This window comes from Streptomyces sp. HUAS MG56 (assembly GCF_058673395.1).
In genome coordinates this window covers 8,088,116-8,318,801 of sequence record NZ_CM178722.1, presented here as the reverse complement: position 1 = coordinate 8,318,801, position 230,686 = coordinate 8,088,116, and the positions used below count along the sequence as shown (strand labels likewise).

General features: G+C 70.8%; 142 protein-coding genes and 3 pseudogenes (1 of these 145 only partly in view). 81 read left to right on the top strand and 64 right to left on the bottom strand.

What is annotated here, in order from left to right; all coding sequences use genetic code 11:
* Positions 1 to 246 precede the first annotated feature (246 nt).
* The 5 genes and pseudogenes from AC4OXY_RS38525 to AC4OXY_RS38505 form a co-directional block, all read right to left on the bottom strand.
* Positions 247 to 360, bottom strand: a pseudogene (locus AC4OXY_RS38525) (IS5/IS1182 family transposase); the annotation flags it as partial.
* A 5-nt stretch (positions 361 to 365) separates the two neighbouring features.
* Positions 366 to 1,805: pseudogene (locus AC4OXY_RS38520) on the bottom strand (glycosyltransferase 87 family protein); the annotation flags it as partial.
* Positions 1,802 to 2,677 carry a class I SAM-dependent DNA methyltransferase gene (locus tag AC4OXY_RS38515; RefSeq protein WP_491991985.1) on the bottom strand — a complete coding sequence of 292 codons (876 nt, stop codon included), beginning with the start codon at positions 2,675 to 2,677 and terminating at the stop codon, positions 1,802 to 1,804. The gene AC4OXY_RS38515 and the pseudogene AC4OXY_RS38520, both read right to left, overlap by 4 nt.
* The gene (locus AC4OXY_RS38510) at positions 2,674 to 3,315 is read right to left on the bottom strand and encodes a TIGR04282 family arsenosugar biosynthesis glycosyltransferase (protein ID WP_491991984.1); all 642 of its coding nucleotides are present in this window, start codon (positions 3,313 to 3,315) and stop codon (positions 2,674 to 2,676) included. The genes AC4OXY_RS38515 and AC4OXY_RS38510 overlap by 4 nt, the downstream gene beginning before the upstream one ends.
* Complete coding sequence (locus tag AC4OXY_RS38505) at positions 3,312 to 4,037, bottom strand: glycosyltransferase family 2 protein (protein WP_491991983.1); 726 nt, start codon at positions 4,035 to 4,037, stop codon at positions 3,312 to 3,314. The genes AC4OXY_RS38510 and AC4OXY_RS38505 overlap by 4 nt, the downstream gene beginning before the upstream one ends.
* Positions 4,038 to 4,179: 142 nt before the next feature.
* On the opposite strand from AC4OXY_RS38505, the gene AC4OXY_RS38500 reads away from it, so the two are divergent.
* Both AC4OXY_RS38500 and AC4OXY_RS38495 read left to right on the top strand, forming a co-directional pair.
* Positions 4,180 to 4,908, top strand: coding sequence for a response regulator transcription factor (locus AC4OXY_RS38500; protein ID WP_356038901.1), 729 nt, complete (start codon positions 4,180 to 4,182; stop codon positions 4,906 to 4,908).
* Positions 4,898 to 6,010: a sensor histidine kinase gene (locus tag AC4OXY_RS38495; RefSeq protein ID WP_356038903.1), complete on the top strand. Its 1,113-nt coding sequence runs from the start codon at positions 4,898 to 4,900 to the stop codon at positions 6,008 to 6,010. Before AC4OXY_RS38500 ends, AC4OXY_RS38495 begins: the two co-directional genes overlap by 11 nt.
* Positions 6,011 to 6,087: 77 nt before the next feature.
* On the opposite strand, the gene AC4OXY_RS38490 is transcribed toward AC4OXY_RS38495, so the two are convergent.
* The 4 genes from AC4OXY_RS38490 to AC4OXY_RS38475 form a co-directional block, all read right to left on the bottom strand.
* On the bottom strand, positions 6,088 to 7,140 hold the full coding sequence (locus AC4OXY_RS38490) for an NAD-dependent epimerase/dehydratase family protein (RefSeq protein WP_491991982.1): 1,053 nt from the start codon (positions 7,138 to 7,140) through the stop codon (positions 6,088 to 6,090).
* Positions 7,141 to 7,192: 52 nt separating this feature from the next.
* Positions 7,193 to 7,786 (bottom strand): hypothetical protein, encoded by a 594-nt coding sequence (locus AC4OXY_RS38485; protein WP_491991981.1) that lies wholly within the window; start codon positions 7,784 to 7,786, stop codon positions 7,193 to 7,195.
* A 76-nt stretch (positions 7,787 to 7,862) separates the two neighbouring features.
* Positions 7,863 to 8,276 carry a hypothetical protein gene (locus AC4OXY_RS38480; protein WP_071376289.1) on the bottom strand — a complete coding sequence of 138 codons (414 nt, stop codon included), beginning with the start codon at positions 8,274 to 8,276 and terminating at the stop codon, positions 7,863 to 7,865.
* Positions 8,273 to 9,409, bottom strand: coding sequence for a molybdopterin-dependent oxidoreductase (locus AC4OXY_RS38475; protein WP_491991980.1), 1,137 nt, complete (start codon positions 9,407 to 9,409; stop codon positions 8,273 to 8,275). Before AC4OXY_RS38475 ends, AC4OXY_RS38480 begins: the two co-directional genes overlap by 4 nt.
* Before the next feature lie 687 nt (positions 9,410 to 10,096).
* On the opposite strand from AC4OXY_RS38475, the gene AC4OXY_RS38470 reads away from it, so the two are divergent.
* Complete coding sequence (locus tag AC4OXY_RS38470) at positions 10,097 to 11,245, top strand: IS630 family transposase (RefSeq protein WP_491991979.1); 1,149 nt, start codon at positions 10,097 to 10,099, stop codon at positions 11,243 to 11,245.
* Here the strand turns inward: AC4OXY_RS38470 and AC4OXY_RS38465 are convergent.
* Positions 11,226 to 11,729 carry a P-loop nucleotide/nucleoside kinase family protein gene (locus AC4OXY_RS38465; protein ID WP_491991978.1) on the bottom strand — a complete coding sequence of 168 codons (504 nt, stop codon included), beginning with the start codon at positions 11,727 to 11,729 and terminating at the stop codon, positions 11,226 to 11,228. The genes AC4OXY_RS38470 and AC4OXY_RS38465 overlap by 20 nt on opposite strands.
* A gap of 105 nt (positions 11,730 to 11,834) precedes the next feature.
* Between AC4OXY_RS38465 and AC4OXY_RS38460 the strand changes: the two genes are divergently transcribed.
* The gene (locus AC4OXY_RS38460) at positions 11,835 to 12,668 is read left to right on the top strand and encodes an S-methyl-5'-thioadenosine phosphorylase (RefSeq protein ID WP_491991977.1); all 834 of its coding nucleotides are present in this window, start codon (positions 11,835 to 11,837) and stop codon (positions 12,666 to 12,668) included.
* 546 nt (positions 12,669 to 13,214) lie between these two features.
* Here the strand turns inward: AC4OXY_RS38460 and AC4OXY_RS38455 are convergent.
* From AC4OXY_RS38455 to AC4OXY_RS38445, 3 genes are all read right to left on the bottom strand, one after another.
* Positions 13,215 to 14,006 (bottom strand): transposase family protein, encoded by a 792-nt coding sequence (locus tag AC4OXY_RS38455; protein WP_491991976.1) that lies wholly within the window; start codon positions 14,004 to 14,006, stop codon positions 13,215 to 13,217.
* Positions 14,007 to 14,256: 250 nt separating this feature from the next.
* Positions 14,257 to 15,150 carry a LysR family transcriptional regulator gene (locus AC4OXY_RS38450; protein WP_491991975.1) on the bottom strand — a complete coding sequence of 298 codons (894 nt, stop codon included), beginning with the start codon at positions 15,148 to 15,150 and terminating at the stop codon, positions 14,257 to 14,259.
* A gap of 236 nt (positions 15,151 to 15,386) precedes the next feature.
* The gene (locus AC4OXY_RS38445) at positions 15,387 to 15,464 is read right to left on the bottom strand and encodes a putative leader peptide (protein WP_491994706.1); all 78 of its coding nucleotides are present in this window, start codon (positions 15,462 to 15,464) and stop codon (positions 15,387 to 15,389) included.
* A 166-nt stretch (positions 15,465 to 15,630) separates the two neighbouring features.
* Here AC4OXY_RS38445 and AC4OXY_RS38440 point away from each other — a divergent pair, with 166 nt between their 5' ends.
* The 18 genes from AC4OXY_RS38440 to AC4OXY_RS38355 all read left to right on the top strand — a co-directional run bounded on the left by AC4OXY_RS38440 (position 15,631) and on the right by AC4OXY_RS38355 (position 31,936).
* Positions 15,631 to 16,692: a Gfo/Idh/MocA family protein gene (locus AC4OXY_RS38440; protein ID WP_491991974.1), complete on the top strand. Its 1,062-nt coding sequence runs from the start codon at positions 15,631 to 15,633 to the stop codon at positions 16,690 to 16,692.
* A complete protein-coding gene (locus AC4OXY_RS38435) occupies positions 16,679 to 17,533 on the top strand; it encodes a hypothetical protein (RefSeq protein WP_491991973.1) in 855 nt (284 codons plus the stop codon). The genes AC4OXY_RS38440 and AC4OXY_RS38435 overlap by 14 nt, the downstream gene beginning before the upstream one ends.
* On the top strand, positions 17,530 to 18,378 hold the full coding sequence (locus AC4OXY_RS38430) for an inositol monophosphatase family protein (RefSeq protein WP_491991972.1): 849 nt from the start codon (positions 17,530 to 17,532) through the stop codon (positions 18,376 to 18,378). The genes AC4OXY_RS38435 and AC4OXY_RS38430 overlap by 4 nt, the downstream gene beginning before the upstream one ends.
* Positions 18,375 to 19,379 carry an ACP S-malonyltransferase gene (locus AC4OXY_RS38425; protein WP_491991971.1) on the top strand — a complete coding sequence of 335 codons (1,005 nt, stop codon included), beginning with the start codon at positions 18,375 to 18,377 and terminating at the stop codon, positions 19,377 to 19,379. The genes AC4OXY_RS38430 and AC4OXY_RS38425 overlap by 4 nt, the downstream gene beginning before the upstream one ends.
* Positions 19,376 to 20,515, top strand: coding sequence for a thiamine pyrophosphate-dependent enzyme (locus AC4OXY_RS38420; RefSeq protein WP_491991970.1), 1,140 nt, complete (start codon positions 19,376 to 19,378; stop codon positions 20,513 to 20,515). Before AC4OXY_RS38425 ends, AC4OXY_RS38420 begins: the two co-directional genes overlap by 4 nt.
* 2 nt (positions 20,516 to 20,517) lie before the next feature.
* The gene (locus tag AC4OXY_RS38415) at positions 20,518 to 20,814 is read left to right on the top strand and encodes an acyl carrier protein (RefSeq protein ID WP_491991969.1); all 297 of its coding nucleotides are present in this window, start codon (positions 20,518 to 20,520) and stop codon (positions 20,812 to 20,814) included.
* Positions 20,811 to 21,854, top strand: coding sequence for a methyltransferase (locus AC4OXY_RS38410; RefSeq protein WP_491991968.1), 1,044 nt, complete (start codon positions 20,811 to 20,813; stop codon positions 21,852 to 21,854). Before AC4OXY_RS38415 ends, AC4OXY_RS38410 begins: the two co-directional genes overlap by 4 nt.
* Positions 21,854 to 22,978 (top strand): glycosyltransferase family 2 protein, encoded by a 1,125-nt coding sequence (locus AC4OXY_RS38405; RefSeq protein WP_491991967.1) that lies wholly within the window; start codon positions 21,854 to 21,856, stop codon positions 22,976 to 22,978. Before AC4OXY_RS38410 ends, AC4OXY_RS38405 begins: the two co-directional genes overlap by 1 nt.
* Complete coding sequence (locus AC4OXY_RS38400) at positions 22,975 to 23,529, top strand: P-loop nucleotide/nucleoside kinase family protein (protein ID WP_491991966.1); 555 nt, start codon at positions 22,975 to 22,977, stop codon at positions 23,527 to 23,529. The genes AC4OXY_RS38405 and AC4OXY_RS38400 overlap by 4 nt, the downstream gene beginning before the upstream one ends.
* Positions 23,530 to 23,636: 107 nt before the next feature.
* Positions 23,637 to 23,897 carry a phosphopantetheine-binding protein gene (locus AC4OXY_RS38395; RefSeq protein WP_491991965.1) on the top strand — a complete coding sequence of 87 codons (261 nt, stop codon included), beginning with the start codon at positions 23,637 to 23,639 and terminating at the stop codon, positions 23,895 to 23,897.
* Between the two features lie 49 nt (positions 23,898 to 23,946).
* Entirely contained in the window at positions 23,947 to 25,113 is a 1,167-nt protein-coding gene (locus tag AC4OXY_RS38390) for a beta-ketoacyl synthase N-terminal-like domain-containing protein (RefSeq protein ID WP_491991964.1), read from the top strand.
* Positions 25,103 to 25,822 (top strand): beta-ketoacyl synthase N-terminal-like domain-containing protein, encoded by a 720-nt coding sequence (locus AC4OXY_RS38385; RefSeq protein ID WP_491991963.1) that lies wholly within the window; start codon positions 25,103 to 25,105, stop codon positions 25,820 to 25,822. The genes AC4OXY_RS38390 and AC4OXY_RS38385 overlap by 11 nt, the downstream gene beginning before the upstream one ends.
* Positions 25,815 to 27,197: a class I adenylate-forming enzyme family protein gene (locus AC4OXY_RS38380; protein WP_491991962.1), complete on the top strand. Its 1,383-nt coding sequence runs from the start codon at positions 25,815 to 25,817 to the stop codon at positions 27,195 to 27,197. The genes AC4OXY_RS38385 and AC4OXY_RS38380 overlap by 8 nt, the downstream gene beginning before the upstream one ends.
* A 26-nt stretch (positions 27,198 to 27,223) precedes the next feature.
* On the top strand, positions 27,224 to 28,273 hold the full coding sequence (locus AC4OXY_RS38375) for a hypothetical protein (RefSeq protein WP_491991961.1): 1,050 nt from the start codon (positions 27,224 to 27,226) through the stop codon (positions 28,271 to 28,273).
* A 30-nt stretch (positions 28,274 to 28,303) separates the two neighbouring features.
* The gene (locus AC4OXY_RS38370; protein ID WP_491991960.1) at positions 28,304 to 29,575 is read left to right on the top strand and encodes an aspartate aminotransferase family protein; all 1,272 of its coding nucleotides are present in this window, start codon (positions 28,304 to 28,306) and stop codon (positions 29,573 to 29,575) included.
* Positions 29,572 to 30,315: a 3-oxoacyl-ACP reductase family protein gene (locus AC4OXY_RS38365; protein ID WP_491991959.1), complete on the top strand. Its 744-nt coding sequence runs from the start codon at positions 29,572 to 29,574 to the stop codon at positions 30,313 to 30,315. The genes AC4OXY_RS38370 and AC4OXY_RS38365 overlap by 4 nt, the downstream gene beginning before the upstream one ends.
* Positions 30,312 to 31,157 (top strand): class I SAM-dependent methyltransferase, encoded by an 846-nt coding sequence (locus AC4OXY_RS38360; protein WP_491991958.1) that lies wholly within the window; start codon positions 30,312 to 30,314, stop codon positions 31,155 to 31,157. The genes AC4OXY_RS38365 and AC4OXY_RS38360 overlap by 4 nt, the downstream gene beginning before the upstream one ends.
* The gene (locus tag AC4OXY_RS38355) at positions 31,154 to 31,936 is read left to right on the top strand and encodes a maleylpyruvate isomerase family mycothiol-dependent enzyme (RefSeq protein ID WP_491991957.1); all 783 of its coding nucleotides are present in this window, start codon (positions 31,154 to 31,156) and stop codon (positions 31,934 to 31,936) included. Before AC4OXY_RS38360 ends, AC4OXY_RS38355 begins: the two co-directional genes overlap by 4 nt.
* Here the strand turns inward: AC4OXY_RS38355 and AC4OXY_RS38350 are convergent.
* Positions 31,905 to 35,591, bottom strand: a complete 3,687-nt coding sequence (locus AC4OXY_RS38350) for an ABC transporter ATP-binding protein (protein ID WP_491991956.1) — start codon at positions 35,589 to 35,591, stop codon at positions 31,905 to 31,907. The two genes, AC4OXY_RS38355 and AC4OXY_RS38350, sit on opposite strands and share 32 nt — an antisense overlap.
* A gap of 131 nt (positions 35,592 to 35,722) precedes the next feature.
* Here AC4OXY_RS38350 and AC4OXY_RS38345 point away from each other — a divergent pair, with 131 nt between their 5' ends.
* The 3 genes and pseudogenes from AC4OXY_RS38345 to AC4OXY_RS38335 all read left to right on the top strand — a co-directional run.
* On the top strand, positions 35,723 to 36,478 hold the full coding sequence (locus AC4OXY_RS38345; protein WP_491991955.1) for an SDR family NAD(P)-dependent oxidoreductase: 756 nt from the start codon (positions 35,723 to 35,725) through the stop codon (positions 36,476 to 36,478).
* 26 nt (positions 36,479 to 36,504) lie between these two features.
* The gene (locus AC4OXY_RS38340) at positions 36,505 to 37,116 is read left to right on the top strand and encodes a chorismate--pyruvate lyase family protein (RefSeq protein ID WP_491991954.1); all 612 of its coding nucleotides are present in this window, start codon (positions 36,505 to 36,507) and stop codon (positions 37,114 to 37,116) included.
* Between the two features lie 324 nt (positions 37,117 to 37,440).
* Positions 37,441 to 37,590, top strand: a pseudogene (locus AC4OXY_RS38335) (acyl-CoA carboxylase epsilon subunit); the annotation flags it as partial.
* A gap of 120 nt (positions 37,591 to 37,710) precedes the next feature.
* Here the strand turns inward: AC4OXY_RS38335 and AC4OXY_RS38330 are convergent.
* Together AC4OXY_RS38330 and AC4OXY_RS38325 are read right to left on the bottom strand one after the other, a co-directional pair.
* Positions 37,711 to 40,260 (bottom strand): ABC transporter permease, encoded by a 2,550-nt coding sequence (locus AC4OXY_RS38330; protein WP_491991953.1) that lies wholly within the window; start codon positions 40,258 to 40,260, stop codon positions 37,711 to 37,713.
* Positions 40,260 to 41,033: an ABC transporter ATP-binding protein gene (locus AC4OXY_RS38325; RefSeq protein ID WP_491994705.1), complete on the bottom strand. Its 774-nt coding sequence runs from the start codon at positions 41,031 to 41,033 to the stop codon at positions 40,260 to 40,262. The genes AC4OXY_RS38330 and AC4OXY_RS38325 overlap by 1 nt, the downstream gene beginning before the upstream one ends.
* A gap of 214 nt (positions 41,034 to 41,247) precedes the next feature.
* Between AC4OXY_RS38325 and AC4OXY_RS38320 the strand changes: the two genes are divergently transcribed.
* Positions 41,248 to 42,519 (top strand): sensor histidine kinase, encoded by a 1,272-nt coding sequence (locus tag AC4OXY_RS38320; protein WP_491991952.1) that lies wholly within the window; start codon positions 41,248 to 41,250, stop codon positions 42,517 to 42,519.
* Positions 42,516 to 43,178, top strand: coding sequence for a response regulator (locus AC4OXY_RS38315; RefSeq protein ID WP_208030614.1), 663 nt, complete (start codon positions 42,516 to 42,518; stop codon positions 43,176 to 43,178). The genes AC4OXY_RS38320 and AC4OXY_RS38315 overlap by 4 nt, the downstream gene beginning before the upstream one ends.
* Positions 43,179 to 43,220: 42 nt before the next feature.
* Here the strand turns inward: AC4OXY_RS38315 and ccrA are convergent, their stop codons facing one another.
* Entirely contained in the window at positions 43,221 to 44,597 is a 1,377-nt protein-coding gene (gene ccrA, locus AC4OXY_RS38310) for a crotonyl-CoA carboxylase/reductase (RefSeq protein ID WP_491991951.1), read from the bottom strand.
* A gap of 1,013 nt (positions 44,598 to 45,610) precedes the next feature.
* On the opposite strand from ccrA, the gene AC4OXY_RS38305 reads away from it, so the two are divergent.
* Positions 45,611 to 46,609, top strand: a complete 999-nt coding sequence (locus tag AC4OXY_RS38305) for a hypothetical protein (RefSeq protein WP_491991950.1) — start codon at positions 45,611 to 45,613, stop codon at positions 46,607 to 46,609.
* A 16-nt stretch (positions 46,610 to 46,625) separates the two neighbouring features.
* Here the strand turns inward: AC4OXY_RS38305 and AC4OXY_RS38300 are convergent, their stop codons facing one another.
* The gene (locus AC4OXY_RS38300) at positions 46,626 to 47,660 is read right to left on the bottom strand and encodes a 3-oxoacyl-ACP synthase III family protein (RefSeq protein ID WP_491991949.1); all 1,035 of its coding nucleotides are present in this window, start codon (positions 47,658 to 47,660) and stop codon (positions 46,626 to 46,628) included.
* A 168-nt stretch (positions 47,661 to 47,828) separates the two neighbouring features.
* Positions 47,829 to 50,771: an AAA family ATPase gene (locus tag AC4OXY_RS38295; RefSeq protein ID WP_491991948.1), complete on the bottom strand. Its 2,943-nt coding sequence runs from the start codon at positions 50,769 to 50,771 to the stop codon at positions 47,829 to 47,831.
* Positions 50,772 to 51,000: 229 nt separating this feature from the next.
* Between AC4OXY_RS38295 and AC4OXY_RS38290 the strand changes: the two genes are divergently transcribed.
* From AC4OXY_RS38290 to AC4OXY_RS38265, 6 genes are all read left to right on the top strand, one after another.
* Positions 51,001 to 52,029: a 3-oxoacyl-ACP synthase III family protein gene (locus AC4OXY_RS38290; protein ID WP_491994704.1), complete on the top strand. Its 1,029-nt coding sequence runs from the start codon at positions 51,001 to 51,003 to the stop codon at positions 52,027 to 52,029.
* Complete coding sequence (locus AC4OXY_RS38285) at positions 52,026 to 53,780, top strand: 3-hydroxyacyl-CoA dehydrogenase family protein (RefSeq protein ID WP_491991947.1); 1,755 nt, start codon at positions 52,026 to 52,028, stop codon at positions 53,778 to 53,780. Before AC4OXY_RS38290 ends, AC4OXY_RS38285 begins: the two co-directional genes overlap by 4 nt.
* A gap of 128 nt (positions 53,781 to 53,908) precedes the next feature.
* Positions 53,909 to 55,525, top strand: a complete 1,617-nt coding sequence (locus AC4OXY_RS38280; RefSeq protein ID WP_491991946.1) for an amino acid adenylation domain-containing protein — start codon at positions 53,909 to 53,911, stop codon at positions 55,523 to 55,525.
* A gap of 26 nt (positions 55,526 to 55,551) precedes the next feature.
* On the top strand, positions 55,552 to 55,851 hold the full coding sequence (locus AC4OXY_RS38275; RefSeq protein ID WP_491991945.1) for an acyl carrier protein: 300 nt from the start codon (positions 55,552 to 55,554) through the stop codon (positions 55,849 to 55,851).
* 33 nt (positions 55,852 to 55,884) lie between these two features.
* Positions 55,885 to 57,027: an acyl-CoA dehydrogenase family protein gene (locus AC4OXY_RS38270; protein WP_491991944.1), complete on the top strand. Its 1,143-nt coding sequence runs from the start codon at positions 55,885 to 55,887 to the stop codon at positions 57,025 to 57,027.
* Entirely contained in the window at positions 57,027 to 57,353 is a 327-nt protein-coding gene (locus AC4OXY_RS38265; RefSeq protein WP_491991943.1) for a DUF6059 family protein, read from the top strand. The genes AC4OXY_RS38270 and AC4OXY_RS38265 overlap by 1 nt, the downstream gene beginning before the upstream one ends.
* 185 nt (positions 57,354 to 57,538) lie before the next feature.
* On the opposite strand, the gene rfbH is transcribed toward AC4OXY_RS38265, so the two are convergent.
* From rfbH to AC4OXY_RS38250, 3 genes are read right to left on the bottom strand one after another with little or no spacing between them, the layout of a single operon-like run.
* Positions 57,539 to 58,846, bottom strand: a complete 1,308-nt coding sequence (gene rfbH, locus AC4OXY_RS38260) for a lipopolysaccharide biosynthesis protein RfbH (protein ID WP_491991942.1) — start codon at positions 58,844 to 58,846, stop codon at positions 57,539 to 57,541.
* Between the two features lie 2 nt (positions 58,847 to 58,848).
* Positions 58,849 to 59,877 (bottom strand): NAD-dependent epimerase/dehydratase family protein, encoded by a 1,029-nt coding sequence (locus AC4OXY_RS38255; RefSeq protein WP_491991941.1) that lies wholly within the window; start codon positions 59,875 to 59,877, stop codon positions 58,849 to 58,851.
* On the bottom strand, positions 59,874 to 60,932 hold the full coding sequence (locus AC4OXY_RS38250) for a Gfo/Idh/MocA family protein (protein ID WP_491991940.1): 1,059 nt from the start codon (positions 60,930 to 60,932) through the stop codon (positions 59,874 to 59,876). Before AC4OXY_RS38250 ends, AC4OXY_RS38255 begins: the two co-directional genes overlap by 4 nt.
* A gap of 264 nt (positions 60,933 to 61,196) precedes the next feature.
* On the opposite strand from AC4OXY_RS38250, the gene rfbA reads away from it, so the two are divergent.
* From rfbA to rffA, 5 genes are all read left to right on the top strand, one after another.
* Positions 61,197 to 62,069: a glucose-1-phosphate thymidylyltransferase RfbA gene (gene rfbA, locus AC4OXY_RS38245; RefSeq protein WP_491991939.1), complete on the top strand. Its 873-nt coding sequence runs from the start codon at positions 61,197 to 61,199 to the stop codon at positions 62,067 to 62,069.
* A 19-nt stretch (positions 62,070 to 62,088) separates the two neighbouring features.
* Complete coding sequence (gene rfbB, locus AC4OXY_RS38240) at positions 62,089 to 63,102, top strand: dTDP-glucose 4,6-dehydratase (RefSeq protein WP_491991938.1); 1,014 nt, start codon at positions 62,089 to 62,091, stop codon at positions 63,100 to 63,102.
* Entirely contained in the window at positions 63,096 to 64,463 is a 1,368-nt protein-coding gene (locus tag AC4OXY_RS38235; protein WP_491991937.1) for an NDP-hexose 2,3-dehydratase family protein, read from the top strand. The genes rfbB and AC4OXY_RS38235 overlap by 7 nt, the downstream gene beginning before the upstream one ends.
* Positions 64,464 to 64,538: 75 nt before the next feature.
* Positions 64,539 to 65,750: a nucleotide disphospho-sugar-binding domain-containing protein gene (locus AC4OXY_RS38230; protein ID WP_491991936.1), complete on the top strand. Its 1,212-nt coding sequence runs from the start codon at positions 64,539 to 64,541 to the stop codon at positions 65,748 to 65,750.
* Between the two features lie 49 nt (positions 65,751 to 65,799).
* Positions 65,800 to 66,957 (top strand): dTDP-4-amino-4,6-dideoxygalactose transaminase, encoded by a 1,158-nt coding sequence (rffA, locus tag AC4OXY_RS38225; RefSeq protein WP_491991935.1) that lies wholly within the window; start codon positions 65,800 to 65,802, stop codon positions 66,955 to 66,957.
* 290 nt (positions 66,958 to 67,247) lie between these two features.
* Here the strand turns inward: rffA and AC4OXY_RS38220 are convergent, their stop codons facing one another.
* The 3 genes from AC4OXY_RS38220 to AC4OXY_RS38210 all read right to left on the bottom strand — a co-directional run bounded on the left by AC4OXY_RS38220 (position 67,248) and on the right by AC4OXY_RS38210 (position 70,530).
* Positions 67,248 to 68,831, bottom strand: coding sequence for an MFS transporter (locus AC4OXY_RS38220; protein WP_491991934.1), 1,584 nt, complete (start codon positions 68,829 to 68,831; stop codon positions 67,248 to 67,250).
* 137 nt (positions 68,832 to 68,968) lie between these two features.
* Positions 68,969 to 69,739 carry an AfsR/SARP family transcriptional regulator gene (locus AC4OXY_RS38215; RefSeq protein ID WP_491991933.1) on the bottom strand — a complete coding sequence of 257 codons (771 nt, stop codon included), beginning with the start codon at positions 69,737 to 69,739 and terminating at the stop codon, positions 68,969 to 68,971.
* On the bottom strand, positions 69,736 to 70,530 hold the full coding sequence (locus AC4OXY_RS38210) for a thioesterase II family protein (protein ID WP_491991932.1): 795 nt from the start codon (positions 70,528 to 70,530) through the stop codon (positions 69,736 to 69,738). Before AC4OXY_RS38210 ends, AC4OXY_RS38215 begins: the two co-directional genes overlap by 4 nt.
* 475 nt (positions 70,531 to 71,005) lie before the next feature.
* Between AC4OXY_RS38210 and AC4OXY_RS38205 the strand changes: the two genes are divergently transcribed.
* A complete protein-coding gene (locus AC4OXY_RS38205) occupies positions 71,006 to 72,280 on the top strand; it encodes a cation:proton antiporter (protein ID WP_491991931.1) in 1,275 nt (424 codons plus the stop codon).
* A gap of 71 nt (positions 72,281 to 72,351) precedes the next feature.
* Here AC4OXY_RS38205 and AC4OXY_RS38200 read toward each other — a convergent pair whose 3' ends face one another.
* A complete protein-coding gene (locus AC4OXY_RS38200) occupies positions 72,352 to 72,945 on the bottom strand; it encodes an allene oxide cyclase barrel-like domain-containing protein (RefSeq protein ID WP_491991930.1) in 594 nt (197 codons plus the stop codon).
* Positions 72,946 to 73,179: 234 nt separating this feature from the next.
* Between AC4OXY_RS38200 and AC4OXY_RS38195 the strand changes: the two genes are divergently transcribed.
* The 5 genes from AC4OXY_RS38195 to AC4OXY_RS38175 are packed head-to-tail and all read left to right on the top strand — an operon-like array spanning position 73,180 to position 78,245.
* Positions 73,180 to 74,211 carry a 3-oxoacyl-ACP synthase III family protein gene (locus AC4OXY_RS38195; RefSeq protein ID WP_491991929.1) on the top strand — a complete coding sequence of 344 codons (1,032 nt, stop codon included), beginning with the start codon at positions 73,180 to 73,182 and terminating at the stop codon, positions 74,209 to 74,211.
* A 5-nt stretch (positions 74,212 to 74,216) separates the two neighbouring features.
* The gene (locus AC4OXY_RS38190) at positions 74,217 to 76,097 is read left to right on the top strand and encodes an HAD-IIIC family phosphatase (protein WP_491991928.1); all 1,881 of its coding nucleotides are present in this window, start codon (positions 74,217 to 74,219) and stop codon (positions 76,095 to 76,097) included.
* Complete coding sequence (locus tag AC4OXY_RS38185) at positions 76,094 to 76,321, top strand: phosphopantetheine-binding protein (RefSeq protein WP_491991927.1); 228 nt, start codon at positions 76,094 to 76,096, stop codon at positions 76,319 to 76,321. The genes AC4OXY_RS38190 and AC4OXY_RS38185 overlap by 4 nt, the downstream gene beginning before the upstream one ends.
* 32 nt (positions 76,322 to 76,353) lie before the next feature.
* Complete coding sequence (locus tag AC4OXY_RS38180; RefSeq protein WP_491991926.1) at positions 76,354 to 77,157, top strand: 2-oxo acid dehydrogenase subunit E2; 804 nt, start codon at positions 76,354 to 76,356, stop codon at positions 77,155 to 77,157.
* Positions 77,154 to 78,245: an alpha/beta hydrolase gene (locus AC4OXY_RS38175; RefSeq protein WP_491991925.1), complete on the top strand. Its 1,092-nt coding sequence runs from the start codon at positions 77,154 to 77,156 to the stop codon at positions 78,243 to 78,245. Before AC4OXY_RS38180 ends, AC4OXY_RS38175 begins: the two co-directional genes overlap by 4 nt.
* A gap of 87 nt (positions 78,246 to 78,332) precedes the next feature.
* Here the strand turns inward: AC4OXY_RS38175 and AC4OXY_RS38170 are convergent, their stop codons facing one another.
* The 4 genes from AC4OXY_RS38170 to AC4OXY_RS38155 are packed head-to-tail and all read right to left on the bottom strand — an operon-like array spanning position 78,333 to position 83,299.
* The gene (locus tag AC4OXY_RS38170) at positions 78,333 to 79,553 is read right to left on the bottom strand and encodes a nucleotide disphospho-sugar-binding domain-containing protein (protein ID WP_491991924.1); all 1,221 of its coding nucleotides are present in this window, start codon (positions 79,551 to 79,553) and stop codon (positions 78,333 to 78,335) included.
* 45 nt (positions 79,554 to 79,598) lie between these two features.
* Entirely contained in the window at positions 79,599 to 80,834 is a 1,236-nt protein-coding gene (locus AC4OXY_RS38165; RefSeq protein ID WP_491991923.1) for a nucleotide disphospho-sugar-binding domain-containing protein, read from the bottom strand.
* On the bottom strand, positions 80,831 to 81,919 hold the full coding sequence (locus AC4OXY_RS38160) for a ketoacyl-ACP synthase III family protein (protein ID WP_491991922.1): 1,089 nt from the start codon (positions 81,917 to 81,919) through the stop codon (positions 80,831 to 80,833). The genes AC4OXY_RS38165 and AC4OXY_RS38160 overlap by 4 nt, the downstream gene beginning before the upstream one ends.
* Positions 81,920 to 81,934: 15 nt before the next feature.
* On the bottom strand, positions 81,935 to 83,299 hold the full coding sequence (locus AC4OXY_RS38155; RefSeq protein ID WP_491991921.1) for an NAD(P)/FAD-dependent oxidoreductase: 1,365 nt from the start codon (positions 83,297 to 83,299) through the stop codon (positions 81,935 to 81,937).
* A 466-nt stretch (positions 83,300 to 83,765) separates the two neighbouring features.
* Between AC4OXY_RS38155 and AC4OXY_RS38150 the strand changes: the two genes are divergently transcribed.
* From AC4OXY_RS38150 to AC4OXY_RS38100, 11 genes are all read left to right on the top strand, one after another.
* Entirely contained in the window at positions 83,766 to 97,835 is a 14,070-nt protein-coding gene (locus tag AC4OXY_RS38150; protein ID WP_491991920.1) for a type I polyketide synthase, read from the top strand.
* Between the two features lie 324 nt (positions 97,836 to 98,159).
* A complete protein-coding gene (locus tag AC4OXY_RS38145) occupies positions 98,160 to 104,759 on the top strand; it encodes an SDR family NAD(P)-dependent oxidoreductase (protein ID WP_491991919.1) in 6,600 nt (2,199 codons plus the stop codon).
* A gap of 131 nt (positions 104,760 to 104,890) precedes the next feature.
* Positions 104,891 to 109,933 (top strand): type I polyketide synthase, encoded by a 5,043-nt coding sequence (locus AC4OXY_RS38140; RefSeq protein WP_491991918.1) that lies wholly within the window; start codon positions 104,891 to 104,893, stop codon positions 109,931 to 109,933.
* Positions 109,934 to 109,973: 40 nt separating this feature from the next.
* Positions 109,974 to 121,037 carry a type I polyketide synthase gene (locus AC4OXY_RS38135; protein ID WP_491991917.1) on the top strand — a complete coding sequence of 3,688 codons (11,064 nt, stop codon included), beginning with the start codon at positions 109,974 to 109,976 and terminating at the stop codon, positions 121,035 to 121,037.
* A gap of 38 nt (positions 121,038 to 121,075) precedes the next feature.
* Positions 121,076 to 122,263, top strand: coding sequence for a cytochrome P450 (locus AC4OXY_RS38130; RefSeq protein ID WP_491991916.1), 1,188 nt, complete (start codon positions 121,076 to 121,078; stop codon positions 122,261 to 122,263).
* Positions 122,264 to 122,526: 263 nt separating this feature from the next.
* Positions 122,527 to 128,193 (top strand): type I polyketide synthase, encoded by a 5,667-nt coding sequence (locus AC4OXY_RS38125; protein WP_491994703.1) that lies wholly within the window; start codon positions 122,527 to 122,529, stop codon positions 128,191 to 128,193.
* Positions 128,194 to 128,207: 14 nt separating this feature from the next.
* The gene (locus AC4OXY_RS38120) at positions 128,208 to 140,276 is read left to right on the top strand and encodes an SDR family NAD(P)-dependent oxidoreductase (protein ID WP_491991915.1); all 12,069 of its coding nucleotides are present in this window, start codon (positions 128,208 to 128,210) and stop codon (positions 140,274 to 140,276) included.
* Between the two features lie 46 nt (positions 140,277 to 140,322).
* A complete protein-coding gene (locus AC4OXY_RS38115; protein WP_491991914.1) occupies positions 140,323 to 145,104 on the top strand; it encodes a type I polyketide synthase in 4,782 nt (1,593 codons plus the stop codon).
* Between the two features lie 9 nt (positions 145,105 to 145,113).
* Complete coding sequence (locus AC4OXY_RS38110; RefSeq protein ID WP_491991913.1) at positions 145,114 to 146,616, top strand: FAD-dependent monooxygenase; 1,503 nt, start codon at positions 145,114 to 145,116, stop codon at positions 146,614 to 146,616.
* 183 nt (positions 146,617 to 146,799) lie between these two features.
* On the top strand, positions 146,800 to 147,009 hold the full coding sequence (locus tag AC4OXY_RS38105) for an HTH domain-containing protein (protein WP_491991912.1): 210 nt from the start codon (positions 146,800 to 146,802) through the stop codon (positions 147,007 to 147,009).
* Entirely contained in the window at positions 147,009 to 147,569 is a 561-nt protein-coding gene (locus AC4OXY_RS38100) for a Clp protease N-terminal domain-containing protein (RefSeq protein WP_491991911.1), read from the top strand. The genes AC4OXY_RS38105 and AC4OXY_RS38100 overlap by 1 nt, the downstream gene beginning before the upstream one ends.
* 105 nt (positions 147,570 to 147,674) lie before the next feature.
* On the opposite strand, the gene AC4OXY_RS38095 is transcribed toward AC4OXY_RS38100, so the two are convergent.
* The 10 genes from AC4OXY_RS38095 to AC4OXY_RS38050 form a co-directional block, all read right to left on the bottom strand.
* Positions 147,675 to 149,021: an NAD(P)/FAD-dependent oxidoreductase gene (locus tag AC4OXY_RS38095; protein WP_491991910.1), complete on the bottom strand. Its 1,347-nt coding sequence runs from the start codon at positions 149,019 to 149,021 to the stop codon at positions 147,675 to 147,677.
* Between the two features lie 1,026 nt (positions 149,022 to 150,047).
* On the bottom strand, positions 150,048 to 150,662 hold the full coding sequence (locus AC4OXY_RS38090; RefSeq protein WP_491991909.1) for a 4'-phosphopantetheinyl transferase family protein: 615 nt from the start codon (positions 150,660 to 150,662) through the stop codon (positions 150,048 to 150,050).
* A 125-nt stretch (positions 150,663 to 150,787) separates the two neighbouring features.
* Positions 150,788 to 151,666 carry a carbon-nitrogen hydrolase family protein gene (locus AC4OXY_RS38085; protein ID WP_491991908.1) on the bottom strand — a complete coding sequence of 293 codons (879 nt, stop codon included), beginning with the start codon at positions 151,664 to 151,666 and terminating at the stop codon, positions 150,788 to 150,790.
* 45 nt (positions 151,667 to 151,711) lie between these two features.
* The gene (locus tag AC4OXY_RS38080; protein ID WP_491991907.1) at positions 151,712 to 152,032 is read right to left on the bottom strand and encodes an AzlD domain-containing protein; all 321 of its coding nucleotides are present in this window, start codon (positions 152,030 to 152,032) and stop codon (positions 151,712 to 151,714) included.
* Positions 152,029 to 152,766 (bottom strand): AzlC family ABC transporter permease, encoded by a 738-nt coding sequence (locus AC4OXY_RS38075; protein ID WP_491991906.1) that lies wholly within the window; start codon positions 152,764 to 152,766, stop codon positions 152,029 to 152,031. Before AC4OXY_RS38075 ends, AC4OXY_RS38080 begins: the two co-directional genes overlap by 4 nt.
* Positions 152,767 to 152,969: 203 nt before the next feature.
* Positions 152,970 to 158,267: an amino acid adenylation domain-containing protein gene (locus AC4OXY_RS38070; RefSeq protein ID WP_491991905.1), complete on the bottom strand. Its 5,298-nt coding sequence runs from the start codon at positions 158,265 to 158,267 to the stop codon at positions 152,970 to 152,972.
* Between the two features lie 19 nt (positions 158,268 to 158,286).
* A complete protein-coding gene (locus AC4OXY_RS38065) occupies positions 158,287 to 162,051 on the bottom strand; it encodes an amino acid adenylation domain-containing protein (RefSeq protein ID WP_491991904.1) in 3,765 nt (1,254 codons plus the stop codon).
* Entirely contained in the window at positions 162,048 to 164,756 is a 2,709-nt protein-coding gene (locus AC4OXY_RS38060; RefSeq protein ID WP_491991903.1) for a non-ribosomal peptide synthetase, read from the bottom strand. Before AC4OXY_RS38060 ends, AC4OXY_RS38065 begins: the two co-directional genes overlap by 4 nt.
* 596 nt (positions 164,757 to 165,352) lie before the next feature.
* On the bottom strand, positions 165,353 to 166,057 hold the full coding sequence (locus AC4OXY_RS38055) for a thioesterase II family protein (protein WP_491991902.1): 705 nt from the start codon (positions 166,055 to 166,057) through the stop codon (positions 165,353 to 165,355).
* Between the two features lie 99 nt (positions 166,058 to 166,156).
* Positions 166,157 to 166,930, bottom strand: coding sequence for a thioesterase II family protein (locus AC4OXY_RS38050; protein WP_491991901.1), 774 nt, complete (start codon positions 166,928 to 166,930; stop codon positions 166,157 to 166,159).
* A gap of 434 nt (positions 166,931 to 167,364) precedes the next feature.
* On the opposite strand from AC4OXY_RS38050, the gene AC4OXY_RS38045 reads away from it, so the two are divergent.
* From AC4OXY_RS38045 to AC4OXY_RS38025, 5 genes are all read left to right on the top strand, one after another.
* Positions 167,365 to 167,904, top strand: a complete 540-nt coding sequence (locus AC4OXY_RS38045) for a cysteine hydrolase family protein (RefSeq protein ID WP_491991900.1) — start codon at positions 167,365 to 167,367, stop codon at positions 167,902 to 167,904.
* On the top strand, positions 167,901 to 168,809 hold the full coding sequence (locus AC4OXY_RS38040) for a GlxA family transcriptional regulator (RefSeq protein ID WP_491991899.1): 909 nt from the start codon (positions 167,901 to 167,903) through the stop codon (positions 168,807 to 168,809). The genes AC4OXY_RS38045 and AC4OXY_RS38040 overlap by 4 nt, the downstream gene beginning before the upstream one ends.
* A 312-nt stretch (positions 168,810 to 169,121) precedes the next feature.
* A complete protein-coding gene (locus AC4OXY_RS38035; protein ID WP_491991898.1) occupies positions 169,122 to 170,174 on the top strand; it encodes a YqcI/YcgG family protein in 1,053 nt (350 codons plus the stop codon).
* 1 nt (position 170,175) lies between these two features.
* Positions 170,176 to 171,396 carry an MFS transporter gene (locus tag AC4OXY_RS38030; RefSeq protein WP_491991897.1) on the top strand — a complete coding sequence of 407 codons (1,221 nt, stop codon included), beginning with the start codon at positions 170,176 to 170,178 and terminating at the stop codon, positions 171,394 to 171,396.
* On the top strand, positions 171,371 to 172,684 hold the full coding sequence (locus AC4OXY_RS38025; protein WP_491991896.1) for an ATP-grasp domain-containing protein: 1,314 nt from the start codon (positions 171,371 to 171,373) through the stop codon (positions 172,682 to 172,684). The genes AC4OXY_RS38030 and AC4OXY_RS38025 overlap by 26 nt, the downstream gene beginning before the upstream one ends.
* 1,053 nt (positions 172,685 to 173,737) lie before the next feature.
* Here the strand turns inward: AC4OXY_RS38025 and AC4OXY_RS38020 are convergent.
* On the bottom strand, positions 173,738 to 174,934 hold the full coding sequence (locus tag AC4OXY_RS38020) for an ISAs1 family transposase (protein WP_491991895.1): 1,197 nt from the start codon (positions 174,932 to 174,934) through the stop codon (positions 173,738 to 173,740).
* 283 nt (positions 174,935 to 175,217) lie between these two features.
* Positions 175,218 to 175,973, bottom strand: a complete 756-nt coding sequence (locus AC4OXY_RS38015; protein ID WP_491991894.1) for a hypothetical protein — start codon at positions 175,971 to 175,973, stop codon at positions 175,218 to 175,220.
* A 972-nt stretch (positions 175,974 to 176,945) separates the two neighbouring features.
* Between AC4OXY_RS38015 and AC4OXY_RS38010 the strand changes: the two genes are divergently transcribed.
* On the top strand, positions 176,946 to 178,631 hold the full coding sequence (locus AC4OXY_RS38010; protein WP_491991800.1) for a ribonuclease J: 1,686 nt from the start codon (positions 176,946 to 176,948) through the stop codon (positions 178,629 to 178,631).
* 323 nt (positions 178,632 to 178,954) lie between these two features.
* Here AC4OXY_RS38010 and AC4OXY_RS38005 read toward each other — a convergent pair whose 3' ends face one another.
* A complete protein-coding gene (locus tag AC4OXY_RS38005) occupies positions 178,955 to 179,299 on the bottom strand; it encodes a MerR family transcriptional regulator (protein WP_265566022.1) in 345 nt (114 codons plus the stop codon).
* A 1,221-nt stretch (positions 179,300 to 180,520) separates the two neighbouring features.
* Here AC4OXY_RS38005 and AC4OXY_RS38000 point away from each other — a divergent pair.
* The 4 genes from AC4OXY_RS38000 to eutC all read left to right on the top strand — a co-directional run bounded on the left by AC4OXY_RS38000 (position 180,521) and on the right by eutC (position 185,718).
* Entirely contained in the window at positions 180,521 to 180,805 is a 285-nt protein-coding gene (locus tag AC4OXY_RS38000) for a DDE-type integrase/transposase/recombinase (RefSeq protein ID WP_491991893.1), read from the top strand.
* Between the two features lie 1,094 nt (positions 180,806 to 181,899).
* On the top strand, positions 181,900 to 183,459 hold the full coding sequence (locus AC4OXY_RS37995; protein WP_491991892.1) for an APC family permease: 1,560 nt from the start codon (positions 181,900 to 181,902) through the stop codon (positions 183,457 to 183,459).
* Between the two features lie 46 nt (positions 183,460 to 183,505).
* Positions 183,506 to 184,939, top strand: coding sequence for an ethanolamine ammonia-lyase subunit EutB (gene eutB, locus AC4OXY_RS37990; RefSeq protein WP_491991891.1), 1,434 nt, complete (start codon positions 183,506 to 183,508; stop codon positions 184,937 to 184,939).
* Entirely contained in the window at positions 184,936 to 185,718 is a 783-nt protein-coding gene (gene eutC, locus AC4OXY_RS37985; protein WP_491991890.1) for an ethanolamine ammonia-lyase subunit EutC, read from the top strand. Before eutB ends, eutC begins: the two co-directional genes overlap by 4 nt.
* A 286-nt stretch (positions 185,719 to 186,004) precedes the next feature.
* Here eutC and AC4OXY_RS37980 read toward each other — a convergent pair whose 3' ends face one another.
* Genes AC4OXY_RS37980 through AC4OXY_RS37970 form a run of 3 tightly spaced genes read right to left on the bottom strand, consistent with a single transcriptional unit; the run spans position 186,005 to position 189,335 of the window.
* On the bottom strand, positions 186,005 to 186,859 hold the full coding sequence (locus AC4OXY_RS37980) for a transglutaminase family protein (RefSeq protein ID WP_491991889.1): 855 nt from the start codon (positions 186,857 to 186,859) through the stop codon (positions 186,005 to 186,007).
* 2 nt (positions 186,860 to 186,861) lie between these two features.
* Positions 186,862 to 187,794, bottom strand: coding sequence for an alpha-E domain-containing protein (locus tag AC4OXY_RS37975; protein ID WP_356032514.1), 933 nt, complete (start codon positions 187,792 to 187,794; stop codon positions 186,862 to 186,864).
* Positions 187,791 to 189,335 (bottom strand): circularly permuted type 2 ATP-grasp protein, encoded by a 1,545-nt coding sequence (locus AC4OXY_RS37970; protein ID WP_351607113.1) that lies wholly within the window; start codon positions 189,333 to 189,335, stop codon positions 187,791 to 187,793. The genes AC4OXY_RS37975 and AC4OXY_RS37970 overlap by 4 nt, the downstream gene beginning before the upstream one ends.
* A 254-nt stretch (positions 189,336 to 189,589) precedes the next feature.
* Between AC4OXY_RS37970 and AC4OXY_RS37965 the strand changes: the two genes are divergently transcribed.
* Entirely contained in the window at positions 189,590 to 190,684 is a 1,095-nt protein-coding gene (locus AC4OXY_RS37965; RefSeq protein WP_491991888.1) for a pentapeptide repeat-containing protein, read from the top strand.
* A gap of 578 nt (positions 190,685 to 191,262) precedes the next feature.
* Here AC4OXY_RS37965 and AC4OXY_RS37960 read toward each other — a convergent pair.
* Together AC4OXY_RS37960 and AC4OXY_RS37955 are read right to left on the bottom strand one after the other, a co-directional pair.
* Positions 191,263 to 191,751 (bottom strand): carboxymuconolactone decarboxylase family protein, encoded by a 489-nt coding sequence (locus AC4OXY_RS37960; protein ID WP_450864050.1) that lies wholly within the window; start codon positions 191,749 to 191,751, stop codon positions 191,263 to 191,265.
* A 244-nt stretch (positions 191,752 to 191,995) separates the two neighbouring features.
* A complete protein-coding gene (locus AC4OXY_RS37955) occupies positions 191,996 to 192,382 on the bottom strand; it encodes a peptidoglycan-binding domain-containing protein (RefSeq protein WP_356032530.1) in 387 nt (128 codons plus the stop codon).
* Positions 192,383 to 192,656: 274 nt separating this feature from the next.
* Here AC4OXY_RS37955 and AC4OXY_RS37950 point away from each other — a divergent pair, with 274 nt between their 5' ends.
* Entirely contained in the window at positions 192,657 to 193,631 is a 975-nt protein-coding gene (locus tag AC4OXY_RS37950; protein WP_491991887.1) for an AraC-like ligand-binding domain-containing protein, read from the top strand.
* A 662-nt stretch (positions 193,632 to 194,293) separates the two neighbouring features.
* Positions 194,294 to 195,136, top strand: a complete 843-nt coding sequence (locus AC4OXY_RS37945) for a patatin-like phospholipase family protein (RefSeq protein ID WP_491991886.1) — start codon at positions 194,294 to 194,296, stop codon at positions 195,134 to 195,136.
* 339 nt (positions 195,137 to 195,475) lie between these two features.
* Here AC4OXY_RS37945 and AC4OXY_RS37940 read toward each other — a convergent pair whose 3' ends face one another.
* The 4 genes from AC4OXY_RS37940 to AC4OXY_RS37925 form a co-directional block, all read right to left on the bottom strand.
* Entirely contained in the window at positions 195,476 to 195,934 is a 459-nt protein-coding gene (locus AC4OXY_RS37940; RefSeq protein WP_376288554.1) for a MarR family transcriptional regulator, read from the bottom strand.
* On the bottom strand, positions 195,931 to 196,425 hold the full coding sequence (locus tag AC4OXY_RS37935; RefSeq protein WP_402069522.1) for a MarR family winged helix-turn-helix transcriptional regulator: 495 nt from the start codon (positions 196,423 to 196,425) through the stop codon (positions 195,931 to 195,933). Before AC4OXY_RS37935 ends, AC4OXY_RS37940 begins: the two co-directional genes overlap by 4 nt.
* A 359-nt stretch (positions 196,426 to 196,784) precedes the next feature.
* Positions 196,785 to 197,738 (bottom strand): TRM11 family SAM-dependent methyltransferase, encoded by a 954-nt coding sequence (locus AC4OXY_RS37930; RefSeq protein ID WP_491991885.1) that lies wholly within the window; start codon positions 197,736 to 197,738, stop codon positions 196,785 to 196,787.
* 22 nt (positions 197,739 to 197,760) lie between these two features.
* Complete coding sequence (locus AC4OXY_RS37925) at positions 197,761 to 198,417, bottom strand: hypothetical protein (RefSeq protein ID WP_356032546.1); 657 nt, start codon at positions 198,415 to 198,417, stop codon at positions 197,761 to 197,763.
* Positions 198,418 to 198,886: 469 nt separating this feature from the next.
* On the opposite strand from AC4OXY_RS37925, the gene AC4OXY_RS37920 reads away from it, so the two are divergent.
* The 11 genes from AC4OXY_RS37920 (at position 198,887) to AC4OXY_RS37870 (ending at position 212,442) form a co-directional block, all read left to right on the top strand.
* Positions 198,887 to 199,678 carry a hypothetical protein gene (locus AC4OXY_RS37920; protein ID WP_491991884.1) on the top strand — a complete coding sequence of 264 codons (792 nt, stop codon included), beginning with the start codon at positions 198,887 to 198,889 and terminating at the stop codon, positions 199,676 to 199,678.
* A gap of 344 nt (positions 199,679 to 200,022) precedes the next feature.
* Positions 200,023 to 200,400 carry a pilin gene (locus tag AC4OXY_RS37915; RefSeq protein WP_491991883.1) on the top strand — a complete coding sequence of 126 codons (378 nt, stop codon included), beginning with the start codon at positions 200,023 to 200,025 and terminating at the stop codon, positions 200,398 to 200,400.
* Positions 200,400 to 202,457, top strand: coding sequence for a TrbL/VirB6 family protein (locus tag AC4OXY_RS37910; protein WP_491991882.1), 2,058 nt, complete (start codon positions 200,400 to 200,402; stop codon positions 202,455 to 202,457). The genes AC4OXY_RS37915 and AC4OXY_RS37910 overlap by 1 nt, the downstream gene beginning before the upstream one ends.
* A gap of 4 nt (positions 202,458 to 202,461) precedes the next feature.
* On the top strand, positions 202,462 to 203,412 hold the full coding sequence (locus AC4OXY_RS37905) for a PrgI family protein (protein ID WP_491991881.1): 951 nt from the start codon (positions 202,462 to 202,464) through the stop codon (positions 203,410 to 203,412).
* Positions 203,409 to 205,271 carry a VirB4 family type IV secretion system protein gene (locus AC4OXY_RS37900; RefSeq protein ID WP_491991880.1) on the top strand — a complete coding sequence of 621 codons (1,863 nt, stop codon included), beginning with the start codon at positions 203,409 to 203,411 and terminating at the stop codon, positions 205,269 to 205,271. Before AC4OXY_RS37905 ends, AC4OXY_RS37900 begins: the two co-directional genes overlap by 4 nt.
* On the top strand, positions 205,268 to 207,673 hold the full coding sequence (locus AC4OXY_RS37895; RefSeq protein ID WP_491991879.1) for a type IV secretory system conjugative DNA transfer family protein: 2,406 nt from the start codon (positions 205,268 to 205,270) through the stop codon (positions 207,671 to 207,673). The genes AC4OXY_RS37900 and AC4OXY_RS37895 overlap by 4 nt, the downstream gene beginning before the upstream one ends.
* Positions 207,674 to 207,716: 43 nt before the next feature.
* Entirely contained in the window at positions 207,717 to 208,706 is a 990-nt protein-coding gene (locus tag AC4OXY_RS37890; protein ID WP_376288565.1) for a replication-relaxation family protein, read from the top strand.
* Complete coding sequence (locus AC4OXY_RS37885) at positions 208,703 to 209,638, top strand: C40 family peptidase (protein ID WP_491991878.1); 936 nt, start codon at positions 208,703 to 208,705, stop codon at positions 209,636 to 209,638. The genes AC4OXY_RS37890 and AC4OXY_RS37885 overlap by 4 nt, the downstream gene beginning before the upstream one ends.
* Positions 209,635 to 210,519, top strand: coding sequence for an extensin (locus tag AC4OXY_RS37880; protein WP_491991877.1), 885 nt, complete (start codon positions 209,635 to 209,637; stop codon positions 210,517 to 210,519). Before AC4OXY_RS37885 ends, AC4OXY_RS37880 begins: the two co-directional genes overlap by 4 nt.
* Positions 210,520 to 210,891: 372 nt before the next feature.
* Entirely contained in the window at positions 210,892 to 211,764 is an 873-nt protein-coding gene (locus tag AC4OXY_RS37875; protein WP_491991876.1) for a helix-turn-helix domain-containing protein, read from the top strand.
* Between the two features lie 150 nt (positions 211,765 to 211,914).
* Positions 211,915 to 212,442, top strand: coding sequence for an NUDIX hydrolase (locus tag AC4OXY_RS37870; RefSeq protein WP_376288569.1), 528 nt, complete (start codon positions 211,915 to 211,917; stop codon positions 212,440 to 212,442).
* Between the two features lie 2 nt (positions 212,443 to 212,444).
* Here the strand turns inward: AC4OXY_RS37870 and AC4OXY_RS37865 are convergent, their stop codons facing one another.
* From AC4OXY_RS37865 to AC4OXY_RS37850, 4 genes are all read right to left on the bottom strand, one after another.
* On the bottom strand, positions 212,445 to 212,984 hold the full coding sequence (locus tag AC4OXY_RS37865) for a hypothetical protein (RefSeq protein WP_376288570.1): 540 nt from the start codon (positions 212,982 to 212,984) through the stop codon (positions 212,445 to 212,447).
* Between the two features lie 116 nt (positions 212,985 to 213,100).
* On the bottom strand, positions 213,101 to 213,322 hold the full coding sequence (locus tag AC4OXY_RS37860) for a hypothetical protein (RefSeq protein WP_376288571.1): 222 nt from the start codon (positions 213,320 to 213,322) through the stop codon (positions 213,101 to 213,103).
* A 358-nt stretch (positions 213,323 to 213,680) separates the two neighbouring features.
* Entirely contained in the window at positions 213,681 to 214,307 is a 627-nt protein-coding gene (locus AC4OXY_RS37855; protein WP_376288572.1) for a hypothetical protein, read from the bottom strand.
* Positions 214,308 to 214,317: 10 nt separating this feature from the next.
* Positions 214,318 to 219,207, bottom strand: coding sequence for an RICIN domain-containing protein (locus AC4OXY_RS37850; protein WP_376288573.1), 4,890 nt, complete (start codon positions 219,205 to 219,207; stop codon positions 214,318 to 214,320).
* A 718-nt stretch (positions 219,208 to 219,925) separates the two neighbouring features.
* Between AC4OXY_RS37850 and AC4OXY_RS37845 the strand changes: the two genes are divergently transcribed.
* A complete protein-coding gene (locus AC4OXY_RS37845; protein ID WP_491991875.1) occupies positions 219,926 to 220,897 on the top strand; it encodes a phosphotransferase family protein in 972 nt (323 codons plus the stop codon).
* 539 nt (positions 220,898 to 221,436) lie between these two features.
* Here the strand turns inward: AC4OXY_RS37845 and AC4OXY_RS37840 are convergent.
* From AC4OXY_RS37840 to AC4OXY_RS37805, 8 genes are all read right to left on the bottom strand, one after another.
* Complete coding sequence (locus AC4OXY_RS37840) at positions 221,437 to 221,898, bottom strand: hypothetical protein (protein ID WP_376288575.1); 462 nt, start codon at positions 221,896 to 221,898, stop codon at positions 221,437 to 221,439.
* Positions 221,899 to 221,938: 40 nt separating this feature from the next.
* Positions 221,939 to 222,415 carry a hypothetical protein gene (locus AC4OXY_RS37835; protein ID WP_376288576.1) on the bottom strand — a complete coding sequence of 159 codons (477 nt, stop codon included), beginning with the start codon at positions 222,413 to 222,415 and terminating at the stop codon, positions 221,939 to 221,941.
* 184 nt (positions 222,416 to 222,599) lie between these two features.
* Positions 222,600 to 224,441, bottom strand: coding sequence for a VWA domain-containing protein (locus AC4OXY_RS37830; protein WP_491991874.1), 1,842 nt, complete (start codon positions 224,439 to 224,441; stop codon positions 222,600 to 222,602).
* 84 nt (positions 224,442 to 224,525) lie between these two features.
* Positions 224,526 to 225,626 (bottom strand): AAA family ATPase, encoded by a 1,101-nt coding sequence (locus tag AC4OXY_RS37825; protein ID WP_491994702.1) that lies wholly within the window; start codon positions 225,624 to 225,626, stop codon positions 224,526 to 224,528.
* Between the two features lie 915 nt (positions 225,627 to 226,541).
* Positions 226,542 to 229,349 carry a BTAD domain-containing putative transcriptional regulator gene (locus tag AC4OXY_RS37820; protein ID WP_491991873.1) on the bottom strand — a complete coding sequence of 936 codons (2,808 nt, stop codon included), beginning with the start codon at positions 229,347 to 229,349 and terminating at the stop codon, positions 226,542 to 226,544.
* 42 nt (positions 229,350 to 229,391) lie between these two features.
* On the bottom strand, positions 229,392 to 229,850 hold the full coding sequence (locus tag AC4OXY_RS37815) for a pilus assembly protein TadG-related protein (protein ID WP_491991872.1): 459 nt from the start codon (positions 229,848 to 229,850) through the stop codon (positions 229,392 to 229,394).
* Positions 229,847 to 230,227, bottom strand: coding sequence for a TadE/TadG family type IV pilus assembly protein (locus tag AC4OXY_RS37810; RefSeq protein ID WP_402069572.1), 381 nt, complete (start codon positions 230,225 to 230,227; stop codon positions 229,847 to 229,849). Before AC4OXY_RS37810 ends, AC4OXY_RS37815 begins: the two co-directional genes overlap by 4 nt.
* Positions 230,228 to 230,277: 50 nt before the next feature.
* Positions 230,278 to 230,686 carry the 3' portion of a TadE/TadG family type IV pilus assembly protein gene (locus AC4OXY_RS37805; protein ID WP_402069561.1) on the bottom strand. The gene runs 5 nt beyond the window's last position, so only the last 409 of its 414 coding nucleotides appear in the window; its start codon lies off the right edge, out of view; the stop codon is at positions 230,278 to 230,280.

Here is a 230,686-nt window from a genome sequence, read left to right as displayed (position 1 = left end):
CACCTCTGCGCAGCCTCACGTCACACAGGTAATCCGGACAGCGTCCGCTAAAGGTGTCTTGAGGGCCGTCCGGGCAGGAGCCTTCAAATCTGCGGCGCTGGTGCAGGTATCGCGGCGGGCGGCCGAGGCGGGTTCCCTCGTGTGGCAATCCCCCCACGCACCTGCTCGTTTGCGTGATCTTGCAACTAATGTGACGCCCCGATCGCTCGAAGTCACGTCAACCACATGCTGAGGTGGCCAGGTGGCCTTGCCGGCCCGGCAGAGGGTGCCCGCGTGGGTCAAGGCGCCGATGATGCCGTGGGATCGGGCGGCCTTGATGTCGTGCACTGCGCCGGGCCGGGCGGCTGAGGCCCGGAGCAACTCAGCAGGGACTGCGTCGGCTTCATGCCTCTCAGACAGGCACCCAATACGACAGTGAGAGCGGCAACGCCGTAGGCCCATGCCTGCAAAGGGAACCCGGGCAACAGCCGCCCGGCGAGGTAGAGAACTGTGCCGGCCACGGTGACGGCGAGCCACTCCCAGCGGCCGTCCAGGGCTGCGAGGGCGATGACGAGCAGGGAGTACCAGGGGTAGTTGGGTGAGAACAGCAGCAGCGCCGTGCCGGTCACCAGGAGGGCACCACTCCAGGGACGTGCCGGGTCTCCGCGCCACCATACGAACAGGGCCGTCAGCGCGAGCAGGACAACAGCGGCGATTCCGGCGGCCGAGTCCGGCAGGATCAGCCGAAGCAGGGCGAAGCGGCGTACGTCGCCGGGTTCGTAGCCCTCTTCGTTCAGGTAGCCGGGGAGATAGCCGAGGACGCCGGTGCCGGAGGCCAGGACGTAGGGCAGGTAGGCGAGCGCGACCGCGCCGAGGGCAGCCGCCGCCACGCTCCCGATGCGGCGCGCGCTGCGCTGTCCGGACAGGGCGCCGGGCAGCGCCAGCACGGGCAGCAGTTTGACCGCGACGGCCGCGCCGAGCAGGGCTCCACGACGCGCCCCGGAAGCGGCGGTGCCCAGTGCCAGCACGGTGAGCAGGACGCCGAGGGTGTCGACGTGGGCGTTGTTGACGGCTTCGAAGGGGACGGCCGGGCACCAGCCCCACAGTGCGGCCCGGGCAGGGGCTCGTTGCGGGTCGCCGCGTCGCCGCAGGACGGCGAGCAGGGCGATGGTGGTGCCGAACGCCAGTACCGCTCCGCCCACTTGGAGCGGCTTGTGACGAGTACCGGGTGGCGAGAGGGTGTGGACGGCGAGGAACCAGCCCTCCGCGACGGGCGGGTAGATCGTCGGCACGCTGGGGCGGTTGATGCGGACGCACGCGCCGCTGTCGGTGCGCCTCAGTCCCCAGCCGTCGCAGGCTCCATGGGTGGGGAAGAGCCACTCGTCCCGGAGACGGGCGAGTTGGGGGGCGGCCGGCGGGTGGGCGTAGGGGGAGATACCGGCCGCCTGTACGCGGCCGTCCCAGGCGTAGCGGTACATGTCGTCGCTGGTGCGGGGCGGTGCCGCCAGGCCGGACAGCGCGACGGCGGCGGAGCCCGCGAGCACCAGGAAGGTCGCGGCGCGCGCGGGGAGTTTGCGCACGGCCCAGACCCCGGCGGCGAACAGTGCCCAGGCAATGGCGTATCCCACGAGCAGGCGGCCCGGGTCGCTCTGGTTGTCGCCGGCGTGGAGGGTGCCGATGACAACGGCGCTGAGTGCGACGAGCACCGCCACGACCAGGGTGGTACGCGTACGGCCGGCGCGGCGGTTCATCGGCTCTGCGGGGTGGTCGGGCAATGGCTCCGCGGGCCGGGGAGCCGACGTACGCGTGGGGGCGCTGTCGGTCATGAGTGGTGCGGCCTTTCGGTGTTCGAGGGCTGCGCGTCGGGGTGATTCGCGCGTCGGCGGCGTAGTTCCGCGAACGGGCGTCCTTCGCAGGTCCACCTGCCGGTCGGGGTCCAGCCGGCGGAGTCTGCGGCGTTCAGGAGCGCGGTGGTGCCGAGCCTGGCCCAGGGGAAGGGCCGTCCGTGGTGGCCGTGGGCGTCCTCGACGCGCACGGTGAGGCGCTGGTCCACGTCCTGCGGGACGGCTTCGGCCAGCAGGAGCCCGCCGGGGGCGACGAGTTCGCGCATGCGGCGCAGCAGGGCGACGGGATTGCCGCCGATGCCGATGTTGCCGTCCATCAGCAGCACGGTGCCCCAGCGGCCTTCGCCCGGGAGGCGGTCGAAGGCCGAGCGCTGGATGGCGGCGCCACCACTGCGCCGGGTGCGCTTCACGGCGTCCCGGCTGAGGTCCACGCCCAGCGCCGGTATGCCGCGGGCGGCCAGTGCGGCCACCATGCGTCCCGGTCCGCATCCCACGTCCAGGACGGAGCCCGTACATCGGCGCAGCACGCTCGTGTCCGCCGCGTCGGGACGTGCACACCAGCGCTCCACGTCCAGTGGCAGTACGTGGTCCTCGCCGAGGCTGTCGGGGTGATCGGGCTGTGACAGGCGCCGCAGGAACAGCGGGCCGCGTCCGCTGCGCAGAGCGTGGGCGTAGGGATCGTCGATCCACGGGGTGCCCGGTTCCACGGGCACGGCGGGGCGGACGGGTGGCGCCGGCATGCGCTTCCTGGCCCTGACCACCGTCGGGTTCTCCGCCCGGGGCTCCGCCTCCGCCACGGCCGGTTCCGGCCGCTCGGCCACGGCGGAGTCGATGCCGACCACCGTCCCGCTCATCGGACCACCTCTGCCATCGAGTTGAGGACGGCGGCGAAGCGGGAGCCGCGTGCACAGAGGGCGGCGACCGCGGCAGCGTCGGCTGCTGTGTCCACGTCACGAAGCACCGGCAGGTCGGTCACGGCCAGTCCTGCCTCGGTCAGGCGGATGCGCTGGATCGCGCCCGTACGGTCCGTGGACATGGGCACCCCACGGACCAGGGCACCGGCCTGGGTGGGATCGGCGAGGCCGAGCGCCCAGAAGCCGCCGTCCGCGGCCGGACCGAACCAGGCATCACGGCCGTCCCGGCCGACTCCGGCGATCATGTCGGCGGTCAGTTGCGGGGTGTCCATGCCGACCAGGAGCGTCGGGCCGTCACAGTGGGCGAAGGCTGCGATGATCCGCTCGTCCAGGCCGCCGGGGCTCTGGGGTACGACGTCGTAGCCGGGCGGCAGCCAGGGGCCAGGGGTGCCGTCGAGAGCGAGCACGCGACGGCGTGCGGGGGCTTGCAGCAGGGTGTGGAGCGTGTCGGTGAGGGCAGCCTCGGCCAGAGTGGCCGCTTCCTGGGGCGTGTAGGGCGGGGTGAGCCGGGTCTTGACGCGGCCGGGCACGGGTTCCTTGGCGATCACCAGCAGGGTCACCGGGGGCGGGGCGTTCATCGTCCGCCTCCCCGCACGCCGGCGACGGCGGCCGTGGTGGCGGGCGTCTCGGCGAGCACGGCACGCATGTCGTGCACCGCCTGCCAGGTACCCCTCCAGGTACCGGTGACCTTGGAGCGGCCGGTGCGCGGGTGGTAGGGCACCTCCGTCTCGCGCACCCGCCAGCCGGCGTCGGCGCCGCGCACCACCATCTGCAGCGGGTAGCCGGAGCGCCGGTCGGTCAGGTCCAGGGCGAGCAGCGCCTCGCGGCGGACGGCGCGCATCGGGCCGAGGTCGTGCAGGCGCACCCCGGTGCGCCTGCGGATGAGCCGGGCCAGCTCCAGGTTGGCCAGGCGGGCGTGCACGGGCCACGCGCCGGGGGACGTGGGGCGCCGCCGGCCCAGCACCAGATCGGCGGTGCCGCCGAGCACGGGTGCGGCGATGTCCGGCAGCAGGGCGGGGTCGAGGGAGGCGTCGCAGTCGCAGAAGCACACGACGTCGGCGGTCGCGGCCATGACGCCGGCGTGGCATGCGGCGCCGAAGCCGCGCACCGGCTCTGTCACCACGTGGGCGCCGAGTGCGCGGGCGATGTCCGCCGAGCCGTCGGTGGAGCCGTTGTCGACCACGATGGCGCGCCAGCCGGGCGGGATCCGGTCGAGCACCCACGGCAGGGCCTCGGCTTCGTCCAGACAGGGCAGCACCACATCGACCCGGGCGGGAGAAGAGGGGGAAGTCTCGATCACCCCACTCACCCTACGAACACAAAAGGGGCGTAAGGGACTTGGTGTCCTTACGGATCTCTGACGTCGGCGACAGTCCTTACGGATCTCTGACATCCGCCACCACTCCCCCTGACAGCCGCGGGGCGGTGTGAGACTCGATACCGTGAAACGCGTACTCGTCGTGGACGACGACCCGACCGTCTCCGAGGTCGTCGCCGGATATCTGACCCGGGCGGGCTTCGACGTCGATGTGGCCGCCGACGGCCCGTCCGCCGTGGCCAGGGCCATGGCACAGCCGCCGGAACTGGTGGTGCTGGACCTGATGCTGCCCGGCATGGACGGGCTGGAGGTCTGCCGCCGTATCCGCGAGACCGGTCCGCTGCCCGTGATCATGCTGACCGCGCGGGGTGACGAGGAGGACCGCATCCTCGGCCTGGAGGTCGGGGCCGACGACTATGTCACCAAACCTTTCAGCCCGAGGGAGCTGGTCCTGCGGGTGGAGTCGGTACTGCGCCGTGCGGGGACGCTGGCGGCGGTGCGGAGCACACCGTCCGTACCACGCCTGACCGGACTGCGGGCCGGACCGCTCGCTGTGGACCCCACGGCTCGCCGGGCCACCCGCGATGGCCAGGAACTCGCCCTGACCATCAGGGAGTTCGACCTGCTGGAGTTCTTCCTGCGCCATCCCGGGCGGGCCACCAGCCGGGAGGAACTGATGCGTCGCGTGTGGGGCTGGGAGTTCGGCGACCTGTCCACCGTCACCGTCCATGTACGGCGGCTGCGCGAGAAGATCGAGGACGACCCGGCCCGCCCGCGGCTGATCAACACCGTGTGGGGCGTCGGCTACCGCTTCGATGTACCTGCGGCGACCGGGGCGGACGATGCTGCGTGACACCTTCCTGATCGCCCTGTACGCGGCGATCGGCGCGGGCGCCGCCGGACTGCTCGGTGTGGCCGCCCTGAGGCTGCTGCGCAACCGCTCGGTCGCGCTGTCGCTGACCGTGGTCGCCGCCGTCGCCGTGGCGGCGATGCTCGCCGGGACCATGCTCGTGTCGTGGGCGATGCTGCTGTCGGATCACGACCTGTGGGTCGTCACCATGGTGTGCTCCATAGCGGCGGTCGTCTCCCTCGCGGTGGCGCTCGTCCTGGGCCGCAGCGTCGTCAAGGGCAGCCAGGCACTCGCCGAGGCCACCCGCGCCCTCGGTGACGAGGGCCGCTTCACTCCGCCCAACACCGCCCCTACAGCCGAACTGGCCCAACTGGTCCGGGAGTTGGACGCAACCAGTGGGAAGCTGGCCGCCTCCAGGGAGCGCGAGCGGGCCTTGGAGGAGTCCCGACGGGAGCTTGTCGCCTGGATCTCCCACGACCTGCGTACCCCGCTCGCCGGGCTGCAGGCGATGACCGAGGCGCTGGAGGACGGCATGGTCGACGATCCGGGCGTCTACCACGCCCGGATCCGCACGGAGGTCGAGCGGCTCAGCGAGATGGTCGGCGACCTGTTCGAACTCTCCCGCATCCAGGCCGGCGTACTCGCCCTGAACACGGCCCGCATGTCGGTCTACGACCTCGTCGGCGACGCGATCGCGGGTGCCGACGCCCTCGCCAGGGAACACGGCGTACGGATCATCGGCGACGGAGTCGAACCGGTGCCGATCGAGGTCGATGGCCGCGAGATGTCCCGCGTCCTGGCCAACCTTCTCGTCAACGCCATCCACCGCACACCCACCGACGGAACGGTCGCCGTCTCCGCCCGGGAGGAGGGCGGCAGCGTCGTCGTCTCGGTGACCGACGGCTGCGGCGGCATCCCGTCCGAGGACCTGCCCCGCGTCTTCGACACCGGCTGGCGCGGCACCGACGCCCGCACCCCGCCCGCCGGTGCAGGCCTGGGACTGGCCATCGTGCGGGGCATCGTCGAGGCCCACAGCGGCCGGGCCGCCGTCCACAACGTGCCCGGCGGCTGCCGCTTCGAGGTTCGCCTGCCGACAGCCGCCTGAGTCCGCTTTCCGGTCCGGAGAAGGGCCGTCCCGTGGAAGTGCCGGGACGGCCCTTCCGAGTAGTCTCCGGCGAACGCTCAGCCGGCCCGCAGCGCAGCCCCCGCGAACTCCGCCATCCCCTCTGCGAAGCCCACCACCGGCTTCCAGCCCAGCTCCTCGCACAGCCTGCGCGAGGAGGCAGTGATGTGACGGACGTCGCCGAGCCGGTACTCCCCGGTGACGACGGGTGCGTCGCCGCCGTGCGCCAAGGCCAGCGCGGAGGCCATCTCCCCCACCGTGTGCGGGTCGCCGCTGCCGACGTTGTAAGCCCGCAGGCCACCCTCCGGCAGAGCGGGCAGCCCTTCCATGGCCGTGAGGTTGGCCCCCGCGACGTCCCGCACATGCACGAAGTCCCGGCGCTGACCGCCGTCCTCGAACACACGTGGAGCTTCACCGCGTGCGAGCGCGGACCGGAACAAAGAGGCGACTCCCGCGTACGGGGTGTCCCGCGGCATGCCGGGTCCGTACACGTTGTGGTAGCGAAGCGCCGCCACCCTTCCGCCGGTCGCCCGTGCCCACGACGCGGCCAGGTGCTCCTGGGCGAGCTTGGTGGCCGCGTAGACGTTGCGCGGATCGGTCGGCGCCTCCTCTCCCACCAGCCCGGCGGACAGGGGCTCGCCACAGTGTGGGCACGGCGGTTCGAAGCGGCCCGCGTCCAGCTCGGCGATCCGTCGCGGCCCCGGCCGTACGACGCTGTGCCGGGCACACTCGTAGCGGCCCTCGCCGTAGACCACCATGGAACTCGCCAGCACGAGCCGGCGTACCCCGGCCGCAGCCATGCCCGCCAGCAGTACGGCCGTGCCGAGGTCGTTGCAGCCGACGTAGTCGGGCGCGTCCGCGAAGTCCTTGCCGAGCCCGACCATCGCCGCCTGGTGGCAGACGGCGTCCACGCCCCGCAGAGCGTCCACCACCGCTCCCCTGTCGCGCACATCCGCGTGGCGCCAGTCGACACCATCGGGGACGGGCGGCGGCGTACGGTGGGCGGCGGGCAGGAGCGCGTCGAGCACGCGTACCTCGTGCCCGGCACTGGTGAAAGCGCTGACGATGTGCGAGCCGATGAAGCCCACACCTCCGGTGACCAGGATCAACATGCTCCGACGCTAAGCCCGGCTACGCGTCTGCGGATGCCTGGACGCAGAACCGTCAGGGGTTCGTAAGCCTTCCGGACCGGCCGGACGCCGCCGCGCTCAGCAGACCGAAGCCCACGGCGAACGCGAGCATGGTGAACACACCGCGGGGCCAGAAGATGTGACTGTCGAGGAACGACCAGCACGCCCCCAGCACCACCACGGCCCCGGGCAGCACCCGGACGCCGTGGCGCCGCACCAGCACCGCGCCGGTGGCGAGAGCGGCGACTGTCAGCGCGTACACCCCTGCCCGGCCCAACTCGTCACCGGTCGAGAACAGCCACCCCACCGCCTCCTGCGCCCCATGGCTCCCCACCGTCCCGGCAGAGACACCGGCCACCGCGTCCAGCCCCGAATAGTAGGCCGCGTAACCGAGACACCCTGCCCAGGCCACCACGGTGAGTGCACCGTCCAGGTCACCCGCTGGTCTGCCCCACAGCGGCACCAGCAGGCCGAGCGCCAGCAGGGGGAAGGCGGGAAGCAGAGCGACATGCAGCGCCGTCCAATGGGCGGCCGTCGACGCGGTGAGATGCCGCGGGTGGGCCAGGCCCGCCACAGCCAGGAACAAGGGCGGAGCCGTTACGAGGACCACCGTACGAAGAGTGCGCATGGCGCCACCGTAGGAATGCCCTACGCCAGGCGGAGCCCGTGCCGGCGGTGCGTAAGACACCCGTAAGACGCCGCTGTTACGAAGGTGGACGCCGTCGGCTGCGACGGACCTCCTTCGCCACCACCAACAGGGCCGTGAACGTGGCCACGGCCACCAGGGTCAGAAGCCAGTTGCGCGGGTAGTCGAGCGGCAGCACCGTCGAGTTGGCCCGCGGCCCCGGCCGCAGCAGCACCGGAAGCGCCACCGCAGTCAGAGCGCCCGCCACGAGCAGCGCCCCGCGGACCGGCCCCCGTACCCCACCACGGACCAGCACCAGCCCGAGCAACAGCACCACCGGCGCGACCAGCGCGTCGTGCAACACCACCGCCCCGCCGAGCCACTCCAGTACACCCATCAGCTCCTGCTGCCTGTCCAGCAGCAAGGACGCGCCGACACCCATCAGCGCCAGCCCGGCGGCGCCCACCAGCAGTCGCAGCACCTTGACCCTCATGACAGCACCTCCAGTCGGCCGACCCACTTGGTCTGCAGTACGCCCGGACGGTTCGGAGCGATCAGGCGCACCGGGTATCCATGGTCGGGCGACAGTTCCTCACCGTTCAGCCGCAGTGCGAGCAAGGTCAGCGGGTCCCGGGCGTGCTCGTGACCCATCTCGGAGACCCGGTAGCCGCCCCGGGTCTGCAACGACACCACCCGTACCCGCGCGTGGACCGGGGCGCCCGCCCGCTCCAGCAGGTCCACGACGCGCACACCTGCCCAGTGCGCCGACTTGCTCCAGCCCTCCACGCAGGCGATCGGCAGCTCGACCTCGTGCTGGGGCAGTGCGCGCAGCTCGTCCAGCGTGAGTGTGTAGGACCGCGGTCCGGCGACGGTCAGGCGGTAGCGCTCGGCGTGGATCAGGCCGACCCCGGCCGCGGCGGCAGTCCGGTTGACCGGCAGCCCCTCGGGACCATGGTCAGGGTGGCGGGGCGCGAGGAGAGTGAGATCCTTCAACGGCGTGAAGGACTGCCCGACCGTAGTGATGGTGACGGCCCCGACCGCCGCCGCCACCGCGGCGAGCAGGGAACGCCGATCCGGGGCGTCCTCGGCCGGCAGGGACAGCGTGCCCGCCGAGCGACGGCTCCAGTGTGCCGCGATCTCAGGTGCCTTGACCGCGATGTGCAGCACCAGCGCTCCTGTCAGCAGCCAGGCCACGGCGTAGTGCACCTCCACGAAGGAGAAGGGCCACGGGTACCACTGGGCAGTGTTGAGCAGGCCGGTCGCCAGCTCGAAGAGGGCGGCCGCGACCAGGACAGCCACCGACACCCGTTCCAGGGCGTGCCGCACCGAGCGCACCGGGGGCCACTCGAACAGGCGGGGATACACCGTCCACAACTTGGCGAGCAGCAACGGGATCGCCGCGATACCGGACGCGACGTGGAGCCCCTGCGTGAACCGGTATCCCCACACCGGACGGCTGGGCAGCTCGTTAGCGAGCCATCCCGGCGGGTGCTGCATGAAGTGGCTGATCAAGCCGGTGCAGAAGCACACCGTGAACGCCAGGCCGAGCCACCGCCCGATGGAGGTCGCCGTGCGGGCGTCGTGCAGTCTGCCCTTGAACACAGGCGGAAGGAAACGCGATGTCATGCCTTCCATCCCACCTGGAGGAAGGCCGCCATGGAACGTCCGACCGCCTTACGGAACAGGGACATCTCCCGGCCGCAGGGCACGCCGAGCATCCGCGGGACTCCACCCGTCGCAGTCCTGACCACCCGTGTGACAGGCACTTGACGGAAGCCGGGCACCTGTTCTCGACGACGGCCGCGCTTCGCAATACGGCCGTCACGCCGTCCAGCGCCTCGAAGCCTGCACATGGGCCTTACAGGAACACCTCCTGCGAGGCGGCCGGGCCGGTGCACAGCCTTGCCCGAGCAGGACGGTCACAGCGTGAGGACGCACACGCGTCGCTGCCCGGCCAGCGCCGGCCACGCGGCCGCGAAGTCGACCTCCGACTCCTCACCCGCAGCTTTCGACCGAGGGAGCGTTCCCTCCGGGAACCACCGCGCCGCCGTAGCCTCCGCTCCGACGGCCGCCCTTCCCCCAGCAGTCCTGGACCCGGACCAGATCAGTGCGTACCCACGTTGCCGAACTGTCGACTCCAACGATGGGCACCCGATCCGGGCGGCCGAATTCCTTTCGAGAGCATGACGTTCCCCGATGCCGTGATCTCGAACCGTGCCGGCGCGGCTAGTGCTCTGACCACATAGGTTGGCCGGGTCTGTGGTCGAGGCAGTTGGATGTCCCGTGACATCCGATCCGACCGCGGGGGGTTTGGTGGCAGAGCCTGTCCGTGTGCGCAGGTTGACCGACCAGGAGGGGCAGAAGCTGCAGCAGATCGTGCGCCGGGGCAGCACCAGTTCGGTACGGTTCCGGCGCGCGATGATGCTGCTGGCCTCGGCCGGCGGCAACCGGGTCCCGGTGATCGCCCAGCTGGTGCAGGCCGACGAGGACACCGTCCGTGACGTGATCCACCGGTTCAACGAGATCGGCCTGACCGCTCTGGACCCTCGGTGGGCGGGAGGCCGTCCCCGCCTGCTCAGTCCTGACGACGAGGACTTCGTCGTCCAGACGGCCACCACCCGCCCGACCAAGCTCGGCCAGCCCTTCACCCGCTGGTCGATCCGCAAACTCGCCACCTACCTGCGGAAAGTCCACGGTCGCGTGATCCGGATCGGCCGCGAGGCGTTACGGTGCCTGCTGGCCCGCCGCGGCGTCACCTTCCAGCGCACCAAGACCTGGAAGGACTCACCGGATCCCGACCGGGACGCGAAGCTCGACCGCATCGAGCACGTTCTGGACCGCTTTCCCGACCGCGTGTTCGCGTTCGACGAGTTCGGCCCGCTCGGCATCCGCCCCACCGCCGGCTCCGGCTGGGCCCGCGCCAGTCACCCCGAACGGCACCCCGCGACCTACCACCGCACCCACGGCGTCCGCTACTTCCACGGCTGCTACTCGGTCGGCGACGACACCCTCTGGGGCGTCAACCGCCGCAAGAAGGGCGCCGCCAACACCCTGGCCGCGCTCAGGTCGATCCGCGCGGCACGGCCGGACGGAGCCCCGATCTACGTCATCTTGGACAACCTGTCCGCGCACAAGGGCCAGCAGATCCGGCGCTGGGCGAGGAAGAACCGGGTGGAGCTGTGCTTCACTCCGACCTACGCGTCCTGGGCGAACCCGATCGAGGCTCACTTCGGACCGCTGCGTCAGTTCACGATCGCCAACTCCCACCATCGCAACCACACCGTGCAGACCCGAGCGCTTCACGCGTACCTGCGATGGCGCAACGCGAACGCCCGTCACCCCGACGTCCTCGCCGCCCAACGGCGCGAGCGCACCCGCATCCGCTGCGAGAAGGGCATCCGCTGGGGACGTCGTCCGGTTGCCACTGATCGGCTTCAGGTCCTCAAATTGAGGGCTGCATGACGACCTGCTCACCCTCTCCAGCCGGCTCCTCGAACTTGGTCAAGTAGCGACTGAACAGGGTCTCGTCCACTGTGACGGAGTTGGGGCCCTCCTCGTCGTTCCGTGTTTCAAGGCGACGTTCCAGCGTCGTCCGATCCGCCTTGAGATGGATCAGTTCCCAGCGGCCCCCGTGCTTCTCAATCAGCGCCTTGTAATCATCGCGGGCGGCACGACTCCAGAAGCTGTAGTCCACCACCACATCGCGCCCGGCCAGCATCAGCTCGACCAGTTCCTGCCGCTGCTCGCGGCGGACCTCTTCCTTGAGCTGGTCGAACGCCTCCGCATCCAGCACCAGGCCGGCGTCACGCCGCCCGAGTCGCTGCCAGACCACCTCGTCGATCGACAGGCGAACGTAACCGCGTCGCACCAGATCCATCGCGTAGGTGGTCTTGCCCGCTCCCGGAAGACCACACATCAGCACCACCGTGCTCAATCGCTGCGTCACCGAGACAGATTAATCCCGAGGACGCGCCGACTTCAGCGGCCAGCAGCGCGCCCGCTGAAGCCCAACCCGGCCAACCTATGTGGTCAGAGCACTAGCGTGCTGGGCATGCCGAACGCGGAGATCGGTGTCATCGGCGGGTCCGGCTTCTACTCCTTCCTCGACGAGGTGACCGAGGTCCAGGTCGACACCCCGTACGGAGCGCCCAGCGACTCCCTCTTCCTCGGCGCGATCGCCGGCCGACAGGTCGCCTTCCTCCCCCGCCACGGCCGCGGCCACCATCTGCCCCCGCACCGCATCAACTACCGCGCCAACCTGTGGGCGCTGCGCTCCGTCGGCGTACGTCAGGTTCTCGGCCCGTGCGCGGTGGGCGGACTGCGCCCGAAGTACGGGCCGGGCACACTGCTGATTCCCGACCAGCTGGTGGACCGCACAAAGACCCGGGTGCAGACGTACTTCGACGGGCTGCCGCTCCCGGACGGCACCGTGCCGAACGTGGTGCACGTGTCCCTGGCCGACCCGTACTGCCCCGCCGGACGGGCGGTCGCACTCAAGGCCGCGCGCGGACGGGACTGGATGCCGGCGGACGGCGGCGCCCTGGTCGTCGTCGAAGGGCCGCGGTTCTCCACCCGCGCAGAATCGTTGTGGCACCGGGCGCAGGGCTGGTCCGTGGTGGGCATGACCGGTCATCCCGAAGCCGCGCTCGCCCGTGAACTGGAGTTGTGCTACACATCGTTGACCCTGGTCACGGACCTCGACGCGGGCGCGGAGACCGGGGAGGGCGTCTCGCACGACGAGGTGCTTAAGGTCTTCGCGGCGAACGTGGAGCGGTTGCGGGGCGTGCTGTTCGACGCGGTGGCCGCGCTGCCCACCGCCGAGGAACGGGATTGCCTGTGCGTGAACGCGCTCGGCGGAATGAACCCGGGCTTCGAACTACCGTAGCCGCGGAGGGTTCGAAGGTGTCCCGTTGGTGGGACGTCGTCCTACCCAGTCGGCCGGTATCGTACGTCCGGCTCGCCCCGCAGAGATGTCGCTGCCATCTGTTACCACGCGATTTCCAGGGCTCCGCGGACTGCGGCGAATTATTAGCGGGTGAGATTCAAGAACAGCTCACACCGGCCGACCGCGTGAAGCACGTCAGATGCAGCTCATCATGTGTGGTCACTGCGGTCGAATCACACATTTCCCATGATGGATCGGACGACACCGGCGCGCGAACCCGACTTCTCCTCGCGCCCGACCGGAGAAACTCCGTTAGAAATACGTAAGCGGCCGCTATGGAATCACGGGTGGATAGAACACATAGGCTGGCCACATGAGGCTTCGATTCCTTGCCTTGAGCGCTGCCTGCGTCACCGCCCTTGGGGGGGACCTCCGCGTGCTCTGCCGTGTCACGTCACGCCCGGACAACCACAAGTGCATCCCCGGCCGTCACCCGGACAACAGCAATGCCCACCGGTCCGTTCACGCTCGGACGAGAACAAGGCTTCAACTTGTCGGGTTCCTTCGAGTCCCTGATGTCCTGCGACAGCCCCCATGACTACTCGCCCGGACCGCGTGGTGGAGGCCGTCGCCGCGCTGTCGGCAGTCGCGGAGGATCTTGTAGTTCTTCATCCGGCCGATCACGTGCTCCACCCGGGCACGCACCTTACGGTGGGCGGCGTTGTCGTCCTCCTCGCCAGGCAGCAGGGGCCGGTGAGGGCGTTTGCGGCGCGGCACCACCATCTGGCAGTTGAGGTAGGTGCCGTCACCCAAAACGGTCACGCCCTGGCAGTGCTCGGCGAGGCCGGAGGCCCGCCAGGCATGCGCGTCCGCGGTGGTGCCCGGCACCGGGCGCGCGGCGGCGATCACAAGGCGGGTGTCGGCATCGACGATGACCTGCACGTTCGCGGAGAACCGGTAGTTGCGTGACGAGGAACCGACAGTCCGGTCGCGGACCGGGACCAGGGTGCCGTCCACGATCCACAACCTCTCCGCAGCATCGCCCGTGCGGGAGACAGGCTCCACCGTCAGCAGCGGTCCCAGCCGCTGGATGACCCGGCACACGGTGAAGGAAGAGACACCGAACAGCGGACCCAGCTGCCGCATCGTCAGGTTCGTCCGGTAGTGCACGGCAACGATCAGCACTCGCTCGGCCAACGGCAGCGACCACGGCCGGCCCCGCAGCGTGCCGTTGCCGCCCCGCTCCCGCACCACCTTCAACAGACCCGAAAACTGCGTCATCCGCCGCCCCGTGAACGTCTCCACCCACACCCGCTCGGCACGTAAGACCCCAGCCATACAAGGGAGATGCGCAGCTCAGAGCCTTGTGCAACACCCTTTAGACATTGAAGCGGAACTCCGCGAAGGCTCTGACCTGCGGAAATGCCCGCGCATCCAGCACCGATCCAGCACGGGCGCCGCGCCGAAGTACGAGGAGACACGAGGGCACCAAACGTACCCGACAGTGCCCTCACATGCGCCCACTCTGACGCCCCCTGCCGTGCGTGGCGAATTCGTCACGTTCGGGCCGCGCCCCCTGAAGTGCCGACTACGCCGAACGATCGAACGTAGTTGTGCAGCTGTCCAGGAGGGCCAGGACCTGTTCGGACGGAGTCGAGCGAGTCACCATGCCCGACTGTGCCGCCATGCCCTCGACACTCAGCACCGGGAAGCGAAGGCCCGGCAATTGCGCGGGATCCACAAACTCGTATTGCACTGCCGTCCAGGAGTCGCCGTACCGGGCGATCCCGTCGAGCGCTTCCTGCATCGACGTCGCATAGCAGAGAGGAATCGACTCCAGCCCGAGGCGCCGCCGTGCCGAAGCGATCAGATCGACCAGCGTCAGATGAAACGCCGAAGGAATCTGACGCATCGGCAGTTCCCCCAATGCCTCGACACCGACGCTCTCCCGCTCGGCCAGCGGACAGGAACGCGGCAGAGCGGCCAGAACGGGACGCCATCGCAACCGGTGCAGCGTCAGGCCGGCAGTGGGGGGTATGGGGTGGTCGACCATGGCCGCGTCCAGTGCGCTGGTGCGTACGAGATCCAGCCGTCTCCCGTCGGAGACATCCACCAGGTGGACCGTCAGCCCGGGCCGGCTCCGCATCAACGTGTCGGCGGCGAGCTGCAGACGGGCGCGGCTACGCAGAGACGTGGCGATGCGCAGAGATGTCCCTCGGGAGGACGCGTACCGCGCGGCGATGAGTTCCGTCTCCTGGATCGTCGTCAGAACGGCGCGCGCCGTCGGCAGGAGCGCCTCGCCCGCTTCCGTCAGACACACGCGGCGCGTGGACCTGTCGAACAACTTCACGCGCAGCCCGCGCTCCAGTTGCCGGATCTGCTGGCTCACCGCCGGCTGGACCACATGGAGTCTGCGGGCGGCACGTCCGAAATGTAATTCCTCGGCGACTGTGACGAAAAATTCGATCTGGCGCAATTCCACGGCCAACCCCCGTGAGAGTGCCTGCGCATCACAGCCATGGGAGAGAACATGGGTGCCGTCAACAGCGGTGGCGGCTGTCCTGACCCTCTCCGTTTCGCGTCATGGCGGAGCAGCAGAGAGTGAACGATACGCTGGTCGATTCGCGCAATCCTGACGGAAACCGACGAATCAAAAGAAAAGGCGATGAGCGGACCTCAGAAGGCCGTTCGCCCGCGAATCGGAAATGCGGATACGCCTCAACCGGTACAGAGCGCGCTCGCCTGCCGCTGCAGATCGACGTGCTGTCGGGCGACAAGGCGGAAGCGAAAGATCACCACCTCAGTGTGACTCGATGTCCATGCACGGTCAAGTAATCCTCCGACGCCGGGTCATTGATAACGCACGCTAATCGATCACTGTGCGGGACGGCTTCCGCCCACAGGATGAAGCCCCAGGCTCGGGCCGTCGGGTCGACCGGAAACCTCTCGGGGAGGAATCGCTGTGAGAGTCGGAGTGGTCGGATGCGGTCAGATCGTGGAGCGGGGTCATCTGCCGGTTCTGCTGCGGGCGCCCGACCTGCGCCTGGCCGGACTCGTCGACGTGGTACCGGCCAGGGCGCGCCAACTCTCCGAACAGGCGGGTGCGGCCGGTCAGCCGGTACAGACGTACCGCGACGTGACCGAGCTGGTGAAGCGAGCCCGGCCTGATCTGGTTCTGCTCGCCACGCCTCCGTCCGTCCGCTCCGCCGAACTGCGCACCCTGGGACAGACCGGTGTCGCGGTGCTCTGCGAGAAGCCCCTCGCCAACTCGGTCGAGGAGGCGGACGCGTTGCTGGCGGAAGCTGCAAAGGCCGGCGCCAAGGTCTTCATGACCCACAACTACGCCTTCTTCCCGGAGTACCGGCTCCTGACTCGGCTGGTGCGCGAAGGCCACATCGGCCCAGTGCGTTCCGTCCTGATCAGCTGTCTGGGGTCGTATCCCTGGGACGGCGCCGAGGAGTTCCACCCCGGCTGGCGCCACGACCGGGCCCTGTCGGGCGGCGGCCGGCTCGTGGACACCGGGTGGCATGCCCTGTACCTGGCCGAGCTGCTCGCCGGCCGGGCGCCCACCGAGGTGACCGCGACCGCCGAGTTCGACCCCGCGCCGCCGTTCGACCGCGAGTGCTTCGCGCACTACCGGCACGGTGACGTCCACGTCTCGCTCGCCGTCGGCACCGGACAAGGTCCTGTCGCGTTCGAGGTACGAGGTGAACAGGGCCGTCTGCGCCTGGACTTCGACCCCGCCGCCGGTGATTACAGCGCGATCCCGCGGGCCGTCCAGCTGTATCGCGACGGCCGGCTGGTCGGGAGCTGGGACGTGCCCCGGCAGCGGGGAATGATCACCGAGGGCCTGTACGAGGAGATCCGGCGCCGGCTGGCCGACCGCGACGAACCGTATGCGCACTCCCTGCGCCACGGACGCGATCTGGTCGCCACGATCGAGGCGACGTACCGGGCCGCACGGGAACGGCGGTGGCTGCCCCTGGGCTCGCGGACCGAGGAGGCGGACCATGCCGTGGTCTGACTCGTCCCCGACGGCCCCGCACTTCACCGGCGAAGCACCCGTGGAGGTGCACACCCTACTCTCCCACCGGCACGTGGACCGATGTCTGGTGGCGTTGCGGTCCCTCGCCCGGTTCTGGGCAGCCCCCGCCGTCGTACTCCACGACGACGGCACACTCGACGCCGGTGACCACGCCCGGCTGCGCGGGCTGGGCGCCGTCCGAGTCATCCCCCGGGCGGAGGCGGACGCGCGCGTCGAACAGGCCCTCGCCGACTTCCCGCTCGTGCTGCGCACCCGCCGCGGCAACCCGCGAATCATGCAGCTCGTGGACTACTTCGTGCTGGCCGGCAGTCCTCGGTTGATCGGCATGGACTCCGACGTGGTGTTCCTCAACCGGCCCGACCGGCTGATCGACTGGGTTTCCGGCGCGGAACGCACCGCGCTGCTCTACTCACCGGAGCGCGGCTGGCAGCCCAAGGGAATCCACTGGCTGCCGGAGGGCGTACCCGGACGGCCGTTCGTCACCGACATGTGCTGCGGCTTCGTCGCGGCTCAGGCCGCCACGTTCTTCGACCCGGCCTACCTGGAAGAACTCATGCGACGCACGGCACCGGACATACTGCCCCAGCCGCGGTTCGTCACCCAGATGCTGTACTCGCTGATGGCGGGGCGGCTCGGCCCGGGACTCGTCCGGGACCTCGGTGAACCGTACCGATCGGGGCGCCTGGAGTGGCTGCCCGAGCTGCCGGGACGGGTCATCTGCCACTACTTCGGGTCCCACGACAGCGAGGACTACCTCGCCACTCTCGCGGCGGCCGACCCGGAGCTGCGACAGCTGGTGGTCGAAGGGCCGGCCTCATGACGGGCCGCCACGAGCCGCGGCGGCTACTGGGGACGGCCGTGCTGGCCTGTCACCGGGCGGGCCGCATCCTGCTGGCGCCCCGCGCCGCGACCATGCGCACACAGCCCAAACACGGGGCCCACGATCTGGTGACCGAATACGATCTGCGGGCCGAGACGGCCATCGTCGAGACCCTCCTCGCCCGCCACCCGGACTCCACCGTCACCGGCGAGGAAGGCGGAGACCGCGGCTCCGGAGCCATCCGGTGGTACGTCGACCCCATCGACGGCACCAACAACTTCGCGCACGGACTGCCACTGTTCTGTGTCTCCATCGCCGCCGCGCTGGACGACCGGCTGGTCGCCGCCTGTGTGTACGACCCGCTGCGGGACGAGACGTTCACCAGCGTCTCCGGCCGGCTCGCGCTCAACGGCCGTCCGGTCTCCCCCGCCCCCGCCCCCGCCGTCGGCGGTCCCACCGTACTGCTGACCGATTTTCCCCGTGGCGGCTCCGATCCCGACGTGCGGGAACTGGCGCTGTGGGGACGGCTGGTGCGCGACTACGACGTGCGACGGATCGGCTCCTCCGCGCTTGCCCTCGCCTACACCGCGGTCGGACGGGGACAACTGGCCTGCAACCTGGGCACGCGGTCCTGGGACGTCGCGGCGGGAGCGGCACTGGTCGCCGCCGCCGGCGGCCGCTACCACACACCGGGCCTGTCGGAGTTCGCCCCGCTCGACGAGCGGCTGGAGGCACCCGCCTTCCTGGCCTACGGCGCCGGGGTGGCGGACTCCGCGCTGCTGGAGGGCGAACTCACCCGGCTCGGGAAGGCGTTGCGGACCGGCACCGATGAGGCGGTCCGATGAGCGCCGCCGACGCCCCGCTCGGCCAGGTCCTGTCCCTGCGGCCGTACGCCGCACTGTTCCCGGGAGCAGGCACGCAACGGCCGGGCATGGCCGCTCGCCTGCTGGCGGAGTCGCCCGCCGCCGGGAAGCTGCTGGCCCGTCTGGAGGCCGCCTGCGATGCACCGCTGCGCGGCGTCTGTGTGGACGGCACCCCCCGCCAACTGCGTTCGGTCGTGCTCGTGTACCCGGCCGTCTTCGTGACGGGCCTGCTGGCCTTCGCGGCCCTCATCGAACGCCAGGGTGACGCAGGGCGGCCCCCGGTCCTGGCCGGCGGCCACAGTCTCGGACACTTCACCGCCCTGGTCTGCGCCGGTGCGCTGACGGCCGAGGAAGCGCTGGAGTTCGTCCGGGAACGGGCCCGGCTCATGGAGGCTCAGTCCATGCGACGGCCCGGCAGCATGCTGTCGGTCGTCGGCGCCGATCACGACCGGGTGGCGCGGATGTGCGCACAGTGCCCGGCGGAACTCGGAGTGCTCACCATCGGCTGCCGCAACGGCACGCGCCACCTGGTCGTCTCCGGGGACCGCGCGGCGGTCCACTGGCTGCGCGAGCACGTCGGCGAACTCGGTGCGCAGAAGGTGACCGACGTGCGCACCGGACTCGCCGCGCACTCAAGCCTCATGGCACCGGTACGGGACGAACTGCGGACGCTGGCTGGGCGGTTGACCGTGTCGTCGCCGACGGTCCCGGTGCTGAGCAATCTGACCGGCCGTCCCCTGACCGACCCGGACGAGATCCGCGCCGAGCTGGGCGATCACGTCGCCCTTCAGGTGCGCTGGGACCTCTGCCTGGACAGCGTCGCCGCACATGGCGTGCACACCGTGCTCGATCTCGGCCCCGGCCAGGCGATGGCCTCGCTCGCCCGGAGCCACGGCCTGCGAGCCGCCGCGGTCAACAGCATGGAACCGCTCTCGGCGGTCCTCACCGCACCGCCGCAGCCGGCCGAGGAGGCGGTCCAGTGATCTCCGCCGAGCAGTTCTGCGCGGAACTGGACGCGCACGGTGCCGATCTGGTGACCGGCGTGCCGTGCGGCTGGCTGCAGGGGCCGCTGGCTCTGCTGGCACAGGAACCGGGACGCTATGTGCCGGCGGCCAACGAAGGCGCCGCCCTCGCCATCGCCGCCGGCGCCGAACTGGCCGGCCGCAGGAGCGCGGTGCTGATCCAGAACTCCGGGTTCGGCAATCTGATCAACCCGCTGACCTCGCTCGTCGACACCTTCGCCATCCCCACCGTGATCTTCATGACCCTGCGCGGCTGGCCCCGTCCGGAAGACGACGAACCCCAGCACTCGCTGACCGGCCCCACCACCGAGCCACTGCTGGACCGGCTGGGTGTCGGGCACGAGGTGTTGGCACCGGGTGACGACGGTCTCGCCAGGGCCTGGGAGGCCGCGGACCGGGCACGGGCCGAGCGCCGGCCCTACGTCGTCCTCGTGCCGCGCGGCCGGATCGGGCGCGTGGAAGATACGGGGCCGGCCGACGCCGGCAACGGGGGGTACGACCGGGGCCGGGCCATCGACGAGCTGCTGCCCTGGCTGGAGGGGGCCGCGGTGTTCGCGACCACGGGGCGCACCTCCCGGGAGCTGTTCACCCGGGCCGACGCCCCTGCCCACTTCTACATGCTGGGCTCCATGGGCCATGCCGTGGCCCTGGGCCTCGGCGCGGCGGTGTCCCTGCCGGACCGGCGGGTGGTCGTGCTGGACGGCGACGGCGCCCTGGTCATGCACCTGGGTACGGCGCTCACCGTCGGAGCGCAGGCTCCCGCCAATCTGATCCATGTCGTGCTGGACAACCGGGCGTACGACTCCACCGGCGGTCAGCCGGTCCCGGCCCCCGCCGACTGGAGGTCCCTGGGGCGCGCCGCGGATTACCGCGGCGTCCATCTCGCCTCGTCACCGGCAGGGACGGCCCGGGCCATGGCCACCGCGACGGCTGCGCCGGGTCCGCATCTCGTCGTGGTCCGCATCGCACGATCCGGGCGCCGGCCGACCCGGCATCCGCTGGCCGACCTCGGCCCCAGAGATCTCGCTGCTCGATTTCACACAGCCCTGGAGGGGCTGCCGTCGGCAGCCGTTCCCGACCCGGTGAACCGGAGGTGAGCATGGTGTCCCACCACACGCGGCACGATCCCGCGACTCCCGCCCCTGAAAATCTGCGCTCGGAATTGCTCAAGACCATCAGCGAGTTACTGGCGGACGAGGACCGGCCCGCCGAGGTCCACGAGGACGACGTCCTCGCGGACCTGGCCCTCGACTCCATCGCCCTGATGTTCGTGCTGACGCATTTCGAGCGGCGCTACGACGTCGCGTTCGACAACGACGCGCTGCGCCCCGACCGCTATGTGACCGTCGGCGATCTGGCCACCCTCGTCTCCGAACAGGTGCGTGCGCGCGGATGACGACACGTCAGGAACCCACCGCTGTGCAGCCGGACGACCGCCTCCTGCACGACCTGGTCCTGGGTCATTGGAAACTGCCCGCGCTCGCGGCCGCGTACCGTGTCGGCCTGCTGACCCGGCTGGCCGACGGACCGCTCACCACGGCTGAGGTCGCGGTCGGGTGCGGCACCGAGCCGCTGGCGACCGGGTCGGTACTCGAACTGCTGGCCTCCTTGCACCTGCTGGAGCGGTGGGGTGACCGTTACGAGCTGACGACGGTGACCCGGCGATATCTGCTGCCCGGCACCCCCGACGATTGGGGGCCGATGCTCCGGCTGGTGTGGGACGACAGGTGCGCGGCCGTCCGCGACGCCCTGCTGGAGGACACACCCAGGGGATACAGGAACCGCTCCCTGTGGCGGGTCCACCAGGAGGTGCCCCGGCAGGCGGAGATCTTCACCCACGCCATGCACGCCCACTCGGCGGCGGCCGCGACCGCGTTCGCCGAACGGGCCGCCTCGCTGGGCGTCTCCGCGCGGGCCCATGTACTGGATGTCGCCGGAGGGCGCGGCACCTACGCCATCGCCCTGGCCGGGCGCCATCCGGACCTCACCGTGACCGTCCTGGAACTCGGCTCCGTCTGCCCGATCGCGTCCCGCGCGGTCGGCGACGCCGGGCTGGACGGCCGTATCACGGTCATGGAGGGGGACATGTTCACCACGCCCTGGCCGTCCGCGGACGTGATCCTGCTCGCCGACGTGATGCACAACTGGTCCGTCCAGCAGTGCCGTTCGCTCGCCGACCGGTCCAGGAAGGCGCTGCGTCCCGGCGGCCGGCTGCTCGTCCACGACATGCTCCTCGACGACGCCGTGCCCGGCCCGGCGACCGCCGCGGCCAACGCCGTCGCCATGGCGGCCACCACCGGCGGTCACCAGTTCACCGCGACCGAACTCGCCGGCTTGCTGAGGCAGGCGGGGTTCGCCTCGGTCTCCACCACTCCTTGCTTCGGCTACTTCTCCGTCACCACCGCCCGCGCGGCGGGCTTCGAGGGGGCACCCTGATGGCCTGGCCCGAGATCACCGTCGTCGTCACCGCTCGGGAGCGGTTCTCCGAGACCCGCACCGCCCTGGATCACCTCTGGAAACACACACCCGAGCGCTTCCACCTCGTGTACGTGGATGTCAACTCCCCCTCGGAGACCGCTCGCTTCCTCGCCGAGGAGGCCCGCGAGCGGGACTTCACCCTGGTGCGCACCGACGCCTACGTCAGCCCCAACCGGGCCCGCAACCTGGGTGTGCGGCACGCGTCCGGGAAGTACGTCGTCTTCCTGGACAACGACGTCGTGCTGACGGACGGCTGGCTGACCGCATTGGTCGACTGCGCCGAGGAGACAGGGGCCTGGGCCGTGGGCCCCCTCTATCTCCAGGGCCCGCTCGACGAGCAGACCGTGCACATGGCGGGCGGCGACATGGAGTTCTCCGGCGAGTGGGGAGAGCGCACCTTCCAGCAGACCCAGCGGTACTTCCTGCGTGGTCTTGCCGAGGTGCCCGCCGAGGCGTTGGTGCGCCAGCCTTGCGACATCATCGAGTTTCACTGTGCCCTGGTGCGACTCGACGCCCTGGAGCGGGTCGGCGGCATGGACGAGGGGTTGCTCACCACCCGCGAACACCTGGACTTCTGCCTGCGGATCCTGGACGCCGGCGGCACGGTGTGGTTCGAGCCGGCCTCCGTCATCAGCTACCTGGCGCCGCCCCCGTTCGAGCCGGCCGATCTGCCGTACTTCCTGCTCCGGTGGAGCGACGCCTGGACCCGGGACACGCTGACGCACTTCGCGCACAAGCACGGCATCACCCCCGACTACGTCGAACGGGTGGCGAAGACGCGCAAGAGGCGGCAGCACCTGGTGCTGTCCTGGCTCGAACCGAAGCTGTCCAAGGTGGTCGGCCGCGCCGGGGCGGGCATCGCCCGTCTGGCACTCGGCGCGATCGAGCCCTTGGTCAACGACGCCCTGGTACGGGCGCTCACCCCGCGCGGCACCGGTGGTCATCGCGTGCTCCGCGTGGCCGGCACGCGTGCCGCCACCGGTGACGGCACTCCTGGCGCCGGGGCCGCGACAGCACCCGGCGGCGGCCGTGCGGACTCCCCCGCCGGCTCGGACAACGGAAAGACGAGGAACGCATCGTGACACAGTCCCCCGAGCGAGACCTGTACGTCGTGACGGGTATCTCCGCCAGCGGCAAATCGACCGTGGCCCGGCAGCTCGCCGACCGTCTCTCCCCCAGCGTCCTGGTCGAAGGGGACGTCCTGCGGGTCATGGTGCGCAACGGGCGCCAGGAGATGACGGCCGAGCGCACCGCGGGGGCAACGGCCCAGCTCCACCTGCGCTACCGGCACGCCGTCCAGCTGGCCACCTCCTACCTGCGTGAGGGCTTCCACACGGTGATCGAGGACGTGATCCTCGGCGACAACCTCGAACCCTTCCTGTCGTATCTGCCGGAGCGGACGGTACGGCTCGTGGTCCTGACCCCCGATGTCGAGGCCGTGCAGCGGCGCGAGTCCGGGCGGGAGAAGGTCGCCTACGGGTCCCGCTGGACGCTCGACCAGCTCGACGCCGTGCTGCGCAAGGAGACCCCGCGGATCGGCCTGTGGCTGGACAGCAGTGAGCTGACGCCGGAGCAGACCGTCGACGAGATCCTGCGCCGCCGGGACGAAGCCGTGCTCCCCGCGAGCGGCTGAGGACGGACGGCGTACCGCTCCCCCGGGAGCAGCCGACGGCAGCAACCCATCAGTCTCGCCCGGCCCGCCCGGCCCGCCCGGGCCGCCCGACAACGCACGGAGACCTCATGACGCGAGAAGCCGTTCTGGCCGAACTCGAGACACGGGTGCGGACGGTGCTCGGCGCCCGGGTGGGACCGGAACTGGCCCGGAGCCTGCCCGCCGACGCCCGCTTCGACGAACTCGGCATCGACTCCCTGGACATCGTGCTCGTGCTCGCCGAGCTGGAGCAGGGCGACGCGTTCAACACCCTCACCGGCAAGGACCTCTGGGAGGTCGCCGACTGTATCGACTCCCTCGTCCGTCATCTGGCCGAGCGCCATGACTAGAGACGGACGACCCTCCCCGGGCCCACGCGTCTGCGTCACCGGCGTGGGCGTGCTGACGCCTGCGGGCCGCGGAATCGACCCGTTGTGGCGGACATTGTCGGCGGGCGGAGCCCATGTCCGCCCGATCGGGCACTTCGACACCGCGCAGGCTGGCACCGACCTCGCGTACTTCGTCCCGCACGAGCCCGGCCTGCCCGAACCGGGACATCCGGGACGGATGGACGCCCTCGCCACGACGGCGGTCGGTGACGCGCTCGCCGACGCGGACGCGCCGGGCGAGGGGACCGCTCTGATCCTGGCCACCACGGACGAGACGGGGGCCGAGGTCAGTGGCCGGTGGGACGGCTGGCAGGCCGAAGGGGACACCCCGAGGGGGGTGCCGCTGGAGGAGCGCGTCGCCGCCGCCTGCGGTCTGACCGGACAGGTCATGACCGTCGCCACGACCTCGGCGGCCGGTTGTGTGGCACTCGGCGTGGCCCGGCGAATGATCACGTCGGGGCGGGTGCGCCGGGTGGTCGTGTGCGGGGTCGACGTCATCACGGAGGCCGGCTTCTACGGTCTGGCCGCTCTGCGCACCCTGAGCGCGCACGGGTGCCGGCCGTTCAGCGCCGACCGGTCCGGTATCCGCATCTCCGAGGCGGCTGCCGCCTTGCTGATCGAGGCGGACGTGCCGGAGCACGGACGAACCCGAGGCCGGCTCGAAGGCGTGGCCGCCAACAACCTCGCCGCCCAGCCGGCGCGCCCCGAGACCGAGGGAGTGGCGGCAGCCGTACGAGCCGCCTTGCGGCAAGCCTGCCGCCGACCTGCCGAAGTGGACTACGTGAACGCGCACGCGGCCGGGACCCGGCACGGAGACGCCGCCGAACTCACGGCTCTGTACGAGGTGTTCGGCGACCGGCTGCTCCAGGACCTGCCGGTGGTCAGTTCCAAGGCCGCCATCGGTCACTGCCAGGGAGCGGCGGGCATCGTGGAGGCGGCGGTCTCGCTTGCAACCCTGGAGCGCGGCGAGGTCCTGCCCACGCTCGGGCTGGACTCCGTCGACCCCGCGTGGCGCGAGCACAACCTGGGCCGCCGGCCTCCGGGCCGGCCGCCCGAGGTCGCCGTGTCGGTGTCCTGCGGGCTCGGCGGTGTGAACGCCGCGGTCGTCCTGGGGGCGGACCGGGCCGGGCCGGCCGGTTCCGGGGCGGCGTGGAAGGAGGAAGCGCATGTCTGCTGACCCCGTGCGGGTGGCCGGGCTGGCCCTGCTGCGGAAGCGGGCGGCGCCCGCCGCGGCCGACCGGGGACTGCCAGTGCGGGACCAGGTGCTGCCGGTGCTCCGCGAGGCCGTGGCCGAGGCGCTGGCCGGGTTGCCGGACGCGCCCGGGGAGACGGCGGTCGTCCTGGCGAGCCGGCACGCCACCTGGATCACCGCGGAGGCGATCCTGACCGCGGTCCGCGGGCCCGGCGCACGCTGGCTGGATCCGCGCGCCTTCCTCCACTACACGGCGCATTCGCTGGTCTCGGCCCTTTCCATCGACCGCGGTTTCGACGGCCCGTCCGTCACCTTCTCCGGCGCGTCCGGCGGGGTCGACACCTTCGGACACGGCGCCGACCTGCTACGGGAGGGCGCCTGCGCCCGGGTGCTGGCCGTCGGAGTGGAGTGGCCGACCGCGTTGTCCGCGTCCGCCTTCCCGGAGACCGGTGCGGCGGGGCAGCTCGCGGTGGCCTGCGCCGTCCTCACTCCCAGCCCCGGCGGGCTTCAGGTCACGCGGTGGGGTACCGATCCGGCCGGGCCGGACGGGATCGCGCCGTCCTCCGCGGTGGCCCCGTTCGACCTGGTCCGGCGGTACGGCGCCGAACGGCTGCGGCACTGGAGCATCCGCCAGGGCAGATCCTCGATCGGATTCGTCGGACACCCGTCGGACGAGGAGCACGCCGATGCCTGAGTCGCTGTACGCCCGGATACGCCGGTGGGCGGCGGTGCGCCCGACGGCCACCGCGCTGGTGGACGGGCGGGGTTCACTGGGCTACCACGCTTTGGTGGAGGCGGTGGAACGCACCGCGCGCGGCCTGGACGTCCCGCCGGAGCCGGGTCGAGTGGCGCCACGCTGGGGCGTGCCCACGGGCAACACCGTCTCGGACGTGGTGCGGGTGCTGGCACTGGCCCGCGCCGGGTTCTCCCCGGTGCTGCTGGACCCCCGGAGCACTCACGCCGAGATCGGCGCGACGACCCGGCTGGCCCGTCTCCTCGGAGTCCTGGATCCCGCCGCCGCGTCCGTCGGCCCCCGGCCCCCCTTGGCCGATCGTCCCGCGGCACCCTTCGGCTTGGTGACCTCCGGCACCAACGGCCTGCCCAAGGTCGTACGCCGGGACTGGGCGAGCACTGTCGCGGCGTGCGCGTCCTTCGCGGATACGGCGGGGTATCGCCCGGACGACGTCATTCTGTGTACCACCCCCCTGCACCACAGTTACGCCTTCGGTATCGCCTTGGTCGCCGGTCTGCTCTCGGGTGCGACCGTCGTACTGGCCCCCGCGCCACCCGGCCCGGCCGAACTGGCGCACTGGATAGGGGAGTTGCGGCCCACCGTCATTCAGTCGGTGCCCTTCCTCTACCGGGTGCTCCTGCCCCACCTGCCGTCGGCCGGCCACACCACCCGGCTGTGCGTCTCGGCCGGGGAGCGGCTCGACAAGGCCACGGCCGACGTCTGGCGGGAGGCGGCCGGTACCGGCCTGAGCAATCACTACGGGGCGACGGAGAACTGTGTGATCACCCTGGCCGACCCCGACGACGTGGAATCGGTCGGCCATCCGGTACCCGGCGTGCGGGTGCGGATCGGGCGGCCCGGGGATGCCGGGACCAGCACGGAGGGCGAGGTGTGGGTGCGCGGGCCCGGCCGGCACAGCCGCTACTGGGGTCAGGGCGCCCTCACCCGCGAGACGTTCACCGGCGGCTGGCAGCGCACCGGTGACTGGGGAAGGCTGCTGCCCGACGGCCGGCTCGTGCTGACCGGACGCCTGTCACAGCGGGTGTCGGTGGCCGGGCGCAAGGTCGATCCGGTCGAGGTCGACGCGGTGCTGCGCAGCCATCCTCGCGTCCGGGACTGCCTGGTCACCGGCCCGCCCACGGGCAGCGCGGAGACCGGCTTCTTCGCCTTCGTCGCCGCGAGCGGGGTCACCGAGCTGGACCTGCGCCGCCATCTCGCCGCCAGGCTCTCCGCGTACAAGGTGCCCACGCGGCTGGTGATCCGCCCCGAGCTGCCCCGGACCGGCACCAACAAGGTGCACGCCGCCCGGCTGTGGCGGGAGCTGGAGACCTCATGACCGACACGACAGGAAGGAACGCCCCCATGAGCCAGGCTGTCGACAGCCCACGGTTCGATCCGGCGACGGCGCTCGGCTGGCACGACGTAGGCCTGGACGGTCTGAGCTGCGTCCTGCGGTGCGTGGAGGCGGTGCTCGCCCACCACGGCCGGTCTCCCCGGGAGATCGCCGCCAGTCTGGCGACCCCGCTGGACCTGACCCGAAGCGACCCCGAGCGCGGTCCCTTCGGTGACTTCCCGGGATGTCGCCTGGAGTGGCGCACGGTGCCCGGGGGCATCGGCTGGGACGAGCTCGCGACGCTCCTGCGGCAGGACCGGTACCCGGTGCTCTCGCCCAACGGACTGCACTGGCCGGGCGACGAGTTCAACGGGGTCGGGCCGGCACACCACCACATGGTGCTGGCGGTGCGGATGGGCGACGGCGGTCTGGAGGTGCTGGACACCGACGCGTCGCCTGACGACGGCTTCGTCCGGCCGCTGCCGCTCACCGACTCCCTGCGCCAGGCGTTCGACCGGGTGGCGGTGGTCGAACCGCGCCCGGCACCGCAGGACGACGATCCGGCGGCCACGACGAAGCGTCTGCTCAGCGGTGGTACGCGCCGGCTGGCCGCCGACCTGTCGGAGCTGGCAGGCTTCCGCGCACTCTGGCAGCGGCAGCCGCTGCCCGGGGTGCTCGCCCGTGGCCTGCACGTCTTCATCCTCGGAGACGTGCAGCCCCAGCTGTTCACCCTCGCCAGCACGCTCGGGTTCCAGGCATCACCCGAACTGGCTCCCGTGGTCGAGGCGTTGGAGACGGCGGCGAACCGGGCGAAGAAGCTCGGCATCATACTGACCGGTCTGCACCGGTTCCGTTCGCGCCAGGTGTACGCGCTCTGCCTGGAGGAGTTCGAGTCGCTGGAGGGCGCCCTGCACTCCGTGCTGGCCGCCCTGTCAGCGCACGCGGGGGAAGCGGTGCCGCAGACTCCCCCGGCCGAACCCCGGCGGCTGGCCGCCCGCCTCGCCGAGGTCACCGAGTGGTCCTTCGGCCGACCACCGCAGGACACCCTCCGCTGGTTCACCACGCCCTCCGCCGCCTGACCTGCCCCGCCTCTCTCCCTGGAGTACGCGATGCCGCTGTACGACACCCAGAGCGTCACCCGCCTCGCACCACCACCGCCGCTGCCCCTCACCGAGTCGGTCCGGCTGGCGGCCGAGGCAGCGACGAGCGACGCGATCGCGGCGACCGCCGACGACGTGATCCCCAGCGACCGGCTGATCGACGGCGAGTACCCGCTGTACGCCGCGCGCGGCGAGGGCGCGTACGTCTGGGACGTCGACGGCAACCGCTACCTCGACTTCATCCTCGCCTACGGGACCATCATCCTGGGGCATGCACACCGCACGGTGGACGATGCGGCCGTCTCCGAGATACGCCAGGGCTTCGCCCTGTCGATGCTGCGGCCGGCGCAGCAGCGGCTGACCCGCCGGCTGACGGAGGTGATCCCGCACGCGGAGACGGCGCTGCTGGTGAAGACCGGTTCGGACGCGACGAGTTCGGCCGTCCGGCTGAGCCGGGCGTTCACCGGCCGCGACGTGGTGGTCCGCTGGGGTTACAACGGCTGGCACGACTGGGCCGCGATCCGCAGCCCCGGCGTGCCCCGGAACGTGGCCGAGCAGGTGACCACGTTCGCGTACAACGACCTGTCCTCGTTGGAGGAGGTCCTGGACCGCCTCCGTGGCAGGGTCGCGTGCGTTCTCATGATGCCCTTCGAGACCACGCTCCCCGCACCCGGATTCCTCCAGGGTGTGCGAGAACTGGCGGACCGGCACGGCGCGTTGCTGGTCCTCGACGAGATCCGCAGCGGCTTCCGGCTCGGGCTGGGCGGGGCCCAGGAGGCGTACGGCGTGCGCGCCGATCTGGTCACCGTGGGCAAGGCCATGGCGAACGGTTACGCGGTGTCTGCGGTCGCCGGTCGCGCCGACGTGCTGCGGGAACTCGGCAACGTACACATCTCGTCCACGTTCTTCGCGAACTCCCTGGACATGGCGGCGAGCCTGGCCACCATCGACGTCCTCGCCACCACCTCGGCCCTGGCGCGCGTCGAGGCGCTGGGGACCCGGCTTCAGGCGGGTCTGCGGGACGTGATCGCGCGGACCGGCCTGCCCGCGCGCGTCGTGGGAGCGCCCCAGATGCCGTTCCTGGAGTTCGACGACGACGCCCGCGCCCAGCGCTGCAAGCGGCACTTCTACACCTGGACCGTTCGGGAGGGGTTGCTGCTGCATCCCAACCACCACTGGTACGTGTGCGCGGCGCTGTCGGACGCCGATCTGGAGCACGCGGTCGCCGTCGCGGACCGGGCCGCCCGCCACGCGGTCGCCGAGGGCGGAGATCCGGCGTGAGGCAGACCATCGACGGGAACGGCCCGGTGGCGCGACGGGACCGTGTCGCCCTGGTCTGCGGCGGCAGCAGAGGAATCGGTCTGGCGACGGCGGTACGGCTGCGGGAGAGCGGCCGGCGGGTGGCGGTGGCCTCTCGGTCGGGCGGTGCCGGCGGGGACTTCCTGTCGGTGCGCTGCGATCTCACCGAGGCAGGCGACGTCGACGCGGCGGTGCGGGAGGTCGAGGACCGGCTCGGTCCGGTGGAGGTGCTCGTCGCCAACGCCGGCACCACCGACGACGCCCTCCTCGCCCGGACGTCCGACGCGTCCTTCCACAGGCTGGTCCAGGGCAACCTGCTGTCCGCCTACCATGCGACCCGGCACGTCGTGCCCGGGATGACCCGGCGCGGCTGGGGCCGGCTCGTCTTCGTCTCCTCCGTCGCCGCGACCGTCGGCGCCCCCGGGCAGAGCGGCTACGCCGCCGCCAAGGCCGCGCTCATCGGTCTGGCCCGCAGCCTCGCCCGGGAGGTCGCGCCGCACGGCGTCACGGTCAACGTGGTGCTGCCCGGTTTCGTGGAGACCGAGCTGACGCGGCGGGTACCGGACCAGATCCGCGACGGCATCCGTGCCCAGGTGCCGCTCGGGCGGTTCGGCCGGGACCGGGAGGTGGCCGCCACGGTGGACTTCCTGGCCGGCGAGCAGGCCGGATACATCACCGGCGCCCTGGTGCCCGTGGACGGCGGACAGGGGATGGGCTGGTGAGCGGCGTCGACGCTGCCCGTGGTGCCGCGGCGTCCTACGGGTTCGACGGCGTCGCATCCCGCTACGACCGTACGCGCGGCGGCGAGGAGCGCGGTCGCAAGGTCGCGGCACGGCTCGCCCCCTTCCTGCGCCAAGGCGAGCCCGTCCTGGACGTCGGAACGGGCACCGGCGTGGTCAGCCGGGCGCTGACGGACCTCGGCCACACCGTGTACGGGCTCGATCTGTCGCCCGCCATGCTGGCGCGGGCCCGGCAGCGGCTCGGCCCCGTGGTGGTCGCCGCGGACGCGGCCCGGCTGCCCTTCCGGGCGGCGACGTTCGAGCAGGCGGTCAGTGTGTGGGTGCTCCAGATGGTCGCGGACGCCCCCGCCGTGCTCGCCGAGGTCGCACGGGTCCTGGTGCCGGGCGGTCGCTATGTGATCGCCTCCGGTGTGCTGCTGCCCGCCGACGACCCGATCGGCATCGAGTACGAGCGGGTGTGGCAGCGCCTCGACAGCGACGGGCGGCGCGACGACCGCTCGGCCCGCCTGCACCTGCTGGCCCCCCGGACCGGCTTCGCAGTGGAGCACACCGACCGTTTCGAGCCGACGTACCACCGGCAGTCGCCCGCCGAGGCGGCGGACTTCCTGGAGAGCGGTGCGCCGTTCTTCCTGTGGGCGCTCGGCCCCGCCGAGCGCGAGCGCGCCATCGGTCCCGCCGTCGCCCGGCTGCGGGCCATGCCGGACCCCGACCGGCCGCGCACCAGGCGTACGCAGCGCGAGCTGACCGTACTCCGCAAGGTCTCACAGACCGGTGAACCGTCCCGTCCCGACCGCCCGCAGGCAGCAGGGGGAGCAGACCGATGACATCCATCCACAGCACGGCCCCGTCCGCCGACACCCGCTGGACGAAGGAGCGGTGGCTGCGGGCCTTCCACCAGGAGGCGGCACGCTTCCGGGCCGTGATCGACACCGCCCGGCTCGACGCGGCCGTCCCCTCCTGCCCCGGGTGGACGGTGTCCGATCTCGTCGCCCATGTCGCCGGTGTGTACCGCTGGCACCGTCAGCATCTGCACCGACGCACCGCCGGCACCCCGCGGCACGACCGGCCGGAGGTGCCGGACGGCGTCGGCGTCGTCACCTGGTGGCAGTGGGAATGCACGGCGATGGGCGAGGAGTTGGACGCGGTCTCCCCGACCGCGCCCGCCTGGAACTGGGCGGGCCGGCCCCCGGTGGCCCTTTTCTGGCACCGCCGTATGGCCCACGAGACGGCGCTGCATCGCTGGGACGCCGAGAACGCGCTGGGCGTTCCGGCGGCCATCGGCACCGAACTGGGGACGGACGGTGTGGCCGAGGTCCTGGACACCTTCCTGCCGGGCGGACGGAACGCGGGACGCCCGGGATCGACCGGGACCGTTCTGCTCACCGCCTCCGACACGGCCGCGAACTGGCGGGTCACCGTGCGCGGGTCCGACGTCTCCCTCACCCCGCCGCCGGACCCCTCCGAACCCGGCCCGGCACCCGACTGCGTGGCCGTGGGCACGACCGAGGATCTCCTCCTCGTGCTGTGGGGCCGGGCGACCGCCGCGGACAGGCTCCGGATCGAGGGCGACGCTACGGTGCTGGACGCCCTCCGCGCCCGCTGACCGTCCCGGGCGCGGTCCCGGCGGCAGACGATCGGTCCGCCCGCCACATGGCGGCGTAGACACCGTCGCGCGCCAGCAGCTCGGCAGGCATGCCGTCCTCCGCCACGACCCCGTGGTCCAGCACGACGATCCGGTCGGCCAGCGCGGCGACGGCCGGCCGATGGGTCACGATCACGGTCGTACGGCGTGACGGCCCGGCCGTCACCGCGCCCCCGGAGCCGCCGTTCGCGTCGGTCGCCGATGTCGCCTCGTCGAGCAACAGGATGTCGGGGTCTGCGAGATGGGCCCGCGCCAGGGCGAGCAGCTGACGTTGGCTGAGCGACAGGTTCGGCCCGCCCTCGTCGACCGGGTACGCGTAACCGCCGGGCAGGGCCGCTATGGTCCGATGGGCGCCCACGGCCTCGGCGGCCTGCTCGACGGCCCGCTCGGTCGCCCCGGTCGCGGCGAAGCCGATCACCTCCCGGACGCTGCCGCCGAAGAGATACGGCTCCTGCGGCACCGACCCCAGGCGCCGGCGGTAGGCGGAGACGTCGTAGGAGCGCACGTCCACGCCGTCCACCAGGATGCGTCCGCCCGTGACCTCGTACAGCCTGGCGATCAGCTTCACCAGCGTCGACTTGCCCGCGCCGCTGGCACCGACCACGGCGACGGTCTCGCCGGCGGCGATGCGCAGGCTCACGCCGGCGAGGACCTCCGTAGCCGTGCCGGGGAACGAGAACCGGACGTCGTCCAGGACGATCTCGCCGCGCAGTCGGCCGACCGGCACCGGGTTCGCGGGAGAGCGCACCGACACCGGCACTTCGAGGAAATCGCGTATGCGCTGCATGCCGACCGCGGCCTGCTGGTAGCTGTCGAAGAGCTGCGACAACTGCTGTACGGGGGAAAACAGCAGGTTCAGGAACAGCAGGAAGGCGATGAGCACCCCGGTGCTCAGAGTGCCCGCGGCCACCCGGTGCCGTCCTGTCGCCAGGATGACGACCGCGGCGAGATCCGTCACCAGCTGGACAAGGGGGAAGTACAGCGCGACCAGTCGCTGCGCCCGCGCACGGCCGTTCTTGAAGTGGGCGCTCAGTTCGGCGAACCGTCGGATGTTCGCCTCTTCCCGGCGGGCCAGCAACACCGCCTCGGCTCCGGCGGCGTTCTCCTCCAGATACGCGTTGACGGCCGTGAGATCCTGCCGAGACCGCCGGTGCAGCGGCACGATGCGGCGGCGGAAGAGGACGGTGGCCGCGACGAGCAGCGGGAACGCGGGAAGGACCGCGCAGGCCAGCCCCGCGTCGGTGATCAGCAGGGCACAGCAGACGCTCAGCACGGTCAGCGCGCTGACCGCGACGGAAACCAGACCCGTCTGCAGGAAACCGGCCAGGAGGTCAGGCTCGGTGGTGACACGGCTGAGCGTGGCGCCGGTCGCCTCCCGCTCGTAGTAGTCCAGTCCGAGGCTCTGCAGATGACGGTAGAGCCGTACCCGGATGTCGAACATGAGCCGTTCACCGGTGGTGCCCGCGAGTCTGACCTGTACGACGTTGACGACCCAGTCGGCGAGCACCACGGCCAGCCCCAGCAGGGCGGCTGCGGCGACGGCCCCGAAGTCCGTGTGCCGCACCCCCTCGTCGATGGCCCGGCGGACCAGCAGCGGAACCCCGAGACCGGCCAGGGCGTCGGTGGCCACCAGCGCCGCGCAGGCCGCCAGCGGCCACTTGTACCGCCTCAGCAGGCCCCGGAACCCGATGTCCTCCGTGTCCCGCAGGGGCGGCACCAAGGCCGTGGCGGCCAGCGCAGAAGCCGGAACGTGTTCGGGTGCCGACCGTCCGTCCCGCGCTTCGGCGGCGGTGTCCACCGCGAACAGGCCGCGGTAGACCGCGCAGCGCCCGAGGAGCTCCTCGTGGGTCCCTGAGTCCACCACGCGGCCCTCGTCCAGGACGACGATCCGGTCGGCCAGGCGCACCGTCGCCCGTCGGCGCGCGATCAGCAACACGGTGCGCTCGGCGAAATCCCGCCGCAGCGCATCGTGCACCTCTGCCTCCAGGGCAGGGTCCAGCGCGGACGTCGCATCGTCCAGGACCAGAACGGAAGCGGCCCCACACAGCACCCTGGCCAGGCCGAGGCGCTGTCGCTGCCCGCCGGACAGCGACACCCCGCGTTCACCGAGGACGGTGTCGTATCCCCGGGGCAGTTCGCGGATGAACTCGTCCGCCCGCGCCGCACGTGCCGCGGCCCGGATCTCGTCGTCGGTGGCTCCCGGGCGGCAGTAGCCGATGTTGGCCCGCACGGTGTCCGCGAAGATGACCTGGTCCTCCGGCACGAGGCCGACCGTGGCACGCAGTGCGCGTACATCGAACTCGCGCACGTCCCGGCCGCCCACCAGGATCCGCCCGTCCCGCACGTCGTGCAGTCGGACCAGCAGGCGGGCCACGGCCGACTTCCCCGCCCCGGGCGGCCCGACGAGCGCCACGGTCTCCCCGGCTGCCACGTCCAGGCTGAAGTCCCGCAACAGCGGGGTGGCGCCGTGGGCGAACACCACCGAGGCGAACCTCACGCTCGGGGCGCCGCCGGTGGCGGTGAGCGGGCCCGGCGCCGGTCCTCGTCCGGAGGAGTCCGGCCCGCCGTCCCCGTCCGCGTCGAGGACCTGGTAGATGCGCGTGGCGCCCGCTCTGGCCTGCTGACCGACCGACACCAGGCGGGACATCATCCGGACCGGAGCGATCAGCTGGCCGAGGTAGGAGGCGAAGGCCAGGTACGTTCCCACACTGAGCCGGTGGTGCACGGCCAGCCAGCCACCGAGGGCCAGCAGCGCGAGCTGGCCCAGGGTGGGAAGTGCCTGCAGGGCCGGGTCGAAACGGGAGGCGAGCCGGATCCGGGCCAGTTGGGCCGCCATCAGCCGGCGCGCCGCCTCGGCCAGTCGCTCATGCTGTTCCGCCTCCCGCCCGAACGACTTGACCACACGCGCGCCGGCGATGACCGACCGGACCGCCGAGACCACCTCGCCCGCCCGCCGCTGCACTGCCGTAGCCGCCGGGAAGACACGGTCCCTCCCCCGCCTGGACAGGGCCCACAGACCGAGCCCCAGTCCGGCCGCCACAGCGGTCAGCGCGGGCGACAGCACGAGCATCGCCACCGACATGCCGACGATGAGCACGATGTTGCCGAGCAGTAGTGGTCCCATACCGAGCAACGAGGTGATGGGCGGGAGATCCGCGACGGCGCGCGTGGCCGCCTGGCGCGGCGTCGGCATCCCCGGGTGGCGGGGGCCGCTGCGCAGCACGGCGGCGAAGAGTTCGGTGCGCAGCTCGTGCTCCACCCGGAGCGACAGTTCCTGCGCCGCGCGTCTGCGCAGCACGGAGCCGCCGAAGGCGACGCCCGCCGTCAGCAGTAGCCCGGCGTACCAGAGGGTCTGGGGTGTGCCGCCACGGCCCGCCACGGCGGCGTCGATCAGCCGACGCTGCATCAGGGGCGCGGCCATCGCCGCGAGTCCGCTGACGGCGGCGGCCGCTCCCGCCGTGGCGCACAGGCCCCGGTGCCGTGCGCACCGCGTCAGCAGCCTGGAGAGAGCGGAACGCTTGCTGGGCGCCGTGGCCGGTCTCCTGCGTGTCTTCGACGGACCACCGAGAGGGATCACGCGTGCCAGCATGCCGATCGCCGTCGGTCCGTCCCGCATCGATAAGGACTGCTCATCAATGCCGGGAACGGCTGGCCGCCCCCTGCCTCGGCCGGTCTACCTTGAGTGAGCCCGCCGGCCCTTCCGGGGTCGGCCGCGGACGCGGCACAGGGCAGGCCGGAAGGGGGGAGATGACACGCATCGCCTTGGTGTCAGGGGGTGGCACGGGCATCGGCCGGGCAGCAGCGCACGCGCTCGCGGACGTCGGGCATCGGGTCGTTCTCCTGGGACGCCGTGCGGAGGTACTGAGAGTGGCGGCTCGGGAGACCAACCAAGCCGTCCGGCCCGACGCGGTCACCTGGCTCGCCGCGGATCTCAGGGAACCGGACGAAGTACAGCGCGCGGTCGACACAGTGGCCGCCGAGGCGGCGCCGGGGGACGCGATCGCCACCGTGGTGAACAACGCGGGCGGGACGACCCGCGTCACCGGCAGCGCACTGCACGACGTGGCGGCGGCGTGGCTCGACGAGTGGCAACGCAACGTCCTTTCCTCCGTACTGCTCACGACCGCGGCGCTGCCGTACCTCACGCGATCCCCGGGGGCCAGGATCATCACCGTCAGCTCGGTCGCGGCCCTGCGCGGCGGGGGCCCCTACGGCGCGGCGAAGTCCGCCCTGCACGCATGGACGTACACGCTGGCCAAGGAACTGGGAGGCCGTGGTACCGCCAATGTGGTGGCGCCCGGATACGTGGAGGGGACCGAGTTCTTCGACGACCGCATGACCGAGGAGCGCCGCCGTTCCCTCGTGGACGCCACCCTCGTCGGCCGCGCCGCCCGTCCGGAGTCGGTCGCGAGCGCGGTCCGCTGGCTCGCCTCGGCGGAGGCGGAGGACGTCACAGGCCAGATCATCCAGGTCAACGGCGGGGCGGTACTCGGCCGGGGCTGATGACCTGCCCGTAAGGAGGATGAGAGATGTTCCGGACCGACAGGTGGGAACGCCGCACGGCGCCGGGCCCGGAAGCCTCCTCGTCCCTTGTGGACGGATACTTCCTGGCCCAGCACCGTCGGCCTGTGGAGTTGCGCGACATCGACACGAGCGCGCTCGACCCGATCCTGCGCGGTGTCCTGACGAGCGACGGAACCGTGACGACTCTCATCGCGACCAGCACGATGCAGCCTCTGGCGGTGCGCGTGCTGGACGAACGGGCCGTCGGGTTGTCCGCCGACACGGGGACGTGGCTGGAGGCGTCCCCGGGAACGCCGGCGATACGCCGACGCGTCGAGGTCACGGTCCGCGACACGAACACCCCTGTGTACCACGCCGAGACGTTCCTCCTGCGCGAGCGCCTCCCACTCGAGGTGGCCCGTTCCTTGAGTGCCGAACCGCTGGGACTGGGCGGAGCGTTGAGGCGTCACGGCGCGAACGCCCGACGGGAACTCCTGTGGTACGGCCTGGGCTGTCTCCCCCAGTGGGCGGAGGCGAGCGCACCCGCCGGACCGACGCTGCACCGCACCTACCGCTTGAGAACGCCGCACCAGCAACCGGCGGCCCTGATCACGGAGTGCTTCGGCCTGGATTGGTGAAACAACTGAAAGGTCATTTACACAGGTCAGCAACCACCAGCCACTCATCGCGGCAGGTCACCGCGTTCGCTGGTCTCTTCCGGGACATCTGACCTCTTTGCGAAAAACTGCCGCCACATCCATCCTGACCTGCATGGTGGTCTCCGCGAGCTGAGAGAAAGATCGCCCGGCACTTCATGTGATGCGTCATCGGAAAGATGTCACCCCTAAGCGAGTCACGGAAAAGCCCAGGTCAGGGCAGCTTTCTCGGCTCGCCACCCTGCGTGCGGGCGCCCAGAGCGTCAAACGAGCGTCACGACCGACAACTACCGAGACACTCGCGTCGCCGAGCCCGAGGAGGTCGTCGCCATCGCGGCCGTCCTCCTGGCCCGCGCGGGCGGCGCCCCGCCGGTCCCGGGGCGCCGCCTCAGCCCGAAGGCCGGCCGGCGCCACCTGGACCTCGAACGCGGATTCCGCGCCCCGCACAGCTGGCACGGCTGGGCCGCGCCGATGCCTGAAGGACCGCTGCGGTCCTTCAGGCGGCGGACGCGCCCCTGTGGCGCAGACCGGCTCGCCGACGCGACGCCCTCGAACACGTCGCGTCGGCGAGTGCGTTCACCTGCCGCCGATGGCGCGCAGGATCTCCGTCCTGGCAGCGCGCCGGGCCGGCCAGACGGCCGCGACCACTCCGACGAACGCCCCGCCCAGCAGGTACGCGCCGATCTGACCGAAGGGCACGGTCAGCACCTCCACGCCATCGCCGGCCATGGCCCGCTGCAGCGCAAGGCCGCAGACGACCCCGACGCCGAGTCCGAGCACCGTACCGAAGACCGAGATCACGACCGACTCGTACCGGATCATGCGCCGCAACTGCCTTCGCTGCATGCCGACCGCGCGCAGCAGTCCGATCTCCCGGGTGCGCTCGATGACCGAGAGGGCAAGGGTGTTGACGATGCCGAGCACAGCGATGACCACCGACAGGGCGAGCAGGATCAGGATCAGTGGCAGGAGCATTGTGGCGTTGCCCGCTGCCTGCCTCTTGAGCTCGCCTCGGTCCTGAACCCGGAGGTTGGGCCAGTCGGCCAGTGCGGTTTCGAGGGCGTGCCGGTCCCGGGCGGAGTCCGCGCCGTGCGCGGTGACGACGTCGATCCGGTCGATCAGGTCACTCTGCTGGTGCGTCCGGTAACCGGCGGCGCTCAGGATGAGCTTCGGAACGGTCGCCGTGAGACTCTTGACGTCGGCGTAGATGCCCGCGATCCGGAAGCGCGCCGTGTCGCCGTCCTCGTACTGGCCCGACACCGTGCTGCCCACGTGCCAGCCCTTGTCCTTCGCGGTGCCGCGATCGACGAGCAGTTCGTCGGTGCCCAGGGTGGTCGAACCGTCCTCCGTCCTCAGCCGGTACAGCTGGGCCAGCGCCTGCGGATCGGCGGCCGTGACGCTTTGCGTCTCCCCACCGAGCCGGACGCGTACCGTGCGGGACTCGACGACCTTCCGCACCCCGGAGGCCCTGGCGACGGCGTCACCCACCTCGCGGCCGAAGGGCATCGACCCCTGGGAGGTGACCTCGTAGTCCGCCCGGACGCCGGCGTCGAGACTTGCCGTCACGGAGGACACGGTCGACGCGGCGATGACGGACACCAACCCGACGAGGGCCAGGCCGATCATGAGCGCCGACGCCGTGGCGGCGGTACGTCGCGGATTGCTCTGGGCATTGCGCCGGCTCAACCGGCCGACGACTCCCCCGAACCTCGCCAGTGGCCAGCCCAGTGCCGTCGTCAGCGGTCTGTTCACGGCAGGCATGAGCAGGGTGACCCCGAGCATGATGCCGATCGCGCCGCCGCCGGCGAGGAAGAGCGCGGCCTTGCCGTCGACGAGGAGCCCGCCCACCTCCATGGCCGCCCCGAGGAGCGCCGCCGCCGCACCGGCTGCGGTGCGGGTGCGCAGCGACCGGTCGCCCGCGCCGAGGTCCTCGCGCATCGCCGCCACGGGAGGGATGGTCGCGGCACGGTGCGCCGGCAGGTATGAGGCGCAGACGGTGCCGGCGATGCCCACGGCGTAGGAGGCCAGCACAGCTGATGCGGGAACGCTCAGGGGCGCTTCGGGCAGGTGCAGCCCGAACAGCCTGAACAGCAGGCGCAAGCCCACGGCCAGCGCGCATCCCAGACCGACGCCGAACGTTGCGCCGATGAACCCCACGCCGGCTGCCTCGCCCAGCACGGAGCCCTTGACCTGGCTGCGCGAGGCGCCGACGGCCCGCAGCAGCGCCAGGTCGCGGGTGCGTTGGGCGACGAGCATGGAGAAGGTGTTGAAGATGAGGAAGGAGCCCACGAAGACCGCGACGACGGCGAAGGCAAGCAGGAAGGAGCGGAGGATGACGATGAGGTCCTTGGCCTGGTTCACTTGTTCGTCGATGGCCTTCCGGCCGGTGATCACCTCGATGCCGGACGGCACCGCCTTCGCGATGGCGTCGCGCACCTGCTGCTGCGAAACGCCGTCGCGCGCGTGCACGGCGATCTCGTCGTAGCTGCCGGGCCGCTCGGACAGCAGCCGCTGTGCGGTCCCGGGGGCGAACGCCGTGTAGGACGTGTCGCCGATCGGAGGGGTGGATCCGAAGTCGAACGTCCCCACGAGCGTGAACGTCTCGGTCGGATGCCGGGTCGCGACCTTGACCCGGTCGCCCACACGGAAGCCGGCCTTTTTCGCGGTGCCGGCATCCATCACCACCTCCCTCGCGCCGGTGGGCGCGCGACCGGATGCGAGGTGCATGATCGAGAAGTCGGGGTCGTCGGTCCAGTCCTGGCCGACCTGGCTGGAGCCGAGCAGCTTCCCGTCGTGCAGTACGGCGGCGTATCCGAGGATCGAGCCGTGCGCCTTCGCCACCCCCTCGACCCCGCTGACCATCGTGAGGACGGAGGCAGGCAGCGGTTTGGTGCCGCTCTGGTCGAGGCTTTGGGCAGAGTCCGCGTCCAGGGCCCGCTTCGGCCGGACCACGGCGTCGGTCCCCTTGCCCGATTGCGAGAACAGGTCGGTGACGGCGGTGTTGATCGTGGCCGTGAAGATCAGCGTACCGGCCACGATGGACGCCCCGAGAGTGACGGCCAGCACGGTGAGGGCGAGGCGCAGCCGGTTCGCGCCCAAGTTGCGCAGAGCGATTCTCAGCAGCATCAGGCGGCCGCCTCACGCGGTGTGAAGCCCTGCATGCGGTCGAGGACCCGCTCCACCGTGGGTTCGGTCATCTTGCCGACCGTGCGTCCGTCGGCGAGGAACAGGACCTCGTCCGCATAGGCGGCGGCTCGCGGGTCGTGTGTGACCATCACGATGGTCTGGCCCATATCCGTCACGAAGTCCCGCAGGAATGCCAGGACTTGAGTGCCCGAGCGGGAGTCGAGGTTACCGGTGGGCTCGTCGGCGAAGATGATCTCGGGTTTGCCGGCCAAGGCGCGGGCGCACGCCACACGCTGCTGCTGGCCACCGGAGAGTTCGGCGGGCCGGTGCTTGAGCCGATCGCCCAGTCCGACCACGTCGACAACGGAGTCCAGCCATTCCTTGTCCGGTTCGCGGCCTGCGATGTCGAGGGGCAGGGTGATGTTCTCCAGGGCATTGAGCGTGGGAATGAGGTTGAAGGACTGGAAGATGAAGCCCACCTTGTCCCGGCGCAGTCGGGTCAGGTGTTTGTCGTCGAGCTCGCTGATCTCGACGTCACCGATGCACACGCTGCCGGAGGTGCATGAGTCCAGGCCGGCCATGCAGTGCATCAGTGTCGACTTCCCGGAGCCGGAGGGCCCCATGACCGCGACGAAGCGGCCGCGCGGGATGCTGACCGAGACGTCCTTGAGTGCGTCGACCGCGGAATCCCCTGAACCATAGGTCTTGAAGAGGGCGGAGGTGCGCGCGGCGACTTCGTCCGACGCACGCTCGGCGCCGCTCCCTTCGCGCATGGTGTCCGTCACGTCTGGCCTCGTTTCCGTATCCGTGAAAAGTGCTCGGAACGATTCCAGTGGGATCCACGTGCACAGGACAGTCTCCAAGGTAGGCGACCGCCCCATACGAAAGTAGGTACCGTGATACGACGCTGCGGGCTTCCGTAGGAAGTTGACACGATGTCGGTTGCCGGCCGCTGACTCCGGCGTCGTGCGCTCGTAGAGTGACCGCGTGAAACGCCATGTGGCTCTGCCGGAACGCGGCGTCGTCTTCGATGCGTTGGCGGTGATGAGCGCCTTCGTCCTGAGCCTCGTCCTGACCGAGGGCTCCTCCTCCCTCCTGCAGCCGGTCGGCGGTGCGACGACCACCGTGCTGACACTCGGCGGGCTGTCGCTCCTCCTGCGCCGGCGCGCGCCCGTCGCCGTCGCGTGGGCTGCGGCGGGCATGACCGCGTCGCTGCTGTGCCTGGAGTACGTATGCCCCGGAACCGTGATCCGGCCGGACGCCGACGTCTACCGTGTGCCGCTGTGGCAGCCCACGGCACCGTTCGCCGCCTACGCCGTCATGGCCTACGCACGGCAGCGGCTGGCCAGTTGGGCTCCGGTGGTGGCGCTCCTCGCCCTGGTCCTGCTGGCGCTCCCGGCCCTGCGGCACGTGCACGCCAGCGCGACCACGCCGGAAGCCGCGGAGGCTCGTTCCATGGGCCAGTCGGCCTCCGCGGGCCTGGCGTTCCGCAGTGCCGTCTTCATCGTCGGGGGCACACTCCTAGGCATGTACGTCTCCGCACGGCGCCGCGAGCTGCGCGGTCTGACCGAGCGCGCCGAGCGGGCGCGCGCCGAGGAGCGGGCCCGGCTGGCCGCGGAGATGCACGACGTGGTGAGCCACCGGGTCAGCCTCATGGTCGTGCAGGCGGGCGCGCTGTGGGTCACCGCGTCCGATGAGGCCACCCGGGCCGCAGCCGAGCGGCTGCGTGCGGACGGCTGTCAGGCTCTTGAGGAACTGCGTGACGTGGTCGGCCTGCTGCGCAGGACGGCGAACACTCCGGAGGAGGACCGGGAGGGGGACGAGGACTCCTTGAGTCCGGCCGTTCCCGATCTGCTGCCGCTGGTCGAGGAGTCGGAGTCGGTGGGGGTTCCCGTTGAGCTGATCACCGAGGGGGCCCCCGCGCTCGCCTCGCCGGTGGTCAGCCGCACCGCCTACCGCATCGTCCAGGAAGCCCTCACCAACGTCCGCAAGCACGCGCCAGGCGCCCGAGTCCGGGTGCTGGTGCGCTGCCGCAACGACGGCATACGTCTGGTCGTCAGCAACACGGCACCGACGCGGGCCGTCGACGCCCGGCTGTCGGCGGCCGGATCGGGAACGGGACTTCTCGGACTCACCCACCGAGTCGAGCTGATCCGCGGGACCCTGGAGGCGGGACCGCAGGACGACGGCGGTTTCTGCGTCCGGGCGGCGCTCCCGTCGTACGTTGCCACAGCCGACAGCTTGGAGCCCTTGGAATGAGCGGTGAGCCGATCCGGGTACTCCTGGTCGACGACGAACCCATGGTCTGCGCGCATCTGCGCACGATCCTCGGCTCGGCGGACGATCTGGAGGTTGTCGATCAGGCCCACGACGGAGCGGCCGCGGTGGAGTCGGTGGTGCGGTTCCGACCCGACGTGGTCCTCATGGACCTGCGGATGCCCGGCGTCGACGGACTGTCCGCGATCGAGCGGATCAGTACGTTCCGCGAACCGCCGGTGATCGTCGTGCTCACCACGTTCGACGCGGACCACCATGTGATGCGCGCCTTGCGTGCCGGTGCAGCCGGATTTCTGCTGAAGTCCACTCCGCCCGAGGACCTGATCAACCTTGTGCGGGTCGCGGCCGACGGGCACACGGTGCTGTCACCGGCCGCCACGCGCAGGCTGGTGGCCGGCGTGTCCGGCCGGCATGCCACGCGGGAGCGCGGCCAGGGCCTGCTGAGCGAACTCACCAAGCGGGAGCGGGAAGTACTGTCGTGCCTGAGCAAAGGCATGTCGAACGCCCAGATCGCCAAGGCACTGCACCTCACCGAGCCCACGGTGAAGGGTTATGTGTCCCGCCTACTGGTGAAGCTGGACTGTGACAACCGCACCCAGGCCGGCCTGCTCGGGTACGAGGCGGGGCTCGCGTCCGGCTGACTCACGCAGGCGGCGGGCCGGAGGGGCCCACCAGTCCTCGGGTCAGGACGGCCCCGGCCGGGTGCCCCTGCCGCGGAAGCGGTTGATCGCGCCCAGGTGCTTCTCACGCAGAGCGGGGTCGGTCACGCCCAGACCCTCCTCGGGGGCCAGGCACAGCACACCGACCTTGCCCTGATGGAGGTTGCGGTGCACCTCGTAGGCTGCCTGGCCGGTGTCCTCCAGGGAGTACACCTTCGACAGCGTGGGGTGGATCCGGCCCTTCGCGATGAGCCGGTTGGCCTCCCAGGCCTCACGGTAGTTGGCGAAGTGGGAACCGACGATCCGCTTGAGCGACATCCACAGGTAGCGGTTGTCGTACTCGTGCCGGTAGCCCGACGTCGAGGCACAGGTGACGACCGTGCCGCCCTTCCTCGTCACGAACACCGACGCCCCGAAGGTCTCGCGTCCCGGGTGCTCGAAGACGATGTCCACGTCCTCGCCGCCGGTCAGCTCCCGGATGCGCTTGCCGAAGCGCTTCCACTCCCTTGGGTCTTGGGTCTGCTCGTCCTTCCAGAATCGGTAGTCCTCGGCCCCGCGGTCGATGATCGCCTCGGCGCCCATGGAGCGGCAGACGTCCGCCTTCTCCGGTGAGGAGACGACGCAGACCGGGTTGGCGCCGCCGGCGAGCGCGTATTGCGTCGCGTACGAACCGAGGCCACCGCTCGCACCCCAGATCAGGATGTTGTCCCCCTGCTTCATCTGGGCACCGTTGCGGGACACCAGCTGCCGGTAGGCCGTCGAGTTGACCAGGCCCGAGGCCGCGGCCTCCTCCCAGCTCAGGTGCTGCGGTTTGGGCATCAGCTGGTTCGACTTGACCAGTGCGAGCTGCGCCAGACCACCGAAGTTGGTCTCAAAGCCCCAGATGCGCTGCTCGGGGTCGAGCATCGTGTCGTCGTGGCCGTCGGGAGACTCCAGCTCCACCGACAGGCAGTGCGCGACCACCCGGTCCCCCGGCTTCCAGTTGTTCACCCCTATGCCGGTGCGCAGCACGACGCCCGCGAGGTCGGAGCCGATGATGTGGTAGGGGAGATTGTGGCGTTTGGCCAGCTCGCTGAGACGGCCGTAGCGTTCCAGGAACCCGAAGGTCGACAGCGGCTCGAAGATCGAGCTCCATACGGTGTTGTAGTTGACCGAGGAGGCCATGACTGCCACCAGGGCCTCGCCCGGGCCCAGCTCGGGCACCGGGACGTCCTCCACGTGCAGCGACTTGCGAGAGTCCCGCTCCGGCCCCGGTATCCCGGCGAAAATGTCGGCCTCGTCCCGGTGCACGGTGACCGCGCGGTACGAACCGGGCAACGGCAAGGACGCGAAGTCCGCGGCGGTGACGGCACCGCCGCCTGGTGCGGTCGACGCCTCGATCGCATCGAGGATGTGCTTCACAGTGGCCTCCAGCCGGTCGGAATGACGGTCCACTCAAACCCGCGGCGAGCACCGCCGTGCCCGTCATGGGCGCCGTGTGGGGGTCAGCGCCACGGAACAGGGGCCTTGATAGGGGCCCGGAAGACGACGGAAGAGCCGGCAAAGCCTTCTCCAGGCCGGGCGGTTCGCAGAAGGCGCCACGTGTACGGCCTTCCGCGCAGGGCAACCACCGGCCACCGGCGTCGTCTTCAGCGGGCGCGCTCCCAACGGTCGTCTCCGGCCGGGAACATGATGCGAGAGGCCGGGGTGCGCGCCACCACGGGCCGGCCGGCTTTGGCCATGTCGCCGTCCGTGGCGGCGACACCCAAAAGGCCGGGGACCGGAATTGCAGCCCCACCGATCGACGGATCAAGGACTCTTTTGGCGCAAGTCATGTACAATTTTTGCCTCCGCTTTGTGGCGAGTCGCACCTTCGGCGCATTCCGGCTGGAACCCACCGATGCGGAGGATTCTTGCCGACCGGGGGGACTCTTTCCAGCGCGATTAGCGACGCGCTGACCTTTCAGGGGTTCCGGGCAATGGACGCGTGCCAGTGATCCGGCAGGTGATCCACCGCGACCGGCAGCGCCGCCGGGCAGGAGATGCGCGAAAACACGCCCCCCAGTGGGTCTTCTCCATCCGGCGATGAAGGGTCCGCAGCCAGGACCACCCACCCCTACGCCCCGGGGAGGTGACCCCAGCATCCGGATAATTGCCGCAACACGAATATAGGGGCACTGATCACCCTCGCTCCTCGAACACGTGGATCAAAGCACTGTGCCGTCGGCGTCTCCGGCGTATGGTTGAACTATTCAACACGGGGGTGGAGAATGACGCTGTACGGGTCCAAAACACCGTTCGGCTCAACCAAGTTGAACGAGTCGGCTGCCGCCGCATACCGGCACGCGGTTGTCCAGGGACGATACGACCGGACACAGGTGGCGGCGGCCCTGGGAATCACCGAGTCCGCGGCGGCCGAAATCGAAGAGACGCTTGTGTCGGTCCATCTGCTGCGGCGCAATCCGAGTTCCGCCGACACACCCACGCCGCTCAGCCCGGACGTCGCGGCGGTCAGCCTGGTGGGACCGGCGGAGGCCGAGATCCGAGACCTCCAGGAGCAGGTCGCCCAGGCACGCGGTGGCCTGCTGGCGCTGCTGCCGGACTACTTCGAGAGCCGGCGCCGCCGGCGCGGGATCGAGGCCTTCGACGTGATCCACGATCGCCGGGATCTGCAGGCCATTCTCGATGACCACGGCGCCCGCTGCCGCAGCGAACTGCTCACCGCGCAGCCCGGCGGGAGCCGGCCCTCGGTCGCCCTGGAGGAGGCCCAGCGGCTCGCGATCGAGCGGCTTCGCAGAGGCGTCCGGCTCAAGCACCTCTACCAGCACACGGTCCGCAGCGATCCGGCGACCACGGACTACGTACGCGCCGTGACGGCCGAGGGCGCCACCGTGCGGACCACGGACGAACTGATCGACCGCATGATCATCTACGATCGGGAGGTGGTCTTCATCCCCGAACAACAGCTGGAGGACGGACCGCCCGGGGCGGTCGTCATACGGGAACCGGCCCTGGTCGCCTTCCTCTGCCGTGTCTACGACCACATGTGGACCGGCGCGATGCCGTTCGTGCCCGACGTGCAGGAGGACCCGCACATCACCGACGAACTCAAACGCGCGGTCGTCCGTCTGATGGCCCAGGGACACAAGGACGAGGTGGTGGCGCGCAGGCTCGGCATGTCGGTGCGCACCTGCCGGCGCCACATCGCCCAGATCATGGAGGAGATGGACTCCAGCAGTCGTTTCCAGGCGGGGGTGAACGTCATGCTCCACGGGCTGCTGGACGCCCGTGCCGCGGGTACGTCCGAGGCCGACGGCTCCGGTGCCACGGGGTTCCCCTGGGACCAGCCCAGGTCCGCGACGTCCGGCACGGCGCGTCGCCGCGTTGCCGGATCACCCGGGTACGTTCAGTACGCGGGTGACGATCCGGCCTGATCCCTTCGACGGACTCCTAGCGCGCGGCCGGGCGGACCCGTTCCAGGGCGAACCCGGCCACGATCCACTTGCTGGGCTCGACGACGAGGGCGACCGCCCGGTCGCCCTCCTCCGCCTCGGCCGCCAGCCGGTCCAGCTGGAGCAGTGACAGCGCGCTGGCCGCATTGCCCGTTTCCGCGACGCATGAGATCTCGTGCGGGCCGGCCATGCCGAGGCACCCGGCGAACCGCTCCGCCGTCCTGCCGGAGAGCTGCGGAGGCAGCAGGTAGCTGATCTCGGCCCACTGCCAGCCCACGCCGGCCAGCACCGCGTCCAGGACGTCCGCGGCCAGCGCGGGGACGCATGCCCTCACGGCCTCGTGGTCCTCGTAGAGCATCCGCCGCCCCGGTCCGGCCTGCCCCGCTCCGTTCCAGTCCACGATCCGCCCGGGCGCGCGGCCCAGTCCCTCGAAGCGGTGCACCAGCCCCGACACGGCGAGGCAGGCCCCGACCGGATCGGCGGTGATCGCGGCGGCGCCCGCCGCGTCACCGAGCAGCAGGCAGCCGGCCCCGTCGTCTCCCGGCAGTGCGGCCGGCCTCCTGCTGATGTCCAGGAAGCGGTCGGTGACATCACCGCCCACCACCAGGCCGGTGCGGCGCCCGGCGGCTATCAGCGCACCGGCCATCTCCAGTGCCTGCACGGCGCCCGAACAACCGGCCTGTAACTGATAGACCGGCAGCCCCTTCAGACCGAGCCGGTCGGCCGCCACCGTGGCGGTGGTCGGCAGCAGCGTGTCCGGGGTCGAGGTGCTGAGGATCAGGAAGTCCAGGTCCGAGGGGCTGAGCCCGGCGGCGTTCAGCGCCGCGTCCGCCGCCTCCTCGCACAGGTCCGCCAGCGAATGGGTGAGGTCGCCGGTGGCCGGGTCCCAGCACAGGTGCCGGCAGCGGATCCCGCTGAACAGCTCCATCCACTGCGGACTGACGCCGAGCACCCGCGCCATCTCGTCGTTGGACACCGGGCTGCCGGGCAGCGCCGCGCCGGTCCCTGCGATGAAGAAGGGCGGGTTCGTCATGTCTCGGCTCCTTGTGCGTCCGCACACTGATCGGGTCGGCCGGGCGCATCCGTGCCGCATGCATCGGCTGAACCGCCCCATCCTTCCGGGGAGCCCTTAAGTACGGCTTGCCCCGAGCCGCACACCGCCGGCGCCGCGGACCGGAGCCCGCAACCGCAGACTCCGGCGCTAGCGCCGGGCGACGTCCTCCATGAGCTCGAACTGCAGCTCCATCGGCAGATCCTGGCGCCGAGTGATGCTGAGCTTGCGGTACACCCGGGTGAGGTGCTGTTCCACCGTGCTCACCGTGATGTACAGCCGCACCGCGATCTCCCGGTTGGTGTAGCCGTACCCGGCGAGCGCGGCCACCCGGCGTTCCGACTCGCTCAGCTGCTCCGTGCGCGCCGCGGCGGGCTCCGGGCGCTGCGGCGGCGGGGGCTGCTCCTCCTGCCGCGTCCGTCCCTGCTGGCTGGGCGACACCTGCTCGCACAGCGGCAGGGCACCACAGTCCTGCGCCAGCTGCCGCGCCCGCCGGGTGACGATCCCGGCCCGGCTCTCCTCCCCCGACCGCCGCAGCGCCCGGCCCAGGTCGGCCAGGGCGCGGGCGAGTTCGATGCGGTCGCCGGAGCGGCGCAGTTCGTCCACCGCGGAGGTGAGCAACCTGGGTCGCTGGCGGGGCTCGGCGACGGCCGCGCGCAGCCGCAGCGACACACCGCGCACGCGGGGGCTGCGCGCGTCGGGCAGGCCGAGTTGCTCCACCACGAGCCGTTCGGCCCTGCGGTGCTCGCCCAGTTGCAGCAGCGCCTCGGCGGCGTCGGTGCGCCAGGCCAGTTGCCGGGGCCGATCCAGGCCCCAGCGCTGAGCGAGCCGCCCCACGTCCAGGAACTCCCCGAGCGCGGCCCGGTAGCGATGCGTGGCGAGGTAGTACAGGCCACGCGCCCGCAGGAAGTCGAGCGCGTAGACGCTGTTGAACAACTCGTCGGGAACGGGGCACTGCAGGCGCCGCGTGACCTCTTCGTACCGGCCCATCGCGGTGAGGGTGGTGACCTGGACGGCGATCGGGCCGAACAGGAAGAGGCCGCCCCGGTCGGTGACCGCATCGGCCGCGGCGGCCGCCTCCTGCTCGGCACCGGCAAGGTCACCGAGCCTCAGCAGCCCCTCGGCCTGGACCAGGCCGAAGGCCGACCACCAGGCCGGAGCGCTGTGCTGCCGCACGTCGGCCTTCAGGCGCTTGGCCCAGTGCACCGCCCGGTCGGGGCGGTCGAGGTGGATCAGGGTGCGGACCGCCTGAACGATTGGTTCGAACGTGGTCTGGGCCAGCGGGGTGCCTCTGAGCAGCCGTTCGACGACCCGCTCCTCGCCCTCCGCGCCCGGGTGGGTCCACAGCGCGGCTCCGGCCCGCAGGGCGGTGGCCGTCCGGGCGGTCGCGTCGCGGCACTCGTCCGGGTCCGCGGCCGCCGGGCCGAGCGCCGGAGGCAGTGCGAACAGCTCCCGCAGCGGGTCCTCACGCGGCCCCGCTTGTCGGCCCGCGATATGGCCGAGGGCTTCCGCGGCCTCCTCGACCCTGCCCTGTGAGACCAGCAGCCTGGCCAGCCGCGCCGTCATGGCGGGCCCGAGCGCACCACGGCGCAGGGCGGCGAGCGGGGCCCGAAGATGGTGCTCGGCGGCGCCGGGGAACGTCCGCCAGCTGGCGGCGGCCTGACGGAGTTCCACCTCCCACTCGTTCTGCTCGTCGGCGCACAGGACGCGGGCCAGGGACAGGCACTCGGCGGCGTGCGTGCTGTCGTCGGAGACGATCAGGGCCTGCTGGGCGGCCTCGCACAGCACCTTGACCGGCCAGTCGCCCGCCATCAGGTCGGCGGGCCGCTCGTCCTCGGACGCGGCGAGCAGCAGGTGGCGGGCGACGAGGTCGGCACGCGCACCGTTCTCGTGCAGGACCTGGGCGGCGCGGGCGTGCAGTTCGGCGCGCTCGGCGCCGGGGGTCGCGTCGAGTATGGCGGCGGCCAGCGCCGGGTGGCGCAGCCGGCCGTCCCGGGTGAGGCCGGACCCGTCGAGGACGCCCATCGCCCGCGCGGCGGCCGAGGTGGTGGTGCGGGCCACCCGGGCGGCCGTGTCGGCGTCCGTCTCGCCCTTGAAGACCGCCAGGACGCCGGCCATACGACGGGCCTGCGCACCGCTGCGGTTCAGACAGGTGAGCGCGGCCTGGGTGAAGGGGCCTCCGTGTTCCGGCTCGGGGGCGGTCAGCTCCGTGAGCAGGGCGCGCAGCAGCAGCGGGTTGCCCCCGGTGACGGAGTGCAGACGAGCGACCGTGTTCCCGTCGGCCGGGCTCCCGGTCCGCTCCAGTACCGCGGCAGTGCCGGCCTTGGTCAGTGGGCCGATGACCAGGCGCATGTAGCCGGGGTGGCGCAGCAACTCGGTGCGCGCCTGGTCCCGTTCGGCGCAGTCCGGCGGCGCGTCGGCGAGCACGAGCAGCAGGGCAGTGTCCCGCAGGGTCCGTGCGGCGTGCAGCAGCTGGGCGAGCGATGGCTTGTCGACGTATCTCAGGTCGTCCACGCACACCACGAGCGGTGCGTGCTGCGCCGCCGTGCGCAGCGCGGCGCTGAACTCCACGGCGGTGAAGGGGGCTTCCTCGTCGTCCGGGCGGACGGAGCGCTGCTGCGGTATCCGGTCGGCCAGCGGTGTCGGTGCGGGCGGCACCCGCCCGGGCGCCGCGGCGGCGGACGGCGGTGCGGGGAGCGGCGCGGGGGCGAGGGGGACGAGAGCGGCCTGGGCCGGGCGGCCACCGGTTGCGTACAGCGGTCTCGACGACACCTCGGACGCCAGTTGCCGCACCACCCCGTGCGGCGTGGCGAGGGACGAGGGACGGCCGGCGGCGCGCAGCACCTGGGCCCCGCGCAGCGCGGCCTCGTGGGCGAAGCGGCTCAGCAGCTCCGTCTTGCCGCAGCCGACCGCTCCCTCGACCAGGACCACGCCTGCCGCCCCCCTCTGACAGGCCTCGAGTGCCGCCTCCAACTTCCTCCATTGCTCATCTCTTTGCAGAAATGACAAAACGGTTCCCCCTTGTGTCGCTTCCGTGGCGATGTCCAAAGATGCCGCACGCCACCGCGAACCGCTCGGTAACCCTTTGGCCACAAGCTGCCGGACAGCTACTCCGTTGTTCCTTACGGCATTTGGAACTTGGCCACGAGCGACCGCCGGCGGTCCCGTCCGGGCAGCTCGCACGGGTGGCCCCGGGGGCGGGGGCACGGGTTCCGGTAGGGGCGCCTAGGGGGTGGTCAAGGGTTACCCAACCGGTCCGTGCCCAGCACGATGGCGAGCAGCCTCGCCCGTTCCCGTCCCCCCGCACGGTCAGGAGCCCGCCATCAACGGCATAGGAATACTGGGTACCGGTTCGTACCTCCCCGCCGAGACCGTGCCGAACCGCGTGGTGGCGGAGCGAGCCAGCGTCACCGAGGAATGGATCCTGCGCAAGGCGGGGATCCGCGAGCGCCGGTACGCGGCCCGCCACGAGGCCACGTCGGACCTGGCGGCACAGGCCGCCGAGGCCGCACTGCGGGCGGCCGGTGTATCGGCCGCCGACCTGTCCTGGGTGGTGCTGGCGACCTCCACCCCCGACCATCCCCAGCCGGCCACCGCCTGCCTGGTGCAGAACCGGATCGGCGCCGAGAACGCCGCCGCGTTCGACATCAACTCCGTGTGCAGCGGCTTCGTCTTCGCCCTGGTCGCCGCGGCCCGGCTCCTGGCGGAGCCGGACGGCGGGGCGCCCGGCCACGCCCTCGTGATCGGCGCCGACGTCTACTCGCGGATCATCGACCGGACTGACCGGCGCACCGCCGTGCTCTTCGGCGACGGCGCCGGTGCCGCGGTCCTCGGGCCGGTGCGCGCGGGCCGCGGCATGCTGGGGTCGCACCTGGTCAGCCGTGGCGCACAGCACGGCCTGATCCACGTCGAGGCCGGCGGGAGCCGGCTGCCCGCATCCGAGAAGACGGTCGTCTCCGGGCAGCACCACTTCCGCATGGACGGCCGGGCCGTGCGCGACCTGGTCGCCCGCGAACTGCCGGACAACGTCGGCGAGCTGCTGGCACGCAGCGGCATCTCCCCCGAGCAGGTCGACCACTTCATACCGCACCAGGCCAACGGCGTACTCCTCCGCGAGATCCTGCCGACGCTCGGACTCCACCGCGCCCGCGTCCATCTGCACGTGGCCGAGCACGGCAACACCAGCGCCGGATCGATCCCGCTGGCCCTCGACACGGCTCACCGGTCGGGCGCCTTCGGGGACGGCGACCTCGTCGTCCTGTCCGGCTTCGGCGGCGGCATGTCCATCGGCTCCGTCGCGCTGCGCTGGGACGCCTGCGCGGCTGCATCCCCTGGGAAGGACACGGCATGACCACAGCAGACTCCGCCCCCGACGCGCCCGCCGACCGGGCGGGGCTCCCGTTCCGGAGAACCGCGGTGATCGGCCTGGGCACGGTCGGCTCCGGGCTGGTCCGCGCGCTGGCCGCGGCCGGGGCGCACGTGACGGCCGTGGAGGCGGACGCCACGCGGCTGGCCGACGCCCGCACCCGCATCGCGGGCGGGCCGTCGATCCCGGACCGGATCGCCTTCACCACCGGCACCGCCCTTCCGGCCGACACCGAACTCGTCGTGGAGGCCGTGCCCGAGCAGCTTGCGCTCAAGGCCGCCGTGCTGCGCGCGGCCGCCGAACGCTGCGGCCCGGACACGGTGTTCGCCACGACGACGAGTCTGTCGGTGGCCGCCGTCGGAACCGCCGCCGGACTGCTGATACGGACCGTCGGCCTGCATCCGGTCGGCCACGGGCCCGACGGCGGCGCCATCGAGGTGATCCCCGCGCACGCCACCGAGGCCGCCGTCGTACGCGACGCCGAGCGGCTGGTCGCCGCCCTGGGCCGGACCGCGGTGCGGGCGGTCGACCGCCCGGGCTTCCTCTCGTGCGGGCTGCTGATGGCCTACCTGAACGGCGCACTCGCCCTGTACGAGCGGCGGTACGCCTCCAGGGACGACATCGACGGAGCCATGCGGCTGGGCTGCGGGCTCCCCCTCGGGCCGCTGGCCCACCTCGACCGGATCGGCCTCGACTCCGCCCTGGACACCCTGCGGGGGCTGTACGACCTGACGGGCGAGCGGCGGTTCCTGCCGTCACCGGTGCTCGGCCACATGGTCGCCGCCGGGCTGCTCGGCGTGAAGTCCGGGCGCGGCTTCTACCGCTATCCGCCGGGACCCGCGGCCGACGCCCCCGTGTCCGGTCCCGCCACCGCGCCCCGCCCGGTGGGCGCGGTCGGGGTGGTCGGCTCCGGGACGATGGCCACGGGCATCGCCGAGGTGTTCGCCCGGTCCGGGCTGCCCACGACGCTGGTCGCCCGAACCGAAGTACGGGCCAAGGGGGCGCTGGACCGGGTGGCGGGCTCACTGGACCGCGCCGTCCGGCGCGGCAAGGTCTCGTCCGACGACGCGCGGGCCGCGCAGGAGCGGCTGCGGGGCTGCGCCCACATCGAGTCGGTGGCCGGGTGCGACCTGGTGGTCGAGGCCGTCGCTGAGGAACTGTCCGTCAAACGCGAGGTGTTCGGACGGCTGGACGCGGTGTGCCGACCGGGTGCCGTGCTCGCCACGACCACGTCGAGCCTGCCCGTCGTGGAGTGCGCCACCGCCACAGCACGTCCCGAGGACGTCCTCGGCCTGCACTTCTTCAACCCGGCGCCAGTGATGCGCCTGGTGGAGGTGGTCGGCACAGTGCTGACGGCTCCGGACGCGTCGGCCACCGCCCGCGCGATCTGCGGCCGGCTCGGGAAGCACCCGGTGGAGGTCGCGGACCGGCCCGGTTTCCTCGTCAACGCGCTGCTCTTCCCGTACCTCAACGACACCGTACGGCTGCTGGAGGAGCACCGGGCCCCGGCCGGCGACCTGGATGCCGTGATGACGGCGGGCTGCGGATACCCCATGGGCCCGCTGGCGCTGCTCGACACCATCGGCCTGGACGTGTCGCTGCACATCCAGCGCGGGTTGCACCGGGCCTCGCGCGAGCCCTCGCTGGCCCCCGCCCGGCCGCTGGAGGACCTGGTGGCCGCCGGGCACCTGGGGCGCAAGAGCGGACGCGGGTTCCACCGCTACCGACGGCTCTGAGGCTGCGGGGGCCGCCGTAGACCGAGCCAAGAGGTGCTTTAGCCGGGCGGCCCACGATGGTGGAAACCGGACCCGACAGGGGTCCACGACGCCCCGGCGGCACGGCGAGGGGCCCGAGGAGGAGTGCCATGGGCCGGCACGCGAGCGTATCCCGCAACGAGACCGGGCAGCCCGCCCGCGGTACCCCGGATGCGGCCGGTGCCTTTCAGGGCCTGCACCGCCTGGTGATCGACACAGCCGCGGCACACGGCGGCCGCCCGGCGGTGGTCGCCGTGGACGGCGTGCTGACCTACGCCGAACTCGACCGGCGTGCCGACGCACTGGCCCACACACTGGCCACGCGCGGCGTGGGCCCCGGTGACCGGGTGGTGATCTGGTCCGCGAAGTCCTGCGCCGCCGTGGTCGCGATGCAGGCGGTGCTGCGCCTGGGCGCCGCCTACGTCCCGGTGGACGGCTCAAGCCCGGTGGGCCGGATGGCGCTGGTGGCCCGCGACTGCGAAGCCCGGGTGGTGTGCGCGGCGCAGGCCCGCGAGGCCGAGGTCACCACCGAACTGCCCGCCGGAGCCGCGTACGTGGCGCTGGACGCGGAGCATGCGCAGCCCACGGGCGAGACGCCCGGGCGCCGCACGGCAGGCTCCGGCGACCTCGCCTACATCCTGTACACCTCCGGGTCCACCGGCACGCCCAAGGGCGTGTGCATCAGCCACGGCAACGCGGTCGCATTCGTCGAGTGGGCCGTCGCGGAGCTGTCCGCCGGCCCCGACGACCGCTTCTCGAGCCACGCGCCGTTCACCTTCGACCTGTCCGTGCTGGATCTGTACGCGGCGTTCGCCGTGGGCGCGTCGGTACATCTCATCGACGCGGAACTCGCCTACGCACCCATCCAGTTGACCGAGTTCCTGTACGAGCACGAGATCAGCGTCTGGTACTCGGTGCCGTCCGCGCTGATGCTGATGATGCACGGCGGCGGGCTGCTGGACCGCCCCGCTCCGTCCTCTCTGCGGGCCGTGCTCTTCGCGGGCGAACCGTTCCCCGTCACGGGGGTGCGCCAGCTCACCGCCTGGACCGGGGCCCGGCTGCTGAACCTGTACGGTCCCACCGAGACAAACGTCTGCACCTTCCACGAAGTCGTCGCCGAGGACCTCGCGCGCGACCGTCCCGTACCGATCGGATCGCCGTCGTGCGGCGACACGGTCTGGGCGGTCAACGCCGACGGCCGCGCCCGGCCGGGCGAGGAGGGCGAGCTGTATGTCGACGGTCCCACCGTCATGCTCGGCTACTGGGGACGGGACCCGCAGCGCGGCCCCTACGCCACCGGCGACATCGTGCTGGTCAGACCGGACGGATCCTTCGATTACGTGGGCCGCCAGGACCACATGGTCAAGATCCGCGGACACCGCGTCGAGCTGGGCGAGGTCGAGGCCGCGCTCAACAGCCATCCCGCGGTCGAGAACTCTGCCGTGATCGTCGCGGGCTCCGGGCTGAGCGCCCGGCTGGCCGCGTTCGTCGTCCTGGCCGCGGACTCCACGGCCGGGGTGCTCGCCCTCAAGCGGCACTGCGCCGAGCGGCTTCCGCCGTACATGATCGCCGACAGCATCGAGTTCGTCCCGCAGCTGCCGCACACCGCGAACGGCAAGGTCGACCGGTCCGCGCTCGCCGACCGGCTCACCGCCCCGTCCCCCGACGGCCCCGCCCCTGCCACCGGCCGCCCGGCCGGTGCGCCCGCGCACGCCGCGATCATCTGACGCAACCAACCGAAAGGCAGGACGACATGGCCGAGAAGACGGCGCCCACCGAGGCGGAGATCAGGCAGAAGCTGATGGACTTCATCCGCGACAGCTTCCTCTCGGGCGACCCGAACGGCGAACTTCAGGAGACCACGCCCCTGTTGGAGTGGGGCGTGCTCGACTCGCTGAAGGTCGCGATGCTGCTCAACTTCCTCCGTGTCGAACTGGGCGTGACCGTGCCCTTCGAGAAGATGAGCGGCGGGAACTTCAAGGACGTCAACCAGATCTCGGCTCTCGTGTGCGAGCTGTCCGAGGCGCGGTCCCCCGCGGTCACCACCGACTGAGCCTTTGACCGTTCAAGGGACGGATCACCGCCAATGGACTTCGATCTCACCGACGACCAGCACAAGGCGTGCGCGGCCCTGCGGGAGGCAGCCCGCGACCTGTTCGACGAAGCCGCCGCCGCGCCGGCGGAGTACCGCGACCGAGACGCCTGGCGCTCGGCCGCCGGGCTGGGTATGGCCGGGCTGTGCCTGCCCCGCGAGTTCGGCGGCGGCGGCCTCGGCGCCCTGGACACGGCGTTGCGTCTGGAGGCTTTCGGTGCGGGCTGCGCCGACACCGGACTGGTGTTCGCACTGGCCGCCCATCTGCTCGCCTGCGCCGTGCCGGTCAGCGCCTTCGCTTCCGACGCCGCCCGCAAGGACCTGCTGCCGGGGCTGAGTTCGGCCGAGCTGATCGCCGCCAACGCCATGACCGAGGACGAGGCCGGCTCCGATGTGGGCCGTCTCGCCACCACCGCGGTCCTCGACGGCGACGCCTACGTGCTCGACGGGGTCAAGTCCTTCGCCAGCAACGCGCCCATCGCGGACCTGTTCGTCACCTACGCGACCACGGATCCCTCCCTGGGGTTCCTCGGGATCAGCGCGTTCGCCGTGCCCCGGGACCTGCCCGGCGTCACCGTCAGTGCCCCGATGGCCAAGATGGGACTGCACGGCTGCGCGGCCGGCCGGGTCGAGTTCCACGGCTGCCGGGTCCCCGCCCGCCTGCGCCTCGGCGCCGAGGGCCAGGGCAGCGCGGTGTTCCAGTACTCGATGGGCTGGGAGCGCGCCTGTCTGCCGGCGCTCTACCTGGGCGTGATGGAGGAACAGCTGGAGCGCTGCGTGGCACACGCCCGTACCCGCCGCCAGTTCGGCCACCCGATCGCCGAGTTCCAGGCCGTCTCGCACCGTCTGGCGGCCATGCGCCAGCGCCTGGAGGGCGCCCGCTGGCTGCTGTACCGGGCCTGCTGGCTGCTGGACCGGGACCGCGAGGAACAGGTCGCCGCCGCGGCGCTGGCCAAGACGGCCGTGTCCGAGGCCGCGGTCGCCAACAGCCTCGACGCCGTGCAGGTCTTCGGCGGCAGCGGCTACCTGGCGGCCACGGGGATCGAACGCAACCTGCGGGACTCCGTGCCCGCAGCGATCTTCTCCGGGACCACGGAGATGCAGCGGGAGATCCTCGTCCGGAAGGCGGGGCTGTGATGAGCACACCGCCGCGGCCCTCGGACGCCGCCCGGTACGCCCGCGGGGCCGGCCGGCTGGCGCTGCGCTGCCTGCGCCTGCTGGGGCGCACACTCACCCAGTTCGGCCTGCTCTGGGTTCCCGTCCCGGCCCCCCTGGCGGACGACGGCCGGGCCCGGACGCCGGTGCGGGTGAAACGGGACCCCGGCGGGCCCGCGCTGTACCACCCCGAACGGCTCTGTCCCGACATACCGCTGACCACGCTGGAGCTGGCCCTGCAGCGGCAGCTGTGGGCGGTCGACGACGAGCACCCGGGCAATCCGCCGGTCGCCGGCGGTCGGGCGTGAGCCGCCGCGGCACCGTGTAGCTCCCGGCCGCCGCGCGGTGCCGCCCCTCCCTGCCGGCTTCGGCGTGCTGCTCGTACCGTCGGCGTGCTGCTCGTACCGAGGGGCCGGGAACCGTCCTGTCGCGGTTCCCGGCCCCTCGTCGTACCTCCCGGCCACACTGCGCGCTCCGGGGTGCACCGACGCCGTCATCGGCGGGGGGACTCGACGAACTGCCGGATGGAGGCGACCACGTAGTCGAGCATTTCGTGGGTGAGCGCCGGGTACACGCCCACCCACAGGGTCTGCCGGGTGATGATGTCGCTGTTGGTCAGTTCTCCCGAGACGCGGTAGGACTGGTCCACGTACGCCGGCTGCCTGGTCAGGTTGCCCGCGAACAGCCTGCGGGTGCCGATCCTGCGTGCTTCCAGGAACTCGGTCAGCTCCGCCCGGCTGAAGGGCGCCTGCGGATCGACGGTGAGGGCGAAGCCGAACCAGCTGGGTTCGCTGCGCGGGGTGGGTTCGGGCAGCAGCAGCCACGGCACCCCGTCCAGGCCCTCCCGCAGCCGTCGCCAGTTCTCCCGCCGGGCGGCGACGAACTCGTCGAGCCGGGAGAGCTGGCTCAGTCCCAGCGCCGCCTGGAGATCGGTGGCCTTCAGGTTGTAACCGAGGTGCGAGAAGATGTACTTGTGGTCGTAGCCGTCCGGGAGCTCCCCCATCTGAAAGCCGAACCGCTTCAGGCACTTGTTGCTCTCACCCGGCTCGCACCAGCAGTCCCTGCCCCAGTCGCGCAGCGACTCCACGATGCGGGCCAGCGCCAGGTTGGACGTCAGCACGCACCCGCCCTCGCCCATCGTGAGGTGGTGGGCCGGGTAGAAGCTCACGGTGGACAGGTCACCGAAGGATCCGGTCAGCCGGCCGTCGTAGGTGGAGCCCACCGCGTCGCAGTTGTCCTCGATCAGGAAGAGGCCGTGGTCCTCGGCGAGTTGAGCGATCTCGGACGCCTCGAAGGGGTTGCCGAGCGCGTGCGCGATCATGATGGCCCGGGTCTTGGGGCCGATCGCCCGCGCCACCCGGTCCGCTGTGGTGTTGTACGTGCGCAGGTCCACGTCGACGAAGACGGGCACGAGCCCGTTCTGCAGGATGGGGTTCACGGTCGTGGGGAAGCCGGCGGCCACGGTGACCACTTCGTCGCCGGGGCGCAGCCGGCGGTCCTCGAGCACGGGTGAGGTGAGCGCGGACAGCGCGAGCAGGTTGGCCGACGAGCCCGAGTTGGTGAGATGGGCCTTGCGCCGCTTGAGCTTGCGGGCGAACTCCGACTCGAACTTCCGGGAACGGGTGCCCGCCGCGATCCGCAGGTCCAGCGCGGACTCCACCAGCGCCAGCCGGTCCTCCTCGTCCAGCACCGCGCCGGAGGGCCAGATCTCGGTGACGCCGGGGACGAAGTCCCGTACGCCTTCCCGCTCCTGGTGGTACTTGCGGACCCCTTCGAGAATCAACGCCTTGACGTCACCCATGCTCAAGCCCCTCCTGAACGAGTCAGCACGCCGACTCCGGTTTCCACCAAAAGGTCGTGCAGCGAGCGCTCCAGGCTCAGCTGCGGCTGCCAGCCGAGCAGCCGCAGGGCGAGGGAGACGTCGCACCGCTGCCACTGCAGGTCGCCTCGTTGCTCGTCGCGGTCCTGGTCCTCGACCACGGTCAGACTCAGACCGCTCAGTGCGACCAGCCGGCGGACCACCTGGCGGACCTCCACCGCCTCGCCGCTGCCGATGTTGACCACCTGTCCGCAGACGTCCGCGCGGGCGGCGGCGACCACGGCACCGGCCACATCGCGTACGTCGACGAAGTCCCGCCACGCCGTCAGCGGCGCCAGCCGCAGGACCGGGGGCGGCTCGCCCGCCGCTGCCCGGGCACGCTCACGCAGCCGGCGGGCCAGGATGCCCAGCAGGCTCTCGCGCGGGGTGCCCGGCCCGGCAACGTTCGCGATCCGCAGGACGGTGCCGTTCAGGGTTCCCTCGGCGGCCGCGTCCAGCACCAACCGGGCGCCGAGCAGTTTCGACCGGCCGTAGGCGGTGTCCGGCGCCGTCGGCACTTCCTCGCTGATGCGGGTGCCGCGGGGCACCGGACCGTACTCGTGGACCGAGCCGAGGTGGACCAGTCGCGGCCGGCCGGGCACCGAGGTCATGGCGGCGACCAGACGCCGCACCAACTCGGCGTTGGCCTCGTACATCTCGCGTTCGCCCACGTGCCAGACGGCACCGACGGAGTTGACGACGATGTCGGCCCCGGTGGCGCTGAGGATCTCGGCGATCCGCTCCGATGTGGCGTCCATGAGATCGACGCGGATGAACGGGACGTCACCGCCGTCGTCGACGGGCGCCTCGCGGGCCACCCGGGTGAGCCGCGCGCCCGTGGCGCCGAAAGCGGCGCAGATGTGCCGTCCCAGGAATCCGGTTCCGCCCAGGACCAGGACGGACGGGACGGGTCCGGTCGTGCCGGCCCCCGGTTCGGCGGTCGGCGCGGTGGCCGGGTGGTGTGCCGTGGTCATCCGCGCTCTCTCGTCTCCACCGTGATGTGCTGGGCGCATCGGCTGATCTCCTCGACGAGTTCCGCGGTCCGCACGGCGGCGGCCGCCCAGGCCTGACGGTCCGGGTCCGTGCCGAGGTCCTGGGCCGTGCGCACGGCCGCGGCGAAGGCGCCCACCGTCGCGGCGTACTGGTCCTCGGCCGGCAGCACGGTATGCACCGGCTCCCCCTGCCCGTCGACGCGCAGCACCGGGGCGAGGTCCGGCGGCGGGGTGAAGGCACGCTCCAGCGTGAGCCGTCCCTCGCTGCCCCACAGCTGGTAGAGGGAGCCGTAGCCGTGCTCGAAGCCGAAGTCGACGGTGACGATCTCGCCGCCGGCCGCGCGCAGCAGCGCCGACCCGCCGACGTCCACCCCGGTCGCGGCGTCCTGCCGCAGCAGCGCTCCGGTCACTGACAGGTCGTCGCCGAGGAAGAACTGGGCGGCTCTGATCGGGTACACGCCCGTGTCGAGCAGCGCACCGCCGCCGAGTTCGGGCCGGTGGCGCACGTCGGCGGCAGGCCGCGGCGGGATGCAGAAGGCTCCGGCGAAGCGGCGCAGGCGCCCAATCCGTCCGGCCCGCAGCAGTTCGCGCACAGTGCGGTGCTGCCCGTGGTGGAGGAAGCAGAAGTTCTCCCGCAGGACGCGTCCGGTGCGTGCGGCCACCCGTACCAGTTCGGCGGTGTCGGCGGCCGACGTCGTCAGCGGTTTCTCGGCCAGCACGTGCTTGCCGCTCTCCATCGCGGCCAGCGCCCATTCGTGATGCAGCGCGTTGGGCAGCGGAAGGTACACCGCGTCGATGTCGTCGCGGGCCAGCAGCTCCCCGTAGTCGGCGGCGGCCGCGCAGCCGTGCTGGGCGGCCGCGCGCGCGGCCCGCGCCGGGTCGCGGCTGGCGACGGCGGCGAGTTCGGCGTCGGGGTGCCCGCGGATCGCCGCCATCATGCGGCGGCGGGCGAACTCGGAAGTGCCCAGCACCCCGACGCGGATCCTGCCGTGGTGTGGGGTGCCGCCGACGATGCGGTCCTGGGCAGCGGCGGTCATCGGTCCAGTTCTCCTCGGTGTGCGGGGGACACGGACGGCCCGGGCCCGCCGAACGGCGCCGCCGGCACGCGTGCCGAAGGGCGGTGCCGGAGGTGATCCGGAAATCTCGGGCCGACCGCCGAGAAGTCAACGCCCGTGCCGACGGGCCGTTCAACCCCCTACCGGTGGCCATCGTCCCCTAAGTGCTCCCGGAAATTTCGTGCCGCCCCCTATTACTGTGCCCAATACTCGACCGGGTGCAGGGCCACCGGTACTTTCACGGCAATGAAAGGCATCCTGCTCGCCGGCGGAAGCGGCACTCGGCTTCACCCGTTGACACGCGCCGTGTCCAAGCAGCTGCTTCCCGTTTACAACAAACCCATGGTCTATTACCCGCTTTCCGTTCTCATGCTGGCCGGAATCCGGGAAGTCCTGGTCATTTCGAACCCCGAAAACATCGACCTGTTCCGTCATCTCCTGGGAGACGGATCACGGCTCGGCATGCAGATCGACTACGCGGTCCAGCCGTCCCCCGACGGCATCGCCGAGGCGTTCACCATCGGCTCCGAGCACATCGGCACCGATCCGGTGGCGCTGATCCTGGGCGACAACATCTTCCACGGGCCCAACTTCTCACCGCTGCTGCGCCGCAACGTGCAGGAGATCGACGGCTGCGTACTCTTCGGATACGCGGTCTCGGATCCCGAGCGGTACGGCGTCGGTGTGGTGGACGCCGAGGGCACGCTGCTGGAGCTGGAGGAGAAGCCGGCCCGCCCCCGTTCGAACCTGGCCGTCACCGGGCTGTACCTCTACGACAACGACGTCGTGGACATCGCGAAGAACCTGCAGCCCTCGGCCCGGGGCGAACTGGAGATCACCGACGTCAACCGCGTCTACCTGGAGCGCGGCAAGGCCCGCCTGGTCAACCTCGGCCGGGGCTTCGCGTGGCTCGACACGGGGACGCACGACTCGCTGCTGCTGGCCAGCCAGTACGTGCAGGTCCTGGAGCAGCGCCAGGGGACGCGCATCGCGTGCGTGGAGGAGATCGCCTACCGCGTGGGGTTCATCGACGCCGAGGACTGCTACCGGCTCGGCGTGGAGATCGGCGCCTCCGACTACGGCGCCTACCTGAGGGACATCGCCAAAGGAGAGACATGACAAGGACAAGGAGCGGCACGTGCGCATCCTGGTGACGGGTGGCGCCGGGTTCATCGGCTCGCACTTCGTCCGGCAGCTGACGACCGGCGCGTATCCCGAGTACGACGACGCCGAGGTGATCGTCCTCGACCGGTTCACCTACGCGGGCAACGAGGCCAACCTGGCGCCCGTGGCCGGCTCTTCGCAGCTGCGGGTGGTGCGCGGTGACATCTGCGACACCGCCGTGGTCGACGACGTCATGCCCGGCACCGACCTGGTCGTGCACTTCGCGGCCGAGTCCCATGTCGACCGCTCCATAGCGGGCGCGGCCGAGTTCGTCCGGACGAACGTCCAGGGCACGCACACCCTGCTGCAGTCCGCGGCCGACCACGGCGCGGGCAGGTTCGTGCACGTGTCCACCGACGAGGTGTACGGGTCGATCGAGCACGGCTCCTGGCCGGAGGACCACTCGTTGCGGCCCAACTCCCTTTACGCGGCGTCGAAGGCCTCCTCCGATCTGGTGGCCCTGGCCTTCCACCGCACGCACGACCTGCCCGTGTGCGTCACGCGCTGCTCGAACAACTACGGGCCGTACCAGAACCCGGAGAAGGCCATCCCGCGGTTCGTCACGAACCTGCTGACGGGGCACCCGGTCCCGCTGTACGGCGACGGCCGCAACGTGCGCGACTGGCTGCACGTGGACGACCACTGTCGGGCGCTGGCACTGGTGGCCGCCAAGGGGACGCCCGGCGAGATCTACAACATCGGCGGCGGCACCGAGCTCACCAACCGCGATCTGGTCTCCCGGCTGCTGGAACTGCTGGACGCCGGCCCGGAGATGGTCGAGCAGGTGACCGACCGCAAGGCGCACGACCGCCGCTACTCGGTGGACTGCACCAAGATCCGCACCGAGCTCGGGTACGCGCCCCGCGTCCCCTTCGAGCAGGGCCTGGCGGACACCGTCCGCTGGTACGCCGACCACCGCGACTGGTGGGAGCCGCTGCGTCCCCAGCCCACCGGCGGGGCCGGATCCCTCACGGAGGTGTCATGCTGACGTCCCTCGCCGCCCGGGTCGCGCTGTCCGCGGCCGCGGCGGAGACCGGGCACGCGCCGCTGGCCGACTTCCACCAGTGGTGGAAGGAGCAATGCGCCGCCGACGACTCGGCCGCCCAGGTCATCCCCTTCGCCGATCTGCGGATGTGGAGCTTCCGGCCGGACACGGGAGACCTGGTCCACGACACCGGCCGGTTCTTCACCGTCGAGGGCCTGCGGGTGCGGCGGCCCGGCTGGCCGGTGCCCGAGTGGTCCCAGCCGATCATCCACCAGCCCGAGGTCGGCATCCTCGGCATCCTGGCCAAGGAGTTCGACGGCGTCCTGCACTTCCTGATGCAGGCCAAGACGGAGCCCGGCAACATCGCGGGCCCGCAGCTGTCGCCGACCGTCCAGGCGACCCGCAGCAACTACACGCGGGTCCACCAGGGCAATCCGGTGCCGTACGTGGAGTACTTCCGCAACGCCGCGCGCCACCGGGTGCTGGCCGATGTCCGGCAGTCGGAGCAGGGCAGCTGGTTCTACCGCAAGCGGAACCGGAACATGGTGGTCGAGGTCAGCGAGGACGTCAAGCTGCTCGACGGGTTCCGCTGGGTGCCACTGGGCCAGCTGCACCGGCTGCTGGTCGAGGACGACCTGGTGAACATGGACTCGCGGACCGTCCTGGCCTGTCTGCCGTTCCCGTTCGCCGGGGCCGACGGTGGCAGCCACCGGCCCGCCGACACCGCCGTACTGGGCTGGATCACCGAGGCCCGCACCCGGCACGAGCTGCTGGCCGAGCGGATCACGCTGCGGGAGGTGACGGGCTGGCGGCACGAGCCGGACCGGATCACCCATGAGAGCGGCGCCTTCTTCGACGTCATGGCCGTGGACTTCCAGGGCCGGGGCCGCGAGATCGCCGCCTGGACGCAGCCGATGGTGCGCCCGCACGGAACCGGCGTTTCGGCGTTCCTGGTGCGGCGGACCGGGGACGGCGTGCAGGTGCTGGCGAGCACACGCGTGGAGGCGGGCAGCGCCGACGTCCTGGAGCTGGGGCCGACCGCGCAGGGCACACCGGAGAACTACGCCGCCCTGCCCGAGCAGGCGCGACCGCCGCTGCTGGACGCGATCCTCGGCGCACCGGCGGAACGGGTGCTCTTCGACACGGTGATGTCGGAGGAGGGCGGGCGCTTCTTCCACGCGCGCACCCGCTACCTGATCGTCGAGGCCGGACCGGACGGCGGCCCCGAGGACACCGCGGATCTGCGGTGGATCCCGCTGGAGGAACTCACCGACCTGGCCCGGCACAGCTTCTACGTGAACGTCGACGCCCGCACGCTCATGGTGTGCCTCCAAAGCGTCTACGGCCCGGACCGCGCGGTCTGACACCCCGGCCCGCCCGCGTCGGGCGCGGCGCGATCCGCCCGACGCGGATGTCGGCCCAGGAGCAACGGAGCGAAGATGCGCGTACTGTTCGTCCCGGCTGCCGCACCCAGCCACTACTTTCCCATGGCCCCGCTGGCCTGGGCCTTCCGCCTGGCCGGTCACGAGGTCTGTGTGGCCGGCCAGCCACCCGTCCTCGACCCGGTCGTCCGATCGGGCATGACCGCCGTGGGTGTGGGCGGCGGCTACGACCTTCTGACCGGTCTCACCGAGGCCACCGAAACCGTGCGCCGCGAGACCGGGCACCTGCTGTCCGGCTCCGCCGGCTGGGACTCGCTCCCCGCCGACGTACGACGCCGGTACGGGGAGATGCGCGGGGCCCCGCACGTGCGCACCGCCGAGGACATGGCCGACGACCTGGTGGCCCTGGCCCGCGGCTGGCGACCCGGTCTCGTGGTCACCGACCCGCTCGGCTACGCCGCCGCGCTGGCGGCGGAGACGGCGGGGGTGCCCCTCGTACACCACCTGTGGGGGCCGCAGCCGCCCTCGTTGGCGAAATTCCCGGGCTTCGGCGCGGCCCCCGAACGCTGGCCCGAGGACCTGCTCAAGCTCTTCGGGCGGTTCGGGGCCGAGCCGCGTGCCGTGCACAGCGTCTGCACGGTGGACCCCTGTCCGCCCAGTCTGCAACCGCACCCCGTGCCCCGGCAGGTGCGCACCCGGTACCTGTCGTACAACGGCTCCGGCCGCGTCCCGCAGTGGTTGCTGCGGCCCGCCGCCCGGCCCCGGATCTGCGTCTCCTGGATGACCACCAACACGGCCGCGGCCGGTCTGGCGTCGCAGCACCCGGTGAGCACGCTGGTGACGGCGCTGGTGGCGCTCGACGTGGAGGTCGTCGCCGTGGTCAGGCCGGCCGACCGCGAGCGCATCGGGCCGGTCCCCGAGGGCGTCCGGCTGGTCACCGACCTGCCCCTGCACACCGTCGTGGCCGGCTGCGACGCGGCGGTCAACCACGGCGGGGCGGGGACCATGCTGACCGCTGCCTGTCACGGTATCCCCCAGGTCGTCGTCCCGCAGGAGGCGGGACTGGTCTTCAACGCCGAGTGCCTGGCGGCCACCGGCGCCGGAGTCGCCGTGCCGGCGAGCGAGACGGACCCCGAACGGATCGCCGCGTGCGTCGCGCCGCTGCTCCACGAGCGGCGGTGGCGGGAGGCGGCGCGTCGGATCCGCGCGGAGAACGCCGCCCAGCCGGCGCCGTCCGAGGCCATCGGTGTCATCCAGGAGTTCATGTGATCAGCCAGCCCCGGTCCTCGCGGACCGCCGACCCTCTCAGGGACCGACCATGACCATCACCACCGATCACGTCATTCCGTTCAACCGGCCGCATCTGACCGGCGAGGAGCCGGAGCTGATCGCCGCGGCGCTCGCGTGCCGGTCCCTGGAGGGCGACGGCCGGTACACCTCGCGGGCGACGGACCTGCTCACGAAGATGGTCGGGGCGACCTCGGCCCTGCTGACCACGTCCTGCACGCACGCGCTGGAGATGAGCGCGCTGCTGCTGGATCTGGAGCCCGGCGACGAAGTGGTCATGCCGTCGTTCACCTTCCCTTCCACCGCCAACGGCTACGCGCTGCGGGGTGCGGTCCCGGTCTTCGTCGACTGCCGGCCGGACACGCTCAACATGGACGAGCGGCTGCTGGAGGACGCCCTCACCGAACGCACCCGGGCGATCGTCGTCGTGCACTACGGCGGTGTCGCCTGCGAGATGGACGCCATCATGGAGGTCGCCGACCGGCACGGCCTTCCCGTGGTCGAGGACAACTCCCACGGCCTGGGAGCCTCCTACCGGGGGCAGCAGCTGGGGTCGCTGGGTGTGATGGCCACACAGAGCTTCCACTCCACGAAGAACGCGCACTGCGGCGAGGGGGGCGCGCTGCTCTTCAACGGCACCGACCACCTGGAGCGGGCGGAGCTCATCCGGGAGAAGGGCACCAACCGGCGCCAGTTCTTCCGGGGCGAGATCGACAAGTACCAGTGGGTGGACATCGGCTCCAGCTATCTGCCGTCGGACCTGCTCGCGGCGTGCCTGATCGCCCAGTTGGAGAACTTCGACGCGATCCAGGCGCGCCGCCTGCAGGTGTGGGACATCTACCAGGAGCGCCTGGCGGGCTGGGCGGAGCGCAACGGGGTCGTCCAGCCGACGGTGCCGAAGGAATGCGCCCACCCGGCTCACCTGTACTACCTGCTGCTGCCCGATCTGGAGCACCGGCACGCGCTGATGGACCATCTCGCCGCGCGCGGGATCCGGAGCGCGTTCCACTACATGCCGCTGCACAGCGCTCCGGCTGGCCGACGCTACGGGCGTACGGCACCGGGCGGTTGCCCGGTGACCGAGCGGGTGGCCGACCAGTTGCTGCGGCTGCCGGTGTACACCGATCTGACCGACTCCGACGTCGAGCGCGTCCTGGAGGCGGTGACGTCTTTCCGCGTCCGGGCCTGACAGCTGTACGGGTCCGGCCACCGCGCCCCGCGGGGAGTCTCCGCGGGGCGCGGCCTCGTGCGTGGGAAGACGGGGGCCGGGAGAGCAGGCGGACGGCCGCGGGTGCGGCTGCCCGGGACGGGGTTCGACCGGGGCTCACGGGCCACGGGGCCCGGCGGACGGGGTCCGACGGCGGCGCGGCACCGCTCCGGTCGCCGCCGCTCCCCCGGCGGCCGTGCGCGAGGCCGATCCGGAACGCGGGCGACGGGATTGCGGCCCGCCGACGGCCGCTCACCCGGCTGCGGTGCCTGTCAGGAGACCGGAGGCTCCAAGCCGCCCGCGTGTTCCCGGCGGACCCCGCCGCGTCGGGGCCGCTGCGCCGGGACCGCCGGGCCACCGGCCGGCCCCTGGGCCGTGTCCGTCTCCCCGACGGCCGCCGGCGCGGCCGGGCGCGGCTCCTTGAAGAAGAGCGTGATCAGCACGGCCACGGCGGCGATCAGGGCACCGCTGACGAACACCTGGTCCGCGGCCCCCACCAGGGCGTGGACCACCGTGTCCCGGGCCTTGCCGGTCAGTGTCTGAAGCAGGGCGATGCTGGGTCGGTTCCCGTTCTCGCCGCCCTTGAGGCTGTCCGGGACCCGCGCCGCGAACTCGCGGGCCAGGATGGTCCCGAAGACCGCGCTGCCGACGGCACCGCCGAGCGTCTGGCTGAACCGGATCGAGGTGATCGCCACGCCCATCTGCTCTTTCGGCACCGACATCTGGACCGCCAGCAGGGCCATGCCGAGCACCAGGCCGAGCCCGGCGCCCAGGAGCAGCAGGTCGACGTTGGTCACCCACACCGAGGTGTCCGCACGCAGCCTGCTCAGCAGGCCGAAGGCGATCGTGACCATGACCGTGCCCGCGATCAGGACGAGCCGGAACCTGCCCGGCCGGCGGATCAGTCGGCCCCCGACGACCGCCGAGACGATCATGCCGAGCGCCATGGGAAGCAGGTGCACGCCGGCGAGGGTCGGCTTCACGCCCTGCGCGGCCTGCAGATAGAGCGCCACGTAGACGACCGAGCCCATGGTCACCATGCCCGAGATGAACTGCTGGGGGCTGGCGAGCCGGAAGACCTGGTTGCGGAAGAGCGACAGGGGGAAGAGGGGCTCCTCGGCGGCGATCCTGCTCCACAGCCCCTGCCTGAGGAGGAAGGCCACGAGGAACAGCGCGCCGCCCAGCTCCAGCAGCACGATGACGGAGGAGCTCCAGGCGTATTTGGCGCCGCCCCATTCGGTCACCAGCAGCAGGGCGCTGGTCGCGGCCGCGATGAGCCCGGCGCCCACGAAGTCGATGCGGTGGCTGTCGTTGCGGACCGGCAGGCGCAGGTTGAAGACACCCAGAGCCAGGGCGATCAGGCCCAGTGGCAGGTTCACGTAGAAGATCCACCGCCACGACAGGTGTTCGGTGAGGTAGCCGCCGACCAGCGGGCCGACCACGATGCACACGCCGGTCATGACACCGCCCATGCCGGCGCTGCCACCGCCCGTCGAACCACCGCCGCTGGTGGTCTTCGGCGGCCAGATGCTGAGCACCACGACGAGCGTGACACTCATCAGACCGCCGCCGCCGACACCCTGGACCGCACGGAAGGCGATCAACTGACCCATATTCTGTGCGATACCGCAGAGCGCCGAGCCGACCAGGAATGTGGCCAGCGAGAAGAGGTAAATCTTCTTCGGGCCATAAACGTCCGTCAATTTCCCGTACATCGGCTGCGTAACGGTCGACGCCAGGGCGTACGCGGTGATCAGCCACGGGAGCAGATCCAGACCATGCACCGGGTCGAGACTCTTGGTGATGGGCCAGGCGGCCGTGGCCACAATGTTCGAATCGACGATACCCAGGACCATCGACAAGACGGCACCAATGGTCGCCAACCTCATCTGAGTGAGTGTCATTGCTCCAGCGTATTTCACCAATCGGCGACTGTCAACCTTGATTGACAGTCGCACGATATTCGGACGCGTCGTGTGGGGCAGTACGCGGGCTACGACGCCAGCACCCCAAGACGCCGGCCGTCCGCCGTGAGGATCGCCTGCTGCACGTCCCGCAGCGCCTGCCCGGGTTCCAGCCCCAGTTCGTCGTGCAGGGTGTTTCGGGCCAGCTGGTACACCATCAGCGCGTCGGCCTGCCGCTCGGAGCGGTACAGGGCGACCATCAGCTGCCGGTAGAAGGTCTCGCACAGCGGATTCTCCGCCGTCAACGAGTAGAGCCTGCCGACGAGTTCACGGTGCCGACCCAACCGCAGACAGACATCGGCGAGCATCTCAAGGCACTCCAGGCGGGCTTCGGTCAGCCAGGTGACGTACCCGCTGACGAGGGGACCGCCGCCCAGGTCGCCAAGCACCGGCCCGCGCCACAGGGCCAGCGCGCTCTCGAAGCACTGGACCGCGTCCTCGTAGCGCTCGGCCCGCACGGCAGCCCGGCCGTCCTGGACCAGATCCAGGAAGATGCCCACGTCGAGCTCGTCGGTGCCGGTGCGCAGCAGGTATCCCGACTGCCGGGTGACCACCGGGTTCTCGGAACGCCCGGGCCGGTGCAGGAACTTGCGCAGCTGCGAGATGTAGACGTGCATACCGGCGGTGGCTCTGCGCGGCGGCCGGTCGCCCCAGATCTCCGCGATCAGCTGGTCGTGCGTGACCACCTGGTCGCTGCGGATGAGCAGGACCGCGAGCGCTATCTCGATCTTCCGCGCGCTGATCGAGGAGACGGTGTCACCGTCGACCACCCGTAGCGGTCCGAGGATCTCGTACCTCACGATGTGCTCCCCTCCAGCGCGGTCGCCGCCGCCCCGACGTCGTCGGCCGCTCCCGCCAGAGCGGCCGACACCGCGCCGCACACCGCGGCGCGATGGGCGTCCAGGTAGAAGTGGCCGCCCGGGAACACCTTCAGATCGAAGGCCCCGGTGGTGTGCCCGGCCCATGCTTCGGCGTCCTGGACCGTGGTCTGCGGGTCCGCGTCCCCCACCAGCGCGGTGACGGGGCACTCCAGCGGGGCCCCGCCGTGCCAGCGGTACGTCTCGACCGCGCGGTAGTCGTTGCGCGTCACCGGCAGCACCGCCGCCAGCAGTTCCGGGTCGCCGAACACACGGTGATCGGTGCCCCCCACCGCCCGCAGCTCCTCCAGCAGACCCTGGTCGTCACGCAGGTGCACCCCTCCCTCCCGCACGCGGGAGGGGGCGCGCCGGCCGGAGACGAACATCCACACCGGTCCGGCCTGTCCGCGGTCCCGGAGCCGGCGCGCGACCTCGAAGGACAGGACCGCGCCCATGCTGTGCCCGAAGAAGGCGAACGGGCCGTCGTCACACACCGCGGCGAGGGCGTCGGCCACCTGGTCGGCGAGTCGCGGAACGCTGTCCACCAGCGGCTCGGTCCGCCGGTCCTGGCGCCCCGGATACTGCACGGCGGTCACCTCGAATCGCGGATCCAACTGCTGCGACATCGCGAAGTAGTAAGTGGCCGCGCCACCCGCGTGCGGAAAACACACCAGCCGGATTTCCCGCTCCGGACGCGGTTGGAATACACGCAACCACCGGTCCTCATCACCCATGGGCGACGCCATTGGCAGATCCCTTCCCCTCAAGCCCAGAGCTCCTCACCAGGCGGACGAACGGCAGACCGCGCGGCGGTAGCCGTGGACAGGACGGAGTCGGCCGGAGCAAAGGGCGGGCGGACGTTCCGTGCGTTCCCGGGAGTGCTCACTCGCCGGAAAGCCTGCCACAAGGGCGTGCCCCCCTAACAACCCCTAACGGTGCTCCCCGGAGAGCGCGCCGCGGCCCCTCTTGACCTCCTGCCACCCTTGTGCGGCGGCGGTCGGGGTGCCGTGCGGGAACCGGGGCGAAGAGCTGGCCACCCCCTCGCCGGGTACCGCGCCGAAACGTGTCGTCCCCGGTCGCGGGGCGGCGCGGTCGGGAATTTAGGGGTTTCACGACGGTCCAGCAGCTCCCTACCTTTCCGCTGTCCGCCCACCCCGACTTCCCATGAGCCGGAATGCCGTTCGAGGCATCCCGGCGGAATTGGCCTTCATGAATGCGGTTGATGCGGTGATCCGCACCGGACATATATCCCTCGTACTGGTCACGATTTTCCTCGCGGCATACGCCGGACGGCAGCTGGCCCGGTTGGTCGGCCAGCCGAGCGTGGTGGGGGAGGTCGCGGCGGGTCTGGTACTGGGCCCCGCCGTGGTGGCGATCGGCGGTCACGGCCTGCTCGGCCGGCTGCTGCCCGCCGATGTGTTCTCCCTCGTACGGCAACTCGCCCACATCGGGCTCGTCCTGTTCGTCGTGGGTGTCCTGCGCGAGATGCGCACCGGGGGCTCCTGGGCCACCCGGCGGGCGATCGGATGGGTCACCTTCGGTGCGCTGGTCCCGCCGCTCACGGCCGGGTTCGCACTGGCCGGCTGGGTGCTGTGGCGCTCGGAGCCCGGCCTGCGCGGCGACGCCCCCGCCCCCTCGTTCGTGCTGCTGCTCGGTGTCTCGATGTCCGTGACCGCCATTCCGGTGCTCGCCCGGATCCTGGAGGACCGCGGGCTGACCTACACCCGGGCCGGCCGGCTGTCGATGGCCGGGGCCGCCGTGATCGACGCAGTCGCCTGGCTGCTGCTGACGCTGGCGATCGGCCTGGCGGCCGGCGGCAGCGGCGACAGTGTGAACCGGATGGCGGCCCTGGCGGCCGGGGTGACGGCGGCCTTCGTCCTGGCGCGTCTGCTGCGCACCCCGGTGGCGGGGCGGCTGTGCGGGCGGCTGCCGTGGCTGTCGGCCGTGGCCGTGGCCGCCCTCGCCCTGACCGCCTCGTGGCTGATGCAGCGGTGCGGCCTCAGTGAGGTGCTGGGGGCTCTGCTGGTCGGGACCGCGCTACCCGCCGCTGACGAGCACGGGCCGTGGGGCAGGGCGGTGCGCCGTGTCTCGCGGACCGGCACCCTGCTGATCCCGATCTTCTTCGTGGTCACCGGCGTGTCGGTGTTCGCCGGCCGGCTCGGCTCCGCCCCCTGGCAGGGGTGCCTGCTGGCGACTGCGGCCGGGCTGGTCGCCAAGATCGGCGGCGGCTACCTCGGGGCCCGGCTCGGCGGCGAGTCGCACCGCGTGGGCCTTCAGGTGGGGGTGCTGTTGAACACCCGCGGCCTCACCGAACTGGTGATCCTCCAGGCCGGGTTCTCCGCAGGCATCCTCACCCCGGGGATGTACCTGGCCCTGGTCGTGATGGCCCTGGTGACGACCGCGGCCACCGGACCGCTCTACACCCTGGTCGAGCGGCAGACGAGCACGGCCGAGGAGCTCGAGGTGAGTACCGTACGAGCCTGAGCGGCGGCGGTGCGGCCCCGTCCAGCAGGAGGGGGCCGCACCGCCGCGGCCCGGACGTGCAGCCCATACGCTCAGCAGAGCACGAACGACGTTGCGTAGTGCGGGGGCTTCTGGCTCGGGTCGGCGATCGCCAGGGTCATGTAGCCGACCTTCCCGGCGTACCGGCCGCCCGTCCCAATGATGCGGAACAGCTGTGTACCGCCACGCAACATCACCGTGCAGTCGAGGACCCCGACCGCCTCGAAGGTGCCGTCCTCCAGTTCGGCGCGGCTCTGGTGGAACTGCCACATGTGAGGGGTCGTACCCAGCACCACGGAACGGCCGTCGACGGTGGCCACCCGGTTGCCGTCCGCGTCGTAGAAGGCGTCGGTGTACTCCACCGAGGTGCCCAGGCCCGGCGTCTCGCCGTCGTGCACCACCAGCTTCTCGATCTTCTCGGTCAGTCCCGTCACGATGACGCACTTCTCGATCGCCGCGGCCCGCGCCTGCGCACCGTCACCCGGGGTGTACACGCCCGCCGCCGCGGCCGCGGCCAGGGCCAGCGCCCCGGGGTCGAGCGGGCTGGGGTCCGCGACCTCGCGCCGAGCCTCCACGCCCACGTCCATCGCACGCCGGTCGATCGGCTGTGCCGCCGCGTTCTCGTTCTCTTCCAGACCAGTGGTCACGGTCTCAACTCCAGCATTCCGCAGGGTCCATGGGCCTCCCATGCTCGACGGCACGCTGAAGCTCGGCTAACTCCGGCCTTTCGCAAGGGGACGCCGCATCCGCGCGCCCAGATCTCAGCGGCGCAAGAGCGGCTTTAGTCCTCCGGCCGAGCATGCCCTTGAGCCGGACCGCCCTCGTCCCGGCGTGCCCCTGTTCGGAGATCCCAAGAAACCGCCGCCAACGGAAGGCCCAGGATGGACGCTCCCGACATCCACATCCGCTCGGTCGGAACCGCGCTCCCCGGCTCGGCCGTCGACAATGCCATGCTGCGCCGGCGGTTCGGCATGCCGTCACTGTGGGAGCAGTGGATCGACGAGTTCGTCGGCACGCACCGGCGGCACCTCGCCGTCGACCTGGAGAGCGGCGAGGTGCGCCACTCGCTCGCCGACCTCGGCGAGCTGGCGGGGCGCCGAGCACTGGACGGAGCCCGCCTGGCCCCGCGGGACGTCGACCTGGTGGTGATGGGCACGTCCTCGCCCGACCTGCTGATGCCGGCGACGGTGAACGAGATCGCCGACCGGCTCGGCATCGACCAGGTGCCGTCCTACCAGCTCCAGTCCGGCTGCACCGGTGCCGTGCAGGCTCTCGACGTCGCCTGCCAGATGCTGCGTTCGGGCCGTTGGCGCACCGCACTGGTGCTCGGCGGCGACACCTGCGCCAAGCACTTCGACGTCACCATGGACGTCGCCTCGCTCAAACCGGAGGAGCAGATCAACGGCGTGCTCTTCGGTGACGGTGCCGGAGCCGTCGTACTGAGCACCGAGCCCGCTGCCGGTTCGGCGGTGATCCGGCACGTCTTCGTCCGGCTGGTGGGCCGCGGCCGGCCGCCCGGCCAGATCGTGGAGTGGTTCGGACGTGCCGACCGCGGTGCGGGCCGGCCGCCGGTGGTCGAGGACTACAAGGCCATCGAGCACTCCGTGCCGCTGCTCGCCGCCGAGGCGTTCGAGGAGCTGCTGAGCGAACTCGACTGGAAGAACGACGAACTCGAGTACCTGCTGCCCCCTCAGCTGTCAGGCCGGATGACCGCGCGGATCACCGAGGGCTTGTCCGCGCCGGCCGCCCAGGAGATCTCGCTGGTCGCCGAGATCGGCAACACCGGCAACGCCCTGCCGTTCTTCCAGTTGGAGGCGGCACTGCCCCGCATGGCCGCGGGCGAGCGCGCCGCGGCCGTCGCCGTGGAGTCCAGCAAGTGGATCAAGGCCGGCTTCGGCCTGGAGAAGGTCTGATCCCGATGGCGGACACCACGACGGCCCCCACCACGGTCGCCGACCTGCACAGCTTGGGCCTGCTGGTGGCCCGCTACCCCGACCTGCGGGCTCTGCTGGCCGACGCGTCCGACGACGAACTGACCGCGGCGGGACACCTGCTCAGCCGGTTGCGCCCGGACGACGTGCTGGCGGCGCACCCCGCGACGCCCACCGTCTCGGTGGCCGTGACCGGCCATGGAACGCTCGCTCCGCTGGTGGCCCCGCTCACCGCCCAGCTGGCCCGGCACGGGCTCCTGGGACGGATCTTTGTCGGCGACTTCGACAGCTACGTCGCCGACCTCGCCGAGCCGGGCAGTGCCCTGTACGCCTCGGACCCGGATCTGGTGCTGTGCATCCTCGACCCCACGGTGGTGTTCGACGAGGTGCCGGTGCAGTGGCGGCCCGAGGACGTCGATCGCGCGCTGACGGATAAGCTGTCCCTGCTGTCCGGGCTGGCGAGCCGCTTCCGTGCGGCGGGCCGCGGCACGCTGGTCCTCAACACCCTGCCCCTCACCCGGCGGTTCACCGCCCAGCTCGTGGACCAGACGTCGCGGTCCCGGCTGAGCGCCCTGTGGCACACGGCCAACGCCACGCTGCTGCGGATGGCCGAGGAGCATCCGGCCGTCGTCGTCCTCGACCTCGACCCGCTGCTGGCCGAGGGGATCGCGGCCGAGGACGCGCGGCTGGACACGTACGCCAAGGCGCACCTGTCACCGGCGCTGCTGGCCCGCTACGCCAGGGAGGTGGGCCAGCTCGCCCGGCAGGCCACCGGGCTCACCAAGAAAGTGCTCGCCCTGGATCTGGACGGGACGGTCTGGGGCGGGGTGCTCGGCGAGGACGGCCCGGAGGGCATCGAGGCGGCCGGCACCCACCGCGGCGAGGCCTTCCGCGCGTTCCAGCGCGTGGTCAAGCAGCTGGGCAGCCAGGGGGTGCTGCTCGCCGCGGTGAGCAAGAACGACGCGGAGGCCGTCACCGCGGTGTTCCGGGAACACCCGGACATGGTGCTGCGGGAGGAGGACTTCGTGCGGATCGTCGCCAACTGGCGTCCCAAGCACGACAACCTCACCGAGCTGGCCGCCGCGCTCAACCTCGGTGTCGACAGTTTCGTGTTCGTGGACGACAGCCCGTTCGAGTGCGGGCTGGTGCGGAGGGAGCTGCCGGGCGTGGCCGTGGTCCCCGTCGACGCGGAGCCCGCCCATCACGTGGGACGGCTGCTGCACGACGGCTGGTTCGACACGCCGACGGTCACCGCGGAGGACCGCACCCGGTTGGTGAAGTACCGCGACGAGCTGGTCCGCAAGGACTTCCTCGACAGCTTCGCGTCCCTCGACGACTACCTCCACCAGCTGGGGGTCGCCGTGCGGCTGGCACCCGTCGGCCCGGAACAGATCGGCCGGGTCTCCCAGCTGACACTGCGCACCTCCCAGTTCAACCTGACCACCGAACGCCTGCAGCCGGCCCGGGTGCGGGAGCTGGCCGACGCCCGGGACGCTCTGGTGCTGGCGGTGCACTCCCGCGACAGGTTCGGCGACAACGGCCTGGTCGGCGCGGTCTTCGCGCACCGCACGGGCCACGAGCTGCATCTGGACAACTTCCTGCTCAGCTGCCGGGTGTTCTCGCGGGGCATCGAGCAGGCGTGCCTGGCCGCGGTGCTGCGCCATGCCCGTGAGACCGGAGTGGCACGGGTCTTCGGCAGCTACCGGGCCTCTGCCAAGAACGGCAAGGTCAGGGACTTCTACCCGCGCAACGGGTTCACCGAGGTGTCGGGCGACGAGTCGGCGGCCACCTTCCGCCACGACCTCGCGCACCTCCCCGAGCCCCCCGCCCACATCGACCTCACCGACCTGCTGGGAGAACGCCCTTGAAGACCGAGGATTTCATCGCACTGCTGCACGACTCCATGGGGCTGCCGGTGACCGCCGAGGACATCGACCGGCCGTGGGACCAGATCGCGGGCTGGGACTCGGTGCACCTGCTGACCCTGGTGACCCTGCTGGAGCAGCGGACCGGACGGAGCCTGCCGTTCTCCGAGGTCCTTCAGGCCACCACCCTGGGGGACATCCACTCGCTGACCCTGGCCGCGGCGTGAGCGGGCGGGTGCGGGCGGTTCCCGTAGCGCCGGTGCGCCGGCCCACGCTGCTGTTCCTGAAGGAGGTACGGCCGATCGCGCCGGTGTTCCTGGACACCGAGGTGGACATGTCCGGCGTGCGGACGCACCGTGCCGAGGCCCACGAGCAGGGCCGCCACTACTCGACCACCGCCTACGTCCTCTACGTCGCGGCCCGCGTGCTCGCGCGGCACCCGGAGGCCAACGCGGCCGTTCGCGGACGGATCAGGCCGCGGGTGGCGCGTTACGCGTCCGTCAACGGGAAGATCACACTGGACAAGACGGTGGGCGGCCGACGCGTCGTCCGCTCGGCGGTGCTCACCGATGTGCACCGGGCGGACCTGGACGCCGTACAGGCGGAGGTGGACCGCTTCCGCGCCGGGGACCCGGCGACCATGCCGGAGTTCGCCCCGGCCCGGGCGCTGGAGCGGCTGCCGTGGCCGCTGGGGCAGCTCGCCTTCCGTGCCGGGGTCCGGCCGCTGAACCGGCGTCACCGGACGGTCGGCACCTTCGCCGTCACCTCGCTCGGCCACCGGCCGGTCGACGGCTTCCACTCGGTCGGCGGCACCACCGTCACGCTCGGGCTCGGCCGGATCGCCGACCGGCCGGTGGTCCGTGACGGCGCGATGGCGGTCGCGCCGGTGATGCGGCTCAGCCTCACCTTCGACCACAGGGTGATCGACGGTGCCGAGGCCGCCGACGTACTGGCCGAGATCAAGGACGGAATCGAGGGCTTCGCGGCCACCGGCCGGACGGGGGCGGCGGACGCCGGGCCACCCCGGCAGGCCGTGGCCGCGCCACAGGGAGGAGCGTCGTGAACGACCTCGCGGAACTCAAGCAGTACGTCGCGGTGCACGCCCGCGGGCAGCGCATCGCCGACTACCGGGACATACTGAACCGGATCCGTACGGATGACGGCGGCGGGCCCGGCTCATGGGTCGGCGAGTGGTCACGGACGGCCGCGGTGCTGGAGGAGCACGGCAAGGACCTGGCGGCGGTCAAGTACTACGCCATGGCCAGGTTCCCGTACGTGGACGGACCCGACCGTCAGGAGGCGCTGGAACGCTGTGTGCGGGCCATGGACCGCTGGCGCGGCACGCAGCGGACCGACATCGAGCCCCTCGACGTCCAGCTGCAGGAGGGCACGGTGCGCTGCTGGGCCGGCGGCCTGTCCACCTCCGACCCCAAGCCGCTGCTGGTCGTCATGGGCGGAATCGTCTCGGTCAAGGAGCAGTGGGCGCCGATGCTCGCCCATGTGCGGCGCCTGGGCATGGCCGCGGTGGTCGCGGAGTTGCCGGGCACCGGCGAGAACGCGCTGCCTTACGGGGCCGGCAGTTGGCGGATGCTGTCCGGGCTGCTGGACGCCGTCGCCGACCGGGCCGACGTCTCCCGCACATACGCCACCGCGCTGAGCTTCAGCGGCCATCTGGCCCTGCGGTGCGCGGTGGAGGACCCCCGCATCCGCGGGGTGGTCACCGTCGGGGCGCCGATCGGGGCGTTCTTCACCGACCACGCGTGGCAGAAGCAGCTGCCCCGGATCACCGTGGACACGCTGGCCCGCATGACCGGCACCGTCGCGGACGCCGTACCGGGCGCCCTGGACGAGTGGGCGCTGACCCGGGAGCAGCTGGCCGGACTGGACATCCCGGTGGCGTACGTGGCGAGCTGGCGTGACGAGATCATCCCCGCGGCCGACCTGGAGCTGCTGCGCAGCGGTGCTCGCCGGCTGAACCTGGTCGAGTTCGACGATGTGCACGGAGCCCCGCACCACGTCGGCGAGGTGCAGTTGTGGACCACGGCGGCGCTGCTGCGTGCGCGCGGCATCCGCAACGCACAGTCCGCCGTGCTCGGCATGCTGCTGCGCGGTCAGGGGCTGCGGCGCCGGCTGACCGGCTCGCGGGCCTGAACCGCCGGACACACCACTCGACGCCCATGGGTGGTGCCCCACTTCGTGAAGTGGGGCACCACCCATGGGCGTCGAGTCGCTCGCGGCTCAGCCGACGAGCGCCTCCAGCTCGGTGACGATCCGGGAGGGGGTGGGCTGGTCCAGCATCTCCTGCCGCAGCCGTCGCGCGGCCTGGCCGGGGGCCGCGCTGTCGAGCACCTGGCGCACGGCCTCCTGTACGGCCTGTGTGCCGAGGTTGTCGCCGTCCAGGACGATCCCGGCACCGGTGCCGGCCAGCCGCTCGCTGACCAGCCCCTGGTCGGCGATCTGCGGGACCGTCACCTGGGGCACGCCGTGCAGCGCCGCCGTCAGGGTGCTGCCGGCGCCGGACTGGTGGATGATCGCCGAGCAGGTCGGCAGGATCAGGTCCAGCGGCATCCCCACCAGGACGCGCATCCGCTCGGGCAGTCGCCCCAGACGTTCGCGGTCCGCGGCCCGCAGGGCGAGGATCACCTCGACGTCCAGGTCTGCCAGCGCCTCGACGATACGCGGAACGAGAAAGGCCTCGGGCCCCCGCATGGTCGTGGTGAGCGATCCCCAGGTGACGCAGATCCGAGGCCGCTCGGCGGGTTCCAACAGCGACTGCGGAGCCACCGCGGTGCCGTTGTAGGAGGTGTAGCGCATGGCGACGCGGTGGGGCACGCCCGGCACCTGCAGGGATTCCGGGCAGGTGTCGAGGGTTCGTACGGCGATGTCGGCGGCCGGCTCGGCGCCGTGACGCAGGTAGAGGTCGGCCAGCTCCTGCGGCCAGGCGGCACGGTGGTCCTCCTGCGCGCTCACGCCGTTGCCCGGCAGGCCGACCTTGCGCGACATGTCCGGCCCCCACAGGTGCCGTACGACCGGAGCGGACACCGCGGCCGCGGCGAGCGGGGCGGCGTACACCACCGGGTCGGTGATCACGAGATCCGGCCGCCAGCCGCGGGCGAACGCGACGAGGTCGGGCGCCATGTCCTCGGCGGCCCTGATGTGCGGGACCATCCGCAGGTCGAGGAGCTTGCGCAGGACGTCGGGCGGGAACTGGCCGGGACCGGTCACGTGCCACTCACGAGCCAGTTCGTCCCGTACCTTCACCGCCTCGGCCAGTCCGGCGATGAGGTCGTAGTCGCCGCCGGCGGTCACCGCGATCATGCCCGTCCGGGTGACCGGGTCGGCGAGCTGCGGGTGCCCGGCCACCCGGACATCGTGACCGGCCGCTCGGAAGGCCCAGGCCAGTCCCACCATCTGGTAGTAGTGGGTAGGCCAGGCCATCGGGGTGAACAGGACACGCACGGTCTTCCTCCTGAACGATGGGTGAGGGCAGGCGGGCCGTGCGCATCAGGCCGCGTGGGCGGCCGGAACGCCGGCCAACTGCCCGGCCACGTCGGCGGGCGAGGGCTGGTCGGCGATCTCTTGCCGCAGCGCGTCGGCCGCCTTGCGGACGGTGCCGTCGGCCAGGGCGGCACCGACCGCCGTCGTGAGGGCCGCCGGGGAGAACCCGGCGGCGTCCAGGTGCAGTCCGGCGCCGGCTGACGCCAGCCGGGTCGCGGTCGCCACCTGGTCGAGCATCCCGGCGATGAGGACCTGCGGTACGCCGAACGAGGCCGCCGTCAGCATGGTGCCGGTGCCGCCCTGATGGACGATCGCGTCACAGCTGGGCAGCAGCAGGTGCAGCGGCAGGTCCTCGACCACCCGTACGTTCGCGGGGACGTCGCCGAGCAGCTCGCGGTCGGAGCCCTTGACGGCCAGGACGACCTCCGCGTCGAGCCCGGACAGGGCGGCCAGGACGTCCGGCACGAGGAACGAGTCCTCGCCGCCCAGTTGGGTGGTCGTGGTGCCCCAGGTCACGCACACCCGGCGCCGCCCGGCGCGCTGGGAGAGCCACAGCGGGGCGTCGCCCGGGCCGTTGTACGGGACGAAGCGGACCGGCAGGCGGTCGGGTGTCCCGGGATACTGCAGGCTCTGCGGACAGGGGTCGACGGTGGCGCTCGCGTACTCCGGGCGGACCGGCACCCCGTACTGCTCGAAGAGCCGCAGCAGAGAGTGCGTCCACAGCTCGGGCGCGGCGCCGCTGCCCGGGAAGAACCCCATCTGTCGCTCCACGGCCGGCCCGGTCAGGTGGTGCACGAGCCGGGCACCGGACGCGTGTGCCGCGAGCGGGGCGGCCAGGACGAACGGGTTGCTCACCACGAGGTCCGGTCGCCACGCCCCGGCCAGCTCGACGAGCTCCCCGGCCATCGCGGTGGCCGTTTCCACGAACGGCGCGAACTTCCGCTCCAGGACCCGTCTGCGCATCTCCGGCGTGGGTGCGGCCTTCTGCTCGAGGTTCGCCTTGCGGTCCGGGTGCTCGCGGTTGTGGCGGGCGATCTCGTCCGCGATCCGCTGGAAGGCCGGCAGGTAGTCGTAGCCGGCACCGACCTGGGTAATGGTCAGGCCGGAGCGCTTGACCGCGTCGGCCAGCTGCGGCTGCCCGGCCACCCGCACCTCGGCGCCCGCGGCACGCAGGGCCCAGGCCAGCGGGACCATCTGGTAGTAGAAGGTGGGCTGCGACCAGGGGACGAACAGGACCTTCACGAGCCCGTCCTCTCCGGCCGGGGCGCGGCCGGGGGCGTACCGTCGCGCAGAGCGGCACCGGCCTCGGTCACGGTGAGGACGACGCTGGAGACGTTGTAGCCCTGGGTTCCGCCGACCAGCAGGACGCGGTCACCGGCGTCGAGCTGGCCGCTGCGCAGCAGGTGGTCGAGCGAGATGGCCTGGTCGCTGGCGCCGATGTGCCCGATGGTGCGGCCGAAGTCCCAGGTCGCCCTGGACAGCGGCAGACCCAGGGGCTGCAGCAGGTCGGCCTCGATGATCTCGGCCCCGGCGTTGGTGAAGACGACCCGCTCGAGGTCGTCGGTGGTGAGCCCGGCCTCCTTCAGCGTCCGCTGGGTCACCTCGGCGTACATCATGGTGAAGATCCGGTGGAAGTCGATCTGGTTGTACCGTCTGGCGATGGCGAACTCGCGCGCACGGCCCGGTACGTCGACCTTCGGCGGGGCGCCGGTGCCCCTCTCGGCCAGCGGGAGGTCGCCCCGGTGCATGGCCTCCAGGTCGGCGTAGGTCAGCGAGTTCACCGCCTCGATCCGGGCGATGCCCTCCTCCTTGCCGAGCAGCAGCGCGGAACCGCCGTCACCGATGGCCATGCCGAACCCGGCGCTGCGCCACCGCTCGACCTGCGGCAGATCGGCCTGCAGGCCCGCGGTCACCAGGGCACCGGCGCCCTCCGGGGCGAGCGCCAGCCAGCCCGCCGCGAGCTCGACGCCGGCCAGCGTGCCGTTGCAGCCCTGGCTCACCTCGAAGCCGGGGATCTGCCCGCAGCCCAGCTCGCGCATCACATAGCCGACCGGCGCCCAGCCCTCCGGGCCCTCGCTGAACATGGTGGCGTGGATCAGCAGAGCCAGTTGCTCGGCCGGGAGTCCGGCCAGGTCCAGGGCCCGTCGTGCGGCGTCGGCCGCCAGCTCCACGCCGGGCGTCCCCGGTGCCACGGGCACCTCCACTAGGTCGCTGCCCGTGAACTCGTTCGGCCGACAGTGGCCCGCCTCGAACGCCTCGGCCAGGGTGACCCGCTCGGCGGGCAGCGACACGCCGATGGACCGTATGTACAGGTTCTCCGTCTTCATGGCTGTCTCCTGTCGTCAGACGGTTTCCGGCGCGGTCTGCGCCCACGGCGAGGGGGCCCGGAGGGTGCCCAGGTACGGGTGCCACAGGTGGTCGGGGTCGTTCTCCACCGCGGTGACGATCTCCCGCATGGCGCGCAGCGTGTCGGATTCCTCGCCGTCGTAGAAGTCGCCCTGCAGCATCTTCAGTACGTCGATGCGGTAGCGCGGGTCCTGGACGAAGGCGGTGAACAGGACGTTCAGGCGGTAGTAGATGGAGATGAACTCGTACCAGTTCTTCACCGCGGTGCAGATCTTGGTTTCGAACCCCTCGAACCGCTTCTTGCCGAAGTCACCCGCCTCGTGGGCGGCGATGATGTCCTTGGCCGCCAGCCGCCCGCTGTTCAGGGCGACGCTGACGCCGCTGGAGAAGATCGGGTCGACGAACCGGGCCGCGTCACCGATCAGCACGAAGCGGTCGCCGCAGATCTCCTTCATGGTGTAGCTGTAGTCGCCCTCGGTTTTGAACGGCCGCAGCCGTTCGGTCTTCTTGAGGGCCTTCAGCAGGTCGGGACGACTGCCGACCATGTCCCAGAAGAACTGCTCGCGGTTCTCGTTGGCCGCGGCGAAGCGCTTCTTCTGGGTGACCACACCCACGCTGGTGATGGTGTCGGTGATCGGGATCTGCCAGACCCAGCTGTCCTCTACGGGCAGGAAATGCACGTAGATGTATTCCGTCTTGTCCGGCTCCACCGCCAGCTCCGAACGGTCGAGCCCCTCGAACCAGCTGTGGATGGCGTACTGGTTGAAGACCGGGTCGGACACCTTCAGCTTCATCTGCCGTCCGAGGGTGGTCTGCCGACCGGAGGCGTCGACCACCATGCGGGCGGTCAGACCGAACTCCCGGGGCCCCATGCGGCAGTTGACCGTCACGATCTCCGGGTCGCCGTCGAAGTCGACGCCGAGCACCCGGACACCGTTGAAGACACGGGCGCCCTGCTCCTCGGCGTGCTTCAGCAGGATCAGGTCGAACCTGCCGCGGTCGACGTGGTACGTGTAGTCGCGGTCCACGCCCGGCTGGTCGCGCTCGACGAACTGCACCTCGGCCGCCCGGAAGTCGTGGTCGAGGCCGGTGAACCCGTTGTGCGGGACGTTGCGTGACTCCGCCGATGTCCAGGCCGCACCGTACTTGCGGGGGAAACCGGCGGCGTCGATCTGGTCCATGACACCGATCTCGACGAGCACCGGGGTGGTGGCCGGCACCAGCGACTCGCCGACGTGCGGACGGGGGAACAGTTCGCTCTCGCATACCGCCACCGACAGTCCGGCTCTTGCCAGGTAGGAGGCCACGGTCGAGCCCGAAGGGCCACCGCCGATGACCACGACGTCGAAATCAGGGTTCATAGGGACTCCAGTGGGGCGCCGTTGAACGAATGGGGCTGGGCCGCCGGGGGCAGATGTGTGTCCGCCGGCCGGGTCCGGAACAAGCGGTGCGGTCTGGCCGCGCGCGGCTCACTGTTCCCCGGCGGTCTTAAGGCGGACTACAGCGGGATTAAGGCGCGGCGCGTAGCCGCTCGCCCTGCAGCCGGCCGGCCCTGGCCGGGTCCGCGCACGCCCGCACCGAGGCGACGGGGTCCGGATCTCGGCGCTCGGGTGCGAGGTCCCGGTGGCACGGCTTTCACGGCCTTGGCTTTAGACGGCACCAAGGACCCGGTTAGTCGCCCGGGTGACCCTGACGGCGGCAGGCGAGGTCTGCGCTGGGCCGGGCGGTCGTCGAGTGATCGGAGACCTGTGGCACGCCCGGAGCGGCGGCTCCTGGGCCGGTCGCGGCCCGACGAACGGGAGCGGGACAGAAAGGGTCACGAAGAACATGCCGAGCGAGTACGCCTCCGCGGTGTCCGACACCCGCGTTTCCCCGGAACTGTTCGCGGTGATCGGCTTCTCCTGCCGGCTGCCCTCGGCGGACGGTCCGGACGCTTTCTGGGAGCTGCTGGCCGATGGTGCGAGCGCGGTCACGACACGACCGGACCAGGTGTCCGGCGACGGCGGACGACGCGCCGGGTTCCTGGAGGACGTCGGCGGCTTCGACGCCGCCTTCTTCGGCGTCTCACCGCGCGAGGCGGTGGAGATGGACCCCCAGCAGCGGCTGATGCTGGAACTGAGCTGGGCCGCCCTGGAAGATGCCGCGATCGTCCCGGACACCCTCAAGGGCAGCCGCACCGGCGTGTTCGTCGGATCCATCTGGAACGACTACGCGAACCTGCTGCACTCCCGGGGCGCCGGAACGGCGAGCCATCACACGCTCCCGGGCACCAACCGCGGCGTGATCGCCAACCGCGTCTCGTACGTCCTCGGACTGCACGGTCCCAGCCTGACCGTGGATGCCGCGCAGTCGTCTTCGCTGCTCGCCGTCCATCTCGCCTGCCAGAGCATGCGCGCGGGCGAGTCGGACCTCGCCCTCGTCGGCGGCGTCAACCTGAACTTCTCCCCCGAACGCGCCGCGGAGGCCGCTGCCTTCGGCGGTCTGTCCGCCGACGGCGAGTGCTTCACGTTCGACGCCCGGGCCAACGGCTACGTGCCCGGCGAGGGGGCGGTCGTCGTGGTGCTCAAGCCGCTGGCGGCGGCCCTGGCGGACGGCAACCCGGTGCACTGTGTGATCCGGGGCAGCGCAGTCAACAACGACGGTGCCACGGACGGGCTGACCGTGCCGAGCGCCGAAGCGCAGAGCGACGTACTGCGGCGCGCCTGCGAACAGGCGGGCACGGACCCGGCCGACGTCCAGTACGTGGAGCTGCACGGGACCGGCACCGCGGTCGGCGACCCGGTGGAGGCGGCGGCGCTCGGCGCCGTCTACGGCACGGCACGGCCGGCGGACGCCCCGCTCCTCGTCGGATCGGTCAAGACCAACGTCGGGCACCTCGAAGGCGCGGCGGGTCTCGTCGGGCTCCTCAAGACCGCCCTCAGCCTGCGCCACGGACAGCTGCCGCCCAGCCGGAACTTCTCGACCCCCCATCCCCGAATCGACCTGGCCGCGCTCCATCTGCGGGTGCAGACCTCCCTCACCGCCTGGCCGCGCCCCGACCGGCCCATGCTGGCGGGGGTCAGCGCCTTCGGGATGGGCGGGACGAACGTGCACGTCATTCTCGAGTCGGCTCCCGGGGACTTGGCGCCGGTCGGATCGGTGCCGGCCGATCAAGCGGACGCCGACCCGGCCATGGACGGACCGGCGCCGTGGCTGCTCTCAGCCCGCACCCCCCAGGCCCTCCAGGCCCAAGCCGCCCGCCTGCACACCCACCTCACCCACCACCCCCACCTCCACACCAGCGCCGTCGCCCGCGCCCTGGCCACCACCCGCACCCACTTCACCCACCGCGCCGCCATCACCCACGGCACCACCACCCAACGCCTCAACGCCCTCCACGCCCTCACCACCGGCCAACCCCACCCCCACCTCACCCACACCACCACCAGCGACGGAGGGGGGAAAATCGCGTTCTGCTTCAGCGGCCAAGGCACCCAACACCCCGGCATGGGCCACGACCTCTACACCACCAACCCCGCCTTCGCCCACCACCTCGACCGCGTCTGCCACGCCCTCGACCCCCACCTCGACCACCCCCTCCAACACATCATGTGGGCCACCCCCAACGACCCCCTCACCGGCCTGCTCAACACCACCCTCTACACCCAACCCGCCCTCTTCGCCCTCCAAACCGCCCTCTACCACCTCCTCACCCACGACTACGGCATCCACCCCCACTACCACCTCGGCCACTCCCTCGGCGAAATCACCGCAGCCCACACCGCCGGCATCCTCACCCTCACCGACGCCGCCCACCTCATCACCACCCGCGCCCACCTCATGCACACCCTCCCCCCCACCGGCACCATGGCCAGCATCAACCTCCCACCCCAACCCCTCACCCACTACCTCACCCAACACCACATCACCGACGTCACCATCGCCGCCCACAACACCCCCACCACCACCGTCATCGCAGGCCACCACACCACCGTCCACCACATCACCACCCACTTCCAGCAACAAGGAATCAAAACCAAAATCCTCAACACCACCCACGGCTACCACTCCCCCCACCTCGACCCCATCCTCGACCAACTCACCCACACCACACGCCATATCACCCACCACACCCCCCACACACCCCTCATCACCAACCACACCGCAACCACCACCACCGACCCACTGCCCACCCACCACTGGACCACCCACGCCCGCCAACCCGTCCACTACCACCAATCCATCACCCACCTGAACCACCAAGGCGTCACCACCTACCTCGAAATCGGACCCGACACCACCCTCACCACCCTCAACAACCACACCCTCGACAACCGCCTCGACAACCAGACCGACACCACCAGCCCCGACCCCATCACCATCACCCACACCCTCCACCCCCAACACCACCCCACCCACACCCTCACCCACGCACTCACCACCCTCCACAACACCGGCACCCCCATCAACTGGCACAAAGCCCTCCCCACCACACCACCCACCCCCCTCCCCACCTACCCCTTCCAACACCAGCAGTACTGGCCGACGTCGGCCTTCGAAGAGACCCCGGTCGCGACTGCCCCGGTGACCGTCGCCGCTGCGTCCGAGGAGGACCGCCGCCGCTCCCTGCTCGACCTCGTGCGCGCGCTCGTCGCGCGGGTGCTGGGCTTCTCGTCGGCGGACGAGGTCGAACTCCACACGCCGTTCCGGGATCTGGGCATGGACTCCATGTCCGCGGTGGAGTTGCGGAACCAGCTGGGCACCGCGACAGGGCTGAGGTTGCCGACCGCGCTGACCTTCAACTACCCGACGCCCACCGCTCTGGTCGCGTACCTGCAGGAAGCCTCCGGTACTCCGGAGGGCGCCGAGCGGGCCGGGCGTACGGCGGGCGTCTCCGGTGTTCCCGTACGCACCGCCGACGAGCCCGAGCCCCTCGCGATCGTGGGCATGGCATGCCGCTACCCGGGAGGCGTGGCCTCTCCGGAGGACCTCTGGCGGCTGGTGGCCGAAGGGACCGACGCCATCGGCGAGTTCCCCGGCAACCGGGGCTGGGACCTCGACGCCCTGTACGACCCGGATCCGGCGGCGCACGCGACGTCGTACGTGCGGTCGGGCGGTTTCCTCCATGACGCGGACGAGTTCGACGCGGCGTTCTTCGGGATCAGCCCGCGCGAAGCGGCGGCGATGGACCCGCAGCAGCGACTGCTGCTGGAGACGGCCTGGGAGACGCTGGAGCGGGCGGGCATCGATCCGGCGGCCCTGCGCGGTTCGGCGACGGGTGTCTTCGTGGGGGCGACCGCGCAGGACTACGGTCCCCGGCTGCACGAAGCCCCGGCGGGCCTGGACGGACACCTGCTGACCGGCACCACCAGCAGCGTCGCATCGGGCCGGGTGGCTTACACGTTCGGCTTCGAGGGTCCCGCGGTGACCGTGGACACCGCCTGTTCGTCCTCGCTCACCGCCGTGCACCTGGCCGGGCAGGCGCTGCGCCAAGGCGAGTGCTCGATGGCGCTGGCCGGTGGCGTGACGGTGATGTCGAGCCCGGGGATGTTCGTGGAGTTCAGCCGGCAGCGGGGCCTGGCGGCCGACGGCCGGTCCAAGGCGTTCGCCGCGGCGGCCGACGGCACGTCCTGGGCAGAGGGTGCGGGCATGCTGCTGCTGGAGCGTCTGTCCGACGCGCGGCGCAACAACCACCGGGTACTGGCGCTGATCCGCGGCAGCGCCGTCAACCAGGACGGCGCGAGCAACGGCCTGTCGGCGCCCAGCGGCCTGGCCCAGCAGCGGGTCATCCGGCAGGCGCTGGCGAACGCGCGGCTCGGTACGGCGGACGTCGACGCGGTGGAGGCGCACGGCACGGGCACGGCGCTGGGTGATCCGATCGAGGCCGAGGCGCTGCTGGCCACCTACGGCCAGGACCGTCCGGCGGACCGGCCGGTGTGGGTGGGCTCGCTGAAGTCCAACATCGGGCACACCCAGGCGGCCGCGGGGGTCGGCGGCGTGATCAAGGTGGTGATGGCCCTGCGGCACGGGCTGCTGCCCCGCAGCCTGCACATCGACGCGCCCAGCCCGCACGTGGACTGGTCCGCGGGCAGCCTGTCGCTGCTGTCCGAGGAGCGGGAGTGGCCCCTGACGAACCGCCCCCGGCGGGCGGCCGTCTCCTCCTTCGGCATCAGCGGCACCAACGCCCATGTGATCCTGGAGCAGGCGTCCGAGGACACGACCGACGACGGCAGCGCTCAGCACGCTCCCGCCGGGGACGGCGGCGAGCAGGGCGGTGCCGGATCCGTGGGCGGGTCGGATGACGGGGTCGTGCCGTGGGTGGTGTCGGCGAAGTCGGAGGCCGCCCTGCGCGACCAGGCCGCCCGGTTGCTGGCGCTGCTGGACGGCGACCCCGGGCTGGACATCGACGCCGTGGGCGCGGCCCTGGTCGTCTCCCGTGCCGCGCTGGACCACCGGGCGGTGGTGGTCGCCGGGGACCGCAACGGGTTCCGTTCCGGGCTGCGTGTGCTGGCGGCCGACGGCAACGCGCCGAATCTGGTGCGCGGTACGGCGCGGGCGAGTGGCCGTACGGTCTTCGTCTTTCCCGGTCAGGGATCGCAGTGGGCCGGCATGGCCGCTGCCCTGATGGACTCCTCGCCGGTGTTCCGCGCGGAGATCGAGGCGTGCGACCGGGCGATGGCGCCGTTCACGCACTGGTCACTGACCGATGTCCTGCGGGAGCGCGAGGGCGCGGCGCCACTGGACCGGGTGGACGTGGTGCAGCCCGCGCTGTTCGCCGTGATGGTGTCGCTGGCCGCGCTGTGGCGGTCGTACGGTGTGCGGCCGGACGCGGTCGTCGGTCATTCGCAGGGTGAGATCGCGGCCGCGTACGTGGCCGGCGCGCTCTCCCTGGACGATGCCGCGAAGGTCGTCACGCTGCGCAGCAGGGCACTGCGGGGCATCGCGGGCACCGGTGGTCTGCTCGCGGTGCCGCTGCCCGCGGCCCGGGTGGCGCCGCGGCTTCAGCGGTGGGCGGGCCGGCTGGACGTCGCCACGGTCAACGGCCCGGCCTCGACGGTGGTCGCCGGGGATCCGGAGGCGCTCGACGAACTGCTGGCCGAGTACACCGCGCAGGAGGTTAGGGCGCGCCGGATCCCGGTGGACTACGCCGCGCACTCCCCGCAGGTCGAGGTGATCGAGGACGAGCTGCGGGAGGTGCTGGCCGACATCGCGCCGCGGTCGTCGGCGACCGCCTTCTATTCGACGGTGACCGGTGGACGGATCGACACCGCGGGGCTGGACGGCGACTACTGGTACCGCAATCTGCGGCAGACCGTCGAGTTCGAGCAGGCCACGCGCGCCCTGATCGCCGATGGCTACCGGCTGTTCGTCGAGACGAGCCCGCACCCGGTTCTGACCGTGGGGGTCCAGGACACAGCCGAGGACACAGGGGCCGCGGGCGACGTGGTCGTGGTGGGCTCGCTGCGCCGGCAGGAGGGCGGTCTGCCGCGCCTGCACACCTCGCTCGCCGAGGCGTACGTGCACGGCGCGGCCGTCGACTGGCCGGTGGCCGAGGGCGCGGCGCGGGCGGTGGACCTGCCGACGTACGCCTTTCAACGGCAGCGTCACTGGTTGACGGCGCCGGTCGCGTCAGGCGCCCCCGGCGGGCTGGGGCTCGGCCGGGCGGACCACCCGCTGCTGGGTGCGCGGCTGGACGCCGCCGACGAGGACCGCCTGGTGTTCACCGGCCGGATCTCGGCCCAAACCCACCGGTGGCTGGTCGACCACGCGGTGAACGGCACGGTGCTGCTGCCCGGCACTGCCTTCGTGGAGCTCGCCGCGCACGCGGCGGGGCGGGCCGGATGCGCCGAGCTGACCGACCTCACTCTGCGGACACCGCTGGTGCTGCCCGCCTCCGGCGCGGTGCGGCTCCAAGTCACGGTCGGCGCCGCCGACCCGGCAGGACGGCGTCCGGTCGGGGTGTACTCGCGGCCGGATGCCGACGACGCCGACGGCGAGGAGTGGACCTGCCACGCCGTGGGCACGGCCGAGCCCGCCACCGCCGGGGGCCCGCGGTGGAGCGGGCCGTGGCCGCCGCGCTCCGCGGAGCCGCTCGACGTCGACGAGCTCTACGCCTCTCTCGCCGACGACGGCTACGAGTACGGCCCGGCGTTCCAGGGGGTGCAGGCCGCATGGCGGCTCGGTGAGGAGATCTACGCCGACGTCCGGCTGGCGCCCGAGCAGGTGGGCGACGCGGACCGCTTCGGTCTGCATCCCGCGCTGCTGGACGCGGCGCTGCACGTCCTGGCGCCCGCCGGGCAGCTGGGCACGGACGAACAGGGCCGGATCCGGCTGCCGTTCGCCTGGGCCGGGGTGTCGCTGTGGGCGCCGGGGGTGGCCGCGGCGCGGGTGCGCTGGACCCGCGGGGGCGCGGGTGACCTGGAACTGGCACTCTTCGACAGCGAGGGCGCGCCGATCGCCGCGGCCCGCTCGGTGACCACTCGCCCGGCCTCCCCCGCGGTGCTGCGCGGCGCCGGTGCGGTGCGGCACGACGGGCTGCTGCGGCTGGAGTGGATGGCCGCGGGCGGCGCCGGCGCTCCGGCGGATCCGGGCCGCTCGTGCCTGCTCGGCGACGAGCACGGGACGCGCGTCGCGGCCGGCTCGCCCGGCGACGGCGGTACGGAACCCGAGCTCGAGCGCCACCCGCACCTCACCGGGCTGCTGGACGCGGTCCGGTCCGGCCGGCCGGTACCGGACGTCGTGCTGTCTGTCGTACCCGGGTCCGCACCGGCGGGCGGGCAGCGGCAGGCGGTCCCGGAGGCGGCCCACCGAGCGGTACGCGACACCCTCGCGCTCCTCCAGGAGTGGCTGGGCCACGCGGAGTTCGCCTCGTCCCGGCTGGTCGTCGTCACACGCGGGGCGGTCGCCGCCGCCGGGGACGGGGCCGGCGACGGACAGGGCCCCGACCCGGCCGCGGCGGCCGTCTGGGGGCTGGTGCGAGTGGCCCAGAGCGAGCACCCCGGCCGCTTCACCCTGCTGGACCTCGATGGCACCGGTTCCTCCGCGACGGCGCTCGTGGAAGCGGTCTTCGGCGGCGAGCCACAGCTCGCGGTGCGCGCGGGCACCGTCCTGGTGCCGCGGCTCGCCCGGCTGCCGGAGACCCCCGACCTCACGACCGGGCCCGCTGTCCTCGCGGAGGGTGCCGCGGACGGGGTGCGGATCGACCCGGACGGAACGGTCCTGATCACCGGGGCCACGGGCACTCTCGGCACCCTGACGGCACGTCACCTGGTGACGGCCCACGGCGCCCGGCGCCTGCTGCTGGTGGGCCGGCGCGGCGCGTCCGGGGAGGGCGCCGCCGCGCTGGCCGCCGAACTCACGGCGCACGGCGCCGAGGTGCGCTTCGCCGCCTGCGACGTGGCCGACCGCGACGCGGTGGCCGCGCTGCTCGCCACCGTGCCCGAGGCACACCCGCTGTCAGTGGTGGTCCACGCGGCCGGCACGCTGGACGACGCCGTGGTCGAGCGGCTCACGGCGGAACAGGCGGACGCCGTGCTGCGGCCGAAGGCCGATGCCGCTTGGCACTTGCACGAGTTGACGCGGCATCTGCCGCTCACCGGCTTCGTGCTGTTCTCGTCGGTCGTCGGCACCGTGGGCACCGCTGGCCAGGCCAACTACGCCGCGGCCAACGCCTTCCTCGACGCCCTCGCGCAGCACCGGCGCCGAGCCGGACTGCCGGCGACCTCGGTCGCGTGGGGCCTGTGGGGCGAGGCCACGGGGATGACCGGCCACCTCACGCACGCCGACCGCGCCCGGCTGACGCGTGGCGGCCTGACCCTGCTGACGACCGAGCAGGGCCTGGAACTCTTCGACACCGCCCGGCGGTCCGGTGAGGCCGCGGTGACGGCCGCCCGGCTGGACGGTGCCGTGCTGCGCCGGCAGGCCGAGGCGGGCACCCTGCCGCCGGTGCTGCGCGGGCTGGTCCGCACCCCCGTACGCCGTGCCGGTGGCGCGGGAACGGACGGCTCCTGGGTGCAGTCGTTGGCCTCGCTGCCGGACGAGGCGCGCGGCCACGCGGTGTCCGAGCTGGTGCGCACGCACCTGGCGACGGTCCTGGGCCATGCGGACACGGCAGCCGTCGACGGCGACCAGGCGTTCAAGGAGCTGGGCATCGACTCGCTGACCGCGGTCGAGCTGCGCAACCGCCTCAATGCGGCGACCGGTCTGAACCTGCCGTCCACGTTGGTGTTCGACCACCCCACGCCCGCCGCGCTGGCCCGGTACATCAACGCCGAACTGGGCGGCCGGGCCATCTGTGCGGCGGCGCCGCGGACCGCCGCCGTGGGTGCGGCCGCGAACGAGCCGGTCGCCGTCGTCGGGATCGGCTGCCGCTTCCCCGGCGGTGTGACCTCGCCGGACGAGCTGTGGCAGCTGCTGCTGGCCGGCCGCGAGACGGTCGGTGACTTTCCCTCGGAGCGCGGCTGGAACGTGGAGGAACTGTACGACCCGGACCCGTCACGGGCGGGCCGCAGTTCGACCCGCCGGGGTGGTTTCCTCGGCGACGCGCACCATTTCGACGCGGAGTTCTTCGGGATGAGCCCGCGCGAGGCACTGGCCACCGACCCGCAGCAGCGACTGCTGCTGGAGACGGCCTGGGAGACGCTGGAGCAGGCCGGGATCGATCCTGCCGGACTGCGCGGCAGTCGGACCGGCGTCTTCGCGGGTGTCATGTACGGCGACTACGGCGGCCGACTGCGTACCGCCCCGGAGGAGATCGAGGGCTATCTCCGCAACGGCAGCCACGGCAGTGTCGCGTCGGGCCGGGTCTCCTACACCTTCGGGTTCGAGGGTCCGGCCGTCACGGTGGACACGGCCTGCTCCTCGTCCCTGGTCGCCCTGCACCTGGCGGCGCAGGCGCTGCGTTCGGGCGAGTGCGACCTGGCGCTGGCCGGGGGTGTGACCGTGATGGCCACGCCGGCCACGTTCATCGAGTTCAGCCGGCAGCGGGGGCTGGCCCCGGACGGCCGCGTCAAGGCGTTCGCGGCGGCCGCCGACGGTACCGGGTTCGCCGAGGGGGTCGGTCTGCTGCTCGTCGAACGGTTGTCCGACGCGCGGCGCAACGGCCACCGGGTGCTGGCCCTCGTCCGGGGTTCCGCCGTCAACCAGGACGGCGCCAGCAACGGGCTGACCGCACCCAACGGCCCCTCTCAGCAACGCGTCATCCGCCAGGCGCTGGCCAACGGGGACCTGGAGCCCGCCGAGGTGGACGCGGTCGAGGCACACGGCACGGGCACGCCGCTCGGGGACCCGATCGAGGCCCAGGCACTGCTGGCGGCCTACGGCCAGGACCGGCCCGCGGAACGGCCGTTGTGGCTCGGCTCCGTGAAGTCCAACATCGGCCACACCCAGGCCGCCGCGGGTGTGGCGGGCGTGATCAAGATGGTGCAGGCCCTCCGGCACGGCGTCCTGCCGAAGACACTGAACGTGGACGCCCCGAGCCCGCACGTGGACTGGGAGGCGGGAGCGGTCAGGCTGCTCACCGAGCAGACGCCCTGGCCCGACACCGGCCGCCCCCGCCGGGCCGCCGTCTCCTCCTTCGGCATCAGCGGCACCAACGCCCACGTCATCCTCGAAGCACCGCCCGCCGCCGATGTCCCTCCGTCCGCCACCGAGTCCACCGGGCCGGCCGGCGAGGCGTCTTCGGACCCCGGTGAGGGTTCCGGAGGCGAGTCCGCCACGGCGTCACCCCGCCCGGTGTTTCCGTGGGTGCTCTCCGCCAGGACGGACGCCGCGCTGCGCGCGCAGGCCGAGCGGCTGTGCCGGCACCTGACCGAGCGGCCGGGACTGGGCCACGAGGAGGTCGGTCACGCGCTGGCCACCACCCGCGCCCACTTCGACCGGCGCGCCGCGGTCCTGGCGAACGACGACGAGGAGCGCCTGGAGGGCCTGAAGGCACTGGCACGCGGTGAGTCGGCGAGCGGCCTGCTCCACGACGCGGCCGCCCCGGCCCCCGGCAGGACGGTGTTCGTCTTCCCCGGCCAGGGCGGCCAGTGGCTGGAGATGGCGGACGAACTGCTCCGGGACTCACCGGTGTTCGCGCGCCGCGTTGAGGAGTGCGCGAAGGCACTGGATCCGCTGACCGGCTGGTCCCTGATCGACGTGCTGCGCCGGGCCCCCGGGGCACCGCCGCTGGAACGCGTCGACGTGGTGCAGCCGGTGCTGTTCGCCGTGATGGTCTCGCTCGCCGAGCTGTGGCGCTCCTACGGTGTGCACCCCGACGCCGTCGTCGGCCACTCCCAGGGCGAGGTCGCCGCCGCCTGCGTGGCCGGGGCCCTCTCCCTGGACGACGCGGCCGCGGTCATCGCCCTGCGCAGCCATGTCATCACCGAGCTCGCCGGCACCGGCGCCATGGCCTCCGTTCCCCTGCCCGCCGGCGAGGTCTCCGGCCTGCTGGCCCGGCACCACGGGGGCCGCGTCACGATCGCCGCCGTCAACGGCCCGCGCACCACCGTGATCGCGGGCGACGTAGACGACGTACGCGGCATCGTGGCCGCCTACCAGGAACAGGGTGTCCGCGCCCGGGAACTGCCCGTCGACTACGCCTCCCACTCCGCCCACGTCGAACGTGTCGAGGCCCCTCTGCGGGAGGCCCTGGCCGGTGTCCGTGCAGGCGTCTCGGACATCCCGTTCTACTCGACGCTGACCGCCGGCCTGCTGGACACCACGACCATGGACGCCGCCTACTGGTACCGCAATCTCCGCCGGCCGGTGCGCCTGGAGGAGGTCGCGCGGCGGCTGCTCGCCGACGGACACCGGCTGTTCATCGAGGTCAGCCCGCACCCGGTGCTCTCCGTCGGACTCCAGGAGACCATCGAGGCGGTGGGTGCCGAGGCCGCTGTAGTGGAGACGCTGCGCCGCGGGGAAGGCGGCCTGGCCCGCGTCACGGGCTCAGTCGCCCTCGCCTACACGCGGGGCGCGGCGGTGGACTGGCGGCGCCTGCCGCACACGGTGCCGACGACCCCCGTGGACCTGCCCACCTACGCGTTCCAGCGCCGGCCCTACTGGCTCGCCGCCGGCGCCGCCGGTACCGACGTACGGTCTGCCGGGCTCAGCCCCGCGGACCATCCGCTGCTCGGAGCGGTGACCGAACTTCCTGACGGCGGGCTGCTGTTCAGCGGTCGGCTGAGCCAGGCCGACCACCCCTGGACGGCCGACCACGCGGTCCTGGAGAACGTGCTGCTGCCGGGGGCCGCGTTCGTCGAGCTGGCGCGGCACGCCTCCGAGCACCGCGGCGCGGGGCTGATCGAGGAACTGAACCTGCATGTGCCGCTCGTCCTGCCTGAACAGGGAGCGGCGCAGCTGCAGATGGTGGCGGGGGCGCCGGACGCGGATGGCCGCGGCACGCTGGTGATCCGTTCGCGGCAGGCCGGCTCCGCCGACGCCGACGGCGCGGCCGCGTGGGTCCAGCACGCCACCGGTGTCCTCGGCCCACCCGCACCGCCGTCCGCCGGGCCCGCACCCGCCTCGTGGCCGCCGGCCGGTGCCGAGCGGGTGGACATCGATGACCTGTACGAGCACCTCGCGGACGCCGGCATCGGCTACGGCCCGGTGTTCCAGGGGCTGCGCGCCGCCTGGCGCGCGGGCGAGGACCTGTACGCGGAGGCGGAGCTGGGCGAGTCCACCGCCGCCGACGGGTTCGGCATCCATCCGGCGCTGCTGGACGCGGCCCTGCACCCGGTGTTCCTGCGCCCCGGCGCGCTGCCGGAGGCGGAGGGGAGCGAGCGGCGGGTCCCGCTGCCTTTCGCCTTCTCCGGGGTGTCGGTCAACGCGGGCGCCGACCGGGCCGTACGTGTGCGGATGTCGCCGGTCGGCTCTGACGCAGTGTCGTTGACGTTGAGCGACAGCTCGGGCCGGGAGGTCGCGTCGGTCGCGTCACTGACGGTGCGCCCGATCGGTGTCGAGCAGCTGCGGCGCGCCTCCGGCAGCCGAGAGCCGCTCCTCGGCGTCGACTGGGTCACCCCGGCACAGTCTGCGGATGCCGTGGCCCCCGGCGCCGGGCGCTGGGCGGTGCTGGGCGACCTTCCGGACACGCGGTACGACTTGGCGGGCCTCGACCGGTACGCCGACCTGCCCGCCCTGCTCGCGGCGATGGAGTGCGGTGCTCCGCCGCCGGACCTGGTGCTGGTCCCGGTCCCCGGTGCGGACCCGGACAGCCCGGCGGACACCGTGGAGCAGGCGCACGCCGTGGCCCGCCGTACGCTCGCCCTCGTGCAGGACTGGCTGGCCGCCGACCGGCTGGAGAGCTCCCGGCTCGTCCTCCTGACCCGGCGGGCGGTCGCTGCCCGCGCCGACGAGGACGTACAGGATCTCGCGGCCGCCGTGGTCTGGGGTCTCGTCAGGGTGGCGCAGTCCGAGCACCCCGGCCGGTTCGTGGTCGTCGACCTGGACGAGGAGGTGTCGGAGGCACTGCCCGCCGCACTGGGCGCCGCGGTGGCGGGTGAGCCGCAGTCGGCGCTGCGAGGCGGCGCCGTCCTGGTCCCGCGGATCGCCCCCGACAGGTCCCCCGCGCCGCCGGCCGGACGGTCCGACACCGCGCCGGCCGCCCTGGCCAGCGGGGGGACCGTCCTCATCACCGGGGGCACCGGCACGCTCGGTGCCGTCCTGGCCCGTCACCTGGTGGTCGAACACGGCGTACGGCATCTGCTGCTCACCAGCCGCCGCGGCCCGGACGCGGACGGCGCCGACTCGCTGGCGGCCGAACTGACCGGCCTCGGCGCGGAGGTGACCGTCGCGGCCTGCGACGTCGCGGACCGGGAGGCGCTGGCCGCCCTGTTGTCCGGCGTCCCCGAGGAGCACCCGCTCACCGCGGTCTTCCACGCCGCGGTGGCCCTGGACGACGCTACCGTCGCCTCGCTTACACCACAGCGGATGGAGGCGGTGTTCCACCCGAAGGTGGACGCTGCCTGGCACCTGCACGAGCTGACCCGGCACCGGCCGCTGTCCGCGTTCGTGCTGTTCTCCTCGGTGGCGGGCCTGGTGGGCAACGCCGGGCAGGCGGGCTACGCCGCCGCCAACACCTTCCTCGACGCCCTCGCCCACCGCCGGCGGGCGCTCGGTCTGCCCGGCGTGTCCCTCGCCTGGGGGCTGTGGGAGCAGACCAGCGGCGCCCTGGACCAGGCCGACCGGGCCCGGCTCCACCGCTCCGGGATCACCGCCGTCGCTGCCGTGGAGGGCTTGGCCCTCTTCGACGCCGCACTGGCCGCGAACCGCCCCCTGGCCGTACCGGCCAGGCTCGATCCGCCGCGGCTGCGGGCGCAGGCGGACGCCGGCCTGCTGCCGCCGCTGCTGCGGGACCTGCTGCGCACACCCGGCCGACGCACCCCGGCGGCCGCCGGTCCGTACGCCGACGACCGGGCCGCGGCACTGCGGGATCAGCTGCGCGGTCTTGGCGAGCCCGAGCAGCACCAGGTTCTGGTGAAGCTGGTGCGCGGCCTGGTCGCGACCGTGCTCGGTCACGACACACCGGAGCACGTGACGGTGGAGCGCGGGTTCCTCGACATGGGGTTCGACTCGCTGACCGCCGTGGAGCTGCGCAACCGGCTCAACGCGGCGTCCGGTCTGCGCCTGCCCACGACCGTGGTCTTCGACTATCCCACCGTGTCCGGCCTGGCCCGGCGGCTGCGGACCGAACTCCTCGCGGAGAACACACCGTCGGAGAAGTCGGCGCTCGACGATCTGGACCGGCTGGAGTCCGCGCTCGGGGACTACTCGCCGCAGGCCCGCACCAGGGTCTCGACACGGCTGAGGGAGTTGCTGCAGCAGCTGGGCGGCGGCCCGGCGGGAGCGGGGGTGCCGGACGCCGAGGCCGACAAGCGGGTCGAGTTCGCCACCGACGACGAGGTCTTCGACTTCATCGACAACGAACTGGGCATCTCATGAGCCCCGCCACGGGCGCGCCCGGCCCCCGCGACCGGTCCGGTCACGAGGGGGACGGGGATCGGACCGCGGCCACCGCGACGGGGAGCCTCGGATTCGCATTCGGATCGGGTCCGCCGTGCAGCGCGTGTCTCCCGTTCGGCCCGAGTCCCGCGTGCGTCCCCTGCCTCATGGCCGGACCGGGTGCCGCGCTCGGCCAAGGTGCCGCGTCCGGCCGGGGTTCCGCGTCCAGCCGGGGAGCGCCGTTCGGCGAAGGTTCCACGTTCACCCCAGGCCTTCCGTTCATGCAGGTGACAGGTGAGGAGCACCGTGAAGGATCAGCGTCAGATGTCGAATGAGGACCGGCTGCGCGACTACCTCAAGCGTGTGACCGCGGAACTGCACCACACGCGTCGGCAGCTGGCCGCGGCCGAGACGGGGATCGCCGAGCCGATCGCCGTGGTGTCGATGGCCTGCCGCTACCCAGGCGGCGTCAGCTCCCCCGAGGACCTGTGGCACCTGCTCACCCACGCCGGCGACGCCATCGGCGACTTCCCCACCCAACGCGGCTGGGACCTCGACAACCTCTTCGACCCCGACCCCGACACCACCGGCACGAGCTACGCCCGCCAAGGCGGCTTCCTCCACGACGCCGACCACTTCGACGCCGAGTTCTTCGGCATCAGCCCCCGCGAAGCCCTCACCATCGACCCCCAGCAGCGCCTGCTGCTGGAGACCGCCTGGGAAACCCTCGAACGCGCCGGCCTGGACCCCACCCGGCTCCGCGGCAGCCGCACCGGCGTCTTCACCGGCGTCATGTACAGCGACTACGGCGCGCGCCTCGTCCACGACGCTCCGGGGGAGGTCGAGGCCTACCTGGGTACGGGTAGCGCGCACAGTGTCGCGTCGGGCCGGGTGTCGTACACCTTCGGCCTCGAGGGCCCCGCCGTCAGCGTGGACACCGCCTGCTCGTCCTCGCTGGTCGCGATCCATCTGGCGGCGCAGGCGCTGCGCTCCGGCGAGTGCGAACTCGCCCTCGCCGGCGGGGTCACCGTCATGGCCACGCCCACCACATTCGTGGAGTTCAGCCGGCAGCGCGGGCTCGCCACGGACAGCCGGGTCAAGGCGTTCGCGGCGGCCGCCGACGGCACAGCCCTGGCCGAGGGTTCCGCGCTGGTGCTCCTGGAGCGCCTCTCCGACGCCCAGCGCAACGGCCACCCCGTCCTCGCCGTCATCCGCGGCTCCGCCGTCAACCAGGACGGCGCCAGCAGCCAGCTCAGCGCCCCCAACGGCCCCTCCCAGCAACGCGTCATCCACCAAGCCCTCACCAACGCGGGCCTGCACCCCACCGACGTCGACGCCGTCGAAGCACACGGCACCGGCACCCGACTCGGCGACCCCATCGAAGCCCAAGCCCTCCTCGCCACCTACGGCCAGAACCGGCCCACGGAACAGCCCCTGTGGCTCGGCTCCGTCAAATCCAACATCGGCCACACCCAAGCCGCCGCAGGCATCGCCGGCGTCATCAAAATGGTCCAAGCCATCCACCACGGCGTACTACCCAAGACCCTCCACATCGACGAGCCCACACCACACGTCGACTGGGAATCGGGCGCGGTCAAACTCCTCACCGAACAGACCCCCTGGCCCCACACCGACCACCCCCGCCGCGCCGCCGTCTCCTCCTTCGGCATCAGCGGCACCAACGCCCACCTCATCCTCGAAGCAGCACCCCCACCCACCACCAGCACCAGCACCAGCACCAGCACCAGCACCAGCACCAGCACCAGCACCAACCAGCACACCGAACAACCCCCCGCACACACCCCCCTGCCCTACCTCCTCTCCGCAAAGACCCAAACCGCCCTCAAAGCCCAAGCCACCCGCCTGCACCACCACCTCACCCACCACCCCCACCTCGACCCCACCGCCGTCGCCCGCACACTCGCCACCACCCGCACCCACTTCACCCACCGCGCCGCCGTCATCGCCACCGACACCACCGACCTGCTCAACGGCCTCACCGCACTCGCCAACGGCGAAACCACCCCCAACACCCTGCAAGGACACACGACTGAGGGCAGAGTCGCCTTCGTCTTCCCCGGCCAGGGCTCCCAATGGCCCGGCATGGCAAGCGAACTCCTCACCTCCTCCACCCCCTTCCGGGAGACGGCCGAGGAGTGCGACGCCGCGCTGAGGGAGTTCCTGGACTGGTCCGTACTGGACGTGCTGCGCGGCGAGCCGGGCGCGCCGCCGTTCGACCGGGTCGACGTGGTGCAGCCGGTCCTGTTCACGATGATGGTGTCGCTCGCCGCCGTGTGGCGTGCGGAGGGCGTCGAGCCGTCCGCGGTGGTCGGGCACTCCCAGGGTGAGATCGCCGCCGCGTATGTCGCGGGCGGCATGTCGCTCGAGGATGCCGCCCGCGTCGTGGCGCTGCGCAGTCGGGCCTGGCTGCGGCTGGCCGGACGCGGCGGCATGGCGGCCGTCTCACTCGGTGCGCCGGAGCTGCGACCTCGCCTGGAGCGCTGGGGCGACCGGCTCTCGGTCGCCGCGGTGAACAGCCCGGGGACGGCCGCGGTGGCCGGGGAGCCGGAGGCCTTGCGGGAACTGGTCGCGGAGCTCCAAGGGCAGGGCGTACAAGCGCGGCTGATCCCCGGTATCGACACCGCCGGGCACTCCGCGCAGGTGGACGTCTTCCACGACCACCTCTCCGAGGTGCTGGCCCCGGTGGCTCCGCGCTCCTCGTCGGTGCCGTTCTACTCGACGGTGACCGGCGCACTGCTCGACACCAGCCGGCTCGACGCCGCCTACTGGTACCGCAACATGCGCGAGCCGGTGGAGTTCGAGGCGGCGACGCGAGCGCTGCTGGCCGACGGACACCGGGTCTTCCTGGAGACCAGCCCGCATCCCATGCTCGCCACGTCGCTGCAGGAGACGGCGGGGGACGCGGACGCCGACGTCGCCGTACTGCACACGCTGCGGCGCGACCACGGCGACCGGACGCGGATCACCACCGCACTCGCCGCCGCCCACCTGCAAGGGGTCGCCGTGGACTGGTCGGCCGTGCTGGGCGCGGGTCGGACCGTGCCGCTGCCCACCTACGGCTTCCAGCACCAGCGGCACTGGCTGGACGCGCCGATCACCGCGGATGCCGACGCCACCGGGCTGACGCCGACGGATCATCCGCTGCTGAGCGCGCTCGTGGAACTCCCCGACGGCCAGGGGCACCTGTTCACGGGCCGCCTGTCCCTCCAGACACATCCGTGGCTGGCCGGGCACGCCGTCCTGGAACAGGTGCTGCTGCCCGGGACCGCGTTCGTGGACGTCCTGCTGCACGCCGGCGCCCACAGCGGCTGCGGTCGGATCGGCGAACTCACCCTTCAGGCGCCGCTGGTCCTCCCCGAACGGGGAGCCGTCCACCTTCAGGTCACGGTGGGCGCCACCGAGCACGACGGCCGGCAGAGCTGCACCGTGCACTCCCGGCCCGCGGACGCCGAGCCGGGAACACCGTGGCTGCTGCACGCCACGGCCGTACTCGAACCGGAGGGCACGCCCGACACCTTCGACTTCGGGACCTGGCCGCCGGCCGACGCCACCGCGCTGGACCACACGGACCTGTACGACCGGCTGGCCGGAATCGGCCTGGCCTACGGGACCCCGTTCCGCGGGCTGCGCGGCGCCTGGTGGGACGGGACGGCCGTGTACGCCGACGTCGTACTGGAGGAGCCGGGCGACCCGGCCGGGTACGGCGTCCATCCCGCGCTGCTGGACGCCGCGCTGCACTCGATCGGCCTCGACACCGCCGACGGCGGAACGGGCGGGTATGTGGCCGCAGGGGTGCAGCTGCCGTTCGTCTGGAACGACGTCAGGCTGTACGCCACCGGTGCGTCCCGGCTCCGCGTGCGGCTGACCCGCACCGGCGACGACACGGTGGCCCTGGATGTGGCCGACGCCTCGGGCACGCCGGTCGCCGCCATCGGGTCGCTCACCATGCGTCCGCTCAGCACCGATCTGCTGTCCGCCGCACGGCCCGACCGTCACGACGCGCTGTTCCATCTGGACTGGACGGCCGTTCCGGTCCCGGCCCGAGCCGCCCTGGACGGGCCGATCGCCGTCGTCGGCGACGGGCTGCCGGCGGCCGCGGTGGCCGCCGGCGCAGCGGGTTCGGTGCCGGTGTATCCGGACCTGGCCGCGCTGGTGCGGGCGGTGGACGAGGGTGCTCCGGTTCCGGAGAGCGTCCTCGTCCTCGCACCCGGACGTACGGACGAGGACACGACCCGCCGCACCCGGGAGGTGCTGGACACCGTGCTCGGCCTGCTCCAGGGCTGGCTGGCGGACGACCGCTTCGCCGAGAGCCGGCTGGCCGTCCTCACCGACCGGGCGGTCGCCGTGACCGACCAGGAGGCGGACCGCGACCTGCCGCAGGCCGCGATCTGGGGCCTGGTGCGCACGGCGCAGTCAGAGAACCCCGATCGGATCGTGCTGGTCGACCTCGACGGCACCGACCGGTCCGCCGAACTGGTGACCACGGCACTGACCGTCGGGGAACCCCAACTCGCCGTCCGCGGCGGGGTGTTCCACGCACCGCGGCTGACCCGCGCCGGAGCCTCCCGGACGCTGGAGCTGCCCGGGGACCGTGCATGGCGGATCGACGTGAGCGAGCCCGGCACCCTGGAGTCGCTGACGGCGGTCGACAATCCGGCGGCGCAGCGGCCGCTGGCGGACGGAGAAATCAGGATCTCCGTGCGGGCGGCCGGGTTGAACTTCCGGGACGCGCTGGTCGCGCTGGGCATGGTGCCCGGACAGGAGATCATGGGCAGCGAGGCGGCCGGGGTGGTCGTCGAGACCGGTCCCGAGGTCTCCGGCATCGCAGTGGGCGACCGGGTCATGGGACTGTTCACCGGCGCGGTCGGGCCACTCGCGGTCACCGACCACCGGCTGGTCGTGCCGGTCCCCGCCGGCTGGAGCTACTCCCAGGCGGCATCGACCCCGGTGGTCTTCCTCACCGCCTACTACGGCCTCAAGCACCTGGCCGATCTGCGTCCCGGGCAGCGCGTGCTGATTCACACCGCGACCGGCGGCGTGGGAATGGCCGCCGTCCAGCTCGCCCGGCACCTCGGCGCGGAGATCTTCACCACCGCTTCCCTGCCCAAGCAACACCTACTGCGGGCCGACGGGTTCGCCGAGGACCACATCGCCGACTCCCGCACGCTGGACTTCGCGGACGAGTTCCTGGCGGCCACCGGCGGCGAGGGAGTCGATGTCGTTCTCAACTCCCTGGCGCACGACTTCGTCGACGCCTCGCTGCGGCTGCTGCCGCGCGGCGGTCACTTCCTGGAGATGGGCAAGACCGACCGGCGCGACGCCACCGAAGTGGCCGCCGCTCATCCCGGGGTGCGGTACCGGACGTTCAACCTGGACTCCGACGGACCAGAACACGTCCAGGAGATGCTGGCCGAGCTGGCCGACCTCTTCGCGCGCGGTGCACTGCGCCCGCTGCCGTACACGGCATGGGACGTGCGCACGGCACCCGACGCGCTGCGGTACCTCGGCCAGGCGCGCCACACCGGCAAGCTGGTACTCACTCTCCCGCGCGCCCTCGACCCCGACGGCACCGCGCTCATCGTCGGTGGCACCGGCACACTGGGCGGCCTGACGGCCCGTCACCTAGTCGTCGAACACGGCGTACGACACGTGGTGCTGATCAGTCGTCAGGGACCGGACGCCGAAGCAGCCGAGGAACTACGGGCCGACCTGACCGCCCTGGGCGCCCAGGTCACCATCGCCGCCTGCGACGCCGCGGACCCCGAGGCCCTGGCAGCGCTGCTCGCCTCGGTCCCCGACGACCATCCGCTCACGGCCGTCGTACACGCCGCCGCCGTCCTCGACGACGCCGTCCTCCCGGCCCTGACACCCGAGCGTGTGGACACCGTCCTGCGTCCGAAGATGGACGCCGCCTGGAACCTGCACCACCTCACGAAGGACCTCGACATCGGCGCCTTCGTCCTGTTCTCCTCCGCCGCGGGCGTGCTCGGCAACGCCGGGCAGGCGGGCTACGCCGCCGCCAACACCTTCCTCGACGCCCTGGCCCAGCACCGCCGGTCCCTCGGCCTGCCCGCCACCTCACTCGCCTGGGGCCTGTGGGAGCAGACCAGCCAACTCACCGCACAGCTCCAGCATGCCGACCGGGCACGGCTGGCCCGGGCCAGCATCACGGCCATGCCCACGGCCCAGGCCCTGTCACTGCTCGACGCCGCGCTCGGCTCCTACCGTGCCGTCGCCGTTCCGGTCCGGTTCGACCTCGGGGTGCTGCGCTCGCTGGCCACGGCTGGAACGCTCCCGCCGATCCTGCGGGGACTGGTCCGTGGCCCAGGGCGCCGCGTCATCGGCTCCGGCCCCGCGCAGGACACGCCGGCCGAGGACTGGGCACAGCGGCTGAGCGGGATCACTCCCGATCGACAGCTCGACCTCCTGGTGGAACTCGTCCGCACGAACGCCGCCGTGGTGCTCGGCCACTCGGACCACTCGTCCATCGACGAGTCGCGGGCGTTCAAGGAACTCGGCTTCGACTCGCTGACCGCGGTGGAACTGCGCAACCGGCTGGGCAAAGCCGTCGGCCTGCGCCTGCCGTCGACCGTGGTATTCGACAATCCGACGCCGACGGCGCTGGCCGCCCGCCTGCACTCGGAGCTGGTACCCCGAGGCGCGGCCGCCCACCAGGTGGTCCTGGACGGCCTGGAGCGCCTGGAGAAACTCGCGCTGTCCGCTGCCGAGGACCAGGACGTACGCGACCAGATCTCCGACCGGGTGAGGGACTTCCTCTTCCGGCTCGACCAGGTGGACGCCCCCGGTGCCCGGTCCGGCGCCACACCGGAGGCGGACGTCGCCGGGCTCATCGACTCGGCCAGTGACGACGAGATCTTCGCCTTCATCGAGAACGAGCTGTGACCCGTCGGGAGCGGTCGCGGAGCGACGAGGGCGAACACACGCCTGTCGAGGACGCGCGACCCGCCGGCACATGGCTCAAGGACGCATGACCGAACACGACCGGACCGGGATTCCAAGGAGCTGACAGTCGTATGGCCAACGAGGACACCCTCCGCACCTATCTCAAGCGGGTGACCACGGACCTGCACCAGGCACGCCGGCAGCTCCGGGAGAACGAGGCGAGGGAGCAGCAGCCGATCGCGATCGTCGGGATGGCGTGCCGCTATCCCGGTGGCGTCAACTCCCCCGAGAAGCTGTGGCAGTTGGTCACCGAGGGGCGGGACGCCATCGGGGACTTCCCCACCAACCGCGGCTGGGACATCGAGGCCCTCTACGACCCCGACCCCGATGCCGGCGGCAAGACCTACGTCCGCCAGGGCGGCTTCCTCCACGACGCCGACTGCTTCGACGCCGAGTTCTTCGGCATCAGCCCCCGCGAGGCCGCCGCCATGGACCCCCAGCAGCGCCTCCTCCTGGAGACCGCCTGGGAAGCCCTCGAACACGCCGGCATCGCCCCCGACTCCCTGCGCTCCACCCCCACCGGCGTCTTCGCCGGCATCGCCAGCCAGGACTACGCGTCCCTGCGTCACGGTGGCGGAACCGGAGCCGACGGCTACCTCCTGACAGGTATCGCCAACAGCGTGGCCTCGGGCCGTATCTCCTACACCTTGGGCTTCGAGGGTCCGGCGGTGACCGTCGACACGGCCTGTTCCTCGTCCCTGGTGGCCATGCACCAGGCGGCGCAGGCACTACGGACGGGCGAGTGCACTCTCGCTCTGGCCGGCGGCGTCACGGTCATGCCGAGCCCGGGCATCTTCACGGAGTTCAGCCGGCAGCGGGGCCTGGCCCGTGACGGCCGCTGCAAGTCGTTCGCCGCCGGAGCCGACGGCACCGGCTGGGGCGAGGGCGTGGGCCTCGTCCTGCTGGAGCGCCTCTCCGACGCCCAGCGCAACGGCCATCAGATCCTCGCCGTCATCCGCGGCAGCGCACTGAACCAGGACGGCGCCAGCAACGGCCTGACCGCCCCCAACGGCCCCTCCCAGCAACGCGTCATCCACCAAGCCCTCGCCAACGCCCGCCTCACACCCGACCAGATCGACGCCGTCGAGGCACACGGCACCGGCACCCGGCTCGGCGACCCCATCGAAGCCCAGGCCCTCCTCGCCACCTACGGCCAGAACCGGCCCGCCGACCAACCCTTGTGGCTCGGCTCCGTCAAATCCAACATCGGCCACACCCAAGCCGCCGCAGGCATCGCCGGCGTCATCAAAATGGTCCAAGCCATCCACCACGGCCTCCTGCCCAAGACCCTCCACATCGACGAGCCCACACCACACGTCGACTGGGAATCGGGCGCGGTCAAACTCCTCACCGAACAGACCCCCTGGCCCGACACCGACCACCCCCGCCGCGCCGCCGTCTCCTCCTTCGGCATCAGCGGCACCAACGCCCACCTCATCCTCGAAGCGGCACCGGTCGAGACACCTCCCACCCAGACGCCGGCCGAATTGCCTCCCGCGGCGGAGGGACTGGCGCCGGTCGGATCGGTGCCGGCCGATCAAGCGGACGCCGACCCGGCCATGGACGGACCGGCGCCGTGGCTGCTCTCAGCCCGCACCCCCCAGGCCCTCCAGGCCCAAGCCGCCCGCCTGCACACCCACCTCACCCACCACCCCCACCTCCACACCAGCGCCGTCGCCCGCGCCCTGGCCACCACCCGCACCCACTTCACCCACCGCGCCGCCATCACCCACGGCACCACCACCCAACGCCTCAACGCCCTCCACGCCCTCACCACCGGCCAACCCCACCCCCACCTCACCCACACCACCACCAGCGACGGAGGGGGGAAAATCGCGTTCTGCTTCAGCGGCCAAGGCACCCAACACCCCGGCATGGGCCACGACCTCTACACCACCAACCCCGCCTTCGCCCACCACCTCGACCGCGTCTGCCACGCCCTCGACCCCCACCTCGACCACCCCCTCCAACACATCATGTGGGCCACCCCCAACGACCCCCTCACCGGCCTGCTCAACACCACCCTCTACACCCAACCCGCCCTCTTCGCCCTCCAAACCGCCCTCTACCACCTCCTCACCCACGACTACGGCATCCACCCCCACTACCACCTCGGCCACTCCCTCGGCGAAATCACCGCAGCCCACACCGCCGGCATCCTCACCCTCACCGACGCCGCCCACCTCATCACCACCCGCGCCCACCTCATGCACACCCTCCCCCCCACCGGCACCATGGCCAGCATCAACCTCCCACCCCAACCCCTCACCCACTACCTCACCCAACACCACATCACCGACGTCACCATCGCCGCCCACAACACCCCCACCACCACCGTCATCGCAGGCCACCACACCACCGTCCACCACATCACCACCCACTTCCAGCAACAAGGAATCAAAACCAAAATCCTCAACACCACCCACGGCTACCACTCCCCCCACCTCGACCCCATCCTCGACCAACTCACCCACGCCACACGCCATATCACCCACCACACCCCCCACACACCCCTCATCACCAACCACACCGCAACCACCACCACCGACCCACTGCCCACCCACCACTGGACCACCCACGCCCGCCAACCCGTCCACTACCACCAATCCATCACCCACCTGAACCACCAAGGCGTCACCACCTACCTCGAAATCGGACCCGACACCACCCTCACCACCCTCAACAACCACACCCTCGACAACCGCCTCGACAACCAGACCGACACCACCAGCCCCGACCCCATCACCATCACCCACACCCTCCACCCCCAACACCACCCCACCCACACCCTCACCCACGCACTCACCACCCTCCACAACACCGGCACCCCCATCAACTGGCACAAAGCCCTCCCCACCACACCACCCACCCCCCTCCCCACCTACTCTTTCGACAAGGTCCGTCACTGGCTGGACGAGCCGGAGAAGCGGGCTTCGGGGACCGAGGAGCGGTCGGACGCTGGGTTCTGGGAGCTGGTGGAGCGCAACGATGTGGCGTTGCTGGCCGGGGAGTTGGGCGTCTCCGACGACCAGCCGCTGAAGCGACTGCTGCCGTCGCTCGCTTCCTGGCGCCGTCGCCGGCGGCAGACCGAGCAGCTGGACGGGTGGCGCTACCGCATCGCCTGGCGCCCGCTGGCCGCGGCGCCCGGACCGCGCCTTGAAGGAACCTGGCTGCTGGTGGTCCCGGACACTCTGGCCGAAGACGACGTCACGGCACAGTGCGCGCACGCTCTGCGCAAGCACGGTGCGATCGTGGAGACTTGGAGCGTGGATTCGGCCGCGGCCGACCGTCGGACCCTCGCCGACCGGCTGCGCGAACTCTCAGGTGGCGTAGGGCGGATCGACGGTGTGCTGTCGCTGCTCGCGCTGGCCGACGCCCCCCATCCGTCGTTCCCGGCGGTACCACTCGGCCTCGCCTCGACACTCGCCCTCGTCCAGGCGATGTCGGACAGCGGGTCCGAGGGGCCACTGTGGAACGTCACCGTCGGAGGCGTGCTCACGGGGCACGGCGATTCCGCTGTCCGTCCGGCCCAGGCACAGGTCTGGGGGCTCGGACGGTCGGTGGCTCTGGAGCGTTCGAAGCAGTGGGGCGGTCTGGTCGACCTGCCGGCGGAGGTGACGGAGCAGGTCATGGACCGGCTCACGGCCGTACTGGCCAGTGCGGGGGACGAGGACCAGGTCGCCGTGCGCGCCGGTGGTGTGTACGGGCGCCGGCTAGTACGGGCACCGCAGGTTCCGGCCGACAGGGCCTCCGCGCGTGCGTGGCAGCCGAGAGGCACGGTCCTGGTCACCGGGGGCACCGGAGGCATCGGTGCCCACGTCGCGCGGTGGCTTGCTCGGAGCGGCGCCGAGCACCTGCTGCTCACCAGCCGACGCGGCCCGGAAGCCCCTGGAGCGGCCGAGCTCATCACCGAGCTCACCGCTCTCGGCGCGCGGGTGACCGTCGTATCCTGTGATGTCGCCGATCGCGAGGCCGCGGCCGCCCTCCTCTCCTCCGTACCGTCCGCAGAGCCCCTGACGGCTGTTTTCCATGCGGCGGGCGTGGCGCAGCAGTTCACCGATGTGTGCGACACGGACCTGGCCGACCTCCAGCGGATTACGGCCGGAAAGGTCCTGGGGGCCGCCGTTCTTGACGAGTTGCTGAGCGGTGCGGAAAGCAGGGCGCTGGACGCGTTCGTGCTCTTCTCGTCCAGCTCGGCCCTCTGGGGCAGCGGCGGCAACGCGGCTTACGCAGCGGGCAACGCGTACCTGGATGCCCTCGCCGAGGCACGCAGGTCCAGCGGGAAGGTGGCCACCTCAGTCGCCTGGGGCACGTGGGGCGGCGGAGGCATGCTCGTCACCGAGGACGTCGGGGACTACATGGACCGGCGGGGAATCCTGGAGATGGAACCGGACTCCGCAGTCGCAGCCCTGGTCACGGCGGTGGAGCAGGACGAGACGTACCTCGCGGTCGCCGACATCGCCTGGGACCGTTTCGTGCTCGGCTTCACGTCAAGCCGTCCCAGCCCCCTCCTCTGCGAGATAGCCGAGGCACAGCGCGCGCTGCAGGGCACCGGCCACGGGGACCCCGCGGGGGCGGCGGAAACGGTGGCGGCCATGACGGAGCGTCTGGCCGGTCTGCCGGTCTACGCGCGGGAGGATTTCCTCCTCGACTTGGTCCGTACGGAAGTTGCCGTCGTTCTGCGTCACCCCGACTCCGACGGAGTCGCCGCCGACAGAGCGTTCAAGGAGCTCGGCTTCGACTCACTGACCGCGGTCGAGCTGCGCAACCGCCTCAACGCGGTGACCGGTCTGCGGCTTCCGGCGGGGCTCGTCTTCGACCATCCCACACCGCGGCTCCTCGCACACCACCTGCTCGACCAGGTCCTGCCGCCCCAGGAGCCGGAGGCCGACGACGTCCTCGCCGAACTGACCGCCCTTGAAGGCTCGATCAGCGCGTGGGCTGCCAGCGGCGGCGCCTCGGCCGGGATCGCCGAGCGCCTGGAGGCGCTGGCGCGGAGGGTGCGGCGCGCCGAGGACACCCCGGCGGTCCCCGAGGAACCGGACGACGAGTTCGCGTCGGCGTCGTCGGAGGAGATCTTCGACCTGATCGACCGGGAACTCGGCCGTTCCTGAAGTCCAGCAAGCTACGCACCACCGGGTCACGGGAGAGACGATGCCGGAAAACGCCGAAAAGCACCTCACCTATCTGAAGCGGGTCATGAATGACCTCCGTCAGACCCAGCGGCGTCTGCGTGACGTCGAGGAGCGCTCCACCGAGCCGATCGCGATCGTCGGGATGGCGTGCCGCTATCCCGGTGGCGTCAACTCCCCCGAGAAGCTGTGGCAGTTGGTCACCGAGGGGCGGGACGCCATCGGGGACTTCCCCACCAACCGCGGCTGGGACATCGAGGCCCTCTACGACCCCGACCCCGATGCCGGCGGCAAGACCTACGTCCGCCAGGGCGGCTTCCTCCACGACGCCGACTGCTTCGACGCCGAGTTCTTCGGCATCAGCCCCCGCGAGGCCGCCGCCATGGACCCCCAGCAGCGCCTCCTCCTGGAGACCGCCTGGGAAGCCCTCGAACACGCCGGCATCGCCCCCGACTCCCTGCGCTCCACCCCCACCGGCGTCTTCGCCGGCGTCAGCGGTCAGGAATACATCTCCCTGCGTCGGCCGGGAGCCAGCGCCTCCGAGGGCTACCTCATGACGGGCGTGGCCACCAGCATCAGCTCGGGGCGTATCTCCTATGTGCTGGGTCTCGAGGGTCCGGCGGTGACCGTCGACACGGCCTGTTCCTCGTCCCTGGTGGCCATGCACCAGGCGGCGCAGGCACTACGGACGGGCGAGTGCACTCTCGCTCTGGCCGGCGGCGTGGCCGTGATGGCGACGCCTGCCGGTTTCATCGAGTTCAGCCGACAGCGCGGGCTGGCACCGGACAGTCGGATCAAGGCGTTCGCCGAGGCTGCCGACGGCACGAGCTGGGGGGAAGGTGTGGGTCTGCTGGTCCTCGAGCGCCTCTCCGACGCCCAGCGCAACGGCCATCAGGTCCTCGCCGTCATCCGCGGCAGCGCACTGAACCAGGACGGCGCCAGCAACGGCCTGACCGCGCCCAGCGGACCCGCACAACAGCGGGTGATCACCCAGGCCCTCGCCAACGCCCGCCTCACACCCGACCAGATCGACGCCGTCGAGGCACACGGCACCGGCACCCGGCTCGGCGACCCCATCGAAGCCCAGGCCCTCCTCGCCACCTACGGCCAGAACCGGCCCGCCGACCAACCCTTGTGGCTCGGCTCCGTCAAATCCAACATCGGCCACACCCAAGCCGCCGCAGGCATCGCCGGCGTCATCAAAATGGTCCAAGCCATCCACCACGGCCTCCTGCCCAAGACCCTCCACATCGACGAGCCCACACCACACGTCGACTGGGAATCGGGCGCGGTCAAACTCCTCACCGAACAGACCCCCTGGCCCCACACCGACCACCCCCGCCGCGCCGCCGTCTCCTCCTTCGGCATCAGCGGCACCAACGCCCACCTCATCCTCGAAGCGGCACCGGTCGAGACACCTCCCACCCAGACGCCGGCCGAGTTGTCTCCCGGGGACTTGGCGCCGGTCGGATCGGTGCCGGCCGATCAAGCGGACGCCGACCCGGCCATGGACGGACCGGCGCCGTGGCTGCTCTCAGCCCGCACCCCCCAGGCCCTCCAGGCCCAAGCCGCCCGCCTGCACACCCACCTCACCCACCACCCCCACCTCCACACCAGCGCCGTCGCCCGCGCCCTGGCCACCACCCGCACCCACTTCACCCACCGCGCCGCCATCACCCACGGCACCACCACCCAACGCCTCAACGCCCTCCACGCCCTCACCACCGGCCAACCCCACCCCCACCTCACCCACACCACCACCAGCGACGGAGGGGGGAAAATCGCGTTCTGCTTCAGCGGCCAAGGCACCCAACACCCCGGCATGGGCCACGACCTCTACACCACCAACCCCGCCTTCGCCCACCACCTCGACCGCGTCTGCCACGCCCTCGACCCCCACCTCGACCACCCCCTCCAACACATCATGTGGGCCACCCCCAACGACCCCCTCACCGGCCTGCTCAACACCACCCTCTACACCCAACCCGCCCTCTTCGCCCTCCAAACCGCCCTCTACCACCTCCTCACCCACGACTACGGCATCCACCCCCACTACCACCTCGGCCACTCCCTCGGCGAAATCACCGCAGCCCACACCGCCGGCATCCTCACCCTCACCGACGCCGCCCACCTCATCACCACCCGCGCCCACCTCATGCACACCCTCCCCCCCACCGGCACCATGGCCAGCATCAACCTCCCACCCCAACCCCTCACCCACTACCTCACCCAACACCACATCACCGACGTCACCATCGCCGCCCACAACACCCCCACCACCACCGTCATCGCAGGCCACCACACCACCGTCCACCACATCACCACCCACTTCCAGCAACAAGGAATCAAAACCAAAATCCTCAACACCACCCACGGCTACCACTCCCCCCACCTCGACCCCATCCTCGACCAACTCACCCACGCCACACGCCATATCACCCACCACACCCCCCACACACCCCTCATCACCAACCACACCGCAACCACCACCACCGACCCACTGCCCACCCACCACTGGACCACCCACGCCCGCCAACCCGTCCACTACCACCAATCCATCACCCACCTGAACCACCAAGGCGTCACCACCTACCTCGAAATCGGACCCGACACCACCCTCACCACCCTCAACAACCACACCCTCGACAACCGCCTCGACAACCAGACCGACACCACCAGCCCCGACCCCATCACCATCACCCACACCCTCCACCCCCAACACCACCCCACCCACACCCTCACCCACGCACTCACCACCCTCCACAACACCGGCACCCCCATCAACTGGCACAAAGCCCTCCCCACCACACCACCCACCCCCCTCCCCACCTACCCCTTCCAACACCAGCAGTACTGGTTCACGGCCGCCGCCGACACGGACGTCACTGCGGCCGGGCTCGAAGAGAGTGCTCACCCGCTGCTGGGTGCCGGCGTGCCGCTCCCCGACGGCGGGCACCTCTTCACCGGCCGCCTCTCGCTCACCAGCCACCCCTGGCTCGCCGACCACGCCGTCCTGGAGACCCCTCTCCTGCCCGGCACCGCCTACATCGACCTCGCCCTCCACGCCGGCGAACACCTCAACTGCCCTCATGTGGCCGAGTTGACGCTCCGGACACCGCTCGTTCTGAATGAGCAGCGTGCCGTGCAGCTCCAGGTCACAGTCGCCGCACCGGACGAGAACGGAAACCGCCGTATTACGGTCCACTCACGGCCCGAGGGCAGCGAGAGCGAGGATCCCGCGGAACGCTCCTGGACCGAACACGCGCACGGATTGCTGGCGGAACATCAGACTTGCTCAACACCGGCGGACTCGGCCTCTTGGCCGCCGCGAGATGCTGCACCGGTCGGCGTCGACGAGTTCTACGACCAGCTCGCCGACCTCGGCTATCACTACGGTCCGGCCTTCCAAGGCCTGCGCGCGGCCTGGCGGAAGAGCGAGACGCTCTACGCGGAGGTGGCCCACCACGACGCGTCGAGCGGCGCGCGATTCGGGATGCACCCGGCGCTCCTGGACAGTGCGCTGCACCCGCTGGGGCTCGGCCTGGACCGAACCGGGGACAGCGAGCCCGACGTACGGCTGCCGTTCTCGTGGAGCGGTGTCACGCTGCACTCCACCGGTGCCACGGCCCTGCGGGTCCGGCTGTCACGCACCGGCGAGGACACCCTGACACTCACCGCGACGGATGACACCGGCACCCCGGTGATAACGGTCGACGCGTTGACGACGAGGCCGGTCACTGCTGAGCAATTGGCACCCGCTGATGCCGATATCAGCAACTCCCTGTTCGAGGTCGAATGGGTGCCTGCGGAGCCGGAACCGCGTACAGGAACCCCCCGCATCGCCATCCTCGGCACCCCACTGCCCCACGACCCCGACCACCCCATCCCCACCTACGCCAACCTCACCGACCTCACCCACGCCATCACAGAACAACACCACCCCACCCCCGACATCCTCCTCACCACACTCCCAGCCACCGACCCCACCAACCCCAACCCCCTCCCCGACACCCACCACCTCACCCAACACACACTCACCCTCACCCAAGACTTCCTCACCAACCCCCACCTCACCCACACCCAACTCACCGTCATAACCCACCACGCCAACACCACCACCCACGACACCCACACCCCCAACCTCCCCCACGCAACCACCTGGGGACTCCTGCGCACAGCCCAAACCGAACACCCCCACCGCATCACCCTCATCGACCTCGAAACCCCACCCCACACCACCACCCTCAACCCCACCCTCCTCCACCAACTCACCACCACCCACCCCCAAACCACCATCCGCAACAACACCCCCCACACCCCACAACTCACCAAAACCACCGCCCAACCAACCACCCACACCCCCCTCAACCCCAACGGCACCATCCTCATCACCGGCGGCACCGGCACCCTCGGCCGCCTCATCGCCACCCACCTCGCCACCCACCACCACCCCCAACACCTCCTCCTCACCAGCCGCCAAGGACCCAACGCCCCCCACACCACAGAACTCACCCAACACCTCACCCAACTCGGCACCAAAGTCACCATCACCGCCTGCGACGTCTCCGACCCCCACCAACTCGCCGACCTCCTCACCACCATCCCCACCGAACACCCCCTCACCACCGTCATCCACACCGCCGCAACCACCCACGACGCCACCCTCACCACCCTCACCCCCCACCACCTCACCACCACCCTCAAACCCAAAGCCGACGCCGCCTGGCACCTCCACACCCACACCCAACACACTCCCACCCTCACCCACTTCATCCTCTTCTCCTCAGCCGCCGGCACCCTCGGCAACCCCGGCCAAGCCAACTACGCCGCCGCCAACACCTTCCTCGACACCCTCGCCCACCACCGCCACACCCAAGGCCTCCCCGCCACCTCACTCGCCTGGGGCCTCTGGCAACAAACCAGCACCATCACCGCCCAACTCACCCACCAACAACACCAACGCCTCACCCAAAACGGCACCACCCCCCTCACCACCCCCCAAGCCCTCCACCTCCTCGACACCACCCTCACCACCACCAAACCCACCCTCCTCCCCATGCGGGTGGAGCCACGCGCACTCCGTGCGCGCGCGGAAGCCGGCACCTTGTCGCCGATGCTGCGCAGCCTGGTCAGGACACCGGTTCGCGTCGCCACCGAGAAGGCCCCGCTCGGACGTCGGCTGGCGGCCCTGGAACCCGCCGAGCAGGACCGCCTCCTCCTCGACCTGGTGCGGCAGCAGACCGCGGCAGTCCTGGGGCACGGCTCCCCCGAGGCCGTAGACCCCGAACGGGCCTTCCAGGAACTCGGTTTCGACTCGCTGACCGCCGTCGAACTGCGCAACCAGCTCTCCGGCGCCACCGGCCTGCCCCTGCCGGCAACCGTCGTGTTCGACTACCCATCGGCCCAGGCACTCGCAGGCTTCCTGCGCCAGTCCCTGATCGGCAGGGGAAAGGACCCGGCGACCACAGCTGTCGCGGCCCGGTCCGCCGACGAACCGATCGCGATCGTGTCCATGGCCTGCCGATACCCCGGCGGCGTCACGTCGCCCGATGACCTGTGGGACCTGGTTGCCGCAGGGAGAGACGGCATCGGAGAGTTCCCCACGAATCGCGGTTGGGACGTCGAGGGGCTGTACGACCCGGACCCCGAAGCCATCGGCAAGAGCTACGCCCGCGAGGGCGGCTTCCTGTACGACGCCGACGAGTTCGACCCGGATTTCTTCGGGATCAGTCCTCGTGAGGCAGCGGCCACCGACCCCCAGCAGCGCCTGCTCCTGGAGACCGCCTGGGAGACGTTCGAACAGGCGGGCCTCACTCCGGGCTCATTTCGTGGCAGTCGTACCGGAGTCTTCGTCGGTGTCATGTACGGCGACTACGCCGGCCGCCTGATGCAACGCATACCGGAAGGCTTCGAAGGCTTCCTCGGTACCGGAAATTCGTACAGCGTGGCCTCGGGCCGTATCTCCTACACCTTGGGCTTCGAGGGTCCGGCGGTGACCGTCGACACGGCCTGTTCCTCGTCCCTGGTGGCCATGCACCAGGCGGCGCAGGCACTACGGACGGGTGAATGCGAACTCGCCCTCGCTGGCGGCGTCACCGTCATGGCCTCGCCGACCACGTTCATCGAGTTCAGCCGGCAGCGGGGCCTGGCCCGTGACGGCCGCTGCAAGTCGTTCGCCGCCGGAGCTGACGGCACCGGCTGGGGCGAGGGCGTGGGCCTCGTCCTGCTGGAGCGCCTCTCCGACGCCCAGCGCAACGGCCATCAGGTCCTCGCCGTCATCCGCGGCAGCGCACTGAACCAGGACGGCGCCAGCAACGGCCTGACCGCCCCCAACGGCCCCTCCCAGCAACGCGTCATCCACCAAGCCCTCGCCAACGCCCGCCTCACACCCGACCAGATCGACGCCGTCGAGGCACACGGCACCGGCACCCGACTCGGCGACCCCATCGAAGCCCAGGCCCTCCTCGCCACCTACGGCCAGAACCGGCGCACGGAACAGCCCCTGTGGCTCGGCTCCGTCAAATCCAACATCGGCCACACCCAAGCCGCCGCAGGCATCGCCGGCGTCATCAAAATGGTGCAGGCCATCCGCCACGGCTTCCTACCCAAGAGCCTGCACATCGACGAGCCCACGCCTCATGTGGACTGGGAGTCGGGGGCGGTGGAACTGCTCACCGAAGCCGTCCCGTGGCCACAGACCGGGCGTCCTGCTCGGGCGGGCGTGTCCTCGTTCGGTGTGAGTGGGACGAACGCCCACGTCATCCTCGAAGCGGCACCGGTCGAGACACCTCCCACCCAGACGCCGGCCGAATTGCCTCCCGCGGCGGAGGGACTGGCGCCGGTCGGATCGGTGCCGGCCGATCAAGCGGACGCCGACCCGGCCATGGACGGACCGGCGCCGTGGCTGCTCTCAGCCCGCACCCCCCAGGCCCTCCAGGCCCAAGCCGCCCGCCTGCACACCCACCTCACCCACCACCCCCACCTCCACACCAGCGCCGTCGCCCGCGCCCTGGCCACCACCCGCACCCACTTCACCCACCGCGCCGCCATCACCCACGGCACCACCACCCAACGCCTCAACGCCCTCCACGCCCTCACCACCGGCCAACCCCACCCCCACCTCACCCACACCACCACCAGCGACGGAGGGGGGAAAATCGCGTTCTGCTTCAGCGGCCAAGGCACCCAACACCCCGGCATGGGCCACGACCTCTACACCACCAACCCCGCCTTCGCCCACCACCTCGACCGCGTCTGCCACGCCCTCGACCCCCACCTCGACCACCCCCTCCAACACATCATGTGGGCCACCCCCAACGACCCCCTCACCGGCCTGCTCAACACCACCCTCTACACCCAACCCGCCCTCTTCGCCCTCCAAACCGCCCTCTACCACCTCCTCACCCACGACTACGGCATCCACCCCCACTACCACCTCGGCCACTCCCTCGGCGAAATCACCGCAGCCCACACCGCCGGCATCCTCACCCTCACCGACGCCGCCCACCTCATCACCACCCGCGCCCACCTCATGCACACCCTCCCCCCCACCGGCACCATGGCCAGCATCAACCTCCCACCCCAACCCCTCACCCACTACCTCACCCAACACCACATCACCGACGTCACCATCGCCGCCCACAACACCCCCACCACCACCGTCATCGCAGGCCACCACACCACCGTCCACCACATCACCACCCACTTCCAGCAACAAGGAATCAAAACCAAAATCCTCAACACCACCCACGGCTACCACTCCCCCCACCTCGACCCCATCCTCGACCAACTCACCCACACCACACGCCATATCACCCACCACACACCCCACACACCCCTCATCACCAACCACACCGCAACCACCACCACCGACCCACTGCCCACCCACCACTGGACCACCCACGCCCGCCAACCCGTCCACTACCACCAATCCATCACCCACCTGAACCACCAAGGCGTCACCACCTACCTCGAAATCGGACCCGACACCACCCTCACCACCCTCAACAACCACACCCTCGACAACCGCCTCGACAACCAGACCGACACCACCAGCCCCGACCCCATCACCATCACCCACACCCTCCACCCCCAACACCACCCCACCCACACCCTCACCCACGCACTCACCACCCTCCACAACACCGGCACCCCCATCAACTGGCACAAAGCCCTCCCCACCACACCACCCACCCCCCTCCCCACCTACCCCTTCCAACACCAGCAGTACTGGCTGACTCCGGCGATCACCGCTGACGTCACCTCAGCGGGTCTCAACGCGACGGCTCATCCGCTGCTCGGTGCCGGCGTGCCGCTCCCCGACGGCGGACACCTCTTCACCGGACAGCTCTCCCTCACCAGCCACCCCTGGCTCGCCGACCACGCCGTCCTGGAGACCCCTCTCCTGCCCGGCACCGCCTACATCGACCTCGCCCTCCACGCCGGCGAGCGTGTGGGGGCCGGTTGTGTCCGGGACTTGACGCTGTACGAGCCCTTGGTGGTGCCCAGCGATGACGCCGTTCGCGTGCAGGTGACGGTCGGTGCCCCTGACGACGGGGGGACCAGGTCCGTCGCGGTGCATTCGAGGCGGGGCGACGACGTCGACGGCGCCGAGTGGGTTCGGCACGCGGAGGGAACACTCGCGGCGGATACGCGTTCCGCGCCCGAGTTCCCCGCGGAGTGGCCGCCTGCGGCCGCGGTCGCCGTGGAGGTCGACGACCTCTATGCGCGGCTGAGCGACATGGGACTCAACTACGGTCCGGTGTTCCAGGGACTGCAGGCCGCCTGGCGCGACGGGGACGAGGTATACGCCGAGGTTGCTCTTGCTCATGACGTCGGCACGGCGGGATTCGGTGTCCATCCCGCCCTGCTGGATTCGGCCCTGCACGTCTCCGCCATCGGGCTGTCCGGTGCCTCGGAGTCCGAGCCGACGCGGCTGCCGTTCTCATGGAGCGGTGTCACGCTGCACTCCACCGGTGCCACGGCCCTGCGGGTCCGGCTGTCACGCACCGGCGAGGAGACTCTGTCGCTCGCGGCGACCGACCCGTCGGGAATGCCGGTGCTGATGGTGGAGATGCTGGCGGTCCGTCCTGTCACGGCCGATCAACTGGCTCTGGGCGACCCGGCGTTGCACAACGCGTTGTGGGAGTTGGAATGGGTGCCTGCGGAGCCGGAACCGCGTACAGGAACCCCCCGCATCGCCATCCTCGGCACCCCACTGCCCCACGACCCCGACCACCCCATCCCCACCTACGCCAACCTCACCGACCTCACCCACGCCATCACAGAACAACACCACCCCACCCCCGACATCCTCCTCACCACACTCCCAGCCACCGACCCCACCAACCCCAACCCCCTCCCCGACACCCACCACCTCACCCAACACACACTCACCCTCACCCAAGACTTCCTCACCAACCCCCACCTCACCCACACCCAACTCACCGTCATAACCCACCACGCCAACACCACCACCCACGACACCCACACCCCCAACCTCCCCCACGCAACCACCTGGGGACTCCTGCGCACAGCCCAAACCGAACACCCCCACCGCATCACCCTCATCGACCTCGAAACCCCACCCCACACCACCACCCTCAACCCCACCCTCCTCCACCAACTCACCACCACCCACCCCCAAACCACCATCCGCAACAACACCCCCCACACCCCACAACTCACCAAAACCACCGCCCAACCAACCACCCACACCCCCCTCAACCCCAACGGCACCATCCTCATCACCGGCGGCACCGGCACCCTCGGCCGCCTCATCGCCACCCACCTCGCCACCCACCACCACCCCCAACACCTCCTCCTCACCAGCCGCCAAGGACCCAACGCCCCCCACACCACAGAACTCACCCAACACCTCACCCAACTCGGCACCAAAGTCACCATCACCGCCTGCGACGTCTCCGACCCCCACCAACTCGCCGACCTCCTCACCACCATCCCCACCGAACACCCCCTCACCACCGTCATCCACACCGCCGCAACCACCCACGACGCCACCCTCACCACCCTCACCCCCCACCACCTCACCACCACCCTCAAACCCAAAGCCGACGCCGCCTGGCACCTCCACACCCACACCCAACACACCCCCACCCTCACCCACTTCATCCTCTTCTCCTCAGCCGCCGGCACCCTCGGCAACCCCGGCCAAGCCAACTACGCCGCCGCCAACACCTTCCTCGACACCCTCGCCCACCACCGCCACACCCAAGGCCTCCCCGCCACCTCACTCGCCTGGGGCCTCTGGCAACAAACCAGCACCATCACCGCCCAACTCACCCACCAACAACACCAACGCCTCACCCAAAACGGCACCACCCCCCTCACCACCCCCCAAGCCCTCCACCTCCTCGACACCACCCTCACCACCACCAAACCCACCCTCCTCCCCATCCAGCTGGATCCCCATGGCCTGCGGTCGGCGGCGGAGGTCCGGGAACTGCCTGCGCCGCTGCGGCACTTGGCGCGCGTTCCGGTCCGGCGTGCACGGGCCGGCGGCCGTTCTGTCATCCAGTGGCTGGCAGGCCTGGAACCCGCCGAGCAGGACCGCCTCCTCCTCGACCTGGTGTGCGGCGAGATCGCCCTGGTCCTGGGCCACTCCGCGGCCGACACGGTCGACACCGAGCGCGGCCTGATGGACATGGGTTTCGACTCGCTGACCGCCGTCGAACTGCGCAACCGGCTGAACGCGGTCACCGGCCTGCAGTTGCACCCGACCCTGGCGTTCGACCATCCGACACCTGCCGCCCTGGCCCGCCACCTGCGCACCCAAGTGGTTCCCGCCGCGGAGGCCGGGAGCGAGGGGGACGACGACGAGGCCAGACTGCGCCGGGCGCTGGCGAGGGTCTCGGCAGCCCGGTTGCGGGAGGCCGGCCTGCTCGACGTGCTGGTGCGCCTGGCGGACGGGCCGGGTGAAACGCACGGCGCGGCGGATCCCGAGGAGCTGGACCGGGCGGACGCGATCGAGACCGCGGGTGTCGACGACCTCGTCCGGATGGCCCTGGTCGGGCAGGGCGCGCAGGAGCCGTCCGCCGCGGCTGCGGAAGCGAGTGCGGGCCGATGAAGGCCATCGATGAACTCAAGGAATGCGAGGAGAGCGCAATGACGCACACCGAACCCGTGGTCGATGGGATGCCGACGGCCCGGAGCTGCCCCTTCTCTCCGCCGGAGGAGCTCGGCGCGCTCCGTGAGGAGCGGCCGATCGCCCGGATGACCTATCCCGACGGTCATCAGGGATGGCTGGTCACGGGCTACGACCTGGCGCAGGAGGTGCTCGCCGACGTCTCGTTCAGTGCGCGTCACGACCTGCGCAGCTCGCCCATCGTGATGGGAGGCAAGCTCGGTCCGGCGCAGCCCGGCATGTTCATCGGGATGGACCCGCCGGAGCACACCCGCTACCGCAAGCCGCTCAGCCGGCACTTCACGGTGCGGCGGGTACGGGAGCTGGAGCCGGCGATCGAGCGGATCGCCACGGCCTGCCTGGACGCGTTGGAGGCCGACGGGTCTCCGGCCGATCTGATGGCGGCGTTCGCGCTGCCGCTGCCGGTCCTGGTGATCTGTGAGCTGATGGGTGCCGACGCCGATCTGGCGGCTCAGCTGCAGAAGCTGCGGGTGCCGATGCTCTCGCCGACCACCCCGCCCGCGGAGGTCGCGGCCGCCGCACGGCGCACCGGTGAGCTGATGCGCGAACTGGTCAGGGCGCGGCGGGCCGCTCCGGGCGACGACCTGCTCAGCGAGCTGATCGGTGTCGGTGAGCTCAACGACGACGAGCTCGCCGGGCTGACGTTCCTGATGCTGGTCGCGGGTCATGAGACCACGGCGAACATGATCGCGATGAGCGTGTACTTGCTGCTCCAGGACGACAAGGCGCGGGCCGCGCAGGGCGACGGGAGCCAGGTGGACGACCAGACGGTCAACGAACTGCTGCGCTATCTGTCGGTGGTCCAGTTCGTCTCGCGGGCCGCCCTCAAGGACGTCGAGATCGGCGGGGTGCTGGTACGGCAGGGCGAGACCGTCACGATCTCCACCTCGGCGGTCAACCGTGACGGCCGGCGCTTCGAGGATCCCGACACCTTCCACGCCGAGGGAGGCGGTGTCGGCAGTCTCGCGTTCGGTCACGGTCTGCACCAGTGCATCGGCCACAACCTGGCCAGGATCGAGATCCGGATCGCGCTGCGGCTGCTGCTGCGCCGCTTCCCCGGGTTGCGGCTGGCAGCGTCGCCGCAGGACATCAGAACCCGAGAGGCGATGAACACGTACGGAGTCCACGAGCTGCCGGTCAGCTGGTGACGGCGGGCGGCCCTGGTCGGTGACCGGGCCGCGACAGGTCCTGTGCGGGGGCCGCCCGGTTCGCCGGCGGCCCCCGCACCGCTGTTCCCAGAAGCGGTGCGGGCTCTCCGCCATCTTCAGAACTCGCCTAGCTCGGCTTAAGAGGGCCTGGTGACCATGACGAAGACCGATCACGCCCGGCTCGCATCCTGTCAGGGCGTTCGTGCGCGGGACACGCGCGGCCGGTCCGACCAGTCCCACGACGGACGGAGCTGATGATGAGCGTGCCCCCGGATGGCAAGGTCGTTGCAGCGCTGCGCGCCTCGCTGCTGGAGAACGAGCGGCTGCGGCGTCTGCAGGACCGGTTGACGCAGGCTTCCCGGGAGCCGATCGCCGTGGTGTCGATGGCCTGCCGCTACCCAGGCGGCGTCAGCTCCCCCGAGGACCTGTGGCACCTGCTCACCCACGCCGGCGACGCCATCGGCGACTTCCCCACCCAACGCGGCTGGGACCTCGACAACCTCTTCGACCCCGACCCCGACACCACCGGCACGAGCTACGCCCGCCAAGGCGGCTTCCTCCACGACGCCGACCACTTCGACGCCGAGTTCTTCGGCATCAGCCCCCGCGAAGCCCTCACCATCGACCCCCAGCAGCGCCTGCTGCTGGAGACCGCCTGGGAAACCCTCGAACGCGCCGGCCTGGACCCCACCCGGCTCCGCGGCAGCCGCACCGGCGTCTTCACCGGCGTCATGTACGGGGACTACGCGGCACGGATGATCCAGCGGATGCCCGACGGCTTCGAAGGGCACCTGGGGCTGGGCAGTGCCTACAGTGTCGCGTCGGGCCGGGTGTCGTACACCTTCGGCCTCGAGGGCCCCGCCGTCAGCGTGGACACCGCCTGCTCGTCCTCGCTCGTCGCGATCCATCTGGCCGCGCAGGCACTGCGCTCCGGCGAGTGCGAACTCGCCCTCGCCGGCGGCGTCACCGTGCTCGCGACACCGACGTTGTTCGTGGAGTTCAGCCGGCAGCGCGGGCTCGCACCCGACGGCCGCTGCAAGCCCTTCGCCGCCGAAGCCGACGGCACCGGCTGGGGCGAGGGCGTAGGCCTCGTCCTCCTGGAGCGCCTCTCCGACGCCCAGCGCAACGGCCACCCCGTCCTCGCCGTCATCCGCGGCAGCGCCGTCAACCAGGACGGCGCCAGCAGCCAGCTCAGCGCCCCCAACGGCCCCTCCCAGCAACGCGTCATCCACCAAGCCCTCACCAACGCGGGCCTGCACCCCACCGACGTCGACGCCGTCGAAGCACACGGCACCGGCACCCGACTCGGCGACCCCATCGAAGCCCAAGCCCTCCTCGCCACCTACGGCCAGAACCGGCCCACGGAACAGCCCCTGTGGCTCGGCTCCGTCAAATCCAACATCGGCCACACCCAAGCCGCCGCAGGCATCGCCGGCGTCATCAAAATGGTCCAAGCCATCCACCACGGCGTACTACCCAAGACCCTCCACATCGACGAGCCCACACCACACGTCGACTGGGAATCGGGCGCGGTCAAACTCCTCACCGAACAGACCCCCTGGCCCCACACCGACCACCCCCGCCGCGCCGCCGTCTCCTCCTTCGGCATCAGCGGCACCAACGCCCACCTCATCCTCGAAGCAGCACCCCCACCCACCACCAGCACCAGCACCAGCACCAGCACCAGCACCAGCACCAGCACCAGCACCAACCAGCACACCGAACAACCCCCCGCACACACCCCCCTGCCCTACCTCCTCTCCGCAAAGACCCAAACCGCCCTCAAAGCCCAAGCCACCCGCCTGCACCACCACCTCACCCACCACCCCCACCTCGACCCCACCGCCGTCGCCCGCACACTCGCCACCACCCGCACCCACTTCACCCACCGCGCCGCCGTCATCGCCACCGACACCACCGACCTGCTCAACGGCCTCACCGCACTCGCCAACGGCGAAACCACCCCCAACACCCTGCAAGGACACACGACTGAGGGCAGAGTCGCCTTCGTCTTCCCCGGCCAGGGCTCCCAATGGCCCGGCATGGCAAGCGAACTCCTCACCTCCTCCACCCCCTTCCGGGAGCGCATCGAGGCCTGCGCAACGGCCTTGGCGCCGTACGTCGACTGGTCGCTGACCGACGTGCTGCGGGACCCGGAAGCGGGACCGATGCTCGACCGGGTCGACGTGGTGCAACCGGCGCTGTTCGCCGTGATGGTCTCGCTCGCCGAAGTGTGGCGTTCCTACGGGGCCCGTCCGGACGCCGTCGTGGGCCACTCCCAGGGAGAGATAGCCGCCGCGTGTGTCGCCGGGGCGCTCTCCCTGGACGACGCGGCCGCCGTCGTGGCCCTCCGCAGCCGCGCCCTCACCGAACTCGGCGGCACCGGCACCATGGCCTCCGTTCCCCTGCCTGCCGAACGGATCGCCGCCGACCTGGCGCGACACCACGACGGGCGTGCCTCCGTCGCCGCCGTGAACGGCCCCGGTACCACGGTCATCGCGGGTGACACCGACGCCGTGCACCGTATCGTCGCCGCCTACCGGGAACAGGGTGTCCGCGCCCGAACGATCCCCGTCGACTATGCCTCCCACTCGCCCCACGTCGAGCGCATCCGCGGCCGGGTACTCGATGCTCTCGCCCACATCACACCGCGTCCCTCGACCGTGCCGCTGTATTCGACGCTCACCGGCGGCCTGCTGGACACCACTGCCATGGACGCCGACTACTGGTACTCCAACCTGCGGCACACGGTCCGGTACGAAGAGGCCGTACGGGCGCTCCGGCACAGCGGCCACCGGTTGTTCATCGAGTGCAGTCCGCACCCCGTGCTGACCATCGGCACCCAGGAAACGCTCGACGACATCGGAAGCGAGCAGGCCGGCAACGGGCGCGGCGCCGGCGGTGGTGTCGCGCTCGGCACACTCCGCCGCGACGATGGCGGCCGGCTGCGGCTGCTGACCTCAGTGGCCGAGGCCCATGTCACGGCGAACGTCGTGGACTGGGCGCCCCACTTCGCGGAGCGCACGGCCGCACGGGCCGACCTGCCGACCTACCCCTTCCAGCGCGAGTCGTACTGGCTCGACACGCCTCCGGCGGGTTCCGACGTCACCTCGGCCGGGCTGGCGGTCGCGGACCACCCCTTCCTCACCGCGGAGGTAGTGCTGCCGGAGGAGCAGGGAACGGTTCTCACCGGGCGGCTCGGGCTCGCCGTCCAGCCGTGGCTGGCCGAGCACACGGCGCTGGACGTCACGGTGCTGCCGCCCAGCGCCCTGGTCGAGCTGGCGCTGTACGCGGGAGGGCGGACCGGCTGCGAGGAGCTCGCCGATCTGTCCCTCGACGCGCCGCTGCTGCTACCGGATCAGGGCGCCCTGCAGCTGCGGGTCACCGTCGGGGCGAGCGATCCGGCGGGCGGGCGGAGCGTGTCCGTCCACACCCGGCCCGAGCGGGCCGGGTCCGACACCGACTGGACGCGGCACGCCACGGGCCGTCTCGTCGTGGCGGACCCGGCCGAGCCGACCTCCCTGACCGTCTGGCCGCCGCCGGGCGCATCGGCCGTCGCTGTCTCCGGCCTGTACGACCGGCTGGTCGGCGCCGGTGTGGCGCACGGCCCGCTGTTCCAGGGACTGCGCGCCGCCTGGCGGGACGACTCGGCCGTCTACGTCGAGGTCGATCTGCCCGAGGACGCCGAGGACACACGCTTCGCCGTCCATCCCGCGCTCCTGGACGCGGCGCTGCACACCGTACTGCTCGACTCAGGGGACGGGTCCGCCCTCGGGGGTGCCGACGCCGACCGGGCGGGCAGCGGGCGGGTCCGCTGGCTCCGCCGGGTGACGGGGGCTGCCTTGTACTCCCGTGCCGGTTCCGCGCTGCGGGCCCGGCTGCGTCCCACCGGGCCCGGCACGTACGCGATGGACCTCGCGGACCCGACGGGTTCGCCCGTCGCCACGTTCGCGGGGCTCGCGCTGGAGCCGGTGGACGCTGGGGCGCTGCACCGCGACGGCGCGTCCAACGACCTGTTGTTCCAGGTGGAGTGGTCGGCCGTCGCCGATGCGCAGACGGCGCCCGGGGAGTGGGCCGTGCTCGGCCCGGACGGGTCGGCGGCGGACGACCTCGCGCCGGCGGAGTGCCCGCGCTATCCGGACGTCGCCGCCCTCACCGCGGCCCTGGACGCCGGACTGCCCGTCCCCCGCTGGGTGGTGCTGCCCTGCGCGGAAACGGAGACGAGCGGCAGCGACGCCGCGCACCGGGCGCGTACCCTCGCCCACGAGGTGCTGGCCCGGGCCCAGGAATGGCTCGCCGACGAACGGCTGGCGTCCTGCTGCCTGGTGGCGGTCACTCGGGACGCGGTCGCCGCGATCGCCTCCGACGAGGTGCGGGATCCGGGAGGGGCCGCGTGCTGGGGGCTACTGCGCTCGGCCCAGACGGAGAACCCCGGCCGGTTCCGCCTCGTCGACCTCGACCGTGAGCGGACCGCCGCGGCGGCCCTGCCGACGGCGCTCGCCTGCGGGGAGCCGCAGGTGGCGGTCCGGGACGGCGGGCTGTTGGTACCGCGGCTGGTTCGCGCTCTGCCGCCGGCGTCCGGCCAGGCCGGGCCCGTCGTCCTCGACGGCGGGGGAACGGTACTCGTGACCGGCGGCACCGGCGCCCTGGGCGCCCTGGTGGCCCGCCATCTGGTCAGCAGGTACGGCGTACGGCACCTGCTGCTGACCAGTCGCCGCGGCCCGCAGGCTCCCGGGGCGGACGAGCTGGCCGCGGAACTCACCGCGCTGGGTGCGCGGGTGACGGTCTCCGCCTGCGACGTCGGGGATCCGGCCGCGCTGGCGGAGCTGCTCGCCTCGGTCCCGGTGGCGCACCCACTGACTGCCGTCGTCCACACGGCGGGCGTGCTCGACGACGGTGTCCTGCCCTCTCTCTCGTCCGAGCGCCTGGACACCGTGCTGCGGCCCAAGACCGACGCCGCCTGGCAGCTGCACCAGCAGACGCGAGAGGCGGGCCTGGCGGCGTTCGTCCTCTTCTCCTCTGCCGCCGGCACCCTCGGCAACCCCGGGCAGGCGAGCTACGCCGCCGCCAATGCCTTCCTCGACTCCCTGGCCCGGCACCGCCGGTCCGCCGGCCTGCCCGCCATCTCACTCGCCTGGGGCCTGTGGGAGCAAGGCGGTGCGATGACCGGCGACCTGGACGACGCGGACCGCGCGCGCCTCAACCGCCAGGGCGCGGTGGCACTGTCCGCGACCGAGGCGCTGGCGCTGTTCGACGCGGCCCTGGGCCTGGACCGGCCGGTCCTCCTGCCGGCGCGGTTCGACATGGCCTCGCTCCGCGCGACGGCGGCCGACGGCACCCTTCCGGCGCTCCTTCGCACCCTGGTGCGCGTCCCCGCGAGGCGCACCGGCCCCGGCACGTCGGGCGTTTCGCTCGCGCAGCGGCTGACAGGGCTGTCCGACCCCGACCAGCACTCGCTGGTATTGGACTTGCTCAAGCGTCAGGTCGTCGCGGTCACGGGGCGCTCCTCCGCTCAGGACATCGGCCCCGATCGCTCGTTCAAGGAGCTCGGGTTCGACTCCCTGGCCGCGGTCGAACTGCGCAACCGGCTCACGGCCACCACCGGACTGCGGCTGCCCGCCACGCTCGTCTTCGACTATCCGAACTGCGACGCACTCGCCGGGCACCTGCTGACCCTCGTCGAGGGCGAACGGCCGTCCGTCCCCGACGGGTTGCTGGCAGGTCTGGACGCATGGGAGGACGCCGTCCTGGCCCTGCCGGAGCATGACGAGCGGCTCTCCGCCGTCACGGACCGTCTGCAGGCCCTGCTGTGGAAGCTCAGGGCCGAGCCCGGTCCGGCCGGGGCCGAGCAGACACCGGTCGCCGACCTCGAGTCGGCCTCCGACGACGAACTGTTCCTGGTACTCGACAACGAACTCGGCCTGTCCTGACTCGGCACGCCCTGATGCGAAGAGGTCTTATGAACGCGAACTCCGCCGGGGGCGACACCGCTGCGAACGTGGAGCGGCTGCGCGACTATCTCAAGCGGGCGACCGCCGATCTCCAGCAGGCCAATCGCCGGTTGCGCGAAGCCCAGGCGAAGGACACCGAGCCGATCGCCGTGGTAGGGATGAGCTGCCGTTTCCCAGGGGGGGCGGAATCCCCTGACGCCCTGTGGGAGCTGCTGCTGGACGGCCGCGACGCGGTTTCGGAGTTCCCCGCGCGCCGCGGGTGGAACACCGAGGAGCTCTACGACCCCGACCCGGACCGCAGCGGGAAGACATACGCGCGCGAGGGCGCCTTCGTCTACGACGCCGACTGCTTCGACGCCGACTTCTTCGGTGTCAGCCCCCGTGAGGCGCTGGCCACCGACCCGCAGCAGCGACTGCTGCTGGAGGCCGCGTGGGAGGCCTTCGAGTACGCGGGGATCATTCCCGGAGCGCTGCGAGGTAGCCGCACCGGGGTCTTCGCGGGGGTCAACGGCCAGGACTACTCCCAGCATCTCGCCGGCGGCCTCGAGGCGGCCGAGGGATACCTGGTGACCGGCACATCGGCGAGCGCGGTCTCCGGCAGGGTCTCGTACACCTTCGGCTTCGAGGGTCCGGCGGTGACCGTCGACACGGCCTGTTCCTCGTCCCTGGTGGCCGTTCATCTCGCCGCGCAGGCGCTGCGCTCGGGCGAGTGCGAACTGGCCCTGGCCGGCGGCGTCACCGTCATGGCGACCCCGGCGATCTTCACTGAGTTCAGCCGGCAGCGCGGGCTCGCACCCGACGGCCGCTGCAAGCCCTTCGCCGCGGCCGCCGACGGCACCGGCTGGGGCGAGGGCGTGGGCCTCGTCCTGCTGGAGCGCCTCTCCGACGCCCAGCGCAACGGCCATCAGATCCTCGCCGTCATCCGCGGCAGCGCACTGAACCAGGACGGCGCCAGCAACGGCCTGACCGCCCCCAACGGCCCCTCCCAGCAACGCGTCATCCACCAGGCCCTCGCCAACGCCCGCCTCACACCCGACCAGATCGACGCCGTCGAGGCACACGGCACCGGCACCCGGCTCGGCGACCCCATCGAAGCCCAGGCCCTCCTCGCCACCTACGGCCAGAACCGGCGCACGGAACAGCCCCTGTGGCTCGGCTCCGTCAAATCCAACATCGGCCACACCCAAGCCGCCGCAGGCATCGCCGGCGTCATCAAAATGGTGCAGGCCATCCGCCACGGCTTCCTGCCCAAGAGCCTGCACATCGACGAGCCCACGCCTCATGTGGACTGGGAGTCGGGGGCGGTGGAACTGCTCACCGAAGCCGTCCCGTGGCCACAGACCGGGCGTCCTGCTCGGGCGGGCGTGTCCTCGTTCGGTGTGAGTGGGACGAACGCCCACGTCATCCTCGAAGCGGCACCGGTCGAGACACCTCCCACCCAGACGCCGGCCGAATTGCCTCCCGCGGCGGAGGGACTGGCGCCGGTCGGATCGGTGCCGGCCGATCAAGCGGACGCCGACCCGGCCATGGACGGACCGGCGCCGTGGCTGCTCTCAGCCCGCACCCCCCAGGCCCTCCAGGCCCAAGCCGCCCGCCTGCACACCCACCTCACCCACCACCCCCACCTCCACACCAGCGCCGTCGCCCGCGCCCTGGCCACCACCCGCACCCACTTCACCCACCGCGCCGCCATCACCCACGGCACCACCACCCAACGCCTCAACGCCCTCCACGCCCTCACCACCGGCCAACCCCACCCCCACCTCACCCACACCACCACCAGCGACGGAGGGGGGAAAATCGCGTTCTGCTTCAGCGGCCAAGGCACCCAACACCCCGGCATGGGCCACGACCTCTACACCACCAACCCCGCCTTCGCCCACCACCTCGACCGCGTCTGCCACGCCCTCGACCCCCACCTCGACCACCCCCTCCAACACATCATGTGGGCCACCCCCAACGACCCCCTCACCGGCCTGCTCAACACCACCCTCTACACCCAACCCGCCCTCTTCGCCCTCCAAACCGCCCTCTACCACCTCCTCACCCACGACTACGGCATCCACCCCCACTACCACCTCGGCCACTCCCTCGGCGAAATCACCGCAGCCCACACCGCCGGCATCCTCACCCTCACCGACGCCGCCCACCTCATCACCACCCGCGCCCACCTCATGCACACCCTCCCCCCCACCGGCACCATGGCCAGCATCAACCTCCCACCCCAACCCCTCACCCACTACCTCACCCAACACCACATCACCGACGTCACCATCGCCGCCCACAACACCCCCACCACCACCGTCATCGCAGGCCACCACACCACCGTCCACCACATCACCACCCACTTCCAGCAACAAGGAATCAAAACCAAAATCCTCAACACCACCCACGGCTACCACTCCCCCCACCTCGACCCCATCCTCGACCAACTCACCCACGCCACACGCCATATCACCCACCACACCCCCCACACACCCCTCATCACCAACCACACCGCAACCACCACCACCGACCCACTGCCCACCCACCACTGGACCACCCACGCCCGCCAACCCGTCCACTACCACCAATCCATCACCCACCTGAACCACCAAGGCGTCACCACCTACCTCGAAATCGGACCCGACACCACCCTCACCACCCTCAACAACCACACCCTCGACAACCGCCTCGACAACCAGACCGACACCACCAGCCCCGACCCCATCACCATCACCCACACCCTCCACCCCCAACACCACCCCACCCACACCCTCACCCACGCACTCACCACCCTCCACAACACCGGCACCCCCATCAACTGGCACAAAGCCCTCCCCACCACACCACCCACCCCCCTCCCCACCTACTCTTTCGACAAGGTCCGTCACTGGCCCCAGCAGACGGCCAGGCCGGGTGACATGCCGTCCGTCGGTCTGGTCGCGGCGGAGCACCCCCTGCTGGGCGCCGCGGCCGAGTTCGCCAACGGTGAGGGGCTGTTGCTGAGCGGGCGTGTGTCTGTCGGAACCCACCCGTGGTTGGCGGATCACGCCGTCATGGGCTCGGTGCTGCTCGCGGGAACGGCCTTCGTGGACCTCGCGCTGCACGCGGCCCATCAGGTGGGCTGCGACCAGGTCGAGGAATTGACCATCCGGACGCCGCTGGTCTTCGCTGAGCAGCTGGCGGTCCGGCTGCAGGTCGTCGTGGGTCCGAGCGGTGACGGGGGCCAGCGTTCCGTCGCCGTCTACGCGCAGGCGGAGGGGTCCGGTGACAGGGGCACGCCTTGGACCTGCCACGCGGAGGGTGTGCTCGCCTCACGTGCGGCCGGTGACCAGCCCGTCGCCACGGACGCCGAGTCCTGGCCGCCGGCCGGTGCCGAGCCGCTGCCTGATGTCGATCTCTACGAGCGATTCGCCGAGTTCGGGCTGGAGTACGGTCCGACGTTCCGCGGGTTGCGGGCCGCGTGGCGGCACGGCGAGGACGTGTACGCCGAGGTGGAGCTTCCGGACAGCGTGGACGCGGAGGGATTCGCCGTGCATCCCGCGCTGCTCGACGCCGCGCTGCACGCCTCCGTTCTGGCGGGGCTCGGCAGGACCGAGGAGGTGCAACTGCCGTTCTCCTGGGGCGAGGTGGCGCTGCACGCCGTGGGTGCCACCGCGGTGCGGGCCCGGCTGACGAAGGGCGCAGGGGACACGCTCACCGTTGCGCTGAGCGACTTCTCCGGGCGGCCGGTGGCGACGGTTCGAGCGCTCACCGTGCGGTCCGTCACCGCCGAGCAGCTCAACGCGGCACAGGCGGCGCGCACCGACGACCTGTACCGCGTGGACTGGCCGGTCATCGAGGTCGCGGACGTCACGGAGACCGTGGACTCCGCGCTGACGGCGCAGAGCCCGGACGCGGTGGCGCACGAAGCCCTCGCGGTCCTGGGCGCCGGTCCGCCGGCAAAGACGTCGGCCGCCCGCGGGGAGAGCGGCCCCGTGTATGCCGACCTCGCCGCGCTGGGTGAGGCCCTCGCGGCCGGAGCCGCTGCGCCCGCCACCGTCGTGGCGTACGTGCCGGACACGCTCCCGGCGGCCGGGGACGGACGGGAGCCGCACAGCCGACAGCAGGGGCAGGAAGGGCACGACCCCACGATCGCCAGGGTGCACGCGCTGACCCGCTGGGCGCTGGATCTCGTACAGGCCTGGCTGGCCGACGACCGGTGGGCGGATGCCCGGCTCGCGGTGGTCACGAGCGGTGCCGTCACGGCGCAGGCGGGTGAGCACGCCGGTGATCCCGCGGGGGCCTCCGTCTGGGGGCTTGTGCGGGTCGCGCAGTCCGAGAATCCCGGTCGGTTCGTCCTGGTCGACACCGACGGGAGCACGGCGTCCGCCGAGCGGCTGACGGCGGCACTGGCGTCGGGCGAGCCCCAACTCGCGTTGCGCGCGGGAGCGGTGCACGTGCCGCGGCTGGGCCGGTCGGACACGGCGCCGGATCTGGTGCCGCCGGCCGGGGCGGGTGCGTGGCGCGTCGGCATGAAGGAGTTCGGGACGGTCGAGAACCTCACCCTGGAGGAGTGCTCCGAGCACGCCGCGCCGCTCGGTGAGGGGCAGGTGCGGCTGGGTGTGCGCGCGGCGGGCATGAACTTCCGGGACGTGATGATCTCGCTGGGCATGTACCCGGGTCGGGCGGTGATCGGGAGCGAGGCCGCCGGTGTCGTCACGGAGGTCGGTCCGGGGGTGACCGGTTTCGCGGTAGGTGACCGGGTGATGGGTCTGGTCGACGGGGGCATGGGCCCGGTGGCCCTGACTGACCAGCGGCTGATCGTGCGGATCCCCGAGGGGTGGACGTTCGCCCAGGCGGCCGGTGCGCCGGTGGTCTTCCTGACGGCGTTCTACGCCCTCTCCGACCTTGCCGGGCTACGGCCTGGCCAGCGGCTGCTGGTGCACGCCGCGGCGGGTGGTGTCGGTATGGCGGCCACCCAGCTGGCCCGGCACTGGGGTGCCGAGGTGTTCGGTACCGCGGGCCCGACCAAGTGGGCGGCGCTGCGTGCGCGGGGCTTCGACCGGGAGCACATCGCCAGTTCCCGCACGCTCGCCTTCGAGGGCGCGTTCCGTGCGGCGACGGGCGGGGAGGGCTTCGATGTCGTACTGGACGCGCTGGCCCACGAGTTCGTCGACGCCTCGCTGCGGTTGCTGCCGCGCGGGGGCCACTTCCTGGAGATGGGCAAGACCGACATCCGGGATCCGCACGAGGTCGCGGCGGCTCATCCGGGGGTGCGGTACCGCGCCTTCGACATGATCGAGGCCGGTCCCGATCGTATTCAGGAGATGCTGACCGACCTGGCCGGGCTGTTCGCCAGTGGGGCGCTGCGCCCGCTTCCGGTGACCGCGTTCGACGTGCGCCAGGCTCCGGCGGCGTTCCGGTTCCTGAGCCAGGCGCGTCATATCGGGAAGGTCGTCCTGACCGTTCCGCAGCCTCTCGATCCGAACGGCACCATCCTCATCACCGGCGGCACCGGCACCCTCGGCCGCCTCATCGCCACCCACCTCGCCACCCACCACCACCCCCAACACCTCCTCCTCACCAGCCGCCAAGGACCCAACGCCCCCCACACCACAGAACTCACCCAACACCTCACCCAACTCGGCACCAAAGTCACCATCACCGCCTGCGACGTCTCCGACCCCCACCAACTCGCCGACCTCCTCACCACCATCCCCACCGAACACCCCCTCACCACCGTCATCCACACCGCCGCAACCACCCACGACGCCACCCTCACCACCCTCACCCCCCACCACCTCACCACCACCCTCAAACCCAAAGCCGACGCCGCCTGGCACCTCCACACCCACACCCAACACACCCCCACCCTCACCCACTTCATCCTCTTCTCCTCAGCCGCCGGCACCCTCGGCAACCCCGGCCAAGCCAACTACGCCGCCGCCAACACCTTCCTCGACACCCTCGCCCACCACCGCCACACCCAAGGCCTCCCCGCCACCTCACTCGCCTGGGGCCTCTGGCAACAAACCAGCACCATCACCGCCCAACTCACCCACCAACAACACCAACGCCTCACCGAGGGCGGCCTGGTCCCGTTGCGGACGGAGGACGCGCTGGCGGCGTTCGACGCCTGCCTGGGCGGCGCCCTCCCGTCGTACGTCCCGGCACGGTTCGACCCGAGTACGTTGCGGAACCTGGCGAGCAGCGACGGTCTGCCGGCCATCGCCCGCCGCCTGCTGCGGACCGCACCGCCACGTGCGGTGGCGGCCGGTGGCGGCGGTTCGGCCCTGCAGCGCGCCCTCGCCCGGCTACCGGAGGGCGAGCGGGACCGTCACCTGCTGGATCTGGTGCGTGGCGACATCGGCGCGGTGCTGGGGCACGAGACACTGAGCACGATCGCCGCGGACCGCACCTTCCAGGACCTCGGCTTCGACTCGCTGACGGCCGTGGAGCTGCGCAACCGGCTGAACGCCGCCACGGGGTTGAGACTGCCCGCCACCCTGGTCTTCGACCACCCGACCGCGGCGGCGCTGGCGGCGCACCTGAAGTCCCGGTTGCTCGGTGCGCAAGAGACGAGCCCGCCCGTCGCGGCCGCGGCGCGGCCGGCGGAACCGCTCGGGAACGACGACCCGATCGCGATCGTCGGCATGGCATGTCGCTTCCCCGGTGGTGTGGCCACCCCTGAGGGGCTGTGGGATCTGGTGGCGGCGGGCCGGGACGGCCTGTCGGGCTTCCCGGACAACCGGGGCTGGGACCTGGAGCGGCTCTACGATCCCGACCCGGAGCGTGCGGGCACGTCCTATGTGAACCAGGGCGGTTTCGTCTCCGACGCCGACGAGTTCGACGCCGGGTTCTTCGGCATCAATCCGCGCGAGACGCTGGCCGTCGATCCCCAGCAGCGGCTGCTGCTGGAGACCGCCTGGGAGACGATCGAGAGTGCCGCGGTGCGCCCGGAGTCCCTGCGCGGCACACGGACCGGCGTGTTCGTCGGCATGGCCTCCCAGCACTACGGACTGGGCGCGGAACGGTCCGCGGACGCGTTGGACGGGTATCTGCTCACGGGTACCACGAGCAGTGTGGCGTCGGGCCGGGTGTCGTACACGCTCGGCCTCGAAGGCCCGGCGATCACGATCGACACGGCCTGCTCGTCCTCGCTGGTCGCGATGCACCTGGCCGCGCAGGCACTGCGCTCCGGCGAGTGCGAACTCGCCCTCGCCGGCGGCGTCACCGTCATGGCCACCCCCGGCATCTTCGTGGAGTTCAGCCGGCAACGCGGGCTCGCACCCGACGGCCGCTGCAAGCCCTTCGCCGCCGAAGCCGACGGCACCGGCTGGGGCGAGGGCGTAGGCCTCGTCCTCCTGGAGCGCCTCTCCGACGCCCAGCGCAACGGCCACCCCGTCCTCGCCGTCATCCGCGGCTCCGCCGTCAACCAGGACGGCGCCAGCAACGGCCTCACCGCCCCCAACGGCCCCTCCCAGCAACGCGTCATCCACCAAGCCCTCACCAACGCGGGCCTGCACCCCACCGACGTCGACGCCGTCGAAGCACACGGCACCGGCACCCGACTCGGCGACCCCATCGAAGCCCAAGCCCTCCTCGCCACCTACGGCCAGAACCGGCCCACGGAACAGCCCCTGTGGCTCGGCTCCGTCAAATCCAACATCGGCCACACCCAAGCCGCCGCAGGCATCGCCGGCGTCATCAAAATGGTCCAAGCCATCCACCACGGCGTACTACCCAAGACCCTCCACATCGACGAGCCCACACCACACGTCGACTGGGAATCGGGCGCGGTCAAACTCCTCACCGAACAGACCCCCTGGCCCCACACCGACCACCCCCGCCGCGCCGCCGTCTCCTCCTTCGGCATCAGCGGCACCAACGCCCACCTCATCCTCGAAGCAGCACCCCCACCCACCAGCACCAGCACCAGCACCGATGCCCCTGGTAGGCCCGCTCTGGGCGCGCCCGTCACACCATGGGCGCTGTCGGGCCGTACCGAGGCCGCTCTGCGGGCGCAGGCCGCCCGGCTGCATCAGTACGTCACCGAGCATCCGGAGCTCGATCCCGCAGCCGTCGGCCATGCCCTGGCCACCACCAGGTCGGCTTTCGAGCACCGGGGCGTGGTGCTCGGCGCGGACGGTGCCCAGTTGCTGCGGGGCTTGTCGGCGCTCACGGCAGGCGAGCCCGCGGAGGGGGTCGTACGCGGGGTGGCCGACGGGGCCGGAACGGTGTTCGTCTTCCCTGGGCAGGGTTCGCAGTGGAAGGGCATGGCGGAGGACCTGCTGGAGAGTTCCGAGGTCTTCACTGAGCACATGGCCGCCTGCGAGCGGGCGCTGGACCGTTACGTCGACTGGTCGCTGCTCGATGTCGTGCGCGGGGCGCCCAATGCTCCGGGTCTGGACCGGGTCGACGTCCTGCAGCCGGTGCTGTTCGCGGTCATGGTCTCGCTGGCCGAGTTGTGGAAGGCGGCGGGCGTGCGGCCGGACGCGGTGATCGGGCACTCGCAGGGCGAGATCGCCGCCGCGCACGTGGCGGGCGCGCTCTGCCTGGACGACGCGGCCGCCGTGGTGGCGTTGCGCAGCAAGCTCCTGCTGCCGCTGGCCGGTTCGGGAACCATGGCGTCGGTTGCGCTGCCCGCGGCGGACCTGGAGGAGCGGCTGTCCGGCTGGAACGGCCGGGTCGGCACAGCCGCGGTCAACGGACCCACCGTCACGGTGGTCTCCGGGGACGCGCAGGCCGTACGGGAACTCGTCGACGCGTGCGCGGCGGACGGCGTCAGGGCGCGGCTGATCCCCGTGGACTACGCCTCGCACTCCGACCACGTCGAGCGGATCCGGGAAGAGCTGCTGAACCGCCTGGCCCACCTCACCCCTCGCACGGCGGACATCCCGTTCTACTCGACCGTCACGGGCACGGAGATCGACACCAGCGGCCTGGACGCCGACTACTGGTACCGCAACATCCGCCGCCGGGTGCTGTTCTCCGAGACCACCGGCGCTCTCCTGGACGCGGGGCACTCGCTCTTCGTCGAGATCAGCCCGCATCCCGTGCTCACCGTCGGGATCGAGCAGACCGCGGAGGCACGGGAGACCGCCGCCACGGCGATCGGGACGCTGCGCCGGGACATGGACGGCCGCCGCGAGTTCCTCACGGCCCTGTCCCTGGCGCACGTCCACGGGGCGCCGGTCGACTGGGCCGCCGCCTGCCTGGGCCGGCACCACCCGGCCGTGCCGCTTCCCACGTACGCGTTCCAGCGCACCCGCCACTGGGTGGAGTCGTCCGGCGGCGCCGGTGACGTGACCGTGGCTGGACTCACCGAGGCCGGTCACCCGCTGCTGGGCGCGGCCGTCGAGATCGCCGGAGGGGGGCACCTGCTGACCGGCCGCCTGTCCCTCCGTACGCATCCGTGGCTCGCCGATCACGCGGTGCTGGACACGGTGCTGCTACCCGGTACCGCGTTCGTCGAGCTGGCGGCGCACGCCGCGGCCGAGGCGGGCTGCGGCGGGGTCGCCGAACTCGCCCTGGAGGCGCCGCTGATCCTCCCCGAGCGGGGCGACGTACGGATCCAGGTGGTCGTCGAGCGGCCCGACGACGGCGGGCAGCGGCCGGTGGCCGTGTACTCGCAGGCAGCGTCCGCCCCGCCGGACGCGTCGTGGACCCGACACGCGCACGGACTGCTCGCGGACGTCGCCCCGGTCTCGCCCGAAGCACTGTCCGACTGGCCTCCGGCCGGAGCCGAACGGGTCGATCTCACGGACGTCTACGAGCGGTTCACCGCCTCGGGGCTGGCGTACGGCCCGGCCTTCCAGGGGCTGCGGAAGGTGTGGACGCGGGACGACGTGGTCTATGCGGAGGTCGACCTGCCCGAGGACATCCCGACGGCGGGCTTCGGTCTCCACCCCGCTTTGCTGGACAGCGCGCTGCACGCCCTGGCCGTGGCGGGCGCGGAACCGACCGGGTCGGAGCTGCGGCTGCCGTTCGCCTGGGCGGGCGTGTCGCTGTGGTCCGACGGCGCGCGGGCGCTGCGGGTGCGGCTGTCGCCGGTGGAGGGCGGGGGCACCGCGCTCCATGTCGCCGACACCGCGGGGCGTCCCCTCGGCTCCGTGGGCTCGCTCGGTTTGCGGCCGGTCCGGCCCGAACAGCTCGCGGCCGTCCGCGACGGCAGGCGGGGAGCGCTGTACGAGCCGGGCTGGGTGCGGGCATCGGCCTCGGTGGGGCCGGCCGACGGGAAGGCCGTCTGGGCGGTCCTGGGCGATGCGCTGCCCACGGTGGGCGCGAGCGGTGACACGCCGGTCCGTTACGACGGCCTGGAGACGCTGCGCAAGGCGCTCTCCGAGGGCGCTGCCGTGCCGGAGTTCGTCGTCGCGCCGGTGATCGCCGGTGGCTCGGGCGGCTCGGGAAACCTCGGCGGACCTGCCGCCGCCGCGTCCGCCACCGTTCAGGAGGTGCTGTCCCTGCTGCAGGGCTGGCTGGCGGAGCCCGCTGTCGCGTCCTCGCGGCTGGTCCTGGTCACCCGCGGTGCCGTCGCCGTACGCGCCGACGAGGAGGTGCGCGACCTGGCGGCCGCCCCGGTGTGGGGCCTGGTGCGCAGCGCGCAGTCGGAGAACCCGGACCGGTTCCTCCTGGTCGACCTCGACGTCGACCTCGGCGCGGACGACGCGGCGACGACTGCCGTGGCGGCCGCCGCCGCGGTCGGTGAACCCCAGGTCTGTGTGCGCGGGGGCGAGTCGTTCATACCGCGGTTGTCCCGCTCCGCCGCCGAAGGCGCCGTCGGCTCCTTGCCGTTGGACTCCGGGGGCACCGTGCTCATCACGGGTGGAACCGGAACGCTGGGCCGCCTGGTGGCCCGCCATCTCGTCACCCGGCACGGGATCCGGCACCTGCTGCTCACCAGCCGCAGCGGTGGCGACGCGCAGGGGGCGGCGGAGCTGGGCGAGGAACTCGCCGCGCTCGGCGCCCGGGCCACGTTCGCCGCCTGTGACAACGCCGACCGCGAGGAACTGCGCGGGGTCCTCGCCGGTGTTCCCGCGGAGCACCCGCTCACCGCGGTGATCCACGCCGCCGGTGTGATCGACGACGCGATGGTCGGCTCCCTGACCGGTGACCGGATCGACGCCGTCCTGCGTCCCAAGGCGGCCGGGGCGTGGAACCTGCACGAGCTGACCCGGGACCGGTCCCTCGCGGCCTTCGTGCTGTTCTCGTCGGCGGCCGGTCTGCTGGGCAGTCCCGGTCAGGGCAACTACGCGGCCGCCAACACCTTCCTGGACGCGCTGGCCGCTCACCGGCGTGCCCGGGGGCTGCCCGCCACCTCCCTCGCCTGGGGGCTGTGGGAGGAGGGCAGCGGCATGACGGCCCATCTGGAGCGGACCGACCGGGTGCGGATGAACCGCAACGGGCTCGCGCCGCTGCCGACCGAGGACGCGCTGGCCCTGCTCGACACCGCCCTGTCCGCCGGCCGCCCGCTGCTGCTGCCCGCGCAGCTCGATACGGCCGCACTGGCCGCCCAGGCTGGTTCGGGTCTGGTGCCGCCCGTCCTGCGCGGTCTGGTACGCACCCCGGCCCGCCGGGCGGACGCGGCGGGACCGTCGCTGGCCGAGCGGCTGACCGGGCTCGACGACGCGCAGCAGCTGGATCTGTTGCTGGACGTGGTGCGGGGCCAGGTCGCCGGGGTGCTCGGGCATGAGGGTGGCGCCGCCATCGACCCGGACCGGGCGTTCCAGGAGCTCGGTTTCGACTCGCTCACCGGGGTGGAGCTGCGCAACAGGCTCAACGTGATCACCGGTCTGCGGCTGCCCGCCACGCTCGTCTTCGACTACCCGACGGCTCGCGTGCTCGGCGAGCACCTGAAGCGGTTGACCGCGCCGGAGCCCGCACGGAAGTCGGTGCTGGCCGAGTTCGACCGGATCGCGGCCGCCCTGTCCGCGCTCGACCCGGACGACGGCGAGCGCGGTGAGATCGCGCGCCGCCTGCAGTCCCTGACGGCGCAGTGGAAGGAGTCCGCCGGCGGCACGGCCGTGGCGGAGCAGATCAGGGCAGCGTCCGCCGACGAGGTCTTCGCCTTCATCGACCGTGAGTTCAAGCGGAGTTGAACGCCGTGAACAACCGCCGGGAGGAGCACATGGGGATGGATACGGCATGACGAACGAAGACAAGCTCGTCGACTACCTCAAGTGGGTCACGACGGACCTGCACGAGACGCGTGAGCGGCTCGCGCAGCTGGAGTCGGACCTGCGGGAGCCGATCGCCATCGTGGCCATGGGCTGCCGGTACGCGGGCGGCGTGCGGGGCCCGGCGGACCTGTGGCGTCTGGTGGCCGCGGGCGACGAGGCGGTCGGGGGCTTCCCGTCCGACCGGGGCTGGGATCTGGCACGTCTGTACGACCCCGATCCCGACCACCGCGGCACGTCGTATGCGCGGGAGGGCGGGTTCCTGTACGACGCGGGTGAGTTCGACGCCGAGTTCTTCGGCATCAGCCCCCGCGAAGCCCTCACCATCGACCCCCAGCAGCGCCTGCTGCTGGAGACCGCCTGGGAAACCCTCGAACGCGCCGGCCTGGACCCCACCCGGCTCCGCGGCAGCCGCACCGGCGTCTTCACCGGCGTCATGTACAGCGACTACGGCGCGCGCCTCATGGACGCGGGCGGCGCCGCGTTCGAGGGTCTGCTGGGCAACGGGAGCGCGGGAAGCGTGGCGTCGGGCCGGGTGTCGTACACGCTCGGCCTCGAAGGCCCGGCGATCACGATCGACACGGCCTGCTCGTCCTCGCTGGTCGCGATGCACCTGGCCGCGCAGGCACTGCGCTCCGGCGAGTGCGAACTCGCCCTCGCCGGCGGCGTCACCGTCATGGCCACCCCCGGCATCTTCGTGGAGTTCAGCCGGCAACGCGGGCTCGCACCCGACGGCCGCTGCAAGCCCTTCGCCGCCGAAGCCGACGGCACCGGCTGGGGCGAGGGCGTAGGCCTCGTCCTCCTGGAGCGCCTCTCCGACGCCCAGCGCAACGGCCACCCCGTCCTCGCCGTCATCCGCGGCTCCGCCGTCAACCAGGACGGCGCCAGCAACGGCCTCACCGCCCCCAACGGCCCCTCCCAGCAACGCGTCATCCACCAAGCCCTCACCAACGCGGGCCTGCACCCCACCGACGTCGACGCCGTCGAAGCACACGGCACCGGCACCCGACTCGGCGACCCCATCGAAGCCCAAGCCCTCCTCGCCACCTACGGCCAGAACCGGCCCACGGAACAGCCCCTGTGGCTCGGCTCCGTCAAATCCAACATCGGCCACACCCAAGCCGCCGCAGGCATCGCCGGCGTCATCAAAATGGTCCAAGCCATCCACCACGGCGTACTACCCAAGACCCTCCACATCGACGAGCCCACACCACACGTCGACTGGGAATCGGGCGCGGTCAAACTCCTCACCGAACAGACCCCCTGGCCCCACACCGACCACCCCCGCCGCGCCGCCGTCTCCTCCTTCGGCATCAGCGGCACCAACGCCCACCTCATCCTCGAAGCAGCACCCCCACCCACCACCAGCACCAGCACCAGCACCAGCACCAGCACCAGCACCAGCACCAGCACCAACCAGCACACCGAACAACCCCCCGCACACACCCCCCTGCCCTACCTCCTCTCCGCAAAGACCCAAACCGCCCTCAAAGCCCAAGCCACCCGCCTGCACCACCACCTCACCCACCACCCCCACCTCGACCCCACCGCCGTCGCCCGCACACTCGCCACCACCCGCACCCACTTCACCCACCGCGCCGCCGTCATCGCCACCGACACCACCGACCTGCTCAACCGACTGGGCTTCCTGGCGCAGGACCAGCCCGCGGGCAACGTCCTCAAGGGCACGGCCTCCCACGGGGGCCTGGCGTTCCTGTTCTCCGGGCAGGGATCGCAGCGTCCCGGCATGGGGCAGGAGCTGCACCGGGCGTTTCCTGTCTTCGCGCAGGCCTTCGACGCCGTGTGCGCCCACCTCGACCCGCATCTCCCGCATCCGCTGCGGGAGGTCGTGTGGGCACGGCGGGACAGTGACCTGGTGGGGCTGCTGGACCGGACCGTCTACGCACAGGCGGCGCTCTTCGCCGTCGAGACGGCTCTGTTCCGTCTGCTCGAACACCACGGGTTGCGGCCGCACGCCCTGCTCGGACACTCGCTCGGTGAAATCGCCGCCGCCCATGCGGCGGGCGTGCTGGACCTGTCCGACGCCTGCGCCCTGGTCGCCGCGCGCGGACGCCTGATGGAGGCGCTGCCCGAGGGGGGCGCCATGGCGGCGCTGGAGGCCGGCGAGCCGGAGGTGCGGGTCGTCCTGGCGGCGTACGGGTCCCGGGCGGCGCTCGCGGCGGTGAACGGGCCCGCCGCCACGGTGGTCTCCGGGGACGAGGACGCGGTCGAGGAGATCGCGGCGGAGTTCCGCGGCCGAGGCTGCAAGGTGTCCCGGTTGAAGGTGAGCCACGCCTTCCACTCGCCCCGGCTGGATCCGATGCTGGCCGAGTTCGGTGCGGTCGCGCGCGGTCTGACGTACTCCGCTCCGCGCATACCCGTGGTGTCGAACCGCACCGGTCGCGTGGCCGGGCCCGGTGAGCTGACGGATCCCGCCTACTGGGTCGGCCACGCACGCGACTGCGTCCGCTTCGCCGACGGTGTCGCCGCGCTGGAGCAGGCGGGCGTCACCACATGCCTGGAGCTGGGCCCCGACGCGGTGCTGACGGCGGTGACCGGTACCTGCACCGAGGGGCGCCTCGTGCCCGTGCCGGTACTGCGCGCCCGGCGCCCCGAGGAGCAGACCTTCCTGTCCGCCCTGGCGCACGCGCACATCCGGGGCGCCGCGGTGGACTGGCTCGGTTTCTTCGCCGAGCGGGCCGCGGGGACCGTAGAGCTGCCGACGTACGCGTTCCAGCGGCGGCTCCTGTGGCTGGAGGCGGCCCCGTCGGGTGCGCGGTCCGGCAGTGCGGCGGACGCGGCGGAGACCAGGTTCTGGGAGGCCGTCGACGCGCAGGACCCGGAGGCGCTGGCCGCGGCCCTGGGGGTCGGCGGGCAGGTGCGATCCTCGCTCGAAGCGGCGCTGCCGCTGCTCACCGACTGGCGCCGCCGGCGCAACCGCCACTACCGGATTGGCTGGGAGCCGGCGGGTCCGGCCGAGTCCGGCGCTGCCAAGAACTGGCTGGTGGTGGTGCCGGAGGGTGAGGTCTCGGGCGGCGTCGTCACGGCCCTGGCGGCGGAAGGCGTCGAGGTGACGGTGCTTCCGGTGGGTGCCGGCCCGCAGGACGGTGCGGATCTCGCCGGCCGGCTCAGTGCCCTGCTCGCCGCTTCCGCGGCGGTCGACGGGGTGCTGTCCCTGTTGGCGTTCGCCGACGACGGGGCGCAGGACACCGGTCCCGGGGGCGCCTCGGCAGCGGACGGTACGGCACCGACCCCCGCGCTGACCGCCACCCTGGACCTGGTGCGGGCCCTGGAGGAGGTGACGGGGCCGCTGCCGGTCTGGATCGCCACGCGCGGCGGTGTCCGCGTGACGCCGCAGGACGGTCCGCCGGACCTGCGCCAGGCTCAACTCTGGGGGCTGGGGCAGGCACTGGCCGCCGAACGTCCCGAGCGCCGTCTCGGACTGGTCGACCTGCCGCCGGGGACGGGGGCGGCGGCAGGGGCGGAAGCGGACACCCGATGCGCCCGGCTGCTGGTCCGGGTCCTCGGCGCGGGCCTCGGCGAGCCGCAGGTCGCGCTGCGTTCCGGGAGCGTGTTCGCGCGCAGGCTCCTGCCCGTGGCGCTGGACGAACTGGAACCCTTGGAGGAGCCCGGCGAGGACGCCCGGCAGGTCTGGCGGCCGGAGGGGACGGTCGTCGTCGCGGGGGCGGGCACCGCGACCGGGCGGGAGCTGGCCCGGAGCGTGGCCGGACACGACGGTGTGCACGTCCTGCTCCCGCTGGACGAGCGGGACAGGGACAGCGACGCGGTCGACGCGCTCCTGGCCGAGCTGGGCGACCGTGTCACGACCGTGCCCGGCGATCCCTCCGACCCCGCGGTGCGTACGGCTCTGGTGGCCGCCGTGCCCGCGGAGCGCCCGGTGACGGCCGTACTGCACGTCGCCCGTGCGGCGGAGGGGCAGTCGCCCGAGCCGCTGGACCGCAAAGGCATCGAGCGGCACTTCGGCGATCTGGCCACGGCCCGGGCGCTGGAGGCGCTGGCCCGTGCGTGGGGCGCGCCCATGTTGCTGGTCGCCGGACTGGCGGGGGCCCTCGCCGTGCCGGGCTTCGGCAACGCGGCCCCCGCGCACAGTGCGCTGGCCGCGCTGGCGGACGCCCGCGTGGCGGAGGGGCTGCCCGCGCTCTGCCTCCAGGTCGTGTCGTGGCAGGACGACGATTCGCGGGCACCGGTCACGCCGGGCCTGCGCGCGGCGCCTGAGACGGCGCCGGCCGCACTGCTCGGCGGCCTCGCCGGGGCCGCGGCGGGACGGCCTCGCTCTCTCGTGGTCGCCGACGTCGACTGGGCGCGTCTGGCACCGGCGCTGGGCGGGGACGTCGCGCTGCTGCGCGGTGTGCCGGGCGCCCGGCACGCATCGGAGCTCGACGCGGGCGCGGACCACGTCCCCGTACGGCTCGCGGACGTGCCCGAGGAGGAACGCCTCGACGTCCTGCTGGAGCTGGTGCGCGGCCGGACCGCCGCCGTGCTCGGCCACGCCTCGGCGCAATCCGTGGACCCGGACGGCGAGTTCGCGGACCTGGGCTTCTCCTCCTTCACCGCTCTGGAACTGACCACGCACATCCGTGAGGCGGGGCTGCCCATGTCGCTGACGGCCGTCTACGACCATCCGACGCCGGCCGCTCTCGCCCGCCATCTGCACGCCGAAGCGGCCGGGGCGCCCGTCCCGGATCCGCCCTGCGGCCGGCACCCCGACCCCACCCGAGTACAGGCATAGGAGCCCGTCATGAGTAACCCCATTGTCATCGCAGGCGGCGGTCCCGTCGGGCTGATGCTCGCCTACGAGCTCGGTCTGGCCGGGGTGGACACAGTCGTCCTGGAGCGCCGCGACCAGCCGAGCACCCGGTCGCGCGGGATGGCCATCAACGCCGCCGTGGTCGAGCTGCTGACCCAGCGCGGCCTGATGGAGACGCTGCAGGGCGACGGCTTCACCTTTCCGGCGGCGCACTTCGCGCACCTGTGGCTCGACCCGACGCGGCTGCCGGAGTCCCGGGCGTTCGCGTTCGCCGTCGCGCACTCGCAGCTGGAGCGGCGGCTGGAGGAGCAGGCCGTGAAGCTGGGCGTCTCCGTCCGGCGCGGCGCCGAGGTGGTCGGCATCGACCAGGACGAGAGCGGTGTGCTGGTGACGGTGCGCACCGGGTCCGGCGAGGAGACGGTCCGGGCCTCGTACGTCGTCGGCTGCGACGGCGCCGACAGCAGTGTCCGGACCCTCGCGGGCATCGACTTCGTGGGCACGGACAACGAGTTCCGGGGCATCGTGGGCGACGTGGAGGTCGCGACGGACGATCCGCTCTTCGCGAAGCTGGGGGTCAACCAGACCGACACCGGGTTCTTCACGGTCTCGCCGGTCGGACCGGACGTGCTGCGCGTCGCCACCGGGGAGTTCGGCGCGGGGACGGTGGCCGAGGACGTACCGGTGGACCGCGCGGAACTGGACGCGGCGATCCGGCGCATCACCGGTGACGTGTCAACGTCCGGCACCGCTCGCTGGCTCGCGCGGTGGAACCCGCCGACCCGGCAGGCCGTCGCGTACCGCAGCGGCCGGGTGTTCCTGGCCGGCGACGCGGCGCACGTCCATTTCCCCCTCGGCGGGCAGGCGCTGAGCACCGGCATCGAGGACGCGGTGAACCTCGGCTGGAAGCTCGCCGCCCATCTCCAGGGCCGGGCCGCTCAGTCGCTGCTGGACACGTACCACGAGGAGCGGCACCCGGTCGGGCAGCGCGCCTGCCTCACCACGCGGGCGCAGCTGGCCCTGCTGCACCCCATGGAGCAGGTCTCGCCGCTGCGGACCGTGCTGACCGAGCTGTTCCACATCCCCGAGGTCAACGCCCACTTCGTACGGATGGTGGGCGGTCTCGACGTGCGGTACCCGATCCGGTACGCGCAGCTTCCCGATACCGTGGCCGCCCACGCGCTGCAGGGCAGCAGGCTCGGTGACGTGCCGCTCACCGCCGGCGAGCCGACCTCGCTCGGCCGACTGCTGCACGGCGGGCGCGGTGTCCTCGTCGACTTCTCCACGTCGGGCGCCCACAGCGGCCAGGCCGGGCACTGGACCGACCGGGTCGACGTCGTGGCGGCCGAGGCGTCGGCCGAGATCGACGCCACCGCGCTGCTGCTCCGCCCGGACGGCCGGATCGCCTGGGCCACCTCCGACGACACCGCCACCGAGAGCAGCGCCGCGGGTCTCGACGCGGCACTGCGCACGTGGTTCGGCACGCCGGTCGGCTGACGCCGGCATCCGATGCGGTACCTGCGTACCGCGTCGGACCCTGATCGCAGGGCCGACCGCTCCGGGACCCCCGCCCGGACCCGGTCGGCCCTGCTTCACGTTCACGTGCCGAGAACGGCTCGAATACCGACCCATGTAAACCTGGGTTGACACACACCGGGTTGTCAATGTAGATTGACACACATGACTCGAGCCACCGATCTCGCCGCACAGGCGGGCGACAGGGATCCGAGAGTCGGCCTCCGCGCGGTCGTCGCGCTGCGGCGTCTCCTGGAGCAACTGGAAGCCGTCCAGGTGCGCAACGCGCGCAATCAGAAGTGGTCCTGGCAGGAAATCGCCGATGAGCTCGGAGTGAGCAGGCAGGCCGTGCACAAGAAATACAGGAGGCACTGATGTTCGAAAAGCTTACCAAAGAGGCACGCGCCGTCCTCCGGGCGGCGGTGCAGCGCTCCGAACGGGCGGGTGCCACCGGACTGCGCCCCGAGGACCTGCTGCTGTCCCTCTTCGACCTGCCCCAGACCGCCGCCGGCGGCGCGCTCGCCGCACTCGGCGTCGTCGAACAGCGCGACTCCGTCGAGCGGGCACTGACCGAGGCCGCCCGGCGCGCCGGGCTGTCGCAGGCCGACGCCGACGCCCTGGCCGATATCGGCATCGACCTGTCGGCCGTACTGGAGCGGACGGAGGCCGCGCACGGCGATGACGCGATCGCCGCCCGCGACACCACCAAGCCCGGCTGGCGCCCCGAGTACCGGCCCTTCTCCGAGGGCTCCAAGACAGTGCTGCAGCGGGCGCTGCATGAGGCCGCGGAGAATGGTGCGAAGAAAATCGGCGACCAGCACCTGCTGCTCGCCCTGGCCACCCCGCCCGGCGTCGTGGCCGACGTCCTCGCCGCGCACGGCGCCACCTACACCGAGATCCGGCGCGTCCTGTCGCGCCGCCCCGAGGCCGCCTGACGCACGGGCGAAAGCGAAAGCGGAGAACGAGAAGAGGGGATCCCCGGGGATCCCCTCTTCTCGTTCTCTTCCTTGTCCCGCGAACGTCGGAACCGGGCGCCACGCTCAGAACTGGGGCGCCGCGGTGGGTGCGCGCAGGGTGCCGAGGAACGGGTACCAGACATGCTCCGGATCGTTCTCGACGGCGTTCACGACCTCTCGCATCGCCTGCAGCGCCTTCGGCTCGTCACCGTCGTACACATCGCCCTGCAGCATGCGCAGCACGTCGATCCGGTACCGGGGGTCCTTCGCGAACGCGGTGAACAGGACGTTGAGCCGGTAGAAGATGGTGATGAACTCGTACCAGTAGCCCACCGCCTTGCGCAGCTTCTCCTCGTACGGGGCGAAGCTCTTCTTCGAGAAGTCACCACCGGCCTTGTGCGCCGCGATGATGTCCTTGCAGGCGATCCGTGCACTGTTGAGCGCGACGCTCACTCCGCTGGAGAAGATCGGGTCGACGAAACGGGCCGCGTCCCCGATGAGAACGTAACGGTCGCCACATATCTGCCGCATCGCGTAGCTGTAGTCACCCTCCGCCTTGAACGGACGGACCCGCTTGGCCTTTCTCAGCATCTCCGCCAGTTCGGGCCGGGTGTCCACGAAGTCCCAGAAGAATTTCTCGCGGTCGGTATTGGCCTGGGCGAACCGCTTCTTCTGGGTCACGATTCCGATGCTCGTAATGGTGTCCGTGATGGGAATCTGCCACACCCAGGTGTCCTTGACGGGCAGCCAGTGCACGAAGATGAAGTCGGTCTCCTGGGGGTTGCTCGCCAGCGCCGCCCGGTCCACGTCCTCGAACCAGGTGTGCAGCGCGTACTGGTCGAAGACGGGGTCGCTCACCTTCAGTTTGAGCTGCCGGCCGAGTGTGGTGCCCCGACCCGACGCGTCGACGACCATCTTCGCGCTGAAGCCGACCTCCTTGGACCTCAGGCGGCAGGTCAGGCCGACCTGCTCCGGGTCGCTGAAGTCCACCTTGAGCACGCGGACACCGGAGAAGACCTTGGCGCCCTTTTCCTCGGCGTTCTTCAGCAGGAGCAGATCAAACTTCCCCCGGTCGACATGGAAGGTGTAGTCGCGGTCGACCCCCTCCTGGTCGCGCTCGACGAACTGGACGTCGGCGGTGAGCCGGTGGCCCATTCCCACGAAACCGTTGCTCGGCACGCGCAGGGCGTACGACGCGGTCCACGAAGCGCCGTACTTCTTGGGGAAGTTCGCCGCATCGACCGCTGCCATGGCGCCGGTCTCGTGCAGCACCGGCGTCGTCGCCGGCACCAGGGACTCGCCCACGTGGGGCCGGGGGAACATCTCGCTCTCGAACACAGCCACCGAGAGTCCCGCCATGGCGAGATACGCCGCGGCCGTCGACCCCGCGGGGCCGCCACCGATCACTACAACGTCGAAGTCGGTCGTCATGGGCGGGCCTCGCGAACTGCCTCTGACACCATCCAGGGCTCCTCACCTTGTCGACAGCGGGCGCATGGGTCCTTGCTCGCAGGGCGCCGAGTCTTGTCAGGACCGCTGAAGCCGGACTAACCCGCACCTTGGTCCGAGGAGTGGCATCCCGACATCCCAGCCGAGGCAGAGGCGACGGCCGCCCAGGGCACGAGCGCACAGGCCGCAACGACCCGCAGACAGTGGTAGACACCTGTGGCCCACCGGTAGGTTGAGGGTGCCGCGCTCACGGGTCACGCTCTTACTTTCCCTGCCCCTGGCGAGCTGACTTCGCCGCTACCCACAGGGCGACGCTGTAGAAGAGGTCGTCGTTGGCTTCGGCGTGCGCTCGCACGAGAGCTTTCAGGTGCTCGGCGTTCGTTCCCGCGCACCGCCCATAACAGCGCACCCTCGATCAGACCCGTGCGCCAGACCTGCCCCACGGGCGAGGCCGCCAGAGCTCCTGAGCAGCAGCGAACAGGGGCCTGACGACCCGTCAGAACGAGCGTCGAATGAGCGTCACATGCGTCATTTCAGCGTCAGGATATCGCCCGTAACGCCCACACCGCACATCATACGCACACACAAAAGCACAGGTCAGGAGCCCTTCGCGGCCGGTTCAAGGATCGCGACACACTCCACGTGGTGGGTCCACCGAAACATGTCGACGCGGCCGGCCCGGATCCTGGGAATCAGGAAACCAGCAGGTCAGAGCCCCTTCGCAGCAGGCTCCAAAATCGCCACGCACTCCACATGATGCGTCATCGGGAACAGATCAACAACGCCGACTTCAGCCGTCGCGCCGCCCTCCCCGCCTCTGCTCGACTCCAGCGAGCGCCTACGAAGGCAAGGCCGTGGGCGGCAGCCGAATGCCTGTCTGACAGGCAGTGGGCGGAACGGCCGACGCCGACCGCGTGCACGTCGCATCTCCCGGCCCACCGCCGGGGCGAGAGAAGCGCCGTATCGCGGGAGGGCCCCGGTCGGCGTCGACACGGCGAACCCGACTCGCTACCCCGTCGAAACAGACAGCGCCGCCGCGTAACCTCCCAGGCAGGCAACGTCCCTCAGCCTCCACCCTGGCGTCTGAGCCGGCTCGGGCGCCGATCCGACGTACGGATGGGCGAAGCCGGAGGCCAGGCCCTCGCCCGTGCCCTTCAGGTACGCCTCCTTGCGGGACCAGACACGGGCCAGCGCGTCGGGCCGCTGCGCCTCCTGTAGCACGCGCAGTTCGTCGGCCTCTCGGGGATGCAGGGCGGGAAGCAGATCAGCGACCGCCTGCGGCTCCGGTACGGCCTCCACGTCCACCCCGACCGGCACCCCTGCGAACGCCAGCAGCGCCACGCCACCGCTGTGCGACAGCGAGAAGTGCACTCCGCCCCCGGCGACCGCCGGGCGTCCGTGCGGGCCCCCGCAGCAGGGGCAGTCCTCACACACGAACTCCACTCGGTCCGGAGGAATGCGCAGGTAGCCGCCAAGCAGCACCCGCAGTCCCACGTGGGCTGCCAGATAGCGGTGCCGATCGGTCTCTCGGACGAAGCCGGCAGCGCGTGAGCGTTCCGCGTCGTCCAGCAACGCGTCGTTGACGGAGTGCGAGCCGATGACATCGCGGTCCGTGTCAAGCACCCACAGTGCCACCGCTCCACCCACCGGCCGGTCTCGGACTTCCGGCACCCACGCATTCAGTTCGAATTCGACGATTCCCTGCGGACCGTCTGGTGCGGTGCGGAGCAGCAAACTGGGGACGCCAGTCACACGACACAGGAGGTGGAGCGAGGACCGAACATGCCTTGACCCGAACCTGAGAGGTGAGCTCCGGACCACTCACCGAGATCCTGCAGCATCGTCAGCTGTTTGCGAGTGACTGCCAGAATCTCGTCGTCAAGGTCGGCAATGGCAACGCCTGTCTCCTGATTTCCTGCCTCGGCGAGTGGTCGGCCGTCCGGCCCGTAGATTGCGCTGCCGCCGCTGAAGTTCCAGGAACCCTGCTGCCCCACGAAATTGGCAAAAAGTACGTAGAAGGTGTTCTCCAGCGCGCGCGCCGGAAAGTACACCGAACGTCGGTGGTCGGAGTCACCTTGGACGAACCCGCCACCGCAAAGGTAGGCGTCCGCCCCTGCGAGCGCTGCCGCGCGAGCGTGCTCCGGGAAGCTCGCGTCGTAGCAGATTCCGACGGCCAGTTGCCAGCCGTCCACCGACACAGTGCAGCTTTCCGTCCCCGGGGTGAAGAGGTCCCGCTCCTGGACTTCGAGGTGCTGTTTGTGACATACCGCGGCCGTCCGGCCCTGATCATCGATGACCAAGGCGGAAATGGCAGCCCGCTGCCCCGAGGCTGTGGGCGCTCCCACTATCGCCGTTACATGTGAGGTGCGGCAGGCATCGCGAAGGACATCCAGTTCCGGTCCGTACGGGTCCACAGCCTGTGCGGGCAACGATGCCTTGAGCCACCCGGGCTCGTACCCCGTGAGCGAGAGCTCGGGAAACTGTAGGACTCGCACGCCCTGTTCCCCGGCCGCCCGCACCAGCGATGCCGATACGGCGACATTGCGGGCGACGTCACCGGGGCGGGCCTGCATCTGCGCTACGGCCACCCGCAAGGGCGTACGGTTCGGGTTCGCCTTGGTGTTCATTCTCGTTACCTTTCGTGACTATGGGGTCGTGGCCGGCGGATCAGCTCAGCCGAGAAGCCAACGGGACAGATAGAAGACGGCGACACCAACTGCTGTGACGAGGAGGAATTTCTTCGAGATCAGACCCGCGACGAACGTCGCGACGCCGCCTATCAGGTACGGGTTCGAAACGGTCAGTTCGATGCCCTTGCCCGAGGGGGCGAGCATCGCGGGGAACACCAGCGCCGCCAGAACGGCCTGCGGGGTGTAGTTGAGCATGGTCTTCACCACCGGAGGCATCTCGCGATCGGCGAAGAAGGCAAGAGGCAGATATCGCGGCAGGAAACTGCACAGGGCCATGCCCAGGATCAACAGTGCCATGCTCATCGTGACTTCTCCCCGCTGTTCGTCTTCTGCCCGTCCTCCACGTCGGCGATTTCCTCGTCGGCGCTCTCCACGTCGTCGCTGCGGGCCTTCGACAGGTACTCACACACCGTGCCCACTCCGGCGCCGACGACGGTGGCGACGACGACCCCGAGGTTGTATGGCAGGGCCTGCGTCAGCATCACGGTCAGACCCGCGGTGCAAATGACCGCGACCACCCGCCAGTTCGTCAGCCCGGCCGCGAGCATGGCGACGAACATGGCCGTCATCGGGAAGTCGAGACCGAGCTTGCTCAGGTCGGGCACTGCGGAGCCGAGTGCCATTCCGATGGCGGTGCACGACATCCAGGTGATGTACATGACGCCGGAGGCGCCGAGAAAGTACAGGTGCTTCCCGCGGGTGAGTTCGCCCTTCTTCAGCTTCTCGATGACGACGAAGAAGACCGCGTCGATGAGTCCGAAGCCGAGCAGCACACGCCAGCGCTGGGGCACTTCCTTGACGTAGGGGCCCAGGATGGTCGAGTAGATCAGGAGTCGGAGCCCCAGAATGAGCGTGGTCAGGATGATCGTGACCCAGCCCGCGCCGTGGGCGATCAGTGCGTAGCCGACGAACTGGGCGGTGCCCGAGTTGACGGCCATGGCCATGCCCAGGGTTGCCCAGGCGGAGAGTCCGCTGGACAGGCCCAGAACGCCGCCGACGATCCCCATGGGCACAGCCGATGCGAGGAACGGTGCCATGCTCTTTGCCCCTGCCAGCAACTGCTGGCGGGCGGTGGGAAGCCGGAGGGCTTCCGGTGTCTGTGCGGTACTCATCTCAGTGGGTTCTGCTCCGTAGGTCTCGGTGTCCGGTCCTGTCCCGCCCGTGACGGCGGGCGGCCAGGGCCACGTGAAGGTCGCGTGGCCCCGACTGCTGTGCCTCAGTACGCCAGTGCCGCAGTGCGTCAGTGCGACGCCTCGGCCGCCTCGCGCCACCGGTCGAGGACCAGTTCGGCGACGGCGTCCGGCACCGTGCGGCAGAAGTAGTGCCCACCGGTCCCGAGTTCCGCGAGCCGCGGCGCGTCGGAGAACAGCGCCCAGTCCTCATAGCGCCGTCCGTGGTCCTGCGTCAGCTGGTCGTCCACGGCGTACACGGCGGTGAAGGAGGCGGCGAGCTTGGCCCGGGGGCCGTCCTCCGCGGCCGCGAGCAGGTAACCGTTGGCTACGCCGGTGTCGTGACGGAACACCCGCGCGAGGAACGCCGTCTGGTCGGAGCGCAGGCCCGACAGCTCGGAGGACCCGGTGTTGTCGACGAGCCACCGCACGATGTCCTCATCCGTCATCGCGGCCGCCTGCTCCAGGCCCTGCCGCGTCACGTCGACGCTGTGCAGCAGCTTGCCGCCCGCGAAGACGTGCACCGGACGGTTGCCTTCCGCCTCCAGCAGCCGTGCGGCCTCCACCGCGAGGGCGGAGCCCACGCAGTGGCCCCACAGCATCACCGGGCCGACGACGGTGCGGCCGATCTCCTCGACCGCGCGCCGGGTCGCGTCCTCCAGGGACAGCAACGGCTCGTCCGGACGGCTCGCGTCATGGCCGGGCAGCTCCACGGCGTAGACGGCGACCTGGCCGCCCTGCCGGTCGAGGGCCGCGGCCAGCGGCTCGAAGTTGATGGCGTTGCCACCCGCGTACGGGAAGCACACCAGCGTGACGGCGGCCTTGGCCGGGTCCGCAGACAGCGGCTGGAGCAGCGTCTGCTCCTTCGGCTCGGCAGCCGTCGCGCTCTCGTCCAGTCGGGCCTGCACCACCGTGCAGAGCGGCTCCAGGGTGGAGTTGCGCATCAGGTCCGTGAGGGAGACGAGATCGCCCAGCTCCATGATCACCCGGAGGGCGGAGAGTGAATTGCCGCCCAGGCGGAAGAAGTTGTCATCGAGCGTGATCTCCGGCAGCGGAACGCCGAGCACCTTGGACCAGGCCTGCGCGATGCGCACCTGTACCTCACTGACGGGCAGGCGGGTCGCCTCCTCGGATGCGGCGACGACGGCTCCCTGCGGTGCCTCCCGGCGGAACGTCAGGTGGGTGCGCTCTTCGAGGGCGCCCAGGGCCTGGAGGCCGTCGGGCATGCGGCGGCCGTACATCCCGGTGGGCACCGGCTCGGCCCCGTCAACGACGAGGACAATCTGCCCCGGGGTCGCGAAGGGGGCCGGTAGCCCGTGCGCGTCGACGATCCGCGCCCGACGCGGCTGGCCCGGGTCAGGCACGAGCGCCGCCAGCTCGGCGGGCAGCTTCTCCGCCTGCTCGGCAGCGGTGAGCGCCTCGAGTTCCTCGTCGCGCAGGAGCACGGCGAGGTGGTGCGGGGCCGCCGGATCCGCCGTCATCTGCTCGAACGCGGCGACGTAGTAGGCACCCATCCGGTCGATCTGCCACGACTCGAAGAGGTGGGCATGGTAGTGCAGGCTCAGCCGCAGCTCGTCGGTGAGGAAGTGCCGGGAGAATTCGGCCCGGTGGACGAACTCCGTCTCTGCGTTGGCCCGTACGTCCAGGAGCGCGAAGCCCTCACGCGCCTCCAGCTGCTTGAGCAGGTAGAAGTGGGTGAAGTTGAAGGCCGACTCGAAGAGCGCCTCCTGGGTGTTCAGGTCGAACTTCATCTGCGCCATCGGGTAGCGCCGCGCCGGCAGCAGCTCGATCTCGTTCCGGTAGACCTGCCGGATGAGGTCCTCCCAGGAGCCCTCCTCCATGGACACCCGGAACGGCACGGTGTTGAGGAACATACCGATCGCGCGGGTGGCGTCCTCGGCCTCCGGACGGCCGCTGTGCTCGTAGCCGGTCATGACATCGCGGTCGCCGGCGATGATCGACAGCGCCTTGACGTGCGCCGCCATCGCTACGTTCTTGACCGGAACGGAGAGCGAGTTGGCCAGCGCCACGATACGGTCCGACAGGCCGCGCGGGAACTCCACCTCGTGGAAGACCACGGGGAACAGCTCGGGGTCGGTCGACTCCTTGGTCCGCGGCAGTTCCGTGAAGATGCTGCCTTCGAGGACCTCGGCCCAGAAGTCCCGGTGCGTCTCGTCCGCGAGGGACTGGCGCTCCAGCGACACGTAGTTGCGCGTGTGGTTGTCGACGGCGGGGTCCTGCAGCGGAGTGCCTTCGAGCAGCCGGTAGTAGGTGTCGAACAGCGTCGTGTGCGTGAGCGTGATGCTCCAGCCGTCGAGCGCCGAGTTGTGCTGGCTGAGGGTGTAGCGGAAGAGGTTGTCACTCAGCACGTGCACATGCAGGCGCACCAGGCCGGGCTCGGACCAGACGAAGCGGTAGGCCTTCTCCTCCTCGGCCCACTCGCGGAACCAGGCGTCCTGCTCCTCCCCGGACTTGCCGCGCAGGTCGGCGATGTACAGCGGCAGCGGCGCGTCTTCGTGGACGAACTGCAGGTACTCGCTGTACCCGGTGAGATGGAAGCTCGTCCGGAAGATGGGGTTCTGGGCGACGACGATCTGCGCGGCCCGCTCGAAGCACTCGGTGTCGAACGAGCTCTCGATCATATAGCTGATGATGTCGTGGTATTCGGCGGTGCCGTGCGTCAGCTCGCTTTGGAAGACCAGACCAGCCTGCAGCTGCGTCATCGGATACGCATCCTCGATCCCTTCGGGGATCGCCGCCCGGTCCTCGGGCGTCAGCAGCTCGAACGGCTCCAGCCGACGTACCGGCGCGTCGCTGCGCGAGTACGTTGGGTCGGTGAGGCTCGCGGCCAGCTCGGACACGGTGGGGTTCTGGAAGAACTGCTGGAAGGTGAACTCGATGCCGGCAGCCCTGGCCTTGGCCAGCACGGTGACGAAGTGGATCGAGTTGCCGCCGAGCGCGAAGAAGTTGTCATGCACTCCGATCTGCTCGTGGCCCAAGACCTCGCCCCAGATCCGGGTGAGCTCGCTCTCCTGCGGCGTGGCGGGCGCCACGTACGCGGCGGCCTCGCGCAGCGGCTGCGCGGGCTCGGGCAGGGCGCGGCGGTCCAGCTTGCCGTTCGGGGTCAGCGGGAAGGACTCCAGGGTGATCAGCCGGGCCGGGATCATGTACTCGGGCAGAGTGCGGCCGAGGTGGCTCTTGAGCTCGTCCTCCGTCAGCGGTGCGGCGGCCAGGGCGTAGCCGCACAGGTACGTCTGTCCGTCGTCGGCCGTGCGGGCGACGACCACGGCGTCCTTGACCTCGGCGTGGCCGCGCAGCCGCTCCTCGATCTCACCGAGCTCGATGCGGTAGCCGCGGACTTTGACCTGGTGGTCGATGCGGCCGAGGTACTCGATCGTGCCGTCGGGCAGCCAGCGAGCCAGGTCGCCGGTGCGGTAGACGCGCTCCTCACCGGCCTGCGGGGCTGCGGTGAAGCGCTCCGCGGTCAGCTCGGGACGGTTGTGGTAGCCGCGGGCCAGCTGGACACCGGCGATGCACAGCTCGCCGGGCACTCCGACCGGCTGGGGACGCAACTCCGGGTCCAGTATGACGATGCGCGTGTTGTCGATCGGGCGGCCGATCGGCACCCGGGTCTCGTCACCGGCGCACGGGTAGTGAGTGACGTCGACGGCCGCCTCGGTCGGACCGTACAGGTTCACCAGCCGGGCGCTGTCCAGGACCTCCGCGAAACGACGTGCGTGGTGCGGCATCAGCGCCTCACCACTGGCGAAGACCTGACGCAGCGTGGCGAGCCTGGCCTGCTCGCCGGAGCCGTCGACGAAGTCCAGGAACGCGCCGAGCATGGACGGCACGAAGTGCATGGTGGTGACCCTGTGGCGCTCGATGGCGGCCGTCAGCGCCTCCGGGTTGCGCTCGGCACCCGGCTCGGGCAGGCACACGGACGCGCCCTCGAGCATCCACCAGAAGAGCTCCCACACGGAGACGTCAAAGGACGTCGGGGTCTTCTGCAGGATCACGTCGGCAGCGGTGATCGGGTACGCCTTCTGCATCCAGGCGATACGGTTCACCGCCGAGCGATGCTCGATGAGCACACCCTTGGGGTTGCCGGTCGAGCCGGAGGTGTAGATGACGTAGGCGAGGTCGCGGGCACCGCCCACCGGGGCCAGGGCGGAGTCGTCGGCCGCGTAGTTGCCCTCGTCGGTCACGTCCAGGACCGTGATCCCCTCGCCCACCAGCCCGGCGTGCTGGGGCTGGGTGAGGACGATCCGAGCGGCGCTGTCGTCGAGGATGTACGCGATGCGGTCGCGGGGGTTGCCGGGGTCGACCGGCACGTAGGCGCCGCCGGCCTTGAGCACGGCGTGGATGGCGACCAGCATCTCCGGGGAGCGGTTGGCCAGCACGGCCACCAGGTCCTGCCGGCCCACGCCACGGGCGCGCAGGGTGCGCGCGAGGCGGTTGGCGCGGGCGTCGAGTTCGGCGTACGTGAGGCGGAAGCCGTCTCCCACCACGGCGGTGGCGTCGGGGGACTCGGCGACCTGGCGGCTGAGGAGCTCGTCCAGGCGCACGGTGTCCTCGAACGCGGCCTCGGTCCGGTTCGCCTCGGCCGTCAGCGCGCGGTCGGCGTCGGAGAACAGGTCGAGGGCGGTCATCGGCGCATCGGGCGCCTTGGTGGCCTGAGCGAGGAGGACCGCGCAGTGCGTCAGCAGTCGCGACGCCGTCTCGACGGTGTGGCGCCCGGTCCTGTGCCGTACTTCCAGCGCGAGGCCCCGCTCGGCGCGGACGAAGGCGAAGACGAGCGGGAAGTCGGCGCGGTCCGCCGGGACCTCGCCGTGGCGCACCGAGTCGACGAGCACCTGGGCGAAGGGGTTCTCCGCCTCCGGGGCCGTGATCCCGAACTCCTCGGCGAGCAGCTCGACCGGGTAGTCCTGGTGCTTGAGCGCGGCGAGCAGCCGGGACCTGACGTCGCCGAGGAGCCCGCGCAGCGCGGTGTCATGCGCGAGCGGCAGCCGGAGCACCAGCGAGTGGGCGAGCGGCGCGGATCCGTCCGCGGCTTGGATCGACGGTACGGCCAGTACGGCCTCGTCGGTGCCGGTGTAGCGCTGGAGCAGGGAGCCGACCGCGGCGATCAGCACCGTGTGGAGGGCGGCGTCCTCACCGCGGGTCAGCTTGTCCAGCCGGGCGGCGAGCTCGCCGTCCAGGTCCAGCACCGTGGACGTGTGCGGCGCGCGGGCGGCCGGGCCGGCGATGACGTCAGAGGGGAAGCCGGTGCGCTCGGGCAGAGCGGCCACCTCGGCGCGCCAGAACGCGCCCTCGACGGGGCGCTGCGCGGCAGCGACCTTGAGCTGGCCTCGGGTTTCGAGAGATTGCATGGTGCCTTCCAGATGTGGATCAGAAGTCGAAATCGAGCGCGAGCTCGGGGACGGTGTGGTCGACCGGCGTGGCACGGCCGAGTTCGGCGAGTGAGGTGTCGGGTGCGGCCAGGGCGGCGTCCGTCAGGGCCAACAGTTCGTCGCGGAACATCTCCACCGTGGGGCGCAGGAAGAGCGCCGTGGCGTACGCCCAGCGGGCCGTGTAGCCCTCGGGGGCGTCGTCGATCTGCAGGTTGAGGTCGAAGATCGTGCGTCCCGTGGCCTCGGGCCGCCAGTGCGGACGGCCACCGAGGAAGTCGACCTGGTGGAGGCCGGTGTCCTGCACCGCGAAGAGGGTGTCGAAGAGCGGATGCCGGCTGTAGTCCCGCTCACCGGCCAGTGCCACGACCTCGTCGAAGGGGTGGTCCTGATGGTCCACGGCGGCCAGGGCGTGGCGCGCCACCTCTGCGAGGTACGAGCGGAAGGACTGCCCGGCGCTCGGACGCACCCGCAGGCAGAGGGTGTTGACGAACATACCCTGGGCCCGGTCGGTGCCCGGCAGGTGCCGTCCGGACACGGGCGTGCCCACCGTCACGTCCTCGCTGCCGGTCACCCGGCCGAGGAACACGGTGTAGACGGCCAGGAGGACATGGAAGGGCGTCACCCCTTCGGTGCGGGCCAGCTCGCGTACGGCGAGGCTGCGCTCGGTGCCGAACGCGAAGGGCAGGTAGTGCCCTTCGGTACGACGGACCGGGGGCCGCGGCAGGTCGGTGGGCAGGTCCAGGCGCGTGACGGGCCGCGCGAAGGTCTCGGTCCAGAAGCCCCGCTGGGCCTCGGCCTGCCGCCGGCCCTGCGGTCCGTTCGCCCAGTGGGCGAAGTCTCGGTAAGACAGCTCGGATTCGGCCAGCTGTTCGCCGCAGATCAGGGCCGCCCACTCGTTCATGAGAAGGGTGAGCGAGTACCCGTCGGTCAGCAGGTGGTGTACGTCCAGGACGAGCCGCGCCCCGCTGCCGTGACGGAGCAGGACCGCCCGCCACAGGGGGCCTCGATGCGGGTCGAAAGCCCGGATCCACTGCTCGGTCCAGGCATCGGGATCAGCGCCAGGAGGCAGCTCGACGTCGTCGACCGCGACCGGCAGCTCCGGGTGTACGCGCTGGTACGGCGTGGCGTCGTCGTTCAGGGCGATGTCGGTCCGCAGGACCTCGTGGCGGGCCACGAGCATGGCCAGCGATGCGCGCAACCGCTCGCCGTCCACCGGACCGGGCAGGTCTACGGTGATCGGCAGGTTGTACTCGGTGGCGGCGGGGTCCTTGACCTGCTCGATGTAGATCCCCTTCTGCTGCGGGGAGAGCGGGGTCCGCTCGGCTGCGAGACCGGGGCGCGGCCCCTCGGCGTCGGGGGCGGCGGCATCGGCCGCCCGGATGTACTGCGCCAGCGCCGCGACCGAGCGGGCCGCGAGCACGGTGGACACCGGGCAGGCCACGGCGAACCGCTGACGGACCCGGGCGGCGAGCCGGGTCGCGGTCAGCGAGCTGCCACCCAGTTGGTCCAGCGTGTCCCGCACGCCGATCCCGCGGACGCCCAGGACGTCTTCCCAGAGGTCGACCAGGGCGCGCTCCACATCGTCGGTCGCCCGCCCGCCGTCCTCGTCGGTTGCGGTGCCGCCCTGGGCCGGCTCGGGGAGCGCGGCTCGGTCCACCTTGCCGTTGGCGGTCAGCGGGAGGGCGGGCAGCACCACGATGTGCGCGGGCACCATGTGCGGAGGCAGGACCGCCTCGACTGCGGCACGCACCTGTTCCGGTACGAGGGTCTGGTCTCCGGAGAGGTACGCGCAGAGGTAACTGTCCGAGGAGTCCGGACGTCGTCGAGCCAAGACCACCGCAGCACGCACCACCGGATGCGTCAACAGCGCTGCTTCCACCTCTCCGGGTTCGACACGGAATCCGCGGACCTTGACCTGGTGGTCGACCCGGCCGAGGAAGTCGATCCTGCCGTCGGGCAGTCGACGGACCTTGTCCCCCGTCCGGTAGAGCATCCGGCCGGGCCGGAAGGGATCGGGGACGAAGGCGCGCTCGGTCAGCTCGGGCCGTCCGTGATAGCCGAGCGCCATCCCGTCGCCGCTGACGTACAGCTCGCCGGGCACACCGGTCGGCAGCGCGGCGCGGTCCTGATTGAGGACGTAGGCGGTGGTGCGAGGCACCGGGCGGCCGATGGGCACGCGGTCATCGACGGGCTCGGTGACGGGCTCGTACGTGGAGAAGACCACGTTCTCCGTCGGCCCGTACATGTTGACCAGCCGCATGTCCGGGTTGGCGCGCAGCACGGACCTCGCGTGCTTCGCGGAGAGCACGTCGCCTCCGACGAGCAGGTCGCGCAGCGCCCGGAAGGCGGCCGGGTCCTCGTCGGCCAGCTGGTGGAACAGCGCGGACGTGATGAACGCGGTGGTGATTCCCTGGTGTTCCAACGCCCGCTTCAGTTCCTCGACGTCGAGGAACGTCTCGCGGTCGAGGATGTGCACGGTCCCGCCGCACAGCAGCGCGCCCCAGATCTCCCAGACCGAGGCGTCGAAGCCGGTCGCACCGAGCTGGGCCATCCTGGTGGTGTCGTCCAGGCGCACGTAGCCGACGTTCCTGACCAGGCGCACGATGCCGCGGTGGGGCACCATGACGCCCTTGGGCCGGCCCGTGGTGCCGGAGGTGTACATCATGTAGGCGGCCGCGTCGGCATCGCCCGCAACCCCGGTCTCCGGCGCGGGTTCGGCCGACCAGTCCTGCTCCTCCACCAGAATCACCCGGCGGTCCGTTCCGGTCTGCCCCAGTGCTTCGCTGAGGCGCTCGACCAGGCACCCGGTCGTCAGCAGCAGGCCCGCACCACTGTCCTGGAGGAGGTACGAGACCCGGTCGGCCGGATAGTCGGGGTCCACCGGCAGATAGACCCCGCCGGCCTTGAGCACCGCGAGCGCCGCGACCACGAGCGCCGGTTCACGCGGCAGCAGCAGGGCCACCGGCTCGCCCGGCCGGAGCCCGTCACGGAGCAGCGACTCGGCCAACAACGCACTACGGCGGTGTAGCTCGGCGTAGGTGAGGGTGGTGTTCCCATGCACCACGGCGGGGTGGTCACCCGCCGCTTCGGCGCATGCCGCGAAAAGCGACTCGACTCGGCTGTCCTTCGGGTAGTCCCCCACCGTGTCGGGACCGCACAGCAGCGCCGCCCGCTCGGTCGGCGACAGCGGATCCAGGTCCTTGACCAGGCACTGCGGCGAGCGCGTGGCCGTCGCTAGCACGGCGGCGAGATGCTGCGCGTGCCGGGCCACCGCGTCCGGACGGCTCGCGGCGGCATCGTGCCGCAGACCCAACACGGCTCCCTGCCCGATGTCCTCCAGCACCAGGCCGAGCGCACCGGACGGCACGGATGCCACGGGGGCTTCCGTACGGCAGTCGACGCACACAGGCAGGGGCGCAGCGTCGGCCGTGTACGGCTGTGCGGCGTCGAGCGCCCGCATCGCCGTGTCCGCCAGGTGCGCCAGCGACTGCCCTGGATCAACCGTGAGCCGGACCACGACGTCCTGTGCTTCGCCGCTCAGGACACGGATGGGCAACTCTCGCTGACCGGTGTGGTGGTACAGCAGCGCGCCCCAGGCCGCCAGCACGTCTGGCAGGACCGTGTGGGACGGACAGGCGACCCGGAACGGCCCCACGTGGGATCCGGCCGACTCGTCCGGGCCGTAGGTTCCGGGCGGCGCCGGGTCGTCCGGACCGGGAAGCCAGTCGAGCAGCAGCCCGGCCCCGGTGATCGGCTCGCTCATGCGCCGCTCCCCGCGTCCAGGACCTGTGCCAGGCCGTTCACCGTGGGGTTGAGGTAGAGCTCGCGAATCGGCAGGGCGGGCAGTGCCTGCTCGCGCATGGCAGCCGCGACCCGCATCGCATGCAGTGAATTGCCGCCAAGCGCAAAGAAGTTGTCGTCGGGGCCGACCGGCAGGCCGAGCACGGACTCCCAGATGGCGGCCAGCGCGGCCGCCAGGCTCCCTTCGACTGCCTGCGGCGTAGTGTCAGCTGTCGTAGAGCCGGACGGCCGAGGGGACGTGGGCGCGGGGACGGGTGCGGCAGGGGCCGGCAGCTTCTTGGCATCCAGCTTGCCGTTCGCGGTGAGCGGCAGCGCAGTAAGCGCCGTCACGGTCGTGGGCAGCATGTACTCCGGCAGTACCGTGGCCGCCCTGGCCCGCACGTCGGCGGTGTCCCCGCCGTCCAGCACCACATAGGCGTCGATGCGCACCCCGGCTGCGTCGTGCGCCGGATCGCCGCCGATCACCACCGCGGCCGCCATGACGCCCGGATCGTCCAGCAGTACGTTGCGGATCTCATCCAGCTCGATGCGGAAGCCGCGGATCTTGACCTGGGTGTCGAGGCGGCCCAGGTGCTCCAGGCGTCCGTCGGGCAGCAACCGGCCCCGGTCGCCACTGCGGTACATCCGGCCGCCCTTGAACGGATCCGGCAGGAAGCGCTGGGCGGTCAGTTCGGGACGGCCGAGGTATTCCAGGGCGACGCCTTCGCCTCCGACGTAGATCTCACCGGGTACGCCGCAGGGCGTGGGACGGCCGCGCTCGTCCAGGACGTAGAGGTACCAGCCGGGGAGGGCGGGCCCCACCGACCTGGATCCGGCGGCCACTTCCCGGTGTGTCACGGTCTGTGCCGTCACGTGGACGGTCGTCTCCGTGATGCCGAACATGTTGACCAGCCGACACTGGTCCTCGGGGTAGCGGTCGAGCCAGGAACGCAGGGCGCGCACGTCCAACGGCTCGCCTCCGAAGATCACCAGGCGCACCGCGAGCCGTTCGGCCTGGTGCCGGTCGGCCTCCATGACCTGAGCGAAGGCCGACGGGGTCTGGTTGAGCACGGTGACCCGCTCACGGAGCAGCAGCTCGCGGAACTCGTCGGGCGACCGGGAGACCCAGTACGGCACGACGACCAGTCGCGCACCCGTCAGCAGCGGCCCCCAGATCTCCCAGACGGAGAAGTCGAAGGCACTGGAGTGGAAGAGCGTCCAGGTGTCGTCGGTGCCCAGCTCGAAGTCGTCCAGCGTGGCCGCCAGAAGAGCGACGACGTTGCGGTGCGGCACCACGACCCCCTTGGGGCGGCCGGTGGAGCCAGAGGTGTAGATGATGTACGCGGCGTCCTCGGGTCCGCGGAGGGGCCCCGGGACATCGTGGTCTGGGCCGTCGTACGACGCGAGCTCCTCGGGCCGCAGGGCGCGTACCTGCCCGGCCTGGCCGGGGAAGTCGTCGAGGGCGGTGACGACGATCCGCAAGGCCGCGTCCTCGGCGGTGTACGCCAGACGGTCGGCCGGGTAGGCGGGGTCCATGGGCACGTAGACCGCATCGGCCTTGAGGACCGCCAGCATGGTCACCACGAGGTCGAGTGAACGCTCCAGGCAGACGCCCACACGCTCGCCTGGCCGGACACCCTGGGCACGGAGCGCGGCGGCGTAGAGTCCGGCGCGTGCGTCGACCTCCGCATAGGTCAGCGACTCTCCCTCGCAGGTGAGCGCGAGGGCGTCGGGACGCTCCGCCACCCGCGCGGCGAACACCGTGTCGATGCGCTCCGGCTGCCAGTCGAGCGAGCGGCCGGGCCGACCGAGGGCGACCATCTGCCGGAGTTCGTCCTCGTCCAGCAGATCGATGTCGGCGGGCGCCTGCGCTTCGTCGCCGGCGCACAACTGCGCGTAGGCCCGGCTGACGTGGCGCGCGAATCGCTTCGCAGAGTCCTCGTCGATGTCCTTGAGGCGGTGGTGGATGTCGAGCCGGAGCTCTCCGGTGGCAGTTCGGCTCGGCACGACGGTGAGCGGGAACGGGGCCGTCTGGCACGCCAGATAGCTGCCCTCCGGGCCCGGAGCCTCGTGGCCGCCGTGGAGCAGCCCGGCCAGGAGCCTGCCGTTGGCCTCGGCGGTGAGCTCGGCGTACTGCCGTGCGTCGCACCATCCGCCGTCGCCGTCCAGCACGCGCCTGGTCTCGGCGACCAGCTCCCCCACGGAGCGCGCGCCCGAGAGGTCCAGCGCCAGAAGCGTCCCGGCGTCAAATGATCCCAGTACGTCGTCCGCGCGGGCCGGGATGCCGCCCAGCGCGCCGAGAACAGGGCTGTCCTGGTTCTCGTACCGTCCCAGGACGAGCCCGGTCGCCACGGCGACCCTGGCCGGCGCGTCCACCGGCGACCCCACCAGCGGCACCGTCACCGTACCGGTGCGGTCGCCCGCGGCGTCATCGCCGACGGCCCACTCGACCCGCCCGGAGTAGTCCGCTTCCCGCCACCGCTTGACGAGGTCCGGGTCAGCGACGACGGAGCGGCCTGCCCTGTCGGTGCCGAAGCGGTCGTACGGTGCCCTGCCGGTGAGCACGTCGGCCACGGAACGCAGCGACACGGCGTCCAGCTCGGCACGGTGGGCGACCAGCACGAGGTCGGCGGGGCCGTCCGCGTACTGCAGGAGCGTGGCCCGCAACACGCCGTCCCGTGCCTCCATCGGAGCGTACAGCGCTGACCGAAGCAGCTGGCCGGCCGCTGGGGAGTCACAGTCCGCCGCGACTCGCTCGGTCCGCAGCCCCGGGAGCGGAGCGCCGGCGTCGTTCCACCAGTGGCGGGACGCGTCATCGAGGGCCTCGGCCATCCGTACGGCGTCCGCGCCGCCGGGCATTCGCACCCGCCAGGCATGGCTGTGGGCGGACGACGCACAGTCGGCGGGGATGAGAAGGACAGGGGAATCGGTTCGCACCGAGCGATCTCCAGAGCAGGAACGGTTCAACAGGAGCGGTTCAAGAGGGCGACGGGACGGATCGACGAGCGTCGGCCGAGGCGGGTGAGGAGCGGCGGTCCACCGGCAGCATGGACTCAGCGGCAAAGGGCAACGAGCGGACTGTTCACCGGCTCGTGTGGACCCGTCAGAGACGGTCGGCCGACGGTGCGGGCGGCGTGGCGTGGGCGGTGCGCGGAGGCGCCGGCGGCCGTCGGACGAGCGCGGGGCCTGCGAGTCGTCCCTGACGCGGCTCGATGTCGCCACCCGCACCGTGCGCACGAAGTCGAGCGAGCACGCTCACCCCGCAAGGTCGTGTCGCCGACGCGTCAGGCGGTCTGCATCCCGGCCACGATGAGACGCAGCAGCGGGGCGTAGTCGTCGGCCAAGTACATGTGCCCGCCGTCCAGTTCGCCGGTGGAGAGACCGGCCGTGGTGGCCTCGGTCCACTGGGAGATCTGGGCGGAGTCCACCAGCGTGTCGTCGCGGCCGCGGACCGCGGTGATCGGCGCGGACAGCGGCTTGTCGGAGCTGGGCCGGTAGTTCTCGTGCATCTCGACGTCGGCGCGCAGCATCGGGAGCAACAGGTCGCGCATCATGGTGTCCTGGAGGGCGGGATGCGTGTACCCGGTGAAACGGTGGAGCTGCGCCAGGAACGCCTCGTCGTCGAGTCCCGTGGCCCGCTCCTTCCTTCCGTTCCATGGCGACGGCGAGCCGCTGACGAAGAGTCTGGTCAGCCGGATCCCCTCGGCGTCACTGAGCCTGTGCGCCAGTTCGTAGGCGAGCACCGCCCCCAGACTGTGGCCGAACAGGGCCACGCGCGCCGACCCGTCGAACTGCTCGAGCACCCAGGAGTACGCCTCGTCCACGGCGCGCGCGACGTCCGTGTGAAGGGTCTCTACGAAGCGCTCCTCACGGCCGGGCAGCTGGACCGGCAGGATGGTCAGTCCCTCCGGCACGTGCTCCTGCCACTCCCTGAAGAAGGACGCGCCGGCCCCGCCGAAGGGCAGGCAAATGAGGTAAGTGGGTTCCATGGAGGGGTATTTCTCCGTTCATAACTGCAACGTTTGATAAGGATGACGGGTAAACGAGGGCAGGGCCGACCGTCAGGCGTCAGCGAGCACGAAGGCGCGTCAGATGGCAGTGCGCGGCCGGTGGCCGGTCGCCGCTGCGACGGAATCGAAGGCAGCGACGATATGGGCGGCGACAGCGTCGATGTTCGCCTGATCCAGCAGATAGAAATGCCCGCCGGGGAAGATCTTCACCTCAAAAGCGGCTTTAGTGCGCGCCTTCCACAAAGGTAGCTGCGCAGAGGGAACCAAACGGTCCTCCGCTCCGCCGAGCACGGTCAACGGAATGTCGAGTATCGCGTTCTCCAGCTGCCCACGCAGCCGGCATCCCAGGCTGAAGTCGGCGCGGAGCAGCTGGAACAGATGGTCCCGCCAGTGGGGATCCGCCAGCAGTTCAAGGGGGGTGCCTCCCCCCAGCTCCATGATCTCAAGGAGGTCGGCATCCTCCCATCTGCTCGGCCGTTCAGCTCGAGAGCCGCCGGGGAGCTGTGCACTGACCAGCAGAGATGCGCACGCGTTCGGTTCGGCGAGGGCCACGCCGAGAGCGATGGACGCCCCCAGGCTGTGGCCGAAGAAGATCGTGGGACACGGTTCCAGTGCGGCCAACTCCCGCCGCACCGCGGCCACGACGTCCGAAGGGGCGACCTCCGGCGACTCGGCGAAACGCCGCTCTCTCCCCGGCAGGGTCACACCGACGACGTCGTACGTTTCGGGAAGTCGTTCCGCTATGGACATCAGGGCATTCGGGCCGGCTCCGGAATGAGCGAAAATGACGACCCGACCAACGGGCTGACGCGACTGCCGACGCATCCGGTCAACCCATACAGCTTCCAGCACGCTGGGCTTACTCCCCACCCAGGTAGCGAGCCAATGCTACTTCCCCAACCGTCCCTGGACGAACAGCAGGGTGAGGGCACGCTAGGTGGCGGCCAGAACTCATGGACTTTTCCAAACTTGTTGCAGGTGGTGCGCCTTGTGGGCGGCATCAACGTACGCATTCGCACCCGCTAGTTCAACTCCACGGCCCGTACGTGATCATGATTACAGCGCGAGCCGTTCGCGGCTGACGGCAGTCAACCACGCAGAAGTCGCCTGCCGCGCGCGGACCACCACCGCTCCCCCTTCCAGGCGTGTCCGCTTCAACCGTCTTTCGACGGGCCAGGCGTCTGACACACCACCGGCTACACTCGGCCACGCGTGACCGGATCGTTCCGGCACTGGTCCCGATTGTGACTACCGATCGGGGATAGTCAATGGTCAGACTGGTGGGCATGAAGCGAGCGCTGATCGTCATTGATGTCCAGGAATCCTTCCGCGCTCGACCGCTGTGGGAACGGATCGCCAATCCGGACATCGCCGAGCCGGTGAACCGGCTGGTCCGGCTCACACGGGACAACGGTGATCTCGTCGTATGGGTGCTGCACACGGAACCCGGTACCGGGGACGTGTTCGACCCGGCCCTGGGACACGTCCGGCTCCTTGACGAGCTGGAGCAGCCGCTGCCCGCCGAGCCGGTGCTGCGCAAGACCTCGCACAACGCGTTCACCACGACCGACCTCCAGCGGCGGCTGACCGAGGCCGGCGTCGGCGAGCTGTGGGTGTGCGGCATCCGTACCGAACAGTGCGTGGAGACCACCGCGCGGCTCGGCAGCGATCTGGGCTACCAGGTCGTCTTCGTGGCCGACGCGACCACGACCGACCCGATCGGTGACCTCAGCGCCGAGGCGATCATCGAACGCACACAGGCCGTCCTGCGCGACCGCTTCGCCCGCATCGCCACGGTCGACGAACTGGCAACATCACAGGAATGACGCACGTAGTTTTCGTCCTGCTCCCCGAGGTCCACCTACTCGACCTGGCCGGTCCGGCCCAGGTCTTCAGCACTGCGGGGGAACTCGGCCGACCGTACACGCTCACATACGTCGCCGAGCAGGAGCAGGTGGTCAGCGCCCAGGGCCTCACGCTCACCGCCCAGCGGCACTGGCCCGACCTGGGCACCGACGACCTGATCATGGTCCCGGGGTGGCGGGCGCCCACCCTGCCGGGCCCCGTGCTGGGTGCCGGCACCCTGGAGCGGCTGCGCGCGCACCACGCCGCGGGCGGCACCGTCGCCAGCGTGTGCGTCGGAGCGCAGGCCCTGGGACAGGCGGGTCTGCTGGACGGCCGGCGCTGCACCACGCACCACCAGCTCCAGGATGAGTTGGCCGCCCGCCACCCGCGGGCGACCGTGCTCCGCGACGTGCTGTTCATCTCCGACGACCGGGTGGTGACCTCTGCGGGCATCGCCAGCGGCATCGATCTGGCCCTGCACTTGCTGGCCACCCGGCACGGCCCGGGGCTCGCCGCCCAAGCGGCCAGGGAGATGGTCGTCTTCGCCCGCCGCAACGGCCACGAACCCCAGTCCAGTGCCATGCTTCGCCACCGCAGCCACCTCGACGACAACGTCCATCGGGTCCAGGACCTGATCGACGCCCACTACGTCGAACCACTTCCCCTCGCTCGTCTCGCCGCCCATGTCGGCGTCAGCGCCCGAACTCTCACCCGCCAGTTCGCCGAGGCCACCGGCGGCATGACCCCGCTGCGCTATCAACAGGCCCTCCGCCTGGAGCGGGCCGACCACCTCATCGGCCACGGCGCGACGATCGAGTCCGCGGCCCGTGAGGTCGGGTTCGAGGACGCCCGTATGCTCCGCCGCCTCCGTGCCCGGCCCTCCTGAACAGCCTGAAATCAAGGGCCGCGGAATCGGCCACAGAAGCATGGATCGGAGATTCATGCCCCGGAAACGAAATCAAAGATTCGGCCACAAAAAGGCCATCTCATGGTCAGGTCATCAAGATTATCCGTAGTGATCTTGCCCACCCCGGCAGAAATTGCTTTCGGGCTTGCTCGAATGCAATGCTCAGTGAGCCGTGCAGATCCACGACAAATCTGAGGTTGCATTCGAGTGTCTACCGACGCATTGAATACCGCATTCCTTGCCATTCCAGGTTCGACTCCTTTTCCGTCGGACTCGTGGCAGTCTGAAGCAATGTCCTCCTTCGAGCAGAGGATGCTTGACCCGAAAGATAAATTCCCCTGCGTGTTCGGCGTCGACGCAGTAGCGCGGAAAACCCTGCGATACGGCTTCATCGAAGCGGGCGCGCATGCGGTGCAGCTGGCCAGTACCCTCCGGTCCTTCACTTCCATCTGCGAAGAGCTGGGGCGGCGTACGTCACTGGTCGTCTTCTTTGAATCGTGGGGCGCCCCCGAGGAGACACACGAGAGCTACTACCAGGAGTTCTGGGAGCTGCTCGAAAGAACGTCCCTCCTCGACGAGACGTCGTGGCCGTCGGAGTACGCGGTAGACACGGACGACGCCACGTTCGAGTACTGCTTCAACGGGGTTCCCATGTTCGTGGTGGTGAACACTCCGCTGCACTCCGCCCGTCGCAGTCGGCAGTTCGAGCGCGTCGCGATCACCTTCCAGCCCCGCTTCGTGTTCGACGACATCAAGGCGGGAACAAAGACCGGCGACAATGCGCGCAAGGTCATTCGAGGCCGGATCGACGAATACGACAGCGCGCCGCTCACCTCAATGTTGGGTAATTACGGCGAAGAAACAAACAACGAATGGCGCCAGTACTATCTGGACGACGGGGAAGACGCCATATCGCGAAGCAAGTGCCCGGTCAGCTTTCTGATGCGGGGGGAAGACCTGATAATGACCGAGACGAAGATTATCCAAGAGGACCAGCTCGGCATCGCCGAGGCCGGGGCCAAGTTCCTCCCCAGCCAGGGAGGCATCGAACTGCAACGTGACATGCCCGGGAAGGTGCATTCCTGGCACAGCCACTCGGTCCACGAAACCCTCGTCGTTCTCGAGGGCGACATGGTCCTCGAGTACGCAGGACCGGGCGGAACCCCGGAGTCGGTCAGTGAGGAGAAGGCGGCCGGCGGTACCCGGATCGAGCTGCCCGCGGGGACGATCCACCAGTCGACGGCCGGCGAGCAGGGCTGCATCTACTTCATCATCCCCGAGGGCGGCAAGGCCGCTCACACCGTCTCGCACGGCGACTTTCTGAGTGGTCGCGTTGAGCCTTAGTATGCAGGATCTGCGCAAATTCCCTCCGCAAATCTGGATCGTATCACTGGCCACGCTGGTCAACCGGTGCGTGGGATTTCTCGGTCTCTTCGCGGCGGTGTTTTTCCAGGGGATGAAGGCGACGTCCGGGACGGTCGCCCTGGCACTGCTCGCAGTCGGCGGCGCCGGAATCCTCGGGGCGATCATCGGCGGCCGGGCGGCAGAGAAGATCGGTAGCTCCCGGGTGCTTGTCGCCGGGTGCTTCATCAACATTCCGCTTCTCCTCGCCCTCTCCTTCCTGACGGACAATCCGTACGGCTCCATACTCGTGGCGGCCGTCAGCGTGGCAGTGTCACAGTCCTTCGTCGGCCCGTCGGCGGCGCTGGTTTCCGATTCGGACTACAAAGGTCCGAAGGTCACCGCCTTCGCGTTCTACCGGATCTTCCTCAACGTCGGCATGGTCGCGGCCCCGGCCGTCGCCGGAATCGTGGGGTTCTCGCAATTCCCCCTTCTGTTCAGGATGTCCGCAGTCGGATCGCTCCTGGCCGGCGTGCTACTCGTCGTGGGACAGAAGTGGATACGCCCGCGAACGCAGAGTCCGGTCGAGGAGCAGGCTTCGACGGTCGATGAGCAAACTCCCGCCGGGAACCTGGCCACTGCGCAGCGCAAGAAGGTCCGGATCTGGTCCGTCATCGTAGCCTTCGGTGTCACGATCGCCGTCTACGCACAGCACCAGAGCGGCATCCCGCTGTCGCTCGACCGCCTCGGCGGAGGTGATCGCCTATACGCGATTCTCCTCCTCATCAACCCCATCGTCATCATCGTCGCCGAGCTTCCACTCAGCGCTTTGACGGCCAAGTTCAACTGGGGAAAGGCGTTCGCGGTCGGATCCTTCCTGACGTGCGCCGGACTGGCGGTGTGCGGCCTTTCCTCGGCGTGGGCGGTATGCATCATCGGTTTCGTGTTCTTCTCCCTCGGTGAGGCGATATTCGCCCCACTGGGCAATTCCTCGGTTGCGGATCTCGCCGGGCCCTCCGAGAACGCGCGATACCAGGGTTACCTTTCCGCCGCCCAGTCCACCGGTATAGCCCTCGGACCCGCCGTCGGCGCCTGGGGAGTCCTGCACAACCGGGTCGTCTTCTGGATCGGTATCGCCGTGGTGGGCCTCGCGCTCGCCATCCTTCTGGTGGCTACAGGCAAGGAACGGGTGGTGACTCATGAGCGAGTCGAATCGGCCGTCTAAGGTACTCATCGTGGATCCCGTGAGCTCCGGGAGCCTCTACGCGCCGCTCTTGGCCGAAGCTGGTGTCCCGGTCGTGCTCCTGGACACCGGGAGAGCTCTCGCTGCCGGGCTGCGCAGCGGAGACACGCCCGGTGCCCTCGGCTTCGAGCGCGACTTCGCGGGCGACCGGACGCGCCTGCTCTCCCACTGCGTCGCCGAGCGTGTCGAGTACGTGATCGCCGGTGCGGAGTCCGGCATCGAACTCGTCGAGTACCTGCGGGAATCCATTCCGGAGTGTCCGGCCAACGGTGAAGGCGAGTCGCGGAAGCGCTGGGACAAGCAGTTCATGTTCGCCGCCCTCCAGGAACACGGGGTCCCCTGCCTCGAGACGCACGCGATCCCTCCGGGAACAGATCTTTCAGCGGATCTCATCGCCCGACACAGCGCGTCCCTACCCGCCGTGGTCAAGCCCTCCACAGGCGCCGGTTCGGTGGGCGTCCGGATGGTGCAGGACTCGGCCGAACTGCACGAGGCGATCCGGGACATCCTCGGCGCACCGGGGCTCTTCGGTGACAGCCCCAGTGCCCTGGTCCAGGAACTCTTCCCAGCGCCGCAGATCGAGTACGTGGTCGACACGTTCTCGCACGACGGGGTGCACGAGATCGTCGGCCTGAGCCGCTACGACAAGCGTCTCTCCGCCCAGGGCGACTTCATCTACGAGCGGATCCAGTGGATCTCGCCCGACGAATCACCGGCCGGGGAGATCACCGAGTACGCCAAGGACGTCCTCCGCGCCCTCGGAGTGAGTGTCGGGCCGGCGCACGTGGAGATCATGTACAACGCGCACACCGGCCCGCGCCTGATCGACTTCGGCGCGCGGGCCCACGGCGCGGGACATCCGCTGAAGACCTTCAAACTGACCGGTGTGTCCCAGATCCACCGGGAGTGCGAGTACGTCGCGCACAGGCTGAGGAGCGCTCCTTTTTCCACGGCGGGTGGCAGCTACTCCCTGACCCGTGACGGCGCGATCATCTTCTTCAGCCTGGACGAGGCGACGCGATGCGTCACCCAGCCGGACACGGACGCGCTGACGGAACTGCCGGGCGTTCATGAGGTGATGGTCAACGCCCGTGCGGGCAAGGAGTATCCGGCCACCCGTTCCCTGCTTGACTCTCTCGACCTGGGCCTGGTCTTCCTCTCGGCGCAGGACGAGAAACAACTGGACGAGTACGGCCAGGCAGTGCGAAAGAGGTTCGCCTCGTTCTTCGCAGCCGACACCGGACAGAGGGAGTCCGCCGACTCCGTTTGAGCAAGCCCTCACGTTTGGGCCCCGTGCTGCTATGGCATGGCAACACGGGGCCCGAAGTCCTCGACGGGCAGGGCGCGTAGCAGGTTGGGCAACGGGCCGGATTGAACACCCTCGGCGGCTACACCGTCTCCGCCTGAACGAAGATCAAGGCGCGCCACCGATGCACGAGTCCCAGCCCGCACACCGCCCCCTGCGTAGAGCCGAAAGAGTAGCCATCACCCCTGGGACTCTCCTGGGACTTCCGGCTGTATCAACGGGCACGGCCGTGAAACAGTCGAAAGATCATCTGCGCAGGTCAGCGCTCCGCAGTCGCCCAACGCCGCAGGTCACAGGGGAGCCTGGTCTCTTCCGGGACAACTGACCACGAATGCGCCCGCGTCGTGGGCATCGTCCACGAACTCCCCGGCATGTCTCGCCCTGTTATCAGTCACATCATGTGACCGACACGCGGTTCCGCCGAGCAGCCGAAAGCACGGTCAGCGCCAGTCGCATGACGGCTGTCCGTGGGGAGAATCTGGGGAGTGGGAGCCGCTCTGGGGAGCGCCTGGGGAGAATGAGCCGCATAACGCGGCACGATCCTGAAACACCCTGAAAGGCTCATCCGCGCAGTTCAGAGACGGTAGCGACCGCATCGCCGCAGGTCAGAGGTGCTCAGCAGACGACTTCAAGAGGATCTCTTCGCCCTCCCGGCTTCGTGCAGACGCCCGTCCCGAGCAAAGCCCTCTCCGGCTTCGGCTCGTCCCGGTGCACGACCAAGATCCGGACCATACGCGGGCCATAGCTCGCCTTCCTGCTTCAAAGCCCACATTCGTACTGGCCAGAGCCATGCAGGCCGTGTACCACCAGCAGACCAAGAACATTCTTTGTTCTTACAGCCCTCAGAAGCTTGGCTTCTTCTAGAGCCTGAAGTCGGTTGCCTGGCGGCATCGTTGCGCTCCAGGCAACCCGAAATAACGGCTCCACTCTGTGATTAACTGGAGTCTTCGCGCTACTGTCTGACACCCAAGGAGATCTCTCCCGGACCAGTCGTGGACCAAATGGCGCCGAACGACATCACCCCACGAGCAGGGCTGATGCGTTCTCAGGTTTCAAGATCGAGTAGTTGGAGTGCGTGGTCGGCTCGTGACCGGTGGCGGCGGTGATGTTTGTCCAGCCAGCCTGGCGGATGAGGCCGATGGCGAGGTTGCGGAGGGTCGCCATGGCTTGGGGAGCGGTGCCGGTGCGGATGCGGGAGGCGTCCTCGGCGAAGGTCACGTCTCTCACGTGGTGCAGAGCCTCGACCTGCCAATGCCCGCGGATCAGTTGTGCGAGTTGGGCCGGGGTGGCCTGGGCGGGGCTGAGGCTGGTGATGGCGTAGATCGTCTTGACGGTAGTCTTGCCGGTCTTGTGGTTCGTGCGGCGGCGCTTGATCTCGATGGCCTGGACGGCGTGCGGGAAGAGCAGGCCGGGCTGGACGGTGCAGGCCTTCAGACGGCGGATCTCGCGGCGGCCGTGGTTTGTGTCCCGGGTGCGGTGCTGGAGCGGCATCTCGCGCCAGGGCAGTCGCCGCAGCTGTCGGCGGAGTTTCTTCTGGTTCCCTTTCACGACCAGGATGTAGTGGGCGCCCTGGGCGGTGATCTGCTCGGCGTGATCGGTCTGCGTGTGCATCGCGTCGGCGGTGATGACGTGCCCGCGCAGGTCGAGCCGTTCCAGAAGCGGGGCGAAGGCGGGGATCTCGTTGCTCTTCGTGGCGATCTGCCGCTGTGAGATCACCATCTGGTTCTCATGCAGGACGGCGGCGAGCAGGTGGATGGCGCTCTTGCCGCCGTCGCGGCTGCCGCGTACGGCTTTGCCGTCGACGGCCAGCCCCACAAGCTCAGTTGGATCGGTTTCGACGGGGTCACGGGAGTGCCGGGCAAGCCAGGCGCCCACGGCGTCATCAAGGGCGTCGCCGTCGATGCGGGACAGAAGGCGGCCCAGGGTGGTGGCGCGCGGAAGACGATCCAGTCCAATCCGTTTGCGCACTTCAGGGGTGGAGTCGATGGCGAACCGTGCGATGCCGGCCAGTGTGGTGGCCCCGCCGAGGACCGCGAGTAGGCACAGGGCAAGCAAAGAGCCCAGCCGGTAGCGGCGGCCTCTTACACGCCGCGGATCGGGAAGCCGGTCCAGAACCGTCGACAACGAGGTCAGGTCGGGCAGTTCGACGGGTGGGCAGGACAAGTCGACGTCCTCACGGTGGCGTTGGAGGACACCGATCAGGGAGGATGACACGCGAACGCGACCCCTGTTCTTGATCAAAGGCTTCGACAACCTTGATCATCGGGGGTCGCGTTCGTCGCTTCCAGCCCGGACACCTCGGACCGCCTCAGTACGCACGCGCATGATCAGTCCATCTCGCCAAGCGGGAACCATCAGCCCTGGTGACGCACCCGCCAGCCATCGTCACGGGTCCGTGACCAGCACGTCTACAAAGATCAACCCGCCTTTGAAAGCGCCCTGCCAGCGGGGGAACTTCAGTTTCAGGCTGCAGAGTTAGCGGTGGTGATCCTGGGTTTCACGGGGTGAGTTGTTTGGCGATCCTCAGGAGTTCGGCTTCGTGCAGGTCCTGATCCGTGGTGCTCACGATGAATGTGTAGGTCCCGTTCGTCCATGTCACGGTGCTATTGGAGTCCGGGGTGAGCCGACCAAAGTACCCATGGATGGACTCGGGAGTGCCTGCGGCACTCACGGTGAGCTTTCCGGCGATTTGCGTGATGCTCAAAGACGCCTTCTCCGAGGCGCGGTGGTAGAAGCGGGTCCAGGTGGGGCCTGAGTTCCGGTCACGCATGAAGACGGGTGACAGCAGCTCATGCTGGTCGAAGTCGCTCCAGTGCACGTCAGATGTAGGCGAGTAGCCTGGCGGGAGATATCGCGGGTTGGCCAGCCGCTTCTGGTCGAGGGGGGCAATGGTCCAGCCGTTACCGGCGTCTACCAGTCGTCGTGTCCCCAGCGGTGACTGCAGCGTCGTGGTCATCTGCTCCTCGATGCCGTCGCAGTGAGGCCGGAGATCGACATCGCTTTCCTTCAGTTCCAAGGTGACGGAATCGCGGGATTCGCTCGCCACCAGGAGGGGCGGGTCCTGCTGGCATGGGGTCCGGCTGTTCAGGGTGGTGATGGTGCGGCCGTCACCGCTCACCAGTACTTCGCCCAAGAGCCCTTCCCCGTGCCTGCGGTCCTTCATGATCGATGCAGTGACGGCAATGGCAAGAGCAGCCCCTACGGCAACGGCCAACATGATGCGCAGGGGCCGACGAAGCCTTTTCGGATCCACGGTCGCGCTCCAAGATGGGCGAGCCAGCTCCCTGGCTTCATTCGATGGGTCGTGTAGCCCTCGGGGCGCTACTCCGGCCTCGCATCATACGGGTTCAACCCCGAGCGATGGCGACCCTCCACAACCTCACCATCGGCCCCATCCGCCAGGCTGCCCGGACAAACATCACCGCCGCCACCGACCACTACCGGTCACGAGCCGACCACGCACTCCAACTATTCGATCTTGAAACCTGAGAACGCATCAGCCCTGACCCCACGAGCCGCCCGTTCATGAGCGCCGTGAGTCCATGAGAACGCCTCCTGGCACCGCATCAGATCGAATGCCGGGCGTGCGTCCCATCACTCGCGCAACGACCGTCGTATTGGCTCTCAGCGGGTGACGTGTTTCTTCTGTGTGATCACGGGCGGGGGCTTCGCGTATCGCTGCGGCTGCGTCGCAGTTCCACGCCACCCGGACGTCGTGCGGGGCTGCTCCTCGCAGTCACGGACGTCACCTTCGACTTCCCGGGACCGGCTCGAGACCACGGCCGAGCCGCCCCCGCGCGACCTCGTCGTCGAGTTCGATGGGGCACCACATCGGGTTCCTGCGTGGCGGGCGGGGGCGGCGAGCGCTTCGGGGACACTGCCATCTGTCTGCCTGGCGAAGGAAGCTGCCTCGGGGCCCTCTCGGCCCACTTGCTTCTGAGCGCCGACGGCGCCCGCGTCTCGACCACTTCGAGTGGACCAACGCCGAGGCCCGCCGGGAGGTGGCGAACGCCGGAAGACGCGAGAGGGTGCACGAGGTCTTCTCCCCCACCGGGCGAACGGTTCGGCCACGGAAGGTGGTACCGCTTCCACCCCTGCCTGTCCCCGGCCGCCGGCGTGATCCGATCGTGCCGAGGCACCCGCTGCGGGTATCCCGCTCCGTCGGGAGAAGGAGATCACACGGGCAATGGATCACCCCCTCCCGCTGTCCGGGTACCGTCAGGGTATGAGTCATCCGCACCCCGAGCTGAAAGCCGCCCCGCCCCTTCCCGAAGGAGGGCTGCGGGTCATCGCCCTGGGCGGCCTGGGTGAGATCGGCCGCAACATGACCGTCTTCGAGCATGCGGGCAAGCTGCTCATCGTCGACTGCGGCGTGCTGTTCCCGGAGGAGACCCAGCCCGGCGTGGACGTGATCCTGCCGGACTTCACCTCGATCCGGGACCGGCTGGACGACATCGTGGCCGTGGTCCTCACCCACGGCCACGAGGACCACATCGGCGGCGTGCCGTACCTGCTGCGCGAGCGGTCCGACATTCCCGTCGTCGGCTCCAAGCTGACGCTGGCGTTCCTGGAGGCCAAGCTCAAGGAACACGGCATCCGGCCGCGCACGGTGCGGGTGCGGGAGGGCGACCGGCGTGGTTTCGGGCCCTTCGACTGCGAATTCGTGGCGGTCAACCACTCCATCCCCGACAGCCTCGCGGTCGCGATCCGCACCCGGGCCGGGATGGTGCTGCACACCGGCGACTTCAAGATGGACCAGTTCCCTCTCGACGACCGCATCACCGATCTGCGCGCCTTCGCCCGCCTCGGCGAGGAGGGCGTGGACCTGTTCCTCACCGACTCCACCAATGCCGAAGTACCCGGCTTCACCACCTCCGAGCGAGAGCTGAACCCGGCGATCGAGCAGGTGATGCGCACCGCGCCGCGCCGGGTCATCGTCTCCAGCTTCGCCAGCCATGTGCACCGCATCCAGCAGGTCCTGGACGCCGCCCACCAGCACGGCCGCAAGGTCGCCTTCGTCGGCCGGTCGATGGTCCGCAACATGGGCATCGCCCGTGACCTGGGCTATCTGAAGGTCCCCTCCGGTCTGGTCGTGAGCACGAAGGAGCTGGAGAAGCTCCCGGACCACAAGATCACGCTGGTGTGCACCGGCTCCCAGGGCGAACCGATGGCCGCGCTGTCACGGATGGCCAACCGCGACCACATGATCCGCATCGGCAAGGACGACACCGTCCTGCTCGCCAGCTCCCTCATCCCCGGCAACGAGAACGCCATCTACCGGGTGATCAACGGACTCACCCGGTGGGGCGCCCACGTGGTCCACAAGGGCAACGCCAAGGTGCACGTCTCCGGGCATGCCAGCGCCGGCGAACTCGTCTACTGCTACAACATCGTCAAACCCCGCAACGTCATGCCCGTGCACGGCGAATGGCGCCACCTGCGGGCCAACGCCGACCTCGCCGTCCGAACCGGTGTCGACCCCGACCGGGTCGTCATCGCCGAGGACGGCGTCGTCGTCGACCTCGTCGACGGGCGCGCATCCATCACCGGCAAGGTCCCCGCCGGCAACGTCTACGTGGACGGCATGGAAGTCGGCGGCGCCACCGAAGCGTCCCTCAAGGACCGCCTCACCCTCGCCGCCGAAGGCGTGGTCACGGTCGTGGCGATCGTCGACGCGGACACAGGCGCCCTCGCCGAGGCCCCCGACTTCCTGGCCCGCGGCTTCGTCCACGACGACACCACCTTCGAGCCGGTCATCCCCGTCATCGAGAAGACCCTGGCCACCGCGGCCGAGGAAGGCGTCGGGGACGCACGCCAACTCGAACAACTCCTCGCCCGCGCCGTCGCGAACTGGGCGTTCCGCACCCACCGCCGCAAGCCCCTCATCATCCCCGTCATCATCGACGCCTGAACCACAGCCCAGCAGCACGGTCGGTTCCGGCCGCGGCCCCGCCCGCGACGGACTTCCCGGGCGGTGCCGCCTCAGCGGCGGCCAGAGGCTGCCTCAGGTTCCAGATCCCCGCCACCCATGGCAACCTCCTATCGGTTGCCGCTCCTTCTTCCCCGGGTTCGCCCCTCGTCACCCACTACATGCGTCACGCTCGCTGGCGGTTCTCTTTCGCGTGGAGTCCGGTTGACGCGTTGAGCCCGCCTGAGCTGCGAAACGGCGGTGCGGTCCCTCGACGGCCTCGTCCGTCGGCAGTGCATCGGTTGCCTCGGGTTCCAGCGTTCTGATCAGGCTGATGTCTTCGGCTGAGGCTTGCCGCCCTCGGCGCGCAGTTGCTCGTTGATGCGCTGCGCCTCTTCGAGCTGGTCTTCGAGGATGACGATGCGGCAGGCGGCCTCTATGGCGGTGCCCTGGTCGACGAGTTCGCGGGCGCGGGCGGCGATGCGCAGCTGGTACCGGGAGTAGCGGCGATGGCCGCCATCGGAGCGCAGCGGGGTGATCAAGCGGTGTTCACCGAGGGCACGGAGGAAGGCAGGGGTGGTGCCGAGCATCTCGGCGGCCCGGCCCATGGTGTAGGCGGGGTAGTCGTCATCGTCGAGAGGGCCGACGGGACGGGAACCGGCAGGCGGCATAGACCTCTTCTTTCGGGGACGCGTCGGGGGGCCCGGGTGCCAGTACGGCACCCGGGCCCCGAGCTTTCAACACCATCTACCGGCGCGCTGCGCCGACCTTCTTTTTCCGCAGGTGCCGCCTGGGAGGGCGGGGTTGCGGGGATCGCGAATGCGTGACCGGGGACCACCTTCCAATCCGGGGCCTTGCGGTACCCGGGCGAACTAATTCCTCGCCCGGGCGATCCTGATGGCGTTCTGCTCCTACCTTTCGATTACGCGGATACCGCGGGTGCTGCTCACAGCCCCGCTGGGGCCGTGTCCTTCTGGTCTACCTGCACAGCAGTTCGTGCCTGCTGTGCCCACTTCGACTTCTGGGTACGAAGACAACGCTAACCCTGTGACGGCGGAATGTCTACTGTCGCCATGACAGTTTTTCTCCATGGAGTGTGCGTCTGCTTCTACCGCAGGTACATCAGGAAGAGTGCTCACTCGAATGGCGGTCCCCGCTTCCCGTACAGAAGTCCTCGGTGGGACCGGCCCAGTGCTCGCCCACGCTGAACGGCGTCCCAAGCCGCGTACGTCCACCGCCACAACCCCGCGCCGAGGCCCAGATCAGGACCGATCTCCGACTGGAGATCCTGCGAGACGTGGCCGCGCACGAGCCAAGTTCAGAGTGTCCTTCGGCTGGCGCCGGGGACGGGCTCAGACATCCAGGAGGATCCGGGCCGTGATGCGTTTGCCGACCGCTTCCCCATCGACGGTGAGATCCTGTGCGATGGCCTCACGATCTCCGGACAGTGCCGACCCACCCATTGCGGGTCTGCTCGCCAGGCTGTCGGCAGCAGGGGATCAGTGTCCCAGCCCGTGCCCCTTACCTCCCCGACGACCAAGCACAGCTGCACAAGGACGGGGCCGGGCACGTACTTGTTTGGTGACCAGCTCTCTGATCACCAGCCGGGCCAGGCTCACGATCCGCTCAAAGACCGCAGCCGGGTGGCCGCGGGGGAAAGCGGCGGCTCGGTGGGGGGCTTCGGCGATGCTGACTCCGTCATCGGCCAAGGCGATCGTCATCTCCATCGCGGTGCATTACCCGGCACCACGCGCAGGCGGCTTTCCGTCCGGAAGCGCAAGGATGCCGACGTCGGTGACGGTTGTTGAGGAGAGCGTGGAAGGCATCGGCGGCCCGCCAGAAGGCAACCGATTGTCGATCACACGCGCAAGGCCGAGGGCCTGTCCGGAGCCGTGCGAGGCAAGAAGATCTACACCACCGTCGCCGACCAGCAGGCGGTGCGGGCGCCGGACCTGGTGGACCGCGACTTCGTCGCCACGGCGACGAACCGCTGCTGGGTCGCCGACCTCACGCACGTCGCGGCCTGGGCCGGTACCGTCTACGTCGCGTTCGTCGTCGAGACGTTCTCCCGGCGCATCGTCGGATGGTCCACGGCACTGACCAAGCAGACCGAACTGGTCCTGTCCGCACTGGAGATGGCCATCTGGCAGCACGACCGCGCCGGAAGCCCGATCTAGCCGGGCGAGCTGGTGCATCACTCGGACAGTGAGTATGTGAAGTATCGGATGTCCCGGGCTTCTTGACTCGCACAGCGATGGACGCGCCAGGATGCCGGTGCCGGGATGCTCTCGCGGCTCTTCCTGACCCGCACTCCGATCGACGGCGCTGTCCTTCCTCGGACTTGTCGGTGGCCCGGGAGCATCCCGGCGAGGTGCTCGCCTCGACCAGGCCGGCATCGCCCCCTCGGGGCCGTGACCCTCCTATGGTCCCGTGGGGGGGGACCCAGGACATGGGAACGATGCCTCCGCCGGTCTTGGTGCGCTGCTTCATGCACTCGGGCCTGGGGGATTGGGCTGTGACTCTGCATTGCCGTCTGGTTCCCTGTTGCGCTCCGCACAGCCGGGGTGCGTGTACAGCCACGCGAGGACATCACGGATGGCTTCGCCCTGCTTGATCGCCAGTTGCTCACCTTCGGTCCATCCACGGAGACGTACTCGATGACGACCTCGGGCGGTTCTCTGTGTCTCACCCTCGTAGCCTGCATCGTGGCGCCGGCCGTTCGCGTGAGCTGGAAGAGTTGCAGCGTTCCGGGACAGTGCCTGACGCCGGCGGGGTGGTCTACGGCCGTCAGGGTTTCGATGCGCTTCACCGTCACACGGGCGCTGCACCCGGTCACGTCCATGGGCCTCGCCCGCCGGGCGCCGTGCTCGCTGGAGCGGGCAGTGTGCTCGCTCCCACCATGGCCAGGGCGGGGACCCAGCTGGGGCGCGTTGAGCGGCTCACCGGACGGCTCGAGCCCAACGTCGCCGTCTGATCCGGCACACGCAGCCACACAGGCTTCAGCGGCCCCGTCTTTCCGCACGCGGCGGCTCTGCCGCCGGTGTGATCGCGGGCCCTCAGCGAACCGCCCCCGACGCGATTGCAGCTCGCGGAGGTGTCGCAGGACTTCCTCACTACGGCCTACGCGGCCACGAATTGCGTGAGATATGCCTCTTTCGCCCTGCTTAACGAGGACGAAACGGCGGCCGCCGCATTCCGTAAAGAGGTTTCGCGACGATCGGGCGCTTACACCGTCCAGCGCAACATCCCGCAACATCCGGAGCCAGATCGCGTGACTACTACAGAATCCGCCCACACGCCTCTCGGCGGTCCCGGCACGGGCGTCACTCCCGAGCCCAAGCGCCTGCGCACCGGGGCGCTGGGTATGTGGGGCGTCGTCTTCACCGTGCTGGCCACCGCCGCTCCCATCACCGCCATGACGGGCAACGTGCCCATAGCGATAGGCTCCGGAGCAGGCACGGGGACCCCGGCCACCTTCATCTTCTGCACCGCCGTTCTGGTGATCTTCACCATCGGCTACTCCGCGATGGCCCGGCACATCACCGCCACCGGCGCCTTCTACGGTTTCATCACCCGCGGCCTGGGCCGGGTCGCCGGGCTGGCCAGTGGCCTCATCGCGACCCTTGCCTACGTGGTCTTCGAGGGTTCGCTGATCGGGATCTTCGCGTCCTTCTTCAAGACGGACGTGGAGACCTTCGGCGGGCCGAAACTGAGCTGGATCGTCTACGCGCTCTTCGGCATCCTCGCCATCGCGGTACTCGGCTACTTCGACATCGAGCTCTCCGGGAAGGTGCTGGGCGTCTTCCTGGTCGCCGAGGTACTGATCCTGCTGCTGATGGGCGGCTCGGTGCTCTTCCACGGCGGCGGCCCCGACGGGCTGATGACCGGCTCCCTCGACCCGGCAGGCGGTTTCACCGCGGTGGCCGGCGGCAGCGTGGCGATCGGTCTGTTCTTCGGTTTCTGGTCGTGGGTGGGCTTCGAGACCACCGCGGTCTACGGCGAGGAGTCCCGCAACCCGACCCGGATCATCCCGCGCGCCACCCTGCTCGTCGTCATCGCGCTCGGCGCGCTCTACACCTTCGTCTCCTGGATGACCATCGCGGGCAACGGCGCGCACAACGCCGTCACCATCGCCCAGGGCGGTACCGGCAACCCCTTCGATCTCTTCTTCGGCATCACCCAGAAGTTCGTGGGCGTCTGGGCCAAGGACCTCTACCAGGTCCTGACCGTCACCGGCTCCTTCGCCTGCGCGCTGGCCTTCCACAACTCGGCCTCCCGCTACCTCTACGCGATCGGCCGCGAGGGCCTGCACAAGGCCGTCACCCCGCTCGGCGTCACCCACGACAAGCACAAGTCCCCGTGGGTCGCCTCGATCGTGCAGTCCGTGATCACCCTGCTCATCACCTTGTACTTCTTCCTCTTCCAGGCCCCCAGCAAAGCCGCGCCGGACGTGCCGTACTACTATGAGTTCGGCCTGCTGGCGATCATGGGCACGATGGGGATCCTCATCGTCCAGGCGATCTGCTCCGTCTCGGTGATCTGGTACTTCCACGGCGGCAAGCGCCACCCGGAGACCCGTAGCTGGTGGCGGACCCTGCTCTGTCCGGCGGTGGGCGCGGCGGGCATGGCCTACGTCGTCTACCTGCTGTTCAGCAACCTCTCCTTCGCGGCGGGCGCCGCCTCCAACAGCCCCGTCTACACGCTCACCCCCTACCTGGTGATCGGTGTGGGCGTGCTGGGCGCGGTGACAGCGCTGGTGCTCCGGTCCACCGACCGGGCGCGCTACGAGCAGATCGGCAGCACCGTGCTGGCCGAGTCCCACGAGCGCTGAAAGCCCCTCATGCGTACCGCAGAGAGAGTTCGGAGAGGTTGACAGTATGGTCTACCGCGGCACTCTGCGTGGCGAGCGGTTCACGTTCGCCACGCTGCCCGAGCTGCTGGCCAAGGCGAACGAGGTGAAGTCGGGTGACCAGCTCGCCGGACTCGCCGCACGCAGCGAGCGGGAGCGAGTAGCGGCCAAGCTCGCCCTGGCCGACGTACGGCTGGCCGAGATCGCCGCGACTCCCGTCGTGGAGGACGCCATGACGGAGGCGGTCTCCGTGCCCGCCGACCCGGCGCGCTTCGCGGAGATCGCCTCGCTCACCGTGGGTGAACTGCGCGAGTCGGTCCTGGAGCCGGACTTCCATCGGCGGTGGTCGGGCGGGCTGCGCGCGGCGATCACCCCGGAGATCGCCGCCGCCTGCGCCAAGCTGATGAGCAATCTGGACCTGGTGGTGGCGGCCGCCCCGCTGCGCCGTACCACCCGCTGCCGTAACACCATGGGCGGTGCGGGCGTCTTCGGCTCTCGTATCCAGCCCAACCATCCCACCGACAGCGTGCGCGGCATCATGCTGTCCGCGCTGGACGGCCTGGCCTTCGGCTGTGGCGACGCGATGATCGGCGTCAACCCGGCCACCGAGTCCGTGCCGGTGATCGGCGAGGTGCTGCGCGGCGTGCACGAGTTGATCGCCCGGCTGGGCATCCCCACCCAGTCCTGCGTGCTGGCGCACATCACGACCCAGCTGGCCGCGCTGGAGGCGGGCGCACCCGTGGATCTGCTCTTCCAGTCGGTCGCCGGGACGGAGGCGGCCAACGCGAGTTTCGGCATCGACCTCGGCCTGCTCGCCCGCGGCCGGGAGGCTGTGCTCGCCCACCACGCCGAACGGGCGGGCGAGTTCGCCGGCGAGCAGGTGATGTACTTCGAGACCGGCCAGGGCAGTGCGCTCTCCGCCGAGGCCCACCACGGCGTCGACCAGCTCACCCTGGAGGCGCGGGCGCAGGCGGTGGCCCGGCTCTACGACCCGTTCCTGGTCAACTCGGTGGTCGGCTTCATCGGGCCGGAGTACCTGGCCGACTCGGTGCAGATCACCCGCGCAGGCCTGGAGGACCATTTCGTCGGCAAGCTGATGGGCGTGCCGACCGGCGTGGACGTCTGTTACACCAACCACGCGGACGCCGATCAGAACTCCAACGACAACCTGCTGGTGCTGCTCGCCTCTGCCGGGTGCACCTTCGTGATGGCCATCCCGGCCGGGGACGACGTGATGCTCAACTACCAGACCACCAGCTACCACGACGTGGTGAGTGTCCGCCGGACGCTGGGCCTGCGCACCGCTCCGGAGTTCGAGTTCTGGCTGGCCGAGATGGGCATCTCCTCCGACGGCCGCCCCGGCGGCAAGGCGCACGCCCTGCCGACCAGCCCGGCCGAGCTCGCCTCCGCGTTGGAAGGCAGTGGAGCCCTGCGCGAACTCCTTCCCGGGGGTGTGGCGTGACGGAGCACTTGGAGCTCTGGGCCCCTTCGGCCGGACCGACGTCCGCGGAGCGAACCGCTGCCTGGCTGCGCGCGGCGACCCCCGCCCGCATCTTCACGGGCCGGGCGGGCAGTTCCTACCGCACCGCCACCCTGCTCGCCCTGCGCGGCGACCATGCGGCCGCGCGGGACGCGGTCTCGGCACCGCTGGACCTCGACGGCCCTGGGATGGCCGCGCTGGCCGACCGCTTCCCCTGGACGGTGGTCGCCACCATGGCCGACTCCCGGCACCGCTACCTGCGCCGCCCCGACCTGGGCCGGCGCCTCACCCCGCAGGCGCGGCAGGCGATCCGGGCCGAGCACGGTCCCGGCCCGGACGTGCAGCTCGTGATCGGCGACGGGCTGTCCTCCACCGCCGTACTCGCCCAGGTGCCGTCTCTCCTGCCGCTGCTGCACGAGGGCTGCGCGGCGCGCGGCTGGTCGGTGGGCCGTCCGATCGTGGTGCGGCAGTGCCGGGTCGGCGTGCTCAACGAGATCGGCGAGCTGCTGGACCCGGCGGTGGTCGTGCTGCTGATCGGTGAACGCCCGGGCCTGGCGACGGCGGAAAGCCTTTCCGCGTACCTGGCGTACCGGCCGCGTCCCGGGCACACGGACGCGGACCGCAACCTCCTCTCCAACATCCACCGCGCGGGGATTCCGGTGCGGGAAGCCGCGAGCCGGATCGTCGGGCTGGTGGATACGCTGATGGCCGAAGGGCGGAGCGGAGTGGCCGTCAAGGAGGCCGCTGCACTGGAGAGCTGACCAAGCGCCCAGCTGGACGTGCCACGATGTGCCGCCGATCGTCTGTGGCGCCGTCGTGGGCAGGGCCTGTCTGATGGGTCGCGGGTGATCCGTCGTCTTGGAGGGCGGGGCTCGTCAGATGGTCACGGCGTCGCCCGGCTGCAAGGGGCGTATCAGACACAGTCCCGCACTCCTTCAGGGGGCTGCCGAACCGCAGCGGACTTCGCCCGACGTGCTCGGTGTCGGGTGACGCGTCATGAAGGGGTCGGCCGGAGGGCCGGGAGTGATTCCCGGCCCTCTGTCGCGTTCAGGCAACCTGTGTGAATTCCACGGTCACCTCCGGCGGCCCGCCCGCCACCCCCCGGTACACGCCCTTGTGCGGGGGCACGTCGTCGTAGTCGCGGCCGCGGCCGACCACCACGTGGGACTCGTCGGCGCGGGTGCGGTTGGTCGGGTCGTAGCCGCACCAGCCGCCCGCCCAGTACTCGATCCAGGCGTGGCTCTGCCCGGCGACCGGGCGGTGAAGCTCGGCCTCCTTCTCCGGGTGCAGGTAGCCGGAGACATAGCGGGACGGCAGCCCCAGGCCCCGCAGCAGGGCGATGGTGACGTGGGCGATGTCCTGGCAGACGCCGGTGCCCTGCTCCCAGGCCTCGGCGGCGGAGGTGGTCACGCCGGTGGTGCCGGGCAGGTACGACACCCGGTCGGCGACCAGCGAGGAGACGGCGACGGCCATCTCGTGCGGGTCGAGGCCCGCCGTGACGTCCCGCGCGTGGGCGATCAGCTCCGCCGGGACCGTCGTACGCACCGTCGGGTTCGCGAACTCCAGCAGACGGGAGCGCGTGGTGCGTTCGGCCACCTCCGCCCAGCCGGGCGGCTCGGGAAGCGGACCGGGCGGGGCCGTCTCGACCAGGCTGGACGCGGTGATGGTGAGGTCGGAGTGCGGGTCCATCAGGTCGAAGCCGGTCACCTGGGTGCCCCAGTAGTCCCAGTACGACCAGGTCGCGGCCGCCGGGCCGACGGTCACCCGACCGTCCAGAGTGGTCTGGCCGGGCAGCGTCAGCGGGGTCATGCGGACCTCGTTGTGCGAGGAGACGGCGGCCTGCGCGTAGGAGACGCGCGTGACGTGCCGGATGCGGAGGCGGCGGATTCCGTTGCTGGTCACGCTCACGCCCCTTCCTGGGCCCACTCGACGGCCCCTTGGTACGGGAAGAACCGTTCCGCCACCGCGTCGGCGGACGTCATGCAAGCCTGCTGCAAGTCCCGCAGCAGTACCGGTAGTTGTTCCTCAAGGGCGTTCGAGTCCAGGTACTCAAGGCGGGTACGCAGGCGGCCGATCGGGCGGCGTGCCGGGTCCTGGCGCGGGCGGCCCAGCGCGGTCAGGCACTCCTCGGCCGTGGTCAGCGCATGCAGCGCCGAGCGCGGGAAGTCCCGGTCCAGAAGCAGGAATTCGGCCACGCGCGGGGTGTCGCCGAAACCGCCGTACACGCGCGCGTACGCCTCGTCGGCGCCGCTCGCGCTCAGCAGCGTCGGCCAGTCCGGCGCGTGCGCCGCGTCCAGCACGCGCACGCTCAGCAGCCGTACGGTCATGTCGACCCGCTCCAGACTCCGGCCCAGGATGACGAACCGCCAGCTGTCGTCCCGGCTCATCGTGGAGTCGGCGAGCCCGAAGAAGAGGGCCGCGCGGCGCCGGACGAGCTCCAGATAGGCGTACGGGCCCGTACGGCGGGCCGCGAGCCGCTGGTCGGCGAGGGCGTGCCAGGTGGAGTTGAGGCACTCCCACATCTCCGAGGAGACGGCCTCACGGGCGCTGCGGGCATTGAGCCGGGCGGCGCCCAGCGCACCCTCGATGGAACCGGTCGAGCGGGCGTCGAACGCGAGCTGGTCCAGCACCTGCTGCATGTCCACCGGTTCCGCCCCCGCGTCCACGCCGAGGATCGCGTACAGCGACCGGCAGGCCACGTCCTCGTCGCGCCAGGGGTCCTCCAGCATGCGGTGCAGATAGGCGTCGAGGATCCGGCCGGTGGCGTCCGCCCGCTCGACGTACCGCCCGGTCCAGGTCAGCGCCTCCGCTATCCGGGAGAGGATCACGTCGTTCACTGCTGCTGCGCCCCTTCCTGTACGACCGTGGTGGTGCCGTCGGGACCCAGCTGGCGGGGAGCGACCTCGGGCGGATCACCCGAGCCGACGGAGGCCGGCCGCTCGGCGGGGCCCTCGGCGAGTACCCAGGTGTCCTTGGAGCCGCCGCCCTGGCTGGAGTTGACGATCAGGTTGCCCTCCTGGAGGGCGACGCGGGTGAGGCCGCCGGGCAGCACCCAGACATCGTTGCCGTCGTGCACGGCGAACGGGCGCAGGTCGATGTGGCGCGGCGCCATGCCCTCGCCGGCGAGGGTGGGGGAGGTGGACAGGGCGACGGGCCGCTGCGCGATGAAGCCGCGCGGGTCGGCGATGACGGCTTTGCGGGTGCGTTCGAGGGTGTCGGGATCGGCCTTCGGCCCGATGACGATGCCCTGACCGCCCGCTCCGTCCACGGGCTTGACGACGAGCTGCTCGATCTGGTCGAGGACCGCCTCCAACTGCCCCGGTTCGTCGGGCCGGTAGGACTCGACATTGGGCAGGACCGGTTCCTCGGACAGGTAGTACCGGATCAGATCCGGGACGTAGGTGTAGAGCAGCTTGTCGTCCGCGATCCCGTTTCCGACGGCGTTCGCGAGCGTGACGTTGCCGGCCATCGCCGCGTTCATGATCCCCGGGCAGCCGATCACCGAGTCGGGCCGGAAGTGCAGCGGATCGAGGAAGTCGTCGTCCAGACGCCGGTACACGACGTGGACGGGCACCTCGCCGCGCGTGGTCCGCATCCACACGCGGTTGTTCCGGCACAGCAGGTCGTGTCCCTCCACCAGCTGCACGCCCATCAGCCGGGCGAGCAGGGCGTGTTCGAAGTAGGCCGCGTTGTTGGGCCCGGGGGTCAGTACCACGACCCTGGGGTCGGTGGTGCCGTCGGGCGCGGCGGCGCGCAAGGCGGCCAGCAGGCGGTGCCCGTAACCGTCGACGGGCAGCACGTGCTGCTCGGCGAAGAGGGAGGGGAAGATGCGGGTCATCGCACGCCGGTTCTCGATCACGTACGACACCCCGCTGGGCACCCGTACGTTGTCCTCCAGCACCCGGAAGTCCCCGGCCTCGTCGCGCACGAGGTCGATGCCGGCGACGTGGATGCGCACGCCCCCGGGAGGCTCGATTCCGTGCGCGACGCGGTGGAAATGGGGGGAGTTGAGGAGCAGCCGCCAGGGCACGACGCCGTCCTCGAAGGCACGGCAGGGACCATAGGCGTCGGCGAGATAGGCCTCCAGGGCCCTGACTCTCTGGCCGACGCCGCGTTGTATGAGATCCCATTCGAGGGCGTCGAGGATGCGCGGCACGAGGTCCAGCGGCCACGGCCGCTCTTCGCCCGCGAAGGCGTAGGTCACACCACGGTCGGTGAACGCCCGGGCCATCTGGTCGGCTCTGAAACGCAGTTCACTCGGTGCGATCGGCTGCAGCGCCGCCAGTACCGGCTCATAGGCGGTCCTGACCTCACCCGGCCGCACAAACATCTCGTCCCACGCGTCGGCCAACGCGTACGCGTCAAATATATCCGCCATGAAGGGACATTAAGTGCGGCTCGTAACGCGACGATCTCTACATGATTTCCGGCGGCGCACTCGCGGCCGCCAGCCTGTGGGGTACCAAAAGTCTCGGGCGCACCCGGAGTGCGGATGGCCGGATGTCTGGGGTGTGCGGGGTGACCGTGCCGGGGGCCGGCCCTGACCGCTCAGGTTCGCCGGGTTCGGCTTTGCTCTAGGATCCGATGGCTATGGGGGAAAGTGTTCGTAGCCGCTGGCGCGCGACTCGCACGGTGGCCGTGGCGTTGGTCGGGGTGGCCGCACTGGCCGTGCTGTCCGTAGTGCTCCTGGTCCTTCCAGGGATGGTGGTGGACCACGATCTCGCTGGCGGCCACCTTGCTGCCGCGGACCGGATGAACGCGGTGAACAACGTGCGTACCACGCTGCTGCAGGCGGTCGGTGGCGCGGTCGTCTTGTTCGGCGCCTACGCCACCTGGCGGCAGTTGCGTGTCAGCCAGGACGGGCTGAACGCCACCCGGGAGGGCAATGTCACCGATCGCTTCAGCCGGGCAGTGGAACAGCTCGGCAGTGACAAACTGGACGTGCGGATCGGCGGCATCTACGCACTGTGGCGGATCGCGGACCACTCCGCCCGCGACCACGAAGCCGTCGTCTCGATCATGGCGGCATACCTTCGGACACATCTGCCGTGGCCGCCACAGGAGCCGGGCGCTCCGGCGGCGGACGCGTCCATCAACTCGGTACGCCCGCTGGAGACCCGTGCCGCCGATGCTCAGGTGGCGCTCACCTGCCTCGGAGTCCTTGGCCAGGAACGCAGCCCGGGTTGGCTCAACGTAAGCTTCACCGACCTTCGTCGAGCCGACTGCGACGGGCTGTGGCTGAACGGTGTCAACCTCGACGCCACATGCCTGGAAGCGGCGAGCGTGTACCAGGTCAACCTGAGCGGGGCGTCACTGATCGAAGCCAACCTGCGGTATGCCGAACTCGGGACGTCGATTCTCCATAAGGTCCGCTGTCTCGAAGCCGATCTGCGCGGCGCACGCCTGGTCAAGGCCGACCTGCGGGAGGCGGACTTCTCCGGTGCGGACCTCAGGGAGGCGAACCTGCGCAAGGCTCGGGCCCATGGGGCGGTGTTCGTCCGTGCGGATCTGCGGTTGGCTGACCTGCGGGGCTGCGACCTCAGCGGTGCCGACCTGCAGCACGCGAGACTCGAAGGCGCACTGGCGAGCGACCTGACCATCTGGCCAAACGGCTTCGACATCGACGCGGCCAGCCTCGTCATCGCCGAGGATCCCGGCGCCGAACCTGACGTTCTGCTGCCGGCTGCCGCGATCACGAGGCCAATCCCGCCCCTGCTGTCGGCCTGATGCTTGGTTCGACTTCATCGCACTGGATTGATAAGGCCGCCGAGTCGAGGGGGCGGACGCCCCCTCACAACGGCAGCCTGACCAACCCCGGCGCTGGCGTGCCCGGGCGCCGAGAACGGATCAGCACTTGACTTCGCCGTGACCGCTCAGCTGCTTGGGCCTACTGCCACGCCGTCTACTTGCTGCGACTCCACCGCCCTCCCCGGTACCAGGACAGCAAGGGTGCTGCGCGCTTCACGCCGCAGCGTGCGACGCGGAGCAAAGGTCGCAGTAAGAGCGAGGATCGAGACCGTACCCCCGTAGAACACAGTAGCGATCGTGGAGAGGAGCCCGATCGTCATCGGGCACGCACCTTTCTTCCCCCGTTCGGCCCGCCCGGCTCATAACCCGGGGCGGGCGTTGATGCGTTTCCTCTCCACCATACGCGCGCCGTCAACTCCCCTGCGCAGCATGGCCAACCCGGCGAACCGGTCACAGCACCTAAGCAGCCTGGACGCCCTCCTAGCGGCACTGTAGGTGTTCGTCGACGACCATGCGGACCCGCGCGGCCGGGTCGGCCGACCTCGCTGACGGACAGGTCAGTCCCACTGCTCGTCCGCGAGGGAGGTGACCGGCTGCGGCTTGCCGATGACGGCCAGGGCGATGAAGAAGTTGATCTGGCCGATCGCGATGGTCAGGGTGGCCAGCGCCTTCTCGTCGTAGTGTTTCGCCACCTCGGCGTACAGCTCGTCGCAGACGCGCTCCTTGCCGTGCGGGGCGGGCTGGAGGGTGGCCTCCACCAGGGCGAGGGCGGCGCGTTCGGCGTCGGTGAAGTAGGGGGCGTCCTGCCAGGAGGAGACGGCGGTGATGCGCTCCTCGGACTCCCCGGCCTTGCGTAGGAAGCCGGTGTTCAGGATCGTCAGGTAGGTGTTGCCGACGATCTGCCCGGCGCGCAGGTGGACGAGGTTCATCGTGGTGCGTGGCACCGAGTGGTTGCCCGTGGCCCGGAAAAGGGCGGCGCTGATGTCGTTGAGCTCGGGCACGAACTCGGCCGGGTTGGGCATCCGGGAGATAGAGCTGTCCGTCATGGCTTTTGTTCTCTTTCGTATCGGCCTGGTTGGCGTCTTCACCGCACTGACGGATCGGCGCACGCAGATGTGACAGGAATCCGGGAAGGATCTCTGACGTGCTCCGGACCTGGTGACAACCCTGTCCTTCCCGGGTCGCGCCTTGGCTGGGTGAACCGGGTGTTCTCAGTGGTAGCAGGCAGTCAGAGATCATTGGTGATGCCGCGCACGATGCTCATGTGCGCGGCCTTCCTGTTCGACGCCGTCACCACGAGGTGGGGATGTACGGGTAGCAGGGGCGGTAGGGCGAGCCGAGAGAGCCCGGGTCGCCATAGCCCGCGAGCCAGTCCCCGGTGTTCGGGCCGACAACTCCGTCCACCTGGATGTTCATCTTGCTCTGGAACCACTCGACAGCGCCCCAGGTCTTGTTCCCCCAAATCCCGTCCTCGGCCAGCTGCGCCGGAGGGTTCTGGTTGGCGAGGGGCGTGTTCTGGAAGGCGTAGTTCAGGTTGTGCTGGACGCACAACACGGCGTTGTACTTGGTGGAGTATCCGTAGCCGACGTACGGCGCGGTGGTGCTGGCATTGGCGATGCCGGTGGTGGCGGCGAACAGCATGGGAACTGCGATTGCGACACTGAAGTGCTTGGCCATCCGCTTGATGTTCAAGGCTCCCCCGATCGGGTTGAGAAGAGTCGAGCGGGAGGCAGCCTATGAACGGAGAGCCTGCTGCTGTGTGCATGCCATGCAGTCCTCCTGCACAATGCGTGCAGCGGGGAGAAGGGCTCCCCCGCACCGGGAGTCGGTCGTGATGTCAGTGCCTCGCCCCGTCCGTCAGACTTCTGATCACTGCAGGTGCAGGCACCGGCGGTGAGAAGCGGGATATCGGGGGGATTTGACGATGTGGCAGGGTGGTTCCGCAGGAGCGGTGCCGGCAGCAGACAGGTTCGACTGGTTCGCCGACGTGGTGTCCAGTGCCTTGATGCCGTCGGCGCTCACTCCGCAGGACGCCGCTGGGTTCTATGCCGAGGGCGCCGTGCTGGACCTCGGAACCGCCCAGGTGTCGAGGTTCTCCTACTCCCCGCTCCGTTCGCGACGCACACCAACGCTGATCCGCAAGGGAGACCCGGAGCAGTACCAACTCGGGCTGGTGACCAAAGGCTCCGCGTGGTTCGCGCAACAGGGTGGCGAGGCGGAGCTGCAGGCCGGGGACATGGTGCTGTGGGACACATCCCGCCCCTACGAGTCCGGCTCCGGAACAGACGGCCGCAACGTCGAGGCGTTCGTCCTGCAGATACCCAAGGCGCAGATGCTCTTGCCCACGCAGCAGGTTGACCGGCTCCTCGCGCAGCGCATACCCGGTGGCACGGGCATGGGGGCGATCCTGGCCCAGTTCCTGGTCGCGCTCTCCGGCAACGGCCCCGACTGCCGGCCCCAGGAACTGGGCGGACTTGGAAACATGGCGGTGGAACTGGCTACCTCGTGCCTGGCGCACCGGCTCGGTGCCGTGAGGGCAGTGCCTTCGGAGCTCCGGGCTCACGCGTTGCTCCGTCAGATCACCGCCTTCATCGAGCACAACCTGTGCGACCCTGAACTGACCCCGGGCGCTATCGCCGACCGTCACCACCTCTCATTGCGCAGCCTGTACGCGCTGTTCCAAGGTCAGGAGGAGAGCGTCGCCGCATTGATTCGGCGGCGGAGACTTGAACAATGCCGCAGTGAGCTGGCCCGCCCCGAATTGCGCAACGAGCCGGTGCAAACCATTGCCGCCCGCTGGGGGTTCACCAGCGCCACCGCCTTCAGCCGTACGTTCCGCGCCGCGTACGGCAGAACTCCCAGCGATTACCGTCGCCAAGCCCTCGATACCGCTCGCGCAAGCGGGGCTTACGGAACTCGGCGGTAGATGTCGCGATGGTTGCCGACGGCTGCCTCCTGGTCGCCCTCGACACCGGCGGCCGGGGCTGGGCTGGGCCGTCGTCGTGCCGGTCTGCGACCGGTGCGCGTAAGCCGGCGTGGTCGTGTCGGCCGGTCTTTGCCATCGCCCCTTGCGTGTCCGATCTCCACGGTGGTCGCTCCGCGCGTGCGGGGCGCCTTGGGTATCTCCTCACCGAGCATCGCGTTTGCACAGGTCATTTTGTATGCGAGCCAGTCGAGAGCCACTCGCGAGCCACCACCGAGCCAGTGAGAGCGGCCGTCCCACGAAGGCTCGGAACGACGCCGAAGACCTCTGGGCTCGATTCGCGTCACTCCGGCCGGGCCGTCGCAGCAGGCCGTCGAGGGCGGTCTACGGCCGAGCCATCGCACACGCCGAGCGATTCGAGCGGCGGTGACAAGGTGGCCACACGGGGTTCCGGCCCAGTCGATCAGCGCAGTTGCTGGGTCTGGAAACGGTCTGCCGACTCCTCCGCAGACCGTTACAGAAAATCGGGGCTCAGCCAGCTACCGGATGCGGCAGGGGCAGGGCGGGCTGGTGTCCGTCTATCGGCGAACGCTGCGCTGAGGAATATCCCTACCCACCTCGGGCTTTGCAGTGACGTTCAACCGGATGAGCAGCTGGGGGTAGGGATGAAGAACGAACGTGCGCTGGTCGTCGGCGGTGGCGGAGTGGCCGGAATAGCCTGGGCTACGGGCGTACTGGCCGGTCTCGCCGACGCCGGGGTAGATGTCACCGACGCGGACGCCTTGTTCGGGACCTCGGCCGGGTCGGCGGTGGCCGCACAGCTCACCAGCGGTGTAGAGCTGCCGGCGCTGTTCCGGGCCCAGGTGGACCCCGCGCTGCAGCAGGAGGAGCTGACGCCGCGGGACGGCGCGCTCGTCGAGGCCTTCGAGTTCGCCGCGAAAGTCGACGCTGAGGTCACCGACCCGGTGGAACGCCTGCGTCGGATGGGTGAGATGGCTCTGGCCGCCGAGACCGTGACCGAGGCCGCCCGGAGGGCCGTCATCGAGGCCCGGTTGCCGTCTCACAGGTGGCCGGAGCGCAATCTGTCGGTGATCGCCGTGCACGCTGTCAGCGGTGAGACCCGGGTCTTCGACCGTACCTCCGGCGTCGGCCTGGTGGACGCTGTGACGGCGAGCTGCGCCATTCCCGGTGTCTGGCCTGCCGCGACAGTCGGCGACGACCGCTACATCGACGGCGGCGTCCGTTCGCTCACCAACCTCGATCTCGCGGCAGACTACGCCCGCACTCTCGTCATCGCTCCGATGCCCGACCCTGTACTCGATGCCGACGCAGCCTCGATCACCCGGCGAGGCGGCCTCGTCGAGGTCATCACCCCCGACGAGGCCTCTCTTGCCGCCTTCGGCACCGACCCGCTGTCCCCTGCCAGCAGGACCCCTGCGGGCCACGCTGGTTTCACCCAGGGCCGGGCGGCCGCGCAGGAGATCGCCACGCTGTGGAGCATGGCGTAGCACACGACGCGACAGGGTGGCCGTCGCCGACAACATCAGCTCTCAGAGCCGAAGCCAACCAACAGCTCGGGCAGACGGCGGGGCTTCCCGGCCTCAAACGCGACGAGGAGAGCGTCGGCAGTCTGCTCCGGGCCTCGGTGCGGGTGCGGAACGTGTGACGGTGCACGTACTCCACTTTGAGCACGTTGTTGAACGCCTGGCTGACTGCGTTATCGAAACAAGATCCGACTCGGCCCATGGACTGCACGCCGGCTGCATCTCCGCGCCTCCATGATCTGGATCAACGACCTCACCCGAACCAGCCTGTGATCACAGCCAGTTACAGGACCGGTCGCGAGGTCAGGCGGTCAGCGCCGCAAGCTCCGCGTTGGCGCGCTCGGTGACCAGGGCGAGGACGCGGCCGGCGGCGGTCAGGTCCTCGGCGGGTATCCCGCCCCAGATGCGGGCGGAGATGGGGGCGGTCTCCGCGCCGGTGGCGGCGAGCAGCTCGCGCCCAGCGTCCGTCGGGCGAAGGTGCGCGCCGTCCGCGACGAGCAGCTGCTTGGCCAGCAGTTCGTCGAGGGTGGCGCGGATGTCGGCCGGATCGGCCTTGAGGGAGCCCTGGACCTGGGTGATGAGATCGTCCGACGTCTGCGGGGTCTCGGTGGTGATGGCGGCGCGCAGGGCGACCTGCTGTTGGAACGTGGCGCCGTACCGGGCCAGGACGTGCTCCAGGACGCTGCGGGCGGCGTAGTGGGCCAGGGCGAGGGCGCGGGCATCGGCGACGGGCGCGGTAGCGGTGGATGCGGTGGTGGTCATGGCGTTCCCCTCCGGGTGCTCTGGTCGTTCGGTACGGATGGAGCGAGAGGTACGTCGAGCAGGGCCGTCAGCTCGGCGGTGAACGCGCGCGTCCTCGGGGCGTTGAGGCCGCCGAGCGGCTCCAGCAGTTGCTGGAGCAGTCCCTGGACCACCGCGATGGCCTGCCGCGTGACAGCCTGTCCTTGCTCGGTGAGGGCGAGCTGTACGGCGCGCGGGTCGCGGGGGTCGCGGGTGCGCTCGATCAGACCGGCCGACTCCAGGACGCGCGCCAGCTTCGAGACATAGAGCGCCTCCAGGCCGGTGTGGTCGGCGAGCCGGCGCTGGCTGGGCCGCTCGCCAGTGCGCTGCATGCCGTGCAGCGACGCGACCAGTACGTACTGTGCGTGGGTGAGACCCAGCGGAGCCACCGCGCGGTCGACCGCGACGCGCCACTTGTTGGCGAGCCGCCATACCAGGAAGCCGGGCGTGGGGCCCGGTGAACCCTTGCTCATGGCGAATAGATTACATGGCTACTATGTCCATGGCTACTATTTTCGGCGGATGTGACGGCGCAATCGACTCGGCGCCGCGACGGGCCGAGGGAACGCCTCCAGCGGGACCGCCTCCGCCCCGTCACACGATCAAGACCAAATACAGGCCCTAGTTCCCCAGGGAGCCGGCCGTGCCGATCCCGGCCGGCGGGCAGGATCGGCACGACGGCGTACATCGTCAGTTTGTTCGTTCCTCGTTGCGGACAGCCGAGCTCGCGGTGCCCGGGTCTGCCGATGTCTCCGCCGCCAGCGCCTTCACACCCTTGATCGAATGCGGGCGATCTCCTTTGTCAGAAGGAGCGGTGGCCACTGCGGACGTCTCACCTCCCGCGGGTGCAGACATGACATGTGTCTACGGTCCTGCGCGTCCGGCTCGCTCGGTTTCCGCAGCGCGACCTGCTCGACGCCGATGCGCCGTCGCACAGCCTGCCTGGCACCGCCTTGGTGAAGATCAGTACGTCCTCGTGCTGGATCACCGCGAGCGGGAGGCCCTGTCGGCGGGCGTCGCGGACGTTCTTCATCTGAAAGAACGACGGACGGGTGATCACGCGGCTGTCACGGATACCCGCGAGGAGCGCGACGGAGCGTTCGGTGGGGGTGAGTCCGGCGGCCTGGCCTGCAGCGAGGACGGCGGAGGGCAGGTCGATGAGTTCGCCCCGCTCGCGCCACGGGCGGGTGGTGACGACGACCGTTCCCCCAGGGCGCAGGACGCTCCGGCACTGAGCAAGGATCTCGGTGAAGGCTTCCAGGAGCCGGTCGGTGGAGACGTGGGCAAGGTTGGAAGGGTCGTGGCCGTAGCGGTAGTCCGTCTTCACCACCCCGCGTTCGCCGGTCTCGCGGGTGGAGCGCACCTGCCCGTGAACGGAGCTTCCGTACGGCGGTGAGGTGACTACGAGGTCTACCTCGCCGTGGAGTGCGGTGGGGATGAGCTGGGTGAGGTTTCGGGCGTCGCCGCAGTGCACGGCGCCGGCGCTGGTGCCGTCTTGTCGGGTGGCGGAGGCTGCGTTGAGTCGGGCGATGTCGGCCCACTTCCCTTCGTACTCGACGCCGAGGGCGCTGCGGCCGAGGTGGATGGCCTCGACGAGGGTGGTGCCGATGCCGCACATCGGGTCGAGGACCAGGTCGCCGGGGCGGGTGTAGGTGGAGATGGCGTGGGCGGCGATCCTGGGGAGCATCTTGGCCGGGTGGGCGGCGGAGCCGGGCACGTAGCGGCCCTTGCGCTGCGCCGGGGCGGAGGTGGGAGCGGTGTTCCACACCGAGAGGGGGTAGGGCACGGCGGTCTCCTCTTTCCCGGGTCTAGGCGTGGCGGATCGCGGACAGGGCGATCAGGTCGCAGTGTGCGACGCCGCGGGAGATGTCCGCGGGAAGGACGGGTACGAGGTGGTCGCCGACGGGATGGGCGTAGGCGACGACGATGTGCTGGAGGTAGCGGAAGCCGGCGGTGCGGGCGCAAGCGATCAGTGTCCCCAGCGGGTCGGTGAGCTGTCCGGCCTCCCGGCGTTGGCGGGTGGCCAGCAGCAGAAGTCCGTAGTCGGGGAGGAGCCGGTGGGCACGGTGGAAGAAGCCGGGCCAACCGTCCGCCAGGGCGCCGGGCATCCCGCTGTGGTCGGACGGCAGGTCGTCGGTGGGGGCGGGCAAGGTGTCGGGGTGGAGTTCGGCCAGCAGGAGGGAGGGCTTCTTCGCTCCGTCCTCGTCGTCGGCCGGGTTGGTGAAGGGGGCGGTCGGGATGCGGGCGTCCATGGCCGGTGCCGTGTCCCGGATGGCGATCTTGAGGAGTGGGGCGGGCCGGTCGGCGGGGCGTCCGACGAAGTCGGTGCGGATCTTGTCGAGGGCCCAGGCGGGCAGTACCGCTCCCGGGATGGGAGCAACGTTGGGCTCGTCCGGGCCGGGGAGCCACACCGTCGTCGGCAGTAGGTGGGCGGTACGACGGCGGCGAGCAGCGTGGTTCGGCATGGGCTGAGCGGGGCCCGGGAGTGAGGGTCCGGCCGTGCTCGTGCTGACGTGGGTAATAGGGACTCGCTGGCTGATCTTCGCCATCGCCTTGCGGGTGTTCGATTGCCTTGGCGTTCGCTCCGCGTGCACGGCGGGCAGCACTGGCTTTTCTCGCCAGTTATCACGTTGGCGCAGGTCACCTTCCTTACGAGCCAGTCGCGTGCCATATGCGAGCCACCACCGAACCATCGGAGGCGGCCCCTATGACGGCGATCAGATCGATGCCGAAAAAGTTCCGTGTTCGAATCGCGATGCTCCGTTCGCGGCGTCATGGCAGCCCATGGCGGGAGCAGCAGAGCCGGGCCATCGCACATGCCGGTCCATTCGACCGGCGGTGGCGCGGCACTGGCATGTGAGTGGGCCGGCGGTGACTCGGGGGCCTGGGAGGTGTGGCGGCGGAAGTTGTCCACGCCGTCACGGGAGATGCGCCATGCACCACCGTCAGCACCCCCACCGCCCCACCGTCGCCCACCCGCAGAGCACTCTTCGCTCGCCGCTCGGAGAGCTGGAGCAGACGTTCCTCGCTCTCGCCCACGGCGCCGAGCCCCTCACCCTCCCCGCTCACCTGGTGTGCGACGAACCCGACCGTGCGGCCTGGCCGGTCGACCGGATCCGCACTCACCTGGCCCACTCCTCCACCCGCGCCGAACTGCGCGAGCAGACCTGGCGCGAGGTGGTCCGGCGTGCCCGCGACCTCGGCGAGCCATGGGGTGTGGTCGCCGTGGCCATGACCGTGCCGGTGCTGCGCCGGATGCTCGCCCGGCTGGCCCGCCCCGTCCATCTGGAGCGCGCCGAGGTCGAGCAGGAGGCCTTGGCAGCTGTCGCCACGGCCCTGCGCACGGTGGACCCCGGCGTGGAACGGTTGGACCGGGAACTGTTCAGCGCGGCCGACCGGGCCGTGCACCGACTGGCGTACGCAGCGCGCCGCCAAGCCGCCCGCGAAACCGCCGCATATGCAGGATCTCTCGACCACCCGTACTCCCCACCCCAGGTGGACAAGGGAGAGCCGGTGGACGAGCTGACGGTGCTGGCCCGCGCCGTGCAGGCCGGCGTGATCCGCGTGGCCGAGGCGCGGCTGATCGCCCGAACCCGCCTCGACGGAGAGCCCATGGACCGTCTCGCGGCCGAGCGCGGGATGAGTGCACGTCAGCTCTACCGGCACCGCAGCGCCGCCGAACAGCACTTGGCCACACATCTGCGGCGCCTGCAGCAAGAGCTGTAGGGCGTCCGACCGGGCGATCTGTGGTGGCGGAATGTCAATTCCCGCCACCGGCGTCTCTATTCACGACGATGGCCCGGCCCGGATCGGGATCCGAGCCGTCCGCTCCGGTCCGGCGCAGCGGCTGGCGGCCGATGTCTCGGGCAGGAGCGATGCAGTGTGCGGGGTGAGCACGACCGTCTCGTGCTGACACCCGAGAAAACCCTTCCCGTCGCACTCCTTGAGGAGGTCGGCCCGGAGGCCAGGGTTCTGCTCACCCCGCACCCGCTTCTCGTACACGCCTGTGGGACTGCCGTCTCGGTCGCCCCTTTCTGTCCAGTTCTGTGTGCCGATGGAGGTGTGCTGCCATGTCCGCGAAGCTCCGTCGGCCGTACCAGCCGAAGCTCCGGCCTTTGGCCCGCTGGCTCTCGCGCTTGGGGTTCGTCGCTGCCTGTACCGTTTCGGCACTGCTGGCGGATCCGCCTTGTGTGTGGGCGGTCGCGGACATCCCGACCGTCATCACGAACCTGCGGAACTGGATCGTCGGCATCCTCACGGGACTCGCCACCCTGTTCCTGACCTTCGGCGGGCTGCGCTACCTCATGGCCGGCGGCGATCCCGGGGAAGTCGAGGCAGCCAAGCGGGGGTTGAAGGCTGCGGCCATCGGCTACGGGCTCGCGATCCTGGCGCCAGTGGTCGTGACAGTGTTGCAAGGCATCGTCGGCGCAGGCGGGGGCGGGCGGTGATGCGCTCACGTCTGGGCCGCGCCCTGCTGCTGCTGTTCCTGGCCGCCCTCGTGTTCGTTCCGCTCGCCCAGCCGGGTTCCGCGTACGCCGTGGACCTGGTTGCCTTCGGCCCGGCTTCCCCTGATCCACCTCAGCCCGAACCGCAGCCCGCGCCCGGCCCCGCGGCGCCCTCCCCCGCCCCCGAGCCCGGACCGAGGCCGGATCCCGCCCCAGGACCCACCCCTTCCGCGGGCCGTCCCGCGCCGAAACCAGAACAGCCGTCCCCCACCGAGCCGGCGCCGGGCCCCAGCCCGTCAGCCTGCGAGGCCACCGGCGTCGGCTGCGACAAGGACAGCGGCTGGGGCTTTCTCGACATCCCCGGCATGATCGTGAACGCGGTCACCTCGTTCCTCGGCACACTGATCGAGCAGGTCATGAAGCCGATCCGCGAGTTCCTCGCCGACACCCTGCTCGCCACCCCCGACGTCACCCAGCACACGGACATCAAGCGATTGTGGACCTGGACGCTGGGAACCACCGCCGGGATCTATGTGCTGTTCGTGACCGCGGGCGGCATCACGGTGATGGGCTACGAGACCGTCCAGACCCACTACGCCCTGCGGCAGATCGCCCCGCGCCTGCTGCTCGGGATGGCCGCGGCGGCAGCCTCGCTGACCGTGATGGGCAAGGCGATCAGCCTGTCCAACGCCCTCGCCCACGCGATCATGGCCAGCGACCTGTCGGACGCCGGGCAGGGCATGGTCGAACGCGTCCTGCCCTTCACCCTGTTCGGCTCCCCCGGCCTGCAGCTGTACCTGCTCATCCTGGCGATCGTGACGACGGCACTGGTCCTCGCCGTGCTGATCGGCTTCCTGGTACGTGTCGCGGTGATGGCGCTGCTGGCCGCAGGCGCGCCCCTGATGCTGGCGTGTCACGCGCATCCGCTGACCGATCCGGTCGCCCGCCTGTGGTGGCGCGGGCTGGCCGGTTGCCTGGTCATCCAGATCGCCCAGTCGATGACGTTCGTCCTCGCGCTGAAGCTGTTCTTCGCCCCCGGTGCCACCGCCCTGGGCATTCCCAAGGCCGACCAGCTGGGCACCATGCTCGCCGGCGTGGCCCTGTTCTGGGTGCTGTTCAAGATTCCCGGCTGGACGCTGCAGGTCGTCCTGCACGGCACCCCCGCGCACCAACCGCACACGCCCGGAGTACGGATGCTCAGGCACCTGGCGATGTACCGGCTCATCAACCACTACCTGCCAGGCATGTACCCACCACGTCGCCGCCCAGGCGGAGGAGGCCGCGGGCCGGGCCCGGACCGCGGCGGCCCTGGCGGGCGCGGTGGTGGAGGAGGTGGTGGTGGCGGAGGAGGAGGAGGTGGAGGTGGTGGTGGCGGAGGAGGAGGAGGTGGAGGTGGTGGAGGTGGTGGAGGTGGTGCAGGCCGGGGCCGGGGCGGCCCCGGCGCAGGAGTAGGCCGTCCGGGACGAGGCAGGCGCGGGCCGGGTGGAGGCGGCCCGCCTGCCCCTGGCCCCGGGGGTGGGGGCGGGCAAGGCCGTGGCGGACCAGCGGGCGCGCCACGCCCCGGTGGCCGCCCCCGGCCAGCGGGTCAGCCCGCGCCCGGTGCCCCGCCCGGACGGGGCGGGCGCCGCGTCGGCGGCGTCGGCGCACTACCGGTTCCCGCCGCGGCCAGGACTCCTGTCCCCGCTGTCCCACCTCGCCAGACGCCGCGGCACCGCAGGCCCGGTGTGGCTCCCGCTGTCCGCACGCCGAGAGGTCCCCGCGCTGTGATCTACCCCGCCCAAGCCCGTCGGACCCGACAACTGCCCCTGCCCGTCACTGCCGCGCGCACTCCGACCCGGCCGGCAGGGGCTACCCAGCTCTGGCTGCCGATCCGCGCCGAGCGCCTACCGGCCCCGCCCTCACCAGCCCGCGCCGTGCCGGCCACGCCACCGCCGGCGACCCGGCCGACCCCCGCGAACCGAGCCCGCCAACTGGCCCTGCCCATTCCCGCCCGCCGTGTCCACGTCCGGCCGCCTCGCCCCATGCAACTGCGCCTGCCCCTCGAACCACCCCGGAGGTAACCCCGTGCATCAGCCCGACGAGACGGCGGACGCCCCCTACACCACCCGCATTCCAGCCGACATCTCCCGCCCCGACCGCCTCCTGGGACCCTTCACCGCCAGGCAGACAGGCATCCTCACTGCCGCGGCACTCGTGCTGTACGGCGGCTGGTGGGCCACACACCGCTTCATGCCCCCGCTCGCGTACGTGGTCCTCGTCATTCCGGTCGCCGGCGCGGTGGCCGCCCTCGCGCTAGGCCGCCGGGAGAGCATCGGCTTGGACCGCTTCCTGCTCTCCGCGCTCGCCCATGCCCGCGCGTCGAAACGCCAGGTGCACGCCCCCGAAGGAATGCCCGCATTGCCGGCCGTCGTTCCCGGCCGCTGGGCCACAGCCGCAGGCTCGCCTCCGGATGCGATGCGTATGCCGTACGACGGGATCACACCGGAAGGGGTGCTCGACCTGAACCGGGACGGAAGGGCGGCCCTGGCGACGTGCTCCACGGTCAACTTCGAGCTGCGCTCAGCGGCCGAGCAGCAGGCCCTGACCGCGGCGTTCGCGCGCTGGCTCAACTCCCTGACCGGCCCGACCCAGTTGCTGGTGCGCTGCCACCGCATCGACCTCGCCCCGCTCGCTGACACCCTGCAGCTCGATGCCACCGCGCTCCCGCACCCCGCGTTGGAGCGCGCCGCCCGAGCGCACGCCGACTTCCTCACCGACCTCGCTGCCAGCGGCAACCTGCGCGGTCGGCAGATCGTGCTGGTCGCCCGCGAAGAAGCCGCAGCACCCGGCATACGAGGCCACTCCAGCGAAGGACGAGCACGTCAGCGCGTGGCCGAGGCCGCTCGCGCACTCGCCGCCGCCGAGATCACGGTCATCCCGCTGGACGCCGAGCAGAGCGCCGAGTTGGTCAGTGCGGCCTGCAACCCCGACACACCCACCCCACCCGACGACGATCCGGAAGGAAGCCTCGCATGATCCGGCTCCCCTTCAGCGCCCGTCGCACCACTGCCGACGCCCCGATCGTGGACGGCGCCCGCCTGCTGGATGTGGCCGGTCCCGAGGCCATCGAGGTGCACGCTCGCGCGCTGGCCATCGGAGCGCACCTGGCCACCACGCTCGTGGTCACCGGCTACCCGGCCGAAGTCAGCGCCGGCTGGCTCGTCCCGCTGCTGAGCTTCCCCGGGCATCTGGACATCGCTGTGCACATCGAGCCCGTTCCCAATGCTCTTGCGGCTGCCGGGCTGAAGAAGCAGCGCGCGCGTCTGGAATCCGGCCGCCGCACCGGTTTCGACAAGGGGCACCTGGACGACCCTGAGACGGAGGCCGCCGCGGCGGATGCCGCTGAACTCGCCTACCGGATTGCCCGGGGCGAGGGGAAACTCTTCCACGTCGCCCTCTACCTGACCGTGCATGCCGCGGACGAGGAGAGCCTGGCCGAGCAGGCCGCCGCCGTCCGGGCCGTCGCCGAATCCCTCCTCATGACTGTTGCCCCGACCACCTACCGGGCTCTGCCGGGCTGGCTGGCGACCCTGCCTCTCGGCGTCGACACTCTGAAAATCCGCCGCACCTTCGACACCGCCGCACTTGCCGCGTGCTTCCCCTTCGCCAGCCCCGATCTGCCGATCAGCACCGACGAGGCCGGCGTCGCGTCGGGGGTGCTGTACGGGCTGAACGCGGTGTCCGGTGCCCCGGTGCTGTGGGACCGCTTCGCCCAGGACAACTACAACTCGATCACCCTGGCTCGCTCCGGCGCCGGCAAGTCCTATCTGACGAAACTGGAGCTGCTGAGGCTGATGTTCACCGGCGTGACGGCCTCGGTCATCGACCCGGAGAACGAGTACGTCCGGCTCGCCGACACCGTCGGCGGGCACGTCGTCGCGCTCGGCGCCGACGGCGTACGCCTCAACCCCTTCGACCTGCCGGCAGCGGCGGACAACAGCGAGGACATCCTGACCAGGCGCGTGCTCTTGCTGCACACGTTCCTTGCGGTCCTGCTGGGCAGTGACCTGACCACGGCCGAGAAAGCTGTGCTGGACCGGGCCATCCTTGCTGCATACGCTCGCGCCGGAATCACCTCCGATCCCCGTACGTGGCAGCGCACCCCGCCCACGCTTGCCGATCTCGCGGCCGTCCTGGCCGAAGAAGGAAGCGAGGCGTCAGCCGATCTCACCAATCGGCTCGCTCCTTTCACCACCGGTTCGCATTCAGCGCTGTTCAACGGTCACACCACCGCCTCCACCACCGGTCACCTCGTCGTGTTCGCCCTGCGTCAGCTTCCGGAAGAGGTCAGGCCACCGGCCATGCTCCTTACACTGGACGCGGTCTGGCGGCAGGTCACCCATCGCACGCAGCCGGGCCGGCACCTGGTCGTGGTGGACGAGGCATGGCTGCTGATGCGCGACGGCGCCGGAGCCGGCTTCCTGTTCCGGATGGCCAAGACCGCCCGCAAACGCTGGACCGGTCTTGCGATGGTCACCTCGGATGCCGACGACGTCCTCGCCTCCCCGCTCGGGCGGGCCATCGTTTCCAACGCGGCCACCCAGATCCTGCTCCGCCAGGCCCCGCAGGCCATCGAGGTGATCAGCGACAACTTCCATCTCTGTCACGGCGAGCGGGAGTTCCTGCTCTCCGCGCCCCGAGGCGAGGCCCTGCTGCTGACCGGTGACCGCCGCCACAAGGTCGCCCTGATCAGCGTCGCCGCACCGGGCGAACACGAAGTGATCACCACGGATCCCGGCGAGCTCGCCGCCCAATACCTGACGGCCGGGCATCCCGAGGCCGATGGCCTCTCCACCGATGAGCCCTTCGACCGCGACGCTGGTTGGGCATCATGACGGCATACATCCCGAATGCTCACTCCCGGTCAGGCGGGCCACTGGTGGACTTCCTCACCGGCACGGACGGCTTGTGGAGCACGATCGGCGGCAACGGCGCCGGCTGGCTCTGGGCGCATGCTCTCGTGCTCGTTCCCTGTGTCACCGTCGCCCTGGCGGGCGGCTCCGTGCTCCGGTATCGCCTGCGCCTGCGGCGCGAACAGCGCCTCGCCCAGGGCGCCCGCTGTGTGGAGGTCTTCGCACCGCCTGTGGTCGCTGCCCGGGGCGGTGAAGTTCTGTGGGCGCAGCTCTCCGGTCTCCTGCGCCCCTGGTGGCACCGGATCACGACGGGCCAGCCGCACCTCGCCTTCGAATACGCCTGGTCCCACACCGGGCTGTCGATCCGGCTGTGGCTGCCCGGCTCCGTGCCGCTGGGCCTGGTACGCCGTGCTGTCGAGGCCGCCTGGCCCGGCGCCCAGACCCGCGTCACCGAGCCGACCCTGCTCCTCCCGACCGGCCACAGCGTGACCGCTGGGAGGTTGCGCTCGACCCGTCCTGACGTGCTGCCGCTGCGCACCGACCACGCCACCGACCCGCTGCGGGCCCTGCTCCAGGCCGCCACCGGTATGGGCGAGGACGAATCCGCGTGCGTACAGGTCCTGGCCCGCCCTGCGACCGGCAGCGCCCTGCGCCGGGCCCGTCGCCAGGCCCGCAGGCTGAAAGCGGGACACGTGCCCACCCGGCCGGTCGCCCTGGCGGCGCTCCTTCTCCACCGTGCGCAGCCCAGCACCACCGGCAAACAGGATCCCGAACACGGCCCAGCTGTACGGCAGTCGGCCACGAAGCTCGCCGGACCGCAGTGGCAGTGTGTGATCACCTACGCCGCCACCTGCTCGACCGAGGTGGAGCGTGCGCAGGATGTGGCGCGCGGCCGGGCCCACGCGCTTGCGTCTGCCTTCGGCCTGTACGCCGACCGCAACTATCTCGCGCGCACCCGCCTGCCTCGGCCCGAACCGCACCTGAGTGCCCGGTGTTTCCCCTTCTCGCGGCCGGCGCTGCTGTCCGTCCCGGAACTCGCCGCCCTGGCCCATCTCCCGGCCGACGTGGACGCCCCCGGACTGCGGCGGGCCGGCGCCCGGTCCGTTCTGCCCCCACCCACCGTTCCCGAGCCGGTGCCCGGCAGCGGGGTCAAACCTCTTGGCCGCTCGGACACCGGTGCCCGCCGCGGCGTGGGGCTTGCGGTCGCTGATGCCCGACATCATCTCCATGTCATGGGCGCGACCGGCTCCGGTAAGTCCACCCTCGTCGCGAACCTCGTCCTGGACGATGTGTGCCATCGCCGCGGCGTCATCGTCATCGACCCCAAGGGTGACCTGGTCACCGACCTGTTGGACCGCCTCCCGGACACATGTGCCGACCGCCTGGTCCTCATCGACCCTGACGACCCGCACACCCCGCCCTGTCTGAACGTCCTCGAGGGCACGGACATCGACGTCGTCGTCGACAACCTCACCGGCATCTTCCGGCGTATCTTCACCGCTTTCTGGGGCCCGCGTACCGACGACGTGATGCGCGCGGCCTGTCTCACGCTTCTCAAGCACCGCGAGCGCACCCGCCAGCTGGTCACCCTCGCCGATGTCCCCCGGCTGCTCGGCGAGTCCGCCTACCGGCTGCGGATCATCCCCGCGCTCAAGGATCCGGTGCTGCGGGGCTTCTGGGACTGGTACGAGTCCATGTCCGAGCCCTCACGAGCGGCCGTGGTCGGCCCGGTGATGAACAAGCTGCGGGCCTTCCTGCTGCGTGACTTCGCCCGACGCGCGATCGCCGCCGGCCCCTCCACCTTCGACCTCGCCGGCGTCCTCGACGGCGGCATCCTGCTGGCCCGTCTGCCCAAGGGAGCGCTCGGCGAGGAGACCGCCCGGCTGCTGGGCTCGTTCATCGTCGCCGGCACCTGGCAGGCTGCCGCGGCCCGTGCCCGCACACCCGAGCACGCCCGGATCGACGCCACGCTGAGCATCGACGAGGCGCACAACTTCCTGACCTTGCCATATCCGTTGGAAGACATGCTCGCCGAGGCACGCGGCTACCGCCTGTCCATGCTGCTGGCCCACCAGCACCTCGCCCAGCTCCCCCGCGACCTGCGCGAAGGCATCTCTGCCAACGCCCGCAACAAGATCTTCTTCAACGCCTCCCCGGAAGACGCCGGCGCGCTGGAACGGCACACGCTCCCGACACTGGCCGCGCACGATCTCGCTCACCTCGGCCCGTACCAGGCCGGTGCTCATCTGCTGACCGGCGGCGCGGAGTCGGCCGCGTTCACTCTCACCACCCGTCCCCTGCCGCCCCCGGTGCCCGGCCGGGCGAAAGACCTGCGGGCGGCGGCGGGCGGACGCACCGGGCCACGTCCGGCCACACGCCCCTGAAGCACGCCTCCCCCATCCTCCTCACACCTGGTGGTGACCTGTCATGCCCTCATTGCCCCGCCCCGCCATGGGCCCCGGCTCCCGCTGCACCGCTCGCGCAGTGACGACCCGCCCACGCCCCGCCCGGCACACCGACGTCGCTGCGCTCTCCCGCACCCTCACCGCCCGCGACCTGTGGTTGGCGCGCATGCTCCATGAGCACCGCGTCTTGACCACCCACCAGATCGCCGGCCTCGCCTACACGTCGCTCCGCTCGGCCCAACGCCGCCTGCGCACCCTGCACCAGCACACCGTCCTCGACTCCTTCCGCCCCCTGACCCAGACCGGCTCCGCCCCCGAGCACTACACCCTCGGCCCCGCCGGCGCCGCCGTCCTCGCCGCCCACGCCGGACGCGACCTCGCCGACCTCGGCTGGCGCCCCAGCCACACCGGCCGCATCGCCTACTCCCCCTCCCTCGGCCACGACCTCGGCGTCAACGAACTCCTCACCCACCTCGCCGCCCACGGCCGCAACACTCCTGGCGTCGGGCTCACTCTCTGGTTGTCCGAGCGTTCCTGCGCCCGCCGCTGGGGCGACCTGGTCCGTCCCGACGCCTACGCACACTGGTGCGACGGCGAGCACCTGCTGCCGTTCTTCCTCGAATACGACACCGGCAGCCAGACCCTCGGTCGCGTCGAGGCCAAACTCACCGGCTACGCCGCCTTCGCCACGACAGCCGACACCCGCCCGGCCCTGCTCATCCACACCCGTACCGCCTCCCGCGACCAGGCACTCCGCTGCCGTCTCGCCGCCCCTGCACGGGAACTGGGGCTGACCATTGCGACCTCCTCCGCAGACTTCACCACCACCACGCCATGGGGCCCTTGGTGGAGTCCTCTCGGCCCCGGGGACACCCGCCGCACCACCCTCACCAACCTCGCCACCCGCTGGCCCCGGCTCGGTCCGGCCGTCGAACTGGAGCCGACCGACGCCGACACGGCCCTCACCCTGCCTGTGTCCCCCCTTCCGCCCACGCCCAAGGCCAGAGCGTGAGCTCGCTGTTCGCCAAGACCGCCGGCGGCATCGGCTGCGCGATCCTCGCCCTGCCGTTGCTGCCGGCGCTCGCCATCGCCGCACTGCTGGGCGGGCTGTCCGCCGGCGGCAGTGTGGCAGCCGCGCCGAGCAGGCTGGCACTGGCGGACATCCCCGCGAACCTGCTCGCCCTCTACCAACGCGCCGCCCTGGAGTGTCCGGGCCTTTCCTGGACGATCCTCGCCGCGATCGGCAAGGTCGAGACCGACCACGCCCGCAACCCGGAGATGGTCTCCTCGGCCGGCGCGGTCGGACCCATGCAGTTCCTCCCGCCCACCTTCGCCACGTACGCACACCCCGTCCCGCCCGGGGGCAAGAACCCGCCCACCCCCTGGGATCCGGTCGACGCCGTCTACGCCTCTGCCCGGCTGCTGTGCGCCAGCGGCGCCCGCAACGGCCACGACCTCCGCCACGCCATCTGGCAGTACAACCACTCCGACGCCTACGTGAACCAGGTCCTCAAGATCGCCGAACAGTACGCGGCTGCCATTCCTGCCCCAACCGAGTCGGCAGCCAGAGCAGTTGCATTCGCCCGAGCCCAGCTCGGCACCCCGTACGTGTGGGGCGGCGACGGCCCGGCCGACGGCGGCTTCGACTGCTCCGGCCTGACCCAAGCCGCCTACCATGCCGTCAGCATCAGCATCCCCCGCGTCGCCCAGGACCAGTACGACGCAGGCCCCCATGTGCCCAGAGGAGCAGCGCCGGCCCCTGGTGACCTCCTGTTCTTCGGCACCGGCCCGCGCGACATCACCCACGTCGCCCTCTACATCGGAGGCGGCCAGGCCATCGATGCGCCGCACCCCGGAGCCGTCGTGCGTCAGGGCCCGGCGCACACCGACTCCCCCTCCTTCCAAGGCGCGACCAGGCCCGCAGCACGAGGCGCGAGCGCGTGAAGCAGGTCCCCGTCCGTGAAGCCGTCGCCCTGCTGCGGATGATGACCTGGGTCCTGTGCGCGGTCGGGCTCCTCGCCCTGGTCTTCACCACGGTCAACGTCACCCGCTTCGCCACCAGCCGCGACATCCCTCTGCCGATCGCGGTCCTCCTCGACCCGATGATCGGCACCGCACTCGCCGGCGTCCTCTACGTCGACGCACACCTCGCCTCGTGGGGAATTCGCCCGCCGATCTGGTCGACCGCACTGCGCTGGAGTGCCGGATGCACCGCCGCTCTCATGAACTCCTGGGAGAGCCTGTGGCCCGACGGGCAGATCGGCTGGCCCCACCAGTCCGATCCGGCAGCCGTCCTCCTGCACCTGACTCCCGCTCTGCTCCTGATCGCCCTGACGGAAACGATCGCCGCCTACCGACGGACCGTCACCGACCTCATGGACCGGATCACCATCGCAGATCCTCCCGAACAGCGCTCTCTGCCCACCCCGGGCACATCCCGATCGCCCGGCACCAGCGCCGACCCGGAAACCGGCCGCCCCGATTCATCGACGGTGGCCCACCAAAGGGACCGAACCGGTCCGGCGCCCTTCTCCATCAGCATCCCCGCCGCGGACACCGGCCACGACCGGCCCCACACGGGCGACGACGGGCGCCATCACCCCCTGCTGGCATCTGATCCCCCACCAGCCGACGACACGGCGACAGACGCCGATGTGTGGCCTCGCGCCATCGCGTTGAACGAGGCATCGCGCGCCGCCACCGGGAAGCCGGTCAGCGTCTGGCGGCTGCGCACCGATCTGCGCATCGGGCCACGGCGTGCCCGGCACATCCGCGAGCAGCTTCTGACATGCGATCGCACGCCATCGCCGCCCTCCGTCAATTGAGCCGCCCTGCCCGTCACCCGATCGCACAGAGCCGGGACTGATCGGGTCTGGGTCGGGAGTTCAGGCCTCCCCGTTCGCCGATCGGCACACGGACCGGTGCACTGCACGTTCCACCGACCCACCGCTCTGAGCTGGTCCGTACCCCAAGCGCCAGACCCGCTTGACTTCGCGCCGGAGCGGAGCGTCCATGGTCGTGGCCGATGCACCCGGCGAGCCAACAAGGAATCCGACCCGCCCGTGCCATGGCCACGTTCGCCCGGGAAACACGCGATGCGCACGCGCCCGGCGAACATCCGCGAACCGCACCCTTGCGGTTGCACCCCCGGCCGGGGACCTCGCCCAACCGACTTCCGACGGAATCGAGGTTCCCTCATGTCCGACACCACCAACGACACACGCACGCAGCACGCCGAACCCGACCAGCCCGCCCAGCTGGTCGGACCCCCCGCCTCCGTCCTCGCCCACCTGATCACCCTCACCGCCGACGAGGAAACGACCGCCGCCGAACTCGCGCTCGCAGCCGACCTGGGCCGATCCACCACCAGCAAGGCCCTGACCACCCTGGAGAAGCACGGCCTGGCCATCCGCACCCCCGGCGGCCACGACGGCCCCCGCCGCACCCCCGACCGCTGGCGCGCCACGCGCGCTGACGAGACCAGCAGCGACAACTCATGCCCATCGGAGCCCACCGCCACCACCCCTGAGCCCTCCACCACCAACACAGCCGAGCCAGAATCCCCGTGCACGGGCTGCGAGAGCACTCCGGTCGACGCAACCGCAACCGCAAGCGAAGACACGAGCGCCGACTCAGGTGCGCGCGTCACGGACGTGTCGGTAGACGACACACCACACAACCCCCTGCACCAAGAAGGTGAGCAGCCCGGGGCGGACTCCGCTGAGGAGGCCAGCGGGCGTCACAACCCCAGCGACGACGACTCGGCGGCCGAGGATGCCCCTCCTGCAGATGCAAGGTCCGGAAAGCCGACGCCGGGACGTCTGCTGATGACTGTCCAGTCCGGCGAGAAGAAGCGGCTCGCCCCGGGATCGCTCCGTCAGATGGTCATCAACCACCTGGAGGCACACCCCGACGAAGCATTCACTGCCACCAAGATCAGCCGAGTGATCGAGCGGTCCTCAGGAGCGATCGCCAACGCCCTGGTCAGTCTGGCGCAGCAGGGCATCGCCGAGCAGATGAGCGACCGGCCGCGCACCTACCGCATGGCAACGCCCGACGGCAACGCGTAGCCGACCGGAAGCACCGAACCGGGCTGGTTCCCATGAGAGTTGGGAACCAGCCCGGCAACTGGTCGAGTCTCCCACACCACGCTAGTGGCCACGGGAACAGCGAGGGTACGGCGGCAAATTGGCTAAGGGCTGAAATCAGAATGAGGTCTCATGGCTCGGGGATGGCGGCATGCCAGTTGGCGTTGGCGCGGCCCGGAGGGCTATGGAAGCTGGACTCCGGACCAGGCCCCGGTTCCCACCGACGGCGAGACCTGGGCGATCGGCGCGGTCATCCTCAACCAGGACGGCAGGGCCTTCGCTCAGAAACGCAGCCCCCACAGGCGGCTCTTCCTCGACTGCTGGGACGTCGTCGGCGGCCACGTCGAGCCCGGCGAATCACTCCTGGATACGCTCGCCCGTGAGGTCGAAGAGGAGACCGGCTGGCGCCTGCGCCGAGTACGACGCCTGCTCGGAATCACCACCTGGACCGGCGACGACGGGAACGGAACGCGGCACGAGGCCGACTACCTCGTCGAGGTCGACGGCGACCTGGAGCACCCCACCCTGGATTGGTCCAAGCACACCGCTTGCGACTGGTTCGGCCCCAACGACCTCTCCCGCCTCAAGGAGAACCGAGCCCCCGGCGAGTACCTCATCCACGACCTCATCGCCACGGCCCTACAAGATCGCCCGGACTGACTCTAGGCGTCCTGACGGCCGTAGCGTGCTCTGTTCCATGCCACTTGCTCGGCAGTCAGTGGTGACGAGATTTTATGCACGTCGCCGACAAGGTCGTTGCCGCGCCGCCGAGGCCGCCCCCACTCGCGTTCCCGGAAGGCCATGACGGACACCTGGGAAGCGGGCTGCCAGTGCAGGGTGAAGGCCGGGGCATTGGCGTCCGGGACGTCCTCCAGGCACACGCCGCGGTTCGACAGCAGCCGCTGCAGTTTGTCGAAGCGGAGGTGACGGTCAAAGCGACCGTACCGCTCGCGAATCGCCTTGTTGACAATGCTGCTGCCCCAATACGAAAGCCGATGCACCTGCAGGGTGAAGTGGTGCCCCTGCCATGGGTGGTCGGGCGATTCCCGGTCCCAGAAGAACTCGACCAATCCGTAGTCGCGCCACATGCTGTAGTCGTCAATGGAGTTCTCGGCGAAGTCGGAACTCAAGATCGCGCTAACTTGGTCGGGGCTGTCCGTCGGCTTGGCACCGAGGACCGTTCCAGACATGACCACGTCCACGTAGAACGCGAGGGAATGCGGAGTCAGCTGCTCTCTCCTTGACTGGGTCGAGGTGGCCGGGAATGGCCGCCTCAGCATGGGCGACAGGGGCACCGCGAAGATCCGATGGGCAGGCCCTACGACCGGTTGCGTGGGTGGTTGCGCGCGGTGCGCTCATTGCCGTGCTTGTAGGCCCCTGTCCAGCGGGCCATCACCAGTTGGGCATCCCCCGACTCGACCCCCGCAAGGAACTTCTGGGCACGCGCGCCGCGCAACGTGCCCGCCGGACGGCCCTGGCGGGTGATCGTCACGGTGCCATCAGGGCGCTGGGCATAGGCGAATCCGAAGGGTCTTGGCATGACCGGGATAGTAGGCACTCGAGCCGGCAATCCGCATGCGCATTTCGGTCAGCGAGTACCGGCGTTGTCTACATGATCGCCCGGACAGGCTCTAGCCCCAGAGATCTCAGTCCGATGACAGTCCTAAGGATGATCGCGGGGGTGGTCTCGGCGGCGGTCGCGATGTAGGTAGCGTACTGGACCCAGCGTTCAGCGCGCGCAACCTTCGCACGCGCAGCGTACGAACTCGCATCCCGCACGGGGTTGCCCCGGGCCGAGCACGCGGGCGTCGACAACCGCGGCACTGGCACAAGAGGGGCTGGAACGCGAAGGACTGCCGCACACCACGGGTGCGGCAGTCCTTTAACGTACTGAAGTTCTAGCTGGTGACCAAGGGCTCCACTTCTGCCACGAGGAACTCTCCGTAGTGCAGAGCCGAGCCCAGCGCCTGCAGTCGCGTGTATTGGTCCTGGGAGAGCGCCGTGCCAGATCGGATACCGATCTCGCAGATCGCTCTGAGGAGCAGTCTGAGTGCCAGGTCGGGCGTGCACCTGCTGGCACACAGGGCCAGGGCCTTTCGGATGGCGTCCGGCAGGATGCGGGTGTGGTCGATCTCGGCCAGAACCTCATCCGCCATGTCGGCCCCGTCGTCGGCATCGCTGCCGGTGAGCGGCGAGATGTCCGGTGCGATGGCCAGCCAGTCGTCACAGAGTTGGACCAGGGTCTCCATCCACGCTGTACCCGAGGTAAAGCCCCTGGGCGGGTCGGAGAAGGCGCCTTCCGGATCCGTCGCGGCCTGCCACAGGGTCTCGATGGTCGCTGAGTCGAGGCTGTCCAGCAGGACCTGGGCATCCCGGCGGATGAGCAGCACTGCCTCAGGCTCCAGGTCCGGGGCCAAGTGATACCGGACCGCCTCGGCCCCCGTGGCTCCGTTGTGCGTCCAGTCCTGGTGGAACATGGTGGTGAGCCATGTCAGGCCGAAGTCGGACTCGTCGAATCGCTTCACTCATCACCTCCTACATCGGGAATGCAGTGAACACGTAGTAACCGCTCTTATGACCCTTGGCCTTCTTCAGCACGATCCGGAAGGCATTTTTGGCGGGTGTGATGCTTCCGTCGCTGTGTGCCACGTAGCCGAGGGAGTCCTTCCCAGGATAGGTCCCCGTCAACGCCCTCTCCCGCTGGGTGCCGCGCATCCAGCGCTGGATTTCGGCTGCCTTGGTAGACAGTGCATAGTCCACCACGGCCTGTGCCGTGTCGACGTCAGCGAACACCCCGTTGACTCCCTTCGCCTTAGCTAGTCTCTTGGCGTCCTCCTCGGTTACGAGTCCGGGGCCGGCCGTGTGCTCGTCAAGGGCGTGAGCCTGTCCAGGGAACTCACCGGCATCGGCGACGAGGTTATTGCAGTTGTGGACCAGGACCGGGCTGCTGCCGGCGATCGCGTAGAAGGTGTGCAGGCCGGACACGGTCAGGTCGTACACCGTCCGCGGCGCGGCCTGGTGCTCGTCGAGCAGTGCGGCCACGGTGCGGGCGGTTCCGTCCGGGCCGCGCAGGGTGTCTCCGTGCCGCAGGTCGGATGCCAGGGTCCAGCCGTGTCCGGTGACGAAGAACCGGTGTCCGGGTGTGCTGGTGAGGTGTCCGCCGTTGGTGAGGGCGACATCGACCAGGTCGACCGCGGTGTGGTGGAACGTCCGTGTGACCGGCTCGCCCTGAGCCCGTCCCGTCGCCGGGTCGGTGGCGAGCAGCAGGTCACCGGTGCGTACGTCACGAATCGCCTTGCGGCTGCCGTCGGCGAGGACCACCTGGGTGGTGCCGGGGAAGCTGTTGACCGAGCAGGCCGTCCGCGCCTCCTTGTACACGTTCACCGACCGCTCGATGTCCGCCAGGGTCTCCGCGTCGACATCCAGTGTCTTCAGGGCCTTCAATGCATCGGCGACCCCTTCCCCGGAACGCAAGGCGGCGTCCATGCCTCGGATCGCCTCGGCGATCTTCCCGAGCGGACCACCGAGCGGAAGCCAGGTGGCGGCCCAGGCGCAGTCACCGAGGCTGCCGTCGCCGTCACCGGCGAGTTTGTGGTAGCAACCGGTGAAGTCCCCAGTGATCGACTTGGCGATGCCCTTCCAGAGGTCCAGAGCCACGTCCACGGCGGACATCTTGACCTTCTTGCTCAGGCCCTTGATCGTCACCGTCTTGAGGAAGACGGTGTCCTCGGCCGGACAGCCGGACTCGGTGGCAGGCACATCCGGGTTCAGGCACAGGTAGTAGCTGACCACCGCGTCGAAGTGCGCGATGTACACCATGGTGTTGCAGTTGAAGTTGTGGCATTCGTTGGGCAGTTGTTCGGGGTCCCCGTCCTGCCTGATGTCGTCGATGACGGAGAAGACTCCGCCGACACCGGTCGTCGCGCCCGTCTGCACCTGCTGGTTGGCCTTCTCCCGTTCGGTGCGGTCGGCGGCAGTCTGGGCTTCCTTGGCGTACTTGTCTGCGTCCTTGGCTGCCTGTTCGGCCTCGGTCGCCGCTGTGTCGGCGCGGTCGGCCGCTGCACGGGCGTCCTTGGCATCCTGTTCGGCCTGGGCGGCTGCCGAGCGTGCTGCCGCCGCGTCGAGTTCGGCTGTGTCGGCGGAGTCGCGGGCGTCCTTGGCGTAGCCCTCGGCGTTGCCTGCGGCCTTGTCGGCGGCCGCGGCGTCGTCGGCCGCCTGTTGGTCGTAGTCGATGGTGCGGGCCAGCGACGAGGCGGCTGCTGAGGCGGCCTTGGCAGCGTCGGCCGCGTAGCCGAGAGCCTCCTTGGAGTAGGTGCGGGCGTCCGCAGCGTACTGGGCTGCGTTCGCGGCGTGCTGGTAGGCCTCCTTGGCGTCGCCCTTGGCCTGGTCGGCGAGGTTCTTGGCCGCGTCCGCCTCGGCTTGGGCGTTCTTGGCATGGGCGTCGGCGACGGCCTGCTGCTGGTCGGCGATGGACTTGGAGGCCTGTCCGGTCAGGACCACCAGGACGGCGGCGGAGTCGGTTTCGACGTAGGGCGAGCCGAGCTGGATGGCGTCGTTGGCGGGGTCGGCGACCTTCTCGGCCGCCTTGCCTGCGTCCACGGCGGCCTGCGCGGTGACATGGGCGTATCCGGCGGCCTTGGCCGAGGCGTCGAGTGCCTTGCCGGCTTCGGTGCTGGCGGCGTCGGCCTGGGTCTTGGCGTCCTTGGCGTGCTGTTCGGCCTCGTCGGCGAGCTTGACCGCGGCCCTGGCCTCGGTGGCGGCGTCCTGGGAGGCCTTGATGGCGTCGGCGGCGGCGCTGGTGGCGGTCTTGACCGCCGCGTCCGCCTTCGCCTTGTCGGCCTGCGCGGCGTCCGCGTCCGAGCGCGCCCGCTTGGCCGCGGCCTCAGCGCGGGTGGCCGCCGCGTCGGCGTCGGCTGCCGCCTGGGTGGCTGCGTCGGCAGCGGCGCGGGCGTTCTGCGCCGCGGTGTCGGCGTCGTCGGCAGCCTTGTCCGCCTCATCGGCGGCAGCCCGGGCGGCGGTTGCGGCGTCCCCGGAGTCCAGCTTGTCGGCGTAGGCGTCCTTGGCGTCGGCCTTGGCACGGGCCGCGTCCGCCTTCTGCTCGGCGTCCCAGGCGTCGTCGCGCATGGCCTTGGCCTTGTCGCGGGCCGTGTTCGCGTCGTCCCGCTTGCCCTCGGCGGTCTTCTCGGCGGTGTCGGCCTTGTCCTTGGCGTCCTTGGCCCGGGTCGCCTGGGCCTCGGCGTTCTTCCTGTCGTCGGCGGCCTCGGCCTGCTTGGCGGCGGCCGTCTCCTTCTCCGCCTTGGCCGTCTTCTCCTGAGCCTGTGCGTCCAGCCGCTTGGCGTGCGCGTCGGCGGCAGCCGCCTCCGCGTCGCCCTCGGCCTTCACGGCATCGGCGAGCTTGGCCTCGGCGGTCTCCTTGTCCTTCTTGGCGTTGTCCCGGTGGACCTTGGCCGCGTCGGCCGCGGCCTTGGCCTGCTCCTCGGCGGCCTTCGCGGCCTCCTTGCGGAACTCGGCCTTCGACTGCGCCGCCTGCGCCAGGGCGCGCTGGGCGATGGTCGCGCTGTCACCGGCGGAGGCGCGGGTGGCGGCCTCGGCCGTCTCACCCGCCTTCTCCATCGCCGCGAGCGCGGCGGCGGCTCCCCGGGTGACCTGCGCCTTCTGCTCACCCACCAGCAGACCGCGGCCCCGCGGCGCCCCATTGGCGTCCGCGATGCCATAGGCGGCCTGAAGTGCGCTGTCGGAGTCGGTTGCGGCCTTCTGCGCGGCCGCCAACCCCGCCTTGAGCACGGCAAGCTGACTCTTCGCACCCGTCTGGGCCAGGGTGATGCCGGCGGTGGCCCTCGTGAACTGGGCCTTGTCTGGGTACGACAGGCTGTCGGTGCCGTCGTGGCCCTGGGGAACGACGCGGATCTTCTGCGCGTCGGTGCCGTTGCACGTGTACAGCTGGGTGTCGTTGCCGTTGTCAAACGTGTGCAGATCCAGGCACTTGCCGGTCACGGCGTTACGCAGCTCGCCGGCGGCGCGGACATCGAGCTGCCACTGCTGCGCCGGGGAGCCGTTGCACGTCCAGATCTGGATCTTCGTGCCGTTGGCGTCGTTGCCGCTCTTCACATCGAGGCACTTGCGTGCATTGGTGTTGTACAGGGCGTACCCGCCGTCGTAGGCGCCCCAGAACTTCCACTCCTGGGCGGCACTGTTGTTGCAGGTGTAGATCTGCACCGGGGTGCCGTTGGCCGTTCCGCTGCCCTGGACGTCCAGGCACTTGCCCTTGGCCGCCTCCACCCGCATCACCAGGGAGGAATCGCCGATCCAGCCGACGCCACCCGGGGACCAGTAGTCTTGCCAGCGGGTGAGATGGTCGGCGACCCAGGAGTTCCCCAGCATGCCGCTCAGCGCCTTCGCGCCCTTGGCCAGGGCGTCGACCGCGCTCTTGTTCGCGTCCAGGATCTGGTTGCGCTGGGTGGCCTGGGAGGCTACCTCCTGCTGCCATTCACCTGCCGCGGTCGTGCTCACATCGCCCAGCACGTTGTTCGGGTCGAGCGGGTCACGCCAACCGCACGCCGCGAAGCGGGACTTCACGTCCTCCACCGCGATGCGGTACTCCGGCGTTCCCGGCTGCGGAGCAGTGCGCGGGAAGCCACCGGAGGAAAGGAAGACTCGCGCGTCGTCGGCGCCGGCGTTCCTCGCGGGGCCGCCGTGCATCCATTGGAACGCGTCGTGCTCGGCCAGCGCCCGGTTCCACTCCTGCTGTGACTTCCCCGCCGGGTCCGGGTCCTTACCGTAGACCGGGTTGCCCACGGCGTCGACGGCCTTGAGCGTCGCGGTGTCGGCCGCCGGAGTGGCGTCCTCGTAGAAGTCACTGTCGTTCTTCCAGAACCGGCCGGCGACCCACGTGCTCAGACCGGTCTGGCTGTAGAAGCTCTGCTCGCCGTCGGGCGGCAGGTGAAAGGCGGTGTCGGTGAATCCCCCAGGAGTCGCCAGACCGTCGAGAGGCTTCTTCCAGCCCTCCCGGAGAGCATCGAGCCCGGCCATCTCCTTGCCCGCCGCGTCCCGGTCCTTCTGGTACGCGACGGCCAGCGGCGTCTGCTCCCAGTTCTTCCGGTCCGCCAGGACATGGAGCTTGTCGGCGCTCTGGTTGAGGCCGTCCTGGGCGGTCGTGGCCATCGTCGGGCCGCCGAGCCGCAGCACGTCGGTCATCAGGCACTGGTCCTGCCGCAGTTGCTCGGCAGTGGTGTCCTGGTACCAGGGGTAGGAGTCGGCGGCCGGTTCGGGGGCCGGCCCGGACGAGCCGGGCTGGACCGCGAGTCCGGCCAGAACCGCTAGCGCCGTGACACCGGTGACGGCGGAAGGCAGTCTCCGTGGTCTTCGTGATCCGGGCAGGCGGAACCAAGGTCTGGGGTGCACAGGAGCATCCCTTTCTGCGTTCATGGGAGTGCGGGCCGGGAGAAGGCCGGAGAACAGGGAGCAGCAGAACGCATCCCTGACGGCATGCCGGGATGGCTGGATCCCGTACGCGTTGCGGTCTACGGACGCTTCTGGCGTTCCGACGGCAGGTACGACGGCATGACGGTGCTACCCCTCCCCGTGAGCGACGCTGTTCCCCCGGCCGCTGGTCAACACGCACGGACGCGGATTGGTCATGATCCGGTCACGCGCGGCTTTACCCTACGCATACACAGACCGCCCGTACAGATGTTCATGTCCGGGCGGACGAAGAGGCTGGCCTGAATCTGCCAGGCTGGCCAGCCACCGGAGAAGGCGGGAAGAGTCCGTCCCTGCAAGGAGATTTCGCGATCACCTCGTGGAGTTCCTGTGTGCATGAATGGCAAATGCAGGGTCATCAACTGACAAGAGATGGCTGGTTTTCGCCCTCCGATCACGCCTGGGTGCAGTTCATCGCCGCCCCCTCAACCTGCCTGGCCGCAGCCGCCGCAGAACCCACCGTCGTTGCGGGGATTCCGACAATGACCCGCCACGCAGCGCTTGGACGCCGGGCTGCGGCTCTTGGTGAAGAGTTGATAGGGCTCTTTGAAAGGGTGCGGACAGACCTGCTCGCCCAACTTCCCCACCCACCACCTGCACGCTGACTTGCGGACAGGCCCGTAAGGGTTCGCGCGTGCCGCCGTCCGGATGATGAGGTGGCACGGTGACCAATCATGATGAGGCAGCGGCTGTCCGACCGTTGACACTGGCCTGGGTGCACCGGCACCTGGAGGCCGGCGAGCGGATCGTCGGAGCCGAGGCGCTGCACGGCGGCGCCACCGCCGACATGCGGAGGCTGACCATCGGGACGCTGGACGGAGGCACCCGGCACCTGGTGCTGCGCTCCTTTGTCGGCCCGACCCGGCAGGGGCCGGCCGAGGACCTCCTGCACAGAGAGGCCGACGCCCTGACCACGCTCACCGGCACCGGCGTGCCGGCTCCCGGACTTGTCGCCGTCGATCCGACCGCCGCGCACTGCGAGTACCCCTCGCTCCTCATGACCCACCTGCCGGGCCGGACGGTCCTCGACGACGAGGGGCTGGAGACGCGCCTGCCCCTGCTGGCCCGTCAACTCGTGGCGGTCCACGCGGTGCGGCCGGCCGTCCGGCCCCGGGAGTACGTGGCGCTGACGACCGCCGACACGGTCGTGACCCCCGAGGGCGCCGACGCCGCGGTCTGGGCCGCCGCCATCGACGTGATCCGCAAGCCCGCGCCGCACTACGAAGGGCGGTTCCTGCACCGGGACTTCCAGCCCGGCAACGTGCTGTTCGACCTGCCGCCCGAGGACCCGGCCGGTGCCGCCGGTGCCCGGATCACCGGCGTCGTCGACTGGGCGGCGACCTCCTGGGGCCCGGCGGACCTCGACGTGGCGCACTGTTCCACCAATCTCGCGCTGTTGCACGGCCCGGTGTGGGGCCTGCGCTTCACCGAGGCGTACCAGGAGGCCGGCGGGAGGCTGGCCGCGGCCGCGGACGAGCGGCTGTACTGGCAGGTGCGGGAGCCACTGGCGTTCTCGGAGGAAGTGCAGTCGGTGGCGCAGCCGTGGCGGGAGGCAGGACGGACCGAGCTGACGACACGAGCCATGGAAGAGCGGCTGGATGCCTATGTCACCTCCCTGATGGACGCGCTGGGCTGAGCCAAGGCGGTCCGGGGCGCGGGCCTCGGCCTCGTCGTTTACTGCTCAACCAAGTGGGGAGTCGAGCAGACCCTGGGGAATCTCGGCATCCCCATCAGTGTGAAGTGGTCAGCGCAGGCGTGTTGTGGTCGGGGGCGCTGTGGCGCACGGCAGGCCGGTACGAGCCGCGTGGGCCGGCTGATCGAGAGCCTGGAAGCAGTGCATCAGGTGTGTGTCCTGCGGGCGGACAGAGGGGGGCGTGCAAGCCAGCACCTTTACGGCGGCCTCCGCTCCGCTACGGCCCTGGTGAGGGTGGGCGCATCGAGGTCGGGGCGGTCTTTGGCCAGCAGATGCTCCGCCGGACGGCCTGCAGGTCGGCGAGCGGCGGCCTGGCCGTTGTCGGCAGTCGCGCGGAGGGGATGAGCACGGTGGAGGAGCTGAAGTACGAGCAGGTGGGGACCGGGCGGGCCGGTGCCGCGATACCGACCCGCCGTCGGGGATTCGTGGAAGGGCAGGGCCGGGGGCCGGTCGCGCGCCCCCACATGGCCAACTGCCTTCGGTCACGCCTCGGGGTGCCGCACAACGGCCTGGTAGGTCTCCAGGACGAGGGCGAGTTGGTTCATCTGCTGGGCGAATCGTGCGGCGTGCAGGTCGGTGGTGTGGCCGGTGGTGGTGAGCAGGCCGGTGACCGGGACGAAGGCCGGACCCGAGGGCGGGTTGAGGGCGTTGTCGAGGCAGTCACGGGCACGGGTGGCGTGGCGGCGCAGTTTCCCGTGGAGCCGGTCCGCCTCTCGGGCGGTATCCCGTACCAGGACGGCCAGCGCGCCCAGCACGGTTCCACGCTGCAGGCACAGATCGTCGAGGCGACAGTAGCCGGTGTCGCCGAGGACCCCGTATACGGCTTGGGTGCCCGGTGCCGGGCTGATCTGCGGATCAGGTGTCGGGCAGGCCGGCTTGTCCGGCGGGCTGCTGCGGGCGGCGGTGCCCCGGACCCGGCTCCCGGGGGTGAGGTGCTCGGTCATGGCAGCGGCGTTCCTTTCTCGGTAGGTGGGTTCTGCTGCGTCAGAGGACTTCGCCGTAGCGGCAGGTACGGCTGTGCCCTTCATCGACGCTGAAGGTGTCCGGCACCGTGTCCGGCCGTGGGATGTCACCAGGCGTGAGCGGCGGGCGGGCGAGATAGGTGCCGAGGTCAGCGAGGTGACGGACCAGGGCGAGCGGGACGTGGCCGGAGCATTCGGGGCAGGGACCGAGGAGTTCGAATGCTTCGTCGTCGTAGATCGGAAAGCGCGAGAGGAAGACGTACTGCTCGTTCGTGTCGGGACAGGTGGCGGTGGCCAGGACCGGCTCTGCGGGGCTGGTGCGGCGGCGCTGCCAGTCCGGGGCGGTGGTGATCTGGTCCAGGCCGAGTCCTAGGGCGGCAGCCAGGCGTACGGCAGTGCGGGCGTGTTCCTCGCCCCGGTAGGGGCCGTGCGGGCTGATTGCGGTGTTGTGGCGGATGAACACGGCGGCGGCGTGGGCGCGTTCGGCGAGTGAGGTCATGGCGGTTGTGGTCTCCTTCGCGGTCGTGGCGGGTGGGTGGTCGGGGTGGAGGCGGCCCGCGGCGTAGGGACGGGCGGCCGGGCTGCTGTTCGGGCGCGGGTGCCGGTGCCTGGCTGAGCGGCGTAGTGGTTGATGCGCGGCTGGGTGCCGCCCCCGGGCGGGGCCGGGGGCGCCACCTGGCGGGTCAGGCGGTGGTTGCGGCGAGGGCGGCGGCAGCTGCCTGGCCGATCGCGGTGACGGCCTGGGCCGGGTCGGTGAGTTCCAGGAGGGTGGCGCCGGGCAGGGGGCGAGGGTCGGTGTCGAAGGCGAGCCACAACACCGCGCACCCGGCTGTGCGCAGGGCGGTGATGCGGTCGGCGGCGCGGGCGGCCTCGTCGGGGCGGTAGTGGCCGTCGGAGGCGATCACCAGCAGTCGGCCGGTGCCCGGTGTGGTGAGGTCGAGGGCGGCGCTGAGGGCATCGGTGGCCTCGGCGAGGCTGTGCCCGCCGCCGTCCGCGTCGAATTCGGTCACCTTCGAGGGGACGCGGCCCGGTTGGGTGATCGCGGTCAGTGCGCGGCGGTAGGCGATGGTGGCGGTGCGTGAGTCGGGGTCGGTCAGGGCGGCGGCCTTGGCGACGATCCAGGCGGCCGAGGCGATCGGGGCTGCGGCGGCGCTCATCGAGCCGGAGACGTCGACCGCGATTGCGACGCGCAGGGGCGGGGTGGGGCCCTGGCGGCGCTGGGTGCGGATCCAGGGCTGGGCGGTGGGCAGGGCACCGGCGGCTTTCTGTGCGTCTCGGGCCAGTGCGCCGCGCATGTTCAGGCGCCCGGGCGGAACCGCCGAGGCGGTGACTGTGGTGGTGCGTTCGCGGTAGGCCGCCGTGCGCAGGGCGCGGGCGAGGCGCCCGGCCGCCGACTTCTCCGCTGGCGTGGGCGGGCGGGTGCCGGTCACCGGGGAGGCGGCACGGCCGAGTCGGCCCCGGGCACGCTGGCTTTCGGGGGTGTAGGGGCGTTTGCCGGGGCCGAAGACTTTCTCGGCGATACCGGCCGCGTGCCGCGCTTGGGCGGCCTGTGTGGCTTTCGCCCGGGTCCGGGAGGCGCGGGCGGCCGTGATCCGGGCCTGGGTTGCTCGTTCGGTGGCCTCGTTCGCCGCGACCGTGGCGGCGACCTTCCCGACCGCAGCGGCGAGCTCACCGCCGCCGCTGGCGTTCCGGTGGCCGCTGCTGGGGACCGGGATCGGTTGCGGCTGATCAGGTGTTGCGCCCAGTGCTTCGCACCAGGCGCGGGCGTGGGCCAGCATGGCGGATGCGTCGTCGTCGGCGGTGGCGTGCGCGGCCGTCCAGATCATCTGGAGCTGGGCGAGTGTCTCCTCGCCGAGGATGTGGTGTACGGCGTGGTGGAGGGGTTCGGTCTCGTCGGGGTCGAGGATTCCGGCGTCGCGGCGGGCCAGGATCAGGCCTGCCGCCCCGGCCGCCTCCCACCGGTCGGCCGGGCCCTTGGTGGTGAAGTCCGCCATCACCATGTGCTGGATCGCGGTCCGCAGGTGTGCCCGGTCTGCGGGGCGGCGCGTGATCTGGGCGTGTTCGACCCGTGACTCCTCCAGCAGCTGGGCTGCCGTATCGAGGGCGCTGCCACGTAGGGGTGGCGGGGTGGACCAGCGGCTGTGGGCGGCGTGTGCGGCTTCGTGGGTGAACACGCCCCAGGCGACGGGGTAGTTTGCTTCGTCGCCCGCCTGGTTGGGGTTGATGGCGGCGGGGCGGAGGGGGGCGAACAGGGCCCGGTCGACCTCGAGTTGGGCGGTGGCGGGGAAGAAGGCGGCCGGGGCGCCGGAGCGGGTCTGGTCCTCGCAGGTGACGATCACGTCGTCGCGCCCGGCAAGTTCCGGGAGCCGTTCGGCCAGGGCGGCGGCGATCCGCAGCCAGTGATCGTCCTGCGGGCGGGGCGTGGCCTCGTAGGCGGGGCCGCCGTCGTCCTCCCAGCGGGCCAGGGCCTGTTCGGTGTCGGTGACGGCCGGGCGGGTGGGCAGGAGGTGAGCGGGTGCGGGCATGCCGGTTGGGTCCCTTCCAAGCGGGTGCCGGTGGGCGGGGTGGGTGCCCGGGGCCGGGTATGTGTCCTGGCCCCGGGGCATGTGTCAGAGCTGGCGGCCCAGGGCGAGGGCGGTGACCGGGCGGCCGGTGGCCTTGGTGACGATCTCGGCGACCGTGTCGCGGTCTTCCAGGGGTGCGATGCCGACCAGGTTGGCGAAGGCCGTCTCGGCGCCGAGAACGTCGGCGATCTTCTGGAAGGCGATCAACTCCCGTAGCTGTGGCGCCCATCCGATGTCGCCCGCCTGCTGGAGGGCGGCCAGGTTGCGGGCGATGCGTACGGCCGCGCGGTTGATGTTCAAGGAGGCGGCCAGGTCGTAGTCGGAGCCGACCTGGATCTGCACGCTGAAACGGCTGGAGAGGGCTTCGGTCAGTACGGCTCCGTGGACGCCGGGGTTGTGTCCGGCGATCACGTAGAAACCGTCGGCGGCGGTGATCGTCTCGCCCTTGTGTGCCTTGACCTGGATCTGCCTGCGCCCGTCCATCGCCGGATACAGGGCGGCCAGTACCTTCGGGGAGATCAGCGTGGCGTCGTCCAGGAGGAGGGCTCGGCCCTCCTGCATGGCGGTGACAAGGGGTCCGTAGACGAACTCGTAGCCGCCGTTTGAGTCCTGGGTGTATTCGCCGATCAGGTCGCCGACCGTGGTGTCGCCGTCCCCGGCCACCGTGACCAGGTCCGGGAAGGCCGCCTCGATCAGTGAGGTCTTGCCCGTGCCCGGCGGGCCGTACAACAGCACCGCCACCTGGGCCTCGCGCAGCCTGCGCAGCGCTTCCACATCCGGTAGCTGCGCCAACGCCCTGGGGTGGTACTTCTGGCCGTTCGGCCGGGTGATCGGCTCCGGCCGTCCGCCGGGCGGCGGCGCTGGGGCCTGCCCGGCCGACTGGGCTGGGGCCTGCCTGGCCGACTGGTGCGGCAGCGAGGGGGCCGGGCTCAGCGCGGGAGCAGGGCCCGAGGCCTGTCGGGCTGCGGCGTCCGTCGCGGAAGTCACGCGGTAGGTACGGGGTTTGTCCCCTGCCCGTTCCGCTTCGCCCCGGCACACCAGTGTCTCGCACGCGTTGCCGACCGCCCCGCCCGAATGCCCCAGAACCTTCGCCAGCTCGGTCACCGTGAACCCGGTGCCCGGGTTGGTGGCCAGGATCTGCGCGATCCTCGCCCGCAGTTCGCCCGGGCGGGCCTTGCCGACCGGGCCGGGCGCCGGTCCCGCCGAGGGCGCGGGTGTACTCGGCGGGCCGGACGCCGCCTGCCCGGATACCGGGGCGGACGGTGCGGGTGTGGGGGCGGGGGCGGGCGCCGCAGGGCTCGTCATCGGGCGAATTCCTTTCGCTGCCTGACCAGAACCGGCTTATTCGAATTCGGAAATGACCGCCCTTTGGATACACTCCACCCGTCATCCGTTTTCGGGCGGACCCCATCGGAGGGATTTCCTTTTCCCGGCCTTCCCGGGAACAATTCAAATATAGCTCGACCGGTGCTCCACCTGAAGTCGGATTCCGCCTTGATAATGCTGGAATTTTCGGGAATTCACGACGCTATTTCAGGAGAATTCTCGGCTGGACGACGCAAGGCGTCGTGGCCTGTGGTACCTACGACCGAAGCACGGGCACACGGGCCGTGTGAAACCCGCACATTCGCCTGTGCGCGCGGGATCCGCCTGCAGGCGTGGACCGGGCCAGGGCGCCTTCACCCGCGCCTGGGAACCGGCTCCTCGCACGAGCTGGCCAGCCCTGCCGCGGGCGCCGGCTCGGGCGAGAGATGACGTGAAGCAGCAGATGAACAGCAAGCTTGTGTTCGTGAGGTGAGTGAACGGAAGTGACGGGATGCGAGGAGGAGGCGGGCCGCCGGGCTGGTGGAGATCGGGATGCGTTGCTGCACCGATATACAGTCGCCCTCGCCGGCCGGTGGCTCGCAGGGCCCCTGAGCTGCCCTTTCGGGCATGCTGGGGGCGTCGCATCCAAGTGCGTACGCAGAAGCGACGGCGGATGTGACGCCGGATACGACGGGGCGGACGCCAAGCGGTCACCAGGCCGAGCAATGCCACGCGCAGGCGCGGTGAACTGCGGCTTTAGCGTGTCTGACCGGAGCGGCCCCGAGGTGAGACGAGCGCTTGGGTGGCCGCCTCCGGTTCGAGGCCGAGGTCGCCGAGGTGCCGTGCAAGGCGGGCGAAGGTGTGCCGGGCCGCGTCCTGACGTCCGCCGGCCTGGTAGAGGCGGATGGTGTGCTGGGCGAGGCGTTCGTGGTCGGGGTGGATGGCGCCCAGCTGCTCCAGGAGTGCAAGGACGGCGTCCAGCTCGCGTGGTGTGGCGCCGGCGCGTTCGGCTTGGCGGGCCAGGCGGACGGCGGCATCGGTGGCCTTCATGGCGAGGTGCTCGCGGATTGCGTCAGCCCACAGATAGTCGCTGCCGTGGGCGAAGGGTCCTCGGTAGTGGGACAGGGCTTCGCGTACAGCGAAGAGGGAAGTATCCCAGGCTTCTTCTCCATCGGACGCCGAGAATGCGTCTTTCAGACTTCGACTGAAATCCGCTAGGTCTGTTTCCACGAGTTCTGGATGGAGTTTGTGGAGTTCTCCTTGGAGCAGGATGAACTCCTGTGCGGTGATTCCGGTCGCGGTGCGCAGTGCGCGCCTCACTGCGCGGCGGAGGTTTTTCAGTGCGTTCTGATCGCTGCCGGGGGCGAGGTGGAGTTTGTCGGCGATGTCGGAGGCGAGGAGTCCGGCGGGATGGGCGGCCAGGAGGGCGAGGAACTCGTGGACTTCACCGCGCAGGTTGGTGCCGACGGGGTCTTGGTGGTCGCGGGCGTAGAGGGTGACGGGGCCGAGGACGTGAAGGCGCACGGGCTTGGCCTGAGCCGGCCGGGAGGTCTCGACTGCGTTCGCGTGCGCCGGTGCGGCCTTCGGCGGTGGTTCGGCCGGGGTGTCAGGTTGGTCGGTGCCGGGGTGGGGGCCGCCGGGCGTGGGCAGGATGCGCAATTGCCTGCGCTGGCCGTGGGCGGTGAGGAGGACGTCGGTCACGTCGCGTGCGGCATCGAGTGTGAGGTGGAACAGCCTCAGTGTGCCGGGGTGTTGACCGGGCGGTCCGGCAGGTGTGGTGGAGCCGTCGGCGTCGATGTGCCAGGCGGTGGCATCGGGCAGCGGAGCGCCCAGTGTGAGGACGATCAGCGTTCCGGGTCTGCTGCGGGCGGCCAGGGCCTGCAGTTGTCCGGCGTGGGCGGCGTCCGGCACGGCGATCAGGAGAAGGGTGCCCGGCTCGGTCTCCGGGGCCAAGTCGGCGCTCGCCTGCCCGGTCGTCGCGGGCATGGTGCTGAGTTCGTCGTGGGTGCGGGCGTGGGTGATCAGGTGCTGTTCGGCGGTTCGGATCGCCTCAGCGAGGTCGGCACTCTGGCTGAGGGCGGTGAACTGGGCGGGCAGTCCGGGCAGCAGGCTCTCGGCCACGTCGTGGGGGACGACCGCCGTCACGTGCGCAGGGCTGGGGCGCCGGCATTCGGCGGCGGTGAGGACGCCGACCAGCAGGGCGCGGGCGGCACCCTCGGCACCCAGTCCGGTCCATGTGCAGCCTCCGGGCACGGCCAGCTCATCGAGGGGGACCTCGGCGTCCTGCCGAACGCCGATGGTGACCGTGCCTTTCGCGCGGGGCGGCTGAGGTGGGATACGGCGGGGAGCCAGGACGTCGGGATCCTCTGGCTGGGAGAGCAGTGTGGCTGCGTGGGCGGCCTGGGCGGCCTTGTCCACCAGCGGGCTCAAGGAGGGGATTTCCGTCTCCTGGCCCGGGTCACGTCGGCGGTTTTGGTGCCAGTACCAATAGCGGCGTGCAGCCAGCAGGCCGGCCGCGGTGGTGATTCCGATCAGGCTCGCCTCTCCGAGACCGATCGTGGCCGGTCCTGTCTGCGTACCCATCTTGTGAGGGGTGACCTCGTGGTGCCGGTCGGCGTGCGAGCGGGCGTGTCGACCGCGGTCCTGCTGGCCGACGTTCTTGTGTTGGCTGGGAGTTGGCTGGGCCGACGGGCCCTCGGTGGGTTTCTTTGTGGGTGTGGCATCCGGCGCTTGATGTGCCGGGGTGGGAGCAGGTGTCGGCGGCGGTGTGGCTTCGCGGGGGACGGGGATGGTCAGGTGCCAGCCGGGGCGGATCAGGTCCGGGTCGGTGAGTCGGGCTCCGTCGCTTTGGACGCGGTGCTTGTTCAAGGCATAGATGCGCGGCCATGTGAGCGCGTCTCCCATATGCGCATGAGCGATGTCCCACAGTGTGTCGCCCTCGACGACTGTGTACTCGATGTGCCGGACCGTTTCCGTTTCCCCGGGTGGCGCAGCGCGTGCCGGGGTAGGCGCTGCCTCAGTTTTCCGGATCGGCGTTGTCTCGGCCACGAGCGCAGCCGCGGGGTGCAGGGTCTGAGAGGGGAGGAGGGGGGCTGTCGCCACCGTGTGCGGCCGTGCCTCTCCCGGAGACGGCTGCCGGCCGGTGAGTGTCTGGGGGCGGCACAGGCCGATCAGGGCGACTACGAGGGTGCCGATGCACAGCGCGGCCAGCGAGCCTTTCACCGAGAGGGCGGCCAGGTGCTCATGGTGTGTGTGCCGGTCGCGCAGCAGTTGCGGGAGATGAGTGGCGTACCAGACGGTCTCGCGGACCGCGGTGCAGGCGAAGGCGGCCCAGCACACCCAGCCGACCAGCGCCAGCACGTCGATCACCATGGGGTCACTGACGGGCTGCATCAGCCGCTGCTCGAACTCGCTGAGGGAGGAGACGTGTTCGGGCCAGGGCAGGCCGGCGGCTCGCCACAGGATGTAGGGCATCGCGGCCAGCAGGGTAAGCGTGACGGCCAGGGTGCCGACGGCGGTGGCAGCCGCGGTCAGGCGCTGGCGCAGCTGCGGAGGGTGCATCATCGCCGGTTGGCTCTCCTTGACCGGAACAGGGGTGAACGATCCTTATGGGGTGATGCGTTCGGCATGCGCGGTGCTGGTCGCGTGGACGGTGAGGGTGCGGATACCGATCAGTTGCAGGATCTGGGTGCGCTGGCGGTGGGTGACGTGGACGGTGACGGCTTCGCCTTTGACGGAGGCGGTGGCGCTGTCTCCGGTGGAGGCGGCATAGGCGCGGGCCGCCGCTGCGGCCTTGTCCCGTACGAGGCGGACCTCTTCTCCGCGCCGCAGTCGGCCGACGTCCAGTTGCTGGGCGCCGGTGCGGGCGGCTTCCTGTGCCACGTCCAGGGCCTGTGACTTGCCCGTCAGAGCGAGCCCGCCGTCCACGACGATGCCGGCGAACAACCACAGCGCCGCGAAGACGCCGACGACGAACGCCGTGACCTGCCCCCGGTCGTCCCCGGCCGTCAGCCGTACGAGGACCTGCGTGGGGTGCTTTCGCGCTCGTCGCGCTCGTCGCTTCACGGCGTGCTCCTGAAGGTGTCGACGGCGGAGAAGGCGGTCTCGTCCAGCGGTACGTGACCGGGGAGCCCGGTGTGGGTGAGAGTGCCCAGGTCGGCGATGCAAGAGACGCGTGCCGTCACCGTGGCACCCGGCCTGAGACCGCCGGTGGACAAGTGAACGCTCGGGCGGGTGCAGGACGCCCCTGCCTCGCGCAGCGCCGCGCCGGCCGCCCGCTCCGCCTGGGCGCGAGCCTCTTTCTCGGTGCGGGCGAGGGAGGCAGCGCGGGCGGCCTGGTGAGCGGCGTCCACCACGACCAAGCGGGCATCGGCGAGCAGCCCGAAGGCCACGACAACCAGGAACACCAGGACGAGCAGTGGCGTGACGAGCACCATCTCCACCGCCGCCGAACCCTGCTCTCCATGGCCAAGGGCACGGCCGGCCCGCGACTTCACGACTGGCCTCCGGTAGGGGTGGTGATCCTCTCCGTGGGGCCGGAAGCCGTACCGGAGGCGTGCAGCACCAGTCCGGGAACGGGCAGTACCCGCATCGCCGTCCCCTCCACACGTACGGTGGTCTGGGTGGCGGTGCGCTCGGCGGTCACGGATGGCGCGGTCAGGACGCGGCTGCCCAGCGCGGCGAGGCTGCGCAGCGCCTGAGCCCGGCCGTCCCCCGCAGTGCCTCCCTGCGCGCGGGCAGCGGCCAGGGCCCGCTGGGCGGCGTACTGAGCGATGTGCCGTGCGTGCCAGACCAACGCGAACTGCACCACCAACAAGGCGATCAGCAGCAGCGCCGGGACGACGAGCACCAGCTGGGTACTCGCCGCGCCCTGGTCACTGCGCAGTCTGCAACGGGACGTG

What these genes read in the sequence shown, in the direction of transcription:
- AC4OXY_RS38480 (WP_071376289.1), bottom strand. Translation starts at nt 8,276, where the DNA reads ATGAGGGTCAAGGTGCTGCGACTGCTGGTGGGCGCCGCCGGGCTGGCG.
- AC4OXY_RS38325 (WP_491994705.1), bottom strand. Translation starts at nt 41,033, where the DNA reads ATGCGCGAAGGGAGCGGCGCCGAGCGTGCGTCGGACGAAGTCGCCGCG.
- AC4OXY_RS38375 (WP_491991961.1), top strand. Translation starts at nt 27,224, where the DNA reads ATGAGCCAGGCTGTCGACAGCCCACGGTTCGATCCGGCGACGGCGCTC.
- AC4OXY_RS37820 (WP_491991873.1), bottom strand. Translation starts at nt 229,349, where the DNA reads ATGATGCACCCTCCGCAGCTGCGCCAGCGCCTGACCGCGGCTGCCACC.
- AC4OXY_RS38055 (WP_491991902.1), bottom strand. Translation starts at nt 166,057, where the DNA reads ATGGAACCCACTTACCTCATTTGCCTGCCCTTCGGCGGGGCCGGCGCG.
- AC4OXY_RS38510 (WP_491991984.1), bottom strand. Translation starts at nt 3,315, where the DNA reads ATGAACGCCCCGCCCCCGGTGACCCTGCTGGTGATCGCCAAGGAACCC.
- AC4OXY_RS38425 (WP_491991971.1), top strand. Translation starts at nt 18,375, where the DNA reads ATGAGCGCCGCCGACGCCCCGCTCGGCCAGGTCCTGTCCCTGCGGCCG.
- AC4OXY_RS38230 (WP_491991936.1), top strand. Translation starts at nt 64,539, where the DNA reads ATGCGCGTACTGTTCGTCCCGGCTGCCGCACCCAGCCACTACTTTCCC.
- AC4OXY_RS38250 (WP_491991940.1), bottom strand. Translation starts at nt 60,932, where the DNA reads ATGACCGCCGCTGCCCAGGACCGCATCGTCGGCGGCACCCCACACCAC.
- AC4OXY_RS38490 (WP_491991982.1), bottom strand. Translation starts at nt 7,140, where the DNA reads ATGTTGATCCTGGTCACCGGAGGTGTGGGCTTCATCGGCTCGCACATC.
- AC4OXY_RS38070 (WP_491991905.1), bottom strand. Translation starts at nt 158,267, where the DNA reads ATGCAATCTCTCGAAACCCGAGGCCAGCTCAAGGTCGCTGCCGCGCAG.
- AC4OXY_RS38330 (WP_491991953.1), bottom strand. Translation starts at nt 40,260, where the DNA reads ATGCTGCTGAGAATCGCTCTGCGCAACTTGGGCGCGAACCGGCTGCGC.
- AC4OXY_RS38255 (WP_491991941.1), bottom strand. Translation starts at nt 59,877, where the DNA reads ATGACCACGGCACACCACCCGGCCACCGCGCCGACCGCCGAACCGGGG.
- AC4OXY_RS37875 (WP_491991876.1), top strand. Translation starts at nt 210,892, where the DNA reads ATGTCCGACACCACCAACGACACACGCACGCAGCACGCCGAACCCGAC.
- AC4OXY_RS38205 (WP_491991931.1), top strand. Translation starts at nt 71,006, where the DNA reads ATGAATGCGGTTGATGCGGTGATCCGCACCGGACATATATCCCTCGTA.
- AC4OXY_RS38455 (WP_491991976.1), bottom strand. Translation starts at nt 14,006, where the DNA reads ATGGCTGGGGTCTTACGTGCCGAGCGGGTGTGGGTGGAGACGTTCACG.
- AC4OXY_RS37890 (WP_376288565.1), top strand. Translation starts at nt 207,717, where the DNA reads ATGCCCTCATTGCCCCGCCCCGCCATGGGCCCCGGCTCCCGCTGCACC.
- AC4OXY_RS37840 (WP_376288575.1), bottom strand. Translation starts at nt 221,898, where the DNA reads ATGACCGAGCACCTCACCCCCGGGAGCCGGGTCCGGGGCACCGCCGCC.
- AC4OXY_RS37955 (WP_356032530.1), bottom strand. Translation starts at nt 192,382, where the DNA reads ATGGCCAAGCACTTCAGTGTCGCAATCGCAGTTCCCATGCTGTTCGCC.
- AC4OXY_RS38190 (WP_491991928.1), top strand. Translation starts at nt 74,217, where the DNA reads ATGGCGGACACCACGACGGCCCCCACCACGGTCGCCGACCTGCACAGC.
- AC4OXY_RS37915 (WP_491991883.1), top strand. Translation starts at nt 200,023, where the DNA reads ATGTCCGCGAAGCTCCGTCGGCCGTACCAGCCGAAGCTCCGGCCTTTG.
- AC4OXY_RS38100 (WP_491991911.1), top strand. Translation starts at nt 147,009, where the DNA reads ATGTTCGAAAAGCTTACCAAAGAGGCACGCGCCGTCCTCCGGGCGGCG.
- AC4OXY_RS37940 (WP_376288554.1), bottom strand. Translation starts at nt 195,934, where the DNA reads ATGACCACCACCGCATCCACCGCTACCGCGCCCGTCGCCGATGCCCGC.
- AC4OXY_RS37935 (WP_402069522.1), bottom strand. Translation starts at nt 196,425, where the DNA reads ATGAGCAAGGGTTCACCGGGCCCCACGCCCGGCTTCCTGGTATGGCGG.
- AC4OXY_RS38035 (WP_491991898.1), top strand. Translation starts at nt 169,122, where the DNA reads ATGTCCTCCTTCGAGCAGAGGATGCTTGACCCGAAAGATAAATTCCCC.
- AC4OXY_RS38285 (WP_491991947.1), top strand. Translation starts at nt 52,026, where the DNA reads ATGACCACAGCAGACTCCGCCCCCGACGCGCCCGCCGACCGGGCGGGG.
- AC4OXY_RS38275 (WP_491991945.1), top strand. Translation starts at nt 55,552, where the DNA reads ATGGCCGAGAAGACGGCGCCCACCGAGGCGGAGATCAGGCAGAAGCTG.
- AC4OXY_RS38155 (WP_491991921.1), bottom strand. Translation starts at nt 83,299, where the DNA reads ATGAACCCTGATTTCGACGTCGTGGTCATCGGCGGTGGCCCTTCGGGC.
- AC4OXY_RS38110 (WP_491991913.1), top strand. Translation starts at nt 145,114, where the DNA reads ATGAGTAACCCCATTGTCATCGCAGGCGGCGGTCCCGTCGGGCTGATG.
- AC4OXY_RS37920 (WP_491991884.1), top strand. Translation starts at nt 198,887, where the DNA reads ATGCACCACCGTCAGCACCCCCACCGCCCCACCGTCGCCCACCCGCAG.
- AC4OXY_RS38405 (WP_491991967.1), top strand. Translation starts at nt 21,854, where the DNA reads ATGGCCTGGCCCGAGATCACCGTCGTCGTCACCGCTCGGGAGCGGTTC.
- AC4OXY_RS38005 (WP_265566022.1), bottom strand. Translation starts at nt 179,299, where the DNA reads ATGCCGCCTGCCGGTTCCCGTCCCGTCGGCCCTCTCGACGATGACGAC.
- AC4OXY_RS38410 (WP_491991968.1), top strand. Translation starts at nt 20,811, where the DNA reads ATGACGACACGTCAGGAACCCACCGCTGTGCAGCCGGACGACCGCCTC.
- AC4OXY_RS37870 (WP_376288569.1), top strand. Translation starts at nt 211,915, where the DNA reads ATGGCTCGGGGATGGCGGCATGCCAGTTGGCGTTGGCGCGGCCCGGAG.
- rffA (WP_491991935.1), top strand. Translation starts at nt 65,800, where the DNA reads ATGACCATCACCACCGATCACGTCATTCCGTTCAACCGGCCGCATCTG.
- AC4OXY_RS38195 (WP_491991929.1), top strand. Translation starts at nt 73,180, where the DNA reads ATGGACGCTCCCGACATCCACATCCGCTCGGTCGGAACCGCGCTCCCC.
- AC4OXY_RS38460 (WP_491991977.1), top strand. Translation starts at nt 11,835, where the DNA reads ATGCCGAACGCGGAGATCGGTGTCATCGGCGGGTCCGGCTTCTACTCC.
- AC4OXY_RS38280 (WP_491991946.1), top strand. Translation starts at nt 53,909, where the DNA reads ATGGGCCGGCACGCGAGCGTATCCCGCAACGAGACCGGGCAGCCCGCC.
- AC4OXY_RS38220 (WP_491991934.1), bottom strand. Translation starts at nt 68,831, where the DNA reads ATGGTCCTGGGTATCGTCGATTCGAACATTGTGGCCACGGCCGCCTGG.
- AC4OXY_RS37960 (WP_450864050.1), bottom strand. Translation starts at nt 191,751, where the DNA reads ATGACGGACAGCTCTATCTCCCGGATGCCCAACCCGGCCGAGTTCGTG.
- rfbH (WP_491991942.1), bottom strand. Translation starts at nt 58,846, where the DNA reads ATGGGTGACGTCAAGGCGTTGATTCTCGAAGGGGTCCGCAAGTACCAC.
- AC4OXY_RS38430 (WP_491991972.1), top strand. Translation starts at nt 17,530, where the DNA reads ATGACGGGCCGCCACGAGCCGCGGCGGCTACTGGGGACGGCCGTGCTG.
- AC4OXY_RS37925 (WP_356032546.1), bottom strand. Translation starts at nt 198,417, where the DNA reads ATGCCGAACCACGCTGCTCGCCGCCGTCGTACCGCCCACCTACTGCCG.
- AC4OXY_RS38065 (WP_491991904.1), bottom strand. Translation starts at nt 162,051, where the DNA reads ATGAGCGAGCCGATCACCGGGGCCGGGCTGCTGCTCGACTGGCTTCCC.
- AC4OXY_RS38060 (WP_491991903.1), bottom strand. Translation starts at nt 164,756, where the DNA reads ATGGAGGCACGGGACGGCGTGTTGCGGGCCACGCTCCTGCAGTACGCG.
- AC4OXY_RS38095 (WP_491991910.1), bottom strand. Translation starts at nt 149,021, where the DNA reads ATGACGACCGACTTCGACGTTGTAGTGATCGGTGGCGGCCCCGCGGGG.
- AC4OXY_RS38345 (WP_491991955.1), top strand. Translation starts at nt 35,723, where the DNA reads ATGACACGCATCGCCTTGGTGTCAGGGGGTGGCACGGGCATCGGCCGG.
- AC4OXY_RS38105 (WP_491991912.1), top strand. Translation starts at nt 146,800, where the DNA reads ATGACTCGAGCCACCGATCTCGCCGCACAGGCGGGCGACAGGGATCCG.
- AC4OXY_RS38370 (WP_491991960.1), top strand. Translation starts at nt 28,304, where the DNA reads ATGCCGCTGTACGACACCCAGAGCGTCACCCGCCTCGCACCACCACCG.
- AC4OXY_RS38265 (WP_491991943.1), top strand. Translation starts at nt 57,027, where the DNA reads ATGAGCACACCGCCGCGGCCCTCGGACGCCGCCCGGTACGCCCGCGGG.
- AC4OXY_RS38025 (WP_491991896.1), top strand. Translation starts at nt 171,371, where the DNA reads ATGAGCGAGTCGAATCGGCCGTCTAAGGTACTCATCGTGGATCCCGTG.
- AC4OXY_RS38495 (WP_356038903.1), top strand. Translation starts at nt 4,898, where the DNA reads ATGCTGCGTGACACCTTCCTGATCGCCCTGTACGCGGCGATCGGCGCG.
- AC4OXY_RS37895 (WP_491991879.1), top strand. Translation starts at nt 205,268, where the DNA reads ATGACGGCATACATCCCGAATGCTCACTCCCGGTCAGGCGGGCCACTG.
- AC4OXY_RS37830 (WP_491991874.1), bottom strand. Translation starts at nt 224,441, where the DNA reads ATGCCCGCACCCGCTCACCTCCTGCCCACCCGCCCGGCCGTCACCGAC.
- AC4OXY_RS37945 (WP_491991886.1), top strand. Translation starts at nt 194,294, where the DNA reads ATGAAGAACGAACGTGCGCTGGTCGTCGGCGGTGGCGGAGTGGCCGGA.
- AC4OXY_RS37860 (WP_376288571.1), bottom strand. Translation starts at nt 213,322, where the DNA reads ATGCCAAGACCCTTCGGATTCGCCTATGCCCAGCGCCCTGATGGCACC.
- AC4OXY_RS38075 (WP_491991906.1), bottom strand. Translation starts at nt 152,766, where the DNA reads ATGGCACCGTTCCTCGCATCGGCTGTGCCCATGGGGATCGTCGGCGGC.
- AC4OXY_RS38135 (WP_491991917.1), top strand. Translation starts at nt 109,974, where the DNA reads ATGCCGGAAAACGCCGAAAAGCACCTCACCTATCTGAAGCGGGTCATG.
- AC4OXY_RS38140 (WP_491991918.1), top strand. Translation starts at nt 104,891, where the DNA reads ATGGCCAACGAGGACACCCTCCGCACCTATCTCAAGCGGGTGACCACG.
- AC4OXY_RS38415 (WP_491991969.1), top strand. Translation starts at nt 20,518, where the DNA reads ATGGTGTCCCACCACACGCGGCACGATCCCGCGACTCCCGCCCCTGAA.
- AC4OXY_RS38385 (WP_491991963.1), top strand. Translation starts at nt 25,103, where the DNA reads ATGTCTGCTGACCCCGTGCGGGTGGCCGGGCTGGCCCTGCTGCGGAAG.
- AC4OXY_RS38315 (WP_208030614.1), top strand. Translation starts at nt 42,516, where the DNA reads ATGAGCGGTGAGCCGATCCGGGTACTCCTGGTCGACGACGAACCCATG.
- AC4OXY_RS38380 (WP_491991962.1), top strand. Translation starts at nt 25,815, where the DNA reads ATGCCTGAGTCGCTGTACGCCCGGATACGCCGGTGGGCGGCGGTGCGC.
- AC4OXY_RS38030 (WP_491991897.1), top strand. Translation starts at nt 170,176, where the DNA reads ATGCAGGATCTGCGCAAATTCCCTCCGCAAATCTGGATCGTATCACTG.
- AC4OXY_RS38010 (WP_491991800.1), top strand. Translation starts at nt 176,946, where the DNA reads ATGAGTCATCCGCACCCCGAGCTGAAAGCCGCCCCGCCCCTTCCCGAA.
- AC4OXY_RS38340 (WP_491991954.1), top strand. Translation starts at nt 36,505, where the DNA reads ATGTTCCGGACCGACAGGTGGGAACGCCGCACGGCGCCGGGCCCGGAA.
- AC4OXY_RS38040 (WP_491991899.1), top strand. Translation starts at nt 167,901, where the DNA reads ATGACGCACGTAGTTTTCGTCCTGCTCCCCGAGGTCCACCTACTCGAC.
- eutB (WP_491991891.1), top strand. Translation starts at nt 183,506, where the DNA reads ATGGTCTACCGCGGCACTCTGCGTGGCGAGCGGTTCACGTTCGCCACG.
- rfbA (WP_491991939.1), top strand. Translation starts at nt 61,197, where the DNA reads ATGAAAGGCATCCTGCTCGCCGGCGGAAGCGGCACTCGGCTTCACCCG.
- AC4OXY_RS38300 (WP_491991949.1), bottom strand. Translation starts at nt 47,660, where the DNA reads ATGACGAACCCGCCCTTCTTCATCGCAGGGACCGGCGCGGCGCTGCCC.
- AC4OXY_RS38355 (WP_491991957.1), top strand. Translation starts at nt 31,154, where the DNA reads ATGACATCCATCCACAGCACGGCCCCGTCCGCCGACACCCGCTGGACG.
- AC4OXY_RS38130 (WP_491991916.1), top strand. Translation starts at nt 121,076, where the DNA reads ATGACGCACACCGAACCCGTGGTCGATGGGATGCCGACGGCCCGGAGC.
- AC4OXY_RS38515 (WP_491991985.1), bottom strand. Translation starts at nt 2,677, where the DNA reads ATGAGCGGGACGGTGGTCGGCATCGACTCCGCCGTGGCCGAGCGGCCG.
- AC4OXY_RS38115 (WP_491991914.1), top strand. Translation starts at nt 140,323, where the DNA reads ATGACGAACGAAGACAAGCTCGTCGACTACCTCAAGTGGGTCACGACG.
- AC4OXY_RS38475 (WP_491991980.1), bottom strand. Translation starts at nt 9,409, where the DNA reads ATGACATCGCGTTTCCTTCCGCCTGTGTTCAAGGGCAGACTGCACGAC.
- AC4OXY_RS38270 (WP_491991944.1), top strand. Translation starts at nt 55,885, where the DNA reads ATGGACTTCGATCTCACCGACGACCAGCACAAGGCGTGCGCGGCCCTG.
- AC4OXY_RS38080 (WP_491991907.1), bottom strand. Translation starts at nt 152,032, where the DNA reads ATGAGCATGGCACTGTTGATCCTGGGCATGGCCCTGTGCAGTTTCCTG.
- AC4OXY_RS37850 (WP_376288573.1), bottom strand. Translation starts at nt 219,207, where the DNA reads ATGAACGCAGAAAGGGATGCTCCTGTGCACCCCAGACCTTGGTTCCGC.
- AC4OXY_RS38350 (WP_491991956.1), bottom strand. Translation starts at nt 35,591, where the DNA reads ATGCGGGACGGACCGACGGCGATCGGCATGCTGGCACGCGTGATCCCT.
- AC4OXY_RS37970 (WP_351607113.1), bottom strand. Translation starts at nt 189,335, where the DNA reads ATGGCGGATATATTTGACGCGTACGCGTTGGCCGACGCGTGGGACGAG.
- AC4OXY_RS38150 (WP_491991920.1), top strand. Translation starts at nt 83,766, where the DNA reads ATGCCGAGCGAGTACGCCTCCGCGGTGTCCGACACCCGCGTTTCCCCG.
- AC4OXY_RS38145 (WP_491991919.1), top strand. Translation starts at nt 98,160, where the DNA reads ATGTCGAATGAGGACCGGCTGCGCGACTACCTCAAGCGTGTGACCGCG.
- AC4OXY_RS37835 (WP_376288576.1), bottom strand. Translation starts at nt 222,415, where the DNA reads ATGACCTCACTCGCCGAACGCGCCCACGCCGCCGCCGTGTTCATCCGC.
- AC4OXY_RS38395 (WP_491991965.1), top strand. Translation starts at nt 23,637, where the DNA reads ATGACGCGAGAAGCCGTTCTGGCCGAACTCGAGACACGGGTGCGGACG.
- AC4OXY_RS38120 (WP_491991915.1), top strand. Translation starts at nt 128,208, where the DNA reads ATGCGAAGAGGTCTTATGAACGCGAACTCCGCCGGGGGCGACACCGCT.
- AC4OXY_RS37900 (WP_491991880.1), top strand. Translation starts at nt 203,409, where the DNA reads ATGATCCGGCTCCCCTTCAGCGCCCGTCGCACCACTGCCGACGCCCCG.
- AC4OXY_RS38435 (WP_491991973.1), top strand. Translation starts at nt 16,679, where the DNA reads ATGCCGTGGTCTGACTCGTCCCCGACGGCCCCGCACTTCACCGGCGAA.
- AC4OXY_RS38485 (WP_491991981.1), bottom strand. Translation starts at nt 7,786, where the DNA reads ATGCGCACTCTTCGTACGGTGGTCCTCGTAACGGCTCCGCCCTTGTTC.
- AC4OXY_RS38045 (WP_491991900.1), top strand. Translation starts at nt 167,365, where the DNA reads ATGAAGCGAGCGCTGATCGTCATTGATGTCCAGGAATCCTTCCGCGCT.
- AC4OXY_RS38160 (WP_491991922.1), bottom strand. Translation starts at nt 81,919, where the DNA reads ATGAAGACGGAGAACCTGTACATACGGTCCATCGGCGTGTCGCTGCCC.
- AC4OXY_RS37910 (WP_491991882.1), top strand. Translation starts at nt 200,400, where the DNA reads ATGCGCTCACGTCTGGGCCGCGCCCTGCTGCTGCTGTTCCTGGCCGCC.
- AC4OXY_RS38085 (WP_491991908.1), bottom strand. Translation starts at nt 151,666, where the DNA reads ATGAACACCAAGGCGAACCCGAACCGTACGCCCTTGCGGGTGGCCGTA.
- AC4OXY_RS38235 (WP_491991937.1), top strand. Translation starts at nt 63,096, where the DNA reads ATGCTGACGTCCCTCGCCGCCCGGGTCGCGCTGTCCGCGGCCGCGGCG.
- AC4OXY_RS38210 (WP_491991932.1), bottom strand. Translation starts at nt 70,530, where the DNA reads ATGGGTGATGAGGACCGGTGGTTGCGTGTATTCCAACCGCGTCCGGAG.